Genomic DNA, 230,686 nt, shown 5'->3' with positions numbered 1-230,686 from the left:
TATTTGATATTTTACCAAAAAAACAACATGAACAGCCCCTATCGACCACTTCTGCCACGACCCACAAACCCTAATCTGGATTCATGAGCCGCAGCACCTTTGGGCTGCCAATCATCTTTATTACGAGTGGTGCCTCTGGACTTGTTGGCACTCTCGGGACGAGCTGTTCCCTCTTGGTTACCACGGGGGGCTTTCCTGGCGGAATCTTTAGCATAACCCCCCCCTTCACTGCGGGGCTGATTATTTTTACGATTATACAATCCACCTGGGCGCGCAGGTTTACGCTGCGCATCACCGCCAGCCCTGGCATAAGAAGAAGGCCCAAAACCAAAATCAGGAACAGCAGATTCAAACCCGGGCGGCATCGCATTATCGTGCGATATTGGCTGACGTTCACGCCCTTTACCCGACTCAGAGCCGCCTTCAGCTTTCATGAGCCCCAGACGAACCATTAACGCCACCACCAATGAAGCATCTAGTTCTTCATAGCGACCACGACGCAAATTCCTTGGCAAGACGACCTCACCAAAACGCGTACGAATAAGGCGACTGACCGTTACGCCGACCGCCTCGAACATACGGCGCACCTCACGATTACGGCCTTCCTGAATCGTAACACGATACCAGCGATTACTACCATCACCACCAATATGCTCCATGACGCCAAATGCCGCCATCCCATCATCAAGCTGAACACCTTTGGTCAAGGACGCCATTTTCTGCGCATCCAGATCGCCCAACACACGAACCGCGTATTCACGCTCGTTACCATAACGCGGGTGCATAAACCGATTAGCCAAATCACCCGAGGTGGTGAATATAAGCAAACCCTCGGTATTCAAGTCAAGACGCCCCACCGACACCCATTTACCGGTCCGCATTTTTGGCAAGCGTGAAAATACCGTTGCACGCCCTTCGGGATCGTCATGACTGACAATTTCCCCGGCCGGCTTATGATACAAAATTACCCTGGGTGGCCGCTTGGCATTGGGACGCACAACAAGACGCCCATTAATACGAACCACATCACTCATACCAACCCGCTGGCCAATATGCGCAGGCTCACCATTAACGGAAACGCGTCCGGCAATAATCAGTTCTTCCATCTCACGCCGGGAACCCACACCGGCATCCGCCAACACTTTATGAAGCTTAGGCATGACCGCATCGCTGGTAAGATATTTACCCAAACGCTGCTCTAATTTTGCCGAGTTATCCAGGAATGCCAGCGCATTATTTGATTCATTTTCATCAAAGACCTGAGCACTATCACCCAAGGCATCTGCACGCACCTCTTGCACTGGCTGGTTTGTTGCCGGCTTGCGGGCTACGGGCGCACGCCTGCCTGTGGCAGCTCCACCTTTTACGGCCGGCTTGCGTGTTCGCCTGACAGCTGCCGGAGCCGGAGATTTTTCCGGCTGCTCTGTGGCAACTGCTTTTTCTTTTTTGGTTTCAATGGTTGCATCGGCACGCCTGCGCCTGAATGGTGTACGCAATTTACGACCTTTGCTTTTCACCTGGGCAGACTCAGGCTGCACATCACCACCCGCGACAATCGTGACGGTTTCCGTTACTGTATTCATATATTTGCTTATTTGACCTTCTTCCGAAAGCACTTTGAAATTAAAGTGGGCTTAATGTTTCACCATTAATTAAACACCAACAAGTAAAGCTTGCGTATGCCAGTGTTTTTACTTAACTGTATGTTTTTTACCTATTATGAACAATTTACCCTTGTTCCGGGACAACTGTCGCGCCAGGATTTAAACCTTCAACTGGCGATTGCTCATGACAGCCATTTTCTTCAGGACTTTCCTCTGTAGAGAACAAGCCAGCAAGCTTATCTTCGGCAGCCAGAAGCACCTCTCCTTCTGAGGCCAAACCAGGCAACCCATCTAGCGCTTTTAATCCCAAATCATCCAAAAATTGTTTTGTGGTCCCGAACAAGGCAGGTCTTCCAGGCGCATCCCTGTGACCCAACACTTCTATCCAGCCACGCTCTTCTAAAGTTTTAATGATTTGGGAAGAAACCGTTACACCGCGAATATCTTCTATGTCGCCCCGTGTAACCGGTTGACGCCAGGCAATAATTGCCAATGTTTCCATAACCGCCCTGGAATATTTAGGTGGTTTTTCTGGATTAAGGCGTTCTAAATACTTTTGCATTTGTGGGCGACTTTGAAAACGCCACCCGCTAGCCAATTGTGCTAATTCTAAACCTTTCTTTGACCATGCGTCTTGCAAATTTAACAGTTGTTGCTTAATTACATCATTTTTTACATCATCTGACTCTGTAAACATTTTTGCCAAATCAGACATCTTCATTGGTTGCTGAGCACACAACAACGCGGCTTCCAGCACATTTCGTATTAAACTTTCATTCATGGTTCAGTAAGGGTTTGTTATTAAAATAAGGTGAACGACTTGCATTATTATAACAGGTAGACTACTATTATATTCTTCAGACGCGGGGTGGAGCAGTCTGGCAGCTCGTCGGGCTCATAACCCGAAGGTCGTAGGTTCAAATCCTGCCCCCGCAACCAGTTTTAAAAAGCCTGTTTCTTTATTGAAGCAGGCTTTTTTGCTATTGGCCCTGTTTTTGGCAGTATATAAGCTATTTTTTTAACTGCTTGTTTCTTCGGCTTTCTTTTTTTGATTTAATGTTTTTTTAGCTGTTGGGGGTTTTTGCTGCTGGAGGTTTGGCGCTATTTGCCGGCCAGGCCAAATTTAAATTAGCCTGCCAAGCACAAATAACACGCTACTACGATCGTACTATGTACTTATTAAAGCAGCCCAAAAAGACAAAAAACCCAAGAAAACCACTAAAACGCAACTAAATTACAACACATTTGCAAAATAACAAGAAAACACTTGTCTGCTTATGTCAATTAGGGTTATTATTTAATTCTTCAGACGCGGGGTGGAGCAGTCTGGCAGCTCGTCGGGCTCATAACCCGAAGGTCGTAGGTTCAAATCCTGCCCCCGCAACCAGTTTTAAAAAGCCTGTTTCTTTATTGAAACAGGCTTTTTTCATTTCTGCCCTTTGCTGTTACCTTGAACGTCACTGCAATTTAGCCATCTCTTCCCATCTTACGCTTTTCCCCAGTATCCCCTCTTCGCCTCAAAAACCCCCAAAGCCATTTAGCAATAACCACAATGGACACAATGCAGCACTATTGCCCAGCAATACGGGCAATTTCCCTACCATAAAACCTGGCTCACAATTTTCAGGAAATTTTTATGGCATCAGTCAACAAAGTCATTTTAGTGGGAAATCTGGGGCGTGACCCCGAAGTCAGGCACAGCCCCGACGGCGCCGCCATGTGCAATATCTCCATTGCCACCACCTTGAACTGGAAAGATAAAAACACGGGTGAACCCCGTGAAGAAACAGAATGGCATCGTGTCACATTTTTTGGCCGCCTGGCTGAACTTGCCGGACAATACCTTAAAAAAGGTAGCGCTGTGTATGTGGAAGGCCGTAACAAAACACGCAAATGGCAAGACAAGAACACCGGCCAGGACCGTTACGGAACGGAAGTCATTGCTGAACAGATGCAAATGCTGGGCAGCTCTGGCAATGGCACTACGGCAATAAATGATGCGCCAGAATCGCCAAAAAAACCCCGTTCACCCGCCCCATCCACTTCGGGCAATGAGGGCCCAGATATCCCGTTTTAAATCCTGTCTAAGGCATCACGAACCCCCGACATGGCTGCCGGGGGCCTTGGCCGACCATATCCGGTAATGACATCCCCAAAGGCATTCCAAGTGAATGAACACAACCCAAAGACAAACGGACAAACGCCTCTTTAACTAAAAACCGCCCTGTCCTTGTCTTCCCAATATCCTTTTTTAATAATCAAAACCACGCATAACGTAATACCGCCGCGTTCCTGCGGTTCAATATCCAATATTTCAAACGACGAACGCTGGTTATGCACGCCATGCACATGGTAAAAATGCTCATCACCCACAAACTGCACCAATGCTTTCATTCTTAACAGGGCTGTGCCATATTTTTTTGTCATGGCGTCCAGTGCAGCAATAAAACGTCCTCTTTTTACCGCTTGCCCAAGGGTAAGGGTAATCACATCCACATCGGTATGGCTTACCTGTGGCTTTAATGTCTGACGGCCAGCTGCCTGCCAACGCGTACCGAAAGCAGCCAATTTTTGCTTTCCCTGCTGTTTTAAAGTAGCCAAAACGCCAAAAATATCTTCTGTTTCTTCAAGGTCGGGCTTGCTTACCACTGGCACACCCATGGCAAGCGCATTAATGCGGCTTTTTAAATCGGGTAGTTTTTCGGGGCATACATCTTCTTTAGACAGCAGTATCACATCGGCCGCCAGCAATTGGCTTAGCCATTCGGGATTGTCCTGTTGTTGCTGTTCTGCGTGGCAGCCGTCTACCACACATAAAACACCGGCATTATAAAAGCGTTCTTTCAGAAAGAAATCATGCTTTAAAGTAAAAACAATGGCAGACGGGTCCGCCAGTCCTGAGGTTTCAATAATGACATGCCTGAAAGCGGGAATTTTCTTTTGCATGGCCAGCATAAACAGTTCACGCAGCGTCTGGCTCAGGTCTGCGTGCAACTGACAACATAGGCAGCCGCCTTCAAGCAGGGCAACCTGTGCGCTTAAGTGCCTGTATATAAGATGATCCAGCCCAACCTGGCCAATTTCATTAACGATAATGGCAATCTGCCCGGCATTAGGCTGCTTTAACAATTGCCTGATAAAATGACTTTTGCCGCTACCCAGGAAACCGGTAATCACCGTGACACCTATCCCCTGTTTACCCATGTTGTTCTGATTCATTATGTCCCAAAAATTGCAAATTTCAATACTTGATTCACCCTCAGACCTAAAGGCGGATACCTGGCATTCATTCTGCCAGAAAAACCCCTTTACCAGTCCCGATTTCCTGCAGACATTGCACGCTAGCACCTGTGTTACCCCAGATTACGGATGGTATGCCCAGTATCTTTACCTGCAAGACGAACAGCACACACCCTTGGGGCTAATGCCACTTTATTTAAAAACCCACTCACGCGGTGAGTTTGTTTTTGATATGGCATGGGCCAATGCCTTTGAGCAACATGGATTGGCTTATTATCCCAAACTGGTTTGCAGCGTTCCATTTACCCCCGTTACCGGGCCCAGGCTACTGGCCAACAGCCTGCAACACAAACGGATTCTGGCCGAACAGGCCATTGAAGTTGCCAAAAAAATGGGCGTATCTTCTCTTCATGTCCTGTTCCCTAACCACGAAGATTTAAATATTCTGCGTGAATGCGGCTATATGATCAGGGAAGATGTGCAGTTTCATTGGGAAAACCGGAACTATGAAGATTTTGAACATTTCCTGAAGCAACTTAGTTATGACAAGCGCAAAAAAATCCGCCAGGATCGCAAGAAAGCGCTTGCCGCCGGCGTTAGCTTCAGGCATTTACGTGGCCGGGATATTAACCGGGAAACGCTGGATTTTTTTATTTCCTGCTACCAAAACACCTATTATGAACGTGGCCGCGAGCCCTATCTGAATAGTGAGTTCTTCCATGCCTACCTGCAAAAAAGCCCCGAAAACATCTTGCTGGTACTGGCCCTAAAAAACGAACAACCCATTGCCTGTGCCCTTAATATTGTTGGTGATGATACCGTTTATGGTCGTTATTGGGGGGCACATGAATTTATTCCAGGCCTGCATTTTGAAACCTGCTATATGCAAGGCATCGAATTTTGCATTGAAAACAAATACCGTTATTTTGAAGGCGGTGCCCAGGGCGAGCATAAGCTGGCTCGTGGCTTACTGCCGGTAACCACCTATTCAGCACACTGGATTGCCAGAAAAGATTTTGCCACGGCCATTGAAAAATTTTTGGATGCTGAAAGCCGTCAGGTTGGGAAATATGTTGATATGCTGTCAACACATTCCCCATTTAGGCAAACTGCTTATTGAAGTTAAATAAACCAAGAAGCTTATTAGCGTTATTTCTTGTCTTTCTCTGGGGGCACTGAAAAAGGGAAAGTGCCAAACATGTTTTGAGTCTGGTTTTGCATCTGTTCCTGCATTTGCACAAACAAATTCTTGGACTGTTCAACATAATTACTCATGGCGTTATTTAGTACAGGCGCCTGAATACTCATGAATTGTGCCCAGGCATCGGGATTGAACTGAGACCCATACATACCCTTGGATTGATCAGTCAGACGCTCCTGGATATCAACAAAAGCCTGCATGTTTTTTTCCAGGTACGTACCCATTACCCCCTGCATGGCATTGCCATAGAAGCGAATAATATGTTCAAGCATGGTGGAACTGAACATGGGTACCCCGTCGCCTTCCAGTTCAAGAATAATTTGCAGCAAGATGCTTCGGGTGATCTCTTCGCTGGTTTTGGCATCAATGACTTGAAATTTAATGTTATCAAGTACCAGTTTCCTGACATCTGCCAGGGTAATATAAGCACTGGATTCAGTATCGTAAAGCCGGCGGTTGGGGTATTTTTTAATAATACGCGTTTGCCCGGTTTCTGGTGAATTTATCATAATAATTTATTTATGTAATGAAGCGTACAACCCCACCCCTAAGGGTGGGGCCAGGGACTACCCCATATGCAAGCCACCATTAACCGAGAAGTCGGCACCGGTGCTGAAACCGGCATCTTCCGAAGCCAGCCATGCAACCATTGAAGCAATTTCTTCGGGTGCTCCCAAACGGCGAACGGGAATCGTACCTACAATTTTCTCCAGTATTTCGGGACGAATAGAGCGAACCATTTCAGTGCCAATATAACCCGGAGAGACAGTATTAACCGTTACACCACGACTGGCCACTTCCTGGGCAAGCGCCATGGTAAAACCGTGAATACCTGCCTTGGCGGTAGAGTAGTTGGTTTGGCCAAACTGGCCTTTTTGACCGTTAACGGAACTGATATTAATAATACGGCCCCAACGTTTTTCATACATGTGCTCTATAACCTGTTTGGTTACATTGAATAGACTGTTCAGGTTGGTGTCCATCACCATTTTCCAGTCTTCCAGGTTCATTTTACGAAAAACGCCATCACGGGTAATTCCAGCGTTATTTACCAGCACATCAATGGGACCATGTTCTTTTTTGATTTTATCAAAAGTTTCAACGGTAGAATCCCAATCGGCAACGTTACCGGCCGATGCAAAAAACTTGTACCCCAATGCGGCTTGCTCATCGATCCATTTCTGGGCATTTCGGTTAGGCCCGCAACCCGCAATAACCTTGAAACCATCCTTGTGTAAACGCTGGCAAATAGAGGTACCAATACCACCCATTCCACCTGTTACATATGCAATTTTCTGACTCATAAGATCTCCGCTTATTTTATTTACTCATGTACAAAAACTAATAAAAACCAATACTATATTGCCTTAACTTTTACATACTTTCCGGGTGCTGCCTCTATCTCAGGGTAACTCCCATTACCTGGTGTTTTCTTTGCCCGCACTTTTTTACCGGCATGAGAGGCCAGCCACTCGGACCAATCTGGCCACCAGCTACCCTGAACCTGAGTGGTGCTGTCAAGCCATTGACTGCTAAGCGGAAAATCCTGTTCCGCTTCGGCATTGGAAACCCAGTAATTACGCTTATTTTTGACTGGCGGATTGATAACCCCAGCGATATGACCCGAAGCTCCCAATACAAAACGCGTTGGCCCTTGTAAAATATTCGTAGAGGCGTAAGCAGAATCCCATGGTACGATGTGATCATCTTTTGATGCATAAACATAAGCGGGCATGTCCAGCAGGCCAAGGTCTACAGGGGTACCTGAAACACTTAGGGAGTTGGGCTTTTTAAGGTTGTTTTCCAGGTAGGTATTACGGAAATACCAGGTAAAGAAAGGACCTGGCAAATTGGTGCCGTCTGCATTCCAGTAAAGCAAGTCAAAGGCAGTGGGGGATTGCCCTTTCAGGTAGTTATTAACGACATAATTCCAGACCAGCTCATTAGGACGCAAAAATGAGAAGGTGGTACCCAATTCGGCGGCAGAAAGCAAGCCGCCCTGCCCCAATTGCTGCTCGCGCAGTGAGGCATGTGCCTCATCCACAAACACATCCATGATGCCGGTTTTTTCAAAATCAAGGAAGGTGGTTAACAGGGTTAATGCCCCGACTGGGTCCTGGCCACGTTGACGGGCAACCGCCAAGGCACATGCCAGCATAGTTCCCCCAACGCAGAATCCAAGCGCATTGATTTTTTCTTGCCCTGAGATTTCAGACACCACCGAGATGGCTTTTAACACGCCTTGCTCAATGTAATCATCCCAAGTGGCATTCTGAATGCCATCTTTGTCTTCGGGCAATGGGTTGCGCCAGGACACCAGAAATACGGTATGACCCTGGGCAACGGCATAAGCCACCAGGGAGTTTTCGGGTTGAAGGTCTAAAATATAATATTTATTGATGCAAGGCGGCACCATTAACAAGGGCGTTTCATGTACCGTAGGGGTTTGCGGCTTGTATTGAATAAGCTGAAAATACGGGTTTTCAAATACCACTGAGCCTTCGGTAATAGCCAGGTCGCGGCCCACTTCAAAAACTGTTTCATCGGTTTGGGTAATACGCCCTTTTTGCATGTCATGCATCAGGTTTGCCATGCCTTTTTGCAAAGACTCACCCTGACTTTCCTGAAAGGCTTTCAGGGCATCGGGATTAAGCGCAAAAAAGTTGGAGGGGGCAAAAGCATCCAGCCATTGCGTTACCGAAAATCTCAGGCGATCCCGGTTGGCATCGGGAATTTCCAGTTGATCAACCCATTTATTCATGGTTTGCGCTGACAGCAGATAAAGATGGGCAAGCGCTGAAAACTGGGGATTATGCTGCCAGGCCTCGCTGCTGAAACGACGGTCTTTCACAGCGGGCAGGTTTCCCTGGGTGGCATGCAACATAAGTTGCCTGAAGTTTTCGGTAAATTCCGTTTGCAATTGCTGGATTTGCGCTGGGTTTACCATTGGCATCATCCATGGCATGTTTTTTGTAAATTGGTCATACTTCATTTTGTCACCCCTTTTTAAGCCCGAAAAACGTTACAACATTTAATTCACCATTATGTCTTTTAAGATAAAGGAATAGTCAAAGTTATTCAACTTTGTGAGAAATATCGTTGCCAGAAGTAACATTTATTCCTGCTATTTTACCTTCCACGCAACAGTCACCATGCGACCCGTCTGGCTTTGCCTTCGATAAGAAAAGAAACGTTCATGATTCATAAAAGTACATAATTTGCTTTCTTCAACAGCACTTACACCATTTTTCTGTAATCGATAAACCGCCAGCGCTGACAAATCAGCCAACCATTTCCCAGGGTGATGCGGATGTGATCGAAAATACAACGCCTGATTTTCATCATTATTCATAAAAGCGTCATAAACTTCTTGCCCAACCTCAAAAGCCTCCACACCAATGGCCGGCCCAATCCAGGCCCGAAACTCTTTCTCCCGGGTTTTGCTTCTCATTTTTTCCAGCGTGTTTTCAAGTACACCATTAAGCAGGCCGCGCCAGCCGGCATGCGCCACACCTATCACCTGACCATTTTCAGCGCTTATCACTACCGGCAGGCAATCTGCTGTCATGATGGCAAGCACCTTGTTTATTTCTGTGGTTACCGCAGCATCTGCCGTAATCAGCAAATCATTGGCGCCAGGCTGGTCAGCATCATGCACACCAGTGCCGTGAACCTGCTCAAGCCACACCACTTGCCCCGGCAGCAAACACTGCAAGCGGTCTCTATTTTGCCCAACAAGCAGTGGATCATCGCCTGTATGTAAACCCAGATTCATTGAGTCATAAGGCGGCTGGCTAAACCCACCTTGCCGGGTAGTACAAAAATACTGCACGCCGGGCCACGGTTGCCCCGTTACCGTATTGTTTGGTATGGCACCGTTATTATCATGCCTGTTTTTTTCGGACCTCATTGTTGCATGTCTTCCCATTGGATATTGGCAATCACCTGTTGCATATCCTGTGCCAGCACAGACTCAAACTCACAAACGTTTTCCGTTTCCGGGTCTATGAATTGCAGGCGGCGTGCATGGAGCATCTGCCGCTGTGCGCCAGCCAAGGATTTTCCACCGTACAACTCATCCCCCAGAAGCGGGTGCCCGATACTGGATAAATGCACCCTGATCTGGTGAGTGCGTCCGGTTTCCAGTTTACAGCGCACCCATGACACGGCCTTTTCCTGCACCATGCCCAATGCCAGCAAGGCATAATGAGTCCGGGCTTCTTTAGGGGCGATGGGCCGGTCGGTTGACATCCGCACCGGCACTTTACGGTCTCGCCCTATCGGGGCGTCTATGACTCCTTGCGACTTGACCTGCCCCATCACCAGCGCCACATATTCACGCCCCACGGTACGAGCCTGTAATTGCCGTACCAGATGCGTTTGCGCCTGTTCGGTACGGGCAACCACCAGAAGACCCGAGGTATCCTTGTCAAGACGATGCACAATACCGGCGCGTGGCACATGCGCCAACTCGGGAAAGCGGTACAGCAAACCATTTAGCAAGGTACCATGCCAATTACCTGCCCCAGGATGGGTAACCAGTCCGGCTGGTTTTTCTACCACAATCCACTGGCTGCTTTGTGCCAAAACCGTAAAATCAACCGGCTCGGGCGTAAACGCCAGACTTTCTTCGGCTATGGGTTCCCAAACGGTAATAATGTCGCTAGCACCCACAATTTGCCTGACTTTACCCGGTTTTTCGTTTACAGTTACATATCCCGACTCTATCCAGGATTGCAACCTGTTTCTTGAGTGCTCGGGAATTAATTGCGCCAGTATTTTATCAAGGCGATCCCCCTTTACCGAAACGGGCAACCTGAAAACACGTGGTTCTGTGTCAATAAATTCATCTTGTTGGGAAATTGTGGTATCAGACATGGATTAATAATCATATAATGTTGTTCGCAATGCTAACATTGTGTGAACCCTTTTGGCTTTTAACTTACTGTAACCCATCTAATTATGCAAAAAAGTATTATTCGTCACTCATTATTGGTGCTGTGTTCCCTGGCTGTTGCCGGGTGCAGTGGTGTGTTCAAGAGCCAGGAAGATAAAACACAAGGTTGGACTGCAGACCAGCTTTACCAGGAAGCCCGGGACAACGTACGAGCCTCTGAGTGGAAAAGTGCCAGTCAGAACCTAAGCGCCGTAGAAACCCGTTTTCCCTATAGCAGCCAGGCGCAACAGGCACTTATTGACCAGGCATATGTATACTGGAAAGATGACGAGCCCGAACAGGCTACCGCGTCCATTAATCGTTTCCTGGCACTGTACCCCAACCACCCTGGCACCGATTACATGCTTTACCTTAAAGGACTGGTTACGTTTACCCCGCCCAGTGCATTCTTAAGCAGCTATACCGGCCAGGACCCCAGCGAACGTGACCCCAAAGGCCTGCGCCAGTCCTACCAGGCATTCAATGAACTAATTACCCGTTTCCCCGACAGCCGTTATGCGCATGACGCACGCTCTCGTATTACATGGCTGGTCAGCACCATTGCCGAAAACGAAGTTAACGTTGCCGAATACTATTACAAGCGCGATGCCTATGTGGCAGCCATTAATCGCAGCCAGGCAGTCATTCGCGACTTCTCGGGTGTCGAAGCGGCCGAACGTGCCCTGTACATCATGATGAAATCTTATGAGAAACTGGGCTTGACCGAACAGGCCAACGATGCCAAACGCGTACTTGAACAGAACTTTCCCAATAGCAAATATTACGCCCAGGGTCTTGACGGCGACAAACACTGGAGCGACATGTTCAAGCCTGCCTCATGGTTTAATAACTAAACCCTTCACCAGGTAAACAAAACCCCGGCAAAATGGCTTTTAAATGGCCAATTTGCCGGGGTTTTATTTATGAAAAAATAAAAATAAAAATTCAATACAGCACTAAACTTAGCCCTAGGGAAAAACCAAAAGGGTGAAAATTCACCTAAGCTTTTGGGCTCAGCTCAATAATCTTGAAATAATTCAGGTTTGATTAGCCTCATCAACCGGTGGTTCTGACTTGTCAAAAAAACTAACCGCCTCTTCCAGATAACGGGTGCGGCTAAAAGAAGGCAAGCCCCGCCAAAGCAGTTTTCCATAAGGCTTTTCTACCAACCTGCGGTCACCCACCATTAATACCCCCCAATCGCTTTCAGTACGAATCAGGCGTCCGGCCCCCTGTTTCAAGGCAATCGCCGCCCCCGGAATTTGATATTCAAAAAAAGGATTTCCCCCTTCCTGGCGACAGGCCTTGATGCGAGCCTCCAGTACAGGGTCATCGGGCGGGGCAAAAGGAAGTTTGTCGATCGCCACCAGGGTAAGGATATCTCCGGGAAAATCCACCCCTTCCCAGAAACTGGCGCTGCCCACCAGCACGGCATTGGCATGTTGCCTGAATCGCTGGATTAATTGACCACGGGTACTTTCCCCTTGTTTCATGACCGGGCGATCCACGTCTTCCTTGTCAAAGGCTTTAATGAGCAAGTGGGCAAAATAATCAACCGCCCTAAGCGTGGTGCACAATACCAATACGCCACCTGGTGTAGCCTTGATCAGGGGCAGCAAGGTATCAACAAAGGCCTGGGCAAAATCGGGGGACTGGGTTTCGGGCAAATGGTTAGGCACATACAACAAGGCCTTGTCTTTGTAATTGAACGGTGATTCCCAGCGTTCGGTGCGGGCGTTGTGCAAGCCCAGCTGTCGCGTAAAATGAGAAAAATCTTTGTACACGGAAAGCGTGGCCGAGGTAAACACCCAGGCCTGCTCGGGTTTTTTATAACGGGCAAAGGTATGCACCGACAGGGGGGCCGAATTCAAGCGCAAATGATGCAGGCCAAATTCCACCCAGCGCACCAGAATATCCTGTTGCCGGTTTTTTTTACTGGTATCAGCGGATGTTTCATTTTCAGGCTCTTCATTTTCTTCAGCGGAATCAGGTTCAACCTCTGGTAAGGCAGCATGGGACCAGCGGTAAATTTTAGCCCGAAGTTCTGTGCCGCTTTTAGCGGCGGCCATTAAATCTGGATGCCGCTCTTGCACCGCCACCAACATACGTACCAGCTTGTCCAGCTCGTCTTCCATGTTAGCCAGTGCTTCATTGAATTTATCAAGTTCGGGAATTTGCTCGTAGGTAGCCTTCTTTCCAGGCAATTTATCTATGCCGGCCGCCACCAGCCGCAAATCTTTCACATAGTATTCAACTTTCTTGCAAATCTCGCTCCAGCGAGCCGAATCACGTGCCTGGCTCAGGCAGGCAACTTCGGTCACTTTCAGGAAATCCATAATTTGCGAGGTGGCAACGGTATCACCCAAAAAGCGGGTTGCCGTATCAGGTAACTGGTGCGCTTCATCAAAAATAACGGTATCAGCGGCCGGTAGCAAATCAGCAATACCCTCTTCTTTCAGAACCAGGTCTGCAAAAAACAAAGCATGGTTAATGACCACGACATCGGCTTCCTGCGCATTGCGCCGTGCTTTCAGCATAAAGCAATCTTTAACAAAAGGGCAATCCTGGTTCAGGCAGTTCTCGCGGGTGGAAGTCGCCCTGCCCCAGATATCGGCATCTTCGGGCACCTTTGCACAATCGGTTTTATCACCCGAGTGACTGCGGTCGGCAAATTGCCGGATATACCGAAGCTGCACCACCTCTTCTTTTGAACGCAATGAGCGATCATCCTGCTCCATGCGATCCAGATGATAATGGCAAACATAATTGCTGCGCCCCTTAAGCAGGGCAACATGCACGGGCAGAGCCATGATTTTTTTCAGGCGCGGTACATCTTTGGTATACAGCTGATCTTGCAGGGTACGGGTACCGGTTGACACAATAACCTTGCCACCCGACAAAAATGCGGGCACCAGATAGGCCCAGGTTTTACCGGTGCCGGTACCGGCCTCTGCCACCAGGACCGATTTGGCCTGAATAGTTTCATCAATAGCCTGCGCGAGCTGAATTTGTGCATCCCGCACCTTGTAACCCGGTATGGCACCGGCAAAAGGCCCCTCTTGCAGGAACCAATCGGAAATTTCAAAATCAAGAACTCGCACACGCTTTCCAAACAACAAAAAATGAAGGCAATCCGCCCATACGCCATTTTAATGATAGTAACGAGGCAAGGGCACTTATCCGCTGAAAGAGGACGAAATAATCCGGTATCAAGCGACAAACATTCATACAAATTAACGAATATGAGTAGCCCCCTCCCTACAAGCCTGCCGCTTATGGCACAATTTACAGTTCGTTTTTAATTATTTTTAAGCAAACATGTCCGAAACCCCAAGTACCGAAACTGCCACAGGCATTGATGAACAACGCATTATTACGCTACTGGCCCAAGAGCTGAACGTACGCCCGGCACAGATTGCCGCTACGGTTTCCCTGCTTGATGAAGGTGCAACCGTTCCCTTTATCGCCCGTTACCGCAAAGAGGCAACCGGCGGCCTTGACGATACCGTTTTGCGTAACCTTGAGGTGCGTCTTCTGTATGTACGGGAGCTGGAAACCCGCCGCCTGGCCATTATCGAATCTATCAGCCAGCAGGGCAAACTGACCCCGGAACTGGAGGCTTCCATTGGCGCTGCCGACACCAAACAGCGCCTTGAAGATCTTTACGCCCCCTTCAAGCCCAAGCGTCGTACCCGGGCCCAGATTGCCAAAGAAGCGGGGCTTGAACCGCTGGCCGATGAAATCCTGGCCAATAAAAATGCGGTGCCTGCCGAACTGGCCGAACAATACATCAACCTGGAATTGAACGTCAAAGACGCCAAGGCAGCCCTTGACGGTGCCCGCGACATTCTGGCCGAACGTTTTGCCGAAAACGCCGACTTGCTAGCCGACATGCGCGATCACTTGTGGAACCAGGGCTGGTTATACGCCAAGGTTGTTGAAGGTAAGGAAACCGAAGGCGACAATTTCCGTGACTGGTTTGACTTCAAAGAGCCCGTTAAAACCCTGCCTTCCCACCGCACCCTGGCTTTACTGCGCGGGCGCCAGCAGGGTATGCTTGATTTGCGCATTGGCCTGAATGAAGAGCAGGACGCCCTGGTACCCCACCCTTGTGTGATTCGTATTAGCGAATTTCTGCAACTGGATGCCGATTACACCCTTGATGCCAGTGCACGTGGCAAATGGCTGGCCGACGTTTCCCGCTGGACATGGCGGGTAAAACTGTTAACCGCTTTTGAGTCTGAAATGATGGGCAAACTACGCGAACAGGCCGAAGAAGAAGCCATCAAGGTATTTGCCGCCAACCTGAAAGACCTGTTGCTCGCCGCACCGGCCGGACCAAAATCAGTGCTGGGGCTAGACCCGGGCATTCGTACCGGCGTCAAGGCGGCAGCCATTGACCCAACCGGAAAATTGCTGGATACCGCCACCATCTATCCCTTTGAACCACGACGCGATCGCGAAGGTTCTATTCGTACACTGGCCGCCCTGGTCGCCCGTCACAAAATTCAGTTAATTGCGATTGGCAACGGTACCGCTTCACGCGAAACCGAAAAACTGGTGGCTGACATGTTGCAAGCTTTCCCCAACCCCGATGTCAAGAAAATCGTGGTGTCCGAAGCGGGTGCCTCGGTTTATTCAGCGTCTGAACTGGCCGCCAAAGAATTTCCCGAACTGGATGTCAGCCTGCGCGGTGCCGTTTCTATTGCCCGTCGCCTGCAAGACCCGCTGGCCGAACTGGTCAAAATTGAACCCAAGGCCATTGGCGTTGGCCAGTACCAGCACGATGTCAACCAGCGTGAACTGGCCCGCTCGCTGGATGCGGTTATTGAAGATTGCGTGAACGCAGTAGGCGTTGACGTTAACACCGCCTCTGCCCCCCTGCTAACCCGCGTTTCAGGCCTGAATACAACCTTGGCCAAAAACATTGTCGAATGGCGTGACCAGAATGGCGCCTTCCCCAATCGTGCCGCCTTAATGAACGTCTCTCGCTTTGGTGCCAAAGCCTTTGAACAGGCGGCCGGTTTCCTGCGTATTCCCAACGGAGACAATCCACTGGATGCTTCTTCGGTTCACCCTGAAGCCTACCCGGTAGTGGCGCGTATCCTGGGTAAAATCCAGGCTGATGTCAAAGCCATCATCGGCCAAAAAGATGCCCTGAAAGGCATTTCTCCGGCCGACTTTACCGATGAACGTTTCGGTTTGCCAACAGTTCGGGATATTTTCAGCGAACTTGAAAAACCCGGCCGGGATCCACGCCCCGAATTCAAAACCGCTACCTTCAAGGAAGGCATTGAGTCTATTAACGACCTGCTACCCGGCATGGTGCTGGAAGGGGTTGTGACCAACGTGGCCAACTTTGGTGCCTTTGTGGATATTGGTGTACATCAGGATGGTCTGGTGCATATTTCCGCCCTGGCTGACAAGTTCGTCAAAGACCCGCGCGATGTGGTTCGGGTTGGGCAAACGGTACAGGTCAAGGTTCAGGAAGTAGACGCGCAACGCAAACGGATTGCCTTAACCATGCGGCTGAATGACGATAGCCTGCCAGTTAGCCGTGACAGCGCGAACGCCCCGGCTGGCAACCGTCCTCGTGGTCAAGGCCGCCAAAAACAGGCGGATAACAAACCGCCTGCCAACAATGCCATGGCCGCTGCCTTTGCCAAGCTCAAACGATAATCCGGAAGTATTCCGGCTCTTATCGGCACACTAAACGCAGCACAACAAAATGCCCCGAATCGCTTCGGGGCATTTTCATAGAAATATAATACAAACAGTTAAAGGAAATAATCAGGGTTCAGACGCTTCCACTATTTCGGATGCCTGAAACTGCATGGCCCACATGCGGGCATAAATAGCATTTTTCTCTAGCAATTCACTATGAGTACCCTGCTCCATAATTTTTCCCTGATCCATTACAATAATCCGGTCGGCATCCACAATGGTTGAAAGCCGATGGGCAATAATCAGTGTAGTACGGTTTTTGGCAATCTGGAACAGTTCATCCTGAATCTTGCGCTCGGTTCGGGTATCCAGTGCACTGGTGGCTTCATCCAGCACCAGAATGGGCGGATCTTTCAAAATGGTGCGGGCAATGGCGACCCTTTGCTTTTCTCCTCCGGACAATTTCAGGCCCCGCTCACCCACCTGTGATTCATACCCCTCGGGAAGGCTGCTCACAAACTGATGAATACTGGCTGACTTGGCCGCTTCTATGACCTCATCGTGTGTGGCCGAAGGACGACCATAGGCAATATTGTAATAAATGGAATTATTGAACAGCACCGTATCCTGGGGCACAATGCCAATATGCTGGCGCAGGCTTAACTGGGTATAAGAACGGATATCCCTGCCATTGATCAGGATACTGCCTGAACTGACATCATAAAAACGGAACAGCAATCGTGACAGGGTAGACTTGCCTGCCCCTGAGGTGCCCACCACCGCCACCGTTTCGCCTGCCCCTACCCTGAAAGACACCTTATGCAAAATCTGCCGCTCACTTTCATAAGAAAAGCAGACATCCTGAAACACAATTTCGGCATGGCGGGTGTTTAACGCGATAGCACCTTTATCATCCTTGATTTCCTGCTGCTCGTCCATGAGACCGAACATGCGTTCCATGTCAGACAATGAGTTCTTGATTTCACGATAGATGAATCCCAGGAAATTAAGCGGTGCATACAACTGAGTAAGATAGGCCGAGACCAGTACAACGTCGCCGACGGTCATGCTACCTTGCACCACCCGGTCGGCCGACATCCACAGCAAAATGGTAATGCCAGTGGTAATAATAACCCCCTGACCTGCATTAAGAATATTGAGTGATATCTGGTTCTTGACCGAGGAGTCCACCCATTTGCTCAGGTTTTCATCATAGCGATTAATCTCGTAGGCTTCGTTATTAAAATACTTAACGGTTTCATAATTGATGAGGGCATCAATAGCCTGGGTATTGGCCATGCTGTCCAGACTGTTCATGCGTCGGCGCATGACCATGCGTTTTTCAGTCACGGTAAAAGTGAACAGGATATAGGCAATAATGGTTAGCATGGTTACCGCTGCAAACCAGATATCGTAACGCCACAACAAGATACCCATCACCATCAGCAATTCCAGCAAGGTGGGCAAAATATTGAACAGGGTAAAGTTCAATACAAAGCCAATGCCTTTGGTACCCCGGTCTATATCCCTGCTAAGGCCGCCGGTTTGACGCAGCAGGTGAAACCGCATGGACAGGCCAAACAGGTGTTCAAAGATGGTTTTGGCAATTTTACGTATGGAGCCCTGCGTGACCCTGGCAAACAGGGCATCCCTGAGCTCACCAAAAAGACTGCTGGAAACTCGTGCAAGGCCATACCCCAGCAAAGCGGCCACCGGTAAAACCAGGGCAGTGGGTGGCACACTAAGCTGGTCAACAATATCTTTTAAAAAAATGGGCAAGATGACGCTGGCCACTTTGGCCAACACCAGGAATAACAAGGCAAAGCCAACGCGCCATTTGAATTGCCATACGTAAGGTAACAGGGATAAAACAACGTCAAAACTGATTTTTTTAGACGCCGACTTCTGTGGATACTGCTCTGATTGAGTTCTCATATATATTCTTGTAACAACGGACCCATCTTATTTCCTGCTCCGCACTCAGGCGGCGTAAGGGCTGGGCAAGATGACAACCCTTTTCATCCCTGTAATGACAACGGTCATAAAAAAAACAACCACTGGGCAAGTGGCGGTTACCCGGCAATTCGGGCAAATCAACAGGCCCTTTCATGGCAAGGCTACCTGTCATATCGGGTACAGCATCCAGCAAAAGTTCGGTATAGGGATGCGCCGGTTTTTGCAATATGTCAGACGTATGACCCAACTCGACAATTTGCCCCAGGTACATCACCGCAATCCTTTTGCTCATATGCTTTATAACAGAAACATTATGGGAAATCAGGATATAGCTTAAATTTCTGGCTTTTTGCAAATCATTAAGCAAATTCAAAATTTGCGCCTGAACCGAAATATCCAGTGCCGAGGTGGGTTCATCCAGCACAATAATATCAGGATTGGGTGCCAGGGCACGTGCAATGGCAATCCTCTGGCGCTGTCCCCCCGAAAACTCATGCGGGTAACGGTCCAGGTATTCTTCACGCAATCCTACCTGGACCGCCAAGTCTGCGGCTATTTGGCGCAATTGCCCCCGTGAATGGCCGCCCTGGATATGAATGGGCTCGGTAATGACTTTCCAGACGGGTAAACGCGGGTCCAATGAAGACTGCGGGTCCTGGAAGACAATCTGGATAGTGGGTTTGGCACCGGCTGTCTGCCAGCTTACACTGCCCCGGACCGGTTGCAGCAAACCCATTAACACTTGGGCAAGCGTGCTTTTTCCACAGCCCGATTCTCCCACGATACCCAGGGTTTCGCCGGCATCAACATCCAGGTCTATGCCGTTCAGGACATGCGCAGTAGACTTCACCTGTCCCAACCAGTTTTTTTGAACCGGAAAGTGGACATGAATATCGCTCAGGGAAACAAGGCAGTTATCGGGCAGGCGATTATCTGGCATGGCGTTCATCCTCTTCCTGTACAATCCAGCAGGCCACTTTGTGGGATGGATCTGACGTTAAGGGCAATAAATCAGGGGCATTGCGACAAATGTATTCCTTGCGTTCGCAACGGTTCATGAATGAACAGCACGTGGGCAATTGCGCCAGGTCGGGCACTTGCCCGCCAATCGTTTTTAAAGGTGTCCCCGGCACCACGTTTTCCGGCAAACCGGCCAGCAAACCTTGCGTATACGGATGCCTTGGCCGGCGCATAACGTCGCGGGTCTGTCCGTCTTCCACCACAGCACCGGCATACATCACATATACCCGTTCACAAAATTGAGAAACCACCGCCATATCGTGGGTAATTAATAAAATGGCGGCACCGGTTTTACGGGCCCGCTCGCGAAGCAAAAGCAAAACCTGTTTTTGTACGGTCACATCCAGTGCTGTGGTCGGCTCATCGGCAATCAGCAACTTGGGTTCACAGGAAAATGCCAGGGCAATCATAATACGCTGGCGCATGCCGCCTGACAACTCAAACGGATAACTGTCAACCACCCGTTCCGGGTCGGCAATATACATGTCCCGCAGCAGATCCAGGGTTTTTTCTTTGGCCTTTGCCTTGCTCATGGATTGATGCTGCAAAATCACATTGACAATTTGTTTACCCACTTTCATGACTGGGTTCAGCGCTGTCATCGGTTCCTGAAAAATCATGGAAACTTCACGCCCCCTTATGGCTCGCATTTCTTTTTCACTTAGCTTCAGGACATCTTTACCCGACTGGTAGATGGTGCCATGCGTAACCCGGTAGCTGTCAGCAGGGATTAAACGCATGCTCATCATGGCGCAAACCGACTTTCCCGACCCCGACTCGCCTACCAGACCAACAATTTCACCGGCCCCCACCTGCAAAGTAACCCCGTTCAGGGCTTTGACCGCCCCTTTGTAAATGGGAAATTCAATATGCAGGTTTTCGACACTCAGTACCTGTTCATTGCTCTGGCCAACATGATTCTCTTGCATTACTTCACCTTCTGTTTGGGGTCCAGCATATCGCGCATCCCGTCACCCAACAAGTTAAAGCCAATAGCCGTTATCAAGATGGCCAGGCCGGGAAAGGTGGAATACCACCACTGGTCTATCAGAAAGTTACGTCCGGCAGAAACCATGGCGCCCCACTCGGCCGTGGGCTGCTGTGCGCCTAAACCAATAAAGCCCAATGCCGCTGCCATCAGAATGGCATTGCCGATATCCAGGGTAGTTTGCACAATAATGGGGGACAGGGCGTTGCGAATCACGTGCCACTGCACGATGTGAAAACGGCTGGCACCAAACGTTTCCGCTGCTTTTACATACACCATTTCACGAATCCCCAGGGTTTGCCCGCGGGCCAGCCTTACGTAATACGGAATTCGCACCAAGGTAATGGCCAACATGGCATTAAACAGGCTGGGCCCCAATGCGGCCGCCAGTGCCATGGTTAACACCAAAGACGGGATGGACAGCATGACATCCATGATGCGCATAATGGTGGTATCAACCCATTTGCCAAAAATACCCGAAAAACAGCCAATAATGGTCCCTATGAAACTGGCGACAAACGCCACAAACAAACCCACGCCAATGGATTGTTGGCCACCATACAAAACCCGGCTGAAAATATCCCGTCCGACTTCGTCGGTGCCAAACCAATGGGCCATTGAAGGCGCCTGCAGGCGCGCCCGCAAATTAATGACATCGGGATGGTAAGGGGCCAATACGGGTGCCAGCAAGGCCGCCAGGCACATGAAAATAATAATACCCAGTCCCACCATGGTCATCGGACTGCGCCGCAACTGATACCAGAAATAGGAACCCCTGTGTTTAAGGCTAGCAAGCATTGCCATCATTAACCCACCTCTTTAATGCGTGGATCAATCACCAAATACAGCAAATCCACCAACAGGTTTAACAACACATAGACAAAGGAAACCAGCACGGCAAAGCCCATGACCGCCGGAAAATCCAGCGCCTGAATAGAGTTAACCACATACAACCCCATCCCGGGCCAGCTGAAAACGGTTTCCGTAAGCACCGCACCATATAACAGATCTCCCAGGGCCAGACCCAGAACGGTGACCGAAGGAATCAGGGCATTGGGCAAGGCGTGTCTGAGAATCACCTGCCACTTGGGCAGGCCATAGGCTTTGGCGGTACGGATATAATCTTCGCTTAACTGTTCCAGCATGGAAGAACGGATCTGCCGTGACACCACCCCCAAATGCACAAAACTTAAGGTAACGGCGGGCAACACAAGATGCCAGAGCGCATTGTAAAATGTCTTCATTTGCCCGGCCAGCAGCGAATCCACCAGATAAAAGCCGGTAACAAACGGCGGGACGGCTACCCCCTGACTAAGCCGCCCCCCGGCGGGGAACCAGGAAAGATTGCCATAAAAAATAATAATCAGCCCCATCCCTAACCAAAAGGCCGGCATGGAAATACCCATGACCGAAATGCTTCTGGTAATTTGGTCCATCCACTTGTCTTTATAAACGGCAGACAACACCCCAAGCGGCACGCCAATTAAAATGGCCAGTATCAGGGAAACCACGGCCAGCTCCATGGTGGCCGGAAAAAACGCCAGCAAATCCTGCAACACCGGCCGGCCAGTGCGAATTGAGGTGCCCAGATCACCCTGCAACAGTCCTTTCAGATATAACCAGTATTGCTCATACAAGGGAAGGTTCAGGCCCAGTTTTTCACGGATGGCATCAACCATGGCCTGGCTGGCCCGATCACCGGCAATGAGACGGGCCGGATCACCCGGAATCAGATGGGAGACAATAAAAGTAATGACCGAAACGCCCAGCACCACAAAAACCAGGCCAGCAAGACGTTTGGAAATAATTTGAAAAACCGACATACCCGGTATCCATCAGCAAAAACGCCCGTTAGACGAGCGTTTTGCCTGTTAGTTAGCGTTAATGAACAAGCTGTTTATTCCTTGCTGATATCTTGTACGTTATAAACGTCATCCAGCATGGGATTATACGAATAGCCTTTCACGTTATCACGCAAGCCAATTTCTTCACTTTTCTGGAACAGATAAGCATAGGCGAAATCGTCCAGCACCAGTTTCTGGGCTTGTTGATACAGCTTGGTACGTTCTTCCTGGTCACTGATCTCAGCCGCCTTGCGGATTAGCTGGTCAACCTCGGGGTTTGAATAAAAAGAACGGTTACCCGGCAAACCACCTTTTTCAGAATCAAACCAGTAATTCATGAACATGTACGGATCGGCAAAATCGGGGCTCCAGTTACCCAGTGCAATATCAAACTCACCTTTACCCAGACGATCCCTCATGGTGGCGTTGGCCAGTTTTTCAAGTTTGACATTCACCCCCAGGGCGGCCAGGTTTGCCTGTACGGTTAGGGCAATGGGTTCCCAGTTGGCATCACGGTTTGAATAGAGTAGTGTCAGGTCTTGTTTACCCAGCTTGGCTTTGGCCAAACTGGCCTTGGCGGCTTCCAGGTCCTGTTTGAAATCAGGATTGGAATCGTCATAAGCCCACATACCATCAGGAATGGGCCCTTTAAGCTGTTTTCCCTGATTGTTCAACACACCTTCAACAATCCCCTGGTAATCAATCGCCTCAACAACCCCCTTGCGGGCATCCAGATTAGCCAACGGACCGGTTTTATTATTCAGATATAAGTAAGTCACCAATAAAGAGGGCACTTTCTCAAATTGCACGCCCGGTTTGCCTTTCAGGGACTCGATCTGGTCAACCGGCAGCTTGGCCACGATATCCAGGTCGCCGTTTTGCAATTGCAGGCGCTGGGCCGATGCATCAGGAATGATTTTTAAAAGCACCTTATCCAGAACGGGCTTTTCACCCGCATAATGGGGATTGCGCTCTAGTTGGATGGATTGGCCTTTATCCCACTTGACCATTTGGTAAGGGCCTGAACCGGCCGTATTGCCGGCCAGGAACGTGTCTGCACCGCCTTCGGCTTTTTCTGCAGCCGGGTTGATAATACCCGCACCGTTATTGGCCAGGATATAAAGGAAAGGTGCAAACGGGGTTTCCAGCTTGAATTCAACTGTAAGCGGATCTTTGACACTGGTTTGCATGGCAGGGAAAGGTTCGGAAGGCCCCTGTTTAACGCGTAAAAGCCGGTCAAACGTATATTTGACCGCGTCGGCATTGACATCGCTACCATCGGCAAACTTGTGTCCCGGTTTAAGCTTGAAGGTCCATGTCAGGTTATCATCGGACGCGGTCCAGCTGTCGGCAAGATCGCCTTCCACATCAGTAGAGCCTTTTTTATATTTAACCAGATGCTGGTAACTGGGGTAAGTGACTGTCCAGTCGTTATTGTCGATGGTAACAGCCGGATCCAGGGTTTGTGGATCGGATGATTTGGCAATAACCAGCGTGTCTTTTGGTGTTGCCGCCATAGCCCCTGGCATGGCAACTGAAAAACCAAACGCCGAAGCAAAGACCGTGAGCAGTAATTTTCTGTAAATGCGATGTCCTGACATATGCGATTTCTCCCAATGAATATCGACTTGACCACGGGATATCCTAGCAAAACATCTTTAAAGTAGAAATAGTTGTTTACCCGATTATGGTAAAAAACCTTTCCTTTAGGAAAAAACGTAGCCAGCCATCACACTTTGACCAGATCACTGTCTATCATGGGATAAGCACGACTGTTGGGCAGCTCATAATGCCACCACTCGGAGGGAATGGATCTGAACCCGGCATGCAGCATAATGCCCAGCAGCAACAGCCGGTTTTTTTGCACTTCAGGCGGCAAGTCCGTGCGGTCATGATGGGCGCGTTCTTGCATGTCATCAAAGCCGGTACCCATATCCAGGGCCTGACCCTGCCCGTTTAACAGCGTTACATCAACCGCCACCCCGCGCGAATGGTTTGAGCCTTGTGCTGGATCTGACACATATTGCGCATCTGACAGAACCGACCAGAAAATTTCCTGTGCCTGATTGGGACGATAGGCATCGAAAATTTTCAGGGTTAAGCCTGCCTGCCTGGCATAGTTGGCCGCCTTGCGCAGACAGGCTTCAGCATCGGGGTGCAGGGCACAAACAGCTTCCTGGTAAACCACTTGACCAGCCAGATTATTGGGGGTGGCATAAACCAGGTCTATCACCACGCCAAATTCGTCTTCCGTAATAATTTTTAATGCTGTTTGGCCCACGTCTTCCTCTTTATGCTTTCATTGATTCAATGGCTTCATTCAAAAAAATGATATTACCATCAAGTTCAGCCAGACTGGATGCGGGAAAACCATTGGCCACCAGCTGTCCATCAAGTTTGATGTCAAAACAGCAATCCTGTTCGTTTTTAATTAACAGCTCATTGATATTTTCAGTTTGCAGGCGTTTGCTCACCAAGCCGGCATCTTTCGGGTTATCAAACGGAACGGATAATAGCAACTCTTGTCCGTTTACCGCAATCAGGCGAAAACGGAAACGCCCTTCTTCGTCCCGAAAGCTGACAAAACGAGCCGCCTTGGCTGATTTTTTCTGCTCTTTGGCAGTGGCTTTTACCGCCACAGCATTACGCAAGCCTACCGCCTGGCGAATCTCGTTAATAAACGGCGTCGCTTCACGGCGCGCTTTTTTAGCGCCTTCTTGCAGGATTTCTTCTATCTGGTCGGGCTTGGCCATTAAATCATTGTAACGCTCACGCATGGGTGCCAAGGTGTTTTCCAACAAGTCACCCAGCGCCTGCTTGGCATCGCCCCAGCCCATGCCATCCAAAAGCTGCTGCCTGAAAGCCGCCACCTCTTCCTGGCCCGCAAAAGCCCGGTAAATCGTGAACAAGTGTGCCTCATCGGGATCTTTGGGCTCGCCGGGCAAGCGTGAATCAGTCTGGATACGGGCAATCGCCGCTTTCAGCTGCTTGCTGCCGCCGTCAAACAGGGGAATGGTGTTGTTATAGCTTTTGGACATTTTGCGGCCATCAAGCCCTGGCAAGGTCGCCACTTCTTCTTCGATATGCACTTCGGGCAAGGTGAAATATTCTCGCCCTGCCCCATACTGGTGATTAAAACGCTGGGCAATATCACGGGCCATTTCCAGGTGCTGGATCTGGTCACGGCCAACCGGCACCTTATTGGCATTGAACATGAGAATGTCTGCCGCCATCAGGATGGGGTAAGAAAACAGGCCCATATTGACGCCATCATCAGGTTCCACGTTCTTGGCCACATTCTGGTCTACCGAGGCCTTGTAAGCATGCGCCCGGTTCATTAAGCCCTTGGGGGTAAGGCAAGTAAGAATCCAGCTTAGCTCGGGTATTTCAGGAATATCCGACTGACGGTAAAAAGTAACCCTGCTGGTATCAAGTCCGGCAGCCAGCCAGGTGGCGGCAATTTCCAGACGCGAACGGGCCACGCGCATTGGGTCGTCACATTTAATCAGGGCGTGATAGTCGGCCAGAAAAAAGAAGGCATCAACATTATCTTCACGGCTGGCATTAATGGCAGGCCGGATGGCGCCGGCATAGTTACCCAAATGCGGTGTGCCAGAGGTGGTGATCCCGGTTAGCACTCTTGTATTTTTACTCATGAATTTCAATTCCCCATTTACAGACTGACCGATTCCCGTCGTTCAGATTCAAGATATTCTTTTGATTGCATTTCCATAATACGGGAAACCGTGCGATGGAATTCATTGGACAACGTGCCTTCGGTATATAACTCATCGGGCCCGCACTCGGCCGACATAATCAGATTGACTTTATGATCATATAAAACATCAATCAGCCAGGTAAAACGGCGAGCTTCGGAAGCATGCTTAGGACGCATTCTTGGTACGTCCGATAAAATAATGGTATGAAAACGGCTGGCCAGTTCCAGATAGTCATTTTGTGAACGCGGGCCGCCACACAAGGTGGCAAATGAAAACCACACCACAGACCCGCCCAGGGCTTCGGCACGGATTTCACGATTCTCGATATGTAAAACCGGATTCTGGCTGGCCGTGTCTGACAGCTGATCAAACGCCAGCTGCAACGCCTGACGGGCTTGTTCGGTCAGGGGGGTATGGTACATGTTGACCTGTTCCAGCGTACGCAGGCGGTAATCCACCCCGGTATCCACGTTCAGGACATCCATCCGCTCCTGGATAAGCTTGATAGCCGGCAGGATACGGTCGCGATGCAGGCCATCCGGGTACAGTTCAGAAGGCTCGTAATTAGACGTCATCACAAAAGAAGTGCCATGCTCAAACAGTTTAAGCAACAAACGATACAGAATCATTGCGTCGGCAATGTCCGACACATGGAATTCATCAAAGCAGATCAGGCGGTATTTTTTGGCAATACGGCGCGCCACTTCATCAAGCGGATCCTGGGTACCCTTGATTTGTTGCAGTTGCAAGTGTACGCCCCGCATGAACTCATGAAAGTGAATCCGGGTTTTACGCTTGACCGGCACCGTCAGGTAAAAGGAATCCATTAAGAAACTTTTACCACGACCGACCCCACCCCACATATACACACCTTTGGGGATTTCGGGCCGGCTGAAGATTTTTTTAAGCCTGCTTGAACGCTGTTGCTTGAAGGCTATCCAATCATCATAATACTTCTGCAAACGACGGATTGCCTTCTGCTGTGCCGCATCTGCCTTGTAACCACGTTCACCCAGCGCCTTTTCATAATACTGCAAAACATTCATGATGATAAATACAAGCTCAAATATTGATTATATTAAAAAGGCCTGCAGCCTGGCTGGCTGTTCAGGGAACACCAACCACAAGCCGCAGGCCTGCTATTTCAAGCAAAACTTAAAACAGTACCAACTTGATTAAAAGTTCAATGCACGTTTATCAACCGCAAGGGCTGCTTCTTTCATTGCTTCTGACAAGGTTGGGTGTGCATGGCAGATACGGGCGATATCTTCGGCCGCACCCTTGAATTCCATGATGGTGACGGCTTCGGCGATCAGCTCGGAAGCCATTGGCCCTACAATGTGAACGCCCAGGACTTCATCACTCTTGGCATCGGCAATAATTTTCACAAAACCGGTTGTATCACCCAGCGCACGTGCACGACCATTGGCCAGGAATGGGAAACTGCCCACTTTTATTTCACGTTTTTCTGCTTTCAGGGCCTGCTCTGTTTTGCCAACCCAGGCAATTTCAGGAGAGGTGTAAATAACGGAAGGAATCGTGTCGAAGTTAACATGACCGTGTTGGCCAGCAATACGCTCGGCAACCGCTACACCTTCTTCTTCGGCCTTGTGCGCCAGCATGGGGCCACGCACCACATCACCCACTGCCCATACGTTTGGCAGATTGGTTTTGCAATCGTCGTCAACCACGATGAAACCGCGCTCATCCAGTTGCAGGCCAACCACTTCGGTATTCAGGCCAGTGGTGTAAGGAACACGACCGATGGAAACAATCAGTTTGTCAACCACCAGTGATTGTTCTTCACCCTTGGCGGTGGTGTAAGGAATGGTAATTGCCTTGGCGGCTTGCTTGATTTCGCCAATTTTCACGCCAGTTTCAATGACCAGACCCTGTTTGGCAAAGGCTTTTTGTGCTTCTTTGGCAACCTGGGTGTCACACACGGCCAGGAAATCAGGAGCGGCTTCAAGCACTACGACTTCAGCACCCAGACGGCGCCATACGCTACCCAACTCAAGACCAATCACACCTGCGCCAATCACACCCAGTTTTTTAGGAACGGCTGGAATGCTAAGGGCACCATCGTTAGACAGAACCTGTTTTTCGTCGAAATCAAGGCCTGGCAATGCGCGAGGCGCTGAGCCGGTAGCTACAATGACGTGTGCTGCAGTAATGGTCTCTTCTTTTTTACCACTTACTTTAATGCTGTAGTTGCCATCTTCGGCTTTACCGGCAAATTCACCTTTGCCAGAAAAGAAGGTGACTTTATTTTTTTTGAACAGGAACTGGATACCGTCGTTGTTTTGCTTGACAACGGTGTCTTTACGACCAATCAGGGTGTCGAGTTTAAGCTTGACATTACCCACTTCAATACCGTGCTCGGCAAAATGATGGTTAGCCTGTTCGAAATGCTCGGATGACTGCAACAGGGCTTTGGAAGGAATACAACCCACGTTGGTACATGTACCACCGGGTTTTGGATTGCCAGCTTCGTCAGTCCAGGCGTCGATACATGCCACTTTTTTGCCCAACTGCGCGGCACGGATAGCGGCAATATACCCGCCAGGTCCGGCACCAATAACAACTACATCAAATTGAGTAGACATAACAATTCTCTTTAATTTAATTCATTCGCATGCACACCGGGTGCATATAAAGAACCACGCCCCGTAAGGGGGCGTGCATACCATGTGTTGATTACAGTTCGAGCAACAGGCGTTGTGGGTCTTCCAGCGCTTCTTTCATGGCAACCAGGCCCAGCACGGCTTCACGACCGTCGATGATGCGGTGGTCGTAAGACATGGCAAAGAAGTTGATTGGGCGGATAACGATTTGACCGTTTTCAACCACAGCACGTTCTTTAGTGGCGTGAATGCCCAGAATGGCAGCCTGAGGTGGGTTGATAATAGGTGTAGATAGCATGGAACCGAAAGTACCACCGTTAGAGATGGAGAAGGTACCGCCAGTCAGTTCGTCGAGGGTCAACTTGCCATCACGTGCCTTGGCACCGAATTCGGCGATTTTTTTCTCGATGTCTGCAATTGACATTTGATCGGCATTACGCAGAATAGGTACAACCAGGCCGCGTGGGCTGCCAACTGCAATACCAATATCAAAATAGCCGTGATAAACAATATCCTTGCCATCAACAGAAGCGTTGAGGATGGGGTATTTTTTCAGGGCAGCAACGGCTGCTTTTACAAAGAAAGACATGAAGCCCAGTTTGATACCGTGCTCTTTCTCGAATTTCTCTTTGTATTTATTACGCAGGTCCATAACCGCTTTCATGTTGACTTCGTTGAAAGTGGTCAGGATTGCATTTTCAGACTGGGACTGCAACAAACGCTCGGCAACCCGTGCACGCAAACGTGTCATGGGAACGCGCTGTTCTGGACGGCCATCCAGGGAAACAGACAGGGGTGCAGCTGGTGCAGCCACTGATTTTGCAGGTGCTGAAGCGGAAACCGCGTCGGCTTTGGTAACACGACCATCACGGCCTGAACCGGCCACATCGCCAGCACTAATGCCTTTTTCAGACAGGATTTTGCTGGCGGCAGGAGATGCAACACCACTAACTGTTTTGCTTTCTGCAGCAACAGGTGCGGCAGCCGCAGCCGGGGCCGCTTCTGCAGCAGGAGCGGCGGCAACACCTACGGTTGCTTCGGTATCGATTTTAGCCAGCAACTGCTCTGCAACTACGGTACTGCCATCGCCTTCTGCAATTTCAACAATCACGCCCGAGGCTGGCGCAGGAACTTCAAGAACCACTTTATCTGTTTCAACTTCGATCAGGGTTTCGTCTTGGGTAACCGCTTCACCGACTTTCTTTTTCCATTCAAGCAGGGTCGCTTCAGAAATTGATTCTGATAATTGGGGAACGATAACGTCAATAATAGCCATTTTTTTTAATCCGTAAAATATGTTAGTCCAATTACTTGGTTAGGATAAAACCTTTTAATTTCGGCGCAAATGCCTGTTCAATAAGTGCTTTTTGCTGCTCCACGTGTTTAGCCAGATAGCCAACAGCCGGAGAGGAAGACGCATTGCGGCCTGCATAAGACAATTTCTGACCGGCAGTCATGTTCTCATACAGATGGTGCTGAATATAGAACCATGGTCCCTGGTTCTGAGGCTCATCCTGAACCCAGATAACTTCTGTGGCGTTAGGATATTTCTTAAGCTCCGTTTCGAACGCCTTATGGGCAAACGGATACAACTGTTCAACACGAATAATAACCACATCATTGGCTTCACGTTCTGTGCGAGCGTTAGCCAAATCGTAATAAACCTTACCGGAACAAACCAGAATACGCTTGACTTGATCAGCCTTGATGTCTGCTTTGACCTCGGGGATGACTGGCAGGAACTCACCGGAAGCCAGGTCGGCTAGCGCAGAGGTTGCGTCTTTGTTACGCAGCAGTGATTTAGGTGTAAATATAACCAAAGGCTTGCGGAACTGACGAATCATCTGGCGACGCAGCAAATGGAAAATTTGGGCGGCATTAGTAGGCTGCACTACTTGCATATTGTTATCGGCACACAATTGCAGGAAGCGCTCGATACGGGCAGATGAGTGCTCGGGTCCCTGGCCTTCGTAACCGTGTGGCAACATCATGGTCAAACCGCATTGGCGGCCCCACTTTGCCTCGCCGGAAGAAATGAACTGGTCAATCACCACCTGGGCACCATTGACGAAATCGCCAAACTGGGCTTCCCAAATAGTGAGGGTATTCGGTTCTGAGCAGGCATAACCATACTCAAAGCCCAATACGGCTTCCTCAGAAAGCACAGAGTCAATCACCGTAAAGGGTGCCTGATTCTCGGCAACGTTCTGTAATGGAATATAAGTACCGTCGTCCCAGCGCTCACGCTTTTGATCGTGCAAGACGGCGTGACGGTGTGTAAATGTGCCACGACCGGAGTCCTGGCCGGTAATGCGAATGGAATAACCCGAAGCAACCAGTGTTGCAAATGCCAGGTGTTCTCCCATACCCCAGTCCAGATTTTGCTCGCCTGCCGCCATATTGCGACGGTCGTTCAGCAGTTTTTTCACCAGGTTATGGGGGGTGAAATTTTCTGGAACAGTGGTGATTTTTTCACCGATACGCTTGAGCTCTGCCAATGGAACAGCGGTGTCACCGTGATCGGTCCACTTGGCACCCAGAAACGGGGTCCAGTCAATCGCGTATTTGTTTTTGTAGTCTGTCAAGACAGGCTCGACGGTTTTCTGGCCGTCTTCCATTAACTGGCGGTATTCCTTGACCATTTGGTCTGGACCGTCTGCCTCGAGCACACCCTGGGCAACCAGTTTTTCACCGTACAGTTTACGTGTACCTGGGTGAACACTGATGCTTTTGTACATTAAGGGCTGTGTTAATGCCGGTGTATCCTGTTCGTTGTGTCCCAGCTTACGGAAACAGATGATATCGACCACGACATCATGACCGAACTCCATGCGATAGTCTACCGCCAGCTGTGAAACAAAGGCAACCGCTTCAGGGTCATCACCGTTTACGTGGAAAACGGGCGCCTCGATCATTTTGACAACGTCGGTACAATACAGGGTTGAACGTACGTCGCGTGGATCTGAAGTGGTAAAACCGATTTGGTTATTAATAACAATATGAACCGTACCACCGGTACCATAACCACGGGTTTGTGCAAGGTTAAGGGTTTCCATAACCACGCCCTGGCCGGCAAAGGCCGAGTCACCGTGGACCAGCACAGGCAGAACCTGTTGCTTGCCGTTTTCACGGCGTTCCTGGCGTGCACGGACACTGCCCTCTACAACCGGGTTGACAATTTCAAGGTGAGACGGGTTAAAGGCCAGGGACAAGTGAACCGGGCCGCTACGGGTGGAGAGGTCGCTGGAGTAGCCATTGTGATATTTCACGTCACCATCGGTCAGCCCTTCTGCGTGCTTGCCTTCAAATTCGGCAAACAGGTCACCAGGCATTTTGCCCATGATGTTAACCAGCATATTCAGGCGCCCACGGTGAGCCATGCCCACTACAATTTCATGCACGCCACGGTCTGCTGAATGGTTAACGATTTCGTCCATTGAAGCAATAAAGCTTTCACCACCTTCAAGGGAAAAACGTTTCTGGCCAACATACTTGGTATGCAGGAAACGCTCAAGACCTTCAGCTTCGGTAAGTTGCTGTAAAATTCGGGTTTTTTGGCCGGCATCAAAGTTGGGATTACTTTGGATGGACTCTAGACGCTCTTGCACCCAACGTTTTGCGGTGGGATCGGACATGTGCATGAATTCGGCACCAATGCTACGGCAGTAAGTATCGCGCAGTGCATTGAGGATTTCACGCAAGGTCATGGTGGTTTTCTTGGTGAAATAGGTATTCGTTGCAGAATACACATCATCAAGATCGGCTTCGGTCAAACCATAAAAGGCGGGATCAAGTTCCGGTATTTCGGGGCGTTCACGACGTTTAAGAGGATCCAGGGTTGCCAGACGCACACCTAGCGAACGGTAGGCGGCAATCAGAGACTGTACATGCAGCTGTTTGCTGGCCACCTCAAGGCTGGGTGATTCAATTTTCTGAACGGCAAAGGCATTTGCTTTTGCACGCTGGGCAAATGAAGTAACGACAGAGCTGTGGTTTTGATCACGGGTTCCTGTCGAACCATCGGTTGCCGGCAGATTTTGCAATTGATCAAAATAAGCACGCCATTCTTCTGGTGCTGAATCGGGGTTGTCTAAGTAAGCTTCATAAAGCTCTTCGACATAAGGGGCATTGCTGCCAAATAAATAAGATGTGGATTTTTTTTCAATTTCCGTAGTCATAAACGCTTCACCGGTATGAGTGTTTCACCCTTTGGATGCAGGAATACCTTCCGCGTTACGGCTAGACCGAATTGCGGATAGCGGGGCAGAAGGCACGTACTAGCCTTAAAAGCCAATAACGTAAAAGTATACCCCTATTTAACAAGCTTTTCGCCATAAAGTTTTCAAAAACAAAAGATAGTTAATGCTTACTCTCAGGCAAATTGGTATATTTGTATAATTCGTTGCTTTATAAACACGATTAGCTTTAATTTATTAAACTAAAAATACAATAGGGTCTTCTCTACTATGAATCACGACTTCACTAAACTTGCGCTGGACTATCATGCTCATCCAACCCCCGGCAAGATATCAGTAACCCCCACCAAACCGCTGGCCAACCAGGACGATCTCTCCCTGGCCTATTCTCCCGGTGTGGCAGCGGCATGCATGGCCATTTTCAACGATGGCTATGAGGCCGCAGCCAAATATACCTCCCGCTCCAATCTGGTTGGCGTCATAACCAACGGTACCGCCGTGCTGGGTCTGGGTAATATTGGTCCGCTGGCCGCCAAACCGGTTATGGAAGGCAAAGCCTGCCTGTTCAAGAAATTTGCCGGTATAGACGTTTTTGATATTGAACTTGCCGAACGGGATCCAGACAAACTGGTTGATATTATTGCCGCACTGGAACCCACTTTGGGCGGCGTGAACCTGGAAGACATCAAGGCGCCCGAGTGTTTCTACATTGAAAAAAAACTGCGTGAACGCATGCGTATTCCCGTGTTTCATGATGACCAGCACGGTACCGCCATTATTTCATCCGCTGCTGTTCTGAACGGGCTTAAAATCGTTAACAAGAACCCGGCAGAGGTCAAGCTGATCTGCTCCGGTGCCGGTGCCGCAGCCATTGCCTGCCTCGACCTGCTCACCAAGATCGGCATCAGCAGGGAAAATATTTTTGTCTGTGACTCTCGTGGCGTGATCTGGAAAGGCCGCGATGAAAACATGGAAGAAAACAAGGCACGCTATGCCCAGGACACCGATGCCCGCACCCTGGCCGACGTCATCAAGGATGCCGATGTTTTCCTGGGTTGCTCAACATCTGGCGTACTGACCAAGGAAATGGTCAAGTCCATGGGTAGCCAGCCCCTTATTTTAGCACTTGCCAACCCCGACCCCGAAATCCTTCCTGAAGACGCCAAAGAGGCGCGCCCCGATTGCATTATTGCAACCGGCCGCTCCGATTACCCCAACCAAGTCAACAACGTACTGTGTTTCCCGTTTATTTTCCGCGGCGCCCTTGACGTTGGCGCCACCCGCATTACTGAAGAAATGAAACTGGCTTGCGTGAACGCCATTGCCGAATTGGCCCAGGCCGAACAAAATGATGAGGTCGCCTCGGTTTATCAGGATCATGACCTGAATTTCGGCCCCGAATACATTATTCCCAAACCGTTTGACCCCCGCCTTATTGTACAAATTGCACCCGCCATTGCACAGGCCGCCATGGACTCTGGCGTTGCCACCCGCCCCATTGAAGACATGGACGCTTACCGCAGCCAGCTGATGAGCTTTATTTATCGCTCTGGCCAGTTAATGCGCCCTCTGTACAAGCAGGCAAAATCCGATCCTAAACGGGTAGTGTTTGCCGACGGAGAAGATGAGCGCGTCCTGCATGCCGCTCAAACCGTCATTGATGAAAAACTGGCTCACCCGATCCTGGTCGGACGCCCTTCTGTTATCAATATGCGTATTGAAAAGTTGGGCCTGCGCCTGACGAACGGCAAAAACATTGAAATCGTCAACCCCGAAGATGACGACCGTTTCAATGAAACCTGGCAAGCCTACTACAAACTCAAAGCACGTGATGGCGTCACCCCCAATATTGCCAAAGCGATGGTTCGCAAACACAATACGCTTATTAGTGTCATGCTCATGGAACGGGGTGATGCCGATGCCATGATTTGCGGCGTTTCAAGCAAGTTTGATAACCAGCTGAAATATGTCCAGGAAGTGATTGGCCTGAAACCCGGTGCCCAGACTTTTGCCGCCATGAACGTGCTCATGCTACCCGATGAAACCCTGTTCATTTGTGACACCCACGTTAATGAAAACCCCAGCGCCGAGCAAATTGCTGACATCACCATCCAGGCGGCCGAGGAAATGATCCGCTTTGGCGTTACACCCAAAATCGCCTTGCTGTCACACTCCAATTTTGGCAGCCGCCCAAGTGAATCATCCCGGAAAATGGCTCTCGCCCGTGAAATTATTGCCGAACGCGCACCATTGCTGGAAGTGGATGGCGAAATGCATGCCGACTCTGCCTTGTCAGAAAAAATCCGGCTGGATGCTTTCCCCGACTCGCCCCTGAAAGGACGCGCTAACCTGTTAATCATGCCAAACCTGGATACCGGCAATATTACTTATAATATGCTGAAAATGACGGGTAGCAACGGCATTGCGATGGGTCCTGTCCTGTTGGGCGCGGCAAAACCGGTTCACATTCTTACCACTAGCGCAACAACACGCCGTATTGTTAACATGACCACGCTGGCCGTTGTTGATGCCCAGCAAGCAAAAGGAAATTAAATTTTGCTCAAAAGCGATGATCTTGCCAAACTGTTTCTCAGGCTAGCCATTGGCTTTCTGATCCTGTTTCATGGTTTAACCAAAATCATGAACGGGATAGATCCGGTCATCGGCATGGTAACCGCCAAGGGCCTGCCTGCATTTTTCGCTTATGGCGTTTATGTGGGCGAGGTCGTTGCGCCAATAATGATCATTATTGGTCTTTACACACGCCCTGCCGCACTTGTCATTGCGGTGAATATGCTGTTTGCCTTCTTCCTTGCGCATATGGGGCAACTGTCTTCATTCACCCGCTCAGGTGGCTGGGCACCCGAACTGCCGGCTCTTTTTCTTGTTGGGGCGCTGGTTATTTTCCTGGGCGGTGCGGGCAAATACTGCCTTAACAGTCCTTATAACAATTAATTTTTTCTTTTTGGCAATCCCAAAAAAACAACCCCCTTCAAGGCAATTCCTGAAGGGGGTTGTTTTATGAACTGCGACCAGATGTTATACCAAAAATTAACGTTTGGAAATTTCCACCAAATCACGGGCCACATCGCCTGTAAACAACTGACGGGGACGACCGATCTTGTAAGCAGGATCAGAAATCATTTCGTTCCACTGGGCAACCCAACCTACGGTACGGGCCAGCGCAAAAATTGCCGTAAACAGAGAAGTGGGAATACCAATCGCACGTTGAACAATACCTGAGTAGAAGTCTACGTTAGGATAAAGCTTACGTTCTACAAAGTATGGATCTTCAAGCGCGATACGCTCCAGCTCCATGGCCAACTTGAACAAAGGATCATTCTCAAGGCCCAATGCAGTCAGGACTTCTTTACATGTTTCCTGCATCAGTTTGGCACGTGGGTCATAGTTTTTGTAAACACGGTGACCAAAGCCCATCAGGCGAACACCGGATTCCTTGTCTTTGACCTGCTCCATGAATTCACCCACTTTGGCAATGCCACCGTTAGCTTGAATTTGCTCAAGCATGTTCAGGCAAGCTTCGTTGGCACCACCATGAGCAGGACCCCACAGGCAAGCAACACCCGCAGCAATAGCCGCAAACGGGTTAGTACCTGAAGAACCACATAGACGCACAGTAGAGGTAGAGGCGTTCTGTTCGTGATCGGCATGCAAAATGAAGATACGGTCTAACGCACGCTCTACAACATCATTAACTTTATAATCTTCGCAAGGTGTTGCAAACATCATGCGCAGGAAGTTGCCAGTGTATGACAAATCATTCTGCGGATAAATGAAAGGTTGACCTTGAGAGTATTTATAAGTCATTGCCACCAGTGTTGGCATTTTGGCAATCAGCCTGATGGCTGAAATGTGGCGATGCTCAGGATTGGTGATATCGGTAGAATCATGATAGAACGCAGCCATCGCACCCACCAGACCGGTCATGATGGCCATGGGGTGTGCATCACGGCGGAAGCCACGCAGGAAAAACTGCATTTGCTCGTTAACCATGGTGTGATAGGTAACCTGATGGTTGAAATCAGCTTTTTGTGTTGCGTTTGGCAATTCACCATTCAACAGCAGGTAACTGGTTTCCATGAAATCGCAATTAACAGCCAGTTGCTCGATAGGATAACCACGATACAACAATTGGCCTTTATCACCATCAATATAGGTAATGGCAGACTCACATGAAGCGGTAGACATGAACCCGGGATCATAGGTAAACATGCCTGTCTGACCATACAACTTGCGAATATCTACAACATCAGGACCCACTGAACCTTGGTACACTGGAAATTCAACGGGATTACTACCATCGGAAAAGCTAAGCGTAGCTTTTTTTTCGGACAATTTCATCTATATTCCTTACTTGATTTCATACAAAACAATAACTTTCTACCCAGCCTATTCTGCACGCATCAGACCGATCAGACGGTTTATATTAGGCGTATCATAGTCACCCTCTGGCTCAGAACGCGCCAGCAGAAGGTCGAGCAAGTTATTATCATCCATCTCAAAAAGTTGAGTAAGAGACTTTACATCTTCATTGGTTAATGAAGATTCATAACGATCCAAAAATTTGGTAATAATCAAATCGTTTTCCAAAAGCCCCCGACGTGCCCGCCAGCGAAGGCGGGCACGTTCTAATTCCGTTAATTTATCCATAATAAACGATTTAGATTGAACGGCGAACCAGCATTTCTTTGATTTTGCCGATTGCTTTTGCTGGATTCAATCCTTTAGGACAAACATCCACACAATTCATGATTGTGTGGCAACGGAATAAACGGTACGGATCTTCAAGGTCGTCCAGACGCCCTGCAGTTGCATTGTCACGGCTATCGGCAATAAAGCGATAGGCGTTCAGCAAGCCGGCAGGCCCAACGTATTTGTCTGGATTCCACCAGAAAGACGGACAGGCTGTAGAACAACACGCACAAAGAATACACTCATACAAACCATCAAGTTCTTCACGAGCCTCGGGAGTTTGCAGACGTTCTTTTTCAGGTGGCGGTGTATCGTTAATAAGATACGGACGAATGGAGTGATACTGATTGAAGAAATGGGTCATGTCGACAATCAGGTCACGGATAACCGGCAAACCTGGCAGCGGACGAAGAACGATAGGTTCTTTCAGGTCACGCAGGTTGGTAGTACATGCCAGCGCATTTTTACCATTGATATTCATGGCATCTGAGCCACAAACACCTTCACGGCAAGAACGGCGCAAAGCAAGGCTGTCATCAACATCATTCTTGATGCGAACAATCGCATCAAGCAACATTTTGTCGGTTGGCTCAAGCTCTACATCCAGCTTTTGCATGTATGGACGCTCGTCCTTATCAGGATCGTAGCGGTAAATTTCAAATTTGACGATACGTTTAGTACTCATAATATCCTGCTTAGAAAGTGCGTGCTTTAGGTGGGAATGACTCAACAGTCAACGGCTTCATATGAACGGGTTTATATTCCAGACGACCATCAGAAGAATGCCACAGGGTGTGTTTCAGCCAGTTCTCATCATCACGCTCTGGATGATCATTCAATGCATGAGCGCCACGACTTTCAGTACGGTTAGCCGCTGATTTGATGGTTGCACGCGCAACTTCAATCATATTCTCAACTTCAAGAGCCTCTACACGAGCCGTGTTGAATACTTTTGATTTGTCTTTGAAGTAGATCTTCTTAACCTGTTCTGCCAACTCATCAATTTGACCAACACCTTCGTTCAGCAACTCGAGGGTACGGAATACACCGCAATGCTGTTGCATTGATACACGAATGCTATTGGCTACATCTTGAACTTTCTCGCCAGAAGCGCGGGATTCAAGCGCATTAACACGAGCCATGGAGAAATCAACAGACTCTTTTGGCAAAGGCTGATGCTCACGTTGCTTCTCGGGGTGAGAGTCAACAATATGGTTACCGGCCGCACGACCAAAAATAACCAGATCAAGCAGCGAATTGGTACCCAGGCGGTTGGCACCGTGCACAGATACAGCCGCACATTCACCAATGGCATACAGACCATTAACCACTTTTTCTTCGCCATTTTCCCAGGTAACAACCTGACCATGATAGTTGGCAGGAAGACCACCCATTTGATAGTGAATGGTTGGCACAACGGGAATAGGCTCTTTGATGGGATCGACGTTACCAAACTTGATGGCGATTTCACGAATGGATGGCAAACGCTTGTTAATGACGTCTGCACCCAGGTGATCCAGTTTCAGCACAACATAGTTGCCATCAGGACCACAGCCGCGACCTTCCTTGATTTCCTGGTCCATTGAACGGGACACGAAGTCACGTGGGGCCAGATCTTTCAGGGTTGGCGCATAACGTTCCATGAAACGTTCACCATCTTTATTCAGCAGAATACCGCCCTCACCGCGAACACCCTCGGTAATGAGCACGCCTGCACCGGCAACACCAGTTGGGTGGAATTGCCAGAATTCCATATCTTGCAGACAAATACCGGCACGTGCCGCCATACCCAGGCCATCACCAGTATTGATAAATGCGTTGGTTGAGGCGGCCCAGATACGACCTGCTCCACCGGTAGCCAGCACTGTTTTCTTGGCTTCAAGGATATAGATATCACCGGTTTCCATTTCCATGGCGGTTACACCCAGGACATCACCCGCATCGTTGCGGATCAGGTCAAGTGCCATCCACTCAACAAAGAAATGGGTTTTTGCGGCAACGTTACGCTGATACAGGGTGTGCAGCAAAGCATGACCGGTACGGTCAGCGGCGGCACAGGCACGCTGGACAGGTTTCTCACCGAAGTTGGCGGTATGACCACCAAAAGGACGCTGATAGATAGTGCCATCAGCATTACGGTCAAAAGGCATACCAAAGTGCTCAAGCTCGTAAACTGCTTCGGGAGCCTGACGACACATGAATTCAATAGCATCCTGGTCACCGAGCCAGTCGGAACCCTTGATGGTATCGTACATGTGCCAGTACCAGTTATCTTCGCTCATGTTACCCAGTGATGCACCAATGCCACCCTGGGCAGCAACCGTATGTGAACGGGTTGGAAACACTTTGGATAAAACAGCTACTTTAAGACCAGCCTGCGCAAGCTGCAAGGAACAACGCATACCGGCTCCGCCGGCACCCACAACCACCGCATCAAACTGGCGGCGTGGTAATGAAGAATTAATTGCGACCACGGCTTATAGACTCCAAACAATATTCGCGAAAAACAAGACTGAACCAATTAACCACAATACGGTTAATACATGCAGGGCCACACGAAGGCCTGCCAGTGTCACATAGTCCATCCAAATGTCACGCACACCAATCCAGGCATGCCAGGCCAAAGAGAAAAAAGCCAGCGTGGCTGAAATCTGACCGATTGGCAAGCCAAAACAGGTGAAGGTAAAGAAACCTTTCCATGACTCATAGTTGATGGACGTGAACAGGGCACAGACCAGGAACAAAACAGAATAAACGGCCAGGATGATAGCAGTCATGCGCTGGACGAGAAAATCGAATGAGCCATAGTGTGCACCCACAACCAGGCGTTTCGTACCGATTTTTTCATGAGTTGCCATTACATAGCTCCAAACAGTTTAATTGCAAAAATCAGGGTAAGGGCAATACTTGCACCCAAAACAATTTTTGCACTTTTACTGGAAGATTCTTTATCCATTCCAATATGCAAATCAAGGGTGAGGAACCTGATTCCGGCACACAGGTGATGCATGAAGCCCCACAACAGCACCAGTAAAACAAGTTTCAGCAAGAAGCCACCAAACCCGCTTCCCAAAGCCGCAAAGCTTTCCGGCGACCCAACACTGGCAGCAAAAAGAGGAATAAGAATAATAGGAAGACTTAAAAACAGGATTGCGCCACTGATACGATGCAAGATTGACACTTTCCCGGCAGTGGGCAGGCGGTATTTAACTGCAATAAGCTCTAAATCGAGATTGCGAAATTCCCGACGCGGCTTTGACGTAGAGTCTGACATAACGGCCTCAAAAATGAAACGATATATATAACAAAAAAACAAACCCGGCCAAGAGTACTTCATTTGAACCGGCACTAATCAAAACGGCCTCTAGTTTAAACTATTTCTGTAATGATATTGATCTGTCAGGTATAAACCCCGGCGAATTTCCATGGGGCGATCTCCGTAAGTATACGACACCCGATCTACCTGCAACAAAGGGAAACCCTCTGAAACATTAAGAAAATCAGCTACTTGCGCATTTGCGGCAATAGCCCTTATCTTCTCTTCGGCGCGAATCATGCTAACACCAAATTTTGTTTCAAATAAACCATAAAGCGGCCCCTTGTTATGAATGAGTACTTCGCTGGTAAGCCCTTTAAAAACATCTGCGGGCAACCAGATCTCATCAATAACACTTGGGCGATTACCCAAATTCATGAGTCGCTTTATATATATAAGGGCATCTCCGGTGCGAATCTCGAGCAAGCGGGCTATTTCCTGCGTTGCCTTTTGACGGCTGCATTCAAGTATTGTACTTTGTGCACGCTGGGTATTTTCGGGATTGTCTGGTGTAAGCCGCAAAAAACGGTAACGGACCTGGGCTTCATGGTGGGTGGCAACAAAAGTACCTTTTCCTTGACGCCTGATCAAGAGATTTTCGGCTGCCAGTTCATCAATAGCTTTGCGCACGGTTCCCTGGCTGACCTGAAAACGGGCAGCCAGATCAAGCTCACTGGGGATGCTTTCGCCGGGCTTCCATTCACCGGCGTGCAGACTTTGTACAAGCAAGGCTTTGATTTGCTTGTACAAAGGACTGAAAGCAGCGCCACCAATGGCGCCCCCCCTGCCGGTTGAGGATGATGAAAATGACATATTTTACAGAATAATGAAAACGAGATTTGACGTGCAACATTATTTCACACCCAAGGGTTTATGTCTATTCTTATATAAGATATAAGTTATAAGACAATTTGACGAAAAGCAGATTTTATTCTAAGATTATCCGCATTAATCAATAAGAGTTTTCTTGAATAATCCGGTGCCAATTATTGGTCTGCCGCGTACGCTCTTAAGGCTCTTACCTCTTACTTTTATACCTATTTTGGAGAAACACTTATGTCCAAGCCTGCCCTGCGCGTTGCTGTTACTGGTGCTGCCGGTCAAATCGGTTACGCATTGCTATTTCGTATTGCCTCAGGCGAAATGTTAGGCAAAGACCAACCGGTTATTTTGCAATTGCTTGAAATCCCAGACGAAAAAGCACAGAAAGCGCTCAAAGGCGTCATGATGGAACTGGACGATTGTGCATTCCCTCTTCTGCAGGAAATGACCGCTCACAGCGACCCAATGACCGCATTCAAAGACGTTGACGTTGCCCTGCTGGTTGGTGCCCGCCCCCGTGGCCCAGGCATGGAGCGTAAAGACCTGCTGCAGGTTAATGCCCAAATTTTTACAGCCCAGGGTAAAGCGCTTAACGCAGTGGCAAGCCGCGACGTAAAAGTACTGGTCGTTGGCAACCCTGCCAATACCAACGCTTATATTGCCATGAAGTCAGCACCCGACCTACCTGCCAAAAACTTCACCGCCATGTTACGCCTGGATCACAACCGTGCCCTTACCCAACTGGCCCAGAAATCAGGCAAAGCGGTCAAAGACATCGAAAACCTCATCGTTTGGGGTAACCACTCTCCAACCATGTACCCTGACACCCGTTTCGCTACCGTTAATGGCGAGTCCCTGGACAAACTCATCAACGACGAAACCTGGAATCGTGAAACCTTCATTCCTACCGTTGGCAAACGTGGTGCTGCCATTATCGAAGCACGCGGCCTGTCTTCCGCTGCATCGGCAGCCAACGCCGCCATTGATCACATCCGTGACTGGGTATTGGGTTCAAACGGTAAATGGGTCACCATGGGTATTCCATCCGATGGTTCTTATGGTATCCCTGAAGGCATCATCTACGGTGTACCGGTCATCACCGAAAATGGTGAATACAAACGCGTTGAAGGCCTTGAAATTGATGCATTTTCTCGTGAACGCATGGATTTCACCCTTAACGAATTGCTTGAGGAACGTGACGGCGTAGCTGATCTGCTCAATTAATTCCCATGTAAAAAATAGCCACTGTCAAGTGGCTATTTTTTTAAGATTTTGCATTATTAATTAATATTATCAGTTAGCTTGTCTTGCATCAAAACCAATACAAAAAGAAAAACCACATTAAATGCAAACAAAGAAAACGGAGCAACCATGACATCATCCATTTCAGGAAGTGTAACATTCCACCAAGCCCTGGCAAAATAAAAGCCCCTGCAAATTATTGGTACCATTAATACCAATCACGCCTTAATGGCAAAACGTGCCGGCTTCAAGGCTATTAATTTATGAGTGAGTTATATGTCCAGTCATGTTTCAAATATACGCCCCGAGCCTGATCAGGTCATCGTTGATATTGTCGATTATGTCCTGAATTACAACATCGAAAGCACGGTTGCCTATGAAACCGCCCGCAACTGCCTGATCGATACCCTGGGTTGTGGCCTTGAGGCCCTGGAATACCCTGTTTGCCGTAAACTGTTAGGCCCAATTGTTCCCGGTACTGTTGTACCCAATGGCGCCAAAGTACCCGGCACACAATTCCAGCTGGACCCTGTCCAGGCCGCTTTCAATATTGGCACCATGATCCGCTGGCTAGACTTTAACGACACCTGGCTAGCCGCTGAATGGGGTCACCCATCCGACAACCTGGGTGGCATTCTGGCAACCGCCGACTGGCTGTCACGCAACGCTGTAGCCGCCGGCAAAGCACCCTTCACCATACGTGACGTACTTACCGCCATGATCAAGGCACATGAAATCCAGGGTTGTATTGCCCTTGAAAACTCTTTCAACAAAGTGGGCCTTGACCATGTTGTACTGGTAAAAGTGGCTTCTACCGCTGTCGTAGCACAAATGCTGGGCCTTGATCGCGACGAAGTCATCAATGCCGTGTCACTGGCATGGGTTGATGGCCAAAGCCTGCGCACCTATCGTCACGCCCCCAATACAGGTAGCCGCAAATCATGGGCAGCCGGTGATGCCACCAGCCGCGCCGTTCGTCTTGCACTAATCGCAAAAACCGGTGAAATGGGCTATCCATCTGTATTAAGCGCCAAAACATGGGGTTTTTACGATGTGCTGTTTAAAGGCCAGTCTTTTAAATTCCAGCGCCCTTATGGCAGCTACGTCATGGAAAACATCCTGTTCAAGATTTCTTTCCCTGCCGAATTCCACTCGCAAACGGCCGTTGAGTGTGCCATGGATATTCACCAGAAGTTAAACGCGGCTGGCAAAACTGCAGAAGACATCAAGCAAATCACCATTCGTACCCACGAAGCGTGCATTCGCATCATCGACAAAAAAGGCCCGCTTAACAACCCGGCCGACCGCGATCACTGCATCCAGTACATGGTTGCCGTACCTGTCCTGTTTGGCCGCCTGACTGCCGGTGACTACGAAGACAGCATCGCTGTTGATCCACGAATTGATGCCCTGCGCGACAAAATCGTCTGCGTGGAAGACCCTGCTTTCACTGCCGACTATCACGATCCTGAAAAACGCGCCATCGCCAACGCCTTAACGGTTGAATTCAACGATGGCAGCAAACTGGATGAAATTGTTTGCGAATATCCAATCGGTCACAAACGTCGCCGTACTGATGGCATTCCGCTGTTAGAAGACAAATTCCGCACCAATCTGGCACGTGTATTCCCAAGCAAGCAGCAAAACCGCATCCTTGATATTTCTCTGGATCAGAAAGCACTAGAAGCAATGCCTGTTCATGAATACGTTGATATGTACGTCATCTAACAGCTTGCTACAACCCGCTAATAAAAACTGTTTTATTAGCGGATCTACAGGTAACAAAAACCCTCTGTTGACGGGCTTCCCAAAATTGGACACTGCTCCAGGAATGGGGCCAATCTATTCAAATTACGAATACTGACTTATTGCCAAATCCCGAAATTTGATGGTAGCAACAGAGGCCGTGCTTTTTTTGTATACCAAGGCAAAGCCGATCCGGGTAATTTCCGATTCATCTGGCAACTGAAGATAAGCCAGGTTTTTTTTGATTTTTGTTTTCATGACCACAGATGGCACCAAAGCGATACCTACGCCACTTTCAACCAGGGCCAGTACAGTATCCACCTGAATCGCTATTTGGGCTACCCGTGGGATAAAGCCAGCCTCCTGACAGGCAGACATAACAGCATAATGCAGACCCCTGGCATGGTCTGGAGAATATATAATAAATGGATAGCCGGCCAGCTCCTTCAAACAAACCGAATGGCCTTCCAGCGCATGCCCCTTGGGCACGGCCAAAACAAAACCGTCCTTTTCCAGCTGAATCATATCCACAGTCGTATCATCCAACACAGGCGTACGAATCAGGCCCACATCCAGCTTGCCCGCTTCCACATCCTGCACAATCCGGCTGGAGATCCCCTCGGTAAAATTCAATTCGATATTTTCATACTTCTGCCTGAAAGATGGCACCAGGCTTTGCAACAATCCCTGGGTGACTGAACCAACAAAACCAAGATGCAACACCCCTCTGGCCCCTTCCTTGATTTCATCTGCCGTGTGCTGCAATTGCTCTGCAAAATAAAGCAGGCGGATGGCATCTGAACGCAGTTGCATGCCTTCCGGCGTCAAGGAAACCCCTTTGGACGTTCGCTCAAACAAACGCACCCCCAACGCCGCCTCGAGCTTTTGAATGGAGACCGATAAAGGGGGCTGGGCAATATGCAGTTTTTCAGCGGCTTTGTGAAAGTTCAGGGTTTCAGCCAACACTACAAAATGGCGGATCCGGCGCAAGTCCATGCTTATTCCTGTAATTTTATATTTTCAACGATATCTAAAGAATATCAAAATTACATTAATTAATATATAAGCACAATCCTTCATATAGCCTATCGCATAGGGGCCCGTTCATCTGGACTGCCCCGCCTGCCACACCACACGGCATGATAGATGCATTATTAAAAAACCGGACCATTCATGAGTCCGGCTTCAATAAAAAAGCAAAAAAAGAATTTATTGTTTTGGAATATTGGCTCTTTCTGCCGCGCTAGACCAGCGCTCAATTTCAGTTAACTGAAATTTTGCCAAATCAACCGCATCTCCCGGAAATGGGTCCCAATTAGTTTGCAATAAAAATTCCCTGGCCTTATCAGAACGGTATATATCAACCAGTGTGGCACTTAATTTTTCCTGAATTTCAACAGGCAAACCCGCTGGCGCAAAACCAGCAGTCCAATTAACCATGTAATAATCTTTATAGCCTGACTCTTGCAAAGTAGGAACATCTGGCGCACTGGACAACCGTTCATTCCCCGTTACCGCAAGTACTTTTAACTTACCCGCTGAATACAAAGGCAAAATCGCACCATAATCGGCAAATACAAAATCAACCTGTCCTCCGGCCAGATCAGTCAGTGCAGACGAAGCCCCCTTATAGGGAATTTGATTTGCTTGCATCTCTGCCATCGACAAGAATAACTCCGTTGCAATCCGGTAAGATGCACTACCGCTACCATAATTCAATTTTTCAGGATTGGCTTTGCCCGCCTTAACCAAATCCTCGATAGAGGAATACGGTGAATCAACCGGAACCGCCACACCCATGGCGCCAAAGCTTAATTTGGCAAGGGGCGCAAGCTGCTTAACCGGATCATAAGGCAGTTCTTTAAACATGGCTACATTGGTCGCTACCGGAGAATTACTGGCCAAAAGCAAGGTATAACCATCGGGCTTTGCTTTTACCACTGCATCTGCCGCAATAAAACTATTACCACCTGGCTTGTTCTCTACCATTACCGGTACACCCAATCTTTCCGACATTTCCCTGGCAGCAAAACGGGCATTGCTATCCGTTCCACTACCCGGAGGAAAAGAAACAATCATTCTGATGGGCTGCTCGGGCCAAGCAGCCGCCGCAATATTCAATGTTCCAGACAACGCTAACAAACTAAACCCGATCCTGATTTTCCACTTACTCATTATTATGTCTCCTTTTCTATTAGTTTGATTGAACACCAGCTTCTTCCACCGCCTTTTTCCAGCGATCCATTTCCGCCATGATAAATACGCCGTATTCCTCGGGTGAAGAGCCCAGAATTTCAGCCCCCTGGCTTTTAAGCTGTTGAGTCATTTTTTCTGAAACCAATGATTCGCGAATGGTTTTATTCAACTTCTCAATGACAGAAACCGGTGTTCCTTTTGGCACTACAACACCTTGCCACGCACCAATTTCAAAATCTTTCAATACGGTTTCTGACAGCGTTGGAACATTGGGCAGTACATCATTATTGCGTTCAATGCTGGCCAATGCCAGTGCCTTTACCTTACCGTCCCTGATAAAGTTTAATGAGTCATTCAAGGTATTAAGCATGAACTGGGTCTGACCACCGATCAGATCAATCATGGCAGGCGCACTGCCTCTATACGGCACATGCTGGGCATTCAGACCAACCCCCTCACTCATCAAAAATGCGCCTAAATGGGTAATATTGCCAGCGCCTGCTGAACCATAAGATATTTTCCCCCCATTTTCCTGGACATAAGACTTAAACTCCTCCACCGTTTTAACCGGAACTTGCGGATTCACCAACAAAACCAACGGAATATTAGCGGTACTGCTAACAGGGTCAAACGCTGTCTTCGGATCATAACTCAACGATTTATACAGTGCCGGACTTAAGGCTATGGAAGAGGTGTTATACAAGATGGTATAGCCATCAGGTTTAGCTGAAGCCACTGCCTGCATACCAATAGTTGCATTGGCACCCCCCTTATTTTCAACAATAACCGTCTGCCCCAGCCTTTCCGTTAATTGCTGGGCAAGTAATCTTGCAACAATATCCGTAGGACCACCGGGTGGGAAGGGCACAACCATGGTCACCGGTTTTTCGGGCCATTGGGTTTGCGCCGCCATTGCTGCGGTATGTAAGGCAAATGTTGCCACTGCAAGTGAAACTGTTTTTATAATCATCTTGCCATTCATTATTTTGTCTCCTGAAAAATTTATTATCCCGGGCACAGCTCTCTGGTTAACATTGAAAGAACCGTTTCCCCCTCTTGCCCCAATACATGATGGCCCAACTTTTTGGCCCAGTAAGATTGGGTGCCTGCCTCACTCTTGAACTCCCTGATACGTCGGGTATAGAAATGCAGCGCATATTCTTCGGTAATCCCAATTGCCCCATGAACCGCATGGGAAATATCGGCCACCTGATCAGATACGAAACTGACCTGGTATTTGGCAATAGCCAGTAAATTGGGGTCTGGCAAATAACCATTGCTATTACACGCAATTTGCGCAGCCATGCGGGCGGCCCATACCTGCTCTGCCAGCACGCTGATTTGGTGCTGGATTGCCTGGAACTTGCTTAAAGGCCTGCCAAATTGCTGGCGCTGGTTGGCATATTCAAGCGTCATCTCAAATATTTTTTCCATGGCGCCCACACTGGGCACCAACACCGCTAATGCGGCCAGGTTGCGCAAACCATCCACAGCCTGCGAAGACACATCCAGCCGGATAGCATCTTCAAGATTCCAGCTCACACTGGCAAACAAGCCTGCATGATAAATCTCATTAACCACTGCCTTTTCCTGAGAAAGCAAATAGCATGACTGCTTGGCCATCACTAAAAAATTGCCTGCCCGGTGACCAAAAGGCAATTTATTAATCACTATCTGCCCTTGCCCTTCGGATACCTGCACCCCCATGGTGGCAATCGCCAAAGATCCATCGGGTACAGTCAATCCGTTGCTATCCAGCCAACGCCTGGCCAGCAGGGTGCTGGCAAAAGGAACTGGCAAGTTAAAGTATCCTTCCAGCTTAAACAGATTTTCCGCCTCTTTCAGGCTCAGCCCTGCCCCTCCTTTCTCTTCAGGCAGCATCATCTCCAGAAAACCGGAAGCCGCTATTTCCGACCAGGCTGCTTCATAATCAGCACACGATAAATCCAGACTGTTGCCGAATTTTTCTGACATATTGGCAAACAAACGGGCCACGGCCTCATCAAAAAGATTATCCATACTTAAATTGTCCATTTTTATCTCTTCTTAACGTAAGCCCAAACCCCGGGCAATAATGCCCCGCAATATCTCGCGAGTACCACCACGCAAGGAATAGGAAGGACAAACCTGATCCACCAATGCCAGGGTCTTGATCAATTCCACCGAAGGCGTCCACTCAGGATATTCACCCATGCAATCGGCAATCAACTTGGGAATATCCTGTTCAAGTCCGGTACCATAATCCTTAACCAGCGATGCCTCTACCGAAGGGTTCTCACCCTTGGCCAGTTTGCCGGTAATGGCCAAAGACATGGTTCTTAATACGGCAAGCCGGGCAACAATGCCACCCAGCGTTACCTGCACCTGCCCAGACTGCCAGCCTTGCTGCCGGCATTCTTTCAGGAAACACTCCACCAGGGCCATACTGGAATAAATACGCTCAGGGCCACTGCGCTCAAAGGCCAGCTCGGCATTCACCTGCTCCCAACCATCGCCTTCATTGCCAATCAGGGCATCATCGGCCAGCTGTACGTCAGAAAAAAACACTTCTGAAAAGTGTGCGTCACCGGCCACATCAACAATGGGACGCACGGTGACGCCCGGCAGGCTCAAATCAACAATCACCTGAGACAAACCTTTATGCCGGTCTCCTGCCTCACCTGAAGTCCGCACCAAGGCAATCATGTAATGTGATTGATGGGCATTGGTTGTCCATATCTTGCTGCCATTCAGCAGCCAGCCTTTGTCATTTTTTTGTGCCCTGGTTTTAATGCTGGCCAGATCGGAACCGGAGTTGGGCTCGCTCATGCCAATACAGAAAAAAGCCTCTCCCTGGCAAATCTTTGGTAAATAAAACTGCTTTTGTGCCTCGGTGCCATAACGCAGAATCAAAGGGCCGCTCTGGCGGTCGGCAATCCAGTGAGCGGATACCGGCGCCCCCGCCCCCAACAGTTCTTCAGACAATACAAAACGGGAAAAATAGCCTTTTTCCGCACCCCCGTACTGCTTGGGCAAGGTAAGCCCCAACCAGCCTTTGGCCGCCAGTTTTTTACTGAACCCGGCATCAAAACCCATCCAGGAACGGGCCCGTGCATAGGCATCCATTTCCTGCGTGGCTTCTTTAATAAAAGCCCGCAGTTCGCTTCGAAATTGGTTTTCTTCTGGCGGAAGATAAGCCAGCTCAAGAACATCAAGCATAATTAACAACCTGTTTGATTCAATCTTCAAATTATTATTGATTGGGTTTCCAGTTAACGCCCTGACAGCATGCGGGTAACGTCATACGTGATCACCATCACGTCATCCTGGTTTTTGATATCCACCCGTGTCGAGACCACTGCACGATTCAGTTTAGAAGTTGGCCGAACCTGGGTCACTTCTACTTCAGCCCAGACGGTATCACCCGCCACGACCGGCGCCAGCATTTTTTTATGAACCTCCAACAAGGCCAAGCCGGTGCCCTGCACCATGGTTTGCATCAACAAGCCCTCAATAATGCTGTAAGTCAATGCACCGGGTACCGGACGCCCCTGAATGGCACCGGCATTAAAAGTTTTATCAATGAAAATGGTTTCCAGCATGCCGGTGGCACTAATGAAATTGACAATATCAGTTTCGGTAATCGTGCGTTTGAATGTTTTGAATTTCTGGCCAACTTCCAGATCCTGCCAGTAAAAACCTTCACCCAATAATTTTGCTTCCTGTGTCATTTTCTATCTCCTGAAATGTATTGTTTAGTTCATCAATACTTTATTTGATGAGTTGCTGTTCATAAAATTGTTGGATTTCTTCCCGTGTATAACCCAGATTTTCCATAATTGGGGTCGTGTGTTCACCCAGCCGGGGTGGCATTTTCACCGGCACTGTCGAGTTTTCCAAACTAACCGGGTTACGCACGAAACGATACTTGCCACCGGTATCCTCAAGCTCTACAAAAAAACCAACATCCTGCAAATGCGGATCCTGTTCAAGTTCATTAATAGCATTAATCCGTGAAGCCGGGATTTCATGCTGATTACAAAAACCAATCCAATGCGCTGTGGTTTGTTCCGCCACAATTTGACCGGTTATTTCGTATAACTGGTTAATATGTTTGGTACGTTGGGAAATATTGGTGAAACGTTCATCAGCGGTCAATTCGGCAAAACCGGCGTGCCAGAAAAAATTCTGCCAATGCAAGTCGGTATAAGGCATCATGCATAAATAACCATCAAGCGTTTTATAAGGTTTGCGCCACTCAGAAAGCACCCGGTCATATCCCGCATGTTGATTCTGATCGGCTAAATGCCGGCCATAATAATGCTCTACCAGCATGTAAGAAGACATTGTTTCAAACATGGGTACTTCAACCTGCTGCCCGCGACCATCCCGTTCCCGCTGAAACAGAGCCGCCAAGATAGCATGGGCAGCAACTAGGCCACAGGTTTTATCCGCCGCAATAATAGGCAGATACCTGGGTGTACCAGATTGCTTCTGCACCACATCGGGGATACCACTTAAACCCTGAATGATATCGTCATAGGCAGGCATGCCGGCGTATCGGCCTGCATGACCAAACCCATACAGGCCTGCGTAAACCAATTTAGGATTTCGCTGGCACAGGGTTTGAGGATCCAGCCCCAGTTTTTTCATTTTTTGCGGCCGCATGCTATGCATGAATACATCAGCCTGATCCACCAGTTCCAGCAAAACATCCCTGGCCTGTTCTTGCTTAAGATTTAGCGCAATACTTTGCTTATTGCGATTAACACCCAGAAAAATAGCTGACAATCCCTCTTCCAGGGTGGGGCCGGTATAGCGGGTAGAATCACCCATTAACGATTCAACTTTAATTACTTCCGCCCCATAATCAGCCAGGATTTGCGAGGCGTAAGGACCAAATACAATTGAAGTCAAATCCAGTACCTTGATGCCTTGCAAAGCAGAGGTGGAAGGCTTGGTGCTATTCATAACTAATCCACATTAATTGAATTAATAAAAGAGTAGTATCAATTACGATAGCTGTCTAATATTAATTAGTAATCATTCGATATTAATTCGATATCACGATAAAAAACAAGTTGACCAACTTAGGTTAGAATATTCAGTTCATCACATTTTTCACCTGCCAACCCGAGACTTATTCTTTTTTCTTATGACTGAATTGATACTGACCTACGCCATTGCAATACTGATGGCCTGTTTCCTGATTGCATCGTTTTCCGGTCTTTACCTGATTTTCTTTTCCCTGAAACCTACCAATGAATTGCTTAAGCATCCTTACTTGAGCATGCAGCCATTTAACCGGTTTTCCCTTCCCATTCGCAGCTCAATATTGCTGGACTATTTTTTCAGGCTGTTTTTTCCCAACGTACAGTTCTGGCTGATTGGCCATGCCAACCGTATTTTGCCTCATGTCATTCCCTCACAGGTGCCCGTTAAAATCAAATGGCCGTTGCTTGGGCTGTGGGGCTGTTGTTTTATTGGCATCCTTTGCATGTTCGTGGTTTGGGGTATTTTGCTTAGCCGTTAAAACCTTTGCAGCGGTAAGCCTGTCATAGCCTGCCGCTTCTTAAAGTATTATCATGGTAGCGTTCTTATTCTCACCCAAGGCAAGTCTATGAGCTTATCTATCCAGCACCTTCCCGAACTGTCCCGCTTCCAGGCGGTTATTGATGGCCACACCTGCCTGATTGATTATCGGCTTGAAAATAATGTTATGCATGTTTTGCATACCCTGGTCCCGCAAGAAGTTGGCGGACGCGGTATTGCTGCGGAAATGACCCGTTTTGCCCTGGAAACCGCCAGTAGCCATCACTGGAAAGTTCACCCCGTTTGTTCATATACGGTTACCTACCTGAAACGGCACCCCGAATATACCAATGTGGCTTGAAAAAATTTAAATGTCTTAAAGAAAAAGGCGTTCAAACCCGAACGCCTTTTTTCATCAACTTGCGAGGGAAACCTCGCCCTTCAGGGCGGGGTGATTGACGCAAGCTTTAGCATGATTAATTCTTCAGCTCTATATTCAGGCTCTGAAGAATCTGGTTCAGGTTGCCTGCCCCCTGACCAGATAATAGTTGCACAACCGTCAAGATTTCAAAGGGAGGATTGGGGTTCATGGCAAATGAAATACGGTTTTTCTGGTTGGTCACATACTTGTAAACCGCATCACAAGACGCTTCTGTCTTGCTTTCACCAAAAACTACCGCCCCCTGCTTCAGGCAGTCTTCTTTTTGCTGCAACATTTTTGCGTTATAGGCAGCATCTTGCGCCGGGGATGACTTTTCACCCCAGGTAACGCCTTTTTCTTTGGCAATAACGCGCTCCACAAGGCCTTTGTCCTGAATATCAAAGGACAGGGAGTTAATGCTAATCGGCGCCAGGAACGGAAGCAATGCCATGGCATTACCCTGCACCTGCTCTGCATTGTTGCGTATTTGCTCAAGCAAGCCGGATATTTTATTGGCATCAAATTTGACACCAAAATTAGCAACTTCAGGCTGATCAATGCTGATCTCGTAGGATGAGCGGTCTGTCGTACTGTCAACATTGACTTTCAGCTTGCCATTCACTTCGGGCAACTTTGTATAGCCCAGCTCAGCCAACTTGCTTTCTGACACTTTGCCAATTGGACTTTGGCCGGTTTCATCGGCAAAACCTTCAAAGGAAACATCTACTTTCTGGCGATTTTCGGTGTTTTCAAGATCATTTAAAATCACTTTGCGAAAAGTAAAGTAATGGGCAGGATTTTGCTTGTCTATAATTTTGACATTGGTCATGGAGCCTGTGCCGCCAACATTGGCACTAAGGCTGTCCCAGAACACATTATCCTGCAAATTGTTTTGTACCAAAAAAGCCTTCAGCTCTTCCTCTACCTTACCTTGAGCCAGTTTATTACCACCAAACCAGGCTGCGCCGGCTGCAACAACGAGGACGCCTGCCGTTGCGATAGCAAGCTTCTTCTTAGAAGACATACGTTTCCTTTTGCTTTTAATTGATTAAAAATGTAACCATAAAAATATACATCATGCTACTACGGTAAAAATATCACTGACTGTAAAAGTCACGAATTAAACTCGTAAAAAACAGATGAATTGTATGGGCGAATTATACCCTGATCCACCCACCAAAACGGCAGCTACCCAGATCATTATTAGAACTTTCTTTGATATTCTCCCCTTCCTGAAGAAGGTGCCGCAAAACAGTGAGGTTTGCCGCGCGCCCAATCAACAGAAAAAAACAAAAGATTATGCAACCGTGTAAAATCCGGCTTGGCCTGCATTACCTTCATTTTCCAAAACCGCACGTGAGTCCTGCCAGATACAAAATATTACTGCCATTTTGGAATTTATGTTGCTGCAAACAGCCAACTCTTATATAAGACATAAGACTTTTTCACGAAAAAGCCTTATAATACACAGGTTGTCTCTAATATTTTTTAAGGTCACGTCATGTTGGAATCATATCGTCAACACGTTGCCGAGCGCGCTGCGCTGGGCATCCCTCCTCTGCCTTTATCAGCCAAACAAACCGCTGATTTAATCGAATTACTCAAAGCACCTCCTGCCGGAGAAGAAAGCTATCTGCTGGATCTGATTACCCACCGTGTACCTGCTGGTGTGGATGATGCCGCTAAAGTCAAGGCTTCTTACCTGGCTGCGGTTGCTTTCGGCACCGAAAAATGCCCCCTGATCACCCCAGAAAAAGCGACCGAACTGTTGGGCACCATGCTGGGTGGCTACAACATCGACCCCCTTATCGACCTGCTCGATAACCCAACACTGGCCCCCATCGCTGCCGATGCCCTGAAAAAAACCCTGCTCATGTTTGATGCATTCCATGACGTTCAGGAAAAAGCAGAAAAAGGCAATGAAAACGCCAAGGCAGTGGTTCAGAGCTGGGCTGATGCTGAATGGTTCACCAGCCGTCCTGAAGTTCCTGAAAGCCTGACTATCACGGTCTTCAAAGTTGGTGGCGAAACCAATACTGATGATCTTTCTCCCGCTCCAGACGCCACAACACGTCCAGATATCCCCATGCACGCGTTGGCCATGCTGAAAAACAAACGTGAAGGCGCTGCATTCGAGCCCGAAGAAGACGGCAAGCGCGGCCCCGTAAAGTTCATCGAATCTTTGAAAGAAAAAGGCAATCTGGTTGCCTATGTCGGTGACGTTGTAGGTACAGGTTCTTCACGCAAATCAGCCACCAACTCAGTCTTGTGGTTTACCGGTGAAGACATTCCTTTCGTTCCTAACAAACGCTTTGGTGGTGTTTGCCTGGGCAGCAAAATTGCGCCTATCTTTTATAACACCATGGAAGACGCCGGTGCATTGCCAATTGAATTAGACGTTTCCCAAATGGAAATGGGTGATGTAGTAGAACTGCGCCCCTACGAAGGCAAGGCCCTGAAAAACGGCGAAGTCATTGCCGACTTCAAGGTTAAATCCGACGTCCTGTTTGACGAAGTGCGTGCCGGTGGCCGTATCCCCCTAATCATCGGCCGAGGTCTTACCGCCAAAGCCCGTGAAGTACTGGGCCTGCCCGCGTCAACCCTGTTCCGCCTGCCTAGCGAACCTGTCGATTCAGGCAAAGGCTTTACACTGGCACAAAAAATGGTTGGCCGTGCCTGTGGCTTACCCGAAGGCAAAGGCGTTCGCCCAGGTACTTACTGCGAACCCAAAATGACGTCTGTTGGTAGCCAGGACACCACCGGCCCAATGACCCGCGACGAACTGAAAGACCTGGCTTGCCTGGGCTTCTCTGCCGACCTGGTCATGCAGTCTTTCTGCCACACCGCTGCTTATCCAAAACCCGTCGACGTCAAAACACACCACGAACTGCCAAACTTCATCAGCACCCGTGGTGGTATTGCCCTGCGTCCTGGTGATGGTGTTATTCACTCATGGTTAAACCGCATGTTGCTGCCCGATACCGTTGGTACCGGTGGTGACTCCCATACCCGTTTCCCAATCGGCATCAGTTTTCCCGCCGGTTCCGGTCTGGTTGCGTTTGCAGCAGCAACCGGTGTCATGCCTCTGGACATGCCAGAATCCGTTCTGGTTCGCTTCAAAGGCAAAATGCAGCCCGGCGTTACCCTGCGTGACCTGGTTAATGCCATTCCTTTGTACGCCATCAAGAGCGGTGAACTGACCGTTGCAAAACAAGGTAAGAAAAACGTTTTCTCGGGCCGTATCCTTGAAATCGAAGGCTTGCCAAACCTGAAAGTAGAACAGGCATTCGAACTGTCTGACGCTTCTGCCGAACGTTCTGCCGCTGGTTGTACCGTCCGCCTGAACAAAGAGCCTATCATCGAATACCTCACCAGCAACATTACCCTGTTGAAATGGATGATTGCCAACGGCTACGAAGACGAACGCTCTCTGGCACGCCGTGTCAAAGCCATGGAAGCCTGGCTGGCCAACCCTCAACTGCTTGAGCCTGATGCAAACGCCGAATACGCAAGCATCATCGAAATTGACCTGGCTGATATCCACGAACCTATCGTGGCATGCCCGAACGACCCAGACGACGTGAAAACACTGTCTGACGTTGCCGGTGAAAAAATTGATGAAGTATTTATTGGCAGCTGCATGACCAACATCGGTCACTTCCGCGCCGCTTCCAAACTGCTTGAAGGCAAACGCGATATTCCGGTCAAACTGTGGGTGGCTCCGCCAACCAAAATGGACCAAAAGCAACTTACCGAAGAAGGCCACTATGGTGTTCTGGGCGTAGCGGGTGCCCGCATGGAAATGCCAGGTTGTTCTTTGTGCATGGGTAACCAGGCACAGGTTCGTGAAGGTGCTACCGTGATGTCAACCAGTACCCGTAACTTCCCTAACCGTTTGGGTAAAAACACCAACGTTTACCTGGGTTCTGCTGAACTGGCTGCCATCTGCTCTCGTCTGGGTCGCATCCCGACACGCGAAGAGTACATGGCCGATATCGGTATCATCGACGAAAACAGCGATTCCATCTATCGCTACATGAACTTCGACCAAATCGAAGACTTCAAGGAAGTTGCCGATACTGTTGGTATCTAAGTAACTAAAGTCAAAACCGTTTCAACCTGAAACGGTTTGGTTGAACATTAAAACAGGCCTTTTTAAGGCCTGTTTTTTTATTTATGCCCTTGCCGCCAATGAAAAAACCATAAACCTAATGCAAATTTGGCTAAATACTGCAAGCAAATACCTGCTGCCTAATGCTATCATTAGCATTAAACAATCAAAATCTTATAAATCCGCCGCAAGACTCTTTTGCCCATTAATTCAAACAGCGAGGTTAGCATGCCTTTTTCCAGCACTGTAAAAACACTCTCGGTCAACAATAAAACCAGGAAATATTACTCCCTTCCTGCCCTGGGTAAAAAACTCGATATCAAAATCAACAAGCTGCCCGTTTCCATCCGGATCGTACTTGAATCGGTATTACGCAACTGTGATGGCAATAAAGTTACCCAGGAACATGTGCGCCAGCTGGCCAACTGGCAACCCAATGCCAAACGTGAAGAAGAAATCCCTTTTGTAGTGGCTCGCGTGGTATTGCAGGATTTTACCGGCGTTCCTTTATTGGCTGACTTAGCCGCCATGCGTTCGGTAGCCGGAAAAATGGACCAAAACCCCAAGGCCATCGAGCCGCTGGTCCCCGTCGATCTGGTGGTTGACCACTCAGTCATGATTGACTACTTCGGTACCAAAGACGCCCTGGACCTGAACATGAAGGTTGAATTCCAGCGCAACAAAGAACGCTACCAATTCATGAAATGGGGCATGCAGGCCTTTGACACCTTTGGTGTTGTTCCCCCCGGATTTGGTATTGTTCACCAGGTTAACCTGGAATATCTAGCCCGTGGCGTCCACAAAGACGCCAACGATGTGTACTACCCTGACACCCTGGTTGGCACCGATAGCCACACCACCATGATTAACGGTATTGGCGTTGTGGGCTGGGGAGTAGGCGGTATTGAAGCCGAAGCGGCCATGCTGGGCCAGCCCTATTACATGCTGACCCCCGATGTCATTGGCGTTGAGCTTACCGGAGAGCTGCGTGGCGGTGTTACCGCAACTGATTTGGTACTAACCATTACCGAAATGCTGCGCAAGGAAAAAGTGGTTGGCAAATTTGTAGAATTCTGTGGCCCTGGCACCGCCAGCCTAAGCGTGACCGACCGCGCCACTATTTCCAACATGGCACCCGAATACGGTGCAACCATGGGCTTTTTCCCGGTAGACGAGCACACCCTTGACTACTTCAAGGGTACCGGCCGCACCGAAGAGGAAATTGAAGCCCTGGAGGCCTATTTCAAGGCCCAGAAAATGTTTGGCATTCCCAAAGCCAAAGACATCAACTACACCAAGGTCGTCAAACTGGACCTGAAAACCGTTTCTCCCTCTTTAGCCGGCCCTAAGCGGCCTCAGGACCGCGTGGAGCTGGGCAATGTTAAAAGAAACTTTGCCGAATTGTTTACCGCGCCCCCCGAGAAAAACGGCTTTAACCAGCCAGCAGAAAAATTCAATGTCGCTTATGAAACCCCAAATGGCGTTTCTCTTAAAAACGGCGACATCCTGATTGCCGCCATTACCTCTTGCACCAACACGTCCAACCCAAGTGTCTTGCTGGCGGCTGGCCTGTTGGCTAAAAAAGCGGTCAAAGCCGGTCTTACCGTTCAAAAGCATATCAAAACCTCATTGGCCCCGGGCTCCAGGGTGGTTACCGAATACCTAAGCAAAACAGGCCTGCTGCCCTATCTTGAGCAGCTGGGCTTTGATGTGGCCGCCTATGGGTGTACCACCTGTATCGGTAACGCCGGTGACCTGCTACCCGAATTCAATGAAGCCATTATCAAGAACGATCTGGTGTGTGCTGCTGTGCTTTCTGGCAACCGCAACTTCGAGGCACGCATTCACCCCAATATCAAAGCCAACTTCCTGGCTTCCCCACCACTGGTTGTCGCCTATGCATTGGCAGGCACCCTGAATATAGACTTAATGACCCAACCGGTTGGCAAGGGCAAAAAAGGAGACGTCTGGCTGGGCGATATCTGGCCAAGCGATGAAGAGGTTGAAAAACTGCTGGGCAAGGCCATGAATCCAAAGGCATACCGCAACAATTATGCCCAGGTCAAAACCAATCCTGGCGAGCTATGGAAAAAAATCAAGGGTGTTTCAGGCGATGTGTACAACTGGCCCAAATCCACCTATATTGCAGAACCGCCTTTCTTTGATGATTTCAGCATGACACCTGCCGCCATGCCGCCCATCAAACAGGCACGCGCACTGGGCATTTTTGGTGACTCGGTTACCACCGACCATATTTCACCAGCCGGTTCCATCAAAGAGACCTCTCCCGCTGGCAAATGGCTGCTAGACCACGGTGTCAAGAAACCCGATTTCAACAGCTATGGTTCGCGCCGTGGCAATCATGAAATCATGATGCGTGGCACCTTTGCCAACGTTCGCATCAAGAACCTCATGATTCCTGCCCTGCCCAATGGCAGCCGCTTTGAAGGGGGTGAAACCATTCACAAACCCAGTCAAGAGCAACTGCCCATTTACGATGCCGCCATGAAATATATTGCCAGTGGCACACCAACCGTCGTATTTGGCGGTGAAGAATACGGCACCGGTTCTTCACGCGACTGGGCCGCCAAAGGCACCCAGCTACTGGGGGTTAAAGCGGTTATTGCCCGTAGCTTCGAGCGCATTCACCGTAGCAATCTGGTGGGCATGGGCGTCTTGCCACTGCAATTCAAGGGCAATGACTCGGCAGAATCCCTGGGCATTACCGGAGACGAAACCTACGATATTAGCGGTCTGGAAGATGGCATCAAGCCACAACAGGATATCGTGCTCACCGTTCATCGCCCCGATGGCAGCAAACAGGACATTACCTTGCTGCTGCGCATTGATACACCGGTTGAAGTTGAATACTATCAGCACAGCGGTATTCTTCCCTTCGTTCTTCGACAACTTTTAGCATAAATAACCATGGCCCCTTTCATCATCTGTCATGAAAGGGGCCGTCCAAAATATGAGCAAACCCGTATTCGAAAAATTAAGCAAGGCAAGCCGGAACCTTGTTGACATTTGTAAAGCACTAAAACAATCCGGCTGTATTATTGAAGACCGGCATTGGGAAACCCTGATTGATCAAAAAGTGGTCGAGGTTTTCACGAGCAATAAAAAAAACCAGGTAGACCGTGCGCTTGATTTCCTGGCTTTAAGCGACACCGAAACCCATGATATTTTGCTGGAACATGCAGAAACCATGTCCGAATCCTGTACCTTGCAAAAAGACGGCATTCATTACGACTGCCTGTTCGTGGTGATTCCCGTCGTGGTCTGGACCCGGTTCCAGATTCCTTCTCCTGCACTATCCCTGAACACACAAACAGCCCTGGTCAATCTGCTAAAAAAACATATCAGTGCTTCTTCGGTGGAAATAGCCATTCACCCGCATCTATGCTCGGTAGAGCAGATGCCAAAATCCTTTGACCAAACCCATCTGTGGTGCAATGCACTGGCCCGGCAAGCCTTGAACTTGCCCGTCACACCGCTTTCCACTCCCAAGCCCCTTACCGAAGACCTGAGCATGCTGGCGGATACCCGTTATATCATGGCCGCTTTTTGTGTCGCTCAAAACCAGCCAATTTTCAAATGGCAGCAAGCCAGCGAACACTTTGCCGAACAACGCCAACGTTGCCTTCAGCCATGGCAGGAAGAAGCCCTGCCTCTGTTCAGGGAACTGTTACCCGCCTGCGGACTGGAGTTTCCACTGCCCGATGCGTTTTATATCGGCAATCGCGAAGCCGATAAACGTATCCGTTATGCGGCCCTGACCGCTTCCATTCAATGGTTGCAAAACACCCTGAACATTCCGGCTGAATCCTTTCGCGCTACCATTGCCGGCATTGGCGAAGAGCAGGTCAAGGAATACCGTATCGGCTTTACTTTCCTGGATTCCCATCAGGTTATTTATGGCTGCATGTGGCCCCTGTTCAGTGAAGAACAGGAAGAGACCATACCGGAAACCATTACTGAATCGGCACAAGTCCTTTATATCGTCGAGCAGCTGCAAGCCAATGGCATTAAGCATATCATTTGTATTAATGACATGCTCAAACCTGGCCTGCATGAAGAAACCGACGAACCGCTTTTCCCCAATCCCGCCGGAGAACTAACTTACATTAGCGCTCCTGATGATTTTGATGATATAGATATTTCCAGTGAACAGTTCCATTAAACGTCCTCCCCAAAGCATTGATATTTTCTGCAAGGTGATTGACAACTATGGGGACATTGGTGTGTGCTGGCGCCTGGCACGTGATTTGAAGGCAGAAAGCCAGGCCAGCATTCGCTTGTGGGTTGATGAACTGCACAGTTTTGGGAAAATCACCCCCGAACTGGACCCCTGCCTTAAGCATCAAGTTATTCAGGGCATTCACGTTCATCATTGGTGCAGTGATAACGCATTCACGGGACAACCGGCAGAAGTGGTTATTGAAGCCTTTGCCTGTGACCCGCCACCTGCTTGTGTACAGGCCATGAAAGGCAATACGCGTTTATGGCTGAACCTGGAATACCTGTCTGCCGAACCTTGGGTGGAAAGCTTTCATGCCCAACCGTCACTGCAGCCCAATGGCTTGGTAAAATATTTCTTCTTTCCTGGTTTCACGGCCAAAACAGGCGGTTTGCTACGTGAAAAAAACCTGCTGCCAGAACGTGACAAGTGGCAACACAACCAGCCAGAACAGAAAAATTTCCTGGCTCCATTTTTTAACGCAACCCAACTTGCGCTTTGGAAACAGGGCGCGGCAATCATTAATTTATTTTGCTACCCCAGCGCGCCGGTAGATGAACTGGTCCAGACCCTTGTTAAGGCCAATCAGCCCGTTTTGTTACTGGTTCCCGAAGGCGTGGCACCTTCACTAGAGGCCGAAGCGGCCCGCCTTTGCGCTTGCACAGCCCAAATATCCCCACTGCAGGTTATCCGTTTGCCATTTATAGACCAGCGCGACTACGACCGTTTGCTCTGGCTGGGTTCGCTTAATTTTGTTCGTGGTGAAGACAGTTTTATTAGGGCAATCTGGGCTGCCAGGCCATTTATCTGGCAAATTTATGAGCAGCAGGACCATGCACACATTATTAAACTGGATGCATGGCTTGCCAGCAGTCAAACCAGCATGCCGGTTGCAAACGTAATGCGGGCCTGGAACAATGCGACTGGTCCAGGCTCATTTTCCACACTTTTCCAAGATATTTTCTTCAATCCCGGTAATTACCAACAATGGGCCCAAGAAGCAGACAAATACTGCCAAAATCTTTCTGAAAACAAGACTTTATCCTTATCCATTTTAGATATTCATTATAAAATATCGCAAAAAGTATAAAATATCCGTTTTCCGATTCTATCGGTTTATATTACTGTAGATACACTACTCATTATTCCTGGAGTTATTATTAATGAAGACCGCACAAGAATTGCGCGTAGGCAATGTAGTCATGATTGGCACCGAACCTTTGGTTGTACTAAAAGCAGATTACAATAAATCAGGCCGAAGCTCTGCTGTTGTCAAACTGAAATTAAAAAATCTGTTAACAGCTTCAGGCAGTGAATTAGTTTACAAAGCCGATGAAAAATTTGAAGTGGTCATGCTGGACAAAAAAGAGTGTACCTACTCTTACTTTGCCGATCCCATGTACGTTTTCATGGACGAAGAATACAACCAGCACGAAGTTGAAGCCGATAGCATGGGTGACTCACTGAACTACCTGGAAGAAGGCATGACTGTTGAGGTGGTGTTCTACGAAGACCGCGCCATTTCTGTAGAACTGCCAACCATTATTGTTCGCGAAATCACCTATACCGAACCCGCTGTGAAAGGCGACACTTCCGGTAAAGTACTGAAACCAGCCAAAATCAATACCGGTTTCGAAATCGCTGTGCCCCTGTTCTGCAACATTGGCGATAACATTGAAATTGACACACGCACTAACGAATACCGTAGCCGTGTCATGTAATGCAAATGGTGTCTAACCATTGAAAGCAAAAAACCTGATGCATCAGCATCAGGTTTTTTTATGGCGTTGGCTTTAATTAATGGCTTTATTTTTTAACCAAAGAGTATTTAAACGTGCCTACTGCTGTTGCCAGCAGCAAATCATCATCAAGCCATACCTCGGAACGGGCAAAAAATATATTGCGCCCCTTTTTTTCTACAAAACCCCTGGCCTTTAGCATTTCACCATCGCCGGCACCAATAAAATTGGTGGTTAACGACAGGGTAAGCGCCTTTAATTCAGGGTCTCCGGGTGCAGAATAAATACCGCTATAACCGGCAACCGAATCAAGCAGGGTACATAATACGCCCCCTTGGACACGTCCAGTGCGGTTACCCAGATTGGTCCCCATCGGCAAATGCATTTGCGCATACCCTTCGGACCAATCACTTAAGGTAATGCCCATCCATTCCAGGAACGGATTATTAATGGGATAAACCGATACACAAGCACCCACGATTTAATCCCTGAAGTTATTAAAACTAAGCGGAGCATCGGCAACCTCTTTTTTCAGCAAAGCAATGACATCCTGCAAGGTATCCCGTTTGGCACCACTTACCCGTACGGTATCGCCCTGGATGCTGGCCTGCACTTTAAGCTTGCTGTCTTTAATGGTTTTAACTATTTTTTTGGCCAGATCTCCGGTAATTCCCTTTTGGATAGTGGCGTATTGCTTAAGCTTGTCGCCAGACATCTTTTCTTTTTTGCCGTATTCAAGAAACCGTAAATCTACACCACGCTTGGACAGTTTGTTAATTAGCACATCCTGAACCTGCCCCACCTTGAACTCGTCATCGGCAAAAATAGTTAACTCAAACTCTTTTTGCTCAATCCGGGCGTCCGAGCCCTTGAAGTCAAAACGGGTGGCAATCTCTTTATTGGCCTGCTCAACCGCATTCCTTACTTCAATCATGTCTGCTTCACTCACGACATCAAATGATGGCATATTTTCTCTTTCCTTTTAATGGTCATATTAATCATCTATATAAAGATTAGCATATTTTAACCGCTCTGGCCGACAGGCAGATGGACATCAAGCCTGTCTTTGATGATGCCTGTCTTTGATGATGCCTGGCTTAAGACAGGTTTAAGCACTCTCCAGCGGTTCACAATTCTTAGCAATTGATTTTTGCAACTGTTTATTGATTTCATTAAAATTGTCGGTATATGCGGTCTGGCAAGCGTACAGACAAAAATTAAGATCGAGGGCTGTTTAGGCATCGATCCATTCATTTAAAGCGGAGCAAAACCATGAGTGCATTGAATATTCTTGAAACATTACTAGGTGCTGGCAAAGACCTAATGGTACAGGCTGGCAATACGGCAAAAAACGCCACTACCGGTAACAACCCTCTCATTACCGACAAAGACAAAACCACATTGGGCGCAGGTGCGCTGGCTGTGTTACTGGGTAAAAAAACCGACTCTAGCCTGGCCACTTACGGTGGGCTGGCTGCTTTAGGTACGGTTGCCTACAAAGCATTCAAACGCTGGCAGGAAAGCCAGGCCGAACTGGCGGCTCAAGGCGTCAATGTGGCCGCGGACATTCCCATGCCACAACCCATCAACCAGATCTCAGCAGAAAAAACTGAAACCACTAGCCGTGCCCTACTCGTGGCCATGATTACGGCAGCCAAGTCAGATGGACATATACAGGCAGAAGAAAAAGCCCAGCTAGACGCCCATTTTTCAAAAATTTCAGATCCGCAAGATAGAGCCTGGCTACTGGCTGAAATGAACAAACCTGTTGACCCTGCGGCCGTAGCCAACCTAGCCTTGAATGACCCCCACCTGGCATCACAAATTTATGTGCTTAGTGTCGCCATGGTTGATGATGCCAATTTCATGGAACGCTCTTACCTGGATGAGCTGGCAAAGCAGCTGAACCTGGACCACAGCCTGAAACACGAACTGGAAGCCCAGGTCAAACAGCAGATATAACGTTTTTTATCGGATTTGCGCGTAAAACCCCGTCGTTCAGGGCGGGGAGGATGTCAACGGAAGCGATTAGGAGAAATTACCGCCGGGTCTACTTTTTCTTTAAGCAAAGTGTCTGACAGGGGCTGATTCAGGATTAATGCACTGGCCAACTCAGACACACCGGCTGAAGACTGAATCCCGTAGCCACCCTGTCCGGCCAACCAGAAAAAGCCCTCTGCACTCTGGTCAAAACCCACTACCAGGTCACCATCATTCACGAATGAGCGCAAACCCGCCCAAATATGATTGGGGCGGCGAATTTTGAAGGTTGTTGCCTCTTCAATATAGTAAATACCGGTGGCTACATCCAGTTCCTCGGCCACGACATCCTGTGCTTCTACCGGATCGGCATTGGCTGGTGAGCCCAGTACTTGCCCCGCATCGGGTTTGAAATAATATTGTTCGCCAATATCCACCACCATGGGTAAAGTGGCCAGATCCAGCCCTTCAGGGGCATCAAAAGTAAAAGCAGTACGACGGCAAGGTTGCAACCCTACCGGTGCCACATTGCTTAAACGGGCAATGTGATCGGCCCAGGCGCCAGCTGCGTTAACCAGTGTTTTGCACTGAAAACTGTCGCCATTGGCCAAGTTTACCTGCCATTTGTCATTAATACGCTCGCATTGGATAACCTCCGCGTTGTTTTGCAGTACCGCCCCATTTTTTCTCATGCCTTTAAGATATCCCTGATGCAAGACATCCACATCAATATCTTCGGCATTACGCTCAAACACGCCCCCATACAGAAGCTCTTTTTTCATGCAGGGCGCCATCTCTACAATTTTGTCCGGATCAATAAACTCGACATTGGGAGACAGGGCCAGTGCTTCGACAAGCATGCTATCCAGTTCTTCTTTTTGATCTGGCCGCCCCACGTAAATACACCCTCGTGGATGCAAAACGGGCTGGTCGGTAAACCTGCTTGATTGGGCCTGTTCAAAAAATGTGCGTCCGGCACGGGTTAGTGCCTGGATTTGTGGCGTGCCATACGTTTCCATAAACATGGCGGCAGAACGGCCGGTTGAATGGTAGCCGGGCTGCGATTCCCGTTCAAGCACCAATACGCGCACTTGTTTGGACAGACGGTATGCCACTGAAGCACCGGCTATACCGGCACCAATAACGATCACATCAAATTCATTTGCACGACTCATGCTTGGGCTCCAGAACAGGAAGGGTTACTTACAATGTTGATTTATTGATTCTGTTTTTCATTATACCTATACGAAATTTTATACCGTATAGGAAAAACACTTATTGAAGCTGGTTTTCATCCAGAAAATCGGGAATTGGCATCACTTCTATCCCCTCTTCCTGCAAGGCTTGCCGTTGCTCTGGGGTGGCATTACCACGAATAGGCCGTTCTTTGGCCTCACCATAATGAATGCGTCTTGCCTCTGCCGTGAATTGCTTGCCGACATCTTCGGTTTGTTTAACATAAACACGCAACTGCTGCATGACCGCTGCCTGGATTTTAGCCAGTTCTTTGTCATTAAGGTTGGCGGTCGCTTCCATCTTAGGGGCCTGTTTTAGCGGAGCCGGCTGTTTTTCTTTTTTAAGATGGGAAACATTAAGGCGCGGTGCCGACAGCATTTTGCTAATTTTGCCGTTACCGCATAGGGGGCAGGTTAAAAGCCCTCTTTCCTGTTGTGAATCATAGTCCTCATGGGATGAGAACCAGCCCTCGAATATATGATGTGCTTCACACTGGAGGTCAAAAACTTTCAAGGCCATAATAACTCGATTAAAAATTTAAAGCCAGCCGGATTTTTTAAAACGCCAGAACAGGAATCCGCAAACCCCAAACATAAGCGCCAGTACAAAAGGATAGCCCAACGCCCATTCCAGCTCTGGCATCAACCTGAAGTTCATGCCATAAATGCCGGCAATGGCCGTAGGCACCGCCAGAATCGCGGCCCAGGAAGCCAGTTTTTTAGTGATATCAGTCTGGTGGTTTTGCCCAATCATCATACTGGCTTCAAAAGAAAATGCCAGGGCCTCACGCAAAGAGTTAATCTGTTCTACCAGGCGTGCCACCCGATCTGACACAATACTAAAATTAGAGCGGGAATCCATTTCCACTACATCAATCCTGACCAGCGACAATTTGCGACAAATTTCTATGATGGGTGAAATAGCCGTATGAATTCGCAACAAATCACGCCGCTGTTTATATAGCTTGCGAATATCATTTTCTTTCAGTCCTTCTAGCAGCATTTGGTGCTCTGCCTGTTCCACTTCATATTCCAGCCGGGCCGTTAAGTCTGTATAGCTGTCAGCCAGCACATCCAGAATTTCCGCTGCCACGTAATCGCTTCCGCGGGCGATCAGGTCGGGACATCCTTCCAGTCTTTCCCTAAGGAGGGTATTTGATACCGCTGCGCCACGCCTGACGGTCATCAGAAAACCAATCCCGAAAATAATCTGGATTTCACCAAAAACGGGTTTTCTGTTGTTTTCCTTGCTTACCGTCATGGCAACAATCTGGATATATTCCCCGTAATCAATCACTTTGGGACGGCCGTGTTTTTTAATAATTTCTTCAGTCGCATCGGCACTTAGCGACAACTGGCCGCAAATATGCTGCAACTCGGTTTTGCTGGGGTCTTTCAGGCCCACCCACAACAGGCGGGTTGGCTCTTTTCGATAACCGGCAATCTGCTCAATCGACAGGGTACCCCTGCGCCTGCCGTGCACGTATTCAACCGAAGCAACCACACCGCTTTTAGCGGGCTTAGCCACTGTATCTTCTTTCTTGCTTTCTGTTTCTGTCGGATTTTCCGCGTTGTTCAGTTTTTCTTTCGTGGTCATGATTCCTCCTGTACAGCCAAACAGGAAGAATCATACCATGCCAATATATCAAGCTTGATAATCGGCCAGGCCACGGGCAATCAGCATGCGCTGGATTTCACTGGTGCCTTCATATATCTGGGTAATGCGGGCATCCCGATAATAACGCTGCACCGGATAGTCTTCCAGATAACCATAACCACCATGTACCTGAATGGCCATTGAACAAACTTTTTCCGCCATTTCAGAAGCCATCAGTTTGGCCTGGGCCGCTTCAGACAAACAAGGAATACCCTGGTTTTTAAGGGAGGCGGCATTCAAAACCATAAGACGGGCGGCATTGATTTGGGTATGCATGTCGGCCAGCATATTGGCAATACTTTGATGTTGGGCCAGGGATTTACCAAACTGTACCCGCTCATTGGCATATTTTAAAGCCGCTTCAAAAGCTGCCCTGGCAATACCCACGGCCTGGGCACCAATGCCAATCCGGCCATTTTCAAGGTTGGATAAAGCAATGGAAAGCCCCTTGCCCCTTTCACCCAACAGGGCACTTTCCGGCACCGTGCAGTGATCCAGCGTAATGGCGCAGGTATCAGAAGCCCGAATTCCCATCTTGTGTTCTACCCGACTCACGATAAAACCGGGCGTATGGGTAGGCACCAAAAAAGCGGACAGCCCTTTTTTACCCCGGTCAGGATCAGTCACCGCAAAGATGATGGCTATTTTTGCCCGCTTGCCGTTAGTCACGAATTGCTTGGCCCCGTTCAATACCCATTGACCATTTTCAAGTACCGCGCGGGTTTTTAAGTTATGGGCTTCAGATCCGGCCTGCGGTTCGGTAAGGCAAAAACTGCCAATCGCCCGGCCCGATGCCATTTCAGGCAACCATTGTTTTTTTTGCTCGTCGTTACCCGCGTTTAACAAAACACCACAACCTACTGAATTATGCACACTCATCATGGTGCCGGTTGCCGCATCTGCCGCAGAAATTTCCTCTATGGCCAGCGCATAAGATACATAATCGGAAAATGAGCCGCCCCACTCTTCGGGCACCACCATACCCAGCAGGCCAAGCTCACCCATTTTTTCAACAATGGCATCATCTATCCAGCCATTTTTTTCAGCCTGTTCGGCCTGGGGTGCGATTTCATTTTGTGCAAAATCCCGTGCCATATCACGGATCATTCTTTGTTCTTCGCTTAATGCAGTACTAAACATGGATATTCCTTCCTTCTTTTTCAGGCAGGCAAACCGGAGTGATTTTTACCAGGCATCACCCCAATGATAAATAAATATGAAAACTTATTTTGCGGAAAAAAGCTTGATGATGGCTGAGAAATCCAGCTGGCCATTGCCCTGTGCACTGAATGTCTGGTACAGCTGCTGTGCCGCTGCCCCCAGCACCACCGGTACTTTGGCCGCTTTAGCCGCTTCGGTTGCCAGCCCCAGGTCTTTCAGCATTAAATCAGCACCAAAACCACCCGCATAACCTTTTGAAGCGGGTGCCGTTTCCACCACACCCGGATACGGATTATATACTTCGGTGCTCCAGCAACGGCCCGAAGAAGTATTGATAATTCCGGCAAGAATTTTAGGGTCCATCCCCAGCGACACCCCCAGGTTCATGGCCTCGGCCGCGCCAATCATGGAAATGCCCAGCAACATGTTATTGGCCACCTTGGCCACCTGGCCATTGCCTGTACCACCGCAATACACAATATTTTTACCCATTGTTTCTAACACAGGCAGGGCTTTGTCAAACACATTTTTTTCACCCCCCACCATAAAGGTAAGGGTGCCTGCCTGCGCCCCGCCTGTACCCCCGGAAACCGGCGCATCCAGCATGGCATTACCGTGAGCGGTGGCCTGTGCGGCAACATCGCGTGCCGTTTGCGGATCTATGGTGGAAGAGTCTATCAGCAAGACGTGCTTGCCTACCGCGGCCAGCACGCCCTCTTCTCCCAGATAAACCTGTTTTACATGGGCGGCGGCCGGCAACATGGTAATTAACATGTCTATTTCCGAACTGGCTACTTTGGCCGGTGACGCCGCCCGAATGGCACCTGATGCTTCCAGCATTTGCACTGCCGATTCAACCAGATCATAGACATAAACCTGATGTCCCGCCTTCAGCAAATTAAGCGCCATGGGGGCTCCCATATGGCCCAGGCCAATAAATCCGATATTCATGTAAGTCTCCGTGTTGTACTGTTTTATTATTGAATAAATTATGTACGATAACCATACTGGCAATCTGCTGTACAGACTGTCATTTTAGAGACGTTTTTCAATCATTTCAGAAAACGGATCGTTTTGCGGGAAAGCACTAATCCTGGGATAATAGTTATTCACACGCGGAGCATGGAACGAAGAAGCTGAACACCTGTTCAACCGACCCATTCCCATGCTCCGCGTAAGAACGCAAGACGCGATACTCTCAAAACAATTCAAAAACTTATACAACAGGCAAATACTCTAGCAAATCACCCCGCCTGAAAGTAGCTGAAAGCTGCTGCAACGAAACATCACGCTTACCATATATTTTATTTAGGGCATTCTGCAACAAATCTGCTGCCTTATTCAGATAAATGCTTTTATTTTCTTCCAGATCCTGGACGAAAACCGCTAAATTTTTGTGGTTAATATTCTTGAAAGACAGCTGATGGTTCTCAAGCAGTTCCTGCCCAATCAACATGGCCATGTAATGAGCGGAATACGGCAAAAATGAAGGCTCTGGTTTTATATAAACAGGGCGTTTTCTTTCATTTTCCGCTACCCGAAAAACCAGCACTGCCAACACAGCCTGGGCAGGTGTTAAAGACTCAAAAACCATTTTGTAAAGCTTGCCAAACAATTCTTTTCTGCGAAACTTGCTTTGATGAGGCTTTTTACGCCACACAGCCATAACAGCCTCGGCAGTAATGGCACTGGTAATTTGTTTGCCGGCAACGGATGCATCATCACGAAAGCGCTTATAGCTATACCCCAATTCCTGAATACCTGTTTCCAGTTGGTATTGAATCGGGTCATTCGATTTCAAGTCTCTTAAATCAACCGGATTCTGGCTATTGGTTGCATAGGTAATTTCACGAATAAAATCCTGGTCATCTTCTGCAAGCTCATACAGACGCAATAAAACATAGACATTATCGTAACGGTTCTGATTATTGGGATCATTCAAGGTATGTTGAATGGTTTTGCAAGTTTGCCCACCATTAATAACCTGAATATTTTCCAGTTTGAGTTGGTAGTTTTCACCTTGAAGGGCATTATGACGAAACTTCTGGCACACCATCGTGATGCCATTATTAAAAAAATAAAAATTGTTTTGTTTATTTGTATCAGTCAGAGTCTGGTGAATAGACTCATTAACACGATTGGCGTGCAGCCCTAAATAACGCCAGATATTTCTTTCCAGTAAAAGGTCATGGTTTCTGTTAAAGAGCTCGGCTATTTCCCGAACGGCAACTTTCCCAACCAGCACCCGCCGAAAATTGAAGTCTTCAATAATGGCCTTGCCGGAAAGCGTAATACTGTCACTAACGGTTTTTTTACGCTGTAAAACCTGAACAATGTTGTCATGATTAAAATGAACCCATTGCACCTGTTCATTATTCATGCCTGATTGCTCTATCCAGCCTTGTGCCTCTGCATCCCATTTACTGCCATTGTTACACAGCATTAAGCGCACATTGGGAATGTAGCCATCCTGAATAAGGGAACGAATATCTTCTATCCGTGGCTTTAACTTCTCATTTACACTTAAAGGTTTAGATGGATCAAACAAAACAAATAGCATGTTAATGGCATTTTTTACGCCATTTTCAGGAAAATTGGACTCACCATCCAGGTTTTTATGTTTGTATTTTCCCTGAAAGATGGTAACGGTGAACTCACCATCATCAACTTCGCCCAAATGAATCGCATCAACACCAGCATCACCACCGCCCTCTGTCAGAAAATCAAAAGCCTCTTCCGTTTCTAAATCAAGCGAAGTCATGACAGATAACAAAACAAAAGCGAGTGATTTCTGTCTGGTTGGGTCAGTGCCTGCCAATTCTGCCAGTTGGTTACCATACTGCGCAAGCAATCCCTCCAGACGCTGGTCTACGATACTGGCATTGATATTCATATTGAATTTACCTTTTTAGACGGGCTAAACCAGCAAAAATTGTATCACAAGCGACTGCGCCGCTTGATTTCCTCTGCCGCCAACTCACCCGGCCAGGCCGCCAGCGCCTCATCGGAAAGCTCGGCCAGAATTTCAGACAGGCTGACTGTCCTGATATGGTTGGGCGGTTCAAATTCGTATCCGGCAGCAATCATTTCAGCCTGGATTTCTTCGGTAATGAAAAACGGTTCTTCTAACGGTTGGTTTTGATCTTTTTGCATGGTTTTCCTTGATTGGCAATTATGATATAAAAAAAATGCAATAACGCTACCGCTCAAGACGATTAACCAGTTTTTCAAGAATATCCAAAACCATTATCCGGTCATCGTGCACCAGTTTAGACAATAGGCCATCAATATAAGTGGCCTGATCTGTAGATCGCGCACTCGTCTCTGTCACCAGGTCGGCAATACTGCATTCAAAAACATCAGCAAACTCACCTAACCGTACAACAGTAGGTAAGGCCACGCCTCGTTCAATTCGCGATACGGCTTCAATACCAATACCCAGCTGCTCAGCCACCTGCTCTTGGGTAAGCCTACAGGCAACACGTCGTTTTGCAATAGCACGACCTACCAAACTAGCTAAATGCTTTGTTTTTGCTTCAGACATACCCTCTCCATTCACAACTCGAATAGTCGGGTATCATCGCAATGAGTTTAAGGACTTAATAAGTTGACAAGCAACCTATTAAGTTGATAACCTATGAAAATCTGGCCAATACACTATTTTTTTCAGATTTTTTTACTGTCGCTCAAATGAAAAACCCTCTATACGCTGTTTATGGTGCAAGTGGCTATGGCCGCGAGGTTATGCCGTTGTTACGCGCGCAATTACAAGCGCAAAAAATTGATTCAAGTCGCCTCATATTTATAGATGACAACCCTGAAACTGATGCCATCAATGGGCACTCAATTTTTAAATTTGATGATTTCATGCAAATTGAGGCAAGCGAACGGTTTGTCACACTGGCTATTGCCAATAGTATTATTCGAGAAAAACTGGAAAAACGCTGCCAGGAAAATAATATTCAGTTTTTGGATGTTGCTGCTTCAAATGTATGCGTAATGGACAATGTCAATATAGGGGAAGGTAGTATACTCAGCCCATTTTCGAGCTTGACGTCAAACGTCCAGATTGGGCGTCAGTTTCATGCCAATATTTATAGTTATGTAGCACACGACTGCATCATTGGAGACTATGTTACTTTTGCCCCTGGGGTGAAATTGAACGGCAATATTATTGTTGAAGACCATGCTTACATTGGCACCGGGGCCGTTATTAAACAAGGTAAACCCGGTGAACCCATTGTTATTGGTCACGGTGCCGTAATAGGTATGGGAGCAGTAGTAACCAAAAGCATCCCGCCCGGTGTTACTGTTATTGGCAACCCGGCAAAGCCCTTAATTAGGCTAACTTAAGCACTTATACAACAGGCAAATACTCTAGCAAATCACCCCGCCTGAAAGCAGTCAAGAGTTTTAATCTTTCCGGTCTGTGCTTTCTACTGCTCCAATCACACCACCCTGCTCAACACATTCCCCTCGCGGAAAAAAGCGTCCAGGTTATCAATCACCCGTTGCGACATACGCTGGCGGGTTTCTACGGTTGCACTACCAAGGTGAGGCATAAGCACAACATTATCCAGTTCCATTAACGCTTCAGGCACATAAGGTTCATGTTCAAATACATCCAGCGCGGCACCGCCCAGGCGCCCATCCTGTAGCGCCTTGATCATGGCCTCTTCATCAACAACCGTTCCACGCGATACGTTGATTAACAAACCCTTAGGTCCAAGCGCCGTCATGATTTCATCATTAATTAAATGATAAGTGGTGGGCCCACCCACACACATAACAAACAGGAAATCGCTCCAGGTTGCCAGTTCCTTTAAAGAAGGCTCATAACGGTAAGGCACACCCTGTTTTTCTGAGCGATTGTGATAACGGATTTCGCAGTCAAACCCGGTCAGCCTTTTGGCAATTGCCTGTCCAATATTACCCAACCCGAGAATTCCCGCTTTTTTCCCTGTAATACTGCACATTAAAGGAAATTCGGCTCGTGTCCATTGCCCCTCACGCACAAAACGATCGGCCCTTACTAAACCACGACCAGCACCCAACAACAAGGCCATAGCCGTATCGGCCACACAGTCATTCAAAACGTCGGGGGTATTACCCAGTTGAATACCCCGCCGTCCCAGTTCTTGAGCATCAATAGAATCATACCCCACCCCGAAGCTGCTAACGACTTTCAGGGCAGGCAGGAAATCCAGCCATTCATTTTTAAGTCCATACTTGGCAGAGGTAACAACAGCGACACATTCCTGACAACGTGTTTTCAATGTCTGTACGATATCTTCATGTTCCCACAGCTTGACCACCTCATAATTACTGGCCAAATATTCATTAATCAGGGACGGTGCTGGACCAATCTGTACAACATGATTTTTTTTCATCGTTTGCTCTCCATCTTTACTTAACTTTTTGATAACTCGTTGTAGAATATCAGGTTTCAGGCCCAATTGTGGGCAACTTTTCTTCTTCAATCATCAAGATGTCTCTAACAGTCCATAAATACGGTGGCACCTCAATGGGTTCCATCGAGCGCATACAAAATGTTGCGAAACGTGTCGCCAAATGGCATGCAGCAGGCCATCAGGTAGTTGTCGTTCCTTCAGCCATGTCCGGCGAAACCAATCGCCTGCTTGGCCTGGCCAAAGAGCTGTCCACCGACGCCGATCGCCGGGAACTGGATATGCTTGCCTCAACCGGTGAACAGGCCAGCAGTGCATTACTGGCCATTGCGTTGCAAGCGCAAGGCGTACCTGCACGCAGCTACACCGGCTGGCAGGTACCGGTTAAAACCGACAGCGCCTTTACCAAGGCCCGTATCAAGTCTATCGATGACAAACGCATCCGCGCCGATCTGGATAACGGTAAAGTGGTTATTGTTACCGGTTTCCAGGGTATTGACCCCGACGGTCACATTACCACGCTTGGCCGTGGCGGTTCAGACACGTCGGCAGTTGCCGTAGCAGCCGCCCTCAAGGCCGATGAATGCCTTACTTTCACCGACGTAGATGGCGTTTATACCACTGACCCCCGCGTTGTTCCCGAAGCCCGCCGCATGAATGTGGTGTCTTTCGAGGAAATGCTGGAAATGGCCTCACTGGGTTCAAAAATCCTGCAAATCCGGGCAGTTGAATTCGCCGGCAAATACAAAGTACCCTTACGCGTTTTATCATCACTCACCGATCCTTTAATTCCAGTCGAAGAAGAAAAAAATTCGGGAACACTTATTACTTTCGAGGAAGACTCAAAAATGGAAGCTGCCTTAGTTTCTGGTATCGCCTTCAGCCGCGATGAAGCAAAAATCACCCTGTTGGGCGTACCCGATAAACCCGGCGTGGCCTTTGCCATTCTGGGCCCCGTAGCCGATGCCAATATCGACATCGACATGATTATCCAGAACCAGTCTGTTGACGGCACGACCGATTTCTCTTTTACCGTCAACCGCAACGACCACAAACGTACTCTGGACGTTATCAATCAAGTCGTGATCCCGCAAACTGGAGCCCGTGAAGTTATTTCCGACCAGAAAGTGGGCAAGGTTTCCATCGTGGGTATTGGTATGCGTTCACACGCCGGTGTTGCCAGCCTGATGTTCCGCACCTTGGCCGAAGAAGGCGTCAACATTCAAATGATCAGCACCAGTGAAATCAAAACCTCTGTGTTGATTGAAGACAAATATCTGGAATTGGCGGTTCGTGCCCTGCACAAAGCGTTTAGCCTGGATAGCGATCCAAGCAACTCAGCAACTGAAGAATAAAGGCGAAAATGCTGTTTTTTAGCTAAAAAATAGCATTTCCAAGACAACCCTGTTGACACAAGCGGGTAATATTAGTTAGAATCTCTCTTTCTTTGGAGATGTGGCCGAGAGGTTGAAGGTACTCCCCTGCTAAGGGAGCATACGGCTTATACCCGTATCGAGGGTTCGAATCCCTCCATCTCCGCCAAAGATACTAAAAAGCCCTTGAATTTATTCAAGGGCTTTTTTTATTATCTGCCGCATGGAATAGAAAGGCTCCCCAAAAACCGTAAACTAATCCAAACGCTGAACGATCGTTGCCGTTGCCATACCGTGACCGATGCACATTACTTGCAGCCCAAGCTCACCGTCAACGTGACGTAATCCTGCTAACAGCTTGGCCATTAAACCCGCGCCCGTCCCACCTAAAGGATGACCATGTGCGATGGCACCCCCCCAAGGGTTAAAAATCGCTGCATCGGGTTTAAACTCGCGTTCAAAAGCAAGCGCCACACTGGCAAACGCTTCGTTGATTTCTATCCAATCCAGATCGTTAATGGTTAAACCCGCTTTTAGAAGTGCCTGCCGTGTCGCTGGAATAATCCCGGTTAGCTGCATGACGGGATCGGAACCAACCACGACGCGCGCCAGAAATTTTGCCTTGGGTTTAAGCCCCAGCCCAGTGGCGGCACCATAACGACCCACCAACACCGCCGCCGCACCGTCAGACATCTGGCTCGCATTGGCTGCGGTCACTTTACCCGTTTCTGCCGACCTGAAAACAGGCGCCATCGCATCCATGCGGGTTCTATCAATCACATCTCTGATGCCTTCATCGCAATCCAAGGTGATCGCATTACCTTCTTTATCTACCCCTTGTAAAGGGACGATTTCAGCATGTAAACCGACGTCACGTGCAGCCTTGGCACGCGCGTGGCTTTCGACAGCATAATCATCCAACTGTGAACGCGTTAAGGACCAATGGTCTGCAATAAGTTCGGCACTTTCTACCTGATGCGGGATAGCAAAACGTTTGAGCAGATCCGGATGCAAATTATCAAAGCCCGCAAAGTCATGCTGCCCCAAGGTCATATCCAGAAACATCGGCACCCGACTCATGCTTTCCACACCACACGCAATGGCAAAATCCAGGTCTTGCATACCCACAGCCTGGGCTGCTGCATGAAGTGCATACTGGCTGGAACCACACATACGATTCATCGAAACGCCAGGTACGCTTTCAGGAAAACCCGCAACCAATAAAGCCTGGCGCGCGATATTCCCACCCTGCTCACCCGCCTGGCTAACGCAACCTGCCAATACATCACCTACCATAGAAGTCTGCACACCTGAGCGACTGACAAGTGCTTCAAGCGCGGTGGCCAGCAACGTATCGGGGCGCGTATTTCTTAACGCGCCACCGCGACGGCCAAATGCCGTGCGCACAGCCTCTAGAATAACCACTTCATTAGCATCTATCTTATTCATATGTTTACCCTTTATAGGATGAGTTACATCAACTCACGCGCGATGATATTGCGTTGTATCTCGGAAGTGCCTTCATAAATTTGCAGTACCTTCGCATCACGGAAAAGCTTTTCGGCAGGATACTCGGTTGAATAACCCATACCGCCAAATATTTGTATGGTTTCAGTGGCCGCCCACATCGCTGAATCTGCCGCTGTCACTTTAGCCATCGACGCTTCTATCGTGTTATTCAACCCTTGATCCAGCCGCCAGGCTGATTGATAGGTCAGCAAACGTGCCGCCTCCAGGCGCATGCGCATGTCGGCCAGTTTGTGGGCAATCGCCTGATGGTTCATCAAGGATTTACCCATCGACTGGCGCTGGCTGGCATAGGCAAGCGATTCGTCCAGACAACGCTGTATCAGGCCAACACCAAAAGCCGCTACCATTGGCCTGGTACGATCAAACACCTTCATGGCGATTGAAAACCCACTGCCTTCTTCACCTAAAATCTGACTGTCAGGCACAAATACCCCATCCAGAAACACCTCACACGTGGGTGCGGCCTTTTGCCCCATCTTGGAAAGCGGCGTACCGACAGATAATCCTTCACTATCCGCTTCCACAATGAAAGCGGATAAGCCTTTATGGCCTGCCTGGACATCGGTTTTTGCAAACACCACAAAAAATTCCGCCATATTAGCGTTGGAAATCCATATTTTGCTACCTGTTAATCGATAGCCACCCGAGACTTTTTCCGCCTTGGTTTTAATTGAGGCAACATCCGAACCCGCTGAAGGCTCTGTCAATGCGAAACTCGCCATTGCTCCCGATGTAAGACGCGTAAGGTATTTTTCTTTTTGCCCCTGCGTACCTGCGATGACGATAGGTTCAGCAGCCAAGGTATTGATACATAAAGCAGCACCAATGCCCAGGCAAGCATGGCAAAGCGCCTCTGTTATCAGCACCAATTCCATGCAGCCAAGACCGGCACCCCCATATTGCTGCGGCAATACTGAATTAAGTAGCCCCAAGGAAAATGCACTGCTATAAATATGCATGGGAAATTGTGCATCTTTATCCGCCTGACTCGCAATGCCCTGTATTTCCTTATTTGAAAACTGTTGCGCCAGGGACTGTATTTGCTTCTGTTCTTCAGTCAATTCAAATTGCATCTCACTACTCCTGAATACGGATACCTGTCTCAAAACGCAGGCAACAGACACCCGTACAGCCATGTTGTGGCTGCTATTAATCATAAAAAATCAAGGACGTAAACGACGTAGACAACTAGGCGTATATGGACTCTATTTCTGTCTCGTAAGTCTTGTGAATGCTGCTACGCTTTACTTTCATGGTGGCGGTTACCTCACCATCATCATGGTCCAGAGCTTTAGTCAATAAATGAAAGCGCCTGATGTTTGCGACGGGGGCCAACTGGGCATTGCCTTTAGCCACTTCAGACTCGATCAGTTCTTTTACTTCATCAAGCTCGGTCAGCGAGCGGAAATGCGTAAAGGCGATTTGACGTGTTTCCGCCCACTTTGACACGGTTTCCAGGTCAATTTCTATTAGTGCGGAAACAAATCGTCGACCGTCCGCAATGACGACACATTCTTTTATGTATGGGCTGCCCTTCATCGTATTTTCTATTTCTGTTGGGGTGATGTTTTTGCCACCCGCTGTAATCATGATGTCTTTCATGCGATCAACGATATAGAGCTGACCATTGCGCTCGTTAGCAACGTCACCCGTATGCAGCCATCCATCAACAATAGTTTTGGCCGTTTCGGCTTCATTTTTATAGTAACCGGCAAAAACCATCGGCCCGCGCAACAATAACTCTCCTGTATCCGGGGCCAACTTGTACTCAGTCCCGTAGATAACCATGCCGACAGAGGCCGGATGGGGGTCATCAAGTGGTTGTCCTGTGACCATTCCCGTGGATTCTGTCAGACCATACACTTCAACAATAGGTACACCTATGGTACGGAAAAACTTTACGACGGTAGGCGGTACGGGTGCCGCACCCGTCAGGGCCACCCGGCAATTACGCAAACCGATAAAATTTTGTAAGGCACGCAAAATAACCCAATACCAAAACCCGTAAATTACCTTCTCTTTTAAGCTGCGAGCACTTTTTGGTTTGTACCTGAAGGGCTCACACGCCTCGATGGCTTGATTAAATAACCACCGGCGAAAGCGTCCGGTTTCAGTGATTTTGATCGCGATGGATGAATAGAGTTTTTCCCAAATACGTGGCACACCCAAAAACAGGGTAGGCGCCAGCTCACGCAAGTCTTCCTGGACAGTACGTATGGATTCACCAAAACAAACCACCGACCCCAGATAAATGGGAACAAAAGTGGTCAGCATTTGCTCGGCCACATGACACAAAGGCAAATAAGATAAATGGTTTGAGTCAGGTTGCAGCTTCAGGCGTTCTATGATGCCTGGTGTCACGCCATGTATGTTGGCGTAACTGATCATCGCCCCCTTGGGCTTACCCGTAGAGCCGGAGGTATAAATGACAAGCCCTATGTCTTGCATCGTTTGTTTGGCCAATACCTCATCAACAAGCCCGGAATGCGTCTTTTCATACGCTTTGCCGGCTTGCTCAACATCACTATACAGTACGGCAATATCGGCAATACGTTCGTCAGTATTACGAAAACCATCAGGCTCGATAATAATGACATGCTTAAGCTGCGGCAGTTCATGCAAAGACTCAGCAACTTTGTCGGCCTGCTCCTGATCTTCACACACGACGATTTCAGAGTCAGAATGGTTCAAGATATAAGCAACCTCGGGGGCGGGGCTGGTTGGGTAAACACCAACGGTGACCACGCCCACCATGCCACAGCCTAATTGTGCCAACACCCATTCTGAACGGTTTTCAGAAATTATTCCAACATGGCCGTTGTCAGAAAGGCCCAGTGACTTCATGCCCAAGCCAAACCATACAGCACGTTGGTAATAAGTAGCCCACGTCAGGGGCTGCCATATACCGTAATCTTTTTGGTGCAAGGCAACTTTATCAGGCTCTTGTTGCGCGCGCTGACGCAGCATTTGCGGCAACGTTAATTGTGAAATTAAATGATGACTCATAATTATGACAACCAGCGTTTACGGCGTTTGTAATGTTTAATGTTCTTGAAGCTTTTGGCTTCACCCCCACCACCAACACCTAAATAGAATTCACGAACGTCCGGGTCATTCGCTAAAAAATCAGCCGACCCATCGGTCACTATTTTGCCCATTTCCATTATGTAGCCATAATGAGAAATGGCTAAGGCAATCGACGCATTTTGCTCTACAAGCAGCATAGATACGCCCTGTTCAGCATTAATCCTGGCGATAATTCCAAAGATATTTTCTACCAGCAAAGGCGCCAAACCCAGCGAAGGCTCATCCAGTAAAATAAGCTTCGGTTTCGCAATTAGGGCCCGGCCAATCGCCAACATTTGCTGTTCGCCACCAGACAAATAACCGGCTAAACCATGACGACGCTCATAAAGCCGTGGAAAGTACTCATACACCAGATCAAAATCCGGTTTTAACCCTGTACGACCACTCAGTGCATAAGTCGCCGCCACAAGATTTTCTTCTACCGTCAAGTCTTCAAACACACGGCGGCCTTCCATGACATGAAACAAGCCGGCACGGACTAATTCATGCGGTCGCTTTTGCGATACTGGCTTCCCGTCAAAGCGAATGCGTCCATCAGTCAGTTCGCCATCTTCCAGCGTTAACAGCGCTGATATGGCTTTAAGCGTGGTGCTTTTACCTGCCCCGTTGGATCCCAGCAAAGCCACGATTTGGCCTTGATCAACGCGCAGCGACAGCCCACGTAGTGCCTGAATACTCTTGTTGTAAAAAACTTCAATATTATTTAGTTCCAGTACGGAAGCTGTCGCTTGCATGGCATTACTCCAAAACAATCCACTCAGATGCAGGTACCATTTGCCCCTTGCTTACGTCAGCCTTATAAATACGGCCAACAGGTATAGAGTTGCCACTAATGGTGATAGGCACACCGATAAGGCCTCCTGTATCAAAGTCTTTAATCGTATTAAGTGCCGCTTTCATATTTCCTGCCGTTAATTCTTTACCTTCGGCTAACACACGACGGGCTGATTCGGTATAAAGCATGGCAGATAAAAAGCCTTGTATGTATGGTACGTTTTGATACTCAGGGCGCATTTCACGAATCTTTTCCAACATGGGCGCAGGGGCAGACTCGTCATAATAGTAACGGTATGGCATAACGCCCATAAACCCGTCTCCGACTTCCCCCATTTGCATAACGGTAGAATTATCCATGGTCCAGAACGTACCCATAAATTTTGTATCCAGCTTCATATTTCGAGCCTGCTCAATAAACTCTGGAATGGGGGCCAATATATAACCGTGGAAAATAGTGTAGTCTGGTTTAGCACGACGCATTTTTGCCATTTCCGTAGATACATCAACACTACCGGGTGGTGTCATCAACTCTAGCGCCACCTTCAGGCCAAGCTCTTCAGCCACCTTGCGGCTGGCTTCAATCGGGTCACGGCCAAACTCTGTATCTGAATACACAAAAGCAACCTTGGCACCTGGTTTTTCCTGGGCGATATAGCGCAGCAAAATACTAAACATTTCGGTATAGTCCGGGCCCGCTAAAAATTGGTATGGGTATTTTTCTGGATCATTAAGTTCAGTGGCAAATGATGCCCCGGACATTAATATAGAATTCATGCGATTTAACTCAGGGTTAATGGTTTTACTGAAACCCGTCGAATCGCCGTAATAAAAATCAACTTTATTCTGGCTGGTTATTTTTTTAAATGCCGCTACAGAGACATCTACTTTATAACCACTGTCCTCTGGCACATATCTAAGCTTGTATCCTTCGATGCCGCCCGAATCATTAATAATTTTGACGTAATCCTGTATACCCGCGTGAATACCTATACCCGCGAAGGAAAATACGCCACTCATTGGTATGGAACCGCCGATTACAATTTCTTTATCATTGGCTTGGGCAATACCAGCCACTCCTAACAGACTGGCAACAACGGAACCCGCAAGCCAGTTTTTCATCGTTTTAATTTTCATGATGTCTCCTGCTGTTATAACGTTTATGATTTAAAAGGCCATAAGTGAAAAAAACGTCGTATACGCTGCCAGATTTCCTGAAGACCCAGCGGCTCTACAATTAAAAAACCAATAATTAACAAACCAAATACAATCGTCCGTACGGGCGATAAAATAAGGGTTGCATCTGCCGAGATAGGCAACCACCCTACGATGAGCTTGAGGGCCTCGGGTATCATTGTCACAAAAACAGCCCCCAGAATACTCCCCAGGGTAGAACCCATACCCCCCACAATAATGGCGGTTAAAAAGAAGATGGACATGCTTAGGGGAAAGCTCTCGGGCGTAACGATACGAAAGAAATACGCCCATAAGCCACCCGCCACACCCGCATAAAAAGACGACAAACCAAATGACAAAAGCTTATAACGCAGCAAGGGTATGCCAAGCACCTCTGCTGAAATATCACGATCGCGAATCGCGATAAATGCCCTGCCGATGCGTGTCCGGAACAGGTTCGCCGCACCCAATAACATCATTACCATAACGGGCACCACCATCCAGTAAAACAGGAAAGAGGTATCCAGAGAAAAACCAAACAGCACCGGTGGCGCCACCGTAAGACCAGCCGTCCCCCCTGTGACTGAACCCCAATTGGCAAAAATAAAATGCAATATCATGGATGCTGCAATCGTCGCAATGGCAAGGTAAAGCCCTTTTACCCTTAACGATGGAATGCCAACCACAACCCCGCCCAACATCGTGATGCCACCTGCTATTAATAGATTAAAAATAACAGGTGTACCAAAATGGTTATCCATATAGGCAACCGCATACGCGCCAATGCCCATAAACGCCGCCTGCCCCAGGCTGACCAGGCCCGTGTAGCCTGTAAGGATATTTAGCCCCGTGGCGCTAACGATATTAATCATTACCAAACACGCGAGGTATAGCCAATACTCATTGGCAATGAAAGGAAATGCGACCAGGCTGCATGCCAATACCAACAACCACGCATATTGTGTACGACTGTCAAATAACGCTTCGTCGTGTTTATAAGTAAATTTTGCCGTTCCTATACGCATTACAACCTCTCGATCTCACGGGTACCAAACAGGCCATACGGTCTGATCATCAGTACAATTATTAGTATCAGGAAGGTGACCACAACTTTGTACTCACCGCCTAAAAATCCACTTGCCCACGATTCTATAAGCCCGATGGCCATCCCAGCGACTAAGGCCCCAAGCACGCTATCAAGGCCGCCTGCAATCACAACCACCAGCACTGACAAGCCAAAGATGCCCATCGCCGGTGAGATGCCGCCAATAGCGCCAACAATCACACCAGCCACGGCCGCAATCATGGCCCCAATAACCCAGGAAAGCGAAAAAACGCGCGGCACATTAATACCCATTGAATAAGCAGCCCCCTGGTCAAAAGCGGTCGCCCGTAACGCCACACCACCACGCCAAAATCTAAACACAAGTAACCCTAAAGAGATCAGGATGAGGGTCACAAAAAAACCATAAAACACTTTAGACGAAACAAACGCCTCTCCGATAAATATGGCTTCATCGGGCATAATGGGTGGCATACGTCGTTGATCTGCCGTCCAGATCAACTCGACGGCCCCCACAAGTACAGAGGCCAAACCCACGGTAATCATAAAGGTTGAGATAGGTGATTCTCCCACCATGGGCCTAATCGCCAATCGTTCTATCACCCCACCGGCCAGGCCACTGCCAAGGACACCAACAACGATGGCCAACCACATTGGCAGGCCGAAACCCGTAGCCAGCCCATAAACCAAATAAGCGCCAACCATCAGCATTTCGCCAATAGCCAGGTTAACCACACCCGTGCTTTTGAAAATGATGACAAAGGCCAGGGCAGTTAGCGCATAAAGGCCCCCTGTACCAAGCCCGGCCAAACTGATTTCCGCAAAAAATAGCCAATCAAAATCCATGGTTCCACCTACTGTGTGACGGGTTGGCGCAAACGCTGACGCAAATCAGACACATCGCCCGATCCGAGATAGGCACGTATGACTTCCGGGTTTTGCTGTACTTCTTCAGGTGTGCCGTCTGCAATAACCTGACCGAAATTAAGCACAACCACATGGTCGGATAAATCCATAACCATACCCATATCGTGCTCTACCATTAATACGGTAATACCCCACTCCTGGCGTACATCCAAAATAAAGCGCGCCATGTCTTCAGTTTCTTCACGGTTCATACCCGCCACGGGTTCATCCAGCATAAGAATCTTGGGCCGGATGGCCAGGGCCCTTGCCATTTCTACGCGTTTTTGCAAACCATAGGGCAAGGCTGAAACAGGATGATGTCTTATGTGATCTATTTCAAGGAAATCAATGATGCGCTCTTCAACCTCACGGCGCAGCTCTAATTCTTCACGCCTGGCACGGCCTATATAAAAGAAAGAGTCCAAAACGTTGGTACGTAAATGCGCATGGCGTCCCAACTTGATATTGTCTAATACGGTCATGCCACGAAACAGGGCAATATTCTGGAAGCTTCGCGCCAAACCTAAACGCGCACGCTCTGGTGCAGGGGTCGAGGTAATATTTTTACCTTCAAAGAATATTTCACCCGCCTGCGGTTTGTAAAAACCGGAAATCGTATTAAACAGTGAGGTTTTACCGGCACCATTAGGACCAATCACGGTCGTGATGGTATTTGGTACAACGTTAAACCCCACATCAGTTAATGCTTTTACGCCGCCGAAAGCGAGCGTAATGTTGCCCAGCGTTAGCAATGGCTCAATAACAGATTGCTTCACGATGTCTCCTCTCGTAACCGTTATATATTTTTTTGGTACTTCATTATTTTATTTTTTGTCTGGATTTATTTATTATCTGACTCAGTTATGTGATTCATTTTAGGACAGTAATTTATATTTTCAAATGGCAGAAAAAGACTAAAACTATGCAAAAGCTGCCACCTTCCAGCCACCCTATGTGTTTACCCTAGGTATTCAGCATCTAAAATGGACCCCGTCACCTGGTCGTGTATTCTATTCATCTTCTACCCCATGTTTGTATATCAACCCGTAGAAACCGCGTCAATCAAGGTGATAACTCATGGAAGTTCAAACTATTTCAGTACATTTTATTAATGCTTTATTAGCAGGGGCATCAAAGCATTCAAGCTATAATGAAAAATGGATTACCAAAACAGGACTATCTCCCACCCTTTTAGAGCTTGAAGGAACACGCATAACCATGAGCAAATTCGCTCAACTATACCGTGTTTTGGCAATCGAGCTTAACGATGAAACGCCTGGTCTTTTCTCACGCCCACTGCGTAATGGAACGCTTAAATATTTATGCATGATTATGCTGGACGCCCCCGATCTTGGTGTGGCGCTTAACCGGTTCCGTAATTTTTTCCGCTTAATCAATGACGATGTGGAATACAAAGTCAGGACGTGTCCAGACGGTCTCATTAAAATAGAACTTGAAGAAAAGAATGATTTGGGCCTTACGCGCACATGGGCACTTGAGCTGCTATTGATGCTGGTACAAGGCGTTTCATCCTGGCTGATAGAGCGCAAAATACCCTTCGTATCCATCGCCTTTCCTTTTACCGAACCCAGTCATGCTGCTGAATACGAGCAACTCTATCCAGGTCCGGTAACATTCAATCAAAATGAAACGGCACTGTATATGGATCCGGTTTATTTGCATGAGCCCATTCGCAAAGACCAGTCTGTGCTTAATGAGTTCGTCCGTAACGCACCCCTTAACTGGTTTTATTTCTCACCCAATGACAGGCCCCATACCCACCAACTGCGGCACTACTTGCAAAACAGATTACATGAAAACGTAACCATTAATGATGTCGCCTTGATTCAGCATATATCACCGCGTACGCTTGCCAGACACCTGGCTTCTGAAGGCACTACCTTTCAAAAAACCAAAGACAAACTACGGCGGGATATCGCCATCGATTTATTAAATAAAACCGATACGCCCATTGCCACGATTGGTAATGACCTGGGTTTTGAAGATCCTGCCGCCTTCAACCGCGCTTTTAAAATGTGGACAGGCAGTGCGCCGGGTGCCTATCGTAAACAGACTATTTTGCAGGCTTAGTGTTTGACTAACTATCAGCACAATTGAAAACACCCGCACTGGGAAAAGCGTATTTTCCGACTGATTATCAAGATCGAACCAAACCTCTTCTGGAGATAAAATGGACACTGTAGACCTTAATAGCAATCATCATTTTGATAGTAAAGCACTACATTTTAATATTGATGCCGGTATTGCCACCATTACGCTAAGCAGGGCAGATCACGGAAATGCGCTCAACCTTGAGATGATCACATCATTTTCTGATGCGGTAAATGAAATTTTGAATACTGCGTCGGTAAGGGCCATTTTACTGACCGGCGCCGGGAAGAATTTTTGTGTGGGCGGTGATATACGTGCATTTATAGAAGAACGGGAAAACCTGCCTGCCTATGTTGATTCACTCATTGTTCCCTTAAATGAGGCGCTTTTGAAACTGGCGAATTCTGGCATTCCTATTGTATCTACATTGAATGGCGCGGTAGGTGGTGCGGGTATCGGCTTAGCCCTGGTTGCTGATTTTGTACTGGCAGCAGAGTCGATGAAATTACGCTGCGGCTATACGGCGATTGGATTATCACCCGATGCAGGCAGTTCCTGGTTATTGGCCAATCGTATCGGTGCATGTAAAGCCAAACAATTGTTTATGTCCAATGCCACCCTGGATGCCCAAAGGTGTTTAGGTCTGGGAATCGTTGATGAGGTGTATCCTGATGCTGACTTAATGACGCAAACGCATGCTTTGCTCAAGATGCTACAAAGCGGTCCCTCAAAAGCAATCTCAAGGGTAAAGCGCTTACTCGATCACACTTTTTCCCAAAGAACATTAGAAAACCATTTGGCACAGGAACGTCACTTTATTGTTGAAAGTGCAAGTGAGGAGGATGTACAGGAAGGTATTCTTGCCTTTACACAAAAACGCAAAGCGACTTTTGCTAATAGTTGACGGTGGTATGGCAAAAAAACAATGCCCATACGGATATTAATTTATTTCTTGGCAAAAAATGGACAAACTTACTTTAAACTCTCCAGAAGATTTCCTCAGCCAGTATGCTATTGGTGCCATGTTGGTGCTTGCCTGCCTACTGGTTTCCATCGGCCTGCGTTTTTACGCCCATCGTCATAGCCAATTAACGCACAGCATCATTTTTCACCTGCTGCAGATCACCGTGCGGTGCACCTTGGTACTAGTCGTGAAGCAATACATTCAAATGGCTATTGTAGAATTTCACTGGAAGTATGTTGCCATTAGGGATGTGGATTTTTTAGCAATCCTGATGATTGTCTTAATTGTTATGCGGGAACTATTCTTGCTGATTAATCGCCTTGAGTACAACCAGATCCAGAAGGGCAAGAATCAGACTTCATCACGTATGATATCGCGGGTATTAAAGCTGACAACTTTCGTTGTAATCATGTTGCTATTTGGTGAGCATTTCGGCATAAGTATGTCTGGTCTTATAACCTTTGGCGGTATCGGTGGCATTGCCATTGGCCTGGCAGGCAAAGACATCTTAAGCAATTTTTTCTCAGGCATCATGCTGTACTTTGACCGGCCCTTCAATATTGGCGACTGGGTATCCTCTCCTGACAGGAATATCGAAGGCACAGTCACCGAGATCGGCTGGAGACTGACTAAAATTATTACCTTCGATCATCGGCCATTGTACGTGCCGAATTCGGTTTTTTCCACAATCATTGTAGAGAACCCGGGACGCATGACCCACCGCCGCATCGAGACAGAAATTGGTCTGCGCTATGAAGATGCCAACAAAATAGCCGCCATTGTTAACGATATCCGGACTATGCTGCAACAACACAACGGGATCGACAGCAGCCAGACGCTGCTGGTGAATTTCAACCAGTTTAGTAATTCTTCGTTGAATATCCTGGTATATTGCTTCACCAAAACGGTTAAGTGGGCCGAATGGCTGGAGATCCAAGAAGAGGTTTACTTGAAAATCGTCGATATCGTCCATGGGCACGGCTGCCACTTTGCCTTACCGTCCCGTGCCCTCTATTTCAAGAAAGAGACCAGTTGATACGGTCGGGGCTTCCCGCTGACGTTTAGCCTCTTCCAACAGATAGACCTGATAATCATCAAGATCCCCGTCAAAGTTTTCCATGCCGCCGCGCGACACCAGCCAGAACTCATCACAAACCGAACGCAGCAAAGCGCGATCATGGCTGACCAGCATCACCGAGCCTTCAAACTCATTCAAGGCGATGCTCAGGGCCTCACGAGTTGCCAAATCCAAATGGTTGGTTGGTTCGTCGAGCAGCAGCAAATTGGGGCGCTGCCAAACGATCATGCACAAAACCAGACGGGCCTTTTCGCCTCCACTCATGCTTCCGACTGACTGGTTAACCATATCGCCACTGAAATTGAAAGTACCCAGAAAATTACGTAACCCCTGCTCACGACATTCCATGGCACTGGGGCGCACGTTGGCTGGCGTTTCCTTTACCAGGCGTATCATGTGCTCCAGCGGGTTGTCAGCAGGCCGAAGAACATCCAGTTCCTGCTGTGAAAAATAACCAATATTCAAACCTTTCCCGGTAATGATTTCGCCCGCGACCGGCTGCAATGCACCGGCAATGGTTTTTACCAGCGTCGATTTGCCTTGCCCATTGGCGCCAAGAATGCCAATGCGCTGCCCGGCCAAAACAGAACGATTAACGTTCTGCACAATGACAGTAGGCTTTGCGCCGGCCGGCGCATCGTCAAATGGCGGATAACCTAAGCTGGCAGCAGTCATTGCCAACATGGGGTTAGGCAAGTTGGCTGGCGCTTTGAATTCAAACTGAAACTCGGCATCAGCCAAAATGGGCGCAATTTTTTCCATGCGCTCAAGTGCCTTAACGCGGCTTTGCGCCTGCTTGGCCTTACTGGCTTTCGCCTTGAAGCGATTAATGAATTTTTGCAGGTGTGCAACCCGTTCCTGTTGCTTGGCCTGTGCCGCCTGTTGCAGCAACATTTGTTCGGCCCGCATATCTTCGAACTTGCTGTAATTACCGCTGTAGCGCACCAGCTTGCCATGATCAATATGCAGCGTAACATTAGTGACGGCGTCCAGGAATTCCCTATCATGACTTATCACTACCATCGTACCGGCATAATTCTTAAGCCAGGCTTCCAGCCACACCAAGGCATCCAAATCCAGGTGATTGGTTGGCTCATCCAGCAACAGAAAATCCGACGGGCACATCAGCGCACGCGCCAATTGCAGACGCATGCGCCATCCGCCCGAGAAACTGTTTACCGGCCTGTCGAGCTCGGCAATACTAAAACCAAGCCCCAGAATAAGTGCCTGTGCCCGAGAGGGAGCATCGTGCGCACCCGCATCATTCAATGCCATATAGGCGTGCGCCATTCGCATGCCATCATCGCTGGCTTCAGATGCGGCAACTTCGATTTTCGCCGCCTGCAACAGGGTGTCGCCATCCACCACAAAATCCGTTGCGCTTTGTTCGGTTTCTGGCATGTCTTGCGCTACTTGCGACATACGCCACTGTGTTGGAATGGAAAATTCGCCCCCATCCTCGTGCAGCGTGCCATTGAGCAACGCAAATAATGAGGATTTGCCCACGCCATTTCGACCGACCAAACCCACTTTTTCACCAGGATTGAGCGAGACAGAGGTTTTGTCGAGTAATATTTTACTGCCGCGACGCAAGGTCACGTTCTTGAGGATAATCATTAAGGGTAGATCTTTATTTTCAGGTGAGCAAAAAACCCAAGCCAGAGCGGCTGGAATTTAAACGGGAGATGACAGAACGAAGTGCTTGATCTGCAAAGAGGAAAATACTGCGCAAAAAGTGCATAAATTGTAGCATACGAACGTTTTATTCCATATATTCTGTATGATATAGATGCTTAATATTAACGCTGCATTTATTGTGTGGCACCCTGACAAACATAGTGTACGTTCAAGCAAAGGAAAAACATGAACAAGAAAAGCATGCCCGATCCAGACGAAGTGGCATTAATCGAATGGTGTATTGAAGTTGAAGGCTTTTTGGTAAAAGCAGGCGCAACCTTGCGCGAAGCGCAAGACCATATCGAAGAACAGGCCGAATGGTTTACCGATCAATTCTACAACGGATTGACGCCAGAAGAAGCGGCCAAGGAAGCGCTGAATTAAACCAGTTCATGCAAGGTCATGTTTGAGCTAGTACACTTTTCCTGGTAGCCGAATCGGAGGACAGCGTCAGTTCCAGTTTTTCTGCCGCAAAATTAAGCTGAAAGTCAGAAACACCCGGCATACGCTGCAAAGCCGTTTCAATTTTAGCCACGCAACTGGCGCAGTCATGCCTTCTACCTGCATGATATGCCTGCTGCCACTGCCCTCTCTTGGCATTGATTCATTATGAATTCGCATAAATTTCTCCTGTCTATAAAGGACATTAGAAACCCTGCTGCAGTTGCGCGACACACACAGTGAAAGCTGTTGCGACGTCAATACCCTGCTGAACGAACATATTCACGCCGTGGAAACCCGCCTTAAAGAACTGACCTTGCTCAAACAGCACTTGACCGAATTGCGCCGGCAATGCACGATTGCTGCCACAACCGATTCATGCGGCATTTTACTTGCCCTTGGCGAGCAGGGCTCCCGTACTCACTAAACCAAAACCGGACTTGCACAGCCCTGCCCGGCCTGCCAGGTTCTCTTGCCCACGCTCGCAATAACATTGACAGCCGCCTCACATTAACCGGATCAGGGTTTATACCTATCGCAATCCCATCCCGAATACCCTTACAATTTAACCTAAAGTCCCAATTATAGAACTATGAGTCTTTTAAATAAACCCTTCGACTGGTCAAAAAGCAAACAACCCATCTATCTGCAGCTGGCCACTATCTTTCGCCTTCGCATTGAGAATGGTCTGTGGCCTTGCGGCGAGCAGATTCCCACCATTGAAATCCTGATGCGGGAATTCGGAGTGGGACGGGTAACAGTAAGAACGGCCATTACCGAACTTGAGCAAGAAGGCTTGCTGGTGAGTTCCCGTGGCAAAGGTACTTTTGTCAAAGCCTTGCCCGATTGCCGGTTGCCCCGCTTTGAAATTGGCGCCAGCTGGGCCGAACTGATTGCGCGCGGCAACCTGAACAAACCACTGGAACTGGAATGCCTGGCACCAGAACCGCAAGCATTGCCGGAAGAATGCCTGGTTGAAGGTACCGTTGCCAGCCGTTATCAGGGCCTGCGGCGCGTTTACAGCCGGCGCAATATCAGCGTATGCGTCAGCCGGGTTTACCTGGAAGCCGGTCTTTACGGAGAGCTGAAAGACCTGATCCAGCAACAATCCATCATTTCCGTACTGGGTAACCATGCAGAAAACCTGCTGGCGAGCGGCCACCAAACCATCACCGTCATTTCCGCAAACGAAGACACCGCCAGCCATTTGCACATCCCGATCGGTTCACCGATCGCACAAATTGTCCGGCGCATCTATAACAAGGACAAAGTATTGATTTACTGGTCCCGTGTTGACTATGACGCACGTTATCTGAAACTGGAGCTTGACCTCTTCCCTTGACCCCTATCTGGAGACAATATGAAAACACACAAAACCTTCCGGCACCTGCACGCCCTTTCCGCATGCACCCTGCTTGCACTGTTTACTGCCACAACAACGCATGCCGCAACCGACTACCCCAAACAACCCATTTCCCTGATCGTGCCCTATTCGCCAGGCGGCAATACCGACGCCTTGGCCCGCTTGCTTGCCGACCATGCGGGCAAACGCCTGGAGGGCAATATCGTGATTGAATACAAAGCGGGCGCCAACGGCACCATGGGTGCCATGCACATGAAAAACCAGAAGCCTGACGGCTACAGCCTGTCTTTGCTACCCCTGTCCGTATTGCGCCAGCCCTATCTGGTCAAGGTCAAATATGATCCGTTGCAAGACTTGACCTGGATCGCCTCTGTCTCGAACTATACTTATGTGATTGCCGTACCGGCCAAATCACCCTGGCAAAGCATTGAAGAACTGGTAGAAGACGCCAAAAACAATCCCGGCAAATACAGTTATGCCGCTTCCGCGCAATACAGCTCCAACCATCTGGCCATGACGGAACTGGGCCGTGAAGCCGGCCTCGACTGGACATTCATTCCATACAAAGGCGACTCGGATGCCATCACGGCCCTGCTTGGCGACCATGTCAATATTATCAGCGCCACCAGCACCATCCTGCCTTTCGTGGAAAACGGGCAAGTGCGTGTCCTGGCTGTAGCGGGAGCGGAACGCTCACCCGATTTTCCTGACACGCCCACACTCAAGGAACGCGGCTTCAATGTGGAAATGCTGTCTCCCCTGGGAATCGGCGGACCCGCCGGCATGAACCCTGACGTTGTGGCCAAACTGGCAAAAGCGGTGGAAGAAACCATACAAGACCCGGCATTCATTGAAAAAGCACGCCCCCTTGGCATTGAACTGTCTTACCGCAACCATCAGGACTATACCGAATGGGCCAAACAGACTTTTACCAACGAAAAAGAAATTATCAATCGACTGAAAGATGAATAAGCAAGTGATGAATCCTACAAACACCCTTACCCTGAACAGCCAGCCCTTCAATCCCGCCACCAGCAAAGTGGCCGTACTGGGTGCCGGCATCATGGGTCCCGGCATTGCTCTGGTTTTTGCCGAAGCCGGATATCGTGTCACGATGTGCGAAATTTCTCCGGAAAACCTGGACAAAGGCATGGCCTCGCTTCGTGACAGTGTTGCCCTGAAAGTCAGCGAAGGCTTGCTGGATGACACACAGGCCAGACAAATCATTGAACGCGTGGACGCTCGGGTAGGCATTGAAGACACGGTTGCGCAAGCCGACCTGGTCATAGAGGCGGTATCCGAAAAAAAAGAAATCAAGCAAGCCGTTTTCCAGACCGTACAAAAACTGGCAAAGCCGCATACCGTTATCTGGAGCAACACTTCCACATTGAATGTTTTTGAACTGATCGAACCCGACATGGCAGGCCGTCTGCTGGTGGCACACTGGTTCGCTCCGGCTCATATCGTCCCGCTGGTAGAGGTGGTGGGTGATGGCGGCAACACTGACCGGCTCGTAACGGAAACCATCGATATCCTGAAAAACATTGGCAAGGTACCGGTACGCCTGAACAAGATGATCAACGGTTTTGTCATCAACCGTCTCCAGCGTCTGCTCGGACGCGAGATTTTCTACCTGCTTGAATCGGGCGTCATCAGCCCTGAAGATCTGGATATTGCGGTCAGGGCAAGCATTGCCCCCCGTATGCAGGTTCTGGGCGTTTTGCAACGCTACGACTTCACGAACCTTAATCTGAGCGTACGCAATTTCCAGGATCCTGATTTTACCGATCCGCCTTTCGAGGCCGTGCCCAAATATTTGCAGGACAGGGTCAATGAAGGCAGGCTTGGGGTCGGTACCGGCGCCGGCTTCTTCGACTATCAGGGACGCTCCTCCCTGGAAATGCAGCAGGAACGTGACCGGCACCTTTATCGCGTGCTGGAAGCGCTGGGAGAGTATGTTGACGGTCCGCGACCGGTCCGCTGAAACAGCCTCATAGGCTTCCTGTTTTTTCCTTATTGATCCTTCACTGGAATTCTCTGATATGTATATTATTGACAGCAACAGAAACTCTTTTGTACCCGGTGCACGCCAAAGCGAGTTTCCATTGCAAAACCTGCCCTACGGCATATTCAGCACCGCAACGCAACCTTCCCCCCGGGCAGGCGTGGCGATTGGGAACCGTGTCCTGGATCTGGCTTTGCTGGCACGGGAAGGATGGCTGCCCTGCCTGCCAGCGGAGATATTCAGCCAGGCTTCACTCAATGCCCTGGCCGCTACCGGACGTGACGCATGGACTTCATTGCGTGAAACCCTTGCCGGCCTGCTTGAAGAAGGCTCCAGCCTGGCAGAAGATCCGATTCGTGAGCAAGCCCTGATTCCTCTCCAGGACTGCACATTGCATTTGCCTTTCCTGATTAGCGAATATACTGATTTTTATGCATCCAGAAACCACGCCTACAATTGTGGCGTCCTGTTTCGTGGTCCCGACAATGCCCTGCCGCCCAATTGGATGCATATGCCCATTGCCTATAATGGGCGAGCAAGCAGCATTGTTGTCAGCGGCACGCCTGTACGCCGGCCCAATGGCCAATTGCCACCCGGGGAAACTGGCATGCCCGCCTGGGAGCCCACCAAAACCCTGGACTTCGAACTTGAGGTCGGGGTTTTCATAGGCACGGGAACGGAACTTGGCGAACCGCTTGAGGCAGACAGCGCCGAAGCGCATATTTTCGGTCTGGTCCTGCTTAATGACTGGAGCGCGCGTGACGTACAACGCTGGGAATATGTCCCCTTAGGCCCATTCCAGTCAAAGGCCTTTGCCAGCTCCATCTCGCCCTGGGTCGTTCCATTGGATGCACTGGAGCCGGCTTCGGTTGAACTTCCAGCCCAAAATCCGCCAGTCCTGCCCTATTTGCAAACCCGCCGCCATCGCTCTTTTGACATTGGCCTGACGGTACAGATTCAACCGTCAGGTGGCAAGCCTGTCACCGTTTCAACAAGCAATGTCCGTCACCTGTACTGGAGTTTTGCTCAGCAGATTGCCCATCATACCAGTGGGGGCTGCAACCTGCGTACCGGAGACCTGTTGGGCAGCGGCACGATCAGCGGCACAACGCCCGACTCTCTAGGCTGCCTGCTTGAAATGAGCAAAAACGGCACACAGCCACTGTCACTGGCCGATGACGTGCATCGCCGCTTTCTGGAGGACGGTGATTCCGTAACCTTCAATGGCAGCGCCAGCGTCAATGGCCTGAAAATCGGTTTTGGCCAGGTATCCGGTCAGATCCTGCCGGCGAATCACCTATCAAGCAAAATAACTCAAACCGGTTCTATCAATTCAATCAAATAATCATCGGGATCAAGCACAAACGCAATAATGCGTTGCCCGTGATTCATTTTCTTGGGCGGTGTCTTGATTCTGACACCGCATTGCGCCAGCTTTTCCACCGATTTGTGTATATCACTTACCATGAGCGCCAGATGCCCGAAAGCCTGGCCTTTTTCATAAACGTCCTGCCGGTCCCAGTTATAGGTCAACTCAAGGCTGGATTCCGTGTTTTCATTAAAGCTGAGAAAAACATTGGTAAACCTGCCCGACTCATATTCCATATGGCGCAGCACCTTCATGCCCAGAATATCCCGATAAAACGCAAGGGATCGTTCCAGATCCAATATCCGCAGCATGACATGATCAAAGCTAAACTGTATTTCAGGTGTACTCATGACAAACAATCTGAATTTGAAAATGACAATGTAGCAAAATAATCAATACTCAATCATGACCGTTCATCAAGCATCAATGAGAAATACTCATTTTCAATATGCTGATTACGAATGTGCCATAAGGCCTGGAGAAATGTTCTGGATAAACAAAGGCACACAAGGATTAATATTGGTTTCCTGCCACATAATGCTAATGAACGATTGCGGATATTGCCCTGACAAAGCCAGATCAATAGCAACCAAATCCCTGTGTACATATTTGCGCAATGATTGCGACAAAATGGCAATCCCCATATGAGCCGCCACCAGGCTCATAATACCGGTGATGGTACTGGCTTCCTGTACGATATTTGGGTGAAACCCGGCATGACGGCATAAGGAATAAAAATAACGTCGCCATACCTGCCAGTGATTTTTAGAACCAACCACAAAACGCTCATTGGCCAGATCCGCCAGTGAAATGACTTTACGCCCCGCCAAAGAATGATCTTTCTGCAATAGCACAACGGGATCATCCTGAAACACCGGTTTCCACTGGACACCCAGTTCTTCCGGATCATCGGAAAAAGCAAAGCCGAATCCCAAATCAAGGCTTCCTTGTTGCAGTCCCTGAATTTGCTCTTGGGTTGGCATATAAAGAAGATCGGTTGTAATGTTGGGATATTGTTGTCTGAAGTGTTCCAGCGTATTGGGCAAGACATCCTGAATCGCATAATCATTATAGGCAATGATTAAATGGCCGATATCGCCGAATTTGGCTTTTTGGGCCAGTTCAATACCCCGCTCCAAATGAATGAAAACCTGTTCGGTTTCCTGCAAAAACAGAAAGCCGGCGGCAGTCAGCTTAACGTGCCGGGTACTGCGTTCAAACAGCTCGACCTGTAAAGCCTCTTCAAGCGCCTTGATAATACGCGTCAAGCCTGGCTGGGTAATGTGCAGAAGCTCTGCTGCTTTTTTAAAATGCAATTGTTCGGCAACCATTTTAAAAGCTCGTAAGTGATGCAGATCAAAGCGCACAGGACTCATGGTTCAACTCCATTCTCATCATTAATAACATTTCGATCAATAATACCGTGCGAATAGTGAATAGACAAACCATTGGCAGCGTATTAGTTTACTGTTTATGCGTAATAAGGCATAACAATAAAATATTTTAAATTTATTAAGACACACTCAAAAAAAAGGAGATACCTATCCTGTTCCAATCGTTTAGTATTCACTATTCGATTTTTGGATCAATTTTAATAACGATAATCATAAGTTGATAAACAATAAAAAAACCAACACCCCACAGGGGTTTATTTTGAACACACGATAATTCCAATACTTGAGGAGACATAAGTATGCAACAGGAAGCGACTGTGGCGACATCGGAACCTACCGATACCAGCCACATTAAGAAGGTAATGATGGGTTCAGCGGCAGGTACTGTCGTTGAATGGTTTGACTTTGCCTTATTTGGCTATATGGCCGTTTATATTGCACAGAATTTCTTTCCAACCGAAGACAAAATGGCTGGTTTACTGGCTACTTTTGCGGTGTTTTTAGTATCGTTTATTGTAAGGCCCATAGGAGGCATTTACTTTGGCAAACTGGGTGACAGGGTTGGACGTAAAAAAATCCTGGCTTTAACCGTATTGCTAATGTCAGGTTCTACCGCTGCCATTGGCCTGATCCCAACCTATGAAAGCATTGGTATCTGGGCGCCTGTTTTACTGATTATTATCCGCTGTATCCAGGGGCTGTCGGCAGGTGGTGAGTATACCGGCGCCACCATTTATACCGTTGAACACAGTCCCATGAAAAAACGCAACTCTTATGCTTGGGCGATGTCAGCGGCCACTTATTTTGCCTTTGCCCTGGCAGCAGGTATTAGTGCCGGTCTGGTCGCCATCATAGGTCCAGAAGCCATGGGGGCATGGGGCTGGCGTACGATTTTCCTGTTGGCCGTTCCAATGGGTGTTGTTGCCTTTTTCATTCGTGATCATTTGTCTGAATCACCAGAGTTCCAGCAAATGCGTGCCGAGAAAAAAGGCCAGGTCAGCTACACAGCTTCCCAGGTATACAAGGCAGAAGGTCGCAATATTGTGAAACTGGGTGGATTTGTGGTGCTTTATGCGCTGTCATTCTATATTTTCTCAACCTACATGAACACCTTCCTGCGTACCGTTATTGGCTTGTCTCCAGCACAATCCTTAACAGCCAGTATGGTTGCCCTGCTATTCGTGACAGCCCTAACCCCGATTGCCGGTATTATCTCTGATAAAATTGGCCGCCGTAAAATGATGCAATTTGCCGCGATCTGGCATGCTTTGTTCACCATTCCTGCCTACATGGTCGTTAGCAATGGTGCCACATTGGAAGCCGCTATTGCCGGTATGCTGATTATCGGTATTGGGCAGGTTGCAGCCAGCGTCGTGGCCGCTACCTTGCTGTCTGAAATGTTCCCAACCGATATGCGTTATACCGCATCCAGCATGTGCTACAACATCACATTTGCGATTTTTGGTGGTACGGCCCCTTATCTGGCCATCTGGTTGACCGCACAAACAGGCAGCTATCTGGCACCCGCATTTTACGTAACCGTAGTAGCCGTACTGTGCTTTTTCTGGGTCACTGTTTTAATGCCAGAAACCGCCAACAAACCGTTGCGTCGCTATCATACCGAACCGGAACCCGATGCCAAACCGGCTGTCAGTCTTGGTAAAGTAAGCGCCAGTTAATTGAATAATAAATAAAACCCATCTATTTCCCTTGACTTTAATCAGCCCTGTATTCAGGGCTGATTTTTTGCGTGCCATGTTTATTTTCAAATCAATCAAGGAAATATCCGCCTGCTTTAATAAAATAAAAACCTGTTAATTTATATTAAAAACAAATAGAAACCAGCTACTTGCCATGGTTAAAACACCTTTTCATGCTATTTTCGATAGAATAGGGTTCTGGCAAGAATTAATTAAAAGGTTGACTCCCTCCCCTGCCTGAAGTGAGCTGAAGGGCGAGGTTTTACAGCAAAGGGATAAGTATCATGACCACCATAAACCTGACTGACGTAACGGTAAGCAGCGATTACACTTCACGCACTGAAGGGTGGATGAGCGTTCATTTCAGCAATGGCAACACCATTACCGCCCATTGCCCCGAAGGCAATGACAACTGGGCCCAAGGCACCAAACTCATATGCAATACAAACCAGGAACAGGATCTTCAATACATTAAAGTAAACAAGCTATTATTACAGGCAGCCAATGATGGAAAATACGTCATTTTGCAGGCCGATCTGCCCATGTCAGCCACACCCATGACGCATGCCAGACCGGCCAATGAAAACGTGTATATGGCCCTGCCTCACAAGCAGCAAAGTGTTTTCAGTGCCGATTTTCTGGCGATTGTGTGTATTATTATTGCCGCACTGTATGGTTTGAAATGGCTGTTTGAGAAATACCTGTTGCCGCGCTTGTAAGCACCGCTACCAACGGTTTTTATTGCTGGCAGAAACGCTCAGCGCATATGCGCCCACCAGCTTGAATAGTTGCAAAGCTTATATTGAACAGGGTAAGCCCCTCACCCCTCTCACAGAACCGTGTGTACGAACCTCATACAGACTCATGTACGCTTGTATTCAAAATACGTATATAGGGGGATTAACTTGTGATTTTTGTTTCACAAGCTACCTGGTTTACCTGACTAAGCTTAATTGTTATCTTGCTCCAAAACACGATCTACCCCCAGGCAATCTGACACTCTGGAGCAGACTACGTCGGCTTGGTGATCTTGAACTCGATATGCAGGTGGCCAAAAAATGGGGATAATTACAAGCTTTACGAGACGATTACGTTACATCCTCTATTTTGACTATTATTAACTAATTGAAATGAAAACTAATCGTTATACTGAGTCTATAATTCTTACAGAAACTCAACATCAATTAATTGAAACTTACTGCTAATTTGATCTTTGCGAGTAAGCTAATTGAAGATAAGCCTCCATCTAGATTTATGAGTTTTTCCTAGTCCAAACTTTACCCAACGTAAGGTTGAACTATTTTATTAATTAAATTTTTAATCAAAAAAATATGAAACGCATCCTATTCATCATATCAATTTCTTTACCTGCTTATTCGTTTGCGCAAGGGATAGATTTTATGGCAATTGAACGAGGCCGCCAACAAGCGCAAGATTATAACTATCAAGATCAACTACGCCAACAGCAATTATATGGATCTCCTAATGGACAATACAATGCCACTCAAGAACTTAGAGAAATAGAAAATCGCCGCTACCGCAATGAATTGCTAGCACAACAACGTCGGCAGAATGAATTACTACAACAGCAGCTTGATAGAGGAGCATTTCCTTCCTCTACGACGACAGACTGCCAACCGAATGGTTTTGGTGGAGTGCGTTGTACAACTCGATAACCATGAAAAACAAAGAATTATCTTTCGTAGCTATAGTTTGGTCGACTCTGAATAAAACACAACACATCGTTGTTTAAAGCGACCAACGCAAACTGGTTAACGGACAATCCAGCGGTACGACTAATTAACAAGCCCCCCCTGCGAAGATTTTTTTGTGCCTGCGTTTTTGGCGTCAGATATCTCTCAAAAATAGCTGTAAATACAGTTGGATCGCCTGAATAAAATGTTTTTGCAGTCTGTTAATAAATTAAATTCAACTTGAAAATATTGAAAACGAACGAATTATGCAATACAATTTAGTGGCAGTTTTTTAGGTAATTCTGAATTTCTCCGATAACATTCTCATTAACTCTCACGATTGCTGCAGTAATAAACAATTCCTTTCCTTTGATAATAAGTGTCAACGATGATTTTGATTTTAGTAAAAAATCAATATTATTTTTACTAAGTTGTTTTTCTATAAAAACAGAACCTTTATCAAGTTTCAATCCAAACCGATCTCCCACTCTTGATTCACTATGAATAATATATCCATCAAAATCAATTTGTGCTACTAATGCTTTATCATATATAAATTTTGCCCATTTTGGATTTATTTTTAAAATACTCAATAAATATGTATTTCCATTAAGACAAGATAAAGAAAACACCATCGAGTAAAGTCTATGGTTTTGCCCAATAGCTAAGAAAGATTTCCCCATTGTCTGTTTTAGCTTTATTATAGTTGGTTCTTCCCCATAATTTACAATTTTAAACTCCAATGCTTGCCTTGTAGTTAACCACAACATCTCATTAGAAGCAACAACAGCCGCAGATGAAAATACACTAGGGTCTACTCCCATCGATAATAAATAATTAATAAGAATAGCGCTTAGCTGTTGAGTAATTCCCTCAGATAAATTTCCATTTTTTGAATAAAACCTGTGTAGTCCAAGTATACCTTTATCTGTAACATATCGCCCAACACCACCAACAAATGCATATACACAAGCACTAGCACAAACAGCCTCTTCTTGTACTTTTCCAGAATCATATTTACCAACTTCAGTATCAAATCCAAACTCTCTAATTACTTCTCCTAAAAGCATACCTCCTAATAAGGAACCTCCTGGAGAACTGAAATAAACAACTGCAGACTCATGAGATATATTATTTTTTTTTATAAAATCACGTAATATTTGATGTGAATTCTCAGTAATTTCACCACTCGCATAAATACCAATCATTATATTTTTATCAAAAATTCCTGTTCTTTTTAGATTTAAAACTGCCCAGCTTCTTTCAGTATCAGAGGTAAAACTCATAATAGAAAATTTCATTGCATAAGAATTTTTAGGCAATAAAAAACAAACAGCCACCATTAAAATAAAAGTCAAACTAGTCAATCGTTTAGTCACTTTTCTCTCCAAAATCTCAATAATTTATCATCTTTGATAAAAATCAATGAATTTTCGTAAAAAATATTTTACTGAAAAATATTTCCTCCATATTTATTTGAAATCTCCTTGAGGACAACCAGACACATAATAAAACAACAACAAAAAGTTATACTATAAAAATAAAACTAGATATTTATACTATCGAAACCACCTGAGCAACCAGTATTTATATAGTGAAGGGATTATTCAAAATTGGCTATTTTTAGGAACTATATTAGTTTTTATATGTACAAATTTTTTATCCTTAAGTTCATAAAAGTGAGCCCCATACTCGCCTTCCTCATTAATGTATCCAGCGAGCACTAATAAACGGCTATTGGGCTTAAATATTACATTCTCACCGTCTCCCTGCCAGCAGCATATGCTTCCCGGCAATGAAACAACGTCCCCTGTTTGGGTATTTACAGCGGCACCCATGAGACACATTGCTCCACAACCCCATGCGGTAAGGACATAGTCTCCCGCAAAATTGGCTTGGTAGTTTTGAGTTGCCCGTAACCTGGTTCTAAATGAATGATCAAATTCAGAAACCAGCTTTACCGCTACGTTCTTTCCATAATATGTTTTTTGAGCTGGATAACTGGTAAATTTAGGAGATTCATTTGTAGTAGGACTTTGTATCAACGGCTGTTCTGTTTGTGGAAAAGTAGGTATATTAATTGTATTTTGAAACATAAGTGACTCAACAGGTTGAGTTTTAACTACATTAACCGTTTTTTGTGCATTAGTATTATTGCTTTGTTGATATGTGTTATTTGATAAAGAGACAGGAATATTGTTATTTATGTTCAATACCAACAAAGTCAAAACAATAAATAAAATTGCAGGGTAAATAAACCAGTGCTCAGAGACTGATTTTTTAATAGGAAGAAGCATCGGATACTCAATGTTTTTATCCATTTCATTTTCCCAACTTGCAAGCCTATAGCCATGTTGGTCAACAAGGGAACTGTTTTCTACAAAAATTTGATTATCAAACGTTAGGCGTGCCCTTTTTGATCGGATAAAATAAGGTATCCAGATTAGAACATTTATGATCCACCCAAGAACGAAAATAGCCAAATCAGCACCTACTCCCGGAATATCTCCCAGCTGTGCAAAAGCATATGTCTTAACGAATAATGTAGCAATGAGTAAGCTAATAACAATTAATCTTGTTTTGGGGTGTTTTGAGGCAAACAAATATGAAATAACAACAAAGCATAAAAGAATCCAAAAAACATTAATTCCTATACCTGGAAAAAGAGAAATCAGATTCCAGCCGGTATATTCAGCCCCCATTAAAACATTACTTATACCGCCCAACTCTGTGAGACAACCAAACATACTGGCGATATAAAAAAACAGAAGCCATCCTTTCACACCATACAAATGGTAACTTTTTGCTTTTTCTACACCAATATAAGTCCATACCTTATTCATTGTTCTTTTCCAAATAAATTTTATACTATTAATATTTTAGAAGCCAAGAAAATCAATCAACCAATGGGTCAATTAAAAAATTTAAATCAAGATTAAATTTCAATTGATATTATTTTTTTAAAGGATAACCATTTTTAAATATGATAAATTATGAAATAATAAATTTTTTCTTACCATCATAAATAATAAAATCTAGGCAAGCGGTAAATCTACACTCCAATAACATTAGACTATTGTGTTGTTGTGCAATCCACAGAACCAGATAAATTAGGTTTACATCTAGTAACAATAGGTCTAGATCTTTGCAAACTCTTAAACATATTTTCACGAATAGTATTCTGCTCTTCCCATGTTCGCCTTTGGTTTTCAAGGCCTTGTCGATATAGTGCGTTTGAATAACTTATTTCTGAGCTTGCATCTTGCTCTGCCTTTATTTTTGAAAGTTCATACATCTTCCTTGCATCTCCCAAAGAAATCTCTCCTTCGGATAAAGATGAAAATATTAATCTATTATCATTTAGTGATTTAGAGGCAGACAGTTCAGATTTATTAATCATGCCAGTAGCTACTGCTCTAAGATCATTTCTTTCCTCTTCAATTTCCAAACATTTTAGATAATTATTGGCATCTAAATTTGAAAAACTCATTGATCTTTCAAAATTAAATTTCAAACGTTGACAATTTGTATTTTGATAAGCTGCTTCATATTTTGGAAGATCTTCTCTCGCCTTTTGTTTTCTTATTTCATATTCACTAACAGAGGAACACCCGGTGATAATAGAAATTGTGAATACAATATAAATATTATTAATTTTCATTTTTATATCCTTCAATAAGACATCAAGGAAACACTGAACCATTCATGCTTTCAGAACTTCCCTTAATCCGTGTTAATTATTTTAAATTGATACTATTAAAATAGTAGAAGCCAAATTAATAAATTCATTAAAGGGCCACTTGAAGATTTATAACCTAGTCTTTGTTTCATCTAGTATTATTTTATTGAAGGTTCACCATTCTTAACGGTTGAACATTTATGAAGCCTGAAATTTTTCCTACCACCGTAAAGGCTGAAACCGTTAACTTCTTACTCTCCCCCTATCACTCTATATTTGCCGCGTTCCTTTACAGGTTGGGTAACGAGAACATCCCCAAAACGACCTACCCGCACGAGAGCCTCGGCGGGCAGTTCTCCGCACCATTCCGCTGCCGCATCGTGGACAAGTGACCGCATGAGGTTGCGCTGAAGGGGAAATCACCTGTACCCCTGTGACGGGATTCGGTGATTGCCTGCTGCGTTGAAGTGTTGAAACGGGCGGTACCGACAAGGGTGCAACATTCGGGCGGGAAGGAACCGCCATCTCTAGATGCGACAAATCCGCTTCCGCTTGGGTGAGTTGCTGGGCCAACCGCGTCAATTCGGGGTCACGGCCTGACTGCCATCTTTCAAAGCGCTGTGCTTCCTGACGAAACTCCCCGACCAGCTTCTTAAGGCGCTCCTCAAGACCTTGTTGTTTCGTGATAATTTCGTTCTGCTCTTTCTGGATTTGGCGCAGCTCTTCCGGCGTATAGGTGCTATGAAACTGAAATTTAGCCTCCACACTCCTAATCCACGCAGCGATGTTGGAAGCCTTTACTGGACCAATACCGTAAACCTGCTGCACATTACGCCGTTTTGCATCAAAAGCTGTGGTGAAACCATATGACGCCAGTTGCACAATATCGCCAGAATTGACTTTGGGAATACGCGCGCCCCGGATTGGGAATTGTGAGAGATGACCCTCCATCTGCTTCTGCTGCCTATGTTTCTCGTATTCATTCCTGACATTTCCAAATGCCGATGCCAATTGTTTATACTCGTCAATAACATCCAGCGCCTCCGCTTTTTTCCGTAGGACCTGAACAATGGGCGAGGAGCGCTGAAGCGACTCTATGCGCGAAGACAAGGCACCAGCGGCTTTTCGATATTCAGCCAGAAAACCGTCTACCTGTGAGGATGAGCGGAATAGCAGCCACCCCCCAAAAGCAGCAGTACCCAAAGCGACAATGCCGGGCACATCAGATGCGAACGCATAGGCTGCACCGAACAGAAGAGCGCCTCCGGCTATCTTGACCAGAGGAGCCAGTCTTTTTTGAGACAGTACCTCCTTGGCTGCCTGACTTGGTGCAAGTGCACCTGCTACCGGCGGGATTGCCACCGATATACAAGACGGAATAGTAACCACATTAATTGCTGAAAGGAACGCAGAAAGGTCCAGAACAAACCCTACTGCCGGATCTAATCGACCGGGTGGGACATCGACATTTATGAAGCCCGGATCCAAAAACAGGGGACGTCTGAACGCCTTCTCCATCCGACACCACGGGCACTCCTTGGCATTCCGAGCATAATGATGAAGTTTGTTTTGACTACAAACCCGTAATGCGGACTCCAGTTCGCCAAGGGCTTCAACCCATATCGATGCGGACGGTCTTTGCCCAACATGGTTGGGAGAAAAGGCCGTTTCAAAAAGTTGGGCAATTTTCGGAGTGAAGTCGTCAAGCCTGACTGTGCCAGGAGGTGGAAACATGCCCGTATTCCGAGAGGAATAGACGAAGCGGTAATCCGCAATAGCCTTTTCCAGTGGCATGTCCCCATGGCCTGTGAACTGGCCTGAAAATGGATGCCTGTCCATGCAAAGCAACTGGAACAGGCAAACAGCCAGCCCGAAAGCATCGTGGTCGGTGGTACGGACGATAGCCTTCAGGGATTTGCCCTGCAATTCTGGAGGCGTGTATTCTGGAACGCCAACGACGCACAGATAGCGTTGTGAACCATCACTGACCTGAAAGCTGTCGGCATCTATCAGGGCGACGGTAGCGGTCGGGGATACGAGAATACCACGCTGATTAATGTCGCCAACCACGCAACCCGTAGCGTGAATCTGTGCGAATACACGTGCGATGTTCAGTGCCACGCGCACGATGAAGGTGTAATCAGCTTTGGGGAAATATTTCTGCCGTGAAGACGGGGTTTGAAGCTCGTGAATTTCCTTGTGCTTCTCAACAAGCCGCATCACAAAACCAACGAAAGTTCCACGTCCATCAACAACCATTTGATGTGGGAAAGCCACTGTGGATGTATTGTCTGCAAGACGGGCACTGACCATTGCCTGAATTTTCTTTTCGCGCTCCGCCACGATAGCTGGCAAATAGGCTTTCACCGCAAATCCCGGCATATTACTGATGGAGAACACCTCACCTTCACCACCTCTGCCAATACGCTTGTCGATGTGCAACTCTTGGCTGCCTACGAACAACTTGGCCATTGTCATTTCTGCACCGCGACAATCAGAGTTTTGTCATCATCCGTCCGCTCGTTGAGACGATCACTACCGAGGAAGGCGGCAAGGCTTCGGCTCAACGTGCAATCTCTGCCAGTGACGGTCGAAGCCTCCAGCGGTTTTGCCATCGGCGTAAAAAACGCAGCGTACGCTGCACCGGTAACGCTATCAAGGACAAGATTCTCGATGCCATCAGAAAAAGCTGCGATGGCATTGAACCGGTTGGGATGCCTACCAATACGCATGGTTGGCTGTGGATCATCAGTGACGAAATAGGTGGTCGACGCGTACTCACCATGATGCGGTTTGCTAAGGACACTCCATTGGGCATCGTCTCTATCACGAGCGACGATTGCGCCGTCGCCTATGTGTGCAGTAACGACAGTATCCGGTGACGCAATTACCAGAACCAGCGTTGCGGCAAAATCTCGTGGGGTCAGTTCACGCTTCTTTGCGGCCAGTTGTATGCGGTCGCGGGCAATATCCAGCCATGTCCAGATTGTTTCATCATCAGGTAGCTCCGTTGGGCTGCACAACGCCCTTCGGGCTTGGCTGGCAAGGGTCCGGCATATGATGGACGCGCCCTCTCCGCCGAGTTTGGCCGATCCCGCACCATCCGCAACCACGGCAAAAAGCACCCGGCCACCATTAGCACCGTTTGCAACAAAGCAATGTTTGGCATCCTGAAGTCTAGTTCTGGCACGAATGTGCGATAAGCCGACCACGGACGCAGCTGCGTAACACCACTCCATGAAGACTTATCCGGCAGTTGCCCAACCTTCTGGCGCTATGGGATTTACAAGCGGAACCTGATCATCCGGATTGGATCTGGACATCGCACCCAGCGAATTAGAAAGCCATTGGAAAAATTCTTTGAACTGGAGCCCCTTAAGTTTGAGAGGCTGGCGGACAGAGATTTGCGCGAGAGTTCCCAAGTCTGCGCCTTCAACTCCAATTGCGTAGAACATAAAAGCCTTCGACGCTTCGCCCTCCCGTATCTGCTGAGCTGCGTGTCTCCAATCGTCTGTAGGTGCGCCATCGGTAATAAGAAAGACCCACGGGCGATAAAAGCTGACACCATTGGCTCGGTAGCGATCCTTACGCTCGCGCAGCATACGTAAAGCCGTTTCAACGGCCTCACCCATGGGAGTGTTGCCTTGCGTAACAAGATGAGGCGGGAAGAAATCGGTAGCACTCGTAAAGTCCATTTCCGTACTGACTGGACCGAAGGTCACGATGGCAAATTCAACGCGCTTGGCGGCAAGACTATCGCTCTGGATTTCTTCTTGGAGATAGCGCAGTCCCTCATTCAACTGCTCGATGGGCGCGCCCGACATAGATGCAGAAACATCAAGAAGCAGAATGCAGGGGCATCGCGCTTGCGGATTATCCACAAACTCTGCATCACCAAACGGTTGTTGTTCAAAAATAGTCACTTCCCCTCCGAGAATAGATTTTATCTGTATCACTATATAACATTATGAAAAAAAAGAACCTGTCGCTCTGGAGTTATCTCAGTATATTAACGATTAATAACAATTCACAAGAAATGATCTTAGCCTTGCAGCATTACAAGCTTTTCTCTTTTTTATGAGAAGAAAAACTACAACCAAAGCAAGGCTGTTGCTGTACGCAGCCATATAAAAAATAACGAAGGCGACCTCCTCCACTGTCTCGTTTCAGGGTTTGGTCGCCATAAATCTGTCTGACCCCAACCTTGGCTGCCTGAAAAGAACTAATCCGCATATTTCATCACCAAGCTCAATGCTTTTGAGAACTGCCTCACGCAGACGCTGCATTAACGTATAGGCAAACGCGGCCAGTGGTAGCCGGAACTGATTGGTCGCAAACCGATGACAACTGGCGCGAGTACCAAACAGACCGAGTTGCGCCTCCTTGATGCGGTTCTCGACCTCGCCTCGCGCGCAGTACAGCCCATCGTAAGCTACAATATCATTTGATTAATCATGCTTCCATGCCAATCAGGCACGTTGGTAGATTTACGAAAAACTCGCCATCTGATCACGCCTGATTTTTTAGCACTATCTTGCCATGCGCATTCACACCGTGAAATTGAAATACTTTTTTTGCCAGATCAACACCAATAGTTGCAATCTTCATGATAGACGCCTTTTTTAGTTGAAGTGATTGCATAACACCTTCGCTTTCGCATATTTATGCTGTCACGGGGTGGGGCGTCCGTCCATCCATTGCTTACGGATCTGCGCCCGCAGGAGTGCGCTCATTGCTAATTTTGACCTTTACAAGAAAAAATTCGTCACTGAGAGTCTGTTCCGAACCACAAAAAGCGGATTTATCTTTCAGGTGCAGCGACTTCGGCGCGAAGCGGCGTCGGAGCAAACCTGAAAGATAAATCCGCTTCCACAGAAGAAACCAGACATTGATACTGTTGCCTGTATGCATTCCCACGCGCATGGGAACGAGGAACACCATTACGGCACTCATACCCGGTTGAGTAGCTGCAGAACCCATAAAAAAAACGCCCTGCAAAAACAGAACGTTTTAAATTTAAAACAAAAACAACACTCTTAAAACTACACAGCCACCGCAGCATGCTCATTCAAAAACAGCTGCTGCAATTGCCTTGCCTGTAACAACAGCAAGTCATCCTGATGGGGCTTGCCTATCAGCTGCAAACCCATCGGCATTTTCTGGTAGTAACCCAAGGGTAAAGACACCACCGGCAAACCGGCAAGCTGCCAGGCACGGCTCATGAATGGTGTCCCCGTTCCTTCGGTTTTATAAGGTGCCACGCCCGGTGCCGCCGGTGCCAGAATAAAGTCTGCCCCACTCTTGTCAAACCATTGGAGTAGCGTTTGTTTCATGGCATCCGCTTTCTGTAAGGCAGCAATATAATCGCTGTAAGGGAAAGCCAGACCGGTACCAATCAACGCTTGCATATGACTGCCAAGCGTTTCATGCTGCTGCTCGTATTCCAGGTTACGGGCGACTTCAAAAGCCATGACTTGCCCGTGCAATGTGGTTAATTCGGCAATAGTTTCCTGCAAAGGAAAATCCACCTGCCGGTGCCCCTTTTCTGCCAGTTCTTGCTGACACCCCGCCAGGGTTTCCAGCATCTTGTCTTGCACTGGCCCTAAAACCTCACCGGTAAAAACCCCAAAAGTATAGGGTAACGGGCTTGCCTGCGGCATCGGCTCCAAAGACTTATGCAGCAATATATTACGTACCAGTACGGTATCCAGCACATCATTGCTAATGATGCCCAGGGAATCCAGTGATTGCGCCAGGGGTTGGATATTACGCAAAGAGAATTCATTCTTGCTGCCCACATAGCCCACACAACCGCAATACGAAGCTGGCCTGATGACCGAAGCAGCCGTTTGGGTACCGAAGGCAATCGGTACCATATAATCGGCAACCGCTGCCGCCGAACCACTGGATGAGCCTCCTGGCGTACGCTCGGGGTCATGCGGGTTATTGGTTTTACCCGCCTGAAAATAGGCAAATTCGGTCGTGACCGTTTTACCCATTAGAATACCACCCGCCGCCTTCATGGCAGTTACACATGAAGCGTCCATATCGGGGATGCGATCCTGGTGAATAACAGAGCCCATGGTGGTTGGAATATCTGCCGTGTCAATCACATCTTTGACTGCAAATGGCAAGCCTTTCAAGGGTGACGCATCGTAAAACTCACGGCGACTTTCATATTCAGCCAGGTAGTCTTCCTGATCAATCAAGTATTGCCACGCACCAATTTGTCCATCACGTTTAGCGGTGCGCTCATAGAAAGATGTCACCACTTCCGGCAAGTTGGCTTCACCCGCATTCAGTGCCTGCAGCAATTGGTGCAGGGGTAGCTTAAACCATTGTCGTTTCATCTTGCCACTCCTTCAAGGCTTGCAATAATGCGGCATCCACCGTAGCAACCCCGCCACCAATGCGTCCATGCCGACCACTGCCATCAATCATGCCCAGCAGCACCAGTGGCCCGGTATTGCTTTCAATGACACTGTTGAAATTGGTAATGCCTGCACGCCCTGCCAGAAATGGTGGTTTTGTCTTCAGGAAACGGCTTTGGCGTGTGAGGTAATCTTCTGGCAAAAAGCCTTGCAGATTTTTGGCACTTAAACCCGCCAGATCCAGGCATTGCCCCCCTAGCCCAACAAAATCCACCACCGCACTGTCACCCAGGGTGCCTAATGCCTGTACCTGCTCTTTACCAGTCTCTTTATTGCCCTGAATAACAGGTGCATCAACAACCAGCCAGCTCTGCGAGCTTGCCAGCTGCAAGCCGAAACGCAAGCCGTTACCGCCTACTTTCACGATGGCATCAACGCCGTCAGGCTGTTTCTGTGTAGCCAGAATAAGGGCACTGGCCGCCATCCAGTAGTTCAACGCCCATGCCATGGCACCATACAGGAAGGTCTTGCTTTGCTCATCATTAATGCCCCATGACACAATGATATCGGCCAGCAAACGTGAAGCATACATGGTGCGGGCATGACCATCATCACCATTGAGCAAAGAGACTTGCAAAATAGGCGCCAAGTCAACATTACCACCAAAACCAGCTGCCAGCTTGGCCCCTAGATCCTGATGAAGCCAACGCAGGTGTGGCACCATTTCCTCGGCATCAATACCCAGACGGGTACACCAAATCATGCCTTCATTCAGGACCGAGTATTTTTTGTTTACAGGCTGATTACCATCGCTGACTTCAAGCATATACATGGAGGGAGTCACGACACCGGCCAGCGGTACGAGCACGCCATAATCCTGTGCCGGTGCCAGCTGTACGCCCCCCTCTTCCAGCAGTGTCTGCGCAGCAACTTTATTGGGCGCCCAGTTTTCATACTGAATACCAACCAGAACCGAATTAAGAATGGCCTGTGGCAACTCGGATACGTCACGAAAAGGTGGCCCGGCATGTAAAACCAGGCGACTTTGCCGCGGTAAAATCTGCTGTAATTGCCTTACCCCTGTCCATAGCGGTACCACCATTTGCAATGCGGTGTTGTTTACATGCTGAACCATATAAGCCTCCTTACGCTACGCGTACCCAGGTTTCACTATTGGCCAGGCTGGCCGATTGCGCACGCGTACCATTAAAGTCACGTTCAATCGTGCTGCCCTGCAAAGGAACACCGTTAATCAATACCCGTGCACTTTGTGCCGGATGAAATACACACATCATTTCGTGTTTCTGGGTTTGGGTTTGGCTTTGTGGCAAATCAACGCAGATCGCCTGCTGTTCCATTTGATGCCATTGCATCTCGACTTTCACACCGGCACTACCCGATTCCACCGTTTCCGCCACAATGTCAGGGAAACGGTTCACGGTATGGAACACACCGTCATCAATGATTTTCAGTTTATCCAGGGCCATCGCCTTGCGAAACAGACCAAAGTAACGCACGAAATCACGAACAAGATATTCTGCCAGCGGTTTATTATTGGTGATCAACAAACGGGTATCATCGTCATTTCCCTCTTCATAGGGATTATCCAAGACTAGAATGGCCTGGCCACTACCATAAGCCGAGCTCGCAATACGGAAGTACAGAGATAAGGAAGACCACTCCTGAGCAGGATCGGTTTTCAAATAAATAAACGGGTTATCGCCAGTCCAGTCTAAAGTACCTGTTTTAATGCCTGTCATGATAAATCTCCTTCCTTGAATTTTTAATAAATTAAACTTGAACTGTTAAACAGCGCTTTCTGCCACCGCGTACGCTTCACGCAATTGATTGAAATCAGTGCTGGGTTGCCAGCCTAAAATCTCTTTTGCCGCACTGCTGCTGAAAATGGAAGCACGTGGATTATCCTGATACCAGCGTGGGTTTTTAATTTCAGGTATGGTACCGATGATATTTTGATACCACTCGCTTGTTGGCAATGGGTGTGAGGTGTCATCGGCACTGATGAAAAACACACCGTAACGCAAACCCTGCAAATTCACCGCCGCCTCAAAGGCACGAGCCAGATCGGCTGCCCAAATGTAGTAAAACAGCCAGTTGCGGTTTTCTGCATCCACAAACTTGATGTACTCTTCGATGGTTTCTGGCAACACGACTGCCAATGGACGCAAACAGATGATTTCCATATCGGTGGCATCGCTAAAGCTTTTTGCCATCTGCTCCATCATGATTTTGCTCACGCTGTAAGCCTGATAAGGCTTGTTTTCATGTGCTTCATCAACGGGCAAATATTGCGGTTTCCAGTCAGCACGCATCTCGGACAGGCCGCAGGCGGAAATACTGGAACACAGCACCACTTTTTTAACGCCATTGTCACGGCAGGCCTGCAACACATGCCAGGTACCACGCACATTCACATTAATGTATTGTTCTTCGGGCGCCTTCCAGTCAAAATCAATCGCTGCCAGGTGAATCACGGCATCGGCATCTTTAGTTGCCGCCCTTACCGCTTCCAGATCCATCACATCGGTTTCAATAAACTCCACTGCGTGCTGGCTGGGTTTCAAGTCAGCCACCACCACATGCATGGTTTTCATCAACTGCTGCACCACATACGAGCCTACACGGCCCGAACCGCCTGTTACCACGATCTTCTTCATTATTCCTGCTCCTGTTTATTGTTATAAATCCAACACCAATTCAGCCGATTTGGCACGTGATACGCAAATCATCATGGTTTCGTTCAATTCCCGTTCTTCTTCAGACAACACAAAATCCCTGTGCTCGGGCAGGCCTGAAATCACGACGGTTTCACATGTGCCACAAGTGCCGTTCTGACATGAACACTTGACCTTGATCCCTTCTCGCTTCAGGGCAGACAGAATGGTTTCATCACTTGCAACCGTGATGGTTTTTCCCGATTTTTGCAACGTCACGGTAAAACTGTTACCGGTTAAGGTGCTTGCATCGGCCTCAATAGCAAAACGCTCTAGCACCAGTTTCCAGCCAATATATGTCTGTTCATCCTGATACTGTTCAAGTGCATTCAGCAACCCTTGAGGCCCGCATGAGTACACCGTTGTTTGCCCATCCAGTGCCAGCAAGGTTTTCTGCAAATCAAACTGACCATCCAAATCCGAGGCATGGGCTTTAATACGTGAACCGTCCAGTTGCCGCAGATCTTCAAGAAAAATAAAATCAGCCGTATTTCTAGCCAGATACAGCAACTGCCAGTCCAGGCCGGCCGCAGCAGCGGCCTTCACCATGGGCATTATCGGAGTAATACCAATCCCACCGGCAATAAAAAAACACTTTTTATTAGCCGCAAATGGAAAGTGATTTTTCGGTATGCTTACCGGCACTACATCACCTTCCTGCAACACATCATGAATGAAAACCGAGCCGCCACGACTAGCCTCGTCTTTGAGAACCGCTATTTGCCATTCATGGGTATTGTCCTGCTGGCCACAAAGCGAATACTGACGATACAAAGGCTCTATCTGCGACGCGGCCAGTTCAAGTTCAATATGCGCACCTGGCTCCCAGGCTGGTAACGCGGTACCATTATCCAGGCCAAGCGTTACACCCACTACCCGTTCTGACAACCTGGTTTTCTTCAATACGCGTGTTTGCAATATTTGCTGCATCATGCCACCTCTTGATCTTAAGCAACCGCTTTGATAGGTAATACACGACTTTCTTCTTCTACGCTCAGGTCTTCGGCTCGGTACTGATCAATCAACCAGTTTTGCAAGCGTTTGATGACCAGTTCTTCATTGGTCAAGCGGCCACGTGATGCAAAATTGGATTTCATGCCCATATGTGAACGACGCCAGGCGAACAGATCTTCAATCATTACCGGGTACAGGTCATCGTGCTCTTGGTCAAATTTTTCTTTGTGATCTGCACGCTCCAGGGTAGATTGCGGATACATCCATGACACGCCATAGGTTGATTGAGTGGCACTCTTTGGCAGCCACATGAAATACTTCACTTTATCGGGCATGGCCACCAGCAAGAGGTTAGGCGCGACAGTGATGTATGACAGCTGTGAGCGCTCTTCATCGGTCAGGCCTGTCATGGCTGGCTGCAAAATGGAACCAGTATTGGTGGGCGCTGCATCAATATGTGTGGAAATCAAGTTGTAAGACACGATACCATTGGGCACATCATTAAAAGCCACGCTCTCATCAACCCTATCCGGATTGGTTTCATACATCGCCCCCCAGGATGATGCGTGCAGGAAACTGCAGTGATAGCATTCATCATTGAAAATTTTCCAGTTCCAGTCGAAGCTTTCCATCTTCAATGGTTCTGAGGATTTCAGGTCAGCCATGCGATAGTTAGCCAGCTGCTGGCCAAGATTACCCAGACGGGTATGCAAATCGGGCGCCAAGGCATCATAGTTAATGAAAATAAAGCCTTCCCATACCTCGGCACGTATTTTTGGCAGGCAAACGCTCTTGGGGTCGAAATCGGCACCGGAATCGGTCAAACCCGGTGCAGACACCAGCTCGCCTTCCATGTTGTATACCCAGGCGTGCAATGGGCAGCTGATACGACGTACATTGCCCGCACCTTCCAGCAACAGCATATTGCGATGGCGGCATACATTTGACAGCACATTGATCTTGCCCTCGCGGGTACGGATGGCAAACAGAGCATCATCACCCACATCAAAGGTAAAGAAGTCACCGGCCTTGGGAATATCACTGGCTCGTCCCACACAGAACCATTGTTTTTTCCATACGGCATTCAGTTCAAACTGGAAAAACGCTTCGGATGTGAAGCATGCGGGTGGCAAGGCATATACTTCATCAGTTTCCTGCTCAAAATAACTTGAGTCAAATTCTTCGATAGCAATTGGCGAACGTACAGCTCTATTCATCTCAGTGTCTCCTTTGAGGTTATGTAAACACCATTAAATGGTTTCTTGTTCGATTGGAGTTAATCATGCGACAGATTGCCGCTTTTGAAAATTGAGCAAATTTGATGGATAGATGAATTTTTTTAAGGTACGTACTTACCCCTAGACTGAGCCTCGGGCTTATTGTCCCTATAGGGCGTTCTTTATTTTTGGAAAAATGCTGGCATGAAAAACAAAAACGCCTGCTAATTCGCAGGCGTACGGTCAAGAGTCAAATCAGACACTACTATTTTTACGTAATCGCAATGGAGGCCACCCAATCGATAAAATCCTGTTCCTGCCGACTTAAATTGGCTTCTTTGGGATACGCCAGAAAATAGGCATATTCATCCAGATACACATCGAACAACTGGATTATTTCTTTTTTTTCAATTAAAGGACGCAACAATACCGGACAACCCAGCATCACACCCTGACCGTTTAACACCGCATTCATTCTCACATTGGTATCATCAATATGAAAACCTTTAGTGGCCGTCATCTCTTTCCCAGTAGCTTTAAAAAGCCATTGCTGCCAACCCAGATAGTTTTCTTCATGAATCAGGATGTGCTGGTTTACATCAACCGCAGATTCAATTTTGCCGTACTTCTGCAAATAAGATGGCGAGCACACAGGCGTAAGATTACCTGGGATAATCCGCAAGGTATTCAAATGCGGCCAATCACCCTGCTTGCCCCAAACAATGGCAAAATTAATGTTATCCCGAAAAAAATCGGGAGCCTGTAAACTGTGAATCAGATTAATTTCAATATCAGGGTGTTTGGACCACAAATTGCCCAATTGCCTGGTGAACCACATGCTTGATACAAATGGCCGTAACGACAAATTGATACGGCTTTTACCATGCGGCATGCGCAATTCGCTTAAAGCCTGGTTTATTTCATAAAACGGCCGTTGCAGGCGATTAAATAAAAATAACCCTTGATCGGTCAACTCCAAAGAACGGTTTTTACGTAAAAACAGCTTGCAGCCCAAATACTCTTCAAGAATCTTGATTTGATGACTGACCGCCGAAGGAGAGACCAGCAAATCTTCTGCCGCCTTGGTAAAGTTCAGCCGTTGAGCCGATACCGTAAAGGTTCGTAAAGCATTTAATAATGGCACCTGCATAACAAACAATGTCTCCTGATTATTTTGTTCAAGCCAGAATTTATCTTCGCAACAGAATATACCCGACAATGCCGCCTGTCATAACAATTGCACACATAAAAAAGACCGAGGCGAATACATCCATACCATTAATAGCCAATATGGCATGGGCATTTCCTGAGATGGACTGCATGAATGACACCCCTAAAAAGAAAGCGCTATTGCCCAAAGCCAGGGCCCTTCCCTGCATTTCTTTGGGGTAAATATCCCGGATATCAGCCACTTGCCAAACACTGCAGCTGTTTACAATGGCAATCACTACGGTACAGGCCACGCTTACCCACAGCGAAGAGCTGAAAGCCAGCACAATAAAGCCAACCACCATTACCCACGGAACAGAACACAGGAATTTATAACGATTGCCGCTTCCCGGATCAAAGCGCCCAAAAAGTGAAGGACTGAACAGGGAAATAATTGAAAGCACCAGCGCCAGGTTTCCGGCAAACACCAGACTTTGCCCAAAACGCTCTACCAGCAAAGGCCCCAGCCACAGGCCACGCAGAGTAAGAAAAGCGGCATAACAGACAAACAGCAACGAAAAAATACCCCAGGTGTGTCTCATTTTAAACAGTACTTTATAACCAGAGACCGCACGCAGGGCGTTAAGCATTTTTTGCTTAAAACTTAAAGAAAAATCAACACTATCGTCAATATCCTTGACCGTAAAATAAATAAGCAGCCACGACAGGAAGCTGCCCACCGCCAAAATATAAAAACAGGCGCGCCAGCCAAACGCATCACTAATCATGGCCACTGGGGTAGACGTAAATATTAGCCCGATACTGCCCAAACCAAGCGCAATGCCATACATGGGTGCAAACTTCTGGGCCGGAAAATTTCTGGAAATAAGCACAATACAAACCAGAAATGCCGGCGCACACCCCAAACCCAGCAAGATTTGCCCAAGCAGCAACATCCCGGGTGAAGTGGCCATACCCGACAACACCGCACCAATTACAGTGAAGGGGGCGAAAGAAAGAATTGTTCTGCGAATACCGAAACAATCAACCCAAATACCAATCAGCAATTGCAGGCTGCCAAAAGTAACGTGAAATGAACCAACAATACTGCTTAAGGTTTCATTATCAAGCTGAAATTCGTTTTTGAGGGGAACTGAAAGCACACCGCCAACAGTTCGATATGCCTGACTAAGAATAAAACCGGTTAACAGGAAAGCCAGCATCAATCTTAATTGTTTCAACGGAAGGATTTGCATTATTATTGGATTCTTGGATTAATGTTTGATACGGCACAAAAGTATTTGTGCATTTGATTGTCTGTCATTGTATGGGCCGCCCGTGGCATTTACAAGAATGACCGCTAAAACAGTTCAATAGTGCGATATTTGCCCAATTTTTCTGCGAGCCTGAAATTAACAATGTTTTTTTCAATTCGTTGTGAAAATAAAACAAAAAAACAACAACCATACAAAAAAACCGTATTTTCCCTGTTATTTTCTATCCCCCCAATAAATCTCTTGCTTATCCTTTAAAAATTAGTCATAATAGCTTTCTTTAAAGATGCGCCCGTAGCTCAGTTGGATTAGAGTACTTGGCTACGAACCAAGGGGTCGTGGGTTCAATTCCTGCCGGGCGCACCAAAATCTTTAAAAACGCGCCCGTAGCTCAGTTGGATTAGAGTACTTGGCTACGAACCAAGGGGTCGTGGGTTCAATTCCTGCCGGGCGCACCAGCATTCCCAAAAAAGCCACTTCTTATGAAGTGGCTTTTTTACTGCCTATATCTATTCAGCAAGCAGCCAGGCAGCACAACAACCATGCCCCCCTCTTTGGGCAATAACACAAACCTCCTGAATTGCCAGCAAACGCACACATAAACATAGTCTGTACATAAACAATGAGTTACACTCTTTTTGTCTAAAACAACCCGACAAGAGTCATCATGCAAAAAAAACACATTCTATTAAGCCTGATATTAGCAAGTGCAGCGGCATTGGCTGGCTGTGACAAAAAAACTGAATTGACGCCCTACCCCGAAGAAGTCAGGACCAACATGACCAATCAATGTATTAGCAGCTACGCATCATCAAGCGCAGGCCAATACACCCAGGAAGAAGGTCGTACCATCTGTGAATGCTTCACCAATGAAACCGAGAAAGCACTGCCGCTGGAAAAAATGAAACTTTACGAAAAGATGATTACCACCAATGACCAAAGTGCAGAGCGCAAAGAACTGGATGACGTTTTTACAAAAATCAGCCAGCAATGCCTGAAAAACTGACTTAAACTCAGGCCAGTTTCAAAATCACCTATGTCAGGACAGCAGCCAAAAACAACTCATCTGTCCTGACACAGGGCTTATTATTATTTGAGCCTGTTCTAATCAAACCTTACGCCAGACGCTTTAATCCGGACAGATTGCATCGCTTTATCCTTTTGCTGATAGGTAGCCAACTCCTTGGGGCCTGACCCTATCGCCGTAAAACCAAAGGGATCCAGATAGGTACTTTTAAACTCTTTGGTCAAAATAACCTTTTTGGTTGTTTCCGCAATTTTATCGATAACTGCTTGAGGCGTACCTGTCGGCACCGCCAATCCCAAATAATAATTAGCCTGAATATCCGGCAAGCCCAATTCCTTGAAAGTAGGTACATCCGGCAACTCTTTCAACCTTTCATCAGCCGAAACAGCCAGCGCTTTCATATGCCCGCTTTTCAGATTTTGCGACACAATACCGGCGCCCAACATTGCACTTTCAACATGCCCCGCCATCACGTCCTGCAACACGGCGGCACCACCTTTATAAGGCACGTGAATCATCTCAAGATTATGTTGGGCTGACAAGGTAATATAAGGTAAATGATTAACACCACCAACCCCTGAAGAGCCGTAACGGATCGGGTCAGTCTTGCTTCTTTCTTTGGCCATCGCAATAAACTCTTGCATGGTATTGGCTTTTGAAGATGCCGGCACGACTACCACAAATGGCGCTTTGGCAACCATAGTCACTGGCGCCAGTTGCTTTTCGGGATCATGCGTCATTTTCTTGAACAACATCGGATTCAAGGTATAGGCCGCCTCAGTCGCAATAAGAATCGTATATCCATCCGGAGCAGCCCTGGTTACATATTCGGACCCAATCGCCTCATTCGCTCCTCCCCGATTTTCCACAATAAGCGGTTGTTTCCATTCCTCAGACAATCCCTTTGCCAAAGCACGTGTAAAAACATCAATCTGTCCGGCAGAATAGGGAACCACCATAGAAACCGGCTTGGTCGGGTAAGTGTTTTCCGCACTGGCATTTACCGAAAAAACACCCAAGGCAACAGGTAGAATAACTTTTTTTAGCAATTTCATTATTTGTCTCCAATATCATTTTAATAATTTTTTCAATCAATACACTTTATTTTCAGGCAAAAACCTTGCTTGAACGTATGACATTAACTATTTCAGACAGACCAAGTGCACCATATTTTTTTGTATGCACTTCCTGTTCATGCGCCTTAAAAGCCTCCTCGTTCTCAAAACGCTCCCACAAAACGAAATGTGCAGGATTATCGCTGTCCTGATAACTGAAAAAAACACTACATCCGGGTTCTTTCAGACTCTCTGCACACAGTTCTTCCAATGCATCTCGCAACACCTCTGGCTTTACCCCTTCTTTTGTCTTAAGTTGAGCCGTCACATAATATCCAGGTCCAAACATGTTTAATCTCCTTAAATTAACTGTTTCTTGCATTTTTAAAGCTATTTTTTATAAAATCCATCATAAAATTAATAAAAATCCGGCTTCCTCCCTATTTGAATGCCTCCATTTTGCATATATCATGGGTCCTACTGGGTGACTCTGCTTTTATGCCCGCTCCTGTCGCGTAATTATCATGAATCTGAAAAAAATCCAGGCATTTACCCTGATTGCCCAATATCATAATTTTTCCAGGGCAGCTGTTCATTTATCCGTTTCCCAATCTTTGCTAAGCAAATATGTCATCGAACTGGAAGCCGATCTTGGTGTGCGTCTGCTTTACCGGAATGGGCGTGGAGTCCAATTGACGCCCGAAGGTGAAAAATTCCTTTCCTATGCCAGACAATTGGACAGCTTGCTGAATGAAGCGATTGATGAAGTCAAGGGCATGCAAAACAATCCGGCAGGCAATGTATGCATTGGACTGTCCTCGGCCATCGGGGCAAGTCTTACGATTCCTGTGTTGAAACATTTGCGTGAACAATACCCCTTGATCAAAATCCAGGTAATTGAAGGTATTAGCGGTTATGTCCATGAATGGCTGAATACAGGCCGACTTGACATGGCTGTTGTATTTGACATTTATAAAAACGATACCGTTACACATGAAAACCTCACCAAAGAAGATCTGCTACTGGTTTCACCACCTGGTAGTACAGTAACCATCAGTACCAGGGGAAAAGAACTTAAAAACCTGCCGTTTCTGCTAACGGGACAAAACAGTAAAATGCGCCTGTTAATTGATACCTATACCGGAAAACTGGGTTTTCATCTCACTCCGATTGCAGAAATTGACAGCCTTCAAAACCTGATCAGGGGAGTTGAAGCGGGCATTGGCCACACCATTCTTCCCTATGGCTCAATCCGTACAAACCTGCTCAACCAAACAATTCAAGTTTCAAGAATTACTGACCCGATATTCTCAAGAACCATTCATTTGGCTACATCCACACAACGCACACCAACCCGGGCAGCAAGAATTGTTGCCGATCTTATAAAACTGGAAGTTAAGAAACTTGCCGCCTCGGATTACTGGCGCCCTACTGATGAAATGCTTTCCATCAAGCCGTAACAGTTGCCCCTTACAGACTCATAGCCAAAGCCCTGCCCTCATGGATGGCACACAACAGGTTTCTTGGTGACATGCAATCTCCAATCAACGTTGCCTGAATACCTTCCCGAACAAGCTCCCTGATTAAGCTTGAATTAGCTTTTCTGGGACTAGACCACAACAAATAATCAACATTCTCATGAGTTTGCTCTATACCGGTATAGACATTCCTTAGCACAATGGCTGAATCTTTGAAATCAACAATTTCTGTTGCAGGAATCAATGTCACACCCGAGCCATATAGTCTGCGCATAACGCCAATCTGGCTGCAATAGTTGACACCTTTGGCAAACTCTGAGCGCGGCGTAACTAAAATTACTTTATTCCGCTCGGAAAGACTATCCGCTGCTGCATAGGTAGCAGCTGTCTGATCCAAGTCATAAAGAACGATGGTTTTGCCAGTTTGAATTGTCAAGCCATGCTCCATGGCCTCTTTAAGTGACAGGCCTTTACCTTCCAGGCCCTCAGGGGTGCTTTGTACCGAACCCGTTGCCAAAACAACCACCTCAGGTGAAGCTTTAATAATATGCTCGGTCTTGACTTCCTCTCCCATCTGAAACTCAACGCCGTATTTTTCTGCCTGTCGCACCTGCCAATCAATAATTTTTTTCTGCTGGACCTGCGTTGGCAGCGTTGATATCAAGCGTAAGGCGCCACCTGCCACATGACTTTTCCCATAAAGCGTCACTTTATGGCCTCGTGCCGCCAGCACCCATGCAGCTTCAAGTCCAGCCGGACCAGAACCAACCACTGACACTTTTTTTGGCTGGCTGGATTTACCCGGTTGCCAACCGGATTCCCCCGACTCTCCCATTTCAGGGTTATTTTCTTCAAGTATGGGTTGACCTGCCTGTGTCATTCCCCAGGAAAAATTTGAATAAGTAGCAGGACGGATATCATCAAATTGCCCCTGCTCTGCTTTTTTGACCCAATTCGCATCAGCCATCAATGCTCTTGACAAGCCCACCATGTCACAAACCCCATCACCAATCAACTGTTCAGCCAACTCAGGGCGAGTAATCCTGCCTACACTCATTAAAGGTAAAGGATTCACATGGGGACGCAATCCAGCCGCCAGATCCTTGAAGTGCGCTTCATTGAAATAAATATCAGGTACATGGTTTTCAAGACTCAAACTGAAGTTACCTTGACTGATCGCCAGATAATCAAGCAAATTATCCACATTAATCCGTTCCGCGATTTTACGTGACTCTTCGGGATCAATGCCTGGCCTCACCCCTTCATCACCCGGCATTTTCAAGCCAACAATAAAGTCCGCGCCACATGTTTCACGTATACCCTGTGCGATTTCACGAATGAAACGGGTACGGTTCTCAACCGAACCACCAAACTCATCATCACGATCATTGGACCAGGGAGACAAAAGTTGGGTCAGCAAATATCCGTGCGCACCATGCAGCTCTACGCCATTAAACCCGGCACGATACAAGCGCTGCGCAACTTCCACAAAACGATTAATCAACTCGCGCAGATCTCCGGTTGACATCACATGCGGCACTGTCCAGCTAAATGCATCCGGTTTTTCTGAAATACCTTTGGGTGAACGCACTGGCGCCCATAATTGCTGCCGACCCGGATGCCACAGCTGACCAAGCAGCAGGCCTCCCGCCTCCCTGACCTCGGCGGCCGTGCGTTTAAATCCTTCCTGGTTACGGTCATCATAGCCAATCACGATTCCGCCATGCGCAAGCGCTGCCGGATCAGTGGCAATCAATTCGGTAATCAGCGTACCCACGCCCCCTTTGGCACGCTCCACCAGAAACGAAGTCCATTTAGGCGTAATCAAATGGTTTTCTGCGTAATTGGTTAATGTGGCCACCAGGGATACCCGGTTTCTGGCTTGAACATTACCTAAACTCACCGGTTTGAACAAATGTTCCAGGTGCAACTGTCCCTGAACGGGAATGTCGTTCATCTTCATCTGCTTTGTCTCACTTTATAATATTTTCATTGCCGACCCTTGTCGGCCAAGATTACAAACCGAACGTTTGCCCCGAACCTTCAGGCACAGGTTCATCACTGGAAAAACCTATTTCAAGAGACAAGCCATCCACATCCGTTACAAAAATCTGATGCATTTTGGCCGACTCTATTGTGCGTAATTTATATGGCACATTTTTGCTTTTCAGCCGTTTAATCATCTTGCCAACGTCTTTACCCCAAAAAGCGATATGATCAACCCTACCGGTAGGTCCGGTACTTCTTTCATCATTACCCAAAAGATGAAGCACAGAGCGATCTCCAGCATATAGCCAATAACCCGGGACACCGAAATCAGGTCGGTATCCAACGGTTAATCCAATAACATCAACATAAAATTGCACGGTTGCTTCCATGTCTTTGGGTGCAATGTTGTAATGATCCAGTCTGACAATAGACATAAACTCCTCCTAAGAATTTCAAAACTGCATAAGTATTAAAAAAATTTACCGGATATGAAATCCACCATTGATATCAACGGTGGCGCCGGTTATATAGGCTGACAAATCTGATGCCAGAAACAGGGCCGAACCTGCTACATCCCAGATGCTGCCAGAACGCTGCAGTGGCACATTTTTTTCTATGGCTACCCGTTGTTCGGAAGACATGTCCAATACCGAGTCTGTTTTAATCAGATTGGGCGCCAACACATTGGAACGTATTCCCTGAGCACCATATTCACGTGCAATACCCAAGGCAAAAGCGCTCATTGCACCTTTTGAAGCGATGTAATGGCTGCTGCCATAAACGCCACCACCACGCTGGGCAGCCGTGGACGAAACAAAAATCATATTGCCGCGTCCTTGGGCCAACATCATAGGAAGCACTGCCCGAGTCATCAGGAAAGTACCGTGCGCATTGATATGCATGATCCTGTCGAACTCTTCTATACTGATATCAAGGAATGGTTTCTTTGCGAAGATCCCCGCATTATTAACCAGCACATCTACGGCACCAAAAGCATTTTGCGTTTTATCAGCGACTGTCTTACAGTCACTTTCTTTGGTAATATCGCATTGAATACCCAAATGTTCCGGCCCAAGCGAACGGGCAAGCTCAATAGCGCGCTCACCATCAATATCAACAACCGCTACTTTTGCCCCATGAGCAGCCAATAAAATAGCTACTGCACGACCAATCCCCACCTCTGCCGCACAACCGGTAACAATGGCTGATTTCCCCTTCAGCAATTGCCCGGTAAAATTTTCTGGTATTGCAGCATTTTTTTCTGTTGTGTTCATGTCTCTCTACCTGTTTTAATGCCATGGAATAAGTATTAAATATTACACAGTCGAGATCAATGAATATCAGTTATTAATTATTTTCATAACTGACAAAACCAATAAACACAAAGCCTCATAACGGCTTCAATGTTGCCAATTCCAGCAATGTCATGCCATGCTCTCTATCCAGCAAGAAAGCGCCGGTTTCAATGTAATAGGTATTGCCCATTAGCTGCACGCCTTCAACCACGTTATGTCCAACTATCAAGGCGTGTACACCCTGTATGAGGGTTTCATCCCGGTCTTTAAACCGTCTTCTGGACCAGCACAACTTCTCTTCCAGATGTAAGGCATCTTGCTTGCCTGCTTTCAAAAGAAAAACCATGTCATCCCATGAATCCAAGGGACATTCAGCATGAACCAGGCCAATTTTTCCGGCCGGCGTTTGCACTTCTATGGCCAAAGGCAAGGCGGCAAAGGCCTGCCGAATCCGGGCTTGCTCTTTTTGGGGTTTATCCATTAACCAGGCACCACCAATTCTTAGCATCAAATCCCTATAATTTGGATCGGTTGCCGAACAGATGGCGATATCTTCATGATTGCCTTTGATGGCATGAAACCAGGGCTGTGCCAGAAAAGACATGACACGGGAAGATTCTGGCCCCCGGTTCACCAAGTCTCCTACCGAAAACAGGCGATCTTTTTGTGGATTAAAATTAACCGCGGCCAGCTTTTTTTCCAGCAGGGAATACATGCCGTGAATGTCACCCACTGCAAAATCACGGCCAAGCGTATTAAGGGGAAAAGATTTGAACAAAGATGATTGCATGAAACCTGACTACCGTATTTAACTTAACGAAAAGCCCAGGCTCATTTTAATCCTTCTGTATGCCAGAGACCATGACAACCCTGCCATTAACCACACGTATCTCACGATTGCCATGTTTTAGCCGCAGGTTACGGTCAGATCCCATTTGGTGAAGTTGGCGCAACTGCTTTATCCACTCGCTAAGTCTTGCTTCGGTTGGCATGGCAATATTTTGCAGATCAAGCCAATAACGCATCAGATTGGCTTGGCGATGCCCAGGTAGCTCGCGCCATTTACCTAAAGCAAAACTGCGGTTATCAGTGCTGGACTCCAGCCCCGCATAATCCATTTGCGCCAGATCTTTTAATAACAGGGCGTTTTCTGCCATTAAACGACTGTGACGAGCCAGGTTTTTACGCCAGCCCTGCCAGCGCTCATCTAGCGCGGGCACCAGCATTTCCCGTACGGCAGCACGAGTATATTTGGGATCGGTATTGGTGGGGTCGTACACGGCTTGCCAGCCGGTTTCCTGGGCAAACTGTTGGGTGACATCCAGAATGTTCTGCCGGCTTACCTCTAACCAGGGACGATAAAAATGCAGCTCACCTCTTTGTGTATGTGGCGCCATGGCCGCCATACCCTGCACGCCGGCACCCCGCAACAGGCGTAGCAAAACGGTTTCAGTCTGATCATAAAGATGGTGGGCCAGCAAAAAATGCCGGATGCCGGTTCTGGCCGCAAAATCCTCATAGGCCTGGTAGCGTGCGTTTCGTGCAGCTGCCTCTGTGCCCAGGCCTGATGCGGCATCTACCTTGACGTATTCAATACTGCAATCCACATGAAGTATTTTAGCCAGCGCCAGCGTATGCGAAACCCATTGATCGGCAATGGCCTGCAAACCATGGTGTACGTGCACCCCCTGAACCCTTACCTGGTATTGGCGGGCAATATGGGTGGCATACACCAGCAACATGGCCGAATCTGGCCCGCCACTGACGCCAACCACCACCACCGGTATGTGCTGGCGTTTGGCCATCCGAAAAAACGCATGCAGGGGGGCTGATAAAAAAGCGTCTTTAAGAAAAGACGCTTTTGGTTGACCGGGCTGTTTATTCCTGGACCCGGCCATAAGACAGCAAGCGTTCCAGACGTTTATTAACAAGTTCCTGGGGATCTACATTGGCAACCTGTCGCAATGCTTCGCTTAAGGCACGACGCAAGGCACGGGACATAGCCGTGACATCGCGATGCGCACCCCCTACCGGCTCGGGCACAACCCGGTCGATCAGGCCCAGTTCAAGCAAACGATTGGCCGTGATGGACAGGGCCTCGGCAGCAATGGGGGCCTTATCAGGACTGCGCCATAAAATAGAAGCACACCCTTCGGGCGAAATGACGCTGTAGGTGGAATATTGCAACATTTGCACCACATCACCTACTGCAATGGCCAAAGCGCCTCCTGAACCGCCCTCACCGATAATCGTGGCAATAATGGGCACTTTAAGCTCAGCCATGGCATACAGATTATGACCAATGGCCTCTGACTGGCCACGTTCTTCGGCATCGATGCCCGGATAGGCGCCTGGAGTGTCAACAAAAGTGAATACCGGCAAATTGAATTTTTCAGCCAGGCGCATTAAACGCAAGGCCTTGCGATAACCTTCGGGACGTGGCATGCCAAAATTACGCTTGGCACGCTCTTTGGTGTCTCGCCCTTTTTGGTGCCCGATAACCATGCAGGCCTCGCCATTGAAGCGAGCCAGCCCGCCTACAATGGCCTGGTCATCCTTGAACATCCGGTCACCGTGTAATTCGTGGAAATCGGTAAAAATTTCACGAACATAGTCAAACGTATAGGGACGCTGGGGATGACGGGCCACCAATGCTGTTTGCCAAGGGGTAAGCTTGGCATAAATATTGGTTGTAAGCGCTTCGCTTTTTTGCTGCAAACGCCCGATTTCTTCTGAAATATCTACTGCAGAATCAGAAGAGACGTGACGCAGCTGCTCAATTTTCTGTTCAAGCTCGGCAATGGGTTTTTCAAAGTCTAAAAATGTAAATTTCATGGTTTTTGATTTTAATATGAATCTTGCTGGAAGTGGGCTTAATTGGCTACGGATTCCTGGCTACGCCATAAATACCACGTTGCCACCGTACGCCAGGGTTGCCACGTTTGCGCCACCTCTCTGGCTTCATAGCGGGATACCGGCTCTCCGCTAAAATAATGCATTGAGATTGCTTTTAACAGTCTTGGGTCATCAATCGGTAAAACGTCTGGCCGATGCAAATTGAATATTAAAAACATTTCTGCCGTCCAACGACCAATGCCACGAATGCTGCACAGTTCATCAATAATTTCTTCATCGCTCATTTTAGACCATTTTGCCGGGTGCACCTTCTTTTCATTGAAATGCATGGCCAAATCCAGAATATATTCCGATTTTCTTTTGGCCAGACCGGCAGCCCTAAGCTGCTCGACATCGTATTCCAGCACTTTAACCGGTGTAGGACGACTGCCACATAAGGTGGTAAATTTTTTCCAGGTCGCTTCGGCGGTATTAACAGACACCTGCTGCCCTACAATGGCACGCGCCAGAGTAACAAAAGGCGTTTTGTTACTGGCCAGCCAGACACCATCATGAGCAGGAATGATTTTACGAAGAATGCGATCCCGTTTCATTAGATAACTAACCGCCTCATCCCAGTAGTCAGGTTTACAGGCCTGTCCGGGTATTACTTGTGTCATTTTTTACCCCTATACCCTGCGCCATTGCGTCAACCCACCCGGTTTATCTTCCAGTTCCACCCCTGCTTCTTTAAGCGTGTTACGAATCTGGTCGGCCAAGGCAAAATCCTTGTCTTTCTTGGCCTGTGAACGTTGCTCAACCATGGTATTGATCTGGTCTTCAGCAAGCACGTCAGCATCCGCAGCCCCAGGATTTTTGCGGGTATAACGTGTTATAGAACGCAAATAGGTTTCAGGATCGTGTGACAGCAACCCTAAAATGCCACCCAGTGCCTTGATCTGGCCCACCAGTTCTTTTGACTGCAAACGATTGGCTTCGGTAGCCATTTCAAACAGCACCGAGACGGCAACCGCCGTATTAAAATCATCGTCCATGGCAGCCTTGAAAGCGACTGCATAGCTGGAAGACCAGTCTATGTCGGCTTCCTGTACACCCACGTTATTAAGCGTCTGGTAAATACGGTCAATAGCCGCCTGGGCATCAAAAAGGTTGTCGGGGGTGAAGTTTTGCGGGCTGCGATAATGATTACGCACAATGAAAAAGCGCAACATTTCGGCTTCACGCGGGTTCCATTCATAATCTGCCGACTCGCCGGCCTCATCACTGGCCCCTACGGTTTGGCGAATGGTACGGAAGTTACCCAGCGATTTCGACATTTTGTCGTTATCCACCATTAAAGGACCGCAATGCATCCAGACATTGGCCAGACTGCCGCCATAAGCGCCTTCGGTCTGGGCAATTTCATTTTCATGGTGGGGGAATTTCAAATCAGGACCGCCACCATGGATATCAAGGGGCAGGCCCAGCAACGCTTTACTCATGGCCGAGCATTCGATATGCCAGCCTGGACGTCCGAACCCATAAGGCGACGCCCACTTGGAGTCACCGGGCTCATCTTCCTTGGCGGATTTCCACAATACAAAATCAAGGGGATCTTGCTTGCTTGAGGAAACGGCCACCCGCTCACCCGCACGCATGTCATCCAGGGAACGGCCAGACAATTTGCCATAGCCTTCAAACTTACGCACGGCAAAATTAACATCACCGTCATCAGACTGATAAGCCAGGCCCTTTTCCTGCAACTGCTGGATTATTTCCAGCATACCCGGCACATGCAAGGTGGCACGGGGCTCATGATCTGGCGCCTGGACTCCCAATGCCCTTTCATCTGCATGCATGGCATTGGTGTAGAAACCGGTCACGTCGGCCAGGGTTTTATTGGTGGCTACCGCCTTGCGGATGATTTTATCGTCAATATCCGTAATGTTACGAACATAAGTAACTTCATATCCTTTTTCCCGCAACCAGCGCTGCACAACATCAAAGCTGACCAGCATCCGGGCATGACCCAAATGGCAATAGTCATACACTGTCATCCCACATACATACATGCGCACCTTATTGGGTTCAACCGTCTTGAACGGCTCTTTCGTACGGGATAGAGAGTTATAGATATGCATAGAAAAAAGAGACAAAAAATCATCCGGCATAAAATGCCAGATGCAGTTAATCGAAGAATTTAATCAGGTTCAGTGAGAGTTTAATACGTTCTAATCTGAACTAAGGCTAAAATACGCAATATCGGAAGTATAGCAATTCCATCTGCATATCTGCACCTGGTTTAATTTATGGATCAATTATTTTTTGGATAATCAGTGAGACAACGATTAAATTTTTTCAAATGGGCCGCCATCGCTACACTATCATTATTCATGCATAGTGCAAGCGCACAAGAACCCTCTGCCGCCAAACCCGACGGTGGCTGGCAGGCCCTGGCCGATATTCTGAAAAAGCTCGAGCCCTCGGTCGACACCTCGCTTCCCGAAACCCCAGTGCAGGCCAGCATTCGCATCAACCAGCTAATTGCCAGTGGCAAATTCCAGCAGGCCCTGAACGAAATTGAAAAAAAACAGCCAACGGTTTCTTATATGGAACAACCCGGTACCGATGTGCAGCTGCGTTTCCTGCGGGCACGCGCCTTGACCGGGCTGGGAAGAACCGCCGAAGCCATTGACGTTTACCAGGACATGACCAGCAAATATCCTGAACTTGCCGAACCCTGGAACAACATGGCCACCCTGCAACTGAAGGATGGCTTGCTGGACCTGGCTAATGAATCCCTAAGAATGGCCATTAGCATTAATCCCCAATATGGTATTGCTCATCGCAACCTGGGGCTGGTTCAACTCATTATGGCCAACCATTCTTTTGATCAGGCTGTGCTAAACGGCGTTACCGGTGCCGCCACACAGGCCGCCGCAACAAAACGAATCATCAACGGAAACTAGCCATGCATTTATTTTCCAGGGCAAGCCTGCTTGCCCGTTCATTAGTATTGCTAAGTGGGCTTGCCATCGTGCCTGCTTCACTGGCTACTGAAACTTCTCCAACAACAAAGGAATCAACAATGAGCACACTACCCCGTGTCAAACTGGAAACCAACCACGGCGATATCGTGATTGAACTGAATACAGAAAAAGCCCCTGTCACCGCAGAAAACTTTCTGGACTATGTCAAAGAAGGCTTTTATGACAACGTTATTTTCCATCGTGTTATTAAAAATTTCATGGTCCAGGGCGGCGGCATGCAGCCCGGCATGAAAGAAAAGAACACCCGTGCCCCCATTACAAACGAAGCCAATAATGGCCTGAAAAACGATAAATATACCGTTGCCATGGCGCGCACCAACGATCCACACTCTGCCTCGGCCCAGTTTTTCATTAACTCGAATAACAACGACTTCCTGAACCATACCGCACCTACCGCGCAAGGCTGGGGTTATGCCGTTTTTGGTAAAGTAGTTGAAGGCACCGACATTGTTGACCAGATTGAAAACGTAAAAACCGGCAATCGTGGCTTCCACCAGGATGTCCCTGCCGATGACGTGATTATCCAGAAAGCAAGCATTGTTGAATAAACTTTCGCTAGACGGAACGTTCTGGCTCGCCTCGGATATTCATCTGGGCGAGCATATCCCCAAAACCAGACAGGCATTTTATGCCTTTCTGGCCAGTGCCCGCGCGCATGCCAATGCGCTGGTATTGGCTGGGGATATTTTTGATTTCTGGGCTGGTGACGACATCGCCCTGACCTCATCCGAACCCTGGTTACAGGAAGCCCTAAACCAGCTAAAACAAACAGCCGCCCAAATCCCCTTGTATTTAATGCATGGGAACCGTGATTTTCTTATCCGGGACACACTGGCCAGGCAGGTCAATGCCACACTTCTGGCAGACACCGTTATGATAAAGTCGGTGGCAGGCCCCATACGCCTTAGCCACGGAGACGAATACTGCACCGATGACCCGGCTTATCAACGTTTCAGAAAAATCGTGCACAACCGCTTTATTCAGGCTACATTCCTTGCCCTGCCCCGCAGGTTGCGCCATCGTATTGCCAACCACATCCGCAACAAAAGCAGAAATTCGCATCAATATAAAAACAACACCATGATGGACGTCTCTGTTGCCGCCATAGAACAGGCCTTTCTTGAAGACCCCCAGGTCCGTACCCTGATCCACGGCCATACCCACAAGCCGGGGCATCATACAAGCATTCTTAATGGCACCACCTATGAACGCTGGGTCTTGCCCGACTGGGAATATGATCAGGCACCGGTTCGCGGTGGCTATATAGAAATAAAAAAAAGCGGTGTTTGTTTACACCGCTTTGAACTGCCTGCCAATGCCTGAAGCTTGGCAAATTAATAAAGACTAAGCACCCTGGAATACGGGAGAACGTTTTTCAATAAAGGCAACAGAGCCCTCTCGATAGTCTTTGGTTGCCCCCATTTCCCGCTGCAACTCGGTTTCCAGGTCAAGCTGCTGCTCCAATGTATTCTCACTGCTGGCATAAATGGCCTGTTTGGTGGCCGCCAGGGCCTTGGTAGCCCCATTTAGCAGGGTTTGATGTATTTGCGCAATTTCGTCCTGCAAGGATTCATCCGGAATGCATTTCCAGATCATTCCCCACGCCTGGGCCTGTTCGGCAGAAATCGGCTGGGCCAGCATAGAAGCGGCCATGGCGCGTTGAGTGCCTATTAAACGTGGCAAGAAGTGGGTTGATCCGGCATCGGGAATTAAGCCGATTTTGGCAAACGCCTGAATGAATTTGGCCGACTGGACTGCGTAAATAATGTCACAGGCCAACACCAGACTAAACCCGGCTCCGGCCGCTACCCCATTGACAAAGCACACCACCGGTACTGGCAAGGCACGCAAGCGCATGACCAGCGGCTTGTAATTTTTTTCAAGGCTTTCACCCAAATCACGCACTTCACCCGGTTGCAGGGGTTTACGCTCACTCAAGTCTTGACCGGCACAAAACCCCCGTCCGGCACCGGTCAGGATAACCCCGCGCAAATCCACCCGGGATTCAAGCAGGGAAATAACATCCCTGAGCTCTTCGTGCATCTGGCTGGTAAAACTATTCAGGCGTTCGGGGCGGTTCAGAGTAATATAAGCGATACCTTCCCTGTAGCTGAACAGAATCGTTTCATATTTTCTGGTATTCATTCAAGAGCCTCCAGCTGCTTCAGGTGATACGTCGTATCGCCCAACAAATAATCAATAAACGTTAAGCGTTTAAAGTAATCGCCCACTTCCAGCTCATGGGTCATACCCATACCACCGTGCAACTGGACGGCACTCTCTGCAATTAAACGGCCCGCCATGGCCACCTTTACTTTGGCGGATGACAGCATGCGACGTTTTTTGGCCTGATCGGCCTCTCCTACAGCCGCGACCGCCACATAGGCCATGGACAAAGCCACTTCCTTCTGGACATACATATCGGCCAGACGATGCTGAAGCACCTGGAACTGAGCCAGCGGCTTGCCAAACTGTTGACGGGTTTTCAGGTATTCAACCGTAATACCCAGCAACGCATCCATCGCACCGGCGGCATGGGCACACAGGGCCACGATACCATCATCAAGCCCCTGGTTTAACAAATCCAGCGCTTGCTGGCCGCTTGCCAGCAAGGCTGAGGCATCAAGATTGACCTGGTTAAAAGCGATATTGCCGCAACGGGTACCATCCATGGTGGGGAAATCTTGCACCACAATACCGTCAATATCAGATGGCACCAGCAACAGGGCCAGCTCACCGTTTAACAAGGCACTAACAATAAAGACATTGGCCGCCCCCGCATGCCATACGGCCTGTTTCTGCCCCGACAAAACCAGCTTGCCGTCCTGATTCTGCACCTGTGTGCTGATATCGGCCGGATTATCGTTACGCTGGCCTTCTTCATAGGCCAGTGAAAAGATGGTTTCGCCGCTGGCAATCTTGCCTAGGTAATCCTGCTTAAGCGCTTCGTTATCGCTCCCGGCCAGAATCCGTGCACCCATAACGGCGCTGGGTACCACCGGCTCTGACACCAGGCCACGGCCCAGCTCCTGGTGAATGGCCAGCAACGAGGCGGCCGACTCACCAAAACCGTCATATTCTGCTGGCACGCTCAAACCCAGCACGCCCAGCTCGGCCAGTGTATTCCAGGCGGCACTGTCCAGTTCTGCCTGTTCCTGCCGCTTGCGGCGTTTTTCAAAACTCCAGTCTTCTTTGACGACACGACTTAAACTTTCTGTCAGCATTTGCTGTTCTTGACTATATGCGAAATCCATTATTCCTCCAGTTTTCTTTAATTTTGGGTTCAATGACCGTTAACAATTACACATCCAGAATCTGCTTGGCAATAATGGATTTCTGAACCTCTGTCGTGCCACCATAAATCGTGGTTTTACGCATATCAAAATAATTGGCGGATGCCGCTGCCGCAAACTCGTGCCCAGGGCCAAACACGTCACTGCCCGCTTCCAGCCAGGAAGGGCTGTAAGGCCAGCCGTTCAGACCCATTACTTCAAGCTGGAGTTTGGCCAGATCCTGCTGGACTTCAGAGCCCCGGATTTTTAATACGGAGGCCTGTGGTCCAGGGCCTTGCGTGCTGTCTGATGCAATACGCAGCAACATCATTTCCAGGGCAATAATATCTGCTTCTATCAGGGAAATTTTGTCTTTCAGGCGGCTATCCTGATTGGCCGGTTTACCATTCCACTGCACTTCAGCAGCCAGGTCTTTAAGAATTTGCAGCTCGCGATAGCACAGCCCGATACCCGCAATCCCGGTACGCTCATGGCCCAGCAAATACTTGGCATAAGTCCAGCCTTCGTTCTCATTACCCACCAGGTTTTCATAAGGAACCTTGACATCTTCCAGCCAGACTTCGTTCACATCATGCCCACCATCCAGGGTCTTGATGGGGCGTACGGTAACACCAGGCTGGCGCATATCAATTAACAGCATGGAAATACCACGTTGTGGCTTGGCATCCGGATCGGTACGAACCAGACAGAACATCCAGTCGGCATATTGCCCAAGGGTTGTCCAGGTTTTCTGCCCGTTAACGACATAACCTTCAGGTGTTTTTTCGGCACGGGTTTTCAGTGAAGCCAGGTCAGAGCCCGCACCGGGTTCTGAATATCCCTGGCACCACCAGTCTTCAATCCGCAGCATACGCGGCAAAAAGCGTTGCTGCATTTCAGGGCTGGCATATTTCATTAACACCGGGCCAATCATGCTTAAGCCAAATGGCAGCAGGCGGGGAGCGCCCCCTTTAAAAGACTCGATTTCAAATATCAGTTTTTGCAAGGCGGTCCAGCCGGTGCCACCGAACTCGACCGGCCAGCTGGGTGCCCCCCAACCATGATCATCAAGAGCGTGATGCCAGCGAATATAATCCGTGTTTTCCAGGCGCTGGTGTTTAAACACCTTGTCTTTAATATCCTGGGGCAAGGCGGTTGCCACAAACTGCCTTACCTCTTCACGAAATGCAATATCTTCCTGTGTTAAATTCAGATCCATATGTCCTCCATTTTTTAATTAATGCTATAACACTACAAAAAGAAAGGTTTCACAATTTACTTTTTTGGAAGCCCCTATTCAACAGCGGTTTAACTGAACGCCTGCCCTCGCACTTTACCTTCCTGCCTATTAGTAGAAACCATAATTCATTCAGAATGAAGACGTACTTCATAAAATGAAGATTGCATTTACAACCGTCTGAATAAATACTATGACGATTCGTTATTATCATTTTGCGAGAATTATTTATGGCACAAGACAATGCAACATTAACCGTGGGGGCTGAAAAGTACTTCCACGAACAACTTGCACAGGGACATTTCCTGATTCAGCGCTGCAAGGCATGCAGCACCAGTATTTTCTTTCCACGCATGATTTGCCCGCACTGTGGCTCCGGTGACATCGAATGGTATGCCCCTTCCGGAAAGGGTACCGTCTATGCCACTACGATCGTACGCAAAAAACCTGAAGCAGGTGGTGATTACAATGTTGCCCTGATCGACCTGGAAGAAGGTCCCCGCATGATGAGCCGGGTTGAAGGCATTGCCCCTGCCGAGGTCAAGATTGGCCAGAAAGTCCAGGCAAGCGTCAAAACAGCCGAAGAAGGCAATATTGTAATTTTCACAGTGGCAGGAGAATAAAAATGATTGATAAAAAACTAAGAGGCTCCGCTGCCATTGTGGGTGTTGGACAAGCCGGTTTAGGTGATGCAAGCGGTTTTAGCGAAATGGAAATCATGGTGCAGGCGGCCCAGCGTGCCGTTGCAGACGCCGGTTTAACCATGCAGGATATTGACGGTATTGCAACCGCCAGCGTGGCCGCCACCATGTGGGTCATGCCAGCCATTGAACACCTTGGCATTCGCCCCACTTTTATTGACAGCACCATGATTGGCGGCTCCAGCTTTGTGGCCCATTTAATGCCGGCCATCCAGGCACTGGAATCAGGCCAATGCAATGCAGTACTGGTCTGCTACGGCAGCACGCAGCGCACATCTACCGTTAACCGCGCCACCATTGGTAATATGCGCAAAATGATGGACCCGCAACCGTATGAAAACCCATACAATCCATTAAGCCCGCTCAGCTCGTATGCGCTGGCTGCCAACCGCCACATGCACCAATATGGCACCACCCGTGAAAACCTGGCCGAAGTGGCGGTTGCCGCACGCAAATGGGCACAACTGAACCCTGAAGCCAGCATGCGCGACCCGCTTAGCATTGAAGACGTACTGAATTCAAAAATGGTATCAGACCCGCTAACCGTGCGTGACTGCTGCCTGGTTAGCGATGGTGCCGGGGCTTATGTACTGGTACGCGCCGATCGCGCCAAAAACATGAAACAGAAACCGGTTTATGTACTGGGTAACTCTACGGCCATCTGGAACCGTCAAATTTCTTCCATGCATGACCTGACGATCACCGCTGCCCAGCAATCAGGCAAAATCGCCTTTGAAATGGCCGGTGTCAAGCCAGCCGATATTGATGTGGTTGAAGTGTATGACGCCTTCACCATCAATACTATTCTGTTCCTTGAAGACCTTGGTTTCTGCAAGAAAGGCGAAGGCGGTGCCTTTGTGAGCAATGGCAACATTGCCCCGGGCGGTATTTTACCGGTTAACACCAACGGTGGTGGCCTGTCATGCGTTCACCCCGGCATGTACGGCATTTTCATCCTGATTGAAGCGGTCCGGCAATTACGCGGCAGCTGCGATGAACGCCAGGTGGACGGCGCCAAACTGGCTGTCGTTCATGGTAATGGCGGCACCCTGTCAAGCCAGTCAACCGCCATTCTGGGTACGGCAGAAACACTGTAAACCGGTGATTCCGCCCATCCAATTTTAAGCCGGTGATCCCGGCTTCCCCTACTTGAGACTAATTATGAAACGTATTAAATCCGCCCTGGCCCTGTCCCTGGGTATCCTGTTCAGTACACCCGCACTGGCAGAATGGCCGGAACAGAACATTACCATTATTGTTCCCGCCGCCCCCGGTGGCACCACTGATATTGTTTCCCGCATTATTGGTGAAAAAATGGGCCAGGAACTTGGCCAGACCGTTGTTGTAGAAAACAAGGCTGGTGCCGCCGGTATTATCGGCACCCAGGCACTGGTTCGCGCCAAGCCCGATGGTTACACCTTAATCATGGGTAATATCGGCCCCAACGCCATCAACTACAGCCTGTACGACTCGCTGCCTTACAAGAAAGACGATTTTACGCCCATCACATTGGTTATTTCCGTACCCAATGTACTGGTTGTCAATGAAGCAACACCGGTCAATACAGTGAGTGAGCTGATCAAATACGTTTCAGAAAACAAAGACCGCCAAAACTTCGGTTCATCCGGCAAAGGACAGTCTCCGCATATGTCGGCAGAAATGTTCCTGCAACGTGCCAACCTGGATGCCGAACATATTCCTTATAAAGGCGCGGGCCCTGCCGTCAGTGCCCTGCTTGGCAATCAATATACCTTCATGATAGACAACCTGCCCAGCTCACTGCCTTCCATCCAGTCGGGTAAATTCAAGGCACTGGCCGTTACCAGTGACGCCCGTGTCGCCGAGCTGCCTGACGTTCCCACCATGAAAGAAGCCGGCATTGACAACATGGTTGTGACTGCCTGGTTCGGCTTGCTGGCTCCCGCCGGCACACCTGATGACGTGGTGGCCAAACTCCACAAGGCAGCCAAGACCGCATTGGAGAGCGAAGATGTGAAAACCCGTTTTGCCGGCATGGGTGGCCAGCCCGGTGGCAACACCCCGGCTGAGTTTGCAACCTTCATTGAAGACCAGCAAGCTTTATGGGCAGATACCGTCAAGGCGGCCAATCTGAAAATGGACTAACACACAGCATGATCAATAAAATCGTTTCATCCCATCTTGAAGCGCTGGAACAAATCCCCAACGGTGCATCCGTCATCGTTGGCGGGTTTGGAGATGCGGGCATTCCTTTCGAACTGCTTGCCAGCCTTCAGAAAATGGGCACTAAAGACCTGACCATCATTAGCAATAACGCAGGCACCCGCGAAAACGGCATTGCCGGCCTGATTAAAAACGGCCAGGTCCGCAAAATCATTTGTTCACACCCACGTCCACCACTATCCGATGTGTTTGCCAACGCCTTCCGGGCCGGCCAAGTTGAACTTGAATGCATGCCCCAGGGCACGCTGGCCGAACGCCTGCGTGCAGCCGGGGCCGGGCTGGGGCCTTTCTTTACGCCAACCGGCTATGGCACCCGCGTTGCCGAAGGCAAAGAAGAACGGGTTGTTGATGGGGTTGGCTATATTCTTGAACAACCCCTACACGGTGATTTCGCCCTGGTTAAAGCCCATTTGGGTGATCGCTGGGGTAACCTGACCTATCGCTGGGCCGCCCGCAACTTCAACCCGGTCATGAGTACGGCTGCCAAAAACACCATTGCCCAAGTCGATAAAATCGTAGGGCTGGGTGAACTGCACCCCGAACACGTCATGACACCGGGCATTTTTGTTAAATCTATTGTTCTGGCAGGAGCGGGCAATGTCTAGTATTACTTCATTGAACCGGGCCCAGATTGCCAAACTGGTTGCACAAACCCTGCCCGACGGTTCCTACGTTAACCTGGGCATTGGCATGCCTACCCTGGTTGCTGATTACCTGCCCGAAGACAGGGAAATCATTCTTCACAGTGAAAACGGTATTTTAGGCATGGGCCGCACCGCCATTGATCATGAAATTGATTATGACATTATCAATGCCAGCCGCACGCCCATCATTCTTCTGGAAGGCGCCTCTATTACCGAGCACACCAACTCTTTTGCCATGATGCGCGGTGGCCACCTTGACTATTCCATTCTGGGTGGTTTTCAGGTAGCCGTTAATGGAGACCTGGCCAACTGGATTACCGATGCACCCGATGCCATCGCTGCCATTGGTGGTGCCATGGACCTGGCGGTTGGTGCAAAAAATGTGATTGTCATGCTGGATCACACAACCCGCGATGGCAAACCCAAGCTGCTCAATCAATGCACCTACCCGCTAACCGGTATCAAGGTTGTCAATTGGGTATATACAGACCTGGCAGTTATTGAAGTGAAAGACAATGCATTTCATGTCCATGCCATGGTAGATGGTTTAAGCCTTGAAGAACTGCAGGCCAAAACCGAAGGCAAACTGGTTGCGGAAAATCCACCCAAAAAGATTTATCTGGATGAGAACCAACAACCTTATTACACAAACTAAACGGTTCTAACACAAGCATAACGAGGAGACATAAAATGAAAGCTTCAAAGACGATCGTTGCAAAGTTGCTGGCAGGCGTGGGGACCGTATTATTATGCGGTGGATTGACGGTTGCCCACGCGCAAGCCGACAATTTCCCAACCAAGCCAATCACCTTGCTTATTCCTTACCCACCGGGTGGCAGTGCCGACATGCTGGCGCGCCCGGTTGCCGCACAAATGCAAAAAGCACTGGGCCAGCCCATTGTGATTGAGTACAAGCCAGGTGCTGGCGGCAGTATTGCCACCTCCCAATTGGCACGATCAAAACCCGATGGCTATACCGTGCTAATGGTGCTGGCCGCACATGCTATCAACCCAAGCATGTATGCCTCATTGCCTTACAACACCGAACAGGATTTTGCACCGGTATCCCTGCTGGCCACCTTACCCATGCTGGTGACTGCCCCGCACAAGACACCTGCCAACAACATCAATGAACTGATCGACTACGCCAAAAAAAATCCGGGCGCCCTCACTTTTGCTTCTGCGGGTAATGGCAATACCAGCCATCTGGCCGCAGAACTGTTCAAGGCATCTACCGATACCGATATGATTCACATCCCTTACAAAGGTAGTGGCCCAGCAGTCGTCGCTTTGCTAAGCGGTGAAGTATCGTTAATGTTTGACAGTATTTCCACTTCTATGCCGCACGTCAAAGGCGGCAAGCTCAAAGGCCTGGCCGTCACAGGAAAAAATCGCTCCAATGTTCTGCCTGATGTCCCTACCGTTAGCGAATCAGGTGTGCCCGACTTTACGGTTGACGGCTGGTACGGAATTATTGCTCCGGCCAACACTCCCGACACCATTGTCCAGAAACTGAACAAGGCTTTTGTTGATGCAGCCAATGATCCGGAAATAAAAAATCAGCTCAATAGCTACGGCTACGAAATCGCCGGTTCCACACCGGACGAATTTAAACAGCATATCAGCAACGAAATCCAGAAATGGAAAGTAGCGGTTGAAAAATCAGGAGCCAAAGTTCAATAACTTTTGGCACATCAAAAATTTTAAACCTTCTTAAGGCTTTTATTTTAAGATTGTATTTATTGGAGACCTAATGTTAGTCAAAAAACTATTAGTGGCAGCCTCAGCCCTAACCGCCCTTTCAGCCTCAGTATCCGCTTTCGCGGCTGAGTACCCTGAACGCCCTATCAGACTGGTTGTGAGTTACGCAGCCGGTGGCCCGGTTGACACGACCGCCCGCTCCTTTGCCAAATTCCTGTCAGATGAGCTCAAGCAGTCTGTTGTTGTTGAAAACAAAACCGGTGCCGGCGGCATGATTGGTGCAGAAAGCGTTAGCCGTTCAAACCCGGATGGCTATACCCTGGCTTTTCTGGCCAGCCCTGTACCCACCATTGCCCCACACATTCAGAAATCGGTGAAAATTGATTTTGACAATGACTTCACTTACATTGGTAATATTGTTGATTACACCAACGTTCTGGTGGTCAATAATGACCTGCCAGTCAAGTCCGTACAAGAGCTGGTTGATTATGCCCGCAATAACCCGAATACCGTTGCATTCGGCTCAGCCGGTATCGGTTCATCCAATCAGCTTTCTGCCGAACTGCTGAAGCAGAAAACCGATACAGACATGCTACACGTACCCTACCGGGGCAACTCTCCCGCCATGATTGATGTAATTAGCGGCAAAATCTCTTTCATGTTTGATATCAGTAACACTGCTGCTTCTTACATTCAGGGTGGTAAAGTACGCGCATTGGCCGTAACCTCAAAAACCCGTAACAGTGCCCTGCCCGATGTACCCACCATGATTGAAGCAGGCATTGAAGATTATGCCGTTACCGGCTGGTATGGCCTGGCTGCCCCCAAAGGCTTGCCAGACAATATCACCCAGCGCCTGGAACTGGCGCTAAGAAACATTGACAAGAACCCCGAGTTCGATGCATTGATGGAGCGTGGTGGTTACACCCGTACCTTCAGCAACGGTGCCGATCTGAAAGCGCGTCTTAATAGTGAACACAAACTGTGGGGCGAAGTTATTGAAAAGGCCGACATCCAGCTTTAATTAATAAGTAAAGCAACAAGCAATAAAAAATCCGGCCAGGCCGGATTTTTTATTGCGCATCACAAATTTAACATTAACCCTGCACTTTAATATTTGCCTTCTGGATTGTATCGCGCCATTTTTTAATTTCCACATCCAAAAACTGGCCAAACGCTTCCGGTGACATGGGCATAGGCTCCGAGCCCGAGCCATTCATTTTCTCTACCGTTTCGGGGATATTCAAGCTGGCATTCAGGTCGGCATTCATTTTTTTAATAACATCAGCCGGTGTACCTTTGGGGGCAAACAGGCCACTCCAGGAATAAGCCTCATAATCAGGCACCCCCGACTCTGCGATGGTTGGAATTTCAGGTGCAAGGACAGAACGCTCTGTATTACCCACCCCCAGCGGAATCACCTTGCCGGACTTAATAAACGGCAGCGCGGAAGTGGCATCGGCAAACATAAGCTGCACCTGTCCGCCTACAAGATCCTGCACAGCAGGTGCACTGCCCTTATAAGGGATATGCTGCAACTTGACATCCGCCAGACTGGCAAACAGTTCTCCGGCCAAATGCGTACCGCCCCCGGTGCCCGAGGAACTATAGGCAATCGTATTTGGCTTTTCTTTTGCCAGCTCAATTAATTCCTGTACCGATGTAATATTCAGTGAAGGATGCGCAACAAGAATAATAGGAAAACGGCCAACGCCGCCCACCGGCTCAAAATCTTTTTGCGCATCGTAGCCAAGATTATCATTCAGGCTTGGCAAAATAGCATGGTGAATGGCCGTGAAAAAATAATTATAGCCATCGGGCTTGGCCTTGGCCGAATAACGGGCACCCACAATACCACCAGCACCTGCCTTATTGTCAATCACAACAGGACGTTTCCATTGTTCTGCCAATGGTGCCGTGGCAATTCTTGCCGCTGTATCAACCGGTCCACCAGGAGGAAACGGCACCACAAAATTAACCGCCTGTTCCGGCCACGTTCCTGCATCTGCCCAGCTTGCTGTAAACGGTACACATGAAAGAATGGCAGCAGCAAGCATCTTCATGGTTTGCCGACGTTGAATGAATAAGCCTGACATAACTTGATCTCCTGGTATTTTATTTAACAGGCCATTATCAGGCTTATTCCTTATTATTTATATTGTTTTTTGAGAAAGAACAACCTCACCAGAAACAAAGACGCTTCAGGGAAAATACCCATTTCAATTTTTGAGCATCTATATTCAACATTATGATGCTGAATAGTGACCATTGAAAGCTTCGCTGAAAACACCTATTACCGGCAAACACAACTAACGCTTATTGCCTGTTTATATTGCCTGCAATCCTGATCACATGTTCAATGAATTTTTCTGCAAAAGCAGGAATATCCCGTCCGCCACGACGACAAATAAAGCGTTCGCGATTGGCCCATTCATTGCTAATGCGCACCATATGCAGACGCTCTGGTTTACTGTAATTACGCGCACACTCAATAGGCACAATAGCCAGGCCGATTTTGGCATCTACCATACGGCAGACCGTTTCAAAACTGCCCACATACACACGCTGGCGAAGGCGCTTGCCCAGTTTATAGGCCTTTTCCTCCAGGAATGACTGGATCACACTTTCTGGATGAATCCCCACAAACTGATATTTTTCTATCAAATCCTCAAACCGGATTTCTTCAACCTCCTTCAACTCATGTTCAAGATCGGTAATAACCACCAGTTCATCCTTGAACAGGGGAACAATATCCAGGCCATCCAGATTCACACTACCAGACGCAATACCCAAGTCGGCAGAGCCGGCCCGAATAGCCGAAATAATGTCTTTGGTCAGTTTTTCTTCCAGCTCAATATCCACATCGGGGTTTTCAAGCAGGAAAGAAGACAAGGCTTCTGAAAGAAAAGAATGGGTAGCGGTCATGTTGGCCAAAATCCGCAGCTTTCCCTTGATACCGGTTGAAAAAGGTTGCAAATCGGAATGCAGGCATTCCAGCTGCTGAAAAACACCTTTGGCGTATTTAAGCAGGATCTCGCCAGCGGGGGTCATTTTTACCCCGGTAACCTGACGGATCAACAAACGCACCTTCAGCGATTCTTCAAGATTTTTAATTCGCGCACTCGCCGCTGGCAAAGAAAGAAAGGTTCTTTCTGCTGCACGAGTCAGATTGGATGTCTCGCCAATATTAATAAATAATTTTAAATCTGTTAAATCGTAGCGCATCTTAAATAAATTGAAAGGGGGTAGTTAAAAAATATGAATAAATAAAATTCACGTTATGGCCTACTATACTCCAACCACATGTGTAAACCCTGAAGACATCGTGTTGTTAGGGTTGAACCCCTATTTATATCCTAAAAAAACCTTGGAGAGCAAGAATGAGTGGAATCGTAGACGGAAAAGTAGTTGTTGTAACCGGTGCCGGTGGCGGTATTGGCCGTGATATTGCCCTGGCATTTGCCAACGCTGGTGCCAAAGTCGTGGTAAACGACATTGGTGTTTCCCTGACCGGTGAAGGCGGTGGCGACGGCCCAGCCAAAACGGTTGCCGATGAAATCATCAAGGCAGGTGGCCAGGCCGTCCCCAGTCTGGATAGCGTGGCCAGCTACGAAGGCGCCAACAACATCATCCAGACTGCCATTGACAGCTTTGGCAAGATTGACATTATTGTTAATAATGCCGGTAACTTGCGTGACCGCCTGTTTCACAAAATGAGCGAAGAAGAATGGCGTCAGGTGCTTGATGTTCACCTGAACGGTTCATTCTTTGTCAGCCGTGCCGCCGCCCCTTACTTCCGTGAACAGGAATCTGGTGCTTTCGTGCACATGACCTCTACTTCAGGCCTGATCGGCAACTTTGGCCAGTCCAACTACTCTGCCGCCAAAATGGGAATTGTTGGCCTGTCCAAATCAATCGCCCTGGACATGTCCCGCTATAACGTACGTTCAAACTGTATCGCTCCCTTTGCCTGGAGCCGCATGACCAGCTCCATTCCGGCAGAAACGCCCGAAGAAAAAGCACGCGTTGCAAAACTGCAAAAAATGGAATCCAACAAAATTGCCCCCATGGCCGTTTACCTGGGCAGTGACGCCGCTTCTGAAGTAACCGGCCAGATCTTTGGTGTGCGCGCCAACGAAATCATGCTGTTCAGCCAGCCACGCCCCATCCGTTCCGTTCACATGTCTACCGGCTGGACGCCCGAACTGATTGCCGAAGTGGCCGCACCCGCACTGAAAGGCAGCTTCTTTAAACTGGAACGTTCTCCTGAAGTGATCAACTGGGACCCCATTTAATGCCCGTTGAACAATCAGGAGATAACAATGCCTTTAGACTATAACCTTATTAAAAACTGGACCTTCCCCGACGTCGTACAGGAATACACCGTTAAAGACAGTATCCTGTATGCGCTGGGCATTGGCCTGGGGCAAGACCCCCTTGATGAAAACCAGCTTCAGTTCGTTTACGAAAAAGACATCAAGGCCTTCCCCACCATGGCGGTTGTACTGGGTTATCCCGGCTTCTGGATGCAAGATCCGGCGGCTGGCATTACCTGGGTAAAGCTGGTTCATGGCGAACAGCGCACCACGATTCATCAGCCACTGCCTGCCAGCGGCAAGCTAACCGGCAAAGCCAGGGTGTCTCACGTGATTGACAAAGGCGCTGAAAAAGGTGCCTTGGTCATTACCGAACGCAAGCTTTATGATGAAGCCGGCACCTTGATGGCCACCATCGAACAAACCACCTTCTGCCGTGCCGATGGCGGTTTTGGTGTTAGCGATGAGCCACCACCAGCCCTGCCAAAAGTACCAGAAACCGCGCCCGACCAGGTGTGCGAATTGCCCATCCTGCCTCAGGCGGCTATTTTGTATCGTCTCAATGCCGATCCAAATCCGCTGCACATTGATCCGGTCGTGGCCAAGGCAGCAGGCTATCCGCAACCCATTTTGCATGGTTTGTGCACCTATGGCGTAGCCGCTCATGCTATTATGAAATCCTTCTGCGACTATGATCCTGCACGACTGGTTCGTTTTGATACCCGTTTTTCTGCCCCTGTTTATCCGGGCGAAACACTGGTATGTGAAATGTGGAAACGCAATGAAAACGAAATCCAGTTTCAGGCCAAAGTCAAAGAACGGAATATTGTTGTATTAAGTAATGGCTTTGCCGAGATTAAATAAATGACTAAACGTGGATTACCATTAGAAGGCATCAAGGTACTTGACCTGTCGCGTGTGCTGGCAGGTCCCTGGTGCTCGCAAAACCTGGCCGATCTGGGTGCCGATATCATCAAGGTTGAGCGCCCCGAAACGGGCGACGACACCCGGGCCTGGGGGCCTCCATATCTTAAAGATGCACAGGGTAACGACACCTCTGAGGCCGCCTATTATTTAAGTGCCAACCGTAACAAGCGCTCTATCGCGATTGATATTGCCAGCGAAGAAGGCAGCAAGCTGGTTCGTGAACTGGCCAAATCATGCGATATCCTGGTTGAAAACTTCAAGGTAGGTGGCCTTAAAAAATATGGCCTTGACTACGACAGTATCAAGGAAATCAACCCCAAACTCATCTACTGTTCTATTACCGGCTTTGGCCAAACCGGGCCCATGGCCAAAGACCCTGGCTATGATTTCATCATCCAGGGCATGGGCGGGCTCATGAGCATTACCGGTGAGCGCGACGATTTACCCGGCGGTGGCCCGCAAAAAGCCGGGGTTGCCGTTACCGATCTCATGACGGGCATGTATGCCACTATTGGCATCCTGGGCGCCTTGCAAGAACGCAACAAAAGCGGCCTTGGCCAGCATATAGACGTAGCCCTGCTAGACAGCCACATTGCCATGCTGGCTAACCAGAACCTGAACTACATGACGTCGGGTGTTGCCCCCAAACGGGCCGGCAATGCTCACCAGAATGTGGTGCCCTATCAGGTTTTTGCTTCCAATGACGGCCACCTTATTGTTGCCGTGGGCAACGACAGGCAATTTGTTGCTTACAGCAATGCCATTGGCAGGCCAGACCTGGCTCAAGACCCTGCGTACATCACTAACAGCAGTCGTCTGAAAAACCGCAATGCGCTAATCGCCATTCTGGAACAGATCATGCTTACCGACACCCGCGACAACTGGCTAGCCAGGCTTAATGCAGCAGGCGTACCTTGTGGCCCCATCAATACCATTAATCAGGTATTTGAAATGCCCCAGGTCAAGGCTAGGGAAATCTGGAAAACGGTTCCACACCCCATTGCCGGTGTTGCGCCAACCACAGCCAATCCCATCAAATTTTCGGCCACGCCCATCCAGTACCGTATGGCACCACCCTTACTGGGGCAGCATACCGAAGAAATCCTGCGTGAATTCAAGCTGGATAGCCAGTACAAGCTAAGTAAATAATCGCCCTCTGCTGGCTCCCACGCAGGAGTGTGGGAGCCAGAAAGAAATGGGAACCAGAGTGCCTTATGTTGATGCTGACAACACCCAGATCCCGACAATCAGACCCAGTACAATCCGGTACCAGCCAAACGGCCGATAAGAATAAACGCTAATAAACTTAAGCAAGGCACGAACCAGCAACAGGGCACTGATAAAAGCCGTAATAAAACCAATAACCACCGCCAGCATATTACTGTTGCTAAGCTCGCCACCATATTTATACATGCTTAAGACCGTAGCCCCCAACATGGTTGGCATGGCCAGGAAGAAAGAAAATTCGGTCGCGGTTTTACGGTGAATACCTGACATCATGCCGGCAATAATGGTTGCCCCCGAACGGGATGTTCCGGGAATCATGGCCAGGCACTGGGCAAATCCAACAATAAGCGCCTGTTTCCAGGTAATGTCTTCCAGGCGTTGTACCTTTGTACTTTGGGCTTGCTCCGTGGGTGAGGCGTGCTTGGCCATATCGGGGCGTCTTTCAACCCACAACATAAGAATGCCCCCCAGCACCAGCGTAAAGGCATAAATCATGAATTTACCATCCAGCAACTGGCTGATCTGCTTGATCAGAATAAGGCCAATCACTGCGGCAGGTAAAAACGCCAGGATCAGGTTACGAGTAAACAACAACTCGGTGCGGTCGCCGGTAAACGTACCCCGTATGACCTGCCACAGGCGAAACCTGAAAATCCACATGACCGCCAGAATGGAACCCAGCTGAATGACAATCTCATAAACCTTGAAATTACCCGAATCAAAATTGATCCAGTCACCAATAATTAATAAATGCGCCGTACTTGAAATGGGCAAAAACTCGGTCAAGCCTTCTACCACACCCAAAAAGGCTGCCTTCAGTAAATAAATAAACTGTTCCATTCAGATGTTCTTGCCGTTATTCTTGCAAAGCTGCAATCATTTGAGTAAATACTTTAGGGTTGCCCGCCAGCAAATTACCCGTTTTCATCCAGGTTTGCTCGCCTTCAAAGTCGCCAATCAGGCCACCGGCCTCAAGAACCAGCAAGCTGCCTGCGGCAATATCCCAAGGTTTCAGGTTGACACCGCAGAAACCGTCAAGACGCCCGCAAGCCACATAGGCCAATTCAAGCACCGTAGCACCCAAACGGCGAAAACCCGTGCTTTCATCTACCAGGGGATAAAAACGCTCGGCCCCTTTGCGGTTGGAACTGGTCACGGAAGGGAAGCGGCCAGCCAGCATGGCGTCGGCAAAACGGGTACGGTTGGCAACACGGACACGACGGTCGTTAAGGAAAGCGCCACCACCACGGGTAGACGTAAACATTTCATTGCGGGCCGGGTCATACACAACAGCTTGAGTAATAACGCCACGATGCGCCAGGGCAATGGAAACTGCATAGTTGGGAAAGCCATGAATGAAATTCTTGGTGCCATCAAGCGGATCGATAATCCATTGATATTCGGGAGCGGCATTGGCTTCGCCATCTTGTGCAGATACGAATCCGGACTCTTCCCCCAGGAAAGCGTGGTCAGGGTAAGCATCGCGCAACACATCAATAATCGCCTCTTCTGCTGCGTGATCAATTTCAGTCACATAATCATTATGGCCTTTACGGGCGATTTGAATTTTATCAATATCAAGGCTGCCGCGGTTGATGATTGCGCCGGCACGTCTTGCTGCCTTGATGGCAATGGTGAGCATTGGATGCATAGTTGTTCTATTTTAGTCGAGTTGGGTAAAACGCTCATTTTAAAGGACAACCGCCCCAAGTTCTAGCCAAACCCTCATTTTTCATTAGAATATATGGTTTTTAAAGGAATATCATGCTTTCCAGCTTTGCCCATACCCGTTTCATCATGGTGGCACCCAGCCACCCCGGCAATGTCGGTGCTGCCGCCAGGGCCATCAAGACCATGGGCTTTAACGAGCTGGTGCTGGTGTCTCCCAAAGATCCGGACATCAAAAACAACCCCGAGGCCATTGCCCTGTCAAGTGGCGCCACTGATGTCCTGCACAACGCCCACCTTGTTTCCACCCTTGATGAGGCCCTGGCGCCGGTCACACTTTCATTTGCGCTTACCTCACGTAACCGGGACATGGGCCCGCCAGCCCTGGACATCCGCCAAAGTGCCCAATTAAGCGCCCTTCATTTGGCCAGCGCCCCCGAAAACCGCGTGGCGGTGGTGCTGGGGACAGAAAGAACCGGTCTTGAGAATGAGGAAATTAACCGCTGCCACCGTATTTGCCACATTCCGGCCAATCCGGCCTACAGCTCCCTGAATGTATCGCAAGCCTTGCAGCTAGCCGCATGGGAATTACGTTATGCGCTAATGGAAAGCAATCCGGTATCTACCCAAACCAGTGAAACCCAAAATGCCATGGTTTATGCGCCCAGTGAAAAAGTGGAAGCCCTGGTTAAACACTGGGAACAAGCCCTGGTCGCCATTGACTTCCTGAACCCGGCCCACCCCAAAAAGCTCATGGCCCGCATGCGCTACCTGTTTACCCGCATTCACATGAGCCAGGAAGAAGTGGACATGATGCGCGGTGTTTGCACCAACATTATCAAGCATGCCAGCAAAAAATAAGGCCGGTGCTGTCATTGTCATAATATGTCGCTATACTGTGTAAACAGGACATATCATCCTTTAATTCCAATAACAAAATGGCACTGTTACAGCAATGACACATACTCACCTTCCCCCCAAAGCAATCTCCACGCCCGAGCATATTGCTTTTACCGCTTTTGATAATGCCGAAAAGGCTTATGAGCAACTGGTGTATATTTATCAACGCAACACCCTGTTTATTCGTACGGCGTTCAGTCATTTCATCAACAATGAAAACCCGCCCGAATACAGCGTTCGAGCATTTTACCCGGCCATTCGTCTGCGCGTTACCGATCACAAGGAAATTGATTCCCGTCTTTCCTACGGTTATGCCACCGAACCGGGCATGTATTCCACCACCATTACCCAGCCCGAGCTGTATAAATCCTATTTGCTGGAACAACTCAGCCTGCTGATTAAAAACCACGGACTGGCGGTTGAAATTGGCGAATCCAAAACCCCTATCCCGCTACATTTTTCTTTCACGGGCAGCCCGTATGTAGAAAGGGTCTATGACGACACCAACAACCTGACCCTGCGCAATTATTTTGATGTACCCGACCTGGCAGTCATGGATGACGCCATCGTTAACGGTACATTGAAAACCGAAGCAAACATACCGGCTCCACTGGCACCTTTCACCGCACCACGCATTGACTACTCCCTGCACCGTCTGCAGCACTATACGGCATCGGCCCCCGATCACTTTCAGAGTTTTGTCCTGTTCACCAACTACCAGTTTTATGTGGATGCTTTCTGCAACAAAGCCCGCGAACTGGTACGGGATCCCAACAGCGGCTACAGTGAGCTGGTTGAACCTGGCAACCTGGTCACCACCGCCACACACAACCCCGAAGCAGGTAGCCAACCGTTCCGTCTGCCCCAAATGCCGGCCTATCACCTGAAACGCCCCGATGGCCAGGGCATTACCCTGGTCAATATGGGGGTTGGACCTTCCAACGCCAAAACCATTACCGATCACATTGCCGTACTGCGCCCCTCTGCCTGGATCATGCTGGGTCACTGTGCAGGCCTGCGTAATACCCAAAGGCTGGGCGACTACGTGCTGGCACACGGTTATGTGCGCGACGATCACGTGCTGGATGCCGATTTACCTTTATGGGTACCCATTCCCCCACTGGCCGAGGTACAGGTTGCACTTGAACAGGCCGTGGCCCAGGTATCCGGCCTGGACGGCTGGGAACTCAAACGCATTATGCGTACCGGCACCGTCGCCAGCATTGACAACCGCAACTGGGAGCTGCGCGATCACGATGAGCCGGTACAGCGCCTGTCACAATCACGTGCCATTGGACTGGATATGGAATCGGCCACGATTGCCGCCAATGGTTTCCGCTTCAGGGTGCCATATGGCACTTTGCTGTGCGTATCAGACAAACCGCTGCATGGCGAACTGAAACTGCCCGGCATGGCCACCGACTTTTACCGTACGCAGGTTAACCAGCATTTATATATTGGCATGCGAGCGCTGGAAATTTTGCGTGAAATGCCCAGCGAACGCCTGCAATCGCGTAAACTACGCAGCTTTATAGAAACCGCTTTCAAATAAGCAAGGAATTTTCAGCTTGACGGCAGTTGTCAATGCGGTAATACCGATTTTTGCCCTGATCCTGATCGGTTATCTGGCTGCAAAAAAGAAAATACTCAGTCATGACGCCACCCACCACCTGAATCTTTATGTGGTGTGGCTGGCCCTGCCTGCGCTGCTATTTCAGGCCATGGCCACCACGCCCTGGCAAGACCTGTACCAGCCAGGCTTCATTGCCGCCTCCATGGGCGCCATGCTGATTGTCTTTCTTGTTTATCTGGCTTGGCAAAAAAAAACAACCCCACTGGCCAATCGCAGCATTAACAGTCTAAGCGCCTCATACAGCAATACTGGTTATATGGGCCTTCCTTTATGCGCCCTTGTGTTTGGGCCGGAAGGACTGATACCAGCCATCATCTCCATGATATTAACCGCCTGCGTGCTGTTTGCAATGGCCATTGTTTTTATTGAGTTTGGGGTACAGTCTTCACCCAAATTAAGTAAGACCCTGCGCAAAACCGCCCTTTCCCTGGCTAAAAATCCACTTATTGCCGCACCGGTTCTGGGCGGTTTGGTGGCAGCAACCCCTTTCAGCATTCCTGCACCACTACTGGAATTCACCCGCCTGCTGGGTGCTTCGGCAAGTCCCTGTGCACTGGTAACCATTGGGCTGTTTCTGGCACAAACCCCCAATAAGGGTCTACAAACCGGCACGGCAACCGTGCTTACCTTGAAACTGTTGTTCTTGCCCGCCTTTACGGCACTTCTGGTGTTTTACGTTTTTGATATGCCACTGGTTTACCAGCAAGCCGCCATTCTGCTGGCCGCCCTGCCAACCGGCACCGGCCCCTTCATGCTGGCAACCCTGTACAAGCAAGACAGCAAACTGGTTTCACAAAGCATTTTCCTGTCTACAGTCATCTCGGTACTCACCATTTCATTGCTTATTTCCTGGTTTCAACCGCTACAATAACCCCCTATGAGTACAAAACCCCCATTATCCAAATCCCAAACGGACAGTAACCGTTTTGCCGGCCACACGCCCATGATGCAGCAATATCATGCCCTTAAAGAAGAAGCAGGCTCAATATTGCTGTTTTATCGCATGGGCGATTTTTATGAAATGTTCTACGACGATGCCATTAAAACGGCACGCCTGCTGAATCTGACCCTGACCAAACGCGGCACGTCCAATGGCGAGCCGATTCCCATGGCAGGTGTACCGGTTCACGCCATGGAACAGTATCTGGCACGCCTGGTTGCCATGGGCGAATCGGTGGCCATTTGTGAACAGGTGGGCGACCCGGCCACCAGCAAAGGCCCGGTTGAACGCAAAATCGTCCGTATCGTGACGCCCGGCACCCTGACCGATGAAACCCTGCTGCCGTCCAAGTCTGACCGTCCGTTAATGGCCATTTACCTGCCTCATAAAGGCCGCCAGCCCAAATATGGCCTGGCATGGCTGAACCTGGCCAGTGGTGAGTTTCGCCTTACCGAATGCGATATAGCTTCGCTGGATTCCGAGATCCACCGAATTGCCCCAGCCGAAATCGTGCATGCCGACTCTTTCCAGCCAGAAACCAGCTGGCAAGGCACCTTAAGCACCACCGCAGACTGGCACTTTGACCAGAACGAAGGCAACGCCTTGCTATGCCAGCATTTTGGTGTTGATTCCCTGGCCAGTTTTGGTATTCACGATATGCCTTCGGCAGTCACCGCTGCCGGTGCCCTGTTGCGTTACACCGAAAGAACACAAACCCAGTCGTTGTCCCATGTGCAGGGCATTAGCGTTGACCAGGCCAGCGATTACCTGGTGCTAGACCCGGTAACCCGCAAAAACCTGGAAATTACAGAAACCATTAGTGGTGAAGAAAGCCCAACCCTGTTTTCTTTACTGGATGCCTGCGAAACCCCCATGGGTAGCCGCCTGCTACGCCGCTGGCTGCACCACCCGCTACGCGCCAATGAAGCGGTTGCGGCCAGACAGGCCTGCGTGCAGGCTTTCCTGCTGGGTAGATCTGACAGCCCCTTGCACCCGGCCATCGTACTGGAAAAAATCAACCAGTTATTCAAATCATTTCCCGACCTGGAACGCATTGCCACCCGGATTGCCCTGCAATCGGTTCGCCCCCGCGAGCTGGCCAGCCTGCGCGATGCCCTGGCCCGTCTGCCCGATTTGCACCAGTTGCTCAACGAGCATATTGCCTCTACCCCGCGCATGGAAACGCTCTTTGCAGCCCTGGCCATAGACCCGGCCTTGCAACACCGCCTGCACCAGGCCATTGATGCGGAACCCGCTGCACTTATTCGTGAAGGTGGCGTGATTGCCCCCGGCTTTGATGCCGAACTTGACGAGTTGCGTACCCTGGCCAGTGACAATGGCGCCTATCTGCTGGAACTGGAAGCCAGGGAACGCACCCGCACCGGCATTGCCAACTTGCGGGTTGAGTACAACCGGGTACATGGATTTTTTCTTGAAGTATCCAAAGGACAGATTGACAAAGTCCCTGCCGATTACCGTCGTCGCCAGACCCTTAAAAACGTCGAACGCTACATTACCCCCGAACTAAAGTCCTGGGAAGACAAGGTCCTGTCTGCCAAAGACCGCTCATTAAGCCGGGAAAAATGGCTGTATGAACAGTTGGTGGAAGAATTGACCCAGGCCGTACCGGTGCTGCAGCAATGCGCCCAGGCCATTTCTGAAATTGATGTGTACTTATCGCTGGCGCAACATGCCCGCAACAATGACTGGGTGGCCCCTGAATTATGCGAAGCACCCATTATTGAGATTGAAGGTGGCCGCCATCCGGTGGTTGAACGCACCATAGAACGCTTTACCCCCAACAGTTGCCAGATGAACCCCAACCGGCGCATGCTGCTGATTACCGGCCCCAACATGGGGGGTAAATCCACTTACATGCGGCAAATTGCCCTGATTGTTTTGCTGGCCCGCATGGGCAGTTTCGTACCGGCACAGTCTGCCCGCATTGGCACGATAGACCGTATTTTCACCCGCATTGGCGCTGCCGATGACCTGGCCGGTGGCCGCTCTACCTTCATGATGGAAATGACCGAAGCTGCGGCCATTCTTGCCGCCAGCACACCACACAGCCTGGTGCTGATGGATGAGATCGGGCGTGGCACCTCGACCTATGATGGCCTGTCTTTGGCCTGGTCAATTGCCTGCCGCCTGTTAACCCACAACCAGGCACTCACCCTGTTTGCCACCCACTATTTTGAAATTACCCGCCTGCCCGAGCAAAACGAGGCCGCCGTTAACGTTCATCTGGCCGCGGCAGAATCACCCGGTGGCATTGTGTTTTTACATGAAGTCCAGGAAGGCCCCGCCAGCCGCAGCTACGGAATCCAGGTCGCCCAGCGAGCCGGCATTCCCGCTGCGGTTATCCGCCAGGCCAAGCGTGAACTGGAACGCCTTGAAAACCAGGCCAGCAACACCGCACAACTGGATTTATTTGCCGAAACCGCCCCGGCTAATGACCAGGCCAGCGATGACCAGCTTGAGCTACAGGCCCTGCGCGACGCCATTAATGATCTTGATCCTGACAGCCTGAGCCCGCGTGAAGCGTTGGATGCCTTATATAAACTGCGTAATCTTTTTGGGCAGAAATAATAAGACTACGCATTCCCACGCGGGAGCATGTGAACGAGGCCAGGTTTCGTTCTGGCTCCCATGCTCCTGCGTGGGAGCAAATCATCCACTAATACGCATCTTCTGAACAAAAAACCCGTTTTGCTGCCACCAGCATTCAAAACAAGTGAGTTATTTTCAACGATATATAAAAATCTATCACTTGTAATTCAACATTAATCTTGTTTATCATAAGCATAGACATTTACTATACTTAAATCGTGGCGGCAAACAAAACAAACATGAACTGCATAATGCCTATGCGAATTTGAAAACATTATAAATAAGCATTACAAAGGATGAGACATGCAACCGGCTACCCTTCATGAGCCCCGGCACACGCACGGCCAACTATTAAACCAAATACTGGAAGAACACCAACACAAAGAGGGAAACCTCTTGCCCATCTTGCATGCCGTTCAAGACCATATCGGCTATATCCCTGAAAACTTGATCGCCCCCATCGCTCAGGCGATCAATCGTTCCAGTGCCGAAATCTTTGGCGTGATCAGTTTTTACAAACACTTCAGAACGCAAGCCTGTGGCGATATTCATATTGAGTTTTGCCAGGCCGAAGCCTGTCAGGCGCGGGGTTCAAAAGAAGTTGAGCAAGCAGTAAAAGAAATGCTTCACACCGAATGGCCGAATGCCACCCTGGAACCGGTTTATTGTCTTGGCTTATGCGCCCAAGGCCCTGCCGTCGCCGTCAATCAACAACCGCTAGCTCGCATTACCCTTGAAAAAATCAAGGCAAAAATTCAAGGAGTGGCCGCATGCAAAGGGTAAAAATATATATCCCCATGGATTCAGCGGCCGTCGCCGTAGGTGCCAACGAGTTGGTCGCCCCCATTCAACAAATGGCGTTAGAACAGAATATTAACGTTGATATTATCCGCAATGGCAGCAGAGGTCTTTTATGGTTAGAGCCCCTGGTTGAAATACAAACCCCCAAAGGCCGCATGAGCTATGGCCCGGTCACACTTGAGGATCTGCCTGGTTTATTCAAATCAGGATGGCTCTTTGGCCACGATCACCCCTTGTCACACGGTTTGACCAACGACATTCCTTACCTTAAAAACCAGGAAAGGCTAACGTTTAAGCGAGTGGGCATCATTGACCCCTTAAACATTCAGGACTATGCCAACCAGGGCGGCTGGCAAGGCTTATTAAAAGCCCTGACCCTCAATGATGAAGCCATCATCAACACCGTCACCGAGTCTGGCCTGCGAGGGCGTGGTGGTGCCGCGTTTCCAACCGGCATCAAATGGAATACCGTCCGGCAGGCACAAGGCCAGCAAAAATACATTGTTGCCAATGCCGATGAAGGCGACTCTGGCACTTTCTCAGACAGAATTCTCATGGAGGGTGATCCTTTTTCCTTAATTGAAGGAATGATCATTGCCGGCCTGGCAGTTAATGCCAGCAAAGGCTATATTTATGTGCGCTCAGAATACCCCATCGCCATTGACACCTTGCAAAAAGCCATTGCCATTGCCACTGAACACCAATATTTGGGCACCAACATTTTAGGCTCCGGCTTCTCTTTTGAACTGGACGTCAGAAAAGGAGCAGGTGCTTATATCTGTGGCGAGGAAACGTCACTGCTTGAAAGCCTGGAAGGCAAACGCGGCGTTATCCGGTACAAGCCGCCGTTGCCTGCCATCAAGGGTTTTATGGGCATGCCGACCGTTGTCAACAACGTGGTTTCACTTGCCACCATTCCTGTCATTCTCGCCAAAGGCGCAGATTTTTATAAAAACTTTGGCAGCGGCAAGTCTTACGGAACCCTGGCTTTCCAACTGGCCGGCAATATCAAACGCGGCGGCCTGGTTGAAAAATCCTTTGGGGTTAGTTTAAACGAATTGCTCTACGATTACGGTGGCGGCAGTGAGGATGGACTGGCCCTGAAAGCCGTCCAGGTTGGCGGGCCGCTAGGGGCGTATTTATCTGAAAATGAATGGAATACCCCCCTAGATTATGAGGCATATTCAAAAATTGGTGCCATGGTCGGTCATGGCGGTATTGTTGCTTTCAGCGAGAATGTTGACATGGCTGAAATGGCTGAATATGCCATGGCGTTCTGTGCCCATGAGTCCTGTGGAAAATGCACCCCCTGTCGCATTGGATCAAAGCGCGGCGTGGAAACCATTGTAAAAATCCGCAAGGGTATTCAGACAAAAGAAAATCTGGCTCTCTTGGAAGAATTATGTGACACCATGATTGCCGGTTCTTTATGTGCCCTGGGTGGTATGGCGCCATACCCTGTCATGTCGGCCATCAACAAATATCCGCAAGACTTCATAAAAGAAAAAGTGCAACTTTAAAATATAAAAACACAAGTTTCCAGGAGACAAGGATAATGTTAGAAACGGTCCTCAAGCGCGATACGGATTTTGGCACCCCGGCCATCACCAATAATATCAACGAAGTCAGCCTTCAAATAGACGGGCACACCATTCATGTCCCGAAAGGCACCTCCATCATGCGCGCCGCCTCGATGCTGGGCCTGGCTATCCCAAAATTATGCGCTACCGACTCTTTGGAACCCTTTGGTTCCTGCCGGCTTTGCCTGGTCCAGATAGAAGGACGCAGAGGATACCCCGCCTCATGCACCACCCTGGCAGAGGAAGGTATGGTGGTGATAACTGAAAACAAACGCCTTGCCGATTTACGACGCAATGTCATGGAGCTCTATATTTCCGAGCATCCCCTGGATTGCCTGACCTGTTCGGCAAATGGAGATTGCGAACTGCAGGACACCGCAGGCCAGGTTGGACTCAGGCAGGTCCGGTTTGAGGGTTATGATAAAAAACAGGCCAATAAAACCGTCGACAATTCAAACCCCTACTTTACCTTTAACCCCGACTTATGCATTGTCTGCAATCGCTGCGTCAGATCCTGTGAAGAAACACAGGGCACGTTTGCCTTAACGGTCGATGGCAGAGGGCTTGAATCTCAAATCAGCACTGGGTTAAACACGAATTTCAAAGACAGCGACTGTGTCTCTTGTGGCGCCTGTGTCACAGCCTGCCCAACAGGCGCACTCATGGATAATAGTGTCATAGAGATGGGTCAGCCCAATCATGCCGTGATAACAACCTGTGCTTACTGTGGCGTTGGCTGCGGCCTTAAGGCAGAGCTTAAGGGCGAAGAGCTGGTCCGAATGACGCCATGGAAAGATGGCAAAGCCAACGAAGGTCATGCCTGCGTCAAAGGCCGCTTTGCCTGGGGCTATGCCACCCATTCAGACCGTATCACTACACCCATGATCCGGTCATCAATCAATGAGCCCTGGCGTCAAGTATCCTGGGAAGAAGCCATCAATTATGCCGCCAGCGAAATAAAACGCATACAGGCCAAATATGGACAAAACTCGGTAGGCGCCATCTCTTCATCCCGTTGTTCAAATGAAGAAGTCTATTTAGTGCAGAAAACCGTGCGGGCGGCTATGGGCAATAACAATATTGACACCTGTGCCCGAGTTTGCCATTCACCCACCGGATTTGGCTTAAAACAAACGCTGGGGGAGTCAGCGGGTACGCAAACGTTTGAGTCCGTTGCCGATAGTGATGTGATCCTTATCATTGGTGCTAATCCGACTGATGCCCACCCCGTGTTCGGATCACGCTTAAAGAAACGATTGCGCCAGGGCGCAAAACTCATTGTTATTGATCCAAGAACCATCTCATTGGTATCCACGGCACATGCCAAGGCCGATTATCACCTGCCTTTAACACCCGGTACCAATGTGGCCATGCTTAATGCCTTTGCGCATACCATCATTTCTGAAAACATCCAAAACAAAGCGTTTATCGCCGAACGTTGTGATTCGGAAACCTTTAAAGAGTGGCTTGAATTTGTCTTGCTTGATGAAAATTCACCAGAATCAGCCGCCACGATAACCGGGGTTCCAGCCCAAACCATCCGTGAGGCGGCACGCCTGTTTGCCACGGGTGGCAAGGCTGCCATTTATTACGGCTTGGGTGTCACCGAACATAGCCAGGGTTCAACCGCCGTCATGGCCATTGCCAACCTGGCCATGATCACTGGCAATATTGGCCTGAGTGGCGTTGGCGTCAACCCCTTACGGGGCCAGAATAACGTACAGGGATCTTGTGACATGGGTTCATTTCCCCATGAATTTCCCGGTTACCGCCACGTATCCGATACGGCAACCCGCAACCAGTTTGAACAAGCCTGGGAGGTCAAGCTTGACGCAAACCCGGGCTTGCGCATTCCCAATATGTTCAATGCGGCCATCAGTGGCTCATTCAAAGGCCTGTATTGCCAGGGAGAGGACATTTTACAGTCAGACCCCAATACGCAACATGTAGAAGCCGCTTTAGCCAACCTGGAATGCCTGATTGTCCAGGACCTGTTCCTGAATGAAACGGCCAAATATGCCCATGTTTTTTTACCTGGCGCTTCTTTTCTGGAAAAAGACGGGACATTTACCAATGCCGAGCGCCGTATTTCGCGCATTAGAAAAGTCATGCGTCCCAAGTCTGGCATGGCTGATTGGGAAATAACCCAGGCCTTGTCAAATGCCCTGGGTTACCCCATGCAATACGAAAGCCCTAGCGACATCATGGATGAAATTGCGCGCCTGACCCCCACCTTCGCCTCGATCAGCTATGCCCATATCGAGAAAATGGGTGGCAGTGTTCAATGGCCCTGCAACCCCCAAAACCCAGAAGGAACGCCGATTATGCATATCGAGAGTTTCCCTCATGGAAAAGGAACCTTTGTACCTACCAAATATATCCCCACAAACGAGCGCACCAACAAACGCTTCCCGCTCATTCTTACCACCGGCCGTATTCTTACCCAATACAATGTAGGCGCACAAACGCGTCGAACCAGCAATACTGTCTGGCATGAAGAAGATTTGCTGGAAATCCATCCTCATGATGCATCAGACAGGGGAGTTGAAGATAACGACATCGTTCAGATTACAAGCCGGGTCGGACAAATTGCCATGAAAGCCAAGGTGTCCACTCGTGTACAACCCGGCGTTGTTTACACGACCTTCCACCATCCTGTTTCCGGCTCCAATGTCATTACGACCGATAATGCCGATTGGGCGACCAGCTGCCCCGAGTACAAAGTAACGGCAGTTCAAATAAGCAAGGTGGAAAATTATGTATCAGAATGGCAAAACCACTGGTTTACCACCGATAAGAAACAGCAGGACTTTTTGAAATTGGCGGATCCTGGTACGCATGAACAAACTGATTTGCTGTTGAAGCAAAAATAGCCATTGAACCCAGGACCCCTAAGCGGGTCCTGATTGCCATCTTTATATTTTTTATTTTTTAGTTGGCGGTTTATTGTACAAGTAACTGAAGCACAAGAATCAAGGACGAAAAAAAACCGCACAAGGCGGCTGTTTTTTATTGGGGTGACCGATGGGGCTCGAACCCACGACAACCGGAATCACAATCCGGGACTCTACCAACTGAGCTACGGCCACCACTGCAATAAAGATAGAACTATAGCAAGTACTTTCAGATTTGACAAGTCCGCTTTACAATAAAGTACATTTCTGTTGTTTTTTGTTGGATTATTGAATATATGACCGCTTTTTGGGCCTTTCTGCTTGAATACCAAACCCACCTGATATTTGGTTCGGGTTTGCTTATTGGATTGCTGGCCGCCATTCATGCAGCAATGACCAAGCGTGATGTCCGAGCTGCCATTGCCTGGGTTGGCGTGGTTATTCTATCGCCATTTTTTGGGGCGTTCTTGTATTTTTTAGTAGGCATTAACCGGATCAACCGCAGCAGGCGCCTGCAACACAATGAATATTTGCTTCAAGACCATTTAAATGGCAAATACCGGGAAACCGGCAATATTGCCGATATCTCCGGCCCCCAGTTCGAATCCCTGAAAAAAGCCGGCAACAAGTTAAGCCGCTTTCCCATCTGGAGCAACAACAGCATTACCCCACTGCTGGGGGGCGATGAAGCTTATGCAGCCATGATTGCCGCTATCGACAGCGCCACCAAAACCATTGCCATGCAAAGCTATATTTTTGACAATGACGTAATTGGCAAACGTATTGCACAGGCCCTGGTGCGTGCACGCCAAAGAGGCGTCACCGTTAAGGTCTTAATTGATGCCATTGGCGCCAAATATTCCCGGCCCTCCATTACGACCCTGTTCAAGAACACCGGCATTGATGTGGCCCTTTTTGAGGCGCATTTCTTCAGTTTCAAAATGCCCTACTCCAACTTGCGCTGTCACCGCAAAATCCTGCTGATTGACGGCCAGCTTGCGTTTAGCGGCGGCATGAACATCAGGGAAGGCTTTACCTCTGAAATAAGCCAGGGCACCCCCATGAAAGATGTCCATTTTCAAATAAGGGGGCCGCTGGTGTTTCAGCTATTGCTGGTGTTTTTTCATGACTGGTCATTTACCACCCATGAAAAACTCATGCCCGCCAACTGGATATCCACCCCTGAACCCCTGCCCCAATCAAATACTGCCGCCCGCTGCATTACATCGGGGCCCGATAACGACATTACCAGCACCCACCGGCTGATTCAGGCCGCCTGCGCGGTGGCGCAAAAGCACATTCGCATCCAGTCCCCCTATTTTTTGCCCGACCAGGTCTTGCTAGGTGCCCTGAATACCGCGGCACGCCGGGGCATCCGGGTAGATATCTTAATACCCGGTAAAAACAACCTGTACCTGGTCAATTGTGCCATGATGGCCCAGCTCAACCAGGTGCTGGACAGTGGCTGCCATGTCTGGCGCAGCAACGGCCCTTTTGACCATTCCAAACTGTTCACAATAGACGAAGGCTGGGCGTTGGTAGGCTCCTCAAACTGGGATGCCCGCAGCCTGCGCCTGAACTTTGAGGTAGATATAGAGGTGTATGATCGAACCTTCAGCACCCGCATTAGCCAACACATAGACGGTGAAATTGAAAAGGCTGTCCCTGTCACCCGGGACACGTTAAAATCAATCAGCTTTCTCAAACAGCTCAGGAATAAAATCATCTGGCTGGCTTCACCTTACCTTTAAATTGAAACGACAACGCCAATAAAAAATGAGCACAATCACTGAAAACAAAAAAGCCTGGCTGGTACTTGCCCTGACGCTAACCATTCAATCCCTCGGGTCCATGGTCTTGCTGATTCCGCCTGTGTTGATTCCGGTCCTCAGCACCGATCTCAACATTTCCACCAGCCACCTGGGCCTGTATATTGCCTGTGCCTACCTGACCGCCATGACCATGAGCGTTTGCACCGGCATGCTGCTCACCATAACCGGCCCCATTCGATTAAGCATACTGTGCATTGCCTCTTGCGCCATCGGGATGCTGCTTTTCCTGCTGGCGCCTTCTTTACCCACCCTGCTGCTCATGGGTGCATTCATTGGTGCCGGCTACGGTCCCATTACCCCTTGCAGTTCGCAAATCTTAATTAAAAATACGCCCAAACACCGGCTTAATCTGATTTTCTCCATCAAACAAACCGGTGTACCCTTGGGTGGTGTACTGGCTGCGCTCTTAATACCAGCCCTGCTCGAGATCATGAGCTGGTATTCAGCCATGCTGGTTATTTTACTGGTACTGATTGTGTTTGTGTGTATTGCCCTGTTTACCCCCAAAGACTGGGAACCCGAAAACACGGTTATTTCCACCTCTTTCAAAACCGAATTCATCAATGCCCTGAAAACGGTTTTTCGCACCCCCGCTTTACGCACGCTGGCCTTGTCTTCTTTCTGCTTTTCCATCTGCCAGCTTACCTTAATGACCTACGCCATTACGTTCCTGAATAAAGAACTGGGTTTTGCGCTGGTTATCTCCGGCCTGCTGCTGTCTTTTTCACAGGTTTCCAGCGTCATCGGCCGGATTTTCTGGGGCTGGCTGGCCGACCGGTTTTTTTCTCCGTGGAGCATGCTGGTCTTCCTGACCCTGGGCATGATTACCGCGTCATTGGCGGTGTATTCCATTAACCCCGATACCAGCACCCTGTTCATTGCCCTGTTTTTTATTTTATACGGTGCGATGGGTATTGGCTGGAACGGCGTTTACCTGACCGAAGTGGCCCGTAAATCGCCCGAAGGAAAATCCGGCTCTATCACTGGCGTGACGCTTTCAGTCACGTATTTGGGCGTGGTGATTGGCCCCCCGCTGATTGGCCAGGTATCTGAATCCATGGGCAGTTACGCCTATGGATTTTTATTCTTGCTGATCCCGCTTGGCATTGCGCTGTTATTGTTATTGGGTACGCGCAAGGCGTTTTAGGACTAAACGCGCCAAACCCGCCCCACTTTTTTAATCGACAACATTTACCCAAAGTACAAAAAAACCGGTTCATGCCTGAAACAAAATGCATGAACCGGTTTTTTTATGGGCTTGCGTATTAGCGGCAAGCCCTTTGGTATTCCTGGCAAGCCGGGCTACACCACACCCGGCCTTACCAAAGGTTTACCACAAGTAGGTAACGCTGGCACCACCACCGGCACCGCCACGGCCTGAACCGTTAACCGCACCTTTCAGCAGCCATTTGCCGTTTTCGGATACGGTAGAAAGACCAACCGCATAACCGGCTTCACCACGCCATGTACCACCACCGACTGAGAACGCGCTTTGACCGGGCTGATAAGCCTGACCAAGCGTTGCGACCGCAGTCGCTGCAGCCGTACCGGCATCGGCACGTTTTTCGGCACGACGGATTTCACCGCGCAAGGTACTGGTGGCACCTGAAATCATCTCCTGGGCCTGCTGGACGTTAACGGCATCGGTTGGGCCTTTACCTGCCGCAACGCCACTAATCACACGGGCTTCGCCGTTACTGTTGGCAAAGTTGACTTCCGTGCCATCGGTATTGCCACCTACGGAAATAACCCGGGTTGTTGAGTCTTGACGCACCAAACCAATTGAGGTGTTGTTATTGACTTGATCCTGCAAGCTGGCGACTGACGTATTCAGGCTTGTTAAAGCTCCACCCACATTATCAAAGGTTACCGTTTTTTTGCTGCCATCCTGCTGAATTTCCTGCAGTGCATAAAGCGGATTAACAAATGTGCCATCATCCTTGGCTTCTGCACCACCACCCAATGCACTGGCTGTAGCTTTCACCTGCTGATTGGTCGCATGCAACTGCTTGCCTGTCACAGCATCAGAACTGGTAGCTGAAAGCTTACCATCTTTCAAACCGGTCAGCGTACGCACGCCATCCGTACCCGTAAAGTCAACAATCGTACCATCGGTTTCACCACCCACGGTAATGTTACGTGTTGTGGCATCCTGTTTAACAATACCCGCTGTACCGTTTTGGATGCTGGCAAGATCACCTTCTATATTGGTAATTCGGCTTGTATTGGAAGTAACACGACCATCCAGATTTTCAAAAGCCTCACCCACTGTATGTACAGTTGTAGTATTACCCTTATTGGTACCATCATCAAGCACGTAATCAGGCCTTATTGCACCACCTGTAATAGGATCAACTGCGTTCAAGGCTGTCAAGGCAGTAGCTAGGTCAACATTGGTCGCATGTAATTGCTTGCCGGTTACCGCATCGGTACTGGTAGTAGACAGATCCCCCTCTTTCAAACCGGTCAGGGTACGGGCATCACCGTCTTTATTCACAAAGTTAACAACCGTACCACCCGAGGCAGCACCAACGGTAATGGATGCACTGTCATTAACCTGCTGAACCAAGCCGGCAGTACCATTCATCAGATTGGTAATATTGGTGGTATTAGAAGTAACACGACCATCCAGGTTTGTCAGTGCACCACCCACATTGTTAAACGTTATCGTCGTGCCTTTGTTAGTGCCATCATCCAGCACATACTCAGGGGCTTGTACCGTACCATCTGCCTTGACCTCAGCTCCACCACCCAGGGCGGCCAGGGTTGAATCAAGATTGGTATTGGTACTGAACAGCTGGTCACCGGTCACAGCATCAGTGCTGCCTGCCGCCAAATTACCATTAGCCAAGCCGGTCAGCGTACGAACCTCACCCTCTTTATTGGTAAAGTTAACAATCGTACCGTCGGTTTCACCGCCTACCGTAATGTCACGTGTTGTGGCATCCTGCTTAACAATACCTACACTACCCTTCGTGATATTGGTAATGTCAGTTTTAATAGTGCCAATATCACCTGTATTGGCAGTAACGCGACCATCCAGGTTTGTCAGTGCACCACCCACATTGTTAAACGTTGTCGTCGTGCCTTTGTTAGTACCATCATCAAGCACATACTCAGGGGCTTGTACCGTACCATCTGCCTTGACCTCAGCTCCACCACCCAGGGCGGCCAGGGTTGAATCAAGATTGGTATTGGTACTAAACAGCTGGTCACCGGTCACGGCATCCATACTGCCTGTTTTTAATTCACCATTGGCTAAACCGGTCAGCGTACGCGCATCACCAGTTTTATTGGTAAAGTTAACAATCGTACCGTCGGTTTCAGCGCCTACCGTAATATCGCGTGTTGTGGCATCCTGCTTAACAATACCTACCTCACCGCCCAACAACTTGTTGATATTGGTTGTATTATTATCAATATTGACGGCATTGCTACCCACATGGCCTGCCAACTCACCCAGCACTGAACCCACATCACCATGTTTGGCGCCTGCCAAGCCAGAGGTACCATAAGTAAGTTCATACTCAGGTGCTTGCAACGTACCATCTGCTTTGACTTCAGCACCACCACCCAACGCATCGGCAATATATTTATTCGTTGTATACAACTGGCCACCAGTTACGGCTTCGTTGCTGTCTGCATTGCCAATATCGCCAGCTGCCACACCAATCAGTTTACGATCATAAGCTTCTGGCCCCTGAGCAGTTGTGATGCTGCCAGAAAAATCTACTGCGACACCTTGTGTTTCCTGGCCAACAGTGATGTTGTCTGCCGGGTTAGGCTGGCGCACTAAACCACTGGTATTAATGTTAGTGATCGCCGCATCCAGTTGGCCAACGTTAACCGCATCGGTTAAGTTTTCACCTGCTTTCACATTGGTGATTTTACGCTCATTGCCAGCAGAACCCACGGAAACGGTATTAACTTCATTTGCAACTGAATTCTCACCAATTGCTATAGCTCCCGCGGCAAGAGCCTGTGCTTTTTCACCAATGGCAATAGCACCCGTTGCAAGGGCTTTAGCTTCATTTCCAAATGCAATTGAAGACTCTGTTGAGGCCGTTGCTTCTTTTCCATTTGAGCCCAAACCGGAGATTTTATTACCACCGATGGCGATGCCACCTTCTTTATTTAACGCATAAGAATCCGCTGTAGTATCGCAGTCTGCATCAGTAGATAAAAGTTTCCCATTGGTATCAAGCACATTCAGTGTAATATCCTCTCCGGCCACCACCAGATCAAGTATATCAGTAACACCAAGAGTACCAAGCAAAGGGCCAACTACTGGTAAACCAGTCAAAACCGGATAAAGAATATCCCCAACCACCACATCTGTTATCACACTGTTAGGCAAGCTGACTCCTGCACAAGCACTTACCAACTGTGCCTGCGCAGACCCCATCGCCCCAAACCCCAAAGCAGCAGACAACGCTGTTGCAGCCAGTAGTTTACGGCCAGACTTACCCTTGTTTTTTGTGTTTTCAGAAACCGCCACATAGGTTCCTGTTTGCTCATTGAAAATGCTTTTGTGAATCCGGTTCATCCTCTAATCCTTTTTTAATACCAGACAGATACGAATTTTCGTTGTCTTAATTAACCACTCTTATCAATCATATAAAAAAAACGGACAATTTACATTAAATTACTTTTATTGATACTCCTGTTATTTTGAAAAATAAAAAATATAGTATTACAAACCAATGAGTTATGTGTTTTTCTCATTTTAATTGCAAAAATTAACTTTTCATTTCCTTACAATAATGACTGATTATTGTCTTATATAAACAACCCATTGAATTTTAAATATTTCTATTGGTAAATATTTAAAACAAAAAGCCTGCATCTCAATATTGAAATGCAGGCTTTTTTAATTCTTAAGAAAGCCCCGCTTTCCCGGCGGGACTTTTAAAGATAGTTGATTTGGCTAGAAATTAATCAACCAGTTTTACAGCACCTTTCATTAGGGCAGAATGGCCAGGGAAAGAGCAGAAGAAAGTGTAATCGGTATCAGCTACCAGGTCTTTAACAGGGAACGTTACGGTTGTGGATTCACCGCCACCAATTAGTTTAGTGGCTGCAACCACACGCTCATCGCCTTCTTTAACATAGTTGTTGGCGACACCCGCTGCAATACCTTCGTTGGCTACCGCTTGCATCTCTGCAGTTTTGGCAATAACAACGTTATGACCCATGGCTGCTGCAGGCAATTTACCTACGTGCTTCAAGTTAATAGTAAATTCTTCGCATGTTTTGCTAATGGAAATTTCTTTCGTGTTGAATTGCATGGCATCGTTAGATTCAATTTCTACAACACATTCAGCAGCCAGTACGGGGGTTGCGGCAACAGACAGAACGGCAGCAAGTGCCAGTTTTTTGAAAGACATATATTTCTCCTGTGAAAAAAACTTTTATACTTACGTATCATACGATAAGTTATAAGCTCATATTCAGTATTAAACACTATTTCTTCCGAATAGTTGAGTAAAACAGTAGTCTTTGTTGATAAAAATCAAGGGAATACCCTAGACATTTGTAATGAGAACAAAAATTGATACTATACTGATTAGTTGCGAATCATTTAATAACAAATCATACAAACTGCATTGATTTTTCTGGCAATCTGGCAAAAAAACGACTAGCAAGCAACACCTGAAAAAGCCAACCTTTTCTAAAGATCAAAGTTTGCCACATACTGACTCAAACCGCACAGTAACAAAACCAATAAAATCACTCTTCTCCTTTTAAGTTTCATTAAAACACCACCAAAAAACATAAAAATAACAAAACACACCTCCACACTCAAGCATTAAAATCTTCTTTTGACTTTCTGCTTGCTTATATAAGCATAAGCACACCAGCACAAAAGAGGAATAATGCTTACTTCATACAAGCAGTATTGCGGCAAACTGCAAACCGAAAACCGCTACCGCCAGCTTTTTCTATTGCCCCAGGGTAAAGCGCATCTTGATTTTTCCAGTAACGATTACCTTGGCCTTAGCCAACAGCCAGCACTGGTACAGGCCGCCACCAAGGCCGGAGAATGCTGGGGCGCGGGTGCCACCGGCTCTCGCCTGCTGTCTGGTAATAGTGAGCTTTGCGAGTCCTTTGAAAAGCGCATTGCCCAAGACAAGGGCACCGAAGCTGCGCTGGTATTCAATTCAGGATTTCAGGCCAACCTGACCGTCTTGGCCAGCCTGCTGGACAAGCGGGTTTTAGCTGCCCGGCCACTGGTGTTTTTTGACCAGCTGAATCATTCAAGCCTGTATAACGCCATTTTCTTAAGTGGCGCCGAACTGGTTCGCTACCAACACAATGATATGAGTCATTTAGCTAGCCTGATGCAAGCCCACCATCTCGAGAGACGCCCCAAATTCATTGTGGCGGAAACGGTCTATGGCATGGATGGCGACAAAGCTCATTTAAATGAAATAGTTGCACTGGCAGAAGAGCACAAGGCATTTGTCTATCTGGATGAGGCGCATGCCACCGGACTATTCGGTCCGCAAGGCTATGGCCTGTCAACCGAAATACAGTTTAATCGGGTACCGCACCTGGTGATGGGTACGTTCAGCAAGGCATTGGGAGTGAGTGGTGCGTATATTGCCTGCAGCCGGGACATCAGCAATTACATTATTAATAAAACCACCGGTTTTGTGTACTCAACCGCCCCCTCCCCACTTGTGGTGGGTGCCGCCCAAAAAGCCTGGGAATGGGTGCCTGATTTTCAACCAGAAAGACAAACGCTGTTTGCCATGGCACAGCATTTACGCAATGAGCTGTCTGCCGCCGGTTTTGATACCGGATTGTCCAACACCCACATCGTGCCCGTCATTTTAAAAGACGAAAAACGCACCCTGGACGCCAAGCTAAAGCTGGCCAGCCAAGGCATTATTGTGTCGGCCATTCGCCCACCAACCGTGCTGCCAGCGCAGTCACGCCTGCGCCTGGCACTTAACACCACCCATACCGAACAGGATATTGAAAAAACCATTGCGATCATCAAAACCCTATAGAGGTAATCATGAGCGTATTTATTACCGGCACAGACACCCACATAGGCAAAACCCTGGCCAGCGCCTGGCTCTGCCTGCATGCTGACAGCGATTATTTCAAGCCCATACAAACGGGCAGCATTGAAGGCACGGACAGCACTTTTGTCGCAGGCATTATCAAAAACCGAGTGCATCTGGAAAGCTATCTATTCAAGGCGCCAGAATCTCCCCATACTGCCGCACAGGCAGAAAACAGTGATATAGACATCACCACCATCAAGCTGCCCGCCGTCCACCGTCTGGTGGTTGAGGGCGCTGGCGGTTTAATGGTCCCGCTTAACCGGGAGCATCTCATGATAGACCTGGCACAGGCGCTTGGCCTGCCCGTGCTACTGGTTGCCAGTACCAAACTGGGTACCCTGAATCATACCCTGCTAAGCCTTGAGGCCTTGCACGCACGACAGATGCCCGTAGCGGGAATTATTTTGAACGGCCCCGGCAACCCCCGGCTTAAGGAAACGCTTGAGCATTTCGGGCAAAGCCCGGTTCTGGCTGAAATCCCCCCGCTTGACGCCATTAATACACACTCCCTGCAAGCGCTTAAGCCAGGCCCCCAACTACTGAATTTATTTAATATGGATGATAACAATGAGCTTGAGTTCGCGTGATAAAAAACGGGTCTGGCACCCCTTTACCCAAGAGAAAACTGCCGGCCTGCCGATAGCCATCAAAAAAGGCAAAGGCTCTTATCTGTATGATGAACAGGACAATACCTATCTGGATTTGATTTCCAGCTGGTGGGTTAATTTATATGGCCATGCCCATCCGGAAATCGCACAAAGTATTTACCAGCAAGCCACAACACTGGAGCATGTTATTTTTGCAGGTTTTACCCACGAGCCTGCCGTACAGTTGTGCGAAACCCTGGACCCCCTGTTGCCAGCATCCCTGTCCCGTTTTTTCTTTTCAGACAACGGCTCTACCAGTGTTGAGGTTGCCCTGAAAATGGCTTACCAATATTGGAAGAACAAGGACGGCAAGGAAAAAAAATTATTTATCTGTCTTGAAGGCGGCTACCACGGCGATACCGTTGGTGCCATGTCGGTTGGTTCGGAATGTGGCTACCATGACCATTTCAGGGAATTGTTTTTCAATGTCTTAAGCATTCCTTTTCCGGCCACCTGGGATAATGACAAAAACGTAGAAGAAAAAGAATCCCGTTCTTTAGCGATTTTGCAAAGCCATCTGGAACAAAACCCGGGACAAATTGCCGCCCTTATTATTGAACCCCTGGTACAGGGTGCCAGCGGAATGCGTATGTGTCGCCCATCATTTATCAAAAAAGTGGGGGAGCTGATCCATGCACACGACAGCCTGCTTATTTTTGATGAAGTCATGACCGGGTTTGGGCGTACTGGCAGTAATTTTGCCATGGAACAAACCGGCATCGTCCCCGATTTTGTGTGTTTATCCAAAGGCATCACAGGCGGTTTTCTGCCTTTGGCCCTTACGGTTACCAGTCCTAAAATTTATGAGGCTTTTTTAAGTGATGAATGGAAATACGCTTTCTCGCATGGCCATTCTTATACCGCAAACCCGCTGGCCTGCGCCGCTGCCGTTACCGCAACCCGGTTGCTGCAAAGCGAGGCAACCCAACAGGCCATGCACGCCATTAATATAGCGCATCAGCAAGGCCTGGCAACGCTTAAGGCCAATGGAAGGCATATTATGCACACCCGAATTCAAGGCACTATTGCCGCCTTTGATCTTGCCACACCAGCACAAGGCAAACGCAATACCGGCAGTTCCCTGCCCAGGCAATTCATGCGTGAAGGCCTGATACTTAGGCCAATCGGCAACACGATTTATTTAATCCCCCCCTATTCAACCACCCCAGAGGAATTGCTAAAGGCCTATGAAAAAATAGAACGGGTATTAGGGTAAAAAATCGCATGTTAACAATGACACTTCCTCCATATTTTTCAAGCAAAAGAAAATATCAAAATTGCCAATCGGAGCAAAAAAGCGGATTGCCTTGATGTATTACCTGAATATCAGCCACAAACAAAAAAACCCCTGCTCTAAAAGAGCAAGGGTTTGCATTCTTACTGATTCGGTTTTAAACCGATGGTGCTCATGGCGAGACTCGAACTCGCACAGCTTTCGCCACTACCCCCTCAAGATAGCGTGTCTACCAATTCCACCACATGAGCATGAAGTGTGTTCTGGAAAGCATTAAATTATAACGCATTTCCCAGAAAATTGTTACTGCTGCGTATTTTCTGTTGAATTTTCAGAAGCCGGTGCGGTTTCTGTTGGCGTTTCTACAACAGTTTCAGGCGTGGCAGATGCTGCGGGTGTCGCTTCTGTTTCCGGTGCAACTGTAGCTGTTTGTTCAACTGGGGCAACAGGCGCAGGCACAGCAGACGACGCTGGCGCAGCGGGTGTTACCAGGCTACCGGCAGCCGGTGCCGCCGGAACAGCATCACCACTAAGAGGCGCCACTGGCAAAGCGGGATTTTGTGGCTGAAAACCTTCCATCAGACCACTGCCGCCAGTTTGGCTTGTTGCTGATTCTGGCGATGCATTGCCCAAATAAGCAAGACCTGCGGTAGCTGCAAAAAACAGCACGGCAACCCATTTGGTTGCACGCGAGAAAAAGTTTGCCGCCCCCGTGGAACCAAATAAACTACCGGCGGAACCACCCCCAAAGGAAGAACCCATATCGGCGCCTTTGCCCTGTTGCAGCAACACGAGCACAATGACGCTTAACGCAGCAATCACCTGTACTACGGTTAGCAATGGATATAAATATGAAGGCATAAAAGTAAAACTCCAAAAATATTAAGCAGTCGCAATATTCAAAAATTCTTCGGCAACCAGCGCAGCGCCACCAACCAGTGCGCCATCAATGTCGGCCATGGCAAATAAACTTGCCGCATTGGCAGCCTTAACGCTGCCACCATATAAAACCTGAACGTTTCCGGCCCCAATCGCGTTTAGCTGGGCACGGATATAAGCATGCACTTCCTGAGCCTGTTCTGGCGAAGCGGTAAGACCGGTACCAATAGCCCAGACAGGCTCATAGGCAATAACCATTTTATTCACCGCCTGCTCACCCAAAGCAAGTACCGGGGCCAGTTGCGCCTGAATGACCGCAAGGGTTTTTTCCTGTTCGCGATCTTGCAAGGTTTCTCCAACACAAACCACCGGTGTAATATTATGGGCCAGTGCAGCCTGTGCCTTTAAGGCCACCTGTTCGCTGGTTTCACCATGCAGGGCGCGACGCTCCGAGTGACCAACCAGCGCCCATGCACAATTGAAATCGTTAAGCATAGAGGCAGAAACTTCACCGGTGAACGCACCGGATTCCTGCCAACTGACATCTTGCGCCCCCCATGACACAGAGCTGCCAGCCAAAACCTGCGACACCTGTGCCAGATAAGGGAAAGACGGACAAACAGCAATTATACAGTGGTTATGCGCACCCGTATTTTCCACCCCATCGCGAATGCCTTTCAAAAGCACTTCATTGGCAGCCAGGCTGCCGTTCATTTTCCAGTTTCCAATAACCAGTCGCTGACGCGTTTTTGCTGTTGTCATAGTTAAATCCGGCTTGTAAATATACGGGTTAAATTTAATTAACCTAATATTCTAACCCGTATAGAGCCGCTTTGTCTTTAATTTTCAAAAGTCAAAATAATTTTACCAATCTGCTCACCCGCATCCATCATGGTATGTGCGTCTACCACTTTTTCAAAGGGGAAGGTAGCGTGAATAACCGGCTTGATTTTTCCTGCCTCGAGCAATGGCCAGACATGCGTTTGCAAAGATTGGGCAATGTCAGTTTTAAAGGCGGGTGAGCGTGGACGCAGGGTTGAACCGGTAATGGTAAGACGACGACGCATTAGCTGACTGGTGTCTATCGTTGCTTTACTACCACCCAGCTGGGCAATAATCACAATACGGCCGTCATCGGCCAGACTATTGATATTGCGATTAGCATACTCACCCGAAACCATATCCAGAATGACATTAACACCCTTGCCATGGGTAAGGGTTTTTATTTCCTCGACAAAGTCCTGGGTTTTATAGTTAATACCTTTGTTGGCACCCAAGGCCTCGACTGCCTTTACGCGCTCATCGCTACCCACGGTTGCGTAAACGGTATTACCAAAAGCACGCGCCAATTGAATCGCGGTTGTTCCGATTCCGCTTGCACCGCCATGCACCAGCAAGATTTCATCCTTGGCCAGGGCGCCGCGATCAAACACGTTGGTCCAAACCGTAAAATACGTTTCAGGCAAACCAGCGGCTTCCACGTCACTTAGGCCCTTGGGAATAGGCAAGCAGTTACCGGCAGGCGCTGCGCAGTATTCGGCATAACCGCCACCTGGGGTTAAGGCGCACACTTTGTCGCCAATCTTAAGATTGGTACCCGAAACATCACCGTCCACAATCACACCCGCCACTTCCAGGCCTGGCAAATCAGAGGCATCAGCCGGTGGCGGATAAGAACCTTTGCGCTGGAACACATCAGGGCGATTAATACCCGCTGCGCTCACTTTAATTAAAACCTCACCGGCTTTTAGTACCGGCTTCTCACGTTCTACCACAGTTAATACTTCCGGCCCACCCGGCTGTGAGATTTCAATTGCTTTCATTGTCTTCTTCCTTTTTTCCAAGATCAGGGTAATCAAGCGCTCTATTCTAGCAGGGTCTGACAAACACAAGCCATTTGGACAAGACTTTGCGTACAGACCCTGAATAGATGCAGGCAATAAAAATACAGTGAGCATCAAATAAAAAAGGGGCCGTTTCCAGCCCCTTCGATTTTGCTTTATGTATTTGGCAGGATTTAGACTGCCACGCTTTCCAAACGAGGCGCAATCATGTTTTCAGGGCGCAAAATATCAGCCAGCACCTTTTCATCAAGCAGGTTCTCTTCTTTAACAAGCTCAAGAACACCGCGTCCTGTTTCAAGCGCTTTTTTGGCAATGCGCGTTGAGTTTGCATAACCAATAAACGGATTCAGGGCAGTTACCAGGCCAATTGAGTTTTCTGCCAGGGCGCTACAATGGGCTGCATTGGCGGTAATGCCATCAATACACAATTCCCTAAGCATATCCATTGCACGCGATAACAGGCAAATTGAATCAAACATTTTATAGGCAATTAATGGCTCCATCACATTCAGCTGCAACTGGCCCGCTTCGGATGCCATGGTAATAGCCACATCATTACCAATAATTTCAAAAGCAATCTGATTGACCGCTTCTGGAATAACCGGATTAACTTTGCCCGGCATGATAGAACTGCCCGGCTGACGGGCCGGCAAATTGATTTCGTTAATCCCCGTACGAGGACCACTGGAAAGCAAACGCAAGTCATTACAGATTTTGGATAATTTAACTGCAGTACGCTTAAGCATGCCTGACAGCAATACAAAATCACCCATATCATAGGTGGCGGCAACCAGATCAAACGATGATTTCACGGGCTGCGCACTAATTTCAGCTAATTTACCAACGGCCAGCTGCTGATAACGAGGGTCGGTATTAATACCTGTACCAATGGCGGTACCACCCAGATTAACCGCCGTTAACAAGTTGGAAGCCACTGAGCGCAACAAGGGGATATCGTCAGCCAAGGTAGACGCAAAAGCCTTGAATTCTTGCCCCAGGGTCATTGGAACCGCATCCTGAAGCTGGGTGCGTCCCATTTTAAGGATATGATCAAACTCATTTGCCTTAACCACAAATGATGCAGTGAGTTTATCCAGGCTTGTTAACAACGCCTCATGACTGAACAACAAACCTAACCTGATTGCTGTTGGGTAGGTATCATTGGTTGATTGAGACATGTTCACGTCATTATTAGGGTCCAGATAGTGGTACTCACCCTTGGCGTGATTCATGGACTCAAGCGCAATATTGGCAATGACTTCGTTGGCGTTCATGTTGGTAGAGGTCCCTGCCCCACCCTGGATCATGTCTACCACAAATTGATCATGAAACTCGCCCCCGATAATTCGTTGACAGGCCTTTTTGATTGCCTCACATTTTTCTTTTCCAAGATGTCCCAGCTCACAATTGGCCTGGGCAGTTGCCTGTTTAACCATGGCAAATGCATTGATAAAATCAGGGTAGTGAGATAATGGAATGCCAGATAGCCTGAAATTTTCAATTGCTCGTAGTGTTTGGACACCATAGTAAACATTATCGGGGACTTCTTTAGTTCCCAATAAGTCTTTCTCTATACGGTACGACTTATTAGTTGACATATTAAAATTTAACAAAATAACGACTTGCGTCGCGTTAATAAAAAAACGGAAGATGACCCCATACTAACAAATTTGACATTGCGCGGGCATCCAAACACAAAAAAAGCCCTTTAATGAGCACCTTTTGTGTTTGCTTCTTCGCGTCCAACTTTATATACCTGCTCATAAAATAACAATAAAAAAACCCCGGACCATTGCTGAATCCGGGGTTTTTGCATACTGGCGGAAGCTGTGAGATTCGAACTCACGGAGGGCGCAAACCCTCGCCGGTTTTCAAGACCGGTGCATTCAACCGCTCTGCCAAGCTTCCTTTTTCTCTCTGGTGCACTCGGCCGGAATCGAACCGGCACGGGCGCAATGCCCGAGAGATTTTAAGTCTCTTGTGTCTACCTATTCCACCACGAGTGCGAAACACTTAAGAAAGAAGAAATATAGCATGGCAATTTAAATGCTGTCTACAAAACGTTATTAAAAACAAATATTCCCCTGAAAACCATGACATTTTTACAACATTATTAAGAATAACCTTATAAAACCCGTTACAAACCCGTTAAAAAATCAACCAGCAAAGCCTTCATTATTTCAATTGGTTCCAAATATACCCTTTTTTAATTATTACTTTCATTTGGGTGGCTTTGCGAAACAAATTGGAAATAGGCATTGCCTGATAATGAGCCTATAGTGCTGTACAGTAAAGATTCAGCCCATCAAGCTTTGCACGAGGTTAGACATGAAAAAAATTCTTGCAGTATTGGCCCTGACTATTGGCCTTGCCGGTTGCGTCATTGATGATGGCTATGGCTATTACAATGATTATTATAGCCCCGGATACAGCAGCGGCTATGGCTACACCAATTCTTATTACACCACCAATAACTACCGATATTACGATAACAACAGCCGTCGCTGGGTAACCCGCAGTCATGCCGATCAGAAACGGCATTGGGATAATGACAGAAAAAACACCAATCGCCACAACTGGAACCGCAAACCCGATCGAGCCCGCCACGACGCAAAACCCAACACGCCTCCCCGTCAATCGATAAAGCGTAGCAATCAAAAAAACCCCTGGATTGAACGCACTCAAAGCAACCGCCGCATTGAAAAAAACCAGAATACCGTTCGTCGTCCTGCCTTCAACAGGAACGAGAGGCCACAATCAAATCTGCGCCCATCAAGAGAAAGAAGCACCGATAATCGCTCTGAGTCACGTCGCCGAGCCAATGATAGTCGCTAACGTAATAGCCAAATTCAAATACCTGCAGGAGTTCACATGAAGAAATTATTATTGCCATTTTTTACCGCTGCCGCGTTAAGTATGGGGTCAGCGGCTAACGCACAAATTAACGTTGACATTGGAATAGGCTTACCCGGCGTTGTTGTGGAAAGACCGCATCGCCATTATGCACCACCACCGGTGGTTTATGTAGAGCGTCACCGTCATGTCCATCCAAGAGCCATTTATTATGATGATCACCCCAGGTATGGGCATAAGCACTACAAAAAACACAACAAAAAGCATTTTAAAAAACATGGTCACCCTCACCACAGGCATTACCGTGGCAGAGATTAATGTTGTTTTTTTGCTTTTTTGATGCAAACCTCACTTAAAGGCTTGCAAAAAACAAGGTAGTTATGTCATAATTCTTTCTTCACTGCTTAACACAGCGAAGAAAACAAGTCGGGGCATAGCGCAGCCTGGTAGCGCATCTGGTTTGGGACCAGAGGGTCGTAGGTTCGAATCCTACTGTCCCGACCATAAATTCCCAAGAATACCAACAAGTTAGCCGCTTAACAGTTAATTAAACTGAAGCGGCTTTTTTGTGTCTGCGTGACTTTTGCGTGACGTATGACACGCTTTATTTACTATTCAAAAGTCAGTCCCCCTCACTCAGTTCCCACTTACTCAGCACTCACTCAGTCAGTTGCCTCACACCCACACCCTCTGCTGATAAAAATCAAATCCTCCATTAATAAAAATAATTAATATGATTTTTTGGCTCTGAAGGTATATATTTATTTGTTACTAAAGAAAACAAAAGGTATTCGTTGCTTGCAGAATCTGCACCGGCTTTTTATCTTATAAAAATAAAACAGACACAATTTTTATTTCTACTTCAAGGATAGTAACTATGTTGTATTTTAAAAAAACCATACTGGCCGCCGGCATGGCAATGGGCTTCCTGGGTTTTGCAGCACAGGCCGAAGAAAGCAAATACCCCGATCGTCCTGTTAACATGGTCATCCCGTTTACGGCAGGCGGCCCTACCGATAACGTTGCCCGTTCACTGGCCGAAGCCATGCGTCTGCCACTGGGCGAAACCGTCATTGTTGAAAACAAGGCAGGTGCAGGTGGCACGATTGGCACCACTTATGTGGCCCACCAAAAGCCTAACGGCTACAATATTTTGCTTATGCACATCGGGTTTTCTACCGCTCCATCACTCTATAAAAAACTGGGCTATGATCCTGCTAAAAGTTTTGAGCCTATCGGCATGGTCGTTGATGTTCCCATGACCATTATTGCCCGCGAAGACTTTCCAGCCAACAACATGAAAGAGCTGGTTGAGTATGTAAAAGCACACAAAGATGAAGTCACGCTGGCCAATGCCGGTGTGGGTGCCGCCAGCCATCTGTGTGGCACCATGCTAATGTCCGCCATGGATGTAGACCTGCTAACTATTCCTTATAAAGGCGCTGCACCCGCCATGAATGACCTGCTGGGCAAACAGGTAGACTTACTGTGCGACCAAACCACCAATACATCGCAGCAAATCCTGGGCAAAAAAGTAAAAGCCTTTGCCATTACCAGTGCAGAACGCTCTCCTACCCTTCCAGACCTGCCAACCATGCAGGAAGAAGGCTTTAAAGACTTTCAGGTTGGTATCTGGCATGCCTTATGGGCACCGGCTGGTACCCCCAAACCGGTGATGGAAAAACTGGAGTCTTCCCTGGCAACCGCTTTAAAAGATCCAAAATTTGTAGAACGCATGGATAAACTGGGCGCCACCGTACTTGAAAACGACGCCAACCCAGCCGCCCTGGAAGCCAAGGTAGAACAGCAAATCCCGGTATGGGCAGAATTGTTCAAAAATGCAGGTGTTGAACCACAATAAGCCTGTTCACCATATATCTCTAGCGTAAGCCAAACACCCTGAAAGCAGTCACGCACCGGAACCCAACCGGTGCGTGACGCTGCATTTCAGACAAACGCCCTATAGGCAGCCAGTCGTTGCGCTTTCCGCCTTAAATCCTCTTGCGAACCATCATTCACTATAATGGATGAAAACACTTTCCAGTCTGCTGGTACCGGCTCAAAACTGCCCGTTTGTGCATCCAGTACGCCTACCGTAGCATCCGAAGGGTCTTTGCCTTCCTGCGCCCTTTTAATAATGCGTTCTTTCATCATGTGTTCGGGTGCCTCACAAGCCACCAGCCTGAATGGTACACCCAAACGGACAGCAAGATGATGGAACATCACACGCTCTGCCTGACGCAAAAAAACGGCATCAATAATGGCCGTGAACCCTGACTGCAACAGCGTTTCGGCAAGTTCAAGCAGGCAGCGGTAAACCCGTTGGCTGGCCTCTGGCGAATAAAGCACTTCTTTGCTTACCACCCGTCCATTTTTTGGCGTTACGTTAAACAGGCGTTTGCGCTCGGTATCGGAACGTAGCCGTATACCACCTATAGCGTCAGCCAGCATTTGTGCCATGGTAGACTTTCCTGAACCACTCAAGCCATATACCAGCACCAATTCCACCTTCTTTTCAGAATAAACAAAACTTTTTGCCAAGGCCCAGTATTGGCTGAATTTTTCTTTATTGCCTTGCATTAAGGCAATTTTAGCTCTTACCAATGCCCGGTAAGCCGCATATTCATGCAAAAGCCGCAGCCCCTCATAATCACCGCTTTGTTCCAGATAAAGATTAATTAAACGCGACGCAAGCTCAGGCTGCCGGTTGGCATGCAAGTCCATATACGTAAAGGCAATATCGTTAATCACATCAATATTGCTTAAGGTCTCATCAAACTCCAGCGCATCAAATGCCATCACCCGGTCTTGCCACAGCACAATATTACCCAGGTGCAAATCACCGTGGCAAGGCCTGAAAAACCCCTGTTGAATTCGTTGGTCACGCCATGGCAAGTGGCTGTCAAACGTTGCGGCAAGGTCTTGTCTGAAACCGTCCCACTCTGTGGCTTCTGGCATGGTTGAAAATTGTGGATGGGACTTGATTTCCTCAAAGCTTTCAAGCAACCAGTCTAGCGTGGTTTTTTCATTCACCACGGTGGCAGACAAACGCGGCAAAGACTCATGAAACCGGGCCAAATGCCGGGCCAGTGTTTCTACCAGTGAAAACGTCAGTGTCCCTGCGCGCGCCATCACGGCAAATTCCTGCGTGGTATCAAAACGGCGCATTTTTACCAGCCAGTCTATAACCGCTTCCTGGCCATTAATATCAGGCGCTTGCAGACTACCGGTTACCGGCAATACATCCAGGTACAATTCCGGTGCCGTGCGCCGGTTTATCTCCAGCTCTTTAAGGCAAAAATGATGCCGGCTTTCCAGGGTGGAAAAATCAAGAAAAGGCAATGTGAGCGGCTTTTTAAGTTTATAGGCAAACTTACCGGCCAAAATGATGGTTGAGATATGCGTTTGCAAGACCACCACCTGCGTACCAGCCTGTGCTTCAAGCTTTTGGCACAGGCCTTTTACCATTAACGCATGGTTATCCAGCAAATTATCCCGCTGCGGTAAATCTGTCATGCTCTCCATCCATTCAATAAGTTGCCTTGAAAGACAACAGCCTGAGCCCGTTTAAAACCACCAACAGGCTTGCCCCCATATCTGAAAAAACCGCCATCCACATGGTGCCCATACCCGCCAGGGTTAGCACCAGAAACACCAGTTTAATACCCAGCGCCAAAACAATATTCTGCACCAGAACCCGATAAGTAGCACGGGACAATTCAATAAAACGGGGTATTTTTCGTAAATCATCATCCATCAAGGCGACATCCGCCGTCTCAATGGCCGTATCAGTCCCCATTACCCCCATCGCAAAACCAATATCCGAACGGGCCAGAGCTGGCGCATCGTTAATGCCATCGCCAACCATACCTGCCATGCCGGACTTTTGCAATTCACCAATGGCATCCAGCTTGTTTTCGGGCATTTGCTGGCCCAGCGCACGATTTATACCCACCTGGCTGGCAATGGCCTGTACCGTTTGCTGATTGTCTCCTGACAGGATGATGGTTTTAACCCCCTGCGCATGCAACATCTTGATCGCTTGCCGGCTACCCGGCTTGATGGTGTCTGCCACCGCAAAAACCGCCAACACCTGGTTCAGGCTGCGCAGTATCACCACCGTTTTCCCCTGGCTTTCATAAGTATGAATGGCCTGGGTTACAACTGCATTAAGCAAGCCCTTATCAAGCGCATGACGCGGGCTTTCCAGTATATATTCAACCGCATTGATGACTCCCTGTACACCCCGGCCAGCCAGGGCCTGGAAATCATCTACCGCATGAAACGGCAAGCCGTCTTTCCTGACAGCCTGCGCCACCGCCATGGATACCGGATGGTCAGACAAACTGGCCAGGCTGGCTGCCAATGTTCGTACCCCGGTTTCATCCAGGCTTGTTCCAACCCTGTTTTCTGCATCCCGGGCAACTGAAACGTTTTCTGTCATAAACATCATATCGGTTTGCACCGGTTTGCCCTGCGTGATGGTGCCGGTTTTATCAAGAGCCAGCCAGCGCAGTTTGCGGGCTTTTTCCAGATAGGCCGCCCCTTTAACCAGCACACCATGCCGGGCTGCGGCCGTTAAGCCACTAACCAGCGTAACCGGTGTAGAAATAACCAGGGCGCAAGGGCAGGCAATTACCAGCAACACCAGCGCCATGTAAATGGCCTCTAGCCAGGCAGTACCAAGCACAAGGGGCATGAACACAGCAAGCAGTAGCGCTAGCAGGCACACCACAGGCGTATAGTATTTGGCAAACTGGTCTACAAAGCGTTGCAAAGGAGCCTTACTGGCCTGGGCCTGCTCAACCACCCGAATAATACGGGCCAAGGTACTGTTTTCGGCCGGGGTATCCACCTTGAATTCCAGTAAGCCACTTTGGTTAATAGTGCCTGCATACAGCCCGTCACCTTGCCGCTTATCAACCGGCATACTTTCACCGGTAATGGGTGCCTGGTTAACCGTGGAATATCCCTTGATGACTGTTCCATCAAGCGGAATCTGCTCACCCGGCCGCACCCGGACAAGATCGCCTTTATCAACCTGCCCTACTGGCCATTCCACCCAGCCGCCATCCACCTGCTTAACCCAGGCGGTTTGGGGCACCATTTGCAACAAGTTGCCCACGGCATGACGGGCACGATCCAGTGATTTGGCTTCCAGCAACTCGGCAATGCTAAACAACACCATCACCATGGCTGCCTCGGGCCATTGCCCGATCAACAAAGCGCAACTTACCGCAATGGTCATGAGCGCATTAATATTAAGCTGGAAGTTGCGTAAGGCAATCATTCCCTTGCGATAGGTTCCCAGGCCCGATAAGGCCACTGCCAGTATCGCCAATAAAGCAGACAATACCCATGGCCACTCAGCCCAATGAATAATTTCTGAAGCAATCGCCAATAGGGCCGCAACCGGCAGTTTCCAGCCAAAGGACAGCCGGTTTTCTTGCTGGCCAACACCTGAAACAGCCTTATCCGCTTCTGCAGTTTGCGGATCAAAACCCAAAGATTTAATCGCCGCCAGAATGGCATCCAAAGCATGAGGTTGATGCACCACCAGCAATTCACGCTGCATCAAATTAAAACTCATGGCCATCACCCCTGCCGTATCTTCAAGCCGGGTTCGGATAAGCCGCTCTTCGGTAGGGCAATCCATTTGCATGATACGAATAGGGGTTTGCACGGCATCACCCGCCACCTGTTGAGACGGCAGATCCCTTAATCCCTGCGCTGTTTTTTTGGGGTTGTCATGAGCATGCTCATGATTGTGATTATGTTGCTGGCAGCAGCCTGACATGACTTACTCCATTTATGCGTTAATTCATTTATAATCATTAAACACCCTGTAGTAACTACAAGGTCAAGCATTTTCAGGAGCATTTTATGAAAATAGGTGAATTGGCCAGTTTGCTAAACTGCAAAGCGGAAACCATCCGCTATTATGAAAAAGAAGGCTTGTTACCCAAGCCTGGTCGCACTGCCAGCAATTATCGGCACTATGGTGATGAGCATGTTAAACGCCTGCGGTTTATCCGCAACTGCCGCTTACTGGATATGACGCATGATGAAATTCGCACGCTATTGCTGGTGCAAGATGAAAGCAGCAATAACTGTGCCTGCTTTAACCAGGTGATAGATGAACACCTGGGGCATGTAGATGCCCGGATCCAGGAACTGGTTTACCTGAAAGAGCAACTGGTAGACTTAAGAAAGCAATGCGAAACGGCGCAGGCAGTTGAAAACTGTGGCATTTTCAGGCAACTTTCCACCATGGAAAACACCAAACCACCCACACGCCATTCGCATTTATAACGGCATTAACCGAAACGACCGGTAATGTAATCTTCGGTTTCCTTGCGCTGTGGTTTAACAAAGACTTTCTCTGTTTCACCAAATTCCATCAACTCACCCAAGTACATATAGGCGGTGTAGTCGGAACAACGGGCAGCCTGCTGCATGTTATGAGTCACAATGGCAACGGTATAGTCGTTTTTCAACTCGGTAATCAGTTCTTCAATTTTCATGGTTGAAATAGGGTCAAGCGCAGAGCAAGGCTCATCAAGCAACAACACTTCAGGCTTAATTGCCACACCACGCGCAATGCACAAACGCTGTTGCTGGCCACCCGACAAACCATTACCGCTTTGGCCCAGTTTGTCTTTCACTTCATTCCACAAGGCCGATTTTGTAAGCGCCCACTCAACCCGCTCGTCCATTTCAGCCTTGCTGAGTTTTTCAAACAACTTGACACCAAAGGCAATATTGTCATAGATACTCATGGGAAACGGGGTGGGTTTTTGGAAAACCATCCCCACTTTTGCACGAATCAATGAAATATCAGTATTGGTGGTAAGCAGATTTTCACCATCAAGATTGATCTCACCCTCTGCACGCTGGCCAGGATAGAGTTCAAACATGCGGTTAAAGGTACGCAACAGGGTGGATTTCCCACAACCTGAAGGACCAATGAAAGCGGTTACCTTATTGCGGGCAATACGCATGTTGACGTCTTTGATCGCATGAAAACCACCATAATAAAAGTTCAGGTTTTTAACTTCGATCTTTGTCTCATCGACTGGAACCAAATTTTCCATTTCAATTTCCTAAAATCTGTATATCGATAATCTGTTTACTTACGGAACAAACTGCGGGCCAGGATATTCAGGCCTAGTACCAGCAAGGTAATAAGTGTTGCTCCTGCCCAGGCCAATTCGTTCCAATCTTTAAAGGGACTGGCCGCGTATTGATAAATAACCACCGGCAGGTTAGCCATTGGGGCATTCATGTTCCAGCTCATGAACTGGTTGGACAGCGCGGTAAACAGCAAGGGAGCCGTTTCACCCATAATGCGGGCCACTGCCAACAGGACACCGGTAATAATGCCTGAACGTGCGGCACGGTAACAAATCATGGTCACAATACGCCATTTGGGGCAACCCAAAGCCGCTGCGGCTTCGCGCAAACTGTTTGGAACCAGCATAAGCATGTTGTCGGTGGTACGCACCACAACCGGAATAACCAGAATGGATAATGCCAGCGCACCCGCCCACCCCGAGTAATGCCCTACATTGGACACATACAGTGAGTAGATGAACAAACCAATAATAATGGAAGGGGCCGAGAGCAAGACATCGTTCAGGAAACGGGTAGCCGGGGCCAGCCATCCACGGCTGCCATATTCAGCCAGATAAGTGCCAGCCATAATACCAATGGGCGTGCCAATAATGGTACCTACTGCCGACATTAGCACAGAGCCAACAATGGCATTGGCCAAACCACCCGAATCACCCGGCCCGGGCGTAATGTCGGTAAACAGGGTAAAGGACAGCGATGCCCCGCCCTTGAGCAGCAGGGTAAAAATAATCCAGATAAGCCAGAACAAACCGAAAACCAGTGCAATGGAAGACAGCGTTAGCATGACTTTATTGATTTTACTACGCTTTCTATACAGTGCGTTGTCGTTGTTAAGCACCGACTTCACAGGTGAAGATGCGGTAAATATAGATTCAGTATTCATTTTTTGTATCCGGTACGCTTAAGTTTTCTTACCTTCACTCTTGGCTGCACGAGCTAGCAGTAAACGGGAAAGTGCCAAAACAATGGTCGTAATTAGGAACAGGATAAGACCCAGTTCGATCAAGGCCGATTTTTGCAAACCACCCGCCTCGTTAAATTCATTGGCAATGGCAGAGGCAATCGAGTTTGCCGGTGAGAAAATACTGTCGGGGAACCGGAATGCGTTACCAATAACAAAAGTAACCGCCATGGTTTCACCCAGTGCACGACCCAGGCCAAGCATAATGCCACCAATCACACCACTGCGTGTATACGGCAAGACGACTTTCCACATAACTTCCCAGGTAGAAGCCCCCAAGCCATAGGCGGATTCTTTCAGCAGGGTTGGCACCACCTCGAAGACATCACGCATAACCGAGGCAATGTAAGGAATGATCATAATGGATAAGATCAGGCCGGCCGTAAACAGGCCAATACCAAAAGGAGGCCCGGAAAATATCCCCCCAATAACGGGAATACTGCCAAAGACGGCAATCATACCAGGTTGAATATATTCCTGGAAAATTGGCACAAAAACAAACAAGCCCCACATACCATAAATAATGGAAGGGATGGCTGCCAGCATTTCTACCGCAATCCCCAAGGGCCTGCGCAACCAGGCTGGGGCCAGTTCGGTCAGGAACATGGCGATACCAAAAGAAACAGGAACCGCAATAAGCAGCGCAATAAATGCGGTTATTACCGTACCAAAAATGGGTACAACAGCACCATATACATCATTAACAGGGTCCCAGTCATTAGTTGTAAAAAATGACAGACCATATGCTGCAATGGTTTCACGACTTCCGTAAAGCAGGGAAACCATGATGGCGGCAAGCAAAATAAAAACGAAGAAGGCAAAAAACCTGGCTGTACCTTTAAACAAACCGTCTGCAAGCGCATTGCTACCTGCAGGGTTTGGCGGGATATCTTTTTTCATGGCTGAATCAGCAATTTTAATATTTGAAGAAACGGAAGGGGTTATTGTAGCGCTCATTCTCGACTCTACTTTTAATTTTGCAAAAAACATGGCGGTTTTTTAATAACCGCCATGTTTTTCAAACAAGGTTAGCCAATTAGTTGAACAACCCGTTGTTTATTTCCAAACTGCTTCACCACTCGCTGTTTTAATTTCAGATGCCCATGCATCGCGAACCTGGCTGGTCACCGCTTCTGGCAAAGGCACATAGTCCAGTTCGGCCGCTGTTTTGGCACCGTTTTTGAATGCCCAGTCAAAAAACGACAACACTGCTTTTGTTTGCTCGGGCTTTGTGGCAACTTTGTGTACCAGAATGAAAGTAGCAGCGGTAACAGGCCAGGATTCTGCACCCGGTTCGTTAGTTAATACAACACCCATGCCTGGCGTACCTTTCCAGTCAGCATTGGCGGCAGCTGCTGCGAATGCTTTTTGTTCTGGCTGAACAAATTTTCCGTCCAGGTTTTGCAATTGTGTCCAGGACAGGTTGTTTTGTTTTGCGTAAGCATACTCGACATAGCCAACCGAGTTTTTCAATTGACCCACATAAGCGGCAACACCTTCATTACCTTTACCGCCTTGACCCACCGGCCATTTAACCGCTTTGCCTTCACCTACTTTTTCTTTCCAATCGGGAGAAACTTTAGACAGATAGTTGGTCCAGCCAAAAGTGGTACCTGAACCGTCTGAACGATGAACAACAATGATATCGGTACCCGGCAATGTCAGATCGGCATTCAGGGCAACGATAGCGGGGTCGTTCCATTTCTTGATTTTACCCAGGAAAATATCAGCCAGCAACGAGCCAGACAGTTTCAGTTCGCCTGGCTTGATACCATCAATATTAACAACAGGTACGGTACCACCAATAACGGCAGGGAATTGAAGCAAGTTGCTTTCTGTCAGTTTTTCGGCATTCATTGGATCGTCTGAAGCACCAAAATCTACGGTTTTAGCAATAATTTGCTGTTGACCACCGCCTGAACCGATTGACTGGTAATTGATTTTATTACCTGTTTGCGCTGCGTACTCAGATGCCCATTTTGCATAAATAGGATATGGGAAAGAGGCGCCTGCACCCGTTACGTTGCTGGCGGCCTGTACTGAAAAAGCAGCAGTGCCCAAAGCGACTGCCAATGTAACGCGTTTAAATGCATGCTTCAACATTATTTTTCCTTTCGAGAAAAGTGTAAATGGATTTTTGTACCAATGACGACATAGTAAATCCCGAATATGACATGATTGTGACAATTCCTTCATATTTTTCTACCACCTGTATAGGCTACAATCTCTAAAAACCCTAAGCTATCAAGCATTTACAGGCAAGCTGTTGAATTTTCGCATCAAATCCAAAACCGTGGGAAAACATCAACAATCCTTAAGGCTGTTAACACCTGCCCCCGATTAAACGCCTGACCAGGCTTGCTCCCACTTATGGGGCAGAAAAATTATTTACCCAACAATCCCATTAAATGGCTTTGCAAATTAAAACGCTGGCGACGGTTCCGGACCCGCACATAATTGCCGTCTGCCTGTTGCTCCCAGGCCAATACATTATCTTTAAGCGCATAGGTAAAGGATTCGGCAATAACCCGCTTTTTAAGTACAGGACTTAAAACCGGAAACGCCACCTCTACACGACGGAAAAAATTGCGTTCCATCCAGTCTGCCGAAGAAAGATAGACCTGTTCTTTACCATCATCATAAAAATAAAATACCCGGGAATGCTCAAGGAAACGACCCACAATGGAACGTACGCGAATATTTTCCGACATACCGGCCACCCCGGCACGCAAGGCACATACGCCACGCACGATCAAGTCAATTTCCACCCCCGCCTGGCTTGCCTCATAAAGCGCATGAATAACCTGCACATCGAGCAAGGAATTCATTTTTGCCATAATACGGGCTTTTTTACCCTGACGGGCATTGTCAGCCTCGTTGTTAATAAACGCCACCATTTTTTCATGCAGGGTAAATGGAGACTGCAGCAGCAATTTTAACGGACGCCTTGCCCCCAGACCGGTTAACAGCGAGAAGATCTTATCCATATCCTCGGTAATGTCCCGGTTAGCGGTTAGCATGCCAAAGTCGGTATATAAACGCGCGGTGCTCGGATGATAATTCCCTGTCCCCAAGTGGCCATAACGCACAATGCGACGCCCTTCTTTTCTTAACACCAACGCCATTTTGGCATGGGTTTTATGACCCACTACCCCATACACCACATGCGCCCCAACCTCTTCCAGTTTGGCGGCCCAATTGATATTGGTTTGTTCGTCAAAACGAGCCATTAACTCTACGACCACGGTAACTTCCTTACCCGACTTGGCTGCCATCACCAGCAGACGCATTAACTCGGAATCTTCACCGGTACGGTAAATAGTTTGTTTGATTGCCACCACGGCTGGGTCTATAGCGGCTGCCGTTAAAAAATCAAGTACCGGACCAAAAGATTGGTAAGGATGATGCAACAGCAGATCTTCTTTGGCAATGGCACTGAACATGTGCTCGGGATGGTCTTCCATTTTGTCAAAGGGAGGCGGGATTTTAGCCCTGTAACCGGGAAACACCAATTCTGTGCCCGCATCAATATCACACAAAGGCATGATTCGGGTCAGGTTGACCGCCCCATCAGTACGGTAAGTATCCCGTAGTGTCAGTGCAAACTCGGACTGCAGAAAAATTTCCAGTTCTTCAGGGGTATCATCGGAAATCTCCAAGCGAACCGCTGCGCCAAAATTTCGCTGTGACAACTCTCCCTGCAAGGCCTGACGCAAATCGGTGACCTCATCTTCATCCACATACAAATCGCTATTACGTGTAACCCGCCACTGATACAGACCTTTGATCTCCAGCCCAGGGAACAGGTCTCCGACAAATAAATGCATCAGACTGGACAACAAGGTATGCCCATGTTTTTGCCCGCACACTTCTTCAGGAATTCTCAACAGCCGGGGCAAGGCACGCGGTGCCTGGACAATGGCAATGGAAGAATTGCGCCCAAACGCATCAATACCCGACAGTGAAACAATGAAGTTAAGGCTTTTGTTATAAACCCGGGGAAACGGATGGGACGGATCAAGCCCAATCGGTGTCAATAAAGGCATGACATCGTTCAGGAACACTTCACGGGCCCATGTCATCATGGCTTCGGTGTATTCCTGGGGCTTGTATATATAAACCCCTTTTTCACGCAAGGTAGGTAATATTTGCTGGTTCAATAAAGCATATTGTCGCTTGACCAGTTCATGCATTTTTTGTTGCACCAGTTCAAAAGCCTCACCGGGCGTATAGCCATCATCACCAATCACCCGTGGATTGCGCCGCTCCTGCTCTTTGATGCTGGCAATCCGTATTTCAAAAAACTCGTCAAGGTTGGAACTCACAATACATATATATCGCAAGCGCTCAAGCAATGGGGTATTTTCGTTTTCGGCCATTCCCAACACCCTGGCGTTGAACTTGAGCAACGACAGCTCACGATTCAACAAATTGGGGGGTGATACTTCTTCCTGATTATTCTCGATCATGATTACCTTGCAATGGAAATTAAATTTTTATCCGTTGCTTATACACTATATAAATTACCCTTTAATGACAATGCTATTGTCATATATTTGTTTTCATTAGGCCAACAGTCAGCATCTGTCTCTGCTTACCTCCCCTTCACAAGACCAATAATCCCGCCAGTCACACTTAAATTTGCCCGCATCTATTGTTTTAGCCAAAGTGAGCATATATTTTTACTAAAATAGCGCAACTAAATTTTCAAGACAGCAAGAGCATGGATCAAGATAACTTATTAGCTGCCGTCGACCTGGGTTCCAACAGTTTCCGGCTTTCTATCGGGCGGGTTGTCCAGCGTGAAGGCATTTCACAAATCTATGCACAAGACAGGTTAAAAGAAACGGTTCGCCTGGCAGCCGGCCTGGATGAAAACATGATTCTTGGTGAAGATGCCATTGCAAGGGCTATTGCTGTCCTTGAGCGTTTTGGTGACCGTATAGAAAACTTCCCGCCAGACCGTGTTCGTGTGGTTGCCACCAATACTTTTAGGGTTGCCCGCAATATCAAGGAATTCCTGCCACGCGCCGAAGCCGCACTAGGCTACCCGATTGAAGTGGTGGCTGGTCACGAAGAAGCCCGGCTGGTTTTTTCTGGGGTTGCCCATGAACTGCCGCCTTCAGACGAAAAACGGCTGGTTATCGATATCGGTGGGGGCTCAACCGAATTCATTATCGGCCAGCACCTTGAAGCCAAACTGATGCAGTCACTTGGCATGGGTTGTGTCAGCTTTACCAAAGCTTATTTTCCTGAAGGGGTGGTTACCGCCGAGGGTTTTGCCCATGCTGAAATTGCCGCACGCAAAGAACTTGAAGCCATTTCCAAACAATTCCAAAGAATGGGCTGGGCCGAAGCTTATGGCTCTTCCGGCACCGCCAAGGCTTTAGTAGCCACCCTGGAAGAATCGGGCTTTTCTGAAAAAGGCATCACCCTTGATGGCATGCAAAAACTCAAGAAGGTCCTGATTCGCTACGGCTCGGCCAAGGCACCCGAACTGAAAGGTCTTAAAATTGACCGCATGGAAGTGTTGCCTGCCGGATTGTCCATCATGATTTCAGCGTTCAAAGAACTTAAAATAGAGCGCATGTTACAGGGTGAAGGTGCACTTCGGGTTGGTGTGCTTTATGACATGCTGGGACGTCAGGCCGCGGTCGATAAACGTGATGAATCCGTCAAACAGTTCATCAGACGCTATCATATAGATATCAAACAAGCCACCCGCGTGAAGCAACTTTCACTGCAGTTTTTTGACCAATTGAAGCTGGAAGACCCGCTGGCCGGTGAATTACGCCAGGCACTTGGGTGGGCCGCCGATTTACATGAAGTAGGTTTAAGCATTTCACAAAACGCTTATCATAAACACACCGCCTATGTATTGGGCAATGCCGATATGCCGGGGTTTTCCAAAGCAGACCAAAGCGTCCTGTCATTGCTAACACTGGGTCATCAAGGCAAACTTGATAAAATCAACCCGCACACGCCCAACAGAAGCCAATGGCTTGCACTGTTGTGTTTAAGGCTGGCCGCCCTGTTCTTGCGCCGCCGCCAGCTTCTTAACCCGGAAATTGTCAGGCTTGAAGTAAATGGAAAAACCGTCTCGGTGATTATTTCCAGCAAATGGCTGGCTGACCATCCATTAACACAATATAGCCTTAAGCTGGAAGCGTCTGAATGGAAGCATGCCGATGCCAAACTTAGCTTCAAGGTTGTGCCCGCATAGCTAATTATGCGCACTTATAATGGCTTCTTTTACCAGCAAGAGAAGCCATTAAGCTGAAAACCGATTTTAATCTATACCAAAATGTTTGCGATAACGCGGATCCATACTTTCCAAATCAATAATAATCGGGAAATCAGCCGCATTAAAATTAGGATCCCAGGCCGGCTCACCACAAATTCGGGCACCAATTTTAAGATACCCCTTAATGAGCGGTGGAATTTTCACCTCACCGGTCGCATCAAGCTTTTCCAGTGGATAAGGATTTAACGGTGTTACCCTTGGCAATTCAGGATGTTTATCCATTTCAGCTTTTGCTGCGCGCCACACCTGGGAAGCCTGTACACCACCATCAGCCAGGCTGACACTGGCGCAACCCAGCATATACCGATAGTTTCTTTGATGTAAGAATTTGGTCAGCCCTGTCCAAAGCAACATAATGGCAGAACCATTACGGTAATCGGCATGCGTGCAAGAACGGCCACACTCACACAACAAATGACGAATGTCATCCAGGCTGGAAATATCAAACTCGGTTTCTGAATAATAGCCGTTGGCCTTAATGGCTTTCTCAGGAGTCATGATACGGTAAGTACCCACAACCTTACGGGTTCTGGCATCACACACCATTAAGTGGTAACACCATTGATCATAACGATCCACATCAACGCCATCAATGGCATCTGGAAAAACAGCGTTCATTTCTTTGGTATAGACATCAAAACGCAATCTTTGTAACTGCTCAAGTTCTTCTGCGGTTGTTGCAAGCCCCAAAACCAATCCAGGTTCATCCTGATTTGCCGTATCCGTCTCTGTACGCAATAGTTCTTGCATTAGATTATTTTCCTACGCAATGATTAACAATGACATCATACCGATCTCATTTGACAACTACTTTTCACAAACACGAAACATAAGGTATTGGTGAAAAACATTGTACATTATTTGTTTTATAGCATAATCCTGTTGCAATCAAGACAGATTAACGGCAGCAAGCTGGTCTACACAGCGTTTGGCCAGGTCATAATTCTCGGCCTCTACCATTAAACGCAGCTTGGGTTCGGTACCCGAAGCCCGGATCAAGACCCTGCCTTGGGTGCCCAGCTCTTTTTCAACGGTTTCACGGGCCGCCTGAAGGCCGGCATGGGTTTCCCATTTTACATCTTTGGACAAAGGCACATTAATCATGACCTGTGGATACATTTTGAGATCTGCAATCCAGTCAACCAGTTTTTTACCACTGCGAACCAGACCTTTAAGCACCTGCAAACCGGCAATAATACCGTCACCCGTTGTATGGTGATCTAAACACAACAAGTGCCCCGAACCCTCACCGCCATATAGCCAGCCATTTTTTTGCATGGCTTCCAGCACATAACGGTCACCCACTTTGGCACGTTCAAAGGGAATACCCAAGGCTTCCATTTGCTTTTCAAAACCATAATTGGTCATGAGCGTGCCCGCCACACCGTTAACGGGCCCTTGAGCAAGACGCTCCAGGATAATGGCATACAACAACTCATCACCATTATAAATACGGCCATCGGCATCCACCATCTGGATGCGATCAGCATCACCATCAAGGGCAATCCCATAATCAGCACCCCGGGCACTAACCGTGGCAGCCAGTTTTTCGGGGTACAAAGCACCGACATCCTGGTTAATGTTAAAACCGTCGGGGTGGCAGCCAATCTCAATAACTTCGGCTCCCAGCTCACGAAAAACATGAGGGGCAATATTATAGGCAGCACCGTGGGCACCATCCACCACAATTTTCAGACTTTTCAAGTCCAGTTCGTTGGGAAATGTGCTTTTACAAAACTCTATATAGCGCCCTGCCGCATCATCAATCCGTCTTGCCCGGCCAATTTTTTCTGAATGCACGCAACCAACGGGCTCATCAATCGCCCGTTCAATTTCTTCTTCGACATCATCGGGCAGCTTGGTACCCTGGCCGGAAAAAAATTTAATCCCATTGTCACCGTAAGGATTATGCGAAGCACTAATCACCACACCAGCCGTCAAGCGAAGGGCACGGGTTAAATAGGCAACGGCAGGCGTAGGAATGGGCCCAGCCAGATAAACATCAATCCCAGCCGCGCTAAGACCCGCCTCCAGGGCGGATTCGAGCATATAACCGGAAACACGGGTATCTTTGCCAATCAGGACAATCGGCCTTCCTGCTCCTTGATGGTTCTTGGACAGCACACGTCCTGCCGCATACCCTAATCGCAATGCAAATGAAGCATTAATCAGTTCTCCACCCACTTCACCCCGAATTCCATCGGTTCCAAAATATTTACGGCTCATTCATTAACTCCAAATTCAACGGCATTCCATACTGCCAATGCATCATGCATCTGGGTGACATCATGCACCCTGACAACTACTGCCCCCCGGGCTACCCCGGCCAACGCAGCGGCAATACTTCCTGACAAACGTTCATTGACCGGCTTATGGGTTACAGCACCAATCATTGTTTTTCGGGAAACACCCACCAATATGGGCGCTTTCAATTCGATCAAGGCAGCCATTTCACGTAACAACTGAAAATTCTGCTGTGCTGTTTTACCAAAGCCAAACCCAGGATCGATCATAATTCTACGAGGATCAATCCCGCTTTGCAGCATAATTTTCATTCTTTCCTGCAAAAACGCCGCGACTTCTTGCGTAATATTATTACCATAATCTGGCGGGCTGACTTGCATGGTTTTAGGCTCACCATGCATATGCATGATGCAAATTCCGCAATGCGGGAATTCGTTAACCACCTCAAGGGCACCAGCTTGTCTTAGGGCATAAATATCATTGATTAAATCAACCCCTGCCAGCAAGGCAGCTTTCATCACTTCGGGCTTGAAGGTATCAATAGATAAAGGCACACCAGCGTTACGCAAGCCTTCTATAACAGGTATTACCCTGTCCAGCTCTTCCTGTATGCTTACCGGCTCAGAGCCGGGACGTGTGGATTCACCACCGATATCCAGGATATCCGCTCCTTGCTCGACCAGCTCCAGGGCATGATCAATGGCTGCATTAGTTGAAAAATGATGTGAACCGTCCGAAAAGGAATCGGGCGTGATATTCACTATCCCCATAATCAAAGGGCGCTCGAACCCAAGTTCAAAGCGCCCGCAAAGGAATGTACTATTCATTCAGTTAACAATATTATTACACGGCAGTTGCCGGACTATCGCTGTCTTTACCTTTGGGAGCCGCGCCTGTTGGCGGGGGCATACCAGCGGAATCATGCGGTGCATCAGGCTCTTTAGGCGGACGTGGATCACGACCCTGCATAATGTCTCCGATCTGATCTGCGTCGATGGTTTCCCATTCAAGCAAGGCTTTAGCCATGACGTGCATCTTCTCGCTGTTTTCCTCGATAATTTTACGTGCAACGGCATATTGCTCGTCGATAATCAGGCGAATTTCAGTATCCACTTTTTGCATGGTGGCCTCTGACATATGTGTGGTTTTAGTCACACTGCGTCCAAGGAATACCTCATTTTCGTTCTCGGCATAAACCATTGGGCCTAATGAATCTGTCATGCCATAACGGGTAACCATATCACGTGCAATGGCGGTTGCCCGTTCAAAGTCGTTAGAAGCACCGGTGGTCATTTGATCCATGAATACTTCTTCGGCAATACGGCCACCGAACAGGACGGCAATGGTATTAAGCAAACGATCCCGATCCATGCTGTAACGATCGCCTTCGGGCAACTGCATGGTAACACCCAGGGCACGACCACGTGGAATAATAGTAACCTTGTGGACCGGGTCTGTTTTAGGCAGCACGCTTGCCACAATGGCGTGACCCGCCTCATGGTAAGCCGTATTCTTACGCTCTTCTTCGGGCATGACAATTGAACGGCGCTCGGCACCCATGATGATTTTGTCTTTGGCTTTTTCAAAATCGATCATATCGACGGTACGGCCGTTACGACGCGCAGCAAACAAGGCCGCCTCGTTAACCAGGTTAGCCAAGTCAGCACCAGAAAAACCAGGTGTACCACGAGCCAGAACTGAAGCAACAACGTTAGGGGCCAATGGCACTTTACGCATGTGTACATTAAGAATTTGCTCACGACCGCGAACATCGGGCAGACTTACTACCACCTGACGATCGAAGCGACCCGGGCGCAGCAAGGCAGGATCAAGAACGTCGGGACGGTTGGTTGCAGCAATCACGATAACACTTTGACCGGATTCAAAACCATCCATTTCAACCAGCAACTGGTTAAGGGTTTGCTCACGCTCATCGTTACCGCCACCGACACCAGCACCACGCTGACGGCCAACGGCGTCGATCTCGTCGATAAAGATAATGCACGGTGCGTGTTTTTTAGCGTTTTCAAACATGTCGCGAACACGGGAAGCACCCACACCCACGAACATTTCAACAAAGTCAGAACCTGAAATAGTGAAAAAGGGTACCTTTGCCTCTCCGGCAATTGCCTTGGCCAACAGGGTTTTACCGGTTCCGGGAGACCCCACCATTAACACGCCACGGGGAATACGCCCCCCCAAGCGTTGAAAGCGGGAAGGATCACGCAGGAAATCCACCAGTTCTTTCACGTCTTCTTTGGCTTCGTCGCAACCGGCGACATCAGCGAAAGTAATAGGATTCGTGCTTTCATCTAGCATACGGGCACGGGACTTGCCAAAACTGAACGCGCCCCCCTTACCACCGCCCTGCATTTGGCGCATGAAAAAGAACCAGACCCCAATCAGCAATAACATGGGGAACCATGAAATAAGGGCGCTTAACAGAAACGAAGGCTGCTCGGGTGGTTTGGCGGTCACTTTTACACCATCACGCACCAAGTCACCCACCATCCAGAGATCTCCTGGAGAGGTTAAGGTATAAGAACGACCGCCGCTAGGGGTCACGTGAAGGGTATCACCCTGGATTTCCACACTGGAAATCTTGCCCTGTTTGGCATCATCCATGAACTGGCTGTAACTGACGCCATCGTTGGTACGCACTGGCGCGTCATACTGTTTGAAGACAGTAAACAGCACCAGGGCAACAATCGCCCACATGGCGAATTTGGAAAAGGAATTATTCAAAGATCAGCTCTCCCGCATGAAATTTAGAGCTGCAATTTTTATGACTCATAAAAACTACAAAAAAAACTAAGATTGCACCTGTTTACATTCTATATCATAGAAATAAAAAAGATGGAATTAGTGCGTGTTTAGAATGAATTAAAATGTATCGAAACACGCATGAATCAAGATTAATATTGGGAACAATTACAAAATTGCAAGCCTGCTCACTCTCGCACCACAGGTTTTTTTAGACCACGGGCAACCAGAAAAGTTTCCGATGACCTGTCTCGCGATGCTTTGGGCTTACGTTCCACCACTTTTTTAAAGTGTTGTTTAAACATTTCAACAATTTGTGAAAACCCGCTGCCATGGAAAGCCTTTACGATTAATGCACCCTCGGGTTTGAGATGATTAAGAGAAAAATCCATGGCTAGCTCGCATACATGCTGGATACGCGCTGAATCGGCCGAGCTGACACCGGAAAGGTTAGGCGCCATATCAGAGATAACCACATCAACCAGCTGGTTACCAACTTGCTCACGCAAGCGGTTCAGGACCTCATCTTCGCGAAAGTCGCCTTGAAGAAATTCTACCCCGGCAATCGGTTCCATGGGTAAAATGTCAAGTGCAATAACTCGGCCGTCCAGTACACCGCCCGGTCCGACTAATCTTTCGCGTGCAACTTGCGACCAACTTCCCGGAGCAGAGCCCAAGTCGACTATAATATCACCCCGACGCATGAGCTTTTCTGAATCCAGGATCTCGATCAGCTTGAATGCAGCACGTGCCCGGTAACCTTTTTGCTGAGCCATTTTCACATATGGATCATTAATGTGCTGATGGATCCACTCTTTTGAGAATTTCTTTTTGGCCATTGCCGTATTTCCTAACTTATGCCTACACTTGAATTAACATCTAAAGAACGCAGCGCCTTACGCTCTGCCGCCCACCCACTGAAACCGGTTGTATTGATTGGCGATAACGGACTGACCGAAGCGGTCCTGAAAGAAATCGACATCAGCCTGACTGTTCATGGCCTGATCAAAGTCCGCGTCGCAGGAGACGACCGGCAAGCTCGAATTGATATGCTGAATCATATTTGCGACACACTTTCTTGTGCCAATATCCATCATTTGGGTAAAACGCTCATTTTATATCGTCATGGCTCGTCCAACCGTACTTTTGAAGAAAACGAAGCAGAACAGCAACAGCCCAGCTATCGTAAGCCTTCCGACCCTTACACACCCAAAAAAATGGCTGCTGCTGGCAAAAGCATTAAAGACAAGCGCCGTAAAACAGCGATTAAAGGCAATGACGCGCTGGCTTCAGACAGTAAAAAACCAGCCCGCAACCCCATGTCAAAACCGGCTGTCAGCCGTCCGGCCCATAATATTCCACGCCGGGCAGGAAGTGCCCTGTCTTTACGCGCCGGACGCCGCAGCAGTACAACACGCCGCGGCTCTTGATAACGCTAAAATTCTAGCTGGCAGAAACTGCCAGCAATTATTACATTTATCCCTGAAAAGGGATAATTTTATTAAAGCCAGCCAGCCTTAAAACTGGCTTTTTTAATACCCAACAAAACAAAAATGCCAGCCTTTTGGTAAAGCGTGGCATGCAACTTCATGCTATGGCAAGCACAACAACCAGCAACAACATTTGGTTAGTTATATGCAATCTCGATGATTTCGAACTCTTTCTCGCCGGCTGGTACATTAACCATCACCACATCACCCTCTGACTTGCCAATAAGGGCACGGGCAACCGGACTGGAAACCGAAATCAGGTTCTGGCGAATATCAGCCTCGAGGTCACCAACAATCTGGTAAGTTACGGTTTCGCTGGAACCCAGGTCTTCGATAGTAACCGTTGCACCAAAAACAATACGATCATCAACCTCAAGTTCGGCAGGATTGATAATATGCGCATTGGCCAATGTGCCTTCCAGCTCTTGAATCCGCCCTTCAATGAAACCCTGACGTTCGCGGGCAGCATCGTACTCGGCATTTTCGGACAAATCTCCCTGGGCACGAGCCTCGGATATTGCCTCAATGACATTAGGCCGTTCGATTGTTTTCAAGCGGTGCAATTCTTCTTCTAAGCGCTTTGCACCACGCGCTGTTAATGGAATAGCTGCCATAATTTCACACACTCATAAAAAACTAAACGCCCCGCATTATGGTTAGATAAATACAGAGCGTTACAAATAAAATAAACACGCGTCTTTTTGAAAGACAAAAAATTTCCCCGATTCACGCAGAACCGGGGAACTAATCACAATTGTGCTTAAATTTGATTAAAATTGCAAGCCATTTAATTAAATGACTTTTTATGTAGCCAAAATACACGGGCAGTTTTCAAACTTACTTTTATTACGCCATACCCTGGATTGATAAAAATAAGGATTTAAAAAAATTAATAGGTACTTGCCCGGCGATTCAACAAGGCATAAAGCAAAATAGCACCAAAGGTTGCCGTACCAATACCATTGAGCTCAAAAATGCCCATTGACAATTTAAAATCACCAGCACCCAATATCATGGTTACCGCTGCAACAATCAGGTTTTTATTGTCGCTGAAATCAACCTGGTTAACCACCCAGATCCGGGCACCGGCAATCACAATCAGGCCAAACACCACAATTGCAACCCCACCCAGTACGGGTGCCGGAATACTATGAATGAGCGCACCGAATTTAGGAGAGAAACCCAGCAAGATGGCAAACAAAGCCGCCACCACAAATACGATGGTTGAATAAATGCGGGTCACTGCCATCACACCAATGTTTTCAGCATAGGTCGTTACCCCTGTTCCACCCACAGATCCTGACAGCATTGTAGCCACGCCATCACCAACAAAGGCACGTCCCAGATATTGATCAAGATCCTGGCCGGTCATGGCACTGACTGCCCGGATATGCCCCAGGTTTTCGGCCACCAGAATAACCGCTACCGGCACAATAACTGAAATGGCCGAAAGATTAAATTCAGGTGTGGACAAGGAGGGCAAACCAAACCATGCCGCATTCTGAATTTCGGTAAAATCAATGGCTTGCCCCAAACCCATTACATTGGCAAAGACCCAATACAGCACACTGGCCAGAATCAGGCCAACCAGAATCAGCAAACGCTGTATGGTTCCTGACGTAAAGACCGCAATAATGCCCACACATAATATGGTCATGATTGACATAGCGGCTTCAAAGTTACTGCCGCTTCCCATGGCTCCCTTGGCCGCAATAGGTGCCAGATTCAGGCCGATGACCGCCACAATTGCTCCGGTCACTACCGGCGGCATCAGTTTTTCTATCCAGGCTGATCCATTACCACGGGCGTTGGCATACCAAACAATAAGACCAATAAGTGTGTAAACCGCACCGCAGGCAATAATTGCCCCCAATGCCACCCCAATATTAAGATTGGGCCCTGAACCGGCATAACCGGTAACCGCCACAACACCACCAATAAAAGCAAAACTGGAACCCAGGTAACTGGGGACCCTGCCCCCGACAAAGAGGAAAAAAATCAGGGTACCAATACCCGACATCAAAATGGCCAGATTGGCATCAAAGCCCATTAACAATGGTGCCAATACCGTTGAGCCGAACATGGCCACAACGTGCTGCACCCCCATGGCCACGGTTTGCCCTGCTGGCAAATATTCATCTGGGGCAACCACCTGCCCGGGCTCAAGTTCGCGCACCTTGCGCCAGATTGGAAAATAGGATCCAGACATTTCTTTTCCTTTAAATTGTTTTATACAAATGCTGGATGCAAAGTGTACGGCCTGAAGGGCTTTTGTGGCAAGCAAATCTGGCAGGAAAACTAGGGAGAACCACTATTAGACAATTTAATAAATCAATCGTATTGTGACATTGATATTGCAAGCCATATACAAAAGCAATATTCCAACCACCAGGAGACAAAAAAATGAACGCCAAACTAAAAAAAGGGTTCAAGTACGGCCTTTTAACCCTGATGCTTGCCGGCACCTCAAGCGCTTTAGCCGGCACCGTCACCATCATCACGTCTTTTCCCAAAGAGCTGACCCAGGCCTATAAAAGCGCTTTTGAAAAAGCCAACCCAGACATCAAGCTTGAAATATTAAATAAAAACACCGTTTCGGGCATTGCTTATGTCAGGGAAACACCGGCCGGTCAACGTCCCGAGGTTTTCTGGGCCAGCGCCCCCGATGCCTTTGAAGTGCTGGGCGCGGCCGGCCTGCTTGAAAAGGCGGGTGACATTTCCAATCAGGACGTACCCGATAAAATCGGCAGTTTCCCCATTAATGACCCCAGTGGATTATTCCTGGGCCAGGCATTGGCCGGCTACGGCATTATGTATAACACCCGTTTCCTTAAAGCCAAAAATCTGGAAGAACCCAAAGAATGGCACGACCTGCTTAAACCAGAATGGTTTGGCAATGTTGGCATGACCTCTCCTTCACGCTCGGGAACACAACACCTGACAGTTGAAACCATTTTGCAGGGCGAAGGCTGGGATGAAGGATGGAATACCATTATTCGCATGGCAGGCAACAGCAGCGCATTAACCGAACGCTCGTTTGGCGTACCCGACGGCATTAATAACGGGCAATTCGGTGCTGGCCCGGTTATTGACTTTTTCGGCCTATCCAGCAAATTTTCAAAATTTCCGGTTGAATTTATTTATCCGGAAACCACGGCTATCGTACCTGCCAATATCGGGCTAATCAGCGGTGCCAAAAATACCGAAGAAGGTAAAAAATTCATTCAATTCGCACTCAGCAAGGAAGGACAGACATTACTGCTGAAACCAGAAATTTCACGCCTGCCCGTTCTGCCCTACGACAAAATGGATAATATCCCCGAGGGCTACCCTGATCCGATCAAACTGGCCGAGCGCAGCAAGGTTCACTTCGATACCAATCTTTCACAAAAGCGTTATTACATCGTTCAGTCTTTATTTGACCAAACCATTACCTTCCGCCACAAAGAACTTCAGCAGGCCACCCAGGCCATTCTGGATGCCGAAAAGAAACTGGGCGACAACGCCAGTGACAAGGCCAAAGCATTGCTGGAAGAAGCCAAAAAACTGGCCTGGTCTCCGCTGATTACCGCCGATCAGGCCTTGTCGGATGAAATTCAGGAGATTTTCCAGGGTGATAAAAAAGACGTGCAAGTGAGCCAGAAAATTTCAAAACTGCAAGGTGAATGGAATAGTAAAGCCGAAGCCAATTACAAAAAAGCGATTGAACTGGCAAAACAGGCAGCCAACGCATAAGGTTTAAACCTTTACCGTTTAGTTTCCTGAAGCTCATCTCTGGGTATGCCTGAGCGGGCTTGGCATACCCAACTGGACTTTCAAAGTATGACAACAATAAATACAAGATTTCCGCCAGGCCTGACCATTATTGCCTTACTGATTCTGGCATTTCTGGCCCTGTTTCTGATAATACCTGTTATCACGGTTTTCTATATTGCCTTTACCGATTTTGACGGCAGCCTGACACTTGGGCACTTTGGTGCCTTCTTTCATCAACCTTTACTTAAAGAGGCGTTTTATAACAGCCTTTATGTAGCGGTCATGTCTGTCATTTTTTCCTCATTAATTGCCATACCGCTGGCTTACTTTACGGTCCGCTTTCGTTTCAGGGGTGCCCTTATCATTCAAACCCTTGGGGTGCTGCCATTAATTATGCCTCCCTTTGTGGGTGCTGTTGCCCTTCAGCTTATTTTTGGCCGCTCGGGTACGGTCAACCTGCTTTTGCAAGACTGGTTCAATATTTCAGTACCTGTCATGGACGGCCTGAATGGGGTGATTTTTGTTGAATCACTGCATTACTTCCCTTTTATATTGCTGAACCTGACTGTTGCCTTGCGTAATATTGACGGCGCCATGGAAGAAGCGGCCCTGAATATGGGTGCAAAAGGCTGGCGTCTGTTCAGGCGGATTATTTTCCCGTTGGCCCTGCCGGGTTATGTTGCCGGCGCATCACTGGTCTTTGTCAAGGTTTTTGATGACCTGGGCACTCCGCTGGTACTGGGTATCACCAATATGCTGGCGCCACAAGCTTACTTGCGCATTACCCAGGTGGGGCTTGATGACCCGCTGGGTTACGTCATTAGCGTGCTCATGATTGCTTTTTCCATTCTGGCGCTCTGGCTTTCCGCCCGGGTACTTAAAAACAAAGATTTCTCTACCATCCAGAAAGGAGGCAACTCCTTACAGCAACGCACCCTTAACAAAACAGAAAGCATCCTGGCCTATGGCTGGATTTTCCTGGTGCTTTTGCTGGTACTTTCACCGCACATAGGTGTGTTGCTGCTTTCATTTGCAACAGTCTGGAGTTATGCCCCCTTGCCTGATGGCTATACCCTGAGCCATTACGCCGCTGTTTTCACCCACTCCAATGACATGATCATCAACACCCTGCTGTATTGCAGCCTGGCAGCCGGGATTGACATTATTCTGGGCACGGCCATTGCCTACCTGATTTTACGCACCCGTCTGCCAGCCCGCCGCTGGCTGGACTGGATTGCATCAGCTGCGCTGGCCGTACCCGGGATTGTGCTGGCCATTGGCTACTTACGCACGTTTCGTGGCATTGAAATCCCGGGTACCGACACGATGCTTACCTCTACCTGGATCATTATTATGCTGGCCTATTCGGTCAGGCGCCTGCCTTACGCCTTGCGATCTTGTATTGCCGCCCTGCAGCAAATCAACATCTCCCTGGAAGAAGCGGCAGCCTCGGTGGGTGCGACACGCCGAAGAATCATTCAGCGCGTGGTTGTGCCCTTGATGGCAGGCGGTATTCTGGCCGGTTTTGTAACCAGTTTCATTACCGCTGCCGTTGAGCTTTCAGCCACTATCATGCTGGTTACCCGCGACAGTGACGCCCCCATGAGCTATGGCATTTACTTGTACATGCAAAGCGCATCAGGACGAGGCCCGGGTGCCGCTCTGGGGGTAATGGCGATTGTTGTGGTCGCTATTGGCACCTATATTTCACACCTGATCGTTGAGCGCAACACCATGCGCACACGCCCGGCCAGAACAGAATAAGAAAAACACAAAGGAAGATACAAAATGAAAAAAGTCAGTGTTGAATGCAAAAACATTTGCCTTTCCTATGGCAACAATGAGGTTCTGAAAAACATCAATATCAAAATTGAACCCGGCGAGTTCTTTGCCTTGCTGGGACCATCCGGCTCTGGAAAATCCACCCTGCTGCGCCTGGTTGCCGGTTTCAACCAGCATAATGCCGGACAATTGCTGCTTGATGGTCATGACATCACGCACACTCCCCCCCATAAACGCAATATTGGCATGGTATTTCAGAGTTATGCTTTGTGGCCACACTTATCGGTCTGGGATAATGTGGCTTTTGGTCTGGTTGAACGCAAATTGCCATCCGCGCAAATCAGGGAAAAAACCGCTACCGCCCTGGAGCTGGTAGGCCTGTCGCAATTTGCCAAACGTCGTCCCAATGAGCTTTCCGGCGGACAGCAACAGCGTGTTGCGCTGGCACGAACCATTGTGATTGAGCCTCAGGTACTGTTACTGGATGAGCCACTTTCCAACCTGGACAAAAAACTGCGGATACAAATGCGACGAGAGCTGTTATCGTTACAACGCCGGCTTGGCATTACCACTATTTTTGTGACACATGATCAGGAAGAAGCCATGACAACGGCAGACCGCATGGCCGTTCTGGATCATGGTGTGGTTCAGCAAATTGGCACGCCCACCACCCTCTTTGACTATCCGGTCAATCGTTTCGTGGCCAATTTTGTTGGCACCATGAATACGCTGGAAGGCAAGGTAATCGCCCGCGACACCAACAAGGTATCCATTCATGTCGATACGATTGGCGAACTGCACATTCCGGTCAATGGCGACATCCCCGAAGGTGAGTTTTTGGCAGCCAGTTTTCGTCCTCACACCCTACAAATACACCCTGCCAATACCCGACAGGATCCAAATTTCATCTGGCTTCCGGGTGTGGTAGAGGCCAGTGAGTTTCTGGGAGAGTTCACTCGCTACCAAATTACAACGGGCAACACCTTAATCACCGCCGACCAGACCCATTTTTCAGAACAGAAAAAACTGCAGATAGGCCAGGCTGTTTCTCTTGCCCTCACTCCGTCACAAATACGCTTACTTCCAGTGCCCACCACCATCACCGGTTAAAGTAATACAATAAGATATTATTGAATTCAACAAGCAAATTGCTTTATACCCCCTATGTCACATACTGATATCTGGATTATCCGCCACGGAGAAACCGACTGGAACAGCGAACGCCGTTTGCAAGGCTGGAAAGATATTCCACTGAATGATGCCGGTATTGCACAGGCACAAACCCTGTGCAAACACCTTAACAAGCATTTTTTTCAGGTTTTACCTAATCACGTTTATACCAGCGACCTGCAACGGGCCTACCACACCGCCCTGCCCTATGCCCGTGCCAATACCCTGAACATTACCGCTTTACCCGGTTTGCGTGAACGAAACTATGGCATTCTTGAAGGCAAACACTGGACAGCCCTGAAAGAATACAATGCCACCCGTGAAGAAAACCTGGCCATAGAATTAAACCAGGAAGAACACCAGGCCGAATCACTGCAAACCTTCTACGATCGAATCAGAAACACCTTACTTGAACTGGCCACGCAACATCCCAATGAAACATTGCTATTAATTTCCCATGGCGGCGCCATTGACATGATGTGGCGGGCGGCCAATCAACTGCCCCCCCATGCCCCCCGAGCATTTACGCAACGCAATACATCCATTAACCGTTTGCAAATTTCCCATGAAAAAAAATGGTCGGTCATATCATGGGCCGATGCCAGTCATCTTGACGAAATACGCTAACAAACAAACCAATCATTTATCCCTACTCATATTTCGGGCAATCCAGCAGGATAAAAGGAGTACAAGATGAGCAAAAAGAAAAATAAAAATACTGAAAACACGGCCTGTCCCTGCGGGGGTTACCAGGAAAAAACGCGGTTTGGGCAATGCTGCGAACCTTATATCCAGGGCCAGGAGGCAGCCCCCGATGCCGAGCGTCTCATGCGTTCACGTTATTCTGCCTACGCACACAGCAACGAGCATTACCTGCTGAATACCTGGCATGTTGCCACGCGACCCGCCTCTCTTGATCTTGAAACATCCCCATCACAATGGCTGGGTCTTACGGTGCATGAATTTCATGACATTGATGCCGACCACCAAGAGGTTTCTTTCACCGCCAAATACAAGCAAAACGGGAAAGCCTTTAAAATGCATGAAAACAGCCGGTTTGTTAAAGAAGACGGCAAATGGTTTTATTTTGATGGTGATGTGGTTGATTAAAAAAAACAGCTTCCGGAAGGATTATTACATGCGTATTTTCATAACTGGCGCCAGCAGCGGGCTTGGCAAGGCCTTGGCTACGGCTTATGCCAAACAGGGTGCCAGCCTGGGACTGGTTGGGCGCAATACACCGGCACTGGAAGAACTGGCTGCCAGCCTGCCCGGGCAACACCGGATTTACGCCCTGGACATTTTAAACAGAAACGCCCTGCATGCGGCTGCCCGTGATTTTCTTGAGCCGGGACCGGTTGATATCGTGATTGCCTGTGCCGGCATTAGCATTGGCACCCTGACCGAATATGAAGAAGATTTTGTCCAGTTCCAGAAAGTGATCAACACCAACCTGCTGGCCATGGTGGCAACTTTCGAACCGTTTATTAAACCCATGAAAGCACGGGACTGTGGAACGCTGGTAGGCATTAGCAGCGTGGCCGGCGTACGTGGCTTGCCAGGCTCCAGCGCCTATTCTGCCTCGAAGGCGGCCACCACCACTTACCTGGAAAGCCTGCGGGTTGACTTGCACGATACCGGCCTTAAGGTAGTAACCATTGCGCCAGGCTTTATTGATACCCCCATGACGCAACACAACCCGTATAAGATGCCTTTCCTGATGCAACCCGAGAGTTTTGCCAAGGCTGCCCTCAAAACCATCGAAAAAGGAAACAGCTATTCGGTTATTCCATGGCAAATGGGTATGGTGGCCAAACTGCTTAAATGGGTTCCCAACCCGGTATACGATTATTTTTCGTTCAGATCGGGCAGAAAACCCAGAAACAACTCCCTACCCTGAATAGCACACAAAGCAATTACAACTGGGATTGCAGGTAGTTTTCAAGCCCCACATGCTTGATTAAATGCAGTTGCTGTTCGAGCCAGTGCGCGTGATCCTGTTCGGTGTCATCAAGCTGTTTCAGCAAGATATCACGTGATACATAATCGCCATGCTCTTCACATAGTGCCATGCCTTTTTTCAGGTTCTCGCGCACCTCATACTCAGTATTCAAGTCATACTGCAACATTTCAGGCACATCTTTACCCACATTAATGTTGGCTGGTACCATATTGGGTGTCCCTTCAAGCATAAGGATACGACGGATCAGATCATCGGCATGCCCGGTTTCATCTTCCATCTCGTGACCAATACGTGCGGCCAGTTTTGTATAACCCCATTCATCATACATGCGAGAATGAATAAAGTATTGGTCGCGGGCAGCTAATTCACCAGTGAGCAATTGATTTAAAAAGCCAATGACTTCGGGATGTCCTTTCATGATATTAATTCCTGTCTTTATGAGGGTGATATCAAATTATAACCAATATAAAAAAACTGCCCCTAAAGTGAGCAGTTTTTTTAATTCCAATGCCACTAACAGGCGTGAATTAAAACCGTTCACGCCTGTTAGTGGGCAAGGCATCAGCCTTTAATAGAAGCATGCAATGATTGCAGGGAGTACACTTTCATACCCTGTGAATCACGTATATACTGCATACCCTCTACCGCAGCGCGGGCACCCGCAATGGTGGTAAAGAACGTAACCCTGGCAGCCAAAGCCTGGGTACGGATAGTACGGGAGTCATGAATGGCGTTACGACGCTCTTCAACCGTATTGATCACCATTGTAATTTCACCGTTTTTAATCATGTCAACAATGTGTGGACGACCTTCGGTGACTTTATTAACGGCCAATACCGGCAAACCAGCCTCTTCAAGGGCGGCGGCAGTGCCACGGGTGGCAACCAGCTTGAAGCCCAGTTCGTGCAAGCCTTTGGCAATATCAACCGCTTTGACTTTATCCTGGTCTTTGACACTAATGAAAACCGTGCCATTTTCTGGCAGGACAACACCGGCAGCCAGCTGTGACTTGACAAAGGCCTCGCCAAAGGTTTCACCAACACCCATCACTTCACCGGTAGACTTCATTTCAGGGCCAAGAATGGTGTCAACGCCCGGAAATTTAACGAACGGGAACACGGCTTCTTTTACTGAGAAATAAGGAGGCATGATTTCCTTGCCGATATTCTGTTCAGCCAGGGTTTTTCCTGCCATTGCACGGGCCGCAATTTTGGCCAGCTGCAAGCCGGTAACCTTGGAAACATAGGGCACAGTACGTGATGCACGGGGGTTGACTTCCAAGACGTAGACATCACCATTCTGGATGGCGAACTGAACGTTCATTAAGCCCTTGACATTAAGCGCCTTGGCCATTAAACCGGTTTGGCGCTTGATTTCTTCAATGACTTCATTGGATAGCGAATACGGTGGCAAACTGCATGCAGAGTCACCCGAGTGAACACCCGCCTGCTCGATGTGCTCCATCACGCCACCGATAAACACGGTTTCACCGTCAGACAGACAGTCTACGTCTACCTCGGTAGCGTTATTCAGGAAGCGGTCCAGCAGCACCGGTGAGTCGTTGCTAACCTTAACGGCTTCACGCATATAGCGCTCAAGGTCATCTTGCTCATGCACAATTTCCATGGCACGACCACCCAGCACATAGCTTGGGCGAACCACCAGCGGATAACCGATTTCAGCCGCATGGGCAATTGCCTCGGCCTCGGTACGTGCAGTACGGTTTGGCGGCTGACGCAGACCCAGTTTTTGCAACAGTTTCTGGAATCGTTCACGATCTTCGGCCACGTCGATAGATTCGGGGCTGGTACCAATAATAGGTACACCATTGGCCTCGAGGGCACGCGCCAGTTTCAGCGGAGTTTGGCCACCATACTGAACAATCATGCCTTCGGGTTTTTCGATATTGACGATTTCAAGTACGTCTTCAAGCGTTAGCGGCTCGAAGTACAGGCGATCGGAAGTATCGTAGTCGGTAGAAACGGTTTCGGGGTTGCAGTTAATCATGATGGTTTCATAACCATCTTCACGCAATGCCAGGGAAGCATGCACGCAGCAATAATCAAACTCGATACCCTGGCCGATACGGTTGGGGCCACCACCCAGTACAATGATTTTTTTCTTGTCGGTGGGTTCGGCTTCGCATTCTTCCTCGTAGGTAGAATACATATACGCGGTTTTAGTGGAAAACTCTGCCGCGCAGGTATCCACGCGCTTGTAAACCGGACGTACACCCAGTTGGTGACGTACTTTACGCACTTCAGATTCAGACACGTCAAGCAGGAATGCCAGGCGGCGGTCTGAGAAACCACGACGCTTGAGTTCGCGCATGGTGTTCTCTTTCAGGTCAGCCAGATTTTTTTGCTCAAGCGCCAGTTCAATCTCGACGATTTCCTGAATTTGATGCAGGAACCAGGGATCTATCTTGGTAAGGGCATGCACTTCATCAAGGGTGAACCCTTGGGCAAAAGCATCGCCAACATACCAGATGCGTTCCGGGCCGGGTTCAGCCAGCTCAACCTGCAGTTTTTCACGGTCAAGGGTTTTCTGGTTCAGGCCGTCTACACCCACTTCCAGGCCACGCAGGGCTTTCTGGAAAGATTCCTGGAAAGTACGGCCAATAGCCATGACTTCGCCAACGGATTTCATTTGGGTGGTTAGGTGAGAGTCTGCCTGAGGGAATTTTTCGAAGGCAAAACGTGGAATCTTGGTAACCACGTAGTCGATGGTTGGCTCGAAAGAAGCCGGTGTAGCACCACCGGTAATTTCATTTTGCAATTCATCAAGCGTGTAGCCAACCGCCAGACGGGCTGCTACTTTAGCGATTGGAAAACCGGTTGCCTTGGATGCCAGCGCGGAGGAACGGGATACGCGCGGGTTCATTTCAATCACGATCATGCGACCGTTATCGGGGTTAACCGCAAACTGCACGTTTGAACCACCCGTATCCACACCAATTTCACGCAACACCGCAATAGAGGCGTTACGCATGATTTGATATTCTTTGTCGGTCATGGTTTGGGCGGGTGCAACCGTAATGGAGTCACCGGTATGTACGCCCATGGGGTCCAGGTTCTCGATAGAGCAGATGATAATGCAATTGTCCGCCTTGTCGCGAACCACTTCCATTTCAAACTCTTTCCAGCCCAACAGGGACTCTTCAATGAGCAACTCTTTGGTAGGAGACGCTTCAAGGCCACGACGGCAGATAGTCTCGAACTCTTCGGGGTTGTAGGCAATACCGCCACCACTACCACCCAGCGTAAAACTGGGGCGAATAACCACCGGAAAACCAGCCGTGCCGATTTCTGCGGCAATGCTTTTTTGTACTTCCCAGGCTTCGTCCATGCTGTGAGCCACGCCAGATTTGGCTGACTCAAGACCGATGGTTTCCATGGCCTGCTTGAATTTAAGACGATCTTCTGCCTTTTCAATCGCATGCTCGTTGGCACCGATGAGTTCGACATTGTGCTTGGCCAAAACACCATTATGCGCCAGATCAAGTGCACAGTTAAGCGCTGTCTGGCCACCCATGGTTGGCAACAGGGCATCGGGTTTTTCTACTTCGATGATTTTTTCAACTGCTTGCCAGGTAATAGGCTCGATATAAGTAACATCGGCAGTTTCCGGGTCGGTCATGATGGTGGCCGGGTTACTGTTAACCAGAATGGTACGGTAACCTTCTGCCTTCAGGGCTTTACAAGCCTGGGCACCTGAATAGTCAAATTCACAAGCCTGACCAATAATGATGGGGCCTGCCCCAATAATAAGAATGCTTTTTATGTCGGTACGCTTTGGCATAATACTCTACTTTTGCTGTGCCATTTGGCTAATGAATTTATCAAACAGGACAATGATGTCATGGGGGCCTGGACTGGCTTCAGGGTGGCCCTGGAAGCAGAAGGCGGGACGATCGGTAAGCTCGAAGCCCTGCAATGTGCCATCGAACAGAGATACATGGGTAACCCGTGCATTGGCAGGCAGAGTATTGGCATCTACCGCAAAACCGTGATTTTGGGCAGTAATATATACTCGGCCGGTTTGCACGTCTTTAACCGGATGGTTATCACCATGATGGCCTGTTTTCATTTTCAGGGTTTGGGCACCGATAGCCTGCGCCAGGATTTGCTGCCCAAGGCAAATGCCAAACAGCGGAATTTCTTTATCAAGGAGAACCTTAACGGCATCGACGGCATAACCGCAAGCGCTAGGGTCACCGGGGCCATTGGCCAGGAAAACACCATCAGGTTCCAGGGCTAGGACATCTTCTGCAGACGTTGTAGCGGGAACCACCGTTAAACGGCAGCCCTTGTCGGCCAGAATACGCAAAATATTTGATTTCACCCCGAAGTCATAGGCGACCACATGATAGCTGGATTGGTCAGGCTGGGTATAGCCCTGCCCCAATTGCCAGGTACCTTCGGTCCAGTGCTCGGTTTGCTGACGGCTAACCTGGCTGGCCAGGTCTTGCCCTTGCATGCCTTGGTAAGCACGCGCCAGTTCAAGCGCCTTTTCTACGTCATCACCCACCAGAATACATGCCCCCTGTGCCCCTTTTTCACGCAATAGACGGGTAATTTTGCGGGTATCAACTTCTGAGATGGCGACTATGCCATTTTCTTTAAGATAAGCAGGCAATGACTGGGTGGCACGGAAATTTGAAATGCGGGCCGGGCAATTGCGAATGACCATTCCAGCGGCATGTGGCTTGAAAGATTCAACATCTTCTTTGTTAACGCCCGTATTGCCAACATGCGGGTATGTAAAGCTGACAATTTGCTGGGAATAACTGGGATCAGTCAGGATTTCCTGGAAACCAGTCATTGAGGTGTTGAAAACCAGTTCGGCTACGGTATGACCGTTGGCTCCAATAGAGATACCTTTAAATACAGTACCATCGGCCAAAGCCAGAATTGCGGTAGGGGATTCTGTATTTTCCCCGAAAATATGTGACGGCAGCGTCATAAAACCCCAAGTTCTAAAATCAGTAAATAAACCTTGGCATTATACTATTTTATTGATTTTCAATTAGAAATTTTACGATTCAGACGCGAAAAAAACCATGATTTTTATTTTTTCTCAGGGCATCTGCACATCAAAAGCTAAAGTTTCACCCGAAGCATCGGCATTAATGGTAAATCCGAGTTTTTGCTGGTAAAGATCTTCTCCGTATTCGAAGAAACTAACCCGTATACCCTCAGAGACATTTTTTTGACCATAAAGCGTGGGGTAGGTATAACGGCTGTTAGGCAGAATGTACAGGTCATTTAATGACGGGTTGAACATGATGGGCACCCAAACCTTGGAATTAGCGGCATTTTCTATAATCCAGGTAGGGCTTTCGGGTGTCGCGGTTTTACACTGCACCATAACCAGGGCCTTACCTGAAACCTTTATGTTTACCGTATAAAAATCAAGCGAGTCAAAGGTGGAACTGCGGCAGTGCTCGAATTGCCCATGCAAGGGCAAAACCAGTTCCCGCAAGGAAAGACGGGGATGTGATAACAATTCTGACTTTACCCGGATACGATCGCTTTCGCGATAAACAGCGGTACGGTCCAGGTTGGTTTGAGCCCACTCTATCATGCGCGGCAAGCGCTCACCCAGGCATGCAACAGTTTGGCATAAAGCCAGGCCATTGCTGCGAGTTTTAATTAAACGGCTGATTAGCACCGGACGATCAGTTTGCGCCTGAAGGGCCGAACTGATATACAGCCATTCGAACAAACCGCTAGCCACTTTCGTGTTTTCACACATTTTTGCAGGCCACTGCTTTTGGGACTCATGCAACAGTTTTACGCCACTTTGCCCAAACCGACCCTTGATAACCGACTCGGGAATACAGGGATTAAGGGCAACTTCCTGAAACGCAAACTGCAACCCGACGCCAGTCCTTGACAGAGAGGGATCGAATTGCGCAGATACTGTTCCTACGGACAAGAGCAGGCCTAAAAATACTGAAAATAGCCCACCCAATTTAAGTGGCATTTACTTACAACCTTATTAATTAAAATGAATCGTTCACGATGAGATGATATCAAGCTATTCACAAATTGACAGCTGACATTCACACAAAACAATAATTTTGAGTGGCAAAACCCTACAACCTGCACACTATCCTGTCAAACCTGAAACATATAAACGACATGATACCTGCCAGACTTAAATCCTGATTAAAAATCAGGCTATATTGTCATATGGAACCTGATAAACAACTTCCAATATCGTTGTCATTATAATTTCTATCCTGGATACAAGTATATATGAGTAATCAATTAGATGAACTACGTAAATTCACGACTGTTGTCGCTGACACCGGAGACTTCCAAAGCATGCGTGAGCATCGTCCTACCGATGCCACCACCAACCCGTCCCTTATCCTGAAAGCGATTCAGAAAGAAGTATATCGCCCCCTTCTGGAACAAACCATCCGGGACCACCCCAACGCCAGCACGTCACAAACCCTGGATCACCTGCTGATTAAGTTTGGCAAACAAATACTGGACATCGTACCAGGCCGGGTTTCCACCGAAGTGGACGCTCGCCTTTCATTTGATACCGACGCCACCATCCAGCGCGCCCGCCACCTTATTGGACTTTACGAAAAAGAAGGCATGTCGCGTGATCGCATTCTTATCAAGATTGCCTCTACCTGGGAAGGTATTAATGCTGCCCGAATTTTACAAAACGAAGGCATTAAATGCAATATGACATTACTGTTCTCGATGGCTCAGGCAGTTGCCTGCGCCAACGCCCAAGTGCAGTTGATTTCACCCTTTGTAGGCCGGATTTACGATTGGTACAAAAAGAATGCTGGCAACGACTGGATTGAAGAAGATAATGCAGGCGTGAATGACCCTGGCGTGAAATCGGTTACCCGTATTTTCAACTATTTCAAAAAACACGATATCAAAACCGAAATTATGGGTGCCAGTTTTCGCAATAAGGGGCAAATTATTGCCCTTGCCGGCTGCGATCTGTTAACCATCAGCCCGGAATTGCTGGCAAGCCTTTCAAGCAACAATGAAGCGATTCAGCCAGCACTAAATACCGAAAACCCCAGCGAACTGGATATTGATCCGATTGCAATCAATGAGGCCTCATTCCGTTTTATGCTTAATGAAGATGCCATGGGCACCGAAAAACTGGCCGAAGGCATTCGTGCTTTCGTGGCCGATTCCATCAAGCTGGACCGGATTATTGAACAGGCCCGCGCCTAAGCGCCTTGTAAAGGCCTAAACTGTCCCTGAACAGGTCTTCAGGAGCTTCGCCGCTCCATGAAGGCCCAGGCAATAGTGCCTGCATCAACATACTCAAGCTCGCTGCCAGTGGGAATCCCTCTGGCAATTCTGGATACCTTCAGGTCTCTGCTTTTAAGTATTTCAGCCAGGTAGTGGGCGGTGGTTTCGCCCTCAGCCGTAAAGTTGGTGGCCAAAATAACCTCTTGCACTTTGCCATCACTAACACGCTCAAGCAATTTATCAAAACCCAAGTCTCCGGGCCCAACCCCCTCAAGGGGTTTAAGGCTGCCCATTAACACAAAATACAAACCCCGATATCCATGACTGGCCTCTATCATATTCTGGTCTGCAGGGGTTTCTACAATGCAAAGCAAGCTGTCATCCCGTTTGGGATTAAGACAGGTTTCACATATTTCATCTTGGGAAAAAGAATGGCAGCGTTGGCAGTGCCTTAAATTATTAACGGCATGCGACAGGGCAAAAGATAACTGCTGTGCCCCTTTACGATCGTGTTGCAGCAAATGATAGGCCATGCGCCGGGCGCTTCTGACACCCACACCGGGCAATCTGCGCAAGGCATCTACCAACGCAGAAAGCGGTTCCGGCTCGGGTAAATTATCACGCATTAGAATGGAAATTTCATTCCTGGTGGCAATGGCATGCCAGCCGTTACGGAAGACATTTTTTCCTGGGCGGTGCTTTCAGCCTTGCGCAGGGCATCATTAAAAGCGGCGGCCACCAGGTCTTCAAGCATGTCTTTTTCATCTTCCAGCAGGGAAGGGTCAATCACCACGCGTTTTATATCGTTACGACACGTCATGGTTACCTTAACCAGGCCACCACCCGAAGAGCCTTCGACGGTAATGTCCGCCAGCGACTCTTGGGCTTTTTTCATGTTGTCCTGCATTTGCTGGGCTTGTTTCATCAAGCCAGCCAGTTGATTTTTCATCATAATGAATGATTTCCTGATTCATTGATTAATGGGAATAACATGTATTTTAGTAGATTAATACGTAAAGATCACGGCAATCAGCACGGTTTAATACTTTCAGGAAGCACCTTGGCACCAAACTCTTCAATAAGGGCATTGATAAATTCGCTTTCCTGCACGGCCTGCTCGGCTTTTTCCTGGCGCGCAGCCTGTTCGGCACGAATCGAGGCGTAGGCGGTTTCCTCGACGTTTTCGGCATACTCGAAAGACACCTTCACCACTTGCCTGAAATATTCAGTAAGCACCGTATTCAGTTTTGCTTTCGCCCCCAGCTCATTCGTGTTCTTGACAGGAATGCGCAAACGGATTTCGTTGTTTTCAAAACCCAGCCATTCGCTTTGCTTGGCAAATTCGGCCGCCACACCGGTAAGGGGCAGTTCTTGTGACAAAACAGTCCAGTCATGCGACGTCATTTGCTGCAGGCTGTACCCTGCCGACTGGCCCTGGTGACTGGGAACCCAGGACACATCTTCTTCCACAACAGGAAAAGAGGCCAATTCAGGGTCTGACAGATCCAGATCAAGATCAGGAGGCACTGCCTGCTCAAAAAACACTTCATCCTCTGGTGCGGGAACAGCCCGCAATTCCCAGTCGTCAGGAATGTCTTCCCAGGCAGGAATAAAATCCTCAGCCGTTTTTTTTTCAGCGGTTACTGCTGTTGCTGCTTTTTCAGTGCTTACTGCTGGTTCTGCAATGACCGCATGCTCAGTGCTTAGCGCATGTTCAGCGGAAGCCGTGTTTTCATTTCTGGCAGCTGGAATATTGCCATCAGCAGTTACCTGAGCAGCCGTGGTACTGGCATCGGGTTTCACCGAAACGGAAGCGGCTTCTGCATTATGTTCAACAGCAGTGGCCACCTCACGATTTGAAGCGGCATGATGAGTACTTACGCCTGCCTTTGGTGCGCTGGCCTTGGTTACAAGTTCAGGCTGTGCTGCTGCGCCAGCCACTGTGGCTACAGGTGCAGGCAATGCGGCCACATCTACCGTACTGACCAGTGACAGCATTCTTAAGCCCGTCATGACAAAACCAGCATATTCATCAGGCGCCAAAGACAGTTCATTACGGCCATGCACGGCAATGCCGTAAAACAGCTGCAAGGTATCCGGGTGAAACGCCCTGGCCAATGCCTGCATATCTTCATGCAAAGGGTCATCTGGCATGATGGTACCCGGCAAACGCTGTTCTATCGCAATGCGCGAGAGCAAGACCGACAAATCTGCCAGGGCACCCGAATAGGAAAACCCACGCGTTGCCAACTCATTGGCCGTATCCATAACGCCCTGCGCCGAACCCTGCAGCAACGCCTGCAGGAAACGGACCAAATACTTCTGGTCTATGGTGCCCAGCATTTCGCGTACGGCGGCATCGGTAATATTGGAAGAACTGTAAGCAATGGCCTGATCAGTTAAAGACAGGGCATCGCGCATGGAGCCGGCGGCCGCCTGTGCGATAAGTCGCAAACCGCCAAGGTCGAAACCAACCTCTTCCTGCGTGAGCACGTTTTCCAGGTGACCCACAATGGCCTCGGGTGGCATCTGCTTCAGGTTGAACTGCAGGCAACGGGACAATACCGTAACGGGAATTTTTTGCGGATCGGTGGTGGCAAGAATAAACTTGACATGCGGCGGCGGTTCTTCGAGCGTTTTCAGCATGGCGTTAAACGCATGCCCTGTGAGCATGTGAACTTCGTCGATCATGTAGATTTTGAAACGGCCCGCACTGGGCGCATACACGGCCTGCTCAAGCAGTTGCGTCATTTCCTCGACCCGCCGGTTGGAAGCCGCATCGAATTCAAGATAGTCAATAAAGCGGCCTTCGTCTATTTCGACACAGGCACGGCATTGGCCACAAGGCGTGGCGGTGATGCCGGTTTCACAATTAAGGGACTTGGCAAGAATGCGTGACAACGTGGTTTTACCAACACCACGGGTACCCGTAAATAACCAGGCATGATGCAGTCGCTGGGTGGTAAGGGCATTGCTTAATGCCCTTACCACGTGCTCTTGGCCGACAAGGGTTTCGAAGGATCGGGGACGCCACTTACGGGCAAGAACAAGGTAGCTCATGTGAATGATTGTAGCCCAGAAATACAAACGTCACCCTGAAGGTGACGACTGTTGTACTGAATATTTTTGTTGTATATGGGTATAGGGGGGTGAGCCTTACTTCGGCACTGAACCTGAGCGATTATGGCTGCTTCGTTCCCGACCTGACCAGTTTCACCGCCGGCCCATGCGAAGGGGCCCACCGACAAGCATTGTAGCAGCTTTGGAAATTATTACAATCTAAAAGTGAAAATTAACCCGGACTGCGTGCACATTTAACGCCAGCGATAGCCTACGCCAACGCCCGCCCCCACATCACCACCCGAAGAACCCACCACAGAGCCATTAAGCAACCACTTGCCATTGTCGGTTGCAGCAGATACACCAACAGCATAACCGGACTCACCCGACCAGGTACCGCCACCCACGCCAACCACTTTTTCACCCGGCAAAACCGCCTGTGGCAAATTGGCTGCGGCAATCGCGGCCGCTGTGCCTTCATCAGCCTTGCGTTCGGTTTGACGTATTTTACGGTTTACATCATTAAACATTTCTTTGGTTTGGCCCAAGTTCACGGCATCGGTAGGCCGGCTTCCTGCCGCCACCCCTGAAATCGCACGAGGACCTTCGCTACCTGCCACGGACACTTCTTTTCCATTAGCTTGCCCGCCTACAGAAATCGTACGGGTATCATCATTTTGGGTAACTGCTACAGGAGAAGATGCAGGTACCGCTTCATACACCGTTTGCATGGCAGCCATGATGGGGCTAACCGCCTGGGCCATTACCGGCAAACCGCTAAAAACCGCAACTGCCGTTGCCCCACACACTATCCAATTGCGCAACACCGTGCTTGTATTTTTGTCTGACACTGTTGTTTTCCATGCTGCATGATTAATCGGATTCATTGGCTCTCCAAAACTTAAAATCTAGTAAACATAATTAGTTGACAAGCATTATTCCCCTTTTTCAAATAAATGTTTTATATAAACCCATAAATTAACAACTTATTACATCATTGTTATGAAATAATCCGGCTACAAGACCGCTTATAGCGTTAACCAGCGATTTGTGCCCAGCGCGTAAATAACCGCTCGGGCAGGACGACCATCCAAGGCAGTCAAGCGTTCACAATAATCCTGCAACTGTTTACGGTAAGTTTGCCGCAGACGATCTTCAAACACCTCATCAGACTCATTGTCATGTTGTTGTGCTGTTTTATAATCAACCACCAGCCAGCCATCAGGCTCGGAAACCGCCACGTCCACAATCAGCACTTTGCCATTGGCATCCACCAGTTCCCATTCCTGACGGGCATTGGCCTGTGTCAACAGCCATTGCCCCTTGTCATGATTCAGGCAACTTAGCAATAGTGACTGCACCCGCCCGGTAGCCTCGCGGGCCTGTTGGGGACGCAAACCTTCCTGCAACAATTGGCGCACAATAATATTTTCAGCCGACTGAATCCGTGCGGGTGTCCAGCCTTGTAATTGATCTTGCCCCATACGGGCCAGCCAGGCATGCGCCACCGTACCGATATGTGCCTCAAGGCGCTCTTCAAACTGCCAGGCTCCGCCATCGTGAAGAGCAGGAGCTGCCGGCTTATAAACGACACCCGCTTGCGCGTGCAGGCTTTGCATCGTGGCATCGGTAAAGCGGATTAACGGCGGCCCCACCACCTCGTAGCGACTGTTTTCATTGCCCTGCCCGTTATTGACCAGCGACACAGGCAAATATGGCGGCTTAACCGTATCGAAGGTATCCATTAAAGGCTGTAAGCGCGAGAACAGGGTGCTGGATGACGCCTTGGCAACCACCCCTTCCTTAACCTGCAGTACCGCTACCAAATGCAGCCGTTGGCATGCCCGTGTGGCGGCAACATATAGCAGGCGATCCAGCTCATAATCGGTGCGCTTTTTTTCCCGTCCGGCCAGATAGACCGAAATGGGATCTTTTTCCTGTGATGCCCTAGGCTTGATCGGCCCCAGCAACAAGTGCCCCTCGGACTGCTCAAACCGTAGCAAAGGATCGGGGTTATTGCGGGGTACCCGATGCAGGCCATACAAAATAACCTCCTGAAACTCCAGCCCCTTGGATTTATGCATCGTCATGATGGTGACCGCATTTTGCTCATGCGAGGACGCGGCATACAGGCGCTCAAGTTCACGGTCAAGATCGGCAGGATTCAGGCCACCATAAGGGGCAATCTTGTCCAGCAGGCGCAGCACCGTCTGCACATCGGCACATTCACTTTCATGCGCATAAAAAACAAACCCGCCCAAACCGCGCCAAACGGATTCCACATGGGCTGAAAAAGTGATGGCATCCCGCTCAAAAGAGCGATTCAGCAAGGCCCGGGCCACCGGCAACACACGGGCCAGTTCGGCCGCGGACAAATCCGCCGCTTCGGCAAGCGCTTGCCCGTTAGCGCCGGAAGTGCCTGCCAATACCTGTGCCAGCAACTGAGGCACCGGTATTTTCTGCTGTTCGCCAAACAGGGTATCCAGCGTGGCCAAGGTCAGGCCGCACAAGGGTGAGCGCAACAGGGAAAGCCAGGCCACCCGGTCGGCAGGGTGCGACAAGGCTCGAATCAGCTGCACCAGATCGCTCACCACCTGACGGTCTTTAAGTGGCTGAAAGTCCACAGCCCGCACGGGAATGCCTTCCATGCTTAATCGATGCATCAATTCATTAAGATGTGTTCGCGCCCGCACCAGAATGGCGACGGGATTTTTTTTACCGGCATGCGTTTGCAGTGCCGACTTGACCAGTTCAATCACCCTGTCCTGAGCGGCTGTTTCGGCCATTGCAGGGGTCATTTCAATGACAGAAGGTTCTTCATCCTGGACGGATACCTGTGGCAAGGTATCTGCATTGAGCAATTGGGCGGGTATGTGGCTGCCATAATAAAATGGATGCATCAACACCGCCGGCGACATTCCCTCGTTATTAAAGGGCACCGATGCCGTATATTTGATGGCCCCCAGCGCCGGGTTATCTGTGGCCGGGAATACCTTTGCAAAGGCTTGGTTAACCCACTCAACCACGCCCGAGCGGGAACGAAAGTTCTCACTTAATCTGAGCACAGTCAATGGCAAATCATTAATGCTTTCCTCGGACACCTTCAAAAACAGACCCACTTCGGCTTTCCTGAAACGGTAGATCGATTGCATTGGGTCGCCCACCAGAAACAAGGTGCGGTCTTCGTTGGCCAGCCAGCCTGACGTCAGCTTGCGAATCAGGTCAATCTGTACCTGACTGGTATCCTGAAATTCGTCAATCAGAATATGTTTAATCACGGCATCCAGCGACAGCAGCAATTCGGCCGGATCATCTACAGAGCCCAACGCCTGCCCTGCCCGCCAGGCAATTTCAATAAAATCCACCTCGCCTTCACTGGCAAAAACCTGTTCAAGCTGTTGCGCGGCCAGCTTGAGGCATTCCAGCAGATGAGCAATAATATGCATTTGCTGCGGAGTCATCAAAACATCCGGCAAGTTTGTCAAATCATACAAGGCTTGCGTCCATTCTTCCGAATCAGGCCGCTGTGATTCCAGCCAGGTTTGCATGGCATCTTTGTGCTCTGTCTTGGGCGGGAAACCTTCGTTTTTAGTTAAGCGGCTGCGCAGCTGCCCTTTACCCGTCAGCAACAGGCGGGCCATCGCCTTCCAGCGGGCAATATCCGTAAAGTAAGGCAACAGGGGGGTGCCATCCCAGTCCAGTAGCGGGTAGTCATCATCGTGGCTGACAGCCGGGTCTGCCAAGGTACTGGCCGCCATCCTGGCCATGGGCGCCAAACTGCTGGCCCAACCCATAGGCATCAGCCCGCTCACCCTGGCAATATCCTCATCCATGGCCTGCGCCAGGGATTCCATCACGACCTGCATGGCGCCCGCAGGGTCATTCACCACCTGCAGCCACTGGTCCCTGAACCCCAACATATCCACCAACAACTCTTCGGCAGGCTGCAAATCTACATCCAGATGCGCCACCAGTGCCTGCACGCATTCGGTACTGTCAATATGGGCCAGTGTTTTGCGGGCCGCCTTGCCGTACAGGGCACGGGCATCTTCGGCCACCGAAGGCATACCGCCCATCCCCGACAGCCAGGGCATGGAGCGCACCAGCGAAGCACAAAACGAGTCAATGGTTTTAATGCTAAGACGGGCCGGATGCGCCAGCAAATTCCAGCCTTTTTCCAGGTCACGGTGCAAAGCCGCACGAGCCAGTTGCCAGCTTTTTTTCTGGTGCGCTGTTTCAGGCTCTTCTTCCTGCAAACCCAGCGCCAGTTTTTTCAACACCCGCGCATGCATTTCCGATGCTGCCTTGCGGGTAAAGGTAATGGCCAGGATTTCCTCGGGCCGGTTCACCGTGGCCAACAAGGCCAGAATCCGGTCAGTTAGCAACTCTGTCTTGCCGGAACCGGCCGGCGCCTGAATCAGGAACGACTCACCAGGTTTCACGGCCCGTGCACGGGCCTGATAATCACTGGGCAAGCGTTCTCCCGAATCACTAAGCGGGTGTGTCGGGGAATGTAAGAATTGCTCTGCTGTCATGGTTTCACTCATCGTCACTTTCTTGCGCCAGTCTTAAAAAGGGTTTTACATCGCAATACTGCAAATCGTTTTCCCGCCAGGCACGGTTAAATGCCTTGCCGGCAGAAAAATCATCGGCCAGTTGTTCCATCACCCGTTGCCAGCGTTGCAACAATTCATCCCAGGAAACCGGCGGCTCCCAACTGTCACGATTGTCCAGGCCGTCAATACCCAGGTCTTCATTGGCAATGCCCTTAAGCTCAATCTGGCGGGCATTCAAGCGGGCAAACAACAGCCCGGCCACCGGATTACCCTTGCCAGACCCCATCACCGAAGCATAAAAAGGCAATTGCAAATTAACCGGCACCTCTCGTGACCAATCCTGTTTGAAGGAAGGCGTACTGCCGGATTTATAATCGACAATCACCTGCTGGCCATCCGCCAAGGTATCAATCCGGTCCATGCGTAATGACAGGCTGACCTGCGCACGCTGCCACTTCACATCCTGCTCCAGCTGCTGCACGGCAAAAGGTTCGCGCTTAAGTTCAATGAGCAAAAAATCCATTACGATCTGGCGGGCACGGTCTTTTTCCATTTGCACCACCGCAGCATAATCATGCTTCAGCTCCTGATCGGCTGCCAGTTCCACGCATTCATTCACAAAAGCCTCAAGAGAGCCGTCTTCAAATTTTTCAGCCAGGCGCTCCCAATCTTGCAACATGCCCCACACCAGTTCCATGACTTTATGCAGAAAAATGCCGCGCACCCGCTGGCTCACCGCCTGCGGGTAATCTTTCAGTTCGCGCGCACCCAAACGGTAACGGGCAAAGGCCCACAGCGGATTGCGCGCCTGGGTTTCCAGCACATCCAGGCCACCTCTTACCGGACGGTTTCCTGAAAGCGCAGGGGCCTGATGATCAGGCAACACTTCAAGTTTAGGATTAAGTGCGGTCTCTTTTGCGTCCGCACATGAAATTTCAACCTCAAACAATGGAATATCTTCCAATAATGAAGATGCCCTGAGCTCTTTTTCACCCTCCATCAGGGGCCAGCTTACGCTGACTTGCGGGGCACATTGCCTTAAAGCATGAAACATCTCATCGGCCCAGGCTTTTTCCCGTTCGGGGGTGGCACGGGGCGCATTAACCCGACGCAGTGCGGTGACCGGCAAAAAAGGATTGGGGCTAGGACTGGCAGGCAATACCTCGTCGGTCAAGCCCAAAATCCATACGGCATCCCAACGGCCGCCTTCAGCCTCAAGAAACCCCAGGACATCAAGCCGTGCCTGTTTGTCCCTTTGTGGCTGAAAAGCCGATTGCAGGGCAAGCCGATACAACAAGGCGCAGGCACCTGTGCCATCAAGAAGCCCGCCCACCTCATACAGGGCAGAAAAGCGGACCAACAGATTTTCAAAGGCCTGACACACCTGAAAGTTGCTACTGCTTAAGGTTGCCGGCCCCGGAAACCCCAGACTAACCAGGCATTCGCGAATACGCTGCGCCCATTGATCTGTGCGGGCACGGGTATATTTTTCCTGAAAAGGATGGCGCCAGTGTTGGTAAATCTCTTTAAAATCAAAAGAAAGATCATCGGCAAACTGATCAAACACAGCCAGAACATCCGCTTCAGGAATCGTTATATCTTCATTTTGACGCAATTGGGCATCCTGTTGTGCCATGGCGGCCAAGGCGGACGGTTTGACCGCACAATGCCCGGCCAGCAGGGCCGCGCCCAACACCTGTACCTCGCATTGCCGGCGGCTGCCAAGCTGTGCCAGCAGCCTGAGCCAGGCAAACGCGGCCCGCACGGGGGCCCATTCTGTTAATGGGCGGCCAACCGCCACGTTCCAGGACAGCTCATGGCGACCAAGATTTTGTGCCAGCAAGCGCCTGGCCAACGGTGCTTTTGCTTCCAGATCGGGGGCCACAATCGCATACGTGCCCCGGGGATTTTCTTGCAGGGCCTGTCTGGCCCATTCAATGGCCGTTTCCCATTCTGCTACCGTATCACCCAACGCTGTCTTGCCAACCTCACTGGCGCTGGCCGAATTTTCTGCCAGTACCGCCAGGTCTGTGCCATTATCCTGACAAGCATTTAACAATCTGCTTAAGCGCGGCGCACATTCTGTAAACCCAAGCAAAATAATTTGCTGCGGCAAGTCCAGGTTTTCCCCGTTCTCCAGTGTGCGAATCAGACTTTCCTGCATCAGGCAATCGTCTTCGGCATCTATTTGGGACAGACGATGCAGGTAAGCCTTTTGCCATTGCCTGAATCGTTCATATTCTTGCGTGCTTTCATCATCTTTAACCTGAATATGCCAGTCGGCACACAAATGATGGGCATCAGCAGCCATTTTTGCCGTTTGCGGCAAGTCCAGCAAACGCCCCGCCCCCTCTTCCTGCTCAATAACCGATTCCCACACCAGCTGTTCGGCAAAACGGTCCAGCGCAATGGCCGGCACATGACCTTGCGCAGTAAACAAACGGGCATCATGCAAAGCACGAAGCCATCGGCCCAGCGGCATAATCAAGGGCAATTCAACAATGCGGGCAGAAGAACCCATTTGTTGGGTTAGTAGCTGCTTCAGGCGCAATGCCTGCCGGTTATTAACCGTTAACACCAGTTGCTGGCGGGCATCACCCGCCACAAGCGCGTCAATGGACAGGGCTGGCAAAGAGGAAATCGAAAGCGTATATGCAGGTGAAACGGCAGTCATAAGCACCTATTCAAGGTTAAAAACATCATTTGGCAGCAATAATGATACTTGATTGAACGTGACGTGACTTGACTTGACAGTTATCCTCTGGGGCATTGCCTGGCATTTTTTGCTTTATGACGTGCAATACCGCACCCTACCCTTGCAACACCGGTACGGATCACAGGCGACGCATTGGGCATTAACAAAGCAGTGTTCTGAATATTCAAATAAAAGGCAATGTTACCCGCACCTCTGCGGTTAGCCTTGGCACACCATGCTGGTTGCAAACGTTCAAGTCCATCATAAACTGCAGGCCGGTTTCGGTTTGTTCTGCCTGTCTGATTATGCCGGTGCATACCGGTTGCTCTGCCAACTGCATGATGCTCACAAAGCGCACCTTGATATTATCCAGAGACTCTTGCCGCACAATGCGGGCAAGGCACTGCTGCATGAAGGCAAACGTAAACATGCCATGCACAAAAACATCATCAAAACCGGCAGCTTGTGCATAATCACTATCTATATGCAATGGATTATGGTCGCCCGAAGCCCCGGCAAAAAGAGCCAGCGCCGCACGGCTAAAGGGTTCCCCATGCCATATCGGCAAAGGGTCTCCTGCCTTGCAATGCCTTAATTTAAACCCTGAATTGTTCATGATTTCCGATTTTCCACAAACACCGATATCAAATCGGCTACATGCCTTCCATCCTGGTTGTCCACCCGTGTATAACGCTCAAGAAAATACAGGGTGCCGTTTTTTTTGGTATAGGTATCTGCCACCCGGGAAGTAAAAGTTAGTACATCACCGGCAAAACACTGGCCATGGCAGATGAATTCCTGCGAAGCATGCAATGTTTTACCGGCATCCAGATCCACCTCGTCAAACCAGGCATACGGGCTTTCCTTGTTCATTTCCAGGCCAAACAACAACCCCACTGGCACCACGACCGACGGATACCCCTGCGCTTTGGCATAAACCTCATCAAAGAAGCAGCGCTCGGTCTGCCCGGTGACTTTCGCATAAAACTGTACCTGGAACAGGGAAACCGGCACCTGGTGAGACCCTAACTCCTTACCAATCAACCCCGATTCAGGCATATTGACTCCTTATGTTCAACGCTGTGTTACCAAGTGGCATTTGGACTCTGACAATGGAAGGTTGGCATCTTCGGCCGGGATAACACCCTTGATCTGGTAATAATCCCATGGTCTTGTGGAATCGGCCGGTTTTTTCACTTCAAGTAAAAGCATATCATGGGCAAACTTGCCATCCTCCCTAATCTTGCCTTTAAACAGGCCATCATCAATTTCTTTTGATTTCAAATAAGCCATTACCTTATCGGCCTTATCAGTACCGGTTTGCTTGATGGCATCCAGATAGTTGATAATCGATGAATACACTCCGGCCTGCCCCATGCTGGGCATTTTGTTTGTTTGGGTATAGTAACGCTCTGACCAGGCACGGGTTTTGTCATCGCGATCCCAATAAAAACCTTCTGTCAGCATCAGGCCTTGCGCCGCTTCCAGCCCAAGCGCATGAATATCATTAATGAACATGACCATGGGTAAAATGCTTTGCTTAGACTGTGTTATGCCAAATTCGGCAGCCTGCTTGACAGCGGTAATCGTGTCCTGGCCGCCATTAGCCAGGGCAATGACATCGGCATTGGACTGTTGGGCATTCAACAAATAAGAAGAAAAATCGGTTGAGTTCAGCGGGTGCCTGGAAGACCCCACAATCTTGCCATTGTTTTTCTCAATCACCTTGCCAGCGGCATCCATCATGGCACCGCCAAAGGTGTAGTTAACTGTAATAAAATACCAATTCTTCTTGCCTGAATCCAGCACATATTTGGCCGTGCCATTGGACAGCGAATACGTGTCATAAACCCAATGCACGGTATTCTTGTTGCATTGCTCGTTAGTCAACGGCAAGGACGCTGCCCCGGACACCAGCGCAATCCGGTTCTTATCGGCAGCAATTTTACTGACTGCCAAAGCGATATTGGAAGTGACCAACTCGGTAATCACATCCACCTTGTCCACATCAAACCATAAATTGGCCCTGGCCATGCCAACATCTATTTTGTTCTGGTGATCGGCACTGACCAATTCTATGGGTATCTTGAAATCGGGATTCTCCTTCTGGAAATCATCAACCGCCATTTGTGCGGCGGTTACTGCTCCGGCACCGGTAAAATCTGAATAAGGGCCACTCATATCGGTCAGCACCCCTATCTTGACCAGATTGTCACTGATTTTTGCCTCATTGGCCTGCGCTACCGGCAATGCAGCCAAGGCTAACGACAGACCAACACTTGCCTTTGCCACCTTACTTAAAATACAACCTCTTTCCCTTTTCATCACCGCCTCCATTTATGTAAATATATTTACTTATAAAGACGAATTATGCCGATTTTTTAAAATTAATAAAGTAATTGCGTATAGGGACTTTCCCTTCCCTGGCAGACAAAACGAAAAAAGGGCATATAAGAAACGCTTATATGCCCTTTGACCATCTCATTTAGTTTTTAACCAACTTGCCCTTTATGACGATGAAGATAATAATGCCTGCGCCTGTTTTCTTAATTCATATTTCTGGATTTTACCGGTGGCTGTTTTTTGCAGCTCACCAAATATGATTTTTTTAGGCACCTTGAAACGAGCCAGGTTGTCACGGCAATATTCCAGAATTTCGTCTTCCTGAACTTGTGCGCCCTCTTTCAGCTCGACAAAGGCAACCGGAATTTCTCCCCATTTTTCATCGCTTAGCGCCACCACCGCGCAGTTGGCCACGCCCGGGTATTTATACAGCACGTCTTCAACTTCAATACTGGAAATGTTCTCACCACCTGAAATAATAATGTCTTTGCTGCGGTCTTTGATTTGCACGTAACCATCTTCATGCATGACACCCAGATCGCCCGTATGGAACCAGCCACCGTCAAAGGCTTCCTGGGTTGCATGCGGGTTTTTAAGATAACCTTTCATGACGATGTTACCCCGGAACATCAACTCGCCCATTTCAGCACCATTGGCCTTAACGTCTTCCATGGTGGACGGATCTTTTACGCTTAAGCCGGCCTGCAGGTGATAGCGCACACCCTGGCGAGATTTAAGTTTAGCCCGTTCTTCTGTGCTTAACGCTTGCCAGCTGTCGTGCTCTGCGCAAACCGATGCAGGGCCGTAGACTTCGGTAAGGCCATAAACATGGGTAATATCAAAACCCATTTTTTCCATGCTGGCCAACACGGCTTCAGGTGGCGCTGCACCGGCAATTAAACCCTTAACGGTGTGGTCAATGCCTTTTTTAAGATCATCTGGCGCATTGGCCAGGGCGGAATGCACCACAGGAGCGGCGCAATAATGCGTGACCTTTTCATCGCGGATTAAATCAAGGCAAACCTTTGCATCAAACTTACGCAGGCATACATTAACCCCGGCACGGGCAGCCACTGTCCAGGCAAAACACCAGCCATTGCAGTGGAACAAAGGTAAGGTCCACATATAAACAGGATGCTTGACCATATCCCATTCTAAAATATTTGACAGTGCATTAAGGGCTGCGCCCCGGTGATGGTACACCACCCCTTTAGGATTACCGGTGGTGCCTGAGGTGTAGTTAAGCGCGATGGCATCCCATTCATCACTAGGCATTTGCCAGTTATCGAGGTCTTTGGCAGAAGCCAGCAGGGATTCATAATCAAGCTCGGCAAACGGTGGTACATTTTGTGGCCCCAAGGCATCATTAACCTGAACAATAGTAAGATGCGGCAATTTGCGACGAATTTGAGGAATATGGGCGTCGAACTCGCTATCTACCAGCAACACTTCCGCCTCGCCGTGCTCGAGACAGAAAATAAGACTGTCTGTGTCTAACCGCACATTAAGCGAACACAGCACACCACCCGACATGGGTACCCCAAAATGGGCCTCTACCATGGCAGGTGTGTTGTGCAACAAAACGGCAACCGTAGAATTACGCTGAACCCCCAACTGGCGCAGGGCAACGGCCAACTGCGTACAGCGACGGTTGGTTTCGGCCCAGTTTTGCCGGATTGGCCCATGTACAATTGCCAGGCGATCACCATAAACACTGGCGGCACGCTGCAGGTAATCAATGGGGGTTAGGGTGGCATAATTGGCCTTGTTGCGTTGAAGGCCTGTATCAAAATCAGCCATTGTGTCTCCTGTTGGCTATTCATTAATTTATACAAGATGTTACCAGAAAGATTAACAAATAAATCCCGAATAGATCAACATATTGACGATTATTTTTAACTATTCCAAAGTTGAATAGGCTTGATAACTGCTATGGCACAATTTTTTCAGTTATCTGGCCTACAAAATAACGCCTACACTTTCAAACCCGCCACAACTTGCTTAAAGTTGTCTAAAATGCCAGCTTCGTTTCTTTAACTCAGGCACTATCACTTCATGAATACGGCACAAATCCAACTTCTGCGAGATGCAGCCAGGCAGGCTGATACTGGCAAGCACTGGATTGCCACGGCCAAATTCCTGGACATTGCCAACCCCAAGATCATTGCCGATTTATGCGATGAAGTGCTTACCTTGCGGGCCGGGTACAACAAAACCCCCAGCATCATGCCCTCTAAAAACGCGCTAGAAGAAGTATTCCAAATGGAATGCCCCAACCCTTCTTGCGACAAAACCAAAGATGGTTACGCCATTCGCTACGCTGGGCAAACCTACGACGCAGACAAAGCTGAAGCAGCGCCGGGTGTTGCCTGGACCGCACAGGAAATTGCCATTTTCAAGACCCGCCAAGACGGCAGCATTACAGAACTGCTAAGCCGCCTGGAAAACATGGCGCACATCCCCACCTGGTACCTGACAGTAGAAGCCGGCAGAAGAAAAGGCTATGAAGGTACTTTGATTTTTAAATACAGCCGGGAAGCACCCAACCGGGCACAGCAGCTGACGTTTCTGGATTGAGTTCCGGCCACAGCGCATATCTCAATCAGTTAAAATCCACGAAGGCACCGGCTCGTTCCCTCCTGCGTTGGTAACGAGTAAGACCGTAACGCTCCGCCCCATACCGTATTGACAGCTTAAAACTTGTTTTTTACAGCTGCACTCGCCAGGGCAATAATTCGTCGATGCGATTAACCGGATAGTCGGCAATCACCGACAGCACATGACGCAGGTACGCTTCGGGATTGATCCCGTTCAGTTTGGCCGTGCCCAGCAAACTGTAAAGCGTTGCCGCCCGCTCACCACCCGCATCCGAACCCAGGAATAGATAATTCTTGCGTCCTACAGCCACGCCACGTAATGCCCGTTCTGCCGCATTATTATCGATTTCAATTTCCCCGTCATCCAGATAGCGTGTCAAGGCCTGCCACTGGTTAAGGGCATACTGGATGGCATCGCTCGTCACGGATTTGCGTGACAGGGTCGGCAACTGCTGCATGAACCACTCATGCAAGGCAAGCACAATTGGCCATGACTTGTCCTGGCGTTCAGCCTGACGAGTTAGTGGTGGACTGCCCCGGATGCCGGCCTCAATCTCATATAAACGGCCAATTTGAGTGAGCACATGATGGGTAATATCAGAGGGCCGATGGACATGAATATCATGGAACTTGCGCCGGGCATGGGCCCAGCAACCCGCTTGGGTCACCTGGCCGGTTCGGTATACCTCGTTGTAACCAGCATAGGCATCGGCCTGTAAAATACCCTCGAAGTTTTTAAGGTGGGTTTGTGGATGAATGCCCTTGCGATCGGGTGAGTAGCGGAACCAGACCGCCGGTGGCTGGGTGCCGCCACTGGGGCGATCATCGCGGGCATACACCCATAAGCGGGCTTGCCGGGTTTTACCGCTCCCCGGTGCCAGCACCGCAATCGGGGTGTCATCGGCATGCAGCTTGCGGGCGCTAAAGACATGCTGGTGCAAGGCGTTGATCAATGGGCGCAGCAATTGATGCACGCCACCTACCCAGTCGCCCAGCGTGCTCTGGCTCAAGGAAACATGCTCCCGCTCCCACATCTGGCTTTGGCGGTATAAGGGTAAATGATCCAGATATTTGGAGACCATGATATGGCTGAGCAATCCTGCTCCGGCATAACTGCGCGCCAAGGGGCGGCTGGGGGCCGGTGCCTGCGCCATGCGATCGCACTGGCGGCAACTGAAGCGGGGACGCACATGACGGACCACCCGCAAGCTGGCGGGGACATAGTCCAGCACTTCACTCACATCTTCGCCAATACGTTGCCAGGCGCCACCACAATCGGGGCAGCAGCACGCCTGCGGCAGGTGCTCCTGGATATCGCGAGGCAGATGTTCGGGTAAAGGTTTGCGCACCGGTGCGGTGCGCGTTGGCGGTGTAACAGGTTCTGGCTGAACGGGATGATCTCCCTGCTTGATGTGCAGTTCTTCCAGCTCCAGTTCCAGCTGTTCTATCTGGCGCACCAGTTTCTCAGACTTCTGGCCAAACAGCAGGCGCTGTAATTTGGCCAGTAATAAAGTCAGGCGTTCGATTTCCTGTTTATCGTTCAGGCGTCCTGATTTCAGGGTGTCACGCTCCAGCCGAACCGCTTCCATGTCGGCTTGCATGGCAAGCACCAAATGCTGTAAATCTTCAATGGAATCGGGAAGCGGTGGCGGTGTAGGCATAGCCGTTATTTTACCAAACAACCACCCTGACAGCATTAAATAAAAAGCCGGAACGCCAGTCAATACGCCATTCTGTCGTTTTTTAGGGCGTCTATACGCGACTCGGTTTATGTGTTCTGGCGGGCCGTCGCCAGTCAATGCCTTCGAGCAACATGGACAGTTGCGCAGGCGTTAAATGCACTGATCCGGATTCAGCTTGCGGCCAGACAAAATGGCCTTGTTCCAAGCGTTTGGCCAACAGGCACATACCGTCTCCACTCCACCATAGCACCTTGATACGGTCGCCTTTGCGTCCACGAAAGACAAATACATGACCACTGAAGGGATCCTGTTGCAAGACGTCCTGGGCAATGGCGGCCAAACCATCAAAGCCCCGGCGCATATCGGTCACACCTGCCGCCAGCCAGACGCGGGTTCCTGCGGGTAAGCCAATCATTTAAGCGCCTCAATGACCATGGATAATAACTGTGTCGAACACTGGTGATGGACCTGTAAGCTCCCCTTGGGTAGCGTGATGGTTAAAACCACCTGTGTTTGATCGTGCGGATCCCGTCCCTTAATCGTCATCTTTTGATGGGCAAGAGACGGCTCCGTCACGGTAACGGGCAAAAAGGAAGTGTCTTGATATTTGGCGGGGGTTGTTTCCAGCTGCTGGTTATGGTATTCATTACGCCAACGGCATAATTGATTGGGATGCAAATCGTGTTCACGGGCAACCTCAGCGACCGTTAATTCATTGCTGAGCAAATGCTCAACCACGCTGCGTTTAAAATCTTTGGTGAAATGACGGCGAGAAAGACGCCGGTACGCGTCTGTAGAAGTGTGAGTGCTGTTCATAAGTTCCAACCTAAAAATAGATTGGAACCTATTGTCGTTTTTCTACGAGGAAATTCAAGACGGCACTGGTCGGAGCATTACGACCAGATCTGGTTGGGTACCGAACCTGTCGACATGCGGGCTGGCATGGATACCTTGCTGAGCCGCGTGGTCATGGTCTTTGGTGCCGCCCAGCCCCATCATGCCTACCTGTTTACCAACCGCAGG

201 protein-coding genes, 10 tRNA genes, 1 other RNA gene and 3 pseudogenes are annotated in these 230,686 nt (G+C 48.6%); 80 read left to right on the top strand and 135 right to left on the bottom strand.

Translation table 11 applies throughout. The features are described from left to right. Positions 1-38: 38 nt before the first annotated feature. Both rluB and scpB read right to left on the bottom strand, forming a co-directional pair. Positions 39-1,583 carry a 23S rRNA pseudouridine(2605) synthase RluB gene (gene rluB, locus JHL22_RS01065; protein ID WP_200232887.1) on the bottom strand — a complete coding sequence of 515 codons (1,545 nt, stop codon included), beginning with the start codon at positions 1,581-1,583 and terminating at the stop codon, positions 39-41. Positions 1,584-1,809: 226 nt separating this feature from the next. Next, a pseudogene (scpB, locus tag JHL22_RS01060) lies at positions 1,810-2,385 on the bottom strand (SMC-Scp complex subunit ScpB); the annotation flags it as partial. Positions 2,386-2,466: 81 nt separating this feature from the next. On the opposite strand from scpB, the gene JHL22_RS01055 reads away from it, so the two are divergent. The 3 genes from JHL22_RS01055 to ssb all read left to right on the top strand — a co-directional run bounded on the left by JHL22_RS01055 (position 2,467) and on the right by ssb (position 3,681). Further along, a tRNA-Met gene (locus tag JHL22_RS01055) sits at positions 2,467-2,543 on the top strand. A 371-nt stretch (positions 2,544-2,914) separates the two neighbouring features. Further along, positions 2,915-2,991: transfer RNA gene (locus JHL22_RS01050), tRNA-Met, on the top strand. A gap of 249 nt (positions 2,992-3,240) precedes the next feature. After that, complete coding sequence (ssb, locus tag JHL22_RS01045) at positions 3,241-3,681, top strand: single-stranded DNA-binding protein (protein ID WP_200232869.1); 441 nt, start codon at positions 3,241-3,243, stop codon at positions 3,679-3,681. 131 nt (positions 3,682-3,812) lie between these two features. Here ssb and JHL22_RS01040 read toward each other — a convergent pair whose 3' ends face one another. Beyond that, on the bottom strand, positions 3,813-4,823 hold the full coding sequence (locus tag JHL22_RS01040) for a CobW family GTP-binding protein (protein WP_200232867.1): 1,011 nt from the start codon (positions 4,821-4,823) through the stop codon (positions 3,813-3,815). Position 4,824: 1 nt separating this feature from the next. Here JHL22_RS01040 and JHL22_RS01035 point away from each other — a divergent pair, with 1 nt between their 5' ends. Beyond that, entirely contained in the window at positions 4,825-5,964 is a 1,140-nt protein-coding gene (locus JHL22_RS01035) for a GNAT family N-acetyltransferase (RefSeq protein ID WP_200232865.1), read from the top strand. Between the two features lie 29 nt (positions 5,965-5,993). Here JHL22_RS01035 and phaR read toward each other — a convergent pair whose 3' ends face one another. The 5 genes from phaR to JHL22_RS01010 form a co-directional block, all read right to left on the bottom strand. Next, positions 5,994-6,554 carry a polyhydroxyalkanoate synthesis repressor PhaR gene (gene phaR, locus JHL22_RS01030; RefSeq protein WP_200232863.1) on the bottom strand — a complete coding sequence of 187 codons (561 nt, stop codon included), beginning with the start codon at positions 6,552-6,554 and terminating at the stop codon, positions 5,994-5,996. 57 nt (positions 6,555-6,611) lie between these two features. After that, on the bottom strand, positions 6,612-7,349 hold the full coding sequence (gene phbB, locus JHL22_RS01025; RefSeq protein WP_200232853.1) for an acetoacetyl-CoA reductase: 738 nt from the start codon (positions 7,347-7,349) through the stop codon (positions 6,612-6,614). 53 nt (positions 7,350-7,402) lie between these two features. Further along, on the bottom strand, positions 7,403-9,037 hold the full coding sequence (locus tag JHL22_RS01020) for a PHA/PHB synthase family protein (RefSeq protein WP_407926750.1): 1,635 nt from the start codon (positions 9,035-9,037) through the stop codon (positions 7,403-7,405). A 132-nt stretch (positions 9,038-9,169) separates the two neighbouring features. Next, a complete protein-coding gene (pgeF, locus tag JHL22_RS01015) occupies positions 9,170-9,955 on the bottom strand; it encodes a peptidoglycan editing factor PgeF (protein ID WP_200232850.1) in 786 nt (261 codons plus the stop codon). Then, positions 9,952-10,923 carry an RluA family pseudouridine synthase gene (locus JHL22_RS01010; RefSeq protein ID WP_200232840.1) on the bottom strand — a complete coding sequence of 324 codons (972 nt, stop codon included), beginning with the start codon at positions 10,921-10,923 and terminating at the stop codon, positions 9,952-9,954. Before JHL22_RS01010 ends, pgeF begins: the two co-directional genes overlap by 4 nt. 84 nt (positions 10,924-11,007) lie before the next feature. On the opposite strand from JHL22_RS01010, the gene JHL22_RS01005 reads away from it, so the two are divergent. Next, a complete protein-coding gene (locus JHL22_RS01005; protein WP_200232838.1) occupies positions 11,008-11,835 on the top strand; it encodes an outer membrane protein assembly factor BamD in 828 nt (275 codons plus the stop codon). A gap of 183 nt (positions 11,836-12,018) precedes the next feature. Here JHL22_RS01005 and yoaA read toward each other — a convergent pair whose 3' ends face one another. Continuing rightward, positions 12,019-14,082: a DNA repair helicase YoaA gene (yoaA, locus tag JHL22_RS01000; protein WP_200232836.1), complete on the bottom strand. Its 2,064-nt coding sequence runs from the start codon at positions 14,080-14,082 to the stop codon at positions 12,019-12,021. A gap of 217 nt (positions 14,083-14,299) precedes the next feature. On the opposite strand from yoaA, the gene JHL22_RS00995 reads away from it, so the two are divergent. Beyond that, positions 14,300-16,660, top strand: a complete 2,361-nt coding sequence (locus tag JHL22_RS00995; protein ID WP_200232834.1) for a Tex family protein — start codon at positions 14,300-14,302, stop codon at positions 16,658-16,660. A 111-nt stretch (positions 16,661-16,771) separates the two neighbouring features. Here JHL22_RS00995 and JHL22_RS00990 read toward each other — a convergent pair whose 3' ends face one another. The 12 genes from JHL22_RS00990 to JHL22_RS00935 form a co-directional block, all read right to left on the bottom strand. After that, positions 16,772-18,580 carry an ABCB family ABC transporter ATP-binding protein/permease gene (locus JHL22_RS00990; RefSeq protein ID WP_200232832.1) on the bottom strand — a complete coding sequence of 603 codons (1,809 nt, stop codon included), beginning with the start codon at positions 18,578-18,580 and terminating at the stop codon, positions 16,772-16,774. Continuing rightward, positions 18,537-19,541, bottom strand: a complete 1,005-nt coding sequence (locus tag JHL22_RS00985; protein ID WP_234041030.1) for an ABC transporter ATP-binding protein — start codon at positions 19,539-19,541, stop codon at positions 18,537-18,539. Before JHL22_RS00985 ends, JHL22_RS00990 begins: the two co-directional genes overlap by 44 nt. Next, positions 19,531-20,550, bottom strand: a complete 1,020-nt coding sequence (locus tag JHL22_RS00980; protein WP_200232830.1) for an ABC transporter ATP-binding protein — start codon at positions 20,548-20,550, stop codon at positions 19,531-19,533. Before JHL22_RS00980 ends, JHL22_RS00985 begins: the two co-directional genes overlap by 11 nt. Next, a complete protein-coding gene (ddpC, locus tag JHL22_RS00975; protein WP_234041029.1) occupies positions 20,550-21,416 on the bottom strand; it encodes a D,D-dipeptide ABC transporter permease in 867 nt (288 codons plus the stop codon). Before ddpC ends, JHL22_RS00980 begins: the two co-directional genes overlap by 1 nt. Continuing rightward, on the bottom strand, positions 21,416-22,432 hold the full coding sequence (locus tag JHL22_RS00970; RefSeq protein WP_200232828.1) for an ABC transporter permease: 1,017 nt from the start codon (positions 22,430-22,432) through the stop codon (positions 21,416-21,418). The genes ddpC and JHL22_RS00970 overlap by 1 nt, the downstream gene beginning before the upstream one ends. A 74-nt stretch (positions 22,433-22,506) precedes the next feature. After that, positions 22,507-24,054: an ABC transporter substrate-binding protein gene (locus JHL22_RS00965; protein WP_200232824.1), complete on the bottom strand. Its 1,548-nt coding sequence runs from the start codon at positions 24,052-24,054 to the stop codon at positions 22,507-22,509. Between the two features lie 128 nt (positions 24,055-24,182). After that, positions 24,183-24,734 carry a D-alanyl-D-alanine dipeptidase gene (ddpX, locus tag JHL22_RS00960; RefSeq protein ID WP_200232822.1) on the bottom strand — a complete coding sequence of 184 codons (552 nt, stop codon included), beginning with the start codon at positions 24,732-24,734 and terminating at the stop codon, positions 24,183-24,185. A gap of 10 nt (positions 24,735-24,744) precedes the next feature. Beyond that, complete coding sequence (locus JHL22_RS00955; protein ID WP_200232820.1) at positions 24,745-26,109, bottom strand: tryptophan--tRNA ligase; 1,365 nt, start codon at positions 26,107-26,109, stop codon at positions 24,745-24,747. A gap of 17 nt (positions 26,110-26,126) precedes the next feature. After that, complete coding sequence (zapE, locus tag JHL22_RS00950; protein ID WP_200232813.1) at positions 26,127-27,218, bottom strand: cell division protein ZapE; 1,092 nt, start codon at positions 27,216-27,218, stop codon at positions 26,127-26,129. A 129-nt stretch (positions 27,219-27,347) separates the two neighbouring features. Next, positions 27,348-28,778 (bottom strand): dihydrolipoyl dehydrogenase, encoded by a 1,431-nt coding sequence (lpdA, locus tag JHL22_RS00945; protein WP_200232810.1) that lies wholly within the window; start codon positions 28,776-28,778, stop codon positions 27,348-27,350. Positions 28,779-28,869: 91 nt separating this feature from the next. Then, positions 28,870-30,072 (bottom strand): 2-oxoglutarate dehydrogenase complex dihydrolipoyllysine-residue succinyltransferase, encoded by a 1,203-nt coding sequence (gene odhB, locus JHL22_RS00940; RefSeq protein WP_200232808.1) that lies wholly within the window; start codon positions 30,070-30,072, stop codon positions 28,870-28,872. A 31-nt stretch (positions 30,073-30,103) separates the two neighbouring features. Then, a complete protein-coding gene (locus tag JHL22_RS00935; RefSeq protein ID WP_200232806.1) occupies positions 30,104-32,974 on the bottom strand; it encodes a 2-oxoglutarate dehydrogenase E1 component in 2,871 nt (956 codons plus the stop codon). Between the two features lie 288 nt (positions 32,975-33,262). Here JHL22_RS00935 and JHL22_RS00930 point away from each other — a divergent pair, with 288 nt between their 5' ends. Beyond that, a complete protein-coding gene (locus tag JHL22_RS00930; RefSeq protein WP_200232804.1) occupies positions 33,263-35,545 on the top strand; it encodes an NADP-dependent malic enzyme in 2,283 nt (760 codons plus the stop codon). 3 nt (positions 35,546-35,548) lie between these two features. Then, the gene (locus JHL22_RS00925; protein ID WP_200232802.1) at positions 35,549-35,947 is read left to right on the top strand and encodes a DoxX family protein; all 399 of its coding nucleotides are present in this window, start codon (positions 35,549-35,551) and stop codon (positions 35,945-35,947) included. A 96-nt stretch (positions 35,948-36,043) separates the two neighbouring features. Here the strand turns inward: JHL22_RS00925 and JHL22_RS00920 are convergent, their stop codons facing one another. From JHL22_RS00920 to JHL22_RS00890, 7 genes are all read right to left on the bottom strand, one after another. Then, the gene (locus tag JHL22_RS00920) at positions 36,044-37,354 is read right to left on the bottom strand and encodes a citrate synthase (RefSeq protein ID WP_200232800.1); all 1,311 of its coding nucleotides are present in this window, start codon (positions 37,352-37,354) and stop codon (positions 36,044-36,046) included. Positions 37,355-37,402: 48 nt separating this feature from the next. Further along, positions 37,403-37,663, bottom strand: a complete 261-nt coding sequence (locus tag JHL22_RS00915; protein ID WP_200232790.1) for a succinate dehydrogenase assembly factor 2 — start codon at positions 37,661-37,663, stop codon at positions 37,403-37,405. Between the two features lie 10 nt (positions 37,664-37,673). Beyond that, positions 37,674-38,390, bottom strand: a complete 717-nt coding sequence (locus JHL22_RS00910; RefSeq protein ID WP_200232781.1) for a succinate dehydrogenase iron-sulfur subunit — start codon at positions 38,388-38,390, stop codon at positions 37,674-37,676. 10 nt (positions 38,391-38,400) lie between these two features. Then, positions 38,401-40,179 carry a succinate dehydrogenase flavoprotein subunit gene (gene sdhA / locus JHL22_RS00905; protein WP_200232780.1) on the bottom strand — a complete coding sequence of 593 codons (1,779 nt, stop codon included), beginning with the start codon at positions 40,177-40,179 and terminating at the stop codon, positions 38,401-38,403. 3 nt (positions 40,180-40,182) lie between these two features. Further along, positions 40,183-40,563, bottom strand: coding sequence for a succinate dehydrogenase, hydrophobic membrane anchor protein (sdhD, locus tag JHL22_RS00900; RefSeq protein ID WP_200232779.1), 381 nt, complete (start codon positions 40,561-40,563; stop codon positions 40,183-40,185). After that, positions 40,563-40,979 carry a succinate dehydrogenase, cytochrome b556 subunit gene (gene sdhC, locus JHL22_RS00895; protein ID WP_200232778.1) on the bottom strand — a complete coding sequence of 139 codons (417 nt, stop codon included), beginning with the start codon at positions 40,977-40,979 and terminating at the stop codon, positions 40,563-40,565. The genes sdhD and sdhC overlap by 1 nt, the downstream gene beginning before the upstream one ends. Positions 40,980-41,069: 90 nt before the next feature. Then, positions 41,070-41,834 carry a GntR family transcriptional regulator gene (locus JHL22_RS00890; RefSeq protein ID WP_200232777.1) on the bottom strand — a complete coding sequence of 255 codons (765 nt, stop codon included), beginning with the start codon at positions 41,832-41,834 and terminating at the stop codon, positions 41,070-41,072. Between the two features lie 243 nt (positions 41,835-42,077). On the opposite strand from JHL22_RS00890, the gene JHL22_RS00885 reads away from it, so the two are divergent. After that, entirely contained in the window at positions 42,078-43,067 is a 990-nt protein-coding gene (locus JHL22_RS00885; RefSeq protein ID WP_200232776.1) for a malate dehydrogenase, read from the top strand. Between the two features lie 294 nt (positions 43,068-43,361). After that, a complete protein-coding gene (locus JHL22_RS00880) occupies positions 43,362-44,813 on the top strand; it encodes a bifunctional 2-methylcitrate dehydratase/aconitate hydratase (protein ID WP_200232775.1) in 1,452 nt (483 codons plus the stop codon). Between the two features lie 123 nt (positions 44,814-44,936). Here the strand turns inward: JHL22_RS00880 and JHL22_RS00875 are convergent, their stop codons facing one another. The 7 genes from JHL22_RS00875 to JHL22_RS00845 all read right to left on the bottom strand — a co-directional run bounded on the left by JHL22_RS00875 (position 44,937) and on the right by JHL22_RS00845 (position 51,977). Further along, a complete protein-coding gene (locus JHL22_RS00875) occupies positions 44,937-45,827 on the bottom strand; it encodes a LysR family transcriptional regulator (RefSeq protein ID WP_200232773.1) in 891 nt (296 codons plus the stop codon). Between the two features lie 213 nt (positions 45,828-46,040). Continuing rightward, positions 46,041-47,006 carry a Bug family tripartite tricarboxylate transporter substrate binding protein gene (locus tag JHL22_RS00870; RefSeq protein WP_200232772.1) on the bottom strand — a complete coding sequence of 322 codons (966 nt, stop codon included), beginning with the start codon at positions 47,004-47,006 and terminating at the stop codon, positions 46,041-46,043. Positions 47,007-47,025: 19 nt separating this feature from the next. Next, on the bottom strand, positions 47,026-47,997 hold the full coding sequence (locus JHL22_RS00865) for a Bug family tripartite tricarboxylate transporter substrate binding protein (protein ID WP_234041028.1): 972 nt from the start codon (positions 47,995-47,997) through the stop codon (positions 47,026-47,028). Positions 47,998-48,032: 35 nt separating this feature from the next. Further along, positions 48,033-49,061 carry an acyl-CoA dehydrogenase family protein gene (locus JHL22_RS00860; protein WP_200232770.1) on the bottom strand — a complete coding sequence of 343 codons (1,029 nt, stop codon included), beginning with the start codon at positions 49,059-49,061 and terminating at the stop codon, positions 48,033-48,035. Between the two features lie 12 nt (positions 49,062-49,073). Beyond that, entirely contained in the window at positions 49,074-50,225 is a 1,152-nt protein-coding gene (locus JHL22_RS00855) for an acyl-CoA dehydrogenase family protein (RefSeq protein WP_200232769.1), read from the bottom strand. A 53-nt stretch (positions 50,226-50,278) separates the two neighbouring features. Continuing rightward, positions 50,279-50,737, bottom strand: a complete 459-nt coding sequence (locus tag JHL22_RS00850; protein ID WP_200232768.1) for a MaoC family dehydratase — start codon at positions 50,735-50,737, stop codon at positions 50,279-50,281. 40 nt (positions 50,738-50,777) lie between these two features. Next, positions 50,778-51,977, bottom strand: a complete 1,200-nt coding sequence (locus JHL22_RS00845) for a CaiB/BaiF CoA transferase family protein (RefSeq protein ID WP_200232766.1) — start codon at positions 51,975-51,977, stop codon at positions 50,778-50,780. Between the two features lie 184 nt (positions 51,978-52,161). Here JHL22_RS00845 and JHL22_RS00840 point away from each other — a divergent pair, with 184 nt between their 5' ends. After that, entirely contained in the window at positions 52,162-52,539 is a 378-nt protein-coding gene (locus JHL22_RS00840) for a hypothetical protein (RefSeq protein ID WP_200232765.1), read from the top strand. 87 nt (positions 52,540-52,626) lie between these two features. Next, positions 52,627-52,899: a GNAT family N-acetyltransferase gene (locus JHL22_RS00835; RefSeq protein WP_200232764.1), complete on the top strand. Its 273-nt coding sequence runs from the start codon at positions 52,627-52,629 to the stop codon at positions 52,897-52,899. 115 nt (positions 52,900-53,014) lie between these two features. Here JHL22_RS00835 and JHL22_RS00830 read toward each other — a convergent pair whose 3' ends face one another. Further along, positions 53,015-53,983, bottom strand: coding sequence for an aq_1923 C-terminal domain (locus JHL22_RS00830; protein ID WP_200232763.1), 969 nt, complete (start codon positions 53,981-53,983; stop codon positions 53,015-53,017). Positions 53,984-54,107: 124 nt separating this feature from the next. Here JHL22_RS00830 and JHL22_RS00825 point away from each other — a divergent pair, with 124 nt between their 5' ends. From JHL22_RS00825 to efp, 6 genes are all read left to right on the top strand, one after another. Beyond that, entirely contained in the window at positions 54,108-54,272 is a 165-nt protein-coding gene (locus JHL22_RS00825; protein WP_200232762.1) for a hypothetical protein, read from the top strand. 188 nt (positions 54,273-54,460) lie between these two features. Then, a complete protein-coding gene (acnB, locus tag JHL22_RS00820; protein WP_200232761.1) occupies positions 54,461-57,052 on the top strand; it encodes a bifunctional aconitate hydratase 2/2-methylisocitrate dehydratase in 2,592 nt (863 codons plus the stop codon). Between the two features lie 246 nt (positions 57,053-57,298). Further along, on the top strand, positions 57,299-59,992 hold the full coding sequence (gene acnA / locus JHL22_RS00815) for an aconitate hydratase AcnA (protein WP_200232759.1): 2,694 nt from the start codon (positions 57,299-57,301) through the stop codon (positions 59,990-59,992). A 49-nt stretch (positions 59,993-60,041) separates the two neighbouring features. After that, positions 60,042-61,253, top strand: a complete 1,212-nt coding sequence (locus JHL22_RS00810) for a DUF2863 family protein (protein ID WP_200232758.1) — start codon at positions 60,042-60,044, stop codon at positions 61,251-61,253. Next, on the top strand, positions 61,237-62,400 hold the full coding sequence (gene earP, locus JHL22_RS00805; protein ID WP_200232757.1) for an elongation factor P maturation arginine rhamnosyltransferase EarP: 1,164 nt from the start codon (positions 61,237-61,239) through the stop codon (positions 62,398-62,400). The genes JHL22_RS00810 and earP overlap by 17 nt, the downstream gene beginning before the upstream one ends. A 73-nt stretch (positions 62,401-62,473) precedes the next feature. Further along, positions 62,474-63,031, top strand: a complete 558-nt coding sequence (gene efp / locus JHL22_RS00800) for an elongation factor P (RefSeq protein WP_200232756.1) — start codon at positions 62,474-62,476, stop codon at positions 63,029-63,031. An 85-nt stretch (positions 63,032-63,116) separates the two neighbouring features. Here the strand turns inward: efp and JHL22_RS00795 are convergent, their stop codons facing one another. Together JHL22_RS00795 and JHL22_RS00790 are read right to left on the bottom strand one after the other, a co-directional pair. Continuing rightward, positions 63,117-63,527: a PaaI family thioesterase gene (locus JHL22_RS00795; RefSeq protein WP_329610614.1), complete on the bottom strand. Its 411-nt coding sequence runs from the start codon at positions 63,525-63,527 to the stop codon at positions 63,117-63,119. A gap of 3 nt (positions 63,528-63,530) precedes the next feature. Then, positions 63,531-64,016 carry a YajQ family cyclic di-GMP-binding protein gene (locus tag JHL22_RS00790; RefSeq protein WP_200232755.1) on the bottom strand — a complete coding sequence of 162 codons (486 nt, stop codon included), beginning with the start codon at positions 64,014-64,016 and terminating at the stop codon, positions 63,531-63,533. A gap of 305 nt (positions 64,017-64,321) precedes the next feature. Between JHL22_RS00790 and JHL22_RS00785 the strand changes: the two genes are divergently transcribed. Then, on the top strand, positions 64,322-65,011 hold the full coding sequence (locus JHL22_RS00785) for a tellurite resistance TerB family protein (RefSeq protein ID WP_234041027.1): 690 nt from the start codon (positions 64,322-64,324) through the stop codon (positions 65,009-65,011). 53 nt (positions 65,012-65,064) lie between these two features. On the opposite strand, the gene JHL22_RS00780 is transcribed toward JHL22_RS00785, so the two are convergent. The 8 genes from JHL22_RS00780 to JHL22_RS00745 all read right to left on the bottom strand — a co-directional run bounded on the left by JHL22_RS00780 (position 65,065) and on the right by JHL22_RS00745 (position 72,626). Further along, positions 65,065-66,204, bottom strand: coding sequence for an NAD(P)/FAD-dependent oxidoreductase (locus JHL22_RS00780; protein ID WP_200232753.1), 1,140 nt, complete (start codon positions 66,202-66,204; stop codon positions 65,065-65,067). A gap of 100 nt (positions 66,205-66,304) precedes the next feature. Further along, on the bottom strand, positions 66,305-66,784 hold the full coding sequence (locus JHL22_RS00775) for a DUF1178 family protein (RefSeq protein WP_200232752.1): 480 nt from the start codon (positions 66,782-66,784) through the stop codon (positions 66,305-66,307). Positions 66,785-66,802: 18 nt separating this feature from the next. Further along, positions 66,803-67,861 carry a magnesium and cobalt transport protein CorA gene (locus JHL22_RS00770; protein WP_200232751.1) on the bottom strand — a complete coding sequence of 353 codons (1,059 nt, stop codon included), beginning with the start codon at positions 67,859-67,861 and terminating at the stop codon, positions 66,803-66,805. Positions 67,862-67,909: 48 nt separating this feature from the next. After that, a complete protein-coding gene (locus JHL22_RS00765; RefSeq protein ID WP_200232749.1) occupies positions 67,910-69,061 on the bottom strand; it encodes an acyl-CoA dehydrogenase family protein in 1,152 nt (383 codons plus the stop codon). An 84-nt stretch (positions 69,062-69,145) separates the two neighbouring features. Then, a complete protein-coding gene (mmsB, locus tag JHL22_RS00760) occupies positions 69,146-70,033 on the bottom strand; it encodes a 3-hydroxyisobutyrate dehydrogenase (RefSeq protein WP_200232748.1) in 888 nt (295 codons plus the stop codon). Positions 70,034-70,298: 265 nt separating this feature from the next. After that, positions 70,299-71,975 carry an AIPR family protein gene (locus JHL22_RS00755; RefSeq protein WP_200232746.1) on the bottom strand — a complete coding sequence of 559 codons (1,677 nt, stop codon included), beginning with the start codon at positions 71,973-71,975 and terminating at the stop codon, positions 70,299-70,301. Between the two features lie 44 nt (positions 71,976-72,019). After that, positions 72,020-72,235, bottom strand: coding sequence for a hypothetical protein (locus tag JHL22_RS00750; protein WP_200232745.1), 216 nt, complete (start codon positions 72,233-72,235; stop codon positions 72,020-72,022). A 46-nt stretch (positions 72,236-72,281) separates the two neighbouring features. Then, the gene (locus JHL22_RS00745; RefSeq protein WP_200232744.1) at positions 72,282-72,626 is read right to left on the bottom strand and encodes a helix-turn-helix domain-containing protein; all 345 of its coding nucleotides are present in this window, start codon (positions 72,624-72,626) and stop codon (positions 72,282-72,284) included. A 146-nt stretch (positions 72,627-72,772) separates the two neighbouring features. On the opposite strand from JHL22_RS00745, the gene JHL22_RS00740 reads away from it, so the two are divergent. Continuing rightward, positions 72,773-73,435: an acetyltransferase gene (locus tag JHL22_RS00740; protein WP_200233146.1), complete on the top strand. Its 663-nt coding sequence runs from the start codon at positions 72,773-72,775 to the stop codon at positions 73,433-73,435. A 95-nt stretch (positions 73,436-73,530) separates the two neighbouring features. Here the strand turns inward: JHL22_RS00740 and JHL22_RS00735 are convergent, their stop codons facing one another. Further along, positions 73,531-74,472: a 2-hydroxyacid dehydrogenase gene (locus JHL22_RS00735; protein ID WP_200232742.1), complete on the bottom strand. Its 942-nt coding sequence runs from the start codon at positions 74,470-74,472 to the stop codon at positions 73,531-73,533. Positions 74,473-74,570: 98 nt separating this feature from the next. On the opposite strand from JHL22_RS00735, the gene JHL22_RS00730 reads away from it, so the two are divergent. Continuing rightward, positions 74,571-75,845 carry an aspartate kinase gene (locus tag JHL22_RS00730; RefSeq protein ID WP_200232741.1) on the top strand — a complete coding sequence of 425 codons (1,275 nt, stop codon included), beginning with the start codon at positions 74,571-74,573 and terminating at the stop codon, positions 75,843-75,845. 94 nt (positions 75,846-75,939) lie between these two features. Then, a tRNA-Ser gene (locus tag JHL22_RS00725) sits at positions 75,940-76,032 on the top strand. Positions 76,033-76,118: 86 nt separating this feature from the next. Here JHL22_RS00725 and JHL22_RS00720 read toward each other — a convergent pair. The 8 genes from JHL22_RS00720 to JHL22_RS00685 form a co-directional block, all read right to left on the bottom strand. Then, entirely contained in the window at positions 76,119-77,312 is a 1,194-nt protein-coding gene (locus tag JHL22_RS00720; protein ID WP_200232739.1) for a thiolase family protein, read from the bottom strand. 23 nt (positions 77,313-77,335) lie between these two features. Continuing rightward, a complete protein-coding gene (locus JHL22_RS00715; protein ID WP_200232738.1) occupies positions 77,336-78,466 on the bottom strand; it encodes an acyl-CoA dehydrogenase family protein in 1,131 nt (376 codons plus the stop codon). A 115-nt stretch (positions 78,467-78,581) separates the two neighbouring features. After that, positions 78,582-80,399: an AMP-dependent synthetase/ligase gene (locus JHL22_RS00710; protein WP_200232737.1), complete on the bottom strand. Its 1,818-nt coding sequence runs from the start codon at positions 80,397-80,399 to the stop codon at positions 78,582-78,584. 2 nt (positions 80,400-80,401) lie between these two features. Beyond that, positions 80,402-81,214 carry an ABC transporter ATP-binding protein gene (locus JHL22_RS00705; protein WP_200232736.1) on the bottom strand — a complete coding sequence of 271 codons (813 nt, stop codon included), beginning with the start codon at positions 81,212-81,214 and terminating at the stop codon, positions 80,402-80,404. Between the two features lie 4 nt (positions 81,215-81,218). After that, positions 81,219-82,376 carry an ABC transporter substrate-binding protein gene (locus JHL22_RS00700; RefSeq protein WP_407926752.1) on the bottom strand — a complete coding sequence of 386 codons (1,158 nt, stop codon included), beginning with the start codon at positions 82,374-82,376 and terminating at the stop codon, positions 81,219-81,221. A gap of 38 nt (positions 82,377-82,414) precedes the next feature. Then, positions 82,415-83,455 (bottom strand): branched-chain amino acid ABC transporter permease, encoded by a 1,041-nt coding sequence (locus tag JHL22_RS00695; RefSeq protein ID WP_200232733.1) that lies wholly within the window; start codon positions 83,453-83,455, stop codon positions 82,415-82,417. Beyond that, a complete protein-coding gene (locus JHL22_RS00690) occupies positions 83,455-84,339 on the bottom strand; it encodes a branched-chain amino acid ABC transporter permease (protein WP_200232732.1) in 885 nt (294 codons plus the stop codon). Before JHL22_RS00690 ends, JHL22_RS00695 begins: the two co-directional genes overlap by 1 nt. 8 nt (positions 84,340-84,347) lie before the next feature. Next, a complete protein-coding gene (locus tag JHL22_RS00685; protein WP_329610613.1) occupies positions 84,348-85,175 on the bottom strand; it encodes an ABC transporter ATP-binding protein in 828 nt (275 codons plus the stop codon). A 301-nt stretch (positions 85,176-85,476) separates the two neighbouring features. On the opposite strand from JHL22_RS00685, the gene JHL22_RS00680 reads away from it, so the two are divergent. The 3 genes from JHL22_RS00680 to JHL22_RS00670 all read left to right on the top strand — a co-directional run bounded on the left by JHL22_RS00680 (position 85,477) and on the right by JHL22_RS00670 (position 88,511). Further along, positions 85,477-86,490 carry an AraC family transcriptional regulator gene (locus JHL22_RS00680; protein ID WP_200232730.1) on the top strand — a complete coding sequence of 338 codons (1,014 nt, stop codon included), beginning with the start codon at positions 85,477-85,479 and terminating at the stop codon, positions 86,488-86,490. A 100-nt stretch (positions 86,491-86,590) separates the two neighbouring features. Beyond that, complete coding sequence (locus JHL22_RS00675) at positions 86,591-87,415, top strand: enoyl-CoA hydratase/isomerase family protein (RefSeq protein WP_200232729.1); 825 nt, start codon at positions 86,591-86,593, stop codon at positions 87,413-87,415. A 58-nt stretch (positions 87,416-87,473) separates the two neighbouring features. Further along, complete coding sequence (locus JHL22_RS00670; protein ID WP_329610612.1) at positions 87,474-88,511, top strand: mechanosensitive ion channel family protein; 1,038 nt, start codon at positions 87,474-87,476, stop codon at positions 88,509-88,511. On the opposite strand, the gene JHL22_RS00665 is transcribed toward JHL22_RS00670, so the two are convergent. Continuing rightward, positions 88,470-90,170, bottom strand: coding sequence for an ABC-F family ATP-binding cassette domain-containing protein (locus JHL22_RS00665; RefSeq protein ID WP_200232728.1), 1,701 nt, complete (start codon positions 90,168-90,170; stop codon positions 88,470-88,472). The two genes, JHL22_RS00670 and JHL22_RS00665, sit on opposite strands and share 42 nt — an antisense overlap. 246 nt (positions 90,171-90,416) lie before the next feature. Here JHL22_RS00665 and JHL22_RS00660 point away from each other — a divergent pair, with 246 nt between their 5' ends. Further along, positions 90,417-90,614 carry a hypothetical protein gene (locus tag JHL22_RS00660; RefSeq protein WP_200232725.1) on the top strand — a complete coding sequence of 66 codons (198 nt, stop codon included), beginning with the start codon at positions 90,417-90,419 and terminating at the stop codon, positions 90,612-90,614. A gap of 16 nt (positions 90,615-90,630) precedes the next feature. On the opposite strand, the gene JHL22_RS15895 is transcribed toward JHL22_RS00660, so the two are convergent. Next, positions 90,631-90,735, bottom strand: a complete 105-nt coding sequence (locus JHL22_RS15895) for a hypothetical protein (protein ID WP_234041037.1) — start codon at positions 90,733-90,735, stop codon at positions 90,631-90,633. A gap of 159 nt (positions 90,736-90,894) precedes the next feature. Here JHL22_RS15895 and JHL22_RS00650 point away from each other — a divergent pair, with 159 nt between their 5' ends. The 5 genes from JHL22_RS00650 (at position 90,895) to fahA (ending at position 95,384) form a co-directional block, all read left to right on the top strand. Further along, positions 90,895-91,098 (top strand): MerR family transcriptional regulator, encoded by a 204-nt coding sequence (locus JHL22_RS00650; protein ID WP_234041025.1) that lies wholly within the window; start codon positions 90,895-90,897, stop codon positions 91,096-91,098. Positions 91,099-91,263: 165 nt separating this feature from the next. Then, entirely contained in the window at positions 91,264-92,013 is a 750-nt protein-coding gene (locus JHL22_RS00645; protein WP_200232724.1) for a GntR family transcriptional regulator, read from the top strand. Between the two features lie 18 nt (positions 92,014-92,031). Then, positions 92,032-93,006 carry a tripartite tricarboxylate transporter substrate binding protein gene (locus JHL22_RS00640; protein ID WP_200232723.1) on the top strand — a complete coding sequence of 325 codons (975 nt, stop codon included), beginning with the start codon at positions 92,032-92,034 and terminating at the stop codon, positions 93,004-93,006. 7 nt (positions 93,007-93,013) lie between these two features. Then, a complete protein-coding gene (locus JHL22_RS00635) occupies positions 93,014-94,018 on the top strand; it encodes a 3-hydroxyacyl-CoA dehydrogenase family protein (RefSeq protein WP_234041036.1) in 1,005 nt (334 codons plus the stop codon). A gap of 58 nt (positions 94,019-94,076) precedes the next feature. Continuing rightward, on the top strand, positions 94,077-95,384 hold the full coding sequence (gene fahA / locus JHL22_RS00630) for a fumarylacetoacetase (RefSeq protein WP_200232721.1): 1,308 nt from the start codon (positions 94,077-94,079) through the stop codon (positions 95,382-95,384). On the opposite strand, the gene gloA is transcribed toward fahA, so the two are convergent. Both gloA and JHL22_RS00620 read right to left on the bottom strand, forming a co-directional pair. Further along, the gene (gloA, locus tag JHL22_RS00625) at positions 95,354-95,758 is read right to left on the bottom strand and encodes a lactoylglutathione lyase (protein ID WP_200232720.1); all 405 of its coding nucleotides are present in this window, start codon (positions 95,756-95,758) and stop codon (positions 95,354-95,356) included. The genes fahA and gloA overlap by 31 nt on opposite strands. 105 nt (positions 95,759-95,863) lie before the next feature. Beyond that, positions 95,864-96,784 (bottom strand): LysR family transcriptional regulator, encoded by a 921-nt coding sequence (locus tag JHL22_RS00620; protein WP_200232719.1) that lies wholly within the window; start codon positions 96,782-96,784, stop codon positions 95,864-95,866. Positions 96,785-97,101: 317 nt separating this feature from the next. On the opposite strand from JHL22_RS00620, the gene JHL22_RS00615 reads away from it, so the two are divergent. The 3 genes from JHL22_RS00615 (at position 97,102) to JHL22_RS00605 (ending at position 100,178) form a co-directional block, all read left to right on the top strand. Then, complete coding sequence (locus JHL22_RS00615) at positions 97,102-98,481, top strand: MFS transporter (protein WP_200232718.1); 1,380 nt, start codon at positions 97,102-97,104, stop codon at positions 98,479-98,481. A gap of 305 nt (positions 98,482-98,786) precedes the next feature. Beyond that, positions 98,787-99,221 (top strand): hypothetical protein, encoded by a 435-nt coding sequence (locus JHL22_RS00610; protein ID WP_200232717.1) that lies wholly within the window; start codon positions 98,787-98,789, stop codon positions 99,219-99,221. A gap of 612 nt (positions 99,222-99,833) precedes the next feature. Next, positions 99,834-100,178, top strand: a complete 345-nt coding sequence (locus JHL22_RS00605; protein ID WP_200232716.1) for a hypothetical protein — start codon at positions 99,834-99,836, stop codon at positions 100,176-100,178. Between the two features lie 296 nt (positions 100,179-100,474). On the opposite strand, the gene JHL22_RS00600 is transcribed toward JHL22_RS00605, so the two are convergent. From JHL22_RS00600 to JHL22_RS00525, 17 genes and pseudogenes are all read right to left on the bottom strand, one after another. After that, positions 100,475-101,575, bottom strand: a complete 1,101-nt coding sequence (locus tag JHL22_RS00600) for a COG3904 family protein (protein ID WP_200232714.1) — start codon at positions 101,573-101,575, stop codon at positions 100,475-100,477. Between the two features lie 228 nt (positions 101,576-101,803). Beyond that, positions 101,804-103,039 carry a DUF2569 family protein gene (locus tag JHL22_RS00595; RefSeq protein ID WP_200232713.1) on the bottom strand — a complete coding sequence of 412 codons (1,236 nt, stop codon included), beginning with the start codon at positions 103,037-103,039 and terminating at the stop codon, positions 101,804-101,806. Between the two features lie 230 nt (positions 103,040-103,269). Continuing rightward, positions 103,270-103,857 carry a hypothetical protein gene (locus JHL22_RS00590; RefSeq protein WP_200232712.1) on the bottom strand — a complete coding sequence of 196 codons (588 nt, stop codon included), beginning with the start codon at positions 103,855-103,857 and terminating at the stop codon, positions 103,270-103,272. Positions 103,858-104,145: 288 nt separating this feature from the next. Beyond that, entirely contained in the window at positions 104,146-106,347 is a 2,202-nt protein-coding gene (locus JHL22_RS16175) for a topoisomerase DNA-binding C4 zinc finger domain-containing protein (RefSeq protein WP_200232711.1), read from the bottom strand. A gap of 2 nt (positions 106,348-106,349) precedes the next feature. Then, a complete protein-coding gene (locus JHL22_RS00580) occupies positions 106,350-107,114 on the bottom strand; it encodes a PP2C family serine/threonine-protein phosphatase (protein ID WP_200232708.1) in 765 nt (254 codons plus the stop codon). 6 nt (positions 107,115-107,120) lie between these two features. Next, a complete protein-coding gene (locus JHL22_RS00575) occupies positions 107,121-107,798 on the bottom strand; it encodes a vWA domain-containing protein (protein WP_329610611.1) in 678 nt (225 codons plus the stop codon). 347 nt (positions 107,799-108,145) lie between these two features. Further along, positions 108,146-108,305, bottom strand: a pseudogene (locus tag JHL22_RS16170) (transposase); the annotation flags it as partial. A 25-nt stretch (positions 108,306-108,330) separates the two neighbouring features. After that, positions 108,331-108,483: pseudogene (locus JHL22_RS16165) on the bottom strand (IS110 family transposase); the annotation flags it as partial. Positions 108,484-108,576: 93 nt separating this feature from the next. Then, a complete protein-coding gene (locus tag JHL22_RS00565) occupies positions 108,577-108,855 on the bottom strand; it encodes a hypothetical protein (protein ID WP_200232707.1) in 279 nt (92 codons plus the stop codon). Between the two features lie 62 nt (positions 108,856-108,917). Further along, positions 108,918-110,225, bottom strand: coding sequence for an amidase (locus tag JHL22_RS00560; protein ID WP_200232706.1), 1,308 nt, complete (start codon positions 110,223-110,225; stop codon positions 108,918-108,920). Further along, the gene (locus JHL22_RS00555; protein WP_200232705.1) at positions 110,206-111,381 is read right to left on the bottom strand and encodes an oxamate carbamoyltransferase subunit AllG family protein; all 1,176 of its coding nucleotides are present in this window, start codon (positions 111,379-111,381) and stop codon (positions 110,206-110,208) included. Before JHL22_RS00555 ends, JHL22_RS00560 begins: the two co-directional genes overlap by 20 nt. A 10-nt stretch (positions 111,382-111,391) precedes the next feature. Continuing rightward, a complete protein-coding gene (locus JHL22_RS00550; RefSeq protein ID WP_200232704.1) occupies positions 111,392-112,006 on the bottom strand; it encodes an NAD-dependent dehydratase in 615 nt (204 codons plus the stop codon). Between the two features lie 45 nt (positions 112,007-112,051). Continuing rightward, on the bottom strand, positions 112,052-112,924 hold the full coding sequence (locus JHL22_RS00545) for an NAD-dependent epimerase/dehydratase family protein (RefSeq protein WP_200232703.1): 873 nt from the start codon (positions 112,922-112,924) through the stop codon (positions 112,052-112,054). A 21-nt stretch (positions 112,925-112,945) separates the two neighbouring features. Further along, on the bottom strand, positions 112,946-113,914 hold the full coding sequence (locus JHL22_RS00540) for a PDR/VanB family oxidoreductase (protein WP_234041024.1): 969 nt from the start codon (positions 113,912-113,914) through the stop codon (positions 112,946-112,948). Between the two features lie 14 nt (positions 113,915-113,928). Further along, on the bottom strand, positions 113,929-115,152 hold the full coding sequence (locus JHL22_RS00535; protein WP_200232701.1) for an aromatic ring-hydroxylating oxygenase subunit alpha: 1,224 nt from the start codon (positions 115,150-115,152) through the stop codon (positions 113,929-113,931). 271 nt (positions 115,153-115,423) lie between these two features. After that, positions 115,424-116,302 (bottom strand): LysR family transcriptional regulator, encoded by an 879-nt coding sequence (locus tag JHL22_RS00530; protein ID WP_200232700.1) that lies wholly within the window; start codon positions 116,300-116,302, stop codon positions 115,424-115,426. A gap of 40 nt (positions 116,303-116,342) precedes the next feature. Then, positions 116,343-117,557 (bottom strand): MFS transporter, encoded by a 1,215-nt coding sequence (locus JHL22_RS00525; protein WP_200232699.1) that lies wholly within the window; start codon positions 117,555-117,557, stop codon positions 116,343-116,345. Between the two features lie 306 nt (positions 117,558-117,863). On the opposite strand from JHL22_RS00525, the gene JHL22_RS00520 reads away from it, so the two are divergent. The 3 genes from JHL22_RS00520 (at position 117,864) to JHL22_RS00510 (ending at position 118,581) form a co-directional block, all read left to right on the top strand. Continuing rightward, a tRNA-Arg gene (locus JHL22_RS00520) sits at positions 117,864-117,941 on the top strand. Between the two features lie 14 nt (positions 117,942-117,955). After that, positions 117,956-118,033 (top strand) — tRNA-Arg (locus JHL22_RS00515). A gap of 209 nt (positions 118,034-118,242) precedes the next feature. Continuing rightward, positions 118,243-118,581, top strand: a complete 339-nt coding sequence (locus JHL22_RS00510) for a hypothetical protein (protein ID WP_200232698.1) — start codon at positions 118,243-118,245, stop codon at positions 118,579-118,581. Between the two features lie 98 nt (positions 118,582-118,679). Here JHL22_RS00510 and JHL22_RS00505 read toward each other — a convergent pair whose 3' ends face one another. Then, positions 118,680-119,657 carry a Bug family tripartite tricarboxylate transporter substrate binding protein gene (locus JHL22_RS00505; RefSeq protein ID WP_200232697.1) on the bottom strand — a complete coding sequence of 326 codons (978 nt, stop codon included), beginning with the start codon at positions 119,655-119,657 and terminating at the stop codon, positions 118,680-118,682. Between the two features lie 52 nt (positions 119,658-119,709). Then, positions 119,710-120,006, bottom strand: a complete 297-nt coding sequence (locus tag JHL22_RS00500) for a putative quinol monooxygenase (RefSeq protein WP_200232695.1) — start codon at positions 120,004-120,006, stop codon at positions 119,710-119,712. Positions 120,007-120,181: 175 nt separating this feature from the next. Between JHL22_RS00500 and JHL22_RS00495 the strand changes: the two genes are divergently transcribed. Beyond that, complete coding sequence (locus JHL22_RS00495) at positions 120,182-121,117, top strand: LysR family transcriptional regulator (protein WP_200232693.1); 936 nt, start codon at positions 120,182-120,184, stop codon at positions 121,115-121,117. 10 nt (positions 121,118-121,127) lie between these two features. Here the strand turns inward: JHL22_RS00495 and JHL22_RS00490 are convergent, their stop codons facing one another. The 8 genes from JHL22_RS00490 to cysS all read right to left on the bottom strand — a co-directional run bounded on the left by JHL22_RS00490 (position 121,128) and on the right by cysS (position 129,395). After that, positions 121,128-123,092 (bottom strand): oxidoreductase, encoded by a 1,965-nt coding sequence (locus tag JHL22_RS00490; protein WP_200232692.1) that lies wholly within the window; start codon positions 123,090-123,092, stop codon positions 121,128-121,130. A 58-nt stretch (positions 123,093-123,150) separates the two neighbouring features. Then, positions 123,151-123,558, bottom strand: a complete 408-nt coding sequence (locus tag JHL22_RS00485) for a VOC family protein (protein ID WP_200232690.1) — start codon at positions 123,556-123,558, stop codon at positions 123,151-123,153. A gap of 45 nt (positions 123,559-123,603) precedes the next feature. Then, a complete protein-coding gene (locus JHL22_RS00480) occupies positions 123,604-124,398 on the bottom strand; it encodes an SDR family NAD(P)-dependent oxidoreductase (RefSeq protein ID WP_200232688.1) in 795 nt (264 codons plus the stop codon). A 115-nt stretch (positions 124,399-124,513) separates the two neighbouring features. Next, positions 124,514-125,209: a metallophosphoesterase gene (locus tag JHL22_RS00475; protein ID WP_200232687.1), complete on the bottom strand. Its 696-nt coding sequence runs from the start codon at positions 125,207-125,209 to the stop codon at positions 124,514-124,516. A 46-nt stretch (positions 125,210-125,255) separates the two neighbouring features. Further along, positions 125,256-126,317, bottom strand: a complete 1,062-nt coding sequence (gene tilS, locus JHL22_RS00470) for a tRNA lysidine(34) synthetase TilS (RefSeq protein ID WP_234041023.1) — start codon at positions 126,315-126,317, stop codon at positions 125,256-125,258. After that, on the bottom strand, positions 126,298-127,254 hold the full coding sequence (locus tag JHL22_RS00465) for an acetyl-CoA carboxylase carboxyltransferase subunit alpha (protein ID WP_200232686.1): 957 nt from the start codon (positions 127,252-127,254) through the stop codon (positions 126,298-126,300). Before JHL22_RS00465 ends, tilS begins: the two co-directional genes overlap by 20 nt. Before the next feature lie 38 nt (positions 127,255-127,292). Then, positions 127,293-127,934: a DNA-3-methyladenine glycosylase family protein gene (locus tag JHL22_RS00460; RefSeq protein WP_200232685.1), complete on the bottom strand. Its 642-nt coding sequence runs from the start codon at positions 127,932-127,934 to the stop codon at positions 127,293-127,295. A gap of 9 nt (positions 127,935-127,943) precedes the next feature. Beyond that, positions 127,944-129,395 carry a cysteine--tRNA ligase gene (gene cysS, locus JHL22_RS00455; RefSeq protein WP_200233129.1) on the bottom strand — a complete coding sequence of 484 codons (1,452 nt, stop codon included), beginning with the start codon at positions 129,393-129,395 and terminating at the stop codon, positions 127,944-127,946. A 252-nt stretch (positions 129,396-129,647) separates the two neighbouring features. Here cysS and JHL22_RS00450 point away from each other — a divergent pair, with 252 nt between their 5' ends. The 3 genes from JHL22_RS00450 to JHL22_RS00440 all read left to right on the top strand — a co-directional run bounded on the left by JHL22_RS00450 (position 129,648) and on the right by JHL22_RS00440 (position 131,627). Then, positions 129,648-130,223, top strand: a complete 576-nt coding sequence (locus tag JHL22_RS00450; RefSeq protein ID WP_200232684.1) for a tetratricopeptide repeat protein — start codon at positions 129,648-129,650, stop codon at positions 130,221-130,223. Positions 130,224-130,342: 119 nt separating this feature from the next. Further along, positions 130,343-130,852 carry a peptidylprolyl isomerase gene (locus JHL22_RS00445; protein ID WP_234041035.1) on the top strand — a complete coding sequence of 170 codons (510 nt, stop codon included), beginning with the start codon at positions 130,343-130,345 and terminating at the stop codon, positions 130,850-130,852. Next, a complete protein-coding gene (locus JHL22_RS00440; protein WP_200232682.1) occupies positions 130,845-131,627 on the top strand; it encodes a UDP-2,3-diacylglucosamine diphosphatase in 783 nt (260 codons plus the stop codon). Before JHL22_RS00445 ends, JHL22_RS00440 begins: the two co-directional genes overlap by 8 nt. Before the next feature lie 21 nt (positions 131,628-131,648). Here JHL22_RS00440 and paaG read toward each other — a convergent pair whose 3' ends face one another. The 3 genes from paaG to JHL22_RS00425 are packed head-to-tail and all read right to left on the bottom strand — an operon-like array spanning position 131,649 to position 134,795. Beyond that, positions 131,649-132,449, bottom strand: a complete 801-nt coding sequence (gene paaG / locus JHL22_RS00435; RefSeq protein ID WP_200232681.1) for a 2-(1,2-epoxy-1,2-dihydrophenyl)acetyl-CoA isomerase PaaG — start codon at positions 132,447-132,449, stop codon at positions 131,649-131,651. Next, on the bottom strand, positions 132,446-133,558 hold the full coding sequence (locus JHL22_RS00430; RefSeq protein WP_200232680.1) for an acyl-CoA dehydrogenase family protein: 1,113 nt from the start codon (positions 133,556-133,558) through the stop codon (positions 132,446-132,448). Before JHL22_RS00430 ends, paaG begins: the two co-directional genes overlap by 4 nt. 46 nt (positions 133,559-133,604) lie before the next feature. After that, on the bottom strand, positions 133,605-134,795 hold the full coding sequence (locus JHL22_RS00425) for an acyl-CoA dehydrogenase family protein (RefSeq protein WP_200232679.1): 1,191 nt from the start codon (positions 134,793-134,795) through the stop codon (positions 133,605-133,607). 248 nt (positions 134,796-135,043) lie between these two features. Between JHL22_RS00425 and JHL22_RS00420 the strand changes: the two genes are divergently transcribed. From JHL22_RS00420 to JHL22_RS00390, 7 genes are all read left to right on the top strand, one after another. Continuing rightward, positions 135,044-135,436 carry a Zn-ribbon domain-containing OB-fold protein gene (locus JHL22_RS00420; RefSeq protein WP_200232678.1) on the top strand — a complete coding sequence of 131 codons (393 nt, stop codon included), beginning with the start codon at positions 135,044-135,046 and terminating at the stop codon, positions 135,434-135,436. A gap of 2 nt (positions 135,437-135,438) precedes the next feature. After that, positions 135,439-136,611, top strand: coding sequence for a thiolase family protein (locus JHL22_RS00415; RefSeq protein ID WP_200232677.1), 1,173 nt, complete (start codon positions 135,439-135,441; stop codon positions 136,609-136,611). 64 nt (positions 136,612-136,675) lie between these two features. Further along, the gene (locus tag JHL22_RS00410; RefSeq protein WP_200232676.1) at positions 136,676-137,638 is read left to right on the top strand and encodes a Bug family tripartite tricarboxylate transporter substrate binding protein; all 963 of its coding nucleotides are present in this window, start codon (positions 136,676-136,678) and stop codon (positions 137,636-137,638) included. Between the two features lie 8 nt (positions 137,639-137,646). After that, on the top strand, positions 137,647-138,321 hold the full coding sequence (locus JHL22_RS00405; RefSeq protein WP_200232674.1) for a 3-oxoacid CoA-transferase subunit A: 675 nt from the start codon (positions 137,647-137,649) through the stop codon (positions 138,319-138,321). Then, entirely contained in the window at positions 138,314-139,015 is a 702-nt protein-coding gene (locus JHL22_RS00400; RefSeq protein ID WP_200232672.1) for a 3-oxoacid CoA-transferase subunit B, read from the top strand. Before JHL22_RS00405 ends, JHL22_RS00400 begins: the two co-directional genes overlap by 8 nt. Positions 139,016-139,050: 35 nt before the next feature. Beyond that, complete coding sequence (locus tag JHL22_RS00395) at positions 139,051-140,043, top strand: Bug family tripartite tricarboxylate transporter substrate binding protein (RefSeq protein ID WP_200232671.1); 993 nt, start codon at positions 139,051-139,053, stop codon at positions 140,041-140,043. A gap of 70 nt (positions 140,044-140,113) precedes the next feature. Further along, the gene (locus tag JHL22_RS00390; protein WP_200232670.1) at positions 140,114-141,085 is read left to right on the top strand and encodes a Bug family tripartite tricarboxylate transporter substrate binding protein; all 972 of its coding nucleotides are present in this window, start codon (positions 140,114-140,116) and stop codon (positions 141,083-141,085) included. Positions 141,086-141,158: 73 nt separating this feature from the next. Here JHL22_RS00390 and JHL22_RS00385 read toward each other — a convergent pair whose 3' ends face one another. Further along, positions 141,159-142,157, bottom strand: a complete 999-nt coding sequence (locus JHL22_RS00385; protein WP_200232669.1) for a Bug family tripartite tricarboxylate transporter substrate binding protein — start codon at positions 142,155-142,157, stop codon at positions 141,159-141,161. Between the two features lie 220 nt (positions 142,158-142,377). Then, positions 142,378-143,286, bottom strand: a complete 909-nt coding sequence (locus JHL22_RS00380) for a LysR family transcriptional regulator (RefSeq protein ID WP_200232668.1) — start codon at positions 143,284-143,286, stop codon at positions 142,378-142,380. Positions 143,287-143,441: 155 nt separating this feature from the next. Between JHL22_RS00380 and JHL22_RS00375 the strand changes: the two genes are divergently transcribed. Genes JHL22_RS00375 through JHL22_RS00365 form a run of 3 tightly spaced genes read left to right on the top strand, consistent with a single transcriptional unit; the run spans position 143,442 to position 146,453 of the window. After that, a complete protein-coding gene (locus JHL22_RS00375) occupies positions 143,442-144,356 on the top strand; it encodes an SDR family NAD(P)-dependent oxidoreductase (protein WP_200232667.1) in 915 nt (304 codons plus the stop codon). A gap of 27 nt (positions 144,357-144,383) precedes the next feature. Further along, a complete protein-coding gene (locus JHL22_RS00370) occupies positions 144,384-145,241 on the top strand; it encodes a MaoC/PaaZ C-terminal domain-containing protein (protein WP_200232666.1) in 858 nt (285 codons plus the stop codon). Continuing rightward, positions 145,242-146,453, top strand: a complete 1,212-nt coding sequence (locus tag JHL22_RS00365; protein WP_200232664.1) for a CaiB/BaiF CoA transferase family protein — start codon at positions 145,242-145,244, stop codon at positions 146,451-146,453. Positions 146,454-146,516: 63 nt separating this feature from the next. Here the strand turns inward: JHL22_RS00365 and JHL22_RS00360 are convergent, their stop codons facing one another. Together JHL22_RS00360 and JHL22_RS00355 are read right to left on the bottom strand one after the other, a co-directional pair. After that, a complete protein-coding gene (locus tag JHL22_RS00360; RefSeq protein ID WP_200232663.1) occupies positions 146,517-147,371 on the bottom strand; it encodes an undecaprenyl-diphosphate phosphatase in 855 nt (284 codons plus the stop codon). A 16-nt stretch (positions 147,372-147,387) separates the two neighbouring features. Next, positions 147,388-148,182 (bottom strand): inositol monophosphatase family protein, encoded by a 795-nt coding sequence (locus JHL22_RS00355; protein ID WP_200232662.1) that lies wholly within the window; start codon positions 148,180-148,182, stop codon positions 147,388-147,390. Positions 148,183-148,295: 113 nt separating this feature from the next. On the opposite strand from JHL22_RS00355, the gene JHL22_RS00350 reads away from it, so the two are divergent. From JHL22_RS00350 to fdhF, 7 genes are all read left to right on the top strand, one after another. After that, complete coding sequence (locus tag JHL22_RS00350) at positions 148,296-149,060, top strand: RNA methyltransferase (RefSeq protein WP_200232660.1); 765 nt, start codon at positions 148,296-148,298, stop codon at positions 149,058-149,060. Between the two features lie 94 nt (positions 149,061-149,154). Beyond that, on the top strand, positions 149,155-150,651 hold the full coding sequence (locus JHL22_RS00345) for an AMP nucleosidase (protein WP_200232659.1): 1,497 nt from the start codon (positions 149,155-149,157) through the stop codon (positions 150,649-150,651). A 16-nt stretch (positions 150,652-150,667) separates the two neighbouring features. Continuing rightward, positions 150,668-151,603, top strand: coding sequence for an AEC family transporter (locus JHL22_RS00340; RefSeq protein WP_200232658.1), 936 nt, complete (start codon positions 150,668-150,670; stop codon positions 151,601-151,603). Positions 151,604-151,609: 6 nt separating this feature from the next. Then, positions 151,610-154,261 carry a DNA mismatch repair protein MutS gene (gene mutS / locus JHL22_RS00335; RefSeq protein ID WP_200232657.1) on the top strand — a complete coding sequence of 884 codons (2,652 nt, stop codon included), beginning with the start codon at positions 151,610-151,612 and terminating at the stop codon, positions 154,259-154,261. Between the two features lie 324 nt (positions 154,262-154,585). Then, the gene (locus tag JHL22_RS00330; RefSeq protein WP_200232656.1) at positions 154,586-155,065 is read left to right on the top strand and encodes an NAD(P)H-dependent oxidoreductase subunit E; all 480 of its coding nucleotides are present in this window, start codon (positions 154,586-154,588) and stop codon (positions 155,063-155,065) included. After that, positions 155,053-156,603, top strand: coding sequence for a formate dehydrogenase beta subunit (locus JHL22_RS00325; RefSeq protein WP_200232654.1), 1,551 nt, complete (start codon positions 155,053-155,055; stop codon positions 156,601-156,603). The genes JHL22_RS00330 and JHL22_RS00325 overlap by 13 nt, the downstream gene beginning before the upstream one ends. A gap of 35 nt (positions 156,604-156,638) precedes the next feature. Next, a complete protein-coding gene (gene fdhF, locus JHL22_RS00320) occupies positions 156,639-159,536 on the top strand; it encodes a formate dehydrogenase subunit alpha (RefSeq protein WP_200232653.1) in 2,898 nt (965 codons plus the stop codon). A 140-nt stretch (positions 159,537-159,676) separates the two neighbouring features. Here the strand turns inward: fdhF and JHL22_RS00315 are convergent. Further along, positions 159,677-159,752, bottom strand: a tRNA-His gene (locus JHL22_RS00315). A 101-nt stretch (positions 159,753-159,853) separates the two neighbouring features. Between JHL22_RS00315 and cls the strand changes: the two genes are divergently transcribed. From cls to JHL22_RS16060, 3 genes are all read left to right on the top strand, one after another. Continuing rightward, complete coding sequence (cls, locus tag JHL22_RS00310; RefSeq protein ID WP_200232652.1) at positions 159,854-161,308, top strand: cardiolipin synthase; 1,455 nt, start codon at positions 159,854-159,856, stop codon at positions 161,306-161,308. 25 nt (positions 161,309-161,333) lie between these two features. Next, a complete protein-coding gene (locus tag JHL22_RS00305) occupies positions 161,334-162,536 on the top strand; it encodes an MFS transporter (protein ID WP_200232651.1) in 1,203 nt (400 codons plus the stop codon). A 105-nt stretch (positions 162,537-162,641) separates the two neighbouring features. Beyond that, the gene (locus tag JHL22_RS16060) at positions 162,642-162,770 is read left to right on the top strand and encodes a hypothetical protein (protein ID WP_268918903.1); all 129 of its coding nucleotides are present in this window, start codon (positions 162,642-162,644) and stop codon (positions 162,768-162,770) included. On the opposite strand, the gene JHL22_RS00300 is transcribed toward JHL22_RS16060, so the two are convergent. Together JHL22_RS00300 and azu are read right to left on the bottom strand one after the other, a co-directional pair. Beyond that, a complete protein-coding gene (locus JHL22_RS00300; RefSeq protein WP_200232650.1) occupies positions 162,720-165,935 on the bottom strand; it encodes an ESPR-type extended signal peptide-containing protein in 3,216 nt (1,071 codons plus the stop codon). The genes JHL22_RS16060 and JHL22_RS00300 overlap by 51 nt on opposite strands. A gap of 388 nt (positions 165,936-166,323) precedes the next feature. Next, positions 166,324-166,776 (bottom strand): azurin, encoded by a 453-nt coding sequence (gene azu / locus JHL22_RS00295; protein WP_200232649.1) that lies wholly within the window; start codon positions 166,774-166,776, stop codon positions 166,324-166,326. 489 nt (positions 166,777-167,265) lie between these two features. Between azu and JHL22_RS00290 the strand changes: the two genes are divergently transcribed. From JHL22_RS00290 to bioA, 3 genes are read left to right on the top strand one after another with little or no spacing between them, the layout of a single operon-like run. Further along, positions 167,266-168,405, top strand: coding sequence for an aminotransferase class I/II-fold pyridoxal phosphate-dependent enzyme (locus JHL22_RS00290; protein WP_200232648.1), 1,140 nt, complete (start codon positions 167,266-167,268; stop codon positions 168,403-168,405). 8 nt (positions 168,406-168,413) lie between these two features. Further along, positions 168,414-169,052, top strand: a complete 639-nt coding sequence (gene bioD / locus JHL22_RS00285) for a dethiobiotin synthase (RefSeq protein ID WP_200232647.1) — start codon at positions 168,414-168,416, stop codon at positions 169,050-169,052. Further along, a complete protein-coding gene (gene bioA / locus JHL22_RS00280) occupies positions 169,033-170,328 on the top strand; it encodes an adenosylmethionine--8-amino-7-oxononanoate transaminase (protein ID WP_200232646.1) in 1,296 nt (431 codons plus the stop codon). Before bioD ends, bioA begins: the two co-directional genes overlap by 20 nt. Positions 170,329-170,512: 184 nt before the next feature. On the opposite strand, the gene JHL22_RS00275 is transcribed toward bioA, so the two are convergent. The 7 genes from JHL22_RS00275 to JHL22_RS00245 form a co-directional block, all read right to left on the bottom strand. Further along, a tRNA-Leu gene (locus tag JHL22_RS00275) sits at positions 170,513-170,597 on the bottom strand. A gap of 52 nt (positions 170,598-170,649) precedes the next feature. Continuing rightward, entirely contained in the window at positions 170,650-171,207 is a 558-nt protein-coding gene (gene secG / locus JHL22_RS00270) for a preprotein translocase subunit SecG (RefSeq protein ID WP_200232644.1), read from the bottom strand. A gap of 21 nt (positions 171,208-171,228) precedes the next feature. Further along, positions 171,229-171,987 carry a triose-phosphate isomerase gene (gene tpiA / locus JHL22_RS00265; protein ID WP_200232643.1) on the bottom strand — a complete coding sequence of 253 codons (759 nt, stop codon included), beginning with the start codon at positions 171,985-171,987 and terminating at the stop codon, positions 171,229-171,231. Positions 171,988-172,064: 77 nt separating this feature from the next. After that, positions 172,065-173,048 (bottom strand): NAD(P)H-quinone oxidoreductase, encoded by a 984-nt coding sequence (locus tag JHL22_RS00260; protein ID WP_200232642.1) that lies wholly within the window; start codon positions 173,046-173,048, stop codon positions 172,065-172,067. Between the two features lie 194 nt (positions 173,049-173,242). Next, complete coding sequence (locus JHL22_RS00255; RefSeq protein ID WP_200232640.1) at positions 173,243-174,667, bottom strand: aspartate ammonia-lyase; 1,425 nt, start codon at positions 174,665-174,667, stop codon at positions 173,243-173,245. Between the two features lie 220 nt (positions 174,668-174,887). Then, a tRNA-Ser gene (locus tag JHL22_RS00250) sits at positions 174,888-174,977 on the bottom strand. A gap of 10 nt (positions 174,978-174,987) precedes the next feature. Continuing rightward, positions 174,988-175,075 (bottom strand) — tRNA-Leu (locus JHL22_RS00245). A gap of 322 nt (positions 175,076-175,397) precedes the next feature. Between JHL22_RS00245 and JHL22_RS00240 the strand changes: the two genes are divergently transcribed. The 4 genes from JHL22_RS00240 to JHL22_RS00225 all read left to right on the top strand — a co-directional run bounded on the left by JHL22_RS00240 (position 175,398) and on the right by JHL22_RS00225 (position 177,783). After that, entirely contained in the window at positions 175,398-175,904 is a 507-nt protein-coding gene (locus tag JHL22_RS00240) for a hypothetical protein (RefSeq protein ID WP_200232639.1), read from the top strand. A gap of 36 nt (positions 175,905-175,940) precedes the next feature. Then, entirely contained in the window at positions 175,941-176,240 is a 300-nt protein-coding gene (locus JHL22_RS00235; protein ID WP_200232638.1) for a virulence factor, read from the top strand. Between the two features lie 109 nt (positions 176,241-176,349). Further along, positions 176,350-176,426 (top strand) — tRNA-Pro (locus tag JHL22_RS00230). A 373-nt stretch (positions 176,427-176,799) separates the two neighbouring features. Further along, the gene (locus tag JHL22_RS00225; protein WP_200232637.1) at positions 176,800-177,783 is read left to right on the top strand and encodes a tripartite tricarboxylate transporter substrate-binding protein; all 984 of its coding nucleotides are present in this window, start codon (positions 176,800-176,802) and stop codon (positions 177,781-177,783) included. Positions 177,784-177,869: 86 nt separating this feature from the next. On the opposite strand, the gene JHL22_RS00220 is transcribed toward JHL22_RS00225, so the two are convergent. Both JHL22_RS00220 and JHL22_RS00215 read right to left on the bottom strand, forming a co-directional pair. After that, positions 177,870-179,438, bottom strand: coding sequence for a bifunctional aminoglycoside phosphotransferase/ATP-binding protein (locus JHL22_RS00220; RefSeq protein ID WP_200232636.1), 1,569 nt, complete (start codon positions 179,436-179,438; stop codon positions 177,870-177,872). Positions 179,439-179,451: 13 nt separating this feature from the next. Further along, positions 179,452-181,719, bottom strand: a complete 2,268-nt coding sequence (locus JHL22_RS00215) for a heavy metal translocating P-type ATPase (RefSeq protein ID WP_200232635.1) — start codon at positions 181,717-181,719, stop codon at positions 179,452-179,454. An 86-nt stretch (positions 181,720-181,805) separates the two neighbouring features. Between JHL22_RS00215 and cadR the strand changes: the two genes are divergently transcribed. Beyond that, entirely contained in the window at positions 181,806-182,234 is a 429-nt protein-coding gene (gene cadR, locus JHL22_RS00210) for a Cd(II)/Pb(II)-responsive transcriptional regulator (RefSeq protein ID WP_200232634.1), read from the top strand. 5 nt (positions 182,235-182,239) lie between these two features. Here the strand turns inward: cadR and pstB are convergent, their stop codons facing one another. From pstB to ppk1, 5 genes are all read right to left on the bottom strand, one after another. Then, positions 182,240-183,016, bottom strand: coding sequence for a phosphate ABC transporter ATP-binding protein PstB (gene pstB / locus JHL22_RS00205; protein WP_200232633.1), 777 nt, complete (start codon positions 183,014-183,016; stop codon positions 182,240-182,242). Between the two features lie 35 nt (positions 183,017-183,051). Beyond that, entirely contained in the window at positions 183,052-183,939 is an 888-nt protein-coding gene (pstA, locus tag JHL22_RS00200) for a phosphate ABC transporter permease PstA (protein ID WP_200232632.1), read from the bottom strand. Positions 183,940-183,957: 18 nt separating this feature from the next. After that, positions 183,958-184,917 (bottom strand): phosphate ABC transporter permease subunit PstC, encoded by a 960-nt coding sequence (gene pstC, locus JHL22_RS00195; RefSeq protein ID WP_200232631.1) that lies wholly within the window; start codon positions 184,915-184,917, stop codon positions 183,958-183,960. A 156-nt stretch (positions 184,918-185,073) separates the two neighbouring features. Then, entirely contained in the window at positions 185,074-186,120 is a 1,047-nt protein-coding gene (pstS, locus tag JHL22_RS00190; RefSeq protein WP_200232630.1) for a phosphate ABC transporter substrate-binding protein PstS, read from the bottom strand. A gap of 281 nt (positions 186,121-186,401) precedes the next feature. Beyond that, positions 186,402-188,486, bottom strand: a complete 2,085-nt coding sequence (ppk1, locus tag JHL22_RS00185) for a polyphosphate kinase 1 (protein ID WP_200232629.1) — start codon at positions 188,484-188,486, stop codon at positions 186,402-186,404. Positions 188,487-188,740: 254 nt separating this feature from the next. Between ppk1 and JHL22_RS00180 the strand changes: the two genes are divergently transcribed. After that, on the top strand, positions 188,741-190,240 hold the full coding sequence (locus tag JHL22_RS00180; protein ID WP_200232628.1) for a Ppx/GppA phosphatase family protein: 1,500 nt from the start codon (positions 188,741-188,743) through the stop codon (positions 190,238-190,240). 66 nt (positions 190,241-190,306) lie between these two features. Here JHL22_RS00180 and JHL22_RS00175 read toward each other — a convergent pair whose 3' ends face one another. The 5 genes from JHL22_RS00175 to JHL22_RS00155 all read right to left on the bottom strand — a co-directional run bounded on the left by JHL22_RS00175 (position 190,307) and on the right by JHL22_RS00155 (position 196,167). Next, positions 190,307-191,071, bottom strand: a complete 765-nt coding sequence (locus JHL22_RS00175; RefSeq protein ID WP_200232627.1) for a GNAT family N-acetyltransferase — start codon at positions 191,069-191,071, stop codon at positions 190,307-190,309. A gap of 138 nt (positions 191,072-191,209) precedes the next feature. Then, positions 191,210-192,547, bottom strand: coding sequence for a phosphoglucosamine mutase (glmM, locus tag JHL22_RS00170; RefSeq protein ID WP_200232626.1), 1,338 nt, complete (start codon positions 192,545-192,547; stop codon positions 191,210-191,212). Continuing rightward, a complete protein-coding gene (gene folP / locus JHL22_RS00165; protein ID WP_200232624.1) occupies positions 192,544-193,392 on the bottom strand; it encodes a dihydropteroate synthase in 849 nt (282 codons plus the stop codon). The genes glmM and folP overlap by 4 nt, the downstream gene beginning before the upstream one ends. Positions 193,393-193,408: 16 nt before the next feature. Then, positions 193,409-195,310, bottom strand: coding sequence for an ATP-dependent zinc metalloprotease FtsH (gene ftsH, locus JHL22_RS00160; RefSeq protein WP_329610606.1), 1,902 nt, complete (start codon positions 195,308-195,310; stop codon positions 193,409-193,411). A gap of 206 nt (positions 195,311-195,516) precedes the next feature. Continuing rightward, a complete protein-coding gene (locus JHL22_RS00155; RefSeq protein WP_200232622.1) occupies positions 195,517-196,167 on the bottom strand; it encodes an RlmE family RNA methyltransferase in 651 nt (216 codons plus the stop codon). An 18-nt stretch (positions 196,168-196,185) separates the two neighbouring features. On the opposite strand from JHL22_RS00155, the gene JHL22_RS00150 reads away from it, so the two are divergent. Then, a complete protein-coding gene (locus JHL22_RS00150; RefSeq protein WP_200232621.1) occupies positions 196,186-196,758 on the top strand; it encodes a YhbY family RNA-binding protein in 573 nt (190 codons plus the stop codon). Positions 196,759-196,955: 197 nt separating this feature from the next. Here the strand turns inward: JHL22_RS00150 and greA are convergent, their stop codons facing one another. Both greA and JHL22_RS00140 read right to left on the bottom strand, forming a co-directional pair. Then, positions 196,956-197,432, bottom strand: coding sequence for a transcription elongation factor GreA (greA, locus tag JHL22_RS00145; protein ID WP_200232620.1), 477 nt, complete (start codon positions 197,430-197,432; stop codon positions 196,956-196,958). A 275-nt stretch (positions 197,433-197,707) separates the two neighbouring features. Further along, positions 197,708-199,027, bottom strand: a complete 1,320-nt coding sequence (locus JHL22_RS00140; protein ID WP_200232619.1) for a solute carrier family 23 protein — start codon at positions 199,025-199,027, stop codon at positions 197,708-197,710. A 242-nt stretch (positions 199,028-199,269) separates the two neighbouring features. Between JHL22_RS00140 and JHL22_RS00135 the strand changes: the two genes are divergently transcribed. From JHL22_RS00135 to JHL22_RS00110, 6 genes are all read left to right on the top strand, one after another. Beyond that, on the top strand, positions 199,270-200,553 hold the full coding sequence (locus JHL22_RS00135) for an ABC transporter substrate-binding protein (RefSeq protein WP_234041033.1): 1,284 nt from the start codon (positions 199,270-199,272) through the stop codon (positions 200,551-200,553). Between the two features lie 87 nt (positions 200,554-200,640). Next, a complete protein-coding gene (locus JHL22_RS00130) occupies positions 200,641-202,338 on the top strand; it encodes an ABC transporter permease (protein ID WP_200232616.1) in 1,698 nt (565 codons plus the stop codon). Positions 202,339-202,362: 24 nt separating this feature from the next. Beyond that, positions 202,363-203,466 carry an ABC transporter ATP-binding protein gene (locus JHL22_RS00125; RefSeq protein WP_200232615.1) on the top strand — a complete coding sequence of 368 codons (1,104 nt, stop codon included), beginning with the start codon at positions 202,363-202,365 and terminating at the stop codon, positions 203,464-203,466. 54 nt (positions 203,467-203,520) lie between these two features. Beyond that, positions 203,521-204,153 (top strand): histidine phosphatase family protein, encoded by a 633-nt coding sequence (locus JHL22_RS00120; RefSeq protein ID WP_200232613.1) that lies wholly within the window; start codon positions 203,521-203,523, stop codon positions 204,151-204,153. Between the two features lie 66 nt (positions 204,154-204,219). Further along, positions 204,220-204,636, top strand: a complete 417-nt coding sequence (locus JHL22_RS00115) for a YchJ family protein (protein WP_200232612.1) — start codon at positions 204,220-204,222, stop codon at positions 204,634-204,636. A 28-nt stretch (positions 204,637-204,664) separates the two neighbouring features. Next, positions 204,665-205,426 carry an SDR family oxidoreductase gene (locus tag JHL22_RS00110; protein ID WP_200232611.1) on the top strand — a complete coding sequence of 254 codons (762 nt, stop codon included), beginning with the start codon at positions 204,665-204,667 and terminating at the stop codon, positions 205,424-205,426. 16 nt (positions 205,427-205,442) lie between these two features. On the opposite strand, the gene bfr is transcribed toward JHL22_RS00110, so the two are convergent. The 4 genes from bfr to JHL22_RS00090 form a co-directional block, all read right to left on the bottom strand. After that, complete coding sequence (bfr, locus tag JHL22_RS00105) at positions 205,443-205,907, bottom strand: bacterioferritin (protein WP_200232610.1); 465 nt, start codon at positions 205,905-205,907, stop codon at positions 205,443-205,445. 143 nt (positions 205,908-206,050) lie between these two features. Next, entirely contained in the window at positions 206,051-209,290 is a 3,240-nt protein-coding gene (carB, locus tag JHL22_RS00100) for a carbamoyl-phosphate synthase large subunit (protein WP_200232609.1), read from the bottom strand. 6 nt (positions 209,291-209,296) lie between these two features. After that, entirely contained in the window at positions 209,297-210,454 is a 1,158-nt protein-coding gene (gene carA / locus JHL22_RS00095) for a glutamine-hydrolyzing carbamoyl-phosphate synthase small subunit (protein ID WP_200232607.1), read from the bottom strand. 114 nt (positions 210,455-210,568) lie between these two features. Further along, entirely contained in the window at positions 210,569-211,477 is a 909-nt protein-coding gene (locus JHL22_RS00090) for a hypothetical protein (RefSeq protein ID WP_200232605.1), read from the bottom strand. A gap of 275 nt (positions 211,478-211,752) precedes the next feature. Between JHL22_RS00090 and tal the strand changes: the two genes are divergently transcribed. Next, positions 211,753-212,709 (top strand): transaldolase, encoded by a 957-nt coding sequence (tal, locus tag JHL22_RS00085; protein ID WP_200232604.1) that lies wholly within the window; start codon positions 211,753-211,755, stop codon positions 212,707-212,709. Between the two features lie 38 nt (positions 212,710-212,747). On the opposite strand, the gene recR is transcribed toward tal, so the two are convergent. From recR to JHL22_RS00030, 11 genes are all read right to left on the bottom strand, one after another. Continuing rightward, positions 212,748-213,356, bottom strand: a complete 609-nt coding sequence (gene recR, locus JHL22_RS00080) for a recombination mediator RecR (protein ID WP_200232603.1) — start codon at positions 213,354-213,356, stop codon at positions 212,748-212,750. Next, a complete protein-coding gene (locus JHL22_RS00075) occupies positions 213,356-213,682 on the bottom strand; it encodes a YbaB/EbfC family nucleoid-associated protein (RefSeq protein WP_200232601.1) in 327 nt (108 codons plus the stop codon). The genes recR and JHL22_RS00075 overlap by 1 nt, the downstream gene beginning before the upstream one ends. Before the next feature lie 77 nt (positions 213,683-213,759). Further along, entirely contained in the window at positions 213,760-215,790 is a 2,031-nt protein-coding gene (gene dnaX, locus JHL22_RS00070) for a DNA polymerase III subunit gamma/tau (RefSeq protein WP_200232600.1), read from the bottom strand. Between the two features lie 85 nt (positions 215,791-215,875). After that, positions 215,876-215,973, bottom strand: an RNA gene (gene ffs, locus JHL22_RS00065) — signal recognition particle sRNA small type. Positions 215,974-216,044: 71 nt separating this feature from the next. Continuing rightward, positions 216,045-216,677, bottom strand: coding sequence for a YadA-like family protein (locus JHL22_RS00060; RefSeq protein ID WP_200232599.1), 633 nt, complete (start codon positions 216,675-216,677; stop codon positions 216,045-216,047). Positions 216,678-216,818: 141 nt separating this feature from the next. Next, positions 216,819-220,325: a UvrD-helicase domain-containing protein gene (locus JHL22_RS00055; RefSeq protein WP_200233124.1), complete on the bottom strand. Its 3,507-nt coding sequence runs from the start codon at positions 220,323-220,325 to the stop codon at positions 216,819-216,821. A gap of 4 nt (positions 220,326-220,329) precedes the next feature. Next, positions 220,330-223,020: a PD-(D/E)XK nuclease family protein gene (locus tag JHL22_RS00050; protein ID WP_200232598.1), complete on the bottom strand. Its 2,691-nt coding sequence runs from the start codon at positions 223,018-223,020 to the stop codon at positions 220,330-220,332. Between the two features lie 205 nt (positions 223,021-223,225). Further along, positions 223,226-223,657: a MaoC/PaaZ C-terminal domain-containing protein gene (locus JHL22_RS00045; RefSeq protein ID WP_200232596.1), complete on the bottom strand. Its 432-nt coding sequence runs from the start codon at positions 223,655-223,657 to the stop codon at positions 223,226-223,228. After that, entirely contained in the window at positions 223,654-224,100 is a 447-nt protein-coding gene (locus JHL22_RS00040; protein ID WP_200232595.1) for an FAS1-like dehydratase domain-containing protein, read from the bottom strand. The genes JHL22_RS00045 and JHL22_RS00040 overlap by 4 nt, the downstream gene beginning before the upstream one ends. Before the next feature lie 15 nt (positions 224,101-224,115). Further along, positions 224,116-225,366, bottom strand: a complete 1,251-nt coding sequence (locus JHL22_RS00035) for an ABC transporter substrate-binding protein (protein WP_200232594.1) — start codon at positions 225,364-225,366, stop codon at positions 224,116-224,118. Between the two features lie 183 nt (positions 225,367-225,549). Beyond that, positions 225,550-227,184 carry an acyl-CoA synthetase gene (locus tag JHL22_RS00030; RefSeq protein ID WP_200232593.1) on the bottom strand — a complete coding sequence of 545 codons (1,635 nt, stop codon included), beginning with the start codon at positions 227,182-227,184 and terminating at the stop codon, positions 225,550-225,552. A 255-nt stretch (positions 227,185-227,439) separates the two neighbouring features. Between JHL22_RS00030 and JHL22_RS00025 the strand changes: the two genes are divergently transcribed. Further along, entirely contained in the window at positions 227,440-227,961 is a 522-nt protein-coding gene (locus JHL22_RS00025; RefSeq protein ID WP_200232592.1) for a hypothetical protein, read from the top strand. A gap of 130 nt (positions 227,962-228,091) precedes the next feature. Here the strand turns inward: JHL22_RS00025 and tnpC are convergent, their stop codons facing one another. The 3 genes from tnpC to tnpA form a co-directional block, all read right to left on the bottom strand. Beyond that, on the bottom strand, positions 228,092-229,642 hold the full coding sequence (gene tnpC, locus JHL22_RS00020) for an IS66 family transposase (RefSeq protein ID WP_200233115.1): 1,551 nt from the start codon (positions 229,640-229,642) through the stop codon (positions 228,092-228,094). Between the two features lie 91 nt (positions 229,643-229,733). Next, complete coding sequence (gene tnpB / locus JHL22_RS00015) at positions 229,734-230,078, bottom strand: IS66 family insertion sequence element accessory protein TnpB (protein ID WP_169295558.1); 345 nt, start codon at positions 230,076-230,078, stop codon at positions 229,734-229,736. Then, the gene (gene tnpA / locus JHL22_RS00010; RefSeq protein ID WP_200232591.1) at positions 230,075-230,479 is read right to left on the bottom strand and encodes an IS66-like element accessory protein TnpA; all 405 of its coding nucleotides are present in this window, start codon (positions 230,477-230,479) and stop codon (positions 230,075-230,077) included. Before tnpA ends, tnpB (JHL22_RS00015) begins: the two co-directional genes overlap by 4 nt. Before the next feature lie 21 nt (positions 230,480-230,500). On the opposite strand from tnpA, the gene tnpB (JHL22_RS00005) reads away from it, so the two are divergent. After that, positions 230,501-230,686 (top strand): IS66 family insertion sequence element accessory protein TnpB (gene tnpB, locus JHL22_RS00005; protein WP_200232590.1); only part of this gene is annotated, 186 nt, incomplete at its 3' end.

The sequence above is a fragment of the Advenella mandrilli genome, assembly GCF_016595155.1.
Classification (GTDB): domain Bacteria; phylum Pseudomonadota; class Gammaproteobacteria; order Burkholderiales; family Burkholderiaceae_B; genus Advenella; species Advenella mandrilli.
This window is presented reverse-complemented; position numbering and strand designations above follow the sequence as displayed.

Bases quoted from the DNA above. Each gene is read 5' to 3' on its own strand.
- JHL22_RS00040 (WP_200232595.1), bottom strand. From the start codon at position 224,100: ATGCCTGAATCGGGGTTGATTGGTAAGGAGTTAGGGTCTCACCAGGTG.
- JHL22_RS00705 (WP_200232736.1), bottom strand. From the start codon at position 81,214: ATGCAAGCGACAGCTTCCGTACTGGAACTAAATAATATTGAAGTTTTT.
- JHL22_RS00590 (WP_200232712.1), bottom strand. From the start codon at position 103,857: ATGAAAATTAATAATATTTATATTGTATTCACAATTTCTATTATCACC.
- JHL22_RS00680 (WP_200232730.1), top strand. From the start codon at position 85,477: ATGGAAGTTCAAACTATTTCAGTACATTTTATTAATGCTTTATTAGCA.
- tnpC (WP_200233115.1), bottom strand. From the start codon at position 229,642: ATGCCTACACCGCCACCGCTTCCCGATTCCATTGAAGATTTACAGCAT.
- JHL22_RS16175 (WP_200232711.1), bottom strand. From the start codon at position 106,347: ATGGCCAAGTTGTTCGTAGGCAGCCAAGAGTTGCACATCGACAAGCGT.
- JHL22_RS00790 (WP_200232755.1), bottom strand. From the start codon at position 64,016: ATGCCATCATTTGATGTCGTGAGTGAAGCAGACATGATTGAAGTAAGG.
- JHL22_RS00420 (WP_200232678.1), top strand. From the start codon at position 135,044: ATGGCACAAGACAATGCAACATTAACCGTGGGGGCTGAAAAGTACTTC.
- JHL22_RS00540 (WP_234041024.1), bottom strand. From the start codon at position 113,914: ATGATGCAGCAAATATTGCAAACACGCGTATTGAAGAAAACCAGGTTG.
- mmsB (WP_200232748.1), bottom strand. From the start codon at position 70,033: ATGAATATCGGATTTATTGGCCTGGGCCATATGGGAGCCCCCATGGCG.
- JHL22_RS00770 (WP_200232751.1), bottom strand. From the start codon at position 67,861: ATGACCACGAAAGAAAAACTGAACAACGCGGAAAATCCGACAGAAACA.
- JHL22_RS00995 (WP_200232834.1), top strand. From the start codon at position 14,300: ATGTCCGAAACCCCAAGTACCGAAACTGCCACAGGCATTGATGAACAA.
- JHL22_RS00775 (WP_200232752.1), bottom strand. From the start codon at position 66,784: ATGGCCTTGAAAGTTTTTGACCTCCAGTGTGAAGCACATCATATATTC.
- tnpB (WP_169295558.1), bottom strand. From the start codon at position 230,078: ATGATTGGCTTACCCGCAGGAACCCGCGTCTGGCTGGCGGCAGGTGTG.
- greA (WP_200232620.1), bottom strand. From the start codon at position 197,432: ATGGCAGCTATTCCATTAACAGCGCGTGGTGCAAAGCGCTTAGAAGAA.
- JHL22_RS00970 (WP_200232828.1), bottom strand. From the start codon at position 22,432: ATGTCGGTTTTTCAAATTATTTCCAAACGTCTTGCTGGCCTGGTTTTT.
- JHL22_RS00395 (WP_200232671.1), top strand. From the start codon at position 139,051: ATGAAAGCTTCAAAGACGATCGTTGCAAAGTTGCTGGCAGGCGTGGGG.
- JHL22_RS00665 (WP_200232728.1), bottom strand. From the start codon at position 90,170: ATGATTATCCTCAAGAACGTGACCTTGCGTCGCGGCAGTAAAATATTA.
- JHL22_RS00565 (WP_200232707.1), bottom strand. From the start codon at position 108,855: ATGGGTTCTGCAGCTACTCAACCGGGTATGAGTGCCGTAATGGTGTTC.
- JHL22_RS00735 (WP_200232742.1), bottom strand. From the start codon at position 74,472: ATGAAAAAAAATCATGTTGTACAGATTGGTCCAGCACCGTCCCTGATT.
- JHL22_RS00425 (WP_200232679.1), bottom strand. From the start codon at position 134,795: ATGGATCTGAATTTAACACAGGAAGATATTGCATTTCGTGAAGAGGTA.
- JHL22_RS00670 (WP_329610612.1), top strand. From the start codon at position 87,474: ATGGACAAACTTACTTTAAACTCTCCAGAAGATTTCCTCAGCCAGTAT.
- JHL22_RS00365 (WP_200232664.1), top strand. From the start codon at position 145,242: ATGACTAAACGTGGATTACCATTAGAAGGCATCAAGGTACTTGACCTG.
- carB (WP_200232609.1), bottom strand. From the start codon at position 209,290: ATGCCAAAGCGTACCGACATAAAAAGCATTCTTATTATTGGGGCAGGC.
- tpiA (WP_200232643.1), bottom strand. From the start codon at position 171,987: ATGACAACAGCAAAAACGCGTCAGCGACTGGTTATTGGAAACTGGAAA.
- JHL22_RS00695 (WP_200232733.1), bottom strand. From the start codon at position 83,455: ATGCGTATAGGAACGGCAAAATTTACTTATAAACACGACGAAGCGTTA.
- JHL22_RS00845 (WP_200232766.1), bottom strand. From the start codon at position 51,977: ATGAATAGCACCAAGCCTTCCACCTCTGCTTTGCAAGGCATCAAGGTA.
- JHL22_RS00860 (WP_200232770.1), bottom strand. From the start codon at position 49,061: ATGGACAATTTAAGTATGGATAATCTTTTTGATGAGGCCGTGGCCCGT.
- carA (WP_200232607.1), bottom strand. From the start codon at position 210,454: ATGACGCTGCCGTCACATATTTTCGGGGAAAATACAGAATCCCCTACC.
- JHL22_RS00810 (WP_200232758.1), top strand. From the start codon at position 60,042: ATGAGCAAACCCGTATTCGAAAAATTAAGCAAGGCAAGCCGGAACCTT.
- JHL22_RS00985 (WP_234041030.1), bottom strand. From the start codon at position 19,541: ATGCCAGATAATCGCCTGCCCGATAACTGCCTTGTTTCCCTGAGCGAT.
- JHL22_RS00375 (WP_200232667.1), top strand. From the start codon at position 143,442: ATGAGTGGAATCGTAGACGGAAAAGTAGTTGTTGTAACCGGTGCCGGT.
- ssb (WP_200232869.1), top strand. From the start codon at position 3,241: ATGGCATCAGTCAACAAAGTCATTTTAGTGGGAAATCTGGGGCGTGAC.
- secG (WP_200232644.1), bottom strand. From the start codon at position 171,207: ATGCCTTCATATTTATATCCATTGCTAACCGTAGTACAGGTGATTGCT.
- phaR (WP_200232863.1), bottom strand. From the start codon at position 6,554: ATGATAAATTCACCAGAAACCGGGCAAACGCGTATTATTAAAAAATAC.
- JHL22_RS00330 (WP_200232656.1), top strand. From the start codon at position 154,586: ATGCAACCGGCTACCCTTCATGAGCCCCGGCACACGCACGGCCAACTA.
- tilS (WP_234041023.1), bottom strand. From the start codon at position 126,317: ATGGCCGGGTCCAGGAATAAACAGCCCGGTCAACCAAAAGCGTCTTTT.
- JHL22_RS00930 (WP_200232804.1), top strand. From the start codon at position 33,263: ATGAATCACGACTTCACTAAACTTGCGCTGGACTATCATGCTCATCCA.
- JHL22_RS00920 (WP_200232800.1), bottom strand. From the start codon at position 37,354: ATGAAATTGTCCGAAAAAAAAGCTACGCTTAGCTTTTCCGATGGTAGT.
- JHL22_RS00640 (WP_200232723.1), top strand. From the start codon at position 92,032: ATGAAAACACACAAAACCTTCCGGCACCTGCACGCCCTTTCCGCATGC.
- JHL22_RS00870 (WP_200232772.1), bottom strand. From the start codon at position 47,006: ATGAGTAAGTGGAAAATCAGGATCGGGTTTAGTTTGTTAGCGTTGTCT.
- zapE (WP_200232813.1), bottom strand. From the start codon at position 27,218: ATGAATGTTTTGCAGTATTATGAAAAGGCGCTGGGTGAACGTGGTTAC.
- JHL22_RS00045 (WP_200232596.1), bottom strand. From the start codon at position 223,657: ATGAACAATTCAGGGTTTAAATTAAGGCATTGCAAGGCAGGAGACCCT.
- JHL22_RS00140 (WP_200232619.1), bottom strand. From the start codon at position 199,027: ATGTCTGGATCCTATTTTCCAATCTGGCGCAAGGTGCGCGAACTTGAG.
- JHL22_RS00890 (WP_200232777.1), bottom strand. From the start codon at position 41,834: ATGTCATTTTCATCATCCTCAACCGGCAGGGGGGGCGCCATTGGTGGC.
- JHL22_RS00545 (WP_200232703.1), bottom strand. From the start codon at position 112,924: ATGAAGAAGATCGTGGTAACAGGCGGTTCGGGCCGTGTAGGCTCGTAT.
- JHL22_RS00610 (WP_200232717.1), top strand. From the start codon at position 98,787: ATGACCACCATAAACCTGACTGACGTAACGGTAAGCAGCGATTACACT.
- JHL22_RS00935 (WP_200232806.1), bottom strand. From the start codon at position 32,974: ATGACTACGGAAATTGAAAAAAAATCCACATCTTATTTATTTGGCAGC.
- glmM (WP_200232626.1), bottom strand. From the start codon at position 192,547: ATGAGCCGTAAATATTTTGGAACCGATGGAATTCGGGGTGAAGTGGGT.
- JHL22_RS00485 (WP_200232690.1), bottom strand. From the start codon at position 123,558: ATGTCTATTGTCAGACTGGATCATTACAACATTGCACCCAAAGACATG.
- tal (WP_200232604.1), top strand. From the start codon at position 211,753: ATGAGTAATCAATTAGATGAACTACGTAAATTCACGACTGTTGTCGCT.
- JHL22_RS00780 (WP_200232753.1), bottom strand. From the start codon at position 66,204: ATGAGTCGTGCAAATGAATTTGATGTGATCGTTATTGGTGCCGGTATA.
- bfr (WP_200232610.1), bottom strand. From the start codon at position 205,907: ATGAAAGGACATCCCGAAGTCATTGGCTTTTTAAATCAATTGCTCACT.
- acnA (WP_200232759.1), top strand. From the start codon at position 57,299: ATGCCTTTTTCCAGCACTGTAAAAACACTCTCGGTCAACAATAAAACC.
- JHL22_RS00550 (WP_200232704.1), bottom strand. From the start codon at position 112,006: ATGACAGGCATTAAAACAGGTACTTTAGACTGGACTGGCGATAACCCG.
- pstA (WP_200232632.1), bottom strand. From the start codon at position 183,939: ATGAATACTGAATCTATATTTACCGCATCTTCACCTGTGAAGTCGGTG.
- JHL22_RS00835 (WP_200232764.1), top strand. From the start codon at position 52,627: ATGAGCTTATCTATCCAGCACCTTCCCGAACTGTCCCGCTTCCAGGCG.
- tnpA (WP_200232591.1), bottom strand. From the start codon at position 230,479: ATGAACAGCACTCACACTTCTACAGACGCGTACCGGCGTCTTTCTCGC.
- JHL22_RS00990 (WP_200232832.1), bottom strand. From the start codon at position 18,580: ATGAGAACTCAATCAGAGCAGTATCCACAGAAGTCGGCGTCTAAAAAA.
- JHL22_RS00030 (WP_200232593.1), bottom strand. From the start codon at position 227,184: ATGGCTGATTTTGATACAGGCCTTCAACGCAACAAGGCCAATTATGCC.
- JHL22_RS00645 (WP_200232724.1), top strand. From the start codon at position 91,264: ATGAGTCTTTTAAATAAACCCTTCGACTGGTCAAAAAGCAAACAACCC.
- pstC (WP_200232631.1), bottom strand. From the start codon at position 184,917: ATGAAAAAAGATATCCCGCCAAACCCTGCAGGTAGCAATGCGCTTGCA.
- JHL22_RS00710 (WP_200232737.1), bottom strand. From the start codon at position 80,399: ATGAGTCATCATTTAATTTCACAATTAACGTTGCCGCAAATGCTGCGT.
- JHL22_RS00215 (WP_200232635.1), bottom strand. From the start codon at position 181,719: ATGTCAGGCTGCTGCCAGCAACATAATCACAATCATGAGCATGCTCAT.
- pstB (WP_200232633.1), bottom strand. From the start codon at position 183,016: ATGGAAAATTTGGTTCCAGTCGATGAGACAAAGATCGAAGTTAAAAAC.
- JHL22_RS00755 (WP_200232746.1), bottom strand. From the start codon at position 71,975: ATGAATATCAATGCCAGTATCGTAGACCAGCGTCTGGAGGGATTGCTT.
- JHL22_RS00875 (WP_200232773.1), bottom strand. From the start codon at position 45,827: ATGGACTTGCGCCGGATCCGCCATTTTGTAGTGTTGGCTGAAACCCTG.
- azu (WP_200232649.1), bottom strand. From the start codon at position 166,776: ATGTCTTTCAAAAAACTGGCACTTGCTGCCGTTCTGTCTGTTGCCGCA.
- recR (WP_200232603.1), bottom strand. From the start codon at position 213,356: ATGCGTGATAATTTACCCGAGCCGGAACCGCTTTCTGCGTTGGTAGAT.
- JHL22_RS00385 (WP_200232669.1), bottom strand. From the start codon at position 142,157: ATGTCAGGCTTATTCATTCAACGTCGGCAAACCATGAAGATGCTTGCT.
- paaG (WP_200232681.1), bottom strand. From the start codon at position 132,449: ATGAATACCAGAAAATATGAAACGATTCTGTTCAGCTACAGGGAAGGT.
- JHL22_RS00225 (WP_200232637.1), top strand. From the start codon at position 176,800: ATGTTGTATTTTAAAAAAACCATACTGGCCGCCGGCATGGCAATGGGC.
- JHL22_RS00235 (WP_200232638.1), top strand. From the start codon at position 175,941: ATGAAGAAATTATTATTGCCATTTTTTACCGCTGCCGCGTTAAGTATG.
- ddpC (WP_234041029.1), bottom strand. From the start codon at position 21,416: ATGATGGCAATGCTTGCTAGCCTTAAACACAGGGGTTCCTATTTCTGG.
- JHL22_RS00910 (WP_200232781.1), bottom strand. From the start codon at position 38,390: ATGAGTACTAAACGTATCGTCAAATTTGAAATTTACCGCTACGATCCT.
- JHL22_RS00025 (WP_200232592.1), top strand. From the start codon at position 227,440: ATGAATACGGCACAAATCCAACTTCTGCGAGATGCAGCCAGGCAGGCT.
- dnaX (WP_200232600.1), bottom strand. From the start codon at position 215,790: ATGAGCTACCTTGTTCTTGCCCGTAAGTGGCGTCCCCGATCCTTCGAA.
- JHL22_RS00660 (WP_200232725.1), top strand. From the start codon at position 90,417: ATGAACAAGAAAAGCATGCCCGATCCAGACGAAGTGGCATTAATCGAA.
- ppk1 (WP_200232629.1), bottom strand. From the start codon at position 188,486: ATGATCGAGAATAATCAGGAAGAAGTATCACCCCCCAATTTGTTGAAT.
- JHL22_RS00635 (WP_234041036.1), top strand. From the start codon at position 93,014: ATGAATCCTACAAACACCCTTACCCTGAACAGCCAGCCCTTCAATCCC.
- JHL22_RS00475 (WP_200232687.1), bottom strand. From the start codon at position 125,209: ATGCAATCATCTTTGTTCAAATCTTTTCCCCTTAATACGCTTGGCCGT.
- JHL22_RS00965 (WP_200232824.1), bottom strand. From the start codon at position 24,054: ATGTCAGGACATCGCATTTACAGAAAATTACTGCTCACGGTCTTTGCT.
- JHL22_RS00400 (WP_200232672.1), top strand. From the start codon at position 138,314: ATGTCTAGTATTACTTCATTGAACCGGGCCCAGATTGCCAAACTGGTT.
- JHL22_RS00730 (WP_200232741.1), top strand. From the start codon at position 74,571: ATGTCTCTAACAGTCCATAAATACGGTGGCACCTCAATGGGTTCCATC.
- JHL22_RS00075 (WP_200232601.1), bottom strand. From the start codon at position 213,682: ATGATGAAAAATCAACTGGCTGGCTTGATGAAACAAGCCCAGCAAATG.
- JHL22_RS00500 (WP_200232695.1), bottom strand. From the start codon at position 120,006: ATGTTTGGACCTGGATATTATGTGACGGCTCAACTTAAGACAAAAGAA.
- JHL22_RS00255 (WP_200232640.1), bottom strand. From the start codon at position 174,667: ATGTCAACTAATAAGTCGTACCGTATAGAGAAAGACTTATTGGGAACT.
- JHL22_RS00525 (WP_200232699.1), bottom strand. From the start codon at position 117,557: ATGCAAATCCTTCCGTTGAAACAATTAAGATTGATGCTGGCTTTCCTG.
- JHL22_RS00155 (WP_200232622.1), bottom strand. From the start codon at position 196,167: ATGGCCAAAAAGAAATTCTCAAAAGAGTGGATCCATCAGCACATTAAT.
- JHL22_RS00150 (WP_200232621.1), top strand. From the start codon at position 196,186: ATGCCTACACTTGAATTAACATCTAAAGAACGCAGCGCCTTACGCTCT.
- JHL22_RS00450 (WP_200232684.1), top strand. From the start codon at position 129,648: ATGCATAGTGCAAGCGCACAAGAACCCTCTGCCGCCAAACCCGACGGT.
- JHL22_RS00825 (WP_200232762.1), top strand. From the start codon at position 54,108: ATGGGCGAATTATACCCTGATCCACCCACCAAAACGGCAGCTACCCAG.
- JHL22_RS00055 (WP_200233124.1), bottom strand. From the start codon at position 220,325: ATGACAGCAGAGCAATTCTTACATTCCCCGACACACCCGCTTAGTGAT.
- cadR (WP_200232634.1), top strand. From the start codon at position 181,806: ATGAAAATAGGTGAATTGGCCAGTTTGCTAAACTGCAAAGCGGAAACC.
- JHL22_RS00350 (WP_200232660.1), top strand. From the start codon at position 148,296: ATGCTTTCCAGCTTTGCCCATACCCGTTTCATCATGGTGGCACCCAGC.
- JHL22_RS00290 (WP_200232648.1), top strand. From the start codon at position 167,266: ATGCTTACTTCATACAAGCAGTATTGCGGCAAACTGCAAACCGAAAAC.
- gloA (WP_200232720.1), bottom strand. From the start codon at position 95,758: ATGAGTACACCTGAAATACAGTTTAGCTTTGATCATGTCATGCTGCGG.
- JHL22_RS00180 (WP_200232628.1), top strand. From the start codon at position 188,741: ATGGATCAAGATAACTTATTAGCTGCCGTCGACCTGGGTTCCAACAGT.
- JHL22_RS00060 (WP_200232599.1), bottom strand. From the start codon at position 216,677: ATGAATCCGATTAATCATGCAGCATGGAAAACAACAGTGTCAGACAAA.
- JHL22_RS00745 (WP_200232744.1), bottom strand. From the start codon at position 72,626: ATGTCTGAAGCAAAAACAAAGCATTTAGCTAGTTTGGTAGGTCGTGCT.
- JHL22_RS00850 (WP_200232768.1), bottom strand. From the start codon at position 50,737: ATGACACAGGAAGCAAAATTATTGGGTGAAGGTTTTTACTGGCAGGAT.
- JHL22_RS00260 (WP_200232642.1), bottom strand. From the start codon at position 173,048: ATGAAAGCAATTGAAATCTCACAGCCGGGTGGGCCGGAAGTATTAACT.
- bioA (WP_200232646.1), top strand. From the start codon at position 169,033: ATGAGCTTGAGTTCGCGTGATAAAAAACGGGTCTGGCACCCCTTTACC.
- JHL22_RS00765 (WP_200232749.1), bottom strand. From the start codon at position 69,061: ATGTTTAGTACTGCATTAAGCGAAGAACAAAGAATGATCCGTGATATG.
- lpdA (WP_200232810.1), bottom strand. From the start codon at position 28,778: ATGTCTACTCAATTTGATGTAGTTGTTATTGGTGCCGGACCTGGCGGG.
- JHL22_RS00460 (WP_200232685.1), bottom strand. From the start codon at position 127,934: ATGACACAAGTAATACCCGGACAGGCCTGTAAACCTGACTACTGGGAT.
- JHL22_RS00605 (WP_200232716.1), top strand. From the start codon at position 99,834: ATGAAACGCATCCTATTCATCATATCAATTTCTTTACCTGCTTATTCG.
- JHL22_RS01040 (WP_200232867.1), bottom strand. From the start codon at position 4,823: ATGAATCAGAACAACATGGGTAAACAGGGGATAGGTGTCACGGTGATT.
- acnB (WP_200232761.1), top strand. From the start codon at position 54,461: ATGTTGGAATCATATCGTCAACACGTTGCCGAGCGCGCTGCGCTGGGC.
- sdhD (WP_200232779.1), bottom strand. From the start codon at position 40,563: ATGGCAACTCATGAAAAAATCGGTACGAAACGCCTGGTTGTGGGTGCA.
- JHL22_RS00035 (WP_200232594.1), bottom strand. From the start codon at position 225,366: ATGAAAAGGGAAAGAGGTTGTATTTTAAGTAAGGTGGCAAAGGCAAGT.
- JHL22_RS00720 (WP_200232739.1), bottom strand. From the start codon at position 77,312: ATGAATAAGATAGATGCTAATGAAGTGGTTATTCTAGAGGCTGTGCGC.
- JHL22_RS00125 (WP_200232615.1), top strand. From the start codon at position 202,363: ATGAAAAAAGTCAGTGTTGAATGCAAAAACATTTGCCTTTCCTATGGC.
- JHL22_RS00715 (WP_200232738.1), bottom strand. From the start codon at position 78,466: ATGCAATTTGAATTGACTGAAGAACAGAAGCAAATACAGTCCCTGGCG.
- JHL22_RS00480 (WP_200232688.1), bottom strand. From the start codon at position 124,398: ATGAACACAACAGAAAAAAATGCTGCAATACCAGAAAATTTTACCGGG.
- JHL22_RS00405 (WP_200232674.1), top strand. From the start codon at position 137,647: ATGATCAATAAAATCGTTTCATCCCATCTTGAAGCGCTGGAACAAATC.
- JHL22_RS00120 (WP_200232613.1), top strand. From the start codon at position 203,521: ATGTCACATACTGATATCTGGATTATCCGCCACGGAGAAACCGACTGG.
- JHL22_RS00135 (WP_234041033.1), top strand. From the start codon at position 199,270: ATGCTTGCCGGCACCTCAAGCGCTTTAGCCGGCACCGTCACCATCATC.
- JHL22_RS16060 (WP_268918903.1), top strand. From the start codon at position 162,642: ATGGGCTTGCGTATTAGCGGCAAGCCCTTTGGTATTCCTGGCAAGCCG.
- pstS (WP_200232630.1), bottom strand. From the start codon at position 186,120: ATGTTGAAGCATGCATTTAAACGCGTTACATTGGCAGTCGCTTTGGGC.
- JHL22_RS00490 (WP_200232692.1), bottom strand. From the start codon at position 123,092: ATGAACGACATTCCCGTTCAGGGACAGTTGCACCTGGAACATTTGTTC.
- JHL22_RS00370 (WP_200232666.1), top strand. From the start codon at position 144,384: ATGCCTTTAGACTATAACCTTATTAAAAACTGGACCTTCCCCGACGTC.
- phbB (WP_200232853.1), bottom strand. From the start codon at position 7,349: ATGAGTCAGAAAATTGCATATGTAACAGGTGGAATGGGTGGTATTGGT.
- JHL22_RS00885 (WP_200232776.1), top strand. From the start codon at position 42,078: ATGTCCAAGCCTGCCCTGCGCGTTGCTGTTACTGGTGCTGCCGGTCAA.
- mutS (WP_200232657.1), top strand. From the start codon at position 151,610: ATGAGTACAAAACCCCCATTATCCAAATCCCAAACGGACAGTAACCGT.
- JHL22_RS00740 (WP_200233146.1), top strand. From the start codon at position 72,773: ATGAAAAACCCTCTATACGCTGTTTATGGTGCAAGTGGCTATGGCCGC.
- JHL22_RS00880 (WP_200232775.1), top strand. From the start codon at position 43,362: ATGTCCAGTCATGTTTCAAATATACGCCCCGAGCCTGATCAGGTCATC.
- efp (WP_200232756.1), top strand. From the start codon at position 62,474: ATGAAGACCGCACAAGAATTGCGCGTAGGCAATGTAGTCATGATTGGC.
- JHL22_RS00325 (WP_200232654.1), top strand. From the start codon at position 155,053: ATGCAAAGGGTAAAAATATATATCCCCATGGATTCAGCGGCCGTCGCC.
- JHL22_RS00840 (WP_200232765.1), top strand. From the start codon at position 52,162: ATGACTGAATTGATACTGACCTACGCCATTGCAATACTGATGGCCTGT.
- odhB (WP_200232808.1), bottom strand. From the start codon at position 30,072: ATGGCTATTATTGACGTTATCGTTCCCCAATTATCAGAATCAATTTCT.
- JHL22_RS00305 (WP_200232651.1), top strand. From the start codon at position 161,334: ATGAGCACAATCACTGAAAACAAAAAAGCCTGGCTGGTACTTGCCCTG.
- JHL22_RS01020 (WP_407926750.1), bottom strand. From the start codon at position 9,037: ATGAAGTATGACCAATTTACAAAAAACATGCCATGGATGATGCCAATG.
- JHL22_RS00445 (WP_234041035.1), top strand. From the start codon at position 130,343: ATGAGCACACTACCCCGTGTCAAACTGGAAACCAACCACGGCGATATC.
- JHL22_RS00580 (WP_200232708.1), bottom strand. From the start codon at position 107,114: ATGGAGTGGTGTTACGCAGCTGCGTCCGTGGTCGGCTTATCGCACATT.
- JHL22_RS00620 (WP_200232719.1), bottom strand. From the start codon at position 96,784: ATGAGTCCTGTGCGCTTTGATCTGCATCACTTACGAGCTTTTAAAATG.
- JHL22_RS00130 (WP_200232616.1), top strand. From the start codon at position 200,641: ATGACAACAATAAATACAAGATTTCCGCCAGGCCTGACCATTATTGCC.
- JHL22_RS00300 (WP_200232650.1), bottom strand. From the start codon at position 165,935: ATGAACCGGATTCACAAAAGCATTTTCAATGAGCAAACAGGAACCTAT.
- JHL22_RS00380 (WP_200232668.1), bottom strand. From the start codon at position 143,286: ATGCGCTACGATTTAACAGATTTAAAATTATTTATTAATATTGGCGAG.
- fahA (WP_200232721.1), top strand. From the start codon at position 94,077: ATGTATATTATTGACAGCAACAGAAACTCTTTTGTACCCGGTGCACGC.
- JHL22_RS00595 (WP_200232713.1), bottom strand. From the start codon at position 103,039: ATGAATAAGGTATGGACTTATATTGGTGTAGAAAAAGCAAAAAGTTAC.
- JHL22_RS00410 (WP_200232676.1), top strand. From the start codon at position 136,676: ATGAAACGTATTAAATCCGCCCTGGCCCTGTCCCTGGGTATCCTGTTC.
- folP (WP_200232624.1), bottom strand. From the start codon at position 193,392: ATGAATAGTACATTCCTTTGCGGGCGCTTTGAACTTGGGTTCGAGCGC.
- JHL22_RS00750 (WP_200232745.1), bottom strand. From the start codon at position 72,235: ATGCAAAAAGATCAAAACCAACCGTTAGAAGAACCGTTTTTCATTACC.
- JHL22_RS00430 (WP_200232680.1), bottom strand. From the start codon at position 133,558: ATGGATTTCGCATATAGTCAAGAACAGCAAATGCTGACAGAAAGTTTA.
- JHL22_RS00345 (WP_200232659.1), top strand. From the start codon at position 149,155: ATGACACATACTCACCTTCCCCCCAAAGCAATCTCCACGCCCGAGCAT.
- JHL22_RS00615 (WP_200232718.1), top strand. From the start codon at position 97,102: ATGCAACAGGAAGCGACTGTGGCGACATCGGAACCTACCGATACCAGC.
- JHL22_RS00675 (WP_200232729.1), top strand. From the start codon at position 86,591: ATGGACACTGTAGACCTTAATAGCAATCATCATTTTGATAGTAAAGCA.
- JHL22_RS00560 (WP_200232706.1), bottom strand. From the start codon at position 110,225: ATGAAACGACAATGGTTTAAGCTACCCCTGCACCAATTGCTGCAGGCA.
- JHL22_RS00865 (WP_234041028.1), bottom strand. From the start codon at position 47,997: ATGATTATAAAAACAGTTTCACTTGCAGTGGCAACATTTGCCTTACAT.
- JHL22_RS00980 (WP_200232830.1), bottom strand. From the start codon at position 20,550: ATGCAAGAGAATCATGTTGGCCAGAGCAATGAACAGGTACTGAGTGTC.
- JHL22_RS00955 (WP_200232820.1), bottom strand. From the start codon at position 26,109: ATGAGTAAAAATACAAGAGTGCTAACCGGGATCACCACCTCTGGCACA.
- JHL22_RS00415 (WP_200232677.1), top strand. From the start codon at position 135,439: ATGATTGATAAAAAACTAAGAGGCTCCGCTGCCATTGTGGGTGTTGGA.
- JHL22_RS00830 (WP_200232763.1), bottom strand. From the start codon at position 53,983: ATGTCTTCTAAGAAGAAGCTTGCTATCGCAACGGCAGGCGTCCTCGTT.
- JHL22_RS00175 (WP_200232627.1), bottom strand. From the start codon at position 191,071: ATGCAAGAACTATTGCGTACAGAGACGGATACGGCAAATCAGGATGAA.
- JHL22_RS00700 (WP_407926752.1), bottom strand. From the start codon at position 82,376: ATGAAAAACTGGCTTGCGGGTTCCGTTGTTGCCAGTCTGTTAGGAGTG.
- JHL22_RS00465 (WP_200232686.1), bottom strand. From the start codon at position 127,254: ATGAAATTTACATTTTTAGACTTTGAAAAACCCATTGCCGAGCTTGAA.
- JHL22_RS01005 (WP_200232838.1), top strand. From the start codon at position 11,008: ATGCAAAAAAGTATTATTCGTCACTCATTATTGGTGCTGTGTTCCCTG.
- sdhC (WP_200232778.1), bottom strand. From the start codon at position 40,979: ATGTCAGACTCTACGTCAAAGCCGCGTCGGGAATTTCGCAATCTCGAT.
- JHL22_RS00510 (WP_200232698.1), top strand. From the start codon at position 118,243: ATGCAAAAAAAACACATTCTATTAAGCCTGATATTAGCAAGTGCAGCG.
- JHL22_RS00090 (WP_200232605.1), bottom strand. From the start codon at position 211,477: ATGCCACTTAAATTGGGTGGGCTATTTTCAGTATTTTTAGGCCTGCTC.
- JHL22_RS00530 (WP_200232700.1), bottom strand. From the start codon at position 116,302: ATGCAGGTGCCATTATTAAATGCTTTACGAACCTTTACGGTATCGGCT.
- JHL22_RS01010 (WP_200232840.1), bottom strand. From the start codon at position 10,923: ATGTCTGATACCACAATTTCCCAACAAGATGAATTTATTGACACAGAA.
- fdhF (WP_200232653.1), top strand. From the start codon at position 156,639: ATGTTAGAAACGGTCCTCAAGCGCGATACGGATTTTGGCACCCCGGCC.
- JHL22_RS00785 (WP_234041027.1), top strand. From the start codon at position 64,322: ATGAGTGCATTGAATATTCTTGAAACATTACTAGGTGCTGGCAAAGAC.
- cysS (WP_200233129.1), bottom strand. From the start codon at position 129,395: ATGCATATCTATAACTCTCTATCCCGTACGAAAGAGCCGTTCAAGACG.
- JHL22_RS00690 (WP_200232732.1), bottom strand. From the start codon at position 84,339: ATGGATTTTGATTGGCTATTTTTTGCGGAAATCAGTTTGGCCGGGCTT.
- JHL22_RS00495 (WP_200232693.1), top strand. From the start codon at position 120,182: ATGAATCTGAAAAAAATCCAGGCATTTACCCTGATTGCCCAATATCAT.
- JHL22_RS00115 (WP_200232612.1), top strand. From the start codon at position 204,220: ATGAGCAAAAAGAAAAATAAAAATACTGAAAACACGGCCTGTCCCTGC.
- JHL22_RS00360 (WP_200232663.1), bottom strand. From the start codon at position 147,371: ATGGAACAGTTTATTTATTTACTGAAGGCAGCCTTTTTGGGTGTGGTA.
- JHL22_RS00555 (WP_200232705.1), bottom strand. From the start codon at position 111,381: ATGGTTCAGCATGTAAACAACACCGCATTGCAAATGGTGGTACCGCTA.
- JHL22_RS01035 (WP_200232865.1), top strand. From the start codon at position 4,825: ATGTCCCAAAAATTGCAAATTTCAATACTTGATTCACCCTCAGACCTA.
- cls (WP_200232652.1), top strand. From the start codon at position 159,854: ATGACCGCTTTTTGGGCCTTTCTGCTTGAATACCAAACCCACCTGATA.
- bioD (WP_200232647.1), top strand. From the start codon at position 168,414: ATGAGCGTATTTATTACCGGCACAGACACCCACATAGGCAAAACCCTG.
- JHL22_RS15895 (WP_234041037.1), bottom strand. From the start codon at position 90,735: ATGCCGGGTGTTTCTGACTTTCAGCTTAATTTTGCGGCAGAAAAACTG.
- rluB (WP_200232887.1), bottom strand. From the start codon at position 1,583: ATGAATACAGTAACGGAAACCGTCACGATTGTCGCGGGTGGTGATGTG.
- JHL22_RS00355 (WP_200232662.1), bottom strand. From the start codon at position 148,182: ATGCATCCAATGCTCACCATTGCCATCAAGGCAGCAAGACGTGCCGGC.
- JHL22_RS00915 (WP_200232790.1), bottom strand. From the start codon at position 37,663: ATGGATAAATTAACGGAATTAGAACGTGCCCGCCTTCGCTGGCGGGCA.
- JHL22_RS00110 (WP_200232611.1), top strand. From the start codon at position 204,665: ATGCGTATTTTCATAACTGGCGCCAGCAGCGGGCTTGGCAAGGCCTTG.
- JHL22_RS00505 (WP_200232697.1), bottom strand. From the start codon at position 119,657: ATGAAATTGCTAAAAAAAGTTATTCTACCTGTTGCCTTGGGTGTTTTT.
- pgeF (WP_200232850.1), bottom strand. From the start codon at position 9,955: ATGAGGTCCGAAAAAAACAGGCATGATAATAACGGTGCCATACCAAAC.
- JHL22_RS00220 (WP_200232636.1), bottom strand. From the start codon at position 179,438: ATGACAGATTTACCGCAGCGGGATAATTTGCTGGATAACCATGCGTTA.
- JHL22_RS00535 (WP_200232701.1), bottom strand. From the start codon at position 115,152: ATGAATAGAGCTGTACGTTCGCCAATTGCTATCGAAGAATTTGACTCA.
- JHL22_RS00240 (WP_200232639.1), top strand. From the start codon at position 175,398: ATGAAAAAAATTCTTGCAGTATTGGCCCTGACTATTGGCCTTGCCGGT.
- JHL22_RS00855 (WP_200232769.1), bottom strand. From the start codon at position 50,225: ATGCTTGATGTTCTTGAGCTGGCTTATCTTCCGCCAGAAGAAAACCAA.
- JHL22_RS00390 (WP_200232670.1), top strand. From the start codon at position 140,114: ATGTTAGTCAAAAAACTATTAGTGGCAGCCTCAGCCCTAACCGCCCTT.
- JHL22_RS00050 (WP_200232598.1), bottom strand. From the start codon at position 223,020: ATGACTGCCGTTTCACCTGCATATACGCTTTCGATTTCCTCTTTGCCA.